Source organism: Actinoallomurus sp. NPDC052308, from assembly GCF_040679195.1.
In the GTDB taxonomy this organism is placed as follows: domain Bacteria; phylum Actinomycetota; class Actinomycetes; order Streptosporangiales; family Streptosporangiaceae; genus Actinoallomurus; species Actinoallomurus liliacearum.
In genome coordinates this window covers 1-226,360 of record NZ_JBFAUM010000004.1, presented here as the reverse complement: position 1 = coordinate 226,360, position 226,360 = coordinate 1, and the positions used below count along the sequence as shown (strand labels likewise).

Sequence of the window (226,360 nt, the reverse complement as noted above, 5' to 3'; positions counted from 1 at the left end):
AACGGCTGCGGCGGCTGCTCGCGCTCGTCCCGTACGTCATCAACCGCAGCTCGGTCAGCGTCGAAGAGGCCGCGGCGGCGTTCGGCGTGACCGAAAAGCAGATCATCGACGACCTGAACCTCCTGTGGTGCGTCGAGCTGCGCGCGCCCGACCCGTACTGCCCGATCGACCTGTCCTACGAGGGCGGCGAGATCGTGGTCTGCGAGGCGGAGTCGATCAGCCGGCCGCTGCGGCTCGACGTCGACGAGGCCGCCGCCCTCCTCGTGGCGTTGCGCACGATCGCCGAGCTTCCCGAGCATGGCGACGCCGTGAGCCGGGTGATCGCCAAGCTGGAGGTCGCGGCGGGCACCGCCGCCCGGCCGAGCAGCCAGGTCGCCGTCGAGCTCGACGTCCGCCCGGACGTCCTGGTCCAGGTGCGCTCGGGGCTCGACCAGGGCCGCCGCCTGCGGATGACCTACTACGTGCCGGGCCGGGACGAGAACACCGTGCGCGACGTCGACCCGATGCGGTTGCTCCTCGTCGACGGCTGGTCCTACCTGGAGGGCTGGTGCCGCCGCGCCGAGGCCGTCCGGCTCTTCCGCCTGGACCGCATCGTGGACCTGCGGGTCCTCGACGTCGTCGCCAGCATCCCGGACGAGGCCGAGCCGCTCGACCTGGACGCCGGGCTGTTCCGTCCCTCGCCGGAGGACGTACGGGTGACGCTGGAGCTGTCCCCGGCCGGACGCTGGGTCGCCGACCACTACCCCTGCGAGAGCGCCTCCGAGCTGGGGGAGGGGCGCGTCCGCATCGTGCTGCGCACCCGCGACGTGCGCTGGGTGCGCAGGCTGGCGCTGCGGCTGGCCGGCAGCGGCCGCATCGTCGAGCCCGCCGAGCTGGCCGCCCAGGTACGCGAGGACGCCGCCCGCGCCCTGAAGCTCTACGACGGCTGATCCCGGTCTGACGGCGCGTTGGGCGCCGCGAGCCGCGCTCGCGGAGCGAGCGCCGGCAAACCTCGCTATGGTCGGCGTGTGCCGTGGATGATGCTGTTCGTCGGGCTGGCCTTCGTCGGGCTGGTCGTGCTGAGCGTTTGCACGGTCAAGGTGGGCTTGGCGGTCCGTGGCCTGGGCCGTGAACTGCAGCGGACGAGAGCGCGTCTGGAGCCGAAACAGGAGGCCCTCGCCGGTGAGTTGCAGCGTTTGGAGCGATCAGGGGAGTGAGACATTCGGTCCGACGGCGTACGATCGGACTGAGTATCAGCCACTGCTGAATGAGGACGGACATGCCTGACCTTGGTACGGGGGAAATTCTGATCATCGCGGTGGTCATCCTGATCCTGTTCGGATCGGCGAAGCTGCCGCAGGCCGCTCGTTCGCTCGGCCGGTCGATGCGCATCTTCAAGTCCGAGACCAAGGGCCTGATCACCGACGAGGACGACCAGCCCAAGGCCCGGGCCGAGGCGGAGGACGCCCGCGCCCAGGCCGCCCGTCTGCGGGAGCAGGCGGCCCTCCTCGAGCGTCAGGCCGCGGGTCAGCAGCAGCTGGCCGGTCCGGTGGACGACGGCACGACCGTCAGCGGCGTACCGCTGTCGCAGGCGGAGCACGGCAAGAAGTCCTGACGAAACCGGAATCTCCAACGACATGTCGGCGATGAAGCTGCCCCTGCGGCGCGGGGCCTCGCGGAGCGATGACGGGCGCATGCCGCTCATGGAGCACATTCGTGAGCTGCGCATCCGGATCATCAAGGCCGCCCTCGGGCTGATCGCAGGGGCGATCGTCGGCTGGATCTTCTTCGGCCCCGTCTGGAGCGTGCTGAAGAAGCCCTATGAGAGCCTTCCGCCGGAGCACTGCCTGGACCACCAGTGCAAGCTGGTCGTCCACGGGATCTTCGACGGTTTCTTCATCCACCTGAAGGTGGCGCTGATCGTCGGAGCGGTGCTGTCGTCCCCGATCTGGCTGTACCAGATCTGGGCCTTCGTCGCGCCGGGCCTGTACGCCCGGGAGCGCCGCTGGACCTACATCTTCCTCGGCGCGGCGGCTCCGCTGTTCGCCGTGGGCGCGTGGCTGGCCTACGTCACGCTCGACCGCGGGCTGCGGATCTTCATCGGCCTGGCCCCGGGCAACACGACGGTGCTGGTCGGTATCACCGACTATCTCGGCTACGCCACCGCGATGCTGCTGATCTTCGGGCTCACGTTCGAGCTACCGCTGTTCGTCGTGATCCTGAACGTCGCCGGGGTGCTGACGCACGCCCGGATCAAGAAGTCGCGGCGGCTGCTGATCTTCGGCATCTTCGTGTTCGCCGCGGTCGCGACGCCGAGCCAGGACCCGTTCACCATGCTGGCGCTGGCGCTGCCCACCGTGGTGCTCTTCGAGATCGCCGAGGCCATCGCCTACGTCCACGACCGGCGTAAGGCCGCCCGGCCCGACCCGTACGCGGGCATCTCGGACGACGAGGCATCCCCGCTGGACCTGCCCGAGGACGAGCCGGCGGACGGCGAGCGCGTCTAAGGTCCCGGCCGACGGGGCCGGGAATCCGCGGCGCACCGCCGTTTCGGTCGGCGGCGGTCCGTAGTCTTGAGCCATGACCACCCCCGCGGAGCGCTACGCGGCGCACCGTCAGCGCATGGCGCTCTTCACGCCCGCGCTGACCGAGTTCCAAAGCCTGTACGACTTCGACCTGGACTTCTTCCAGGTCGACGCCTGCCGTGCGCTGGAGGAGGGCCACGGCGTGCTCGTCGCCGCGCCCACCGGGTCGGGCAAGACCGTCGTCGGCGAGTTCGCCGTGCACCTGGCGCTCGCGGGCGGCCGGAAATGCTTCTACACGACGCCGATCAAGGCACTGTCCAACCAGAAGTACGCCGACCTCGTGCGCCGCTACGGGGCGGGCAAGGTCGGCCTGCTGACCGGAGACAACACCATCAACGGCGAGGCGCCGATCGTCGTCATGACGACCGAGGTGCTGCGCAACATGCTGTACGCCGGGTCCCCGACGCTGACCGGGCTGGCGTACGTCGTGATGGACGAGGTGCACTACCTCGCCGACCGGTTCCGGGGCGCGGTCTGGGAAGAGGTGATCATTCATCTTCCCGAGTCGGTGCGGCTCGTGGCGCTGTCGGCGACGGTCAGCAACGCCGAGGAGTTCGGCGAGTGGCTGCAGGAGGTCCGCGGCGAGACCACGGTCATCGTCGACGAGGAGCGGCCGGTTCCGCTGTGGCAGCACATGCTCGCCGGCAACCGGCTGTACGACCTGTTCGTCGACGACGAGCACACGAAGGTCAACCCGGAGCTGCGCCGGTTCGCGCTGGACGACCTGCGGCGCACGAGGATCAACCAGAGCCGCCGCTCCGGGCGGCGGCGTGAGCGCCGCCCCGAGCGCTACCGGCCGCCGTCGCGCGCCGACGTGATCGACCGGCTGGACCGGGCCGGGCTGCTGCCCGCCATCACCTTCATCTTCAGCCGGGCCGGCTGCGACGCCGCGGTCGAGCAGTGCATGTACTCCGGGCTGCGGCTGACCTCGAAGGAGGAGACCGAGGAGATCCGCGCGCACGTCGAGGCACGCACCGCCGACATCCCGCGGGCCGATCTCGACGTCCTCGGGTACGGCACGTGGCTGGCCGGGCTGGAGCGCGGCCTGGCCGCGCACCACGCGGGCATGCTCCCCACCTTCAAAGAGGTCGTCGAGGAGCTGTTCACCGAAGGGCTGATCAAGGCCGTCTTCGCCACCGAGACGCTCGCGCTGGGCATCAACATGCCGGCCCGTACCGTCGTGATCGAGCGTCTCGTGAAGTGGAACGGCGAGATGCACGTCGACCTGACCCCCGGCGAGTACACCCAGCTCACCGGGCGGGCGGGGCGGCGTGGCATCGACGTGGAGGGCCACGCCGTCGTCCTGTGGGCGCCCGGCGTCGACCCTGCGGCGGTGGCCGGGCTGGCGGGCACCCGCACCTACCCGCTCAACTCCAGCTTCCGCCCGTCGTACAACATGGCCGTCAACCTCGTCGGCCAGGTCGGCCGCGAACGCGCCCGTACGCTCCTGGAGGAGTCCTTCGCGCAGTTCCAGGCGGACCGCGCGGTCGTCGGGCTCGCCAAGCAGTTGCGCCGCAACGAGGAGGCACTGGAGGGCTACCTGGAGGCGGCCACCTGCGACCAGGGTGACTTCATGGAGTACGCCGGCCTGCGGCAGCGCCTCACCGAACGCGAGCGGGAGCTGGCCCGGGAGCGGTCCGGCGCACGGCGCGCCGAGGCGGCGCGGTCGCTGGAGCGGCTGCGGTTCGGCGACGTCATCATGGTCCCGCACGGCCGCTTCGCCGGCGCGGCGGTGGTCCTGGAGCCGGGTAGCGCGAAGCGCTCCGACGATCCGTCCCCGCTCGTCCTCACCATCAACCGGCAGGTCAAGCAGCTGGCCCTGGCGGACTTCCGCGGCCCCGTCGAGCCGGTCGAGCGCATCAAGATCCCGCAGTGGTTCAACCGCAGGTCGGCGCAGCACCGCCGCGACCTCGCCTCCACGCTGCGCAACAAGACCGCGGACCTGGACAAGCCCCGTCCGCAGAAGCGCCCGGACCCCACGCGCGAGGACCCGCGGATCGCCGACCTGCGGCGGCGCCTGCGCGAGCACCCGTGCCACGGCTGCGCCGACCGGGAGGACCACGCACGCTGGGCGGAGCGGTACTTCCGGCTGGAGAAGGAGACGACGGCGCTCCGCCGCCGCGTGGAGGGCCGCTCCCAGGTGATCTCCCGGACGTTCGACCGGGTCTGCGCGGTCCTCGACCAGCTCGGCTACCTCGACGGCGAGCGGGTCACCGACGAAGGGCGCCGGCTCGGGCGGATCTACACCGAGCTCGACCTGCTCGCCGCCGAGGGCCTGCGCGACGGGATCTTCGAGGACCTGGGGCCCGCGGAGCTCGCCGCGACCGTGTCCGCGCTGGTGTACGAGTCGCGGGCGCCGGAGGACGGACGGGCGCCCCGGGTGCCGGCCGGGCCGGTGCGCGAGGCGCTCACCGAGATGATCCGGCTGTGGGGCGACCTGCAGGAGGTCGAGAAGGACCACCGGGTGGCGTTCCTGCGCGAGCCGGACCTGGGGTTCGTCTGGGCGGCGTACCGCTGGGCGAGCGGCACCCAGCTCGACGCGGTGCTGGTCGACACCGACCTGACCGCCGGTGACTTCGTGCGCTGGATGAAGCAACTGCTCGACATGCTCGGGCAGATCGCGGACGCCGCCCCGCCGGGCGGCGGCGTGCGGGACGTCGCCGGCCGGGCGATGGACGCGATCCGGCGTGGGGTGGTGGCCTACTCCTCCGTCAGCTGATCGGACACCCCTGCGGGCGGGGACCCGCGGGACGGCGCCGGTGTCCCCGCCAGGGACGGCGGCGCCGCTCCCGTGCCGACCCCGCCGGCGAGGCCGTCCGGCTCACCCGCACGGCCGGTCCGGGTCGGTGTAGGCCGGCCGTCCGGAGTAGGCCGCGCGGAGCAGCCGGGCGAAGGCGGCGTAGTCCACGTCCACCTCGCCGGGCTGGAACGCCGCCGCGCGGAAACAGCGGCGGAACACCTCGCTGAACTCCTGGTACGCCGGGGTCAGCGGGCGTGGGCGCGCCCTGGCGATCGCCTGGCGGATCTGCACGGCGAGCTGGGTCAGGTCGGCCTGGCCGATCGGCTGTTCACCCGGCGGCGAGTCCGTGCAGGGCCGGGGCGCCGCGTACGCCGACTTACGGGTCGGCGCGAACCCCCCACAGTCGAACAACTGGCTCTCCGCCTCCTGGTCCGTCAGGAACTCGACGAGGCGGCGGGCCTGCTTTTGTTTCCGGCTGTACGCGGAGATGGCGAGGTTCTGCCCGCCGAGGACGCTGGGTCCCGGCAGCGGCGACACCCCGAACCGCAGCCGGCCGGCGGCGCGCATCCGCGGGTCGGCGGCCAGGGTGCGGAAGGCGTACGGCCAGTTCCGCATGAACGCGACCCGGCGGGCCTCGAACGCCTGGATGCTGTACTCCTCGGTCGCGTCGCCCGAGGTGCGGTCGATCCCGGCGACCTGGGGCGGCAGGTTGGTGTGCACGGCCGCCAGGGCGGATCTCACCTGGGGGGCGTACGCGTCGATGACGACCCGGTCGCCGCGGACCACGTCACCGCCGAAGCCCCAGATGAGCTCCAGCGCGTTCACCGCGCCGCCCTCGTAGTCGGCGAGCTGCAGGGAGTATCCGGCGGGGAAACCGTGCGCGGTCACCGCCTCGGCGGCCTGACCCAGCAGGTCCGGCAGGCCGACGGGAGCCTGCCGCCGGGCGTCGTTCCAGTAGTACAGCAGGCCGACGTCGGCGTTGAACGGCAGCGCGTACACCGTGCCATGCCAGGTCACCGACTGCCTGAGCTCCCGCAGGAAGTCGCCGTCCCAGCCGTGCGGCAGCGGGAACGGAACGATCGCCTTCCGGGCGGCGAACTCCGCGGTCCAGGGCGCGTCGAGCGTGAGCACGTCATAGTCGCAGCCGTGCGCCTCGGAGGCCGCCGCGAGCTGGCTGCGCTGCAGGTCGGCGACGCTGGAGATCTCGACGATGCGGGCCTGCAGATCCGGGTCGTCCTGATGCTGGGAGTTCCACGTGTTGATCAGCGCCTGACGCTCGGCTCCGGCGCTGACGTCCGTACCGGCGGCCACGACGATGCCCGTGTGCCCCGGGCAGGGCGTACGGCCGGCGGAGTCGTTCCACGGCGCCAGCGGCACGAGGACGGCGGCGATGCCGAACACCAGACCGGCCAGCATGGCGGTGCGGTGCCTCCGGAAGTAGCCTGCACGCATCCGCTTCGCCTTCCTCAGGGCTGCGTCGTCGGGTCGAAGACCGAGGTCACCACGTCGCTCGGCTCCCGGCTGCCCGCGTCCACACAGCGCACCGCCGATCCCAGCGCCTTGATCGCCGTGGTGCCCGCGCACGTGTCGGTCCCCGTCAGGACGATGATCGGCCGGGTCTTGAGCGCCTTGCGCAGGGCCGCGGCGCGGGCGCGCGGATCGGCCGCCTCGGATCCGCCGTCGGTGAGGACGACCACGGTGGCGTCCGGGTACGCCGCGACACGGGCGGCGGCGTCGCCGATCGCGTCGTACAGCGGGATGTCGCTGCCCTGGAGCGTCAGGCCGTCCAGCGCGGAGCCGATCCTGCCCGGCCCCGCGGGTGGCCCCGTGGCGCGGAACGGAGACTGCTTCTGGACCCGGGAGAAGACGTCGAGTTCGACGGTGTCCCTGCCGTCGTGGATCGCGGTCTGCGCTGCGGCGCGGGCGACCTGGACGGCGTAGGTGAAGCGGGAGCCGGGCTGCGGCCGGCCACCGCTCATCGACCCGGACACGTCGAGGGCCATGGCGATGTGCAGCGGCGGCCGGGCCTGCGCGAATCGGGTGAGCGTGTCGTTGATCTGATCGCGCCGGTAGGGCCGCACGGGCATGCGCGGGACCGCGCCGAGGTAGAGACGTCCGTCGGTGGAGTCGGCGATGCCCGGGCGGCCGTCGGTGTCCCGGAACGCCTCGCCCTGCAGCCTGTCGTGCCCGAGCCACCGGCGGAAGTCGTCCACCTGGCGGCTCCGGCGTGTCGACGACTGGCCGTCCCAGGAGACGTGGATGAACGGATAGTCGAAGGTGTGCGCGTCCGAGACCTGGTGGACCGTGAGCTTCGGCCCGCCTCCGCCGGGCGCGGGACAGGCGGTGCCCAGCGCCCGGCCGTTGCCGTAGTCGGCCAGGACCTGTTCCGGGGCGATCACCGCGACCCGCTCGTCGGACGCGGGACGGTGCCGTAACGCGCAGAGCAGCGCGGCGGAATCGCTCAGCGGCAGAGCGGCGTCGCCGAGCGCGCGCTCGGTCGTCCGGGGATCACCGAGGGCGCCGCCGGCGTAGAGGTCGACGCTGGCGAGCGCGCCGATCTCCGAGACGTCCGGGCTGGCGCGGAAGATCCGCTGGACGCCGCTGCGGTGGGCCGCGTCGAGCAGCTCGGCGAGGCGAGGGCGGTCCTGGCCGGGCAGCACGTTGTCCAGGTCGCCGCTCGCGGACGAGGAGATCCCGACCGCGAGCGGGGAACTGCCGACCGACCCTTCGTTCTTCAGCCGTACGCCGGGGTGGGGCGCCGCGAGGAGCCGATCGGCCTCGCCGGACGAGGCCGGGATGAGGACGTCCGGCTGGAGCGCCCCGCGCCCGTTCTCCCCGGCGCCCGGCTCGGAGTACCAGCCGTTCTGGAGCCCGGACGCGACGTTGAGGACGCTGCCGGAGGGCGCGACGGCGATCCGCACCGGCCGGCAGCGGGCGGAGTGGGCGGCGGTGTACTCCGCGGCGGCCCGCTGCAGCGCGGTGAGGTTCTCGGGGGCGGTCAGCACCCGCAGGTCCAGGGGAGGGGAGCAGGATCCGCCCAGCACGCCGATCGCTTCGGTGACGGCCCAGCCGGCCCCGGCGACCGCGGCGGCCGTCAGCACGAAGGCGAGGAGCGCCCGGCCGAGCTTCACGAGCTGCTCCCGGGTGTGCTCGACCCAGGCGAGGAGCCACTCGAGGACCTGGTCCTTCTTACCGGCCAGGACCACGAGGCCGGACAGCGAACTGGCCACCGCGATCGCCCAGGCCAGCGCGATCGAGATCTGCCGCAGGTGCCGTAGGAGGAGTGCCGCGCAGATTCCGGCGGCGGGAGCCAGGAAGACGAGCAGCTGCCAGAAGTTGGTGATGACGTCGAGCGACTCGCGCAGGAACTTCGAACGCCCCGATTCGCCGCCTGACGGTCGATCGCTCGTCATGTGGCGGTGCCGCTCCCCTCGGCGCTGGGGTCATCGGGGTCATGAAGTGTAACGCGGTGCTTCCGCACCGGATGTGTCGAACGACACACACCGGATCCGGGGCGGGCTCACCCGCGATGGATCAGCCGTCCTCGTCGCGCTCGGCGATGTCGTGCAGTGCGTCGAGGCGCAGGATGACGATGCGCATCCGGCGGGTGACCACGATCCCCTCCCGTCGCCAGACCGTGAGCGCCCGCGCGACGGTCTCCCGGGCCCGGCCGATCATGGTGGCGAGTTCCTGCTGGGTGAGCGGAAGCGGCAGCGTCACGGTGCCGCCGCCCGGTACGCCGTAGCGCTCGGCCAGGTCGAGGAGGAGCAGGGCGAGCAGTTTCGGGCCGCTCGTGCCCACCTGGGAGGTCATCCGGCGGTCGGCGTCGTCCATCCGTCCGACCATCACCCGGGCGAGGACCTGCGCCGCGTGCGCGTGGCTGTTCAGGAAGGAGGCGAACTGCTCGGCGGGGATGGCGAGCGCACGGACCCGGCCCAGCGCCTTGACGTTGGCCGACCGTGGCCGGCCGTTCAGCCAGCCGCTCTCGCCGATCGTGTCCGAGGGACCCCGGATGGCGAGCATGACCTCCTGACCGTCCGCCCGGCCCGCCGTCACCTTCACCCAGCCGTCCAGAATGATCAGGACGTGGTCGGGGTCGGCGCCCTGGCTGCACAGCAGCGTGCCGGTCGCATACTCACGAGTCCGCCCGGCCGCGCGCAACGCGGCTCGTTCGGACTCCTGCAACGCCTGCCAAAACCCGTGTCTGTTCGCGAGGATCTCCTGCACCCGTTCTCCGTCTGCGCGATGACGGCAGAGATTCGCTATTGAACCTCATTACCTCCAGTGGACCTAATAGAGGGGAAATCTGTCTAGAGGCCGGCACCCGGGACCACTGGGGAGGGGGCGGAGTTCCAGGCCCCCGGACGCCGGCCGGTCGAAGGGTCTCCTCAGCGACCGGAGGCCAGCGCCACCGCGGCGGCGCTCCAGGCGAGGAACGCCGCGCCGGCGACGTAGGCCCAGGCCAGGGCGGTGCGGGTGAGGATCGCACGGTGACGGGCGGCCGCGGTGAGCAGCCGCAGCCGCCGGAACGCCGGGGCCGCGAACTCCGGCTCGTCCGGCGGGGTCATCGCGATGAACCGGTGGAAGTCCTCCTGCGCGCCGGCGGTGACGTTGTGGGCGCGGGTGAGGAGCACCACGACGTAGCCGAGCGCGGCGGCGACAGGGCCGAGGGCGGCCAGCAGTACCACGCCCCGAGCCGAGCCGGCGAGCGACTGGATCGTGCCCCACTGCAGCACCACGCCCATGGCGCTCATCGTGACCACCCAGCCGGCGAAGGCCGTGGCGTGATTCGAGCGCTGCGTCATGGCGAACATCTCCGTCACGGTCGCGAACGCGACCTCATCGTCCCCGGGCGAGACCGGCGTCCGGCGGCTGACAGTGAACGTCATGGGCAGCCTTCCTCGTACGCGGGCCGCAACTTTCACCGACCCTGTCACTGAAATGAGAACGCCGAATATGCCGCCGTAGTGCGCCAAATGACGCAAGAAATGCAAACAGTCACCCGGCGGTCACCTGCCGGGACCGTCACAGCGGGTCGCTCACCCCTCCGGCGGTGGGCAGTGACCCCGTCCGTGGTCAGTGGCCCCCGTCCGTGGTCATTCACCCCCTCCCGGGGTCATTCACCCCGGGAGGCGGTCACTCGCCCTTCGACCGCGGTCACTCGCCCGCGAGAGCGGCGAGGAGCCGGTTGACCGGCCCGTCGAGGCTCCAGCGGTCGGTCAACGCGACCAGACGCTCGGGATCGCGGGGCTTACGCGGTGCATCCGCCTCGAACGCCGGCAGCGGGATGCGCGTGGCGACCCGGACGACCGTCCGCGCGGCCGCGAGGTAGTCCCGGGCCTTCTCCAGCTTCAGGCGGCTGCCCGCGGGGAACCCCGCCGTCTCGCCCGCGTCGAGGGCCTCCTCGACGCCCTCCAGGGAGCCGAACCGGGTGATCAGCGCGGCCGCGGTCTTGTCTCCGACACCGGGCACACCGGGCAGCCCGTCGCTCGGGTCGCCGCGCAGCGTGGCGAAGTCGGCGTACGCCCGGCCGGGGACGCCGTACTTCGCCGTCACCTCCGCCTCGTCGACGACCTGCAGGGCCTTGATCCCGCGCGCGGTGTACAGCACTCGTACGGGCTTGTCGTCGCGGACGAGCTGGAACAGGTCCCGGTCGCCGGTCACGACGTCGACCTCGCCGTCCTGCGCGGTCGCGAGCGTGCCGATCACGTCGTCCGCCTCGTAGCCGGCGGCGCCGATCCGGGCGATCCCGAACGCGTCGAGGACCTCCTCGATCACCGGGACCTGGGTCGCGAGCGCGTCCGGCGTCTGGTCGCCGCCGTCCGCCGCGACCCGGTGCGCCTTGTAGGACGGCAGCGCCTCGACCCGGAACGCGGGCCGCCAGTCCGCGTCCATGCAGGCGACGAGGGCGTGCGGCGAGCGGTCCCGGACCAGGCGCGCGATCATGTCGAGGAGGCCGCGCACGGCGTTGACCGGCGTGCCATCGGACGCGGTCACCGTCTCGGGCACCCCGAAGAAGGCGCGGAAGTACAGCGACGGCGTATCGAGCAGCATGAGTCCACCCACGCCGTCATCCTCTCAGCTTCCGGCCCGCCGGTGGCCCGTACCGGAGACCCCGCCCGCCGGTCAGACGATCTGGATGGCCACGACGCAGGTGTCGTCGTTGGGGTTCGGCGCGCCGAACGCCGACAGGACGCGGTCCAGGACGGTCTCGGGGTCGTTGCTGCCCGCCGTCTCGGCCACCCGCAGCAGCAGGTCCTGGCCGACCTGCAGGTCGCGGTCCCGTCGTTCGATCAGCCCGTCGGTATAAAGCAGCAGCAGGTCCCCCGACTCCAGAGACGTCGTCGCGACGCCGAACTCCGCGTCGTCGACCGCGCCGAGCAGCATCCCGTCGGGCGGGTCGAGCGTCGTGGCCTTGCCGTCGCGGATCAGCACCGGCGGGAAGTGCCCGCCCTGCGCCCACGTCAGCGTGCGGGTCTCCGGGTCGAACCGGCCGGCCAGCGCCGTCGCGGTCAGCGACGTCGGCCAGTGCAGGGTCAGGCGGTTCAGCCAGGACAGCAGGCGGTCGGGCGGCGCGCCGGTGAACGCGAGCCCGCTCAGGCCGTTGCGGAGCCGGGCCATCGCCGCGGCGGCGGTGCGCCCGTGCCCGGAGACGTCGCCGATCGCCAGGAAGACCCCTTCCCCGTCGATCGCGCTCGTCTCGTACCAGTCGCCGCCGACCCGGGACAGGATCCCGGCCGGAAGGTAACGGATCGCCGCCCGCAGGCCGGGCTTGCCGATGACGCGCTCGGGCAGGGGCAGGATCGAGCGCTGCATGTCGATGGCCTGACGGCGTTCCTCGTCCACTCGTAGCTGCTCCAGTTGCCGGCGTGACGCCGTCAGCGCACGCTCACCGCGCCGCCAGCCCGTGACGTCCTGATAGACGCAGCGGACGGCCATGGGCCGGCCCGCCGCGTCGACCACGGGCTCGCCGATCAGCCGGAGCTCGCGGGTCTCCCCGTCGCGCCGGATGTGGATCTCACTGTCGACGGGCTCCCGGCCGTCGACCAGCGTGCTGACCAGGTGGGCGGTCAACGGGACGTCCTCGGGGACGACGACCGCCGCGAGCCGGTCGAGCGGCACCGGCCCTTCCTCGGGATCACGTCCGAAGATCACATAAACCTGCTCGGACCAGTGGCTCGCGCCGGTCGCCGGCTCCCACGTTCCGCAGCCGAGATTGCCGAGGCGCTGGGCGTGCTCGAACTGCTCGAGCAGGTCGTCGGGGGCGGGCCGGGGGCACACCCCGGGGTCGGCGGGCGATCGGCCCGCCGGAACGGCCGTCGACTGTCGCGGGCCCGCGGCCGACGGCGCGTCCTGACCGGCGTCGGCCGTGGGAGAGGCGTCCTGACCGGCGTCGTCGGCGGGAGAGCGGGGCGCCGGGGGCGACTCGCCGTCGCGCGTCTCCGTGGCGAACAGTAATGCGGCAGCGTCCGACGGCGAGATGCCGCTGTCCCGCGCCAACTGGAGGAGGTGCGTGTAGGCGGCGTCGACGCCGCAGCCCAGGCGCTCGGCCAGCGCGCCCTTGGCCTGCTCGATCGGGGCGGTGGTCCGGAGCCTGTCGCGCAGCTGCTCGAGCTCGGCGCGGAGCTGCTCGATCGTCGTCTCCGACGTGTCCGCCTGCTGCTCTGGGGGCCTGTCGCCCGTGGTGTGAGGGAATCCCATGGAGACCACTTTCGATTGTGATCGTCTTCGGGGGCGATGGTGAATCTGCTTCGCTGAGAAGGTCGTCGTCGATTGATATGTGTGTGACACACGAGGCCAGCGGGGTGTCGCGCTCGCCTTGTGCACGCCCTGAGCGTGTACACCATCGTAGCGATTTTCGCTGTCCGTGATGGGGTTATCGCACACAGCGAGCATCATCCTTCGGGCTTGTGCGCCTCTTGTGCATCGCCGGAGCCGTCCCCGTGGCCCGTCGCGCGCGGCCGGAACCCCCGCCGGGGCGCGCCTCGCCGCCCGGCGGCGACCGGCCTGGTCGCGCGGGGGGTAGATTGCGGCCGACACGTAGATTTCACGAGGAGAGGGAACGGTGTGACCAGCCCGACAGCCCTATTCGAGCCCGACCGCCTCGCCCGGGTGCGCGAGGCGACCGCCGACTCCGGACTCGGCGCGCTCCTGCTGACGCCAGGGCCCGACCTGCGCTACGTCACGGGCTACGACGCCATCCCGCTGGAGCGGCTCACGTGCCTTGTCGTGCCCGCGGCGGACGATCCCTTCCTGATCGTCCCCCGGCTGGAGCTGGCCGCCGCGCAGGCCTCCACGGCCGGTGAGCTCGGCGTGGAGCTGGTGCCCTGGGACGAGACCGAGGACCCGTACGCGCTGGCGGCCGGGCGGCTCCCGCGCGACGTCGGCCGCGTCGGCGTCGCGGACCGGATGTGGGCGGTCATGGCCCTGCGCTTCCGCGCGGCGATGCCGGGCGTGGAGCAGGTCGCGGCCGGCCAGGTCCTGGGGGAGCTGCGCAAGCGCAAGAGCGCGGCCGAGATCGAGGCGCTGCGCGAGGCGGGGGCGGCGATCGACCGGGTGCACGGCATCGTCCCGGCCCTGCTGAAGGCGGGCCGTACGGAGCGTGAAGTGGGCCGCGACATCGCCGAGGCGATCCTGGCCGAGGGGCACGCGACGGTGGACTTCGTCATCGTCGGCTCCGGGCCCAACGGCGCGAGCCCGCACCACGAGCTGTCCGACCGGGTGATCCAGGCCGGTGAGCCCGTCGTCGTCGACATCGGCGGCACGATGCCGAACGGATACTGCTCGGACGAGACCCGCGTGTACGCCGTGGGGGAGGCGCCGGCCGACTTCCACACCTACTACGCGGTGCTGAAGGAGGCGCAGGAGGCCGCCCGCGCCGCCGTCCGTCCCGGCGTCACGCCCGAGGCGGTGGACGCGGCGGCGCGCGAGGTCATCGCGGCCGCCGGGTACGGCGAGTACTTCATCCACCGCACCGGCCACGGCATCGGCCTGGAGACGCACGAGGAGCCCTACATCGTGGCGGGCAACACCGAGCCGCTCGAGCCGGGGATGGCCTTCTCCATCGAGCCGGGGATCTATCCGGGACCGCACGGGGCGCGCATCGAGGACATCGTCGTGTGCACCGCCGACGGCCACGAGAGCGTCAACCACGTCACCCGCGACCTGATCGTGGTCGACGCCTGACCGGTCCGCCGTAGAGGGTCCTCAGACCGTCCCAGGAGCGCGGTACGGGATGGTCTGGGGTCCTCGGGCGGGGGTGGGCGTGGGTGCCCGGCTCCGCCGGGCGAGGGCGCCCGAGGCGTCCCGTACGTCTCCTCCGGGTGATAGCGCCCAGATAGTTGGACGTCCTACTATTTCGGAAGGTGCCCCTCAGCGTGGAGGGGCTCGAGGCCGGAGGCGAGTGGACGATGGGCGCTGATCGTGAACTGCCGACCCCGGAGGCGTACGACCTGCTCGAGCTGACCCGCGACCTGGTCGCCGCGCAGCTCGCCCCGCGGGCCGCCGCCGATGAGGAGGCCGGCCGGTTCCCCCGCGAGGTCTTCCGCACGCTCGGCCGGGCGGGGCTGCTCGGGCTGCCGTATCCGGAGGAGTTCGGCGGCGGTGGTCAGCCGTACGAGGTCTACCTGCAGGTCGTGGAGGAGCTGGCCACGGGCTGGCTCGCGGTCGGCCTCGGAGTCAGTGTGCACACGCTGGCGTGCTTCCCGGTCGCGGGTTTCGGTACGACCGAACAGCGGGAGCGGCTGCTGCCGGACCTGATCGGCGGTGAGCCGCTGGGCGCGTACTGCCTGTCCGAACCCCACTCGGGGTCCGACGCGGCGGCGCTGACCACCAAGGCGTACCACGACGGCGGCGCGTACACCGTCAACGGCACCAAGGCGTGGATCACCCACGGCGGGCACGCCGACTTCTACACCCTCTTCGCCCGTACGGCGGCCGACAAGAGCCGCGGCATCTCGTGCTTCCACGTGCCCGGCGACACCGCGGGTGTCCGCGCCGCCCCGCCGGAGAAGAAGATGGGCCTGCGCTCGTCGCCGACCGCCCAGATCCACTTCGACGACGCCCGTATCCCCGACGACGCCCGGATCGGCGCGGAGGGCCAGGGCTTCCCGATCGCGATGGCGGCGCTGGACGGCGGACGGCTCGGCATCGCCGCCTGTGCCGTCGGCGTCGCCCAGGCGGCGCTGGACACGGCGGTCGCCTACGCGCGCGAACGCCGTCAGTTCGGGCAGCGCGTCGCCGACTTCCAGGGGATGCGGTTCATGCTCGCCGACATGGCCACCGGCGTGGCGGCGGCCCGGGCGCTCTATCTGACCGCGGCCCGCCGCCGCGACGCTGGCCGGCCGTACGGCACGCAGGCGGCGATGGCCAAGCTGTTCGCCACCGACACCGCGATGCGGGTGGCGACCGACGCGGTGCAGGTGCTCGGCGGCTACGGCTACGTCAGCGACTTCCCCGCCGAGCGGTTCATGCGCGAGGCGAAGGTCCTGCAGATCGTGGAGGGGACCAACCAGATCCAGCGCATGGTGATCGGGCGGCACCTCGCCGATCCACGGTGACGCCGGAAGGCGATGTCGTGAGGTGACGGTGCGATCGGCGAGGCGCCGGGCGGAGCGGCCTCCTCAGGTCGTTCCGCCGTGAAACCGTCCATCGCGATAGGTTCTGAGGCGTGGAGGACATCGACCAGCAGATCGTGGGCCTGCTCGCCGAGGACGGCCGTATGAGCTTCACGGACCTGGCGCGTGAGACGGGCCTGTCCGTGTCCGCGGTGCACCAACGGGTGCGGCGGCTGCAGAAGCGTGGCGTGATCAGGGGTTACGCGGCGGTGCTCGACCACGAGGCGGTCGGCCTGCCGCTCACCGCGTTCATCTCGATCAAGCCGATAGACCCGGCGGCTCCGGACGACGCGCCGGAGAAGCTCGCCCACCTGCAGGAGATCGAGGCATGCCACTCGGTCGCCGGTGAGGAGAGCTACATCTTGAAGGTGCGGGTGGCGTCGCCCTTCGCGCTGGAGGAGCTTCTCCAGCAGATCAGGGCCGCCGCCAACGTCTCGACCCGGACCACGGTCGTGCTGAGCACCCCCTACGAGGGCCGCCCGCCCCGCCTGTGAGCCGTGGCCGCCGGTGCCGACTTACTTTGTAAAGGGCGCCGCCGGCATTCCTGCCGGGCCCCGCTCCGCGAAGAATCCGCCGTGATGCCACGGACTCGCCACAACTCTGCCGCGTGGACGCCGTGGGCAGGGAGTTCGTCAACTCGTGGCCATGGGGTCGTCGCCTTCCCGTGGCGGGCTCGCGAGAGTACTCGCCATGTCTACGCGAATGCGCCGGGGCACGGCCTCGGGCACAGGGGATTGGCTGCTCGTGTTCCTCCAGGCGAGGGACGCGCCGCCGCGCCGCTGGCACGGCACGGCGACCGGGCCGGGGGAGTGGCTCCTGGTCTTCCTGGAGGCCGCTCGGGCGGGCCGGCTGCTCAGCGGCGGCCTGGAACCGGTACGCGCGAGGGGGGCCTAGTGGTCACGAGGATGCTCTTCGCCGCCCTGTTCGGCGCCGTCATCGGCGTCGCGGAGCTGGTGGGGCGCTACCAGGACAAGCCCGCGGCGGCGGTGTTCTGCCCGTCCGGCCTGCTGTACATCATCGTCAACGCGTCCGCCTCGACGCTGGCGCTCATCCTGGCCGAGTCGATGGGCTGGCGCTTCGCGCTGCCCGAAGGCGCCCCGCCCATCGGCGCCGACGTCGCCCAGGTGATGGCCGCCGCGATCGGCTCGGCCGCGGTCTTCCGCTCCTCCTTCATGATCGCCCAAGACAAGGGCATCAGCATCGGCCCGATCCTCCTGCTCTCCGGCCTGCTGAAGATCGTCGACGCGGCGATGGACCGCAAACGGGCGCTCAGCCGACTGGCCGGCAACGACCTGAACGGGTTGTCCTTCGCCCGCGACCACGCCGCCCTGGCCGAGCTGTGCAGCCACGCCCTGCGGCGGTACGACCTCGCCGAGGCGCAGCGCCTCGGCGAACTCGCCGCCGACCTGCGGGCGCGCGACGACCTCACCGACGCCGACAAGCTGGACTGCTTCGGCCTGGAGCTGAGCCGCCTCGTCGGCGAGAAGGCGCTGCGCAGGGCCGCCGACCGGCTGCGGGACCGGCCGACCCTCGAGGAGGTGGCGGTGACGGTCGAGGACGTCCAGGAGGTGGAGACCGACTTCACCTCACGCCTGGGGGGAGGGAGACGGCTGGCGCGTCGTTCGGAATACTGAGTCCGGTACGGATCGCGCACGGATGAAGGAGGGCGCATGGGCGGACCGGCGGCACGGGTGGGGGAGTTCGCACAGTCGGTGAAGCCGCGCCTGCGCGGCTGGCTGCACGCCGGCACCTTCCCGGCCGCGCTCATCGGCGGGATCGTCCTGGTCGCGCTGGGCCCGACCCTGTCGGCGCGGCTGGCCGCCGCGGTGTACGCCGTGACGTCGGCGCTGCTGTTCGGCGTCTCGGCGCTGTACCACCGGGGCCACTGGTCCGCGCGCGGCGAGGCGGTGCTGCGCCGGTTCGACCACGCCAACATCTACCTGATCATCGCCGGCACGTACACGCCGTTCGCGCTGCTGGCCCTGCACGGCACGGCGCGCACCGTGGTGCTGTCGGTGATCTGGTCGGGCGCCGGGGCGGGCGTGCTGTTCCGCATCGCGTGGGTGCGCGCGCCGCGCTGGCTGTACACCGCGCTCTACGTCGGCCTCGGCTGGGTGGCGGCGGGCTTCATGCCGCAGCTGCTGGACGGTGCCGGTCCGGCCGCGCTCATCCTGGTGTGCGTGGGCGGTCTGCTCTACAGCCTGGGCGGCCTGGTGTACGGGCTGCGGCGGCCGGACCCCTCACCCCGCTGGTTCGGCTTCCACGAGGTGTTCCACGCCTTCACGATCGCCGCGTACGTCGCCCAGTACATCGCGGTGTCGTTCGTCGTCTACCGCGCGGCCTGAGCGCTGGGCGCGGGTCAGTACACCGCCACGCCGTAGGCGCTGAGCGGCCTGGTGATCGGCTCGAAGTACGACACGCCGCCAGCGGCACAGTCGCCGCTGAAGCCCGACAGGATGCCCACCACCTTGTCGCCGTCGTACACCGGCGCTCCTGACAGGAGCGCCGACGCCGGTTGCCTGACAGTGTGAGCATCCGGTCATACCCCTACAAGCCGGAGGGATGACCGGGTGCGGTCAGACCGCACCGGGCCGCTCCGGACGGGGATGCCGGACGGCGAACGCCGACCCGGCGCGAGCAGGGCCCCGGCCGGGCCGGGACCGTGTCGGCCCGGCCCGCGCAGGGCAATATCGTTACTGCTCATGAGCACTCATTTCGACGTCGTCGTCGTCGGCGCGGGCCCGGGCGGGTACGTCGCCGCGATCCGGTCCGCCCAGCTTGGACTCAAGACGGCGGTCATCGAGGAGAAGTACTGGGGCGGCGTCTGCCTGAACGTCGGCTGCATCCCCTCCAAGGCCCTGCTGCGCAACGCCGAGCTGGCGCACATCTTCACCCGCGAGGCGAAGACGTTCGGCATCCAGGTCGACGGCGAGGTGCGCTTCGACTACGGCGAGGCGTTCCGCCGCAGCCGGACGGTCGCGGACGGCCGCGTCAAGGGCGTCCACTACCTGATGAAGAAGAACGGCATCACCGAGTTCAACGGCCGGGGCACGTTCACCGACCCGAACACCATCCAGGTCAATGGTGAGACGGTGACGTTCGACCACTGCATCCTCGCGACCGGCGCGAGCGCGCGCTTGCTGCCGGGCACGTCGCTGAGCGAGCGGGTCGTGACGTACGAGGAGCAGATCCTCAGCGAGGACCTGCCCGGGAGCATCGTGATCGCGGGCGCCGGAGCGATCGGCGTCGAGTTCGCCTACGTGCTGAGCAACTACGGCGTCAAGGTCACGATCGTGGAGTTCCTCGACCGGATGGTGCCGCTGGAGGACGAGGAGGTCTCCAAGGAGCTGGCCCGGCGCTACCGCAAGCTGGGCATCGACGTGCTGACCTCCACCCGTGTCGAGGGCATCGACGAGTCGGGCGACAAGGTCCGCGTCACCGTCTCCAAGGATGGGCAGCAGCAGGTCATCGAGGCCGACAAGGTGCTGCAGGCGATCGGCTTTCAGCCGAACGTCGAGGGCTACGGTCTGGAGAAGACCGGGGTCCGGCTGACCGAGCGCGGCGCGATCGACGTCGACGGCCGGTGCCGCACGAGCGTCCCGCACATCTTCGCCATCGGCGACGTGACCGCCAAGCTGATGCTCGCGCACGCCGCCGAGTCGATGGGCATCGTCGCCGCCGAGACCATCGCGGAAGCCGAGACGATGGAGCTCGACTACGTGATGATCCCGCGCGCCACCTACTGCCAGCCGCAGATCGCCAGCTTCGGGTGGACCGAGGCGCAGGCGAAGGAGAAGGGCTTCGACGTCCAGGTCGCCAAGTTCCCCTTCACCGCGAACGGCAAGTCGCACGGCCTGGGCGACCCGACCGGCTTCGTGAAGATCCTCAGCGACAAGAAGTACGGCGAGCTGCTCGGCGCGCACCTCATCGGCCCGGACGTCACCGAACTGCTGCCCGAGCTGACCCTCGCCCAGCAGTGGGACCTGACCGTCCACGAGGTCGCCCGGAACGTCCACGCCCATCCGACGCTGGGCGAGGCGGTCAAGGAGGCGATCCACGGCCTGGCCGGCCACATGATCAACTTCTGAGACGCCGCCTGGCGCCTCACGAAGGGCGCCGATGTGGCCGGTCGCGGGCGAGGGACGCTCCTGCGACCGGCCGCGGGCGAGGCGTCCCCTGCGGCCGGCCCTGACCTGCCGCCGGACCGGCCGGGCGGCCGCGTCAGGACCCGGAACGCCGCAGGAAGATCGGATTGGTCAGGGCCGCCATCGGGCCCCACATCAGATTCGGGCCCATCGTGTTGCCCTTGCCGGGGCTGCCGTCGGCCATTGGATGGCGCACCTCCGCGCGCACGTACGCGGCGAGCGACGTGGTGGTCCGCCAGACGACGCTGCCCGAGCCGGAGGAGGGCAGCGACTCCTGATGCATCTGGCCCTCGTCGGTGACGAACCGGACCGTGCCGCCCGGAACGCCCTGCACGTCCAACCGGACGTCGATCGGGGCGTCGGCGCGGGCGGTCAGCGTCCCGCCGATGTCGGCGCGCCGGCCGTTGCCGCCGGCGGTGAAGGCCAGCTGGACCGTTCGTGATTCGGCGATCCAGGACCGGCCCGCCCGCAGACCGCCCACGACGGCATCGGTGGTGAGGTCGTCGGCGTACACGACGTTGTGCGGAAGCCCGATGACCTGGGGATCGCTGTGGGCGTCGCTGTTGCCCATGGCCGGGATCCAGCGTCTGCCCTTGCGCACCGCCTCGCCGAGCATGCCGTCCCAGGTGTCGACGGCGGACTCGTCATCGTAGGTCCACGGACCGTTCCACACCTCGACGAGATCGGCGTCGTCGTAGCCGAACTTCCATTGGCAGGCCACGTAGGGGCAGTACGGATGGGCGGGCACCACCAGACCGCCCGCGCCCCGCACCTTCCGGGCGAAGCGGCCGAAGACATCGTCGCGGGAACGGTACCTCCAGTCGATCCACTCTCCGGCCGGCAGCCCGAGGGCCAGCCAGTGGCCGTTCCGGGTGGTGATCTCCTCACCGGTGATGATCAGCAGATCCTCACCGGCGTACTGTCCCCACACTCCGTGGGACGACGAGGTGTTGTGGTCGGTGGACACCATGAAGTCCAGCCCCGCCGCCCGGGCGCCGGCCGCCACCTCGGCCGGTGTCCTCCGGCCGTCGGAGTGCACCGTGTGCAGGTGCCCGTCACCGCGGTACCACGCGCGGCCACGCCCCTTGGCCCGTTTCGGCGGATGGTCCGGCGTGAAGGCGGGTCCGGACGGCCCGTACGTGAGCGTGATCTGCACCGTGTAGTTCATGCCCTGCGGCGCCACCTGGTACGGCCCCAGGACGACATGCCAGGTGCCGGGCTTGATCGGCCCGGGCAGGTAGCCGGGGGTGGCCTCGCCGTTGCTGATCTCGAACGAGGTGCGGAAGCCACCGGACCAGCCGCGAAAGCCCTTGCCGTCGAGCTTGATGCCCCGCTCGTCGAAGATCCCGACGTCGCAGGAGTTTCCCGGAGTGCCGGCGGGGACCGTCGGCCTGTCGTAGGAGTACTCGACCGCGATCCGCTGTACGCCCGCCGGGATCCGCACCGGGATGTAGACGAAGTCCGCCGCGCCGGTCTCGAGGCGTCCTGTGACGACCCGGGTCTCTTGGCCGTCGCCGGTCGTGGTGGCGCCCGTCACGGCGGCGTCGGCCCGGGCGCGGTTGAAGGAGACAGGGGCGAGCGTGAGGGCGACCCCGGTGGCGGCCGCCATCAGCAACCTGCGGCGGTCGACTCCCTCTGCGTTCGGCTCCGTGACACCCGTCTCGGGCGTCGAAGGAACAGAGCTGTGCTGACAGTGTTCATCACGGCACATGGCGTCCTCGTGGGTCGGGCGAAGGGCGGCTCGGGATACGGCGCCGGGCGGGATTTTTATGGATCGGTCCTAATATCGGGTGATCGTCGCGTGAACTACTTTGGATCATCCGCTTTGGATCATCCGCGTGTGACCGGCTTCGGCCAGGCCGGCCGCACGATCGGCTTCCGCGCCCGGCACGGGCCGCCGGTGGCGCCGCGCCCGGCCGGCGGCCTCTTTCGGTCGCGGGGCCCGCCCATTGCGGTGCCAGATCTTGATACTCTCGATCTCACAGGCCGAGAGGCGCTGCAACGGGCGCACGCCCGCCACGCTCGGCCGTCATCGATGTTCTGCAAGGGCGCCTCCCAACAACGGGAGGTGGTCCAGTGGACAGATCCGCTACCGACGACGGCCGGACCGGTCGGCGAGACGCGACGCAGGCCCTGCGTGACCTCCTCGACCGGCGTATCGCGGTGCTGGACGGCGCCTGGGGCACCATGCTGCAGGGCGCGCGCCTCACCCCGGCGGACTACCGGGGCGACCGGTTCGGCGGCCACCCCCGTGACGTCACCGGCGACCCCGACCTGCTGAACCTGACCCGCCCGGACCTCGTTCTCGACGTGCACCGGCGTTACCTCGCGGCGGGCGCCGACATCACGACCACCAACACGTTCACCGCCACGAGCATCGGCCAGGCCGACTACGGGCTGCAGGCCCACGTGCGGGAGATGAACCTGCGCGGCGCGCAACTGGCCCGCCAGGCCGCCGACGAGGCGGGCGGGCGGTTCGTCGCCGGTTCGATCGGCCCGCTCAACGTGACGCTCTCGCTGTCCCCGCGGGTGGAGGACCCCGCCTACCGGGCCGTGTCCTTCGACGAGGTCCGCGATGCGTACGCCGAGCAGATCCAGGCCCTCGCCGACGGCGGCGTCGACCTGCTGCTGATCGAGACGATCTTCGACACGCTCAACGCCAAGGCCGCGATCACGGCCGCCCGCGAGGTCGCCCCGCACCTGCCGCTGTGGATCTCCGTCACGATCGTCGACCTGAGTGGCCGTACGCTGTCGGGCCAGACCGTCGAGGCGTTCTGGAACTCCATCGAGCACGCCGACCCGCTCGTCGTCGGCGTGAACTGCTCGCTCGGCGCCGCGGAGATGCGCCCGCACGTCACCGATCTGGCGCGCCTGGCCGGCACGTACACCGCGTGCCACCCCAACGCGGGGCTGCCGAACGCGTTCGGCGGCTACGACCAGACGCCGGAGGAGACCGCGCGCCTGCTCGGCGAGTTCGCCGGCGCCGGCTCCGTCAACGTCGTCGGCGGCTGCTGCGGCACCACGCCCGAGCACATCGAGCGGATCGCCGCCGCCGTCTCCGGCCTGCCGCCGCGCGGGGTGCCCGCCCCGGAGAAGCGCACCCGCTTCAGCGGCCTGGAGCCGTTCGAGATCGGCCCGGACACCGGCTTCGTCATGATCGGCGAGCGCACCAACGTGACCGGCTCGGCGCGGTTCCGGCGGCTGATCGAGGCCGACGACCACCAGGCCGCCGTCGACGTGGCGCTGGAGCAGGTACGCGGCGGCGCGAACCTGCTCGACGTCAACATGGACGCCGACCTGCTCGACAGCGAGCGGGCCATGACGACGTTCCTGAACCTCGTCGCGACCGAGCCGGAGGCCGCCCGCATCCCGATCATGGTCGACAGCTCGCGGTGGAGCGTGCTGGAGGCCGGTCTCAAGTGCGTGCAGGGCAAGGCCGTCGTCAACTCCATCAGCCTCAAGGAGGGCGAGGAGCCCTTCCTGGAACAGGCCCGCCGCATCCGCGACTACGGCGCCGGCGTCGTCGTCATGGCCTTCGACGAGCAGGGCCAGGCCGACACGACCGAGCGCAAGGTCGAGATCTGCGGCCGCGCCTACGACCTGCTGACGCGGGAGGCGGGGTTCGCGCCCGAGGACATCGTCTTCGACCCGAACGTCCTGGCCGTCGCCACCGGCATCGCCGAGCACAACGGCTACGCCAAGGCGTTCATCGACGCGCTGCCGCTCATCAAGGAGCGCTGCCCCGGCGCCCGTACCAGCGGAGGCATCTCCAACCTGTCGTTCTCCTTCCGCGGCAACGACGTCGTACGGGAGGCGATGCACTCGGCGTTCCTGTTCCACGCCGTACGCGCCGGGCTGGACATGGGCATCGTCAACGCCGGCCAGCTCGCGGTCTACCAGGACATCCCCGCCGACCTGCTCGAACTCGTCGAGGACGTGCTGTTCGACCGGCGTCCCGACGCCACCGACCGGCTCGTCTCCTTCGCCGAGACGGTCAGCGGGAAGGGCACCCGCCGCACGGTGGACCTGTCCTGGCGGGAGGCCCCCGTCGAGGATCGCCTGGCGCACGCCCTCGTGCACGGCATCGTCGACTTCGTCGAGGAGGACACCGAGGAGGCCCGCCAGCGGGCCGCGCGGCCGCTCGACGTGATCGAGGGCTCGCTGATGGACGGCATGAAGATCGTCGGTGACCTGTTCGGCGCCGGCAAGATGTTCCTGCCGCAGGTCGTCAAGAGCGCCCGGGTGATGAAGCGCGCGGTCGCCTACCTCGAGCCGTTCATGGAGGCCGAGAAGGAACAGGCCCGGCTGGAGGGCCGCCTCGAGGCGGAGCGGGGCAACGGCAAGGTCGTGCTCGCGACCGTCAAGGGCGACGTGCACGACATCGGCAAGAACATCGTCGGCGTCGTCCTCGGCTGCAACAACTACGAGGTCATCGACCTCGGCGTCATGGTCCCCGCCGCCACCATCCTCGACACCGCCGTCGCCGAGAACGCCGACGCCGTCGGGCTGTCCGGCCTGATCACCCCCTCGCTCGACGAGATGGTCGCCGTCGCCGCCGAGATGGACCGCCGCGGGCTGAAGATCCCGCTGCTGATCGGCGGCGCCACCACCTCACGCCAGCACACCGCGGTCCGGATCGCCCCCGCGTACGACGCCACCACGGTCCACGTGCTCGACGCCTCCCGCGTCGTCGGTGTCGTCTCGGATCTGCTCGACCCCGACCGGGCGGAGGCCCTGGACGCGAGCAACCGCGCCGAGCAGGACCGGCTGCGCGCCCAGCACGAGACCCGGCAGCGCAGCCCCCTGCTCACCCTCGAGCGGGCCCGCGCCAACCCCGAGCGTGTCTCGTACGACGACCTGCCCGTCCCGGCCTTCACCGGCGTACGGTCCGTCGAACCGGACCTGACGGACCTCCGCGCGATGATCGACTGGCAGTTCCTCTTCCTCGCCTGGGAGCTCAAGGGCAAGTACCCGGCGATCCTGGAGCAGCCGGTGGCGCGCGAACTGTTCGACGACGCCAACACGCTGCTCGACCAGATCATCGCGGACGGGTCGCTGCGCGCCCAGGGACTGTACGGCTTCTGGCCCGCCCACTCCGAGGGCGACGACATCGTGCTCGACGACGGCGTACGGTTCCCGATGTTGCGCCAGCAGACGGTGAAGCCGGAGGGCCGTCCCAACCGCAGTCTGGCGGACTACCTCGCCCCGTCCGGCGACCACCTCGGCGGCTTCGCGGTCGCGATCCACGGCGCCGACGACCTCGCCGCGACGTACGAGGCGGCCGGTGACGACTACCGGGCCATCATGGTGAAGGCCCTCGCGGACCGTCTCGCCGAGGCGTTCGCCGAGTACCTGCACCTGAAGGCGCGGCGCGAGTGGTACGAGCCGGACGCCGACCCCGCCATCGAGGACCTGCACGCCGAACGCTTCCGCGGCATCCGCCCGGCGCTCGGCTACCCGGCCAGCCCGGACCACAGCGAGAAGCGCACGCTGTTCGACCTGCTCGGCTCGGAGCGGATCGGCATGGACCTGACCGAGTCGTTCGCCATGACGCCGGCGGCGAGCGTCAGCGGCCTGCTGTTCGCGCACCCGGCGTCCCGGTACTTCACCGTGGGCCGGATCGGCCGCGACCAGGCCGAGGACTACGCCCGCCGCCGCGGTATCCCTCTCGGCGACGTCGAACGCTGGCTCCGCCCGAATCTCGCCTACGACCCGGAGTGAGGTCCTGCCCGGAGATCAGCCCTTCAGGCGACGTACACCGGTAACGCGTGGTTTGTCGGGATAAGTGGCCTTGGCTACTCGTTCGTCACCTGGCCGGGGTTGAGTGCGACACGACGGTCCCTCGCACGTCGGAGTGAGCGGAAGGGCGGTCGCGCCGCCGAGTCGCCGTGATCGGCTACTATCGGAGTAGTAGCCGATCGGGTGCAGCCGTTCCGTCGGATCAGGCGATGAGGCTCGGGCGGAGGTGAGGCCGGCGTGGAGCACTCCGGGCGTACGGCAGAGGCCGCGAGCGTCGCCGACACGGCGGCCGGGTACCAGGAACGGGCCGCCCGTGCCGCGATCGTCCCTTCGTCGGTGGTGCGGCTGCTGCTGGGGGCCGGCGTCGCCGTGGCCGTCGTCGTCCTCGGTGTCACGCACCGCGCGGCCGTCGACGCCGGTGGGGACAGTCTGGCCGGCGCGGACGGGGAGTGGCTCGCGCTGGCCGTGCTCGCCACCGTGGCGATGTGGATCGCCGGCACGGTGTCGCTGTTCGGGGTGATGCCGGTGCGTCCTCCGGTGGGGCGGGTGTTCGCGGTGCAGTTCGCGGCGTCGTTCGTAAACCACCTGCTGCCCGCCGGGTCCGGGGCGATGGCGGTCAACGTGCGTTTCATGCAGCGCTACGGGGTGTCACGGGGCGCCGCCGTCGGTGCGGTCGGCCTGAACTCCCTGGCCACCGGTGTCACCCACCTCGCGCTGCTGGCGGGCGCCCTGGTGCTCGCCCCGTCCGTGCTCGACCGGGCGCGCCCGCCGGGGCGGCCGCCGAGTGGCCACGCGGTGACCGGGCCGCTGGCGTACGGCGGTCTCGGCATTCTCGTGCCGGCCGGGATTATCGGCGTGCTGGTCCTGTCGGCGCTGGCCTTCCGCCGTCCGCGGAGTTGGGTGGCCCGCCGTGCCCGCGAGGCCGCGTCGGCGGTCGCGCGGATGGTACGGGAGATGGGACAGCTGACCGCGGTGCTGCGGCATCCGGGCCGGGCGGCGGCGCTCTGGCTGGGCTCGGCGAGCCTGCCGCTGTTCCACGCGCTCGTGCTGTTCGCGATACTGCGCAGTCTCGGGGTCTCGCTCACGATCGGGACCGTCTTGGTGCTCTATGTCGGGGTGTCGGCGCTGACCGCCGTCCTTCCGTCGCCAGGGGCGATCGGCGGGCTCGACGTGGCGCTGATCGCGGGGCTGACCGCCACCGGTGCGTCGTCCGCGGTGGCGGTCGGAGCCGTCCTGGGGTATCGGCTGATCACGGTGTGGCTGCCCCTGTTGCCCGCCGCCTGCACGTTCGCGGTGGTGCTGCGCCGCCAGATCATCTGACCGCGCCGGCGCCCCGCGGCCCTGCCCGCCCTTCGTGAGGGCGGACAGGGCACCGACCGAAATACGTGCTGTGACGAGTTCGCCGCGCCGGCCTATGGGTGACGGCCGATTCGGGCCTCCCGCGTGCCCGCGGTCAGCGGGAGCGGGGACTAGTCGTCATCCCCCCCGAAGCCCCCAAGCCCGAGGCCGCCGAACCCGTCGAACCTGCCGTCGCGCCGGAACTCACGCTGCCGCTCGGACTGCGCCTGGTTGTTCCTGGCGATGGCGATGTTGTTGTTCCGGTTACGGATGCGGATCGGGATGTGGTTGAAGACCTCGTTGTTGTTGAAGTTGGTGTTCCGGTGGCGCGAGTGGAATCGGAAATGGTGCGAGAAGTGGCTGCAGCAGCCGCCGCCCCAGCCGCCGCCACCCCACGTGGGGACCTGCGCGGACGCGGGTGAGCTCGTCACCAGAGCGCCCGCAGCGGCGGCAAGCGCCAGAACGCCGGTAGCGCATGTCTTCTTCAGCACGTCAGTCTCCTTCTATGTCGGAACCGAACGATAGCCGTCACGCTGGCGCTTTCCTGATTTTCAGGTCCGCGCCGTGATTTGTAACATTCCCCGGCAGATTCCGGACAAGACAAGTGCTGGGTAACTTGGTAACAAAGACGCAGTTCGTGAAATCGGACGTATCGGTAAGTGTCCGAATATTCCCAGCGGTGGCCCTGCCCGCTTTTTCCGGTGCGGGCAGGTGCCGGCCGGTGATAAGCCGCTGAGATGAGGTCTTTGTCCGGCCTGGGTGACGACCGATCGGCCTCGCGACGGCTCAGGACCGGTGGAAGCGAGGGCTAGTCGTCATCGAACCCGAATCCCCCGTCGAGCAGGCCGTCGCCCCCGAAGAACCCGCCGTCGCGTCCCCGGCCGTTCGTGGCGATGGCGACGTTGTTGTTGCGGTTGCTGACGTTGACGCTGGTGTGGTTGAAGATCCGGTTGCTGTTCCAGTTGCTGTTCCCGCAGCAGCCGCCGCCCCAACCGCCACCCCAGCCGCCGCCCCACGTCGGGGTCTGCGCGGACGCGGGTGAGCTCGTGAGCAGAGCGCCCGCGGCCGCGGCGAGTGCCAGGAGGCCGGTGGCGCATGTCTTTTTCAGCACGTCGCTCTCCTTCTTGTTGGAACCGCACGAAACAGGTGCAGGCGGCACTTTCCCGATTCTCTGGTCTGTACCGCGACTTATACCATTCCCTGCGTCATTCCGGACAAGACAAGCCTCGAGTAAGGTGGCAATAAAGACGTAGAGCCTAGAATCGGACTTATCGGCTTGTATGCTGATATAACGAGTGATCGCCTCGACAGGCAGTTACTGTCACCCGGGCGCGGCGGCCTGTTCCCCGAAGCCGGCGCGGAGGCGGTCGTGGGCCTCGGGAGGGGCGCCGGTGGCGTCGAGGCCGAGAAGGGCCGCGCCCAGGAGCGGAGGAGCCTCGACGACCATGAGCTCGGCCCGCGGGGCGACCTCCGCGAGCCCGGCCTCGATCGCGGTCATCAGCTGCGGGTGCCGGGCGGCCAGGACGCCGCCGCCGAGCACGACCTCCACGGAAGTGTCGAGCAGGTCCAGGCGGCGCAGCGCGACGGCGGCGAGCGCGACGACCTCCTCGGCCTGACGGTCGACCAGGCCGCGGGCGACCGGGTCGCCGTCGGCCGCGACGGCGAACAGCACCGGGGACAGCTCGCCCAGCCGCCCCTCGTGAACCTCCCCGAAGTGGATCGCCAGCCCCACCTCGCTCGCGCTGTCGCGGCCGAAGTGGGCGGCGACGGCGGCCGCCAGGGCGGTACGCGGGCCGCGGCCGTCCTCGGCGCGGACGCCGTGCCACAACGCCTCCTCGCCGAGGTGGTGCCCGCCGCCCCAGTCGCCGGTCACCCTGCCGATCGAGGGAAATCGCGCCACCCGCCCGTCCGGGGCGACCCCGACGCAGTTGATGCCCGCCCCGCACACCACCGCGACGCCCCAGCGTTCGGTCGTGCCGGCCCGCAGCAGCGCGAACGTGTCGTTGCCGACCCGCACGCTACGGCCCCACCCGCGCTCGGCGAACAGCCGGTGGAACCGCTCTTCCTCCACCGGCAGGTCCACGTTGGCCAGGTAGGCCGAGACATGGTCCACGGGAGAGACCGCCCCGGCCGACGACAGCGCGCGCGTCACCGCGTCGACGACCGTGTCCACCGCCCGCCCCACACCGTCGGCGACCGGGCGGAAGCCGCCGCCCCGCGCGGTGGCCAGGACCTCGCCCCGGCCGGTCAGCACGGCGACGTCGGTCTTGCTGTTGCCGCCGTCGATCGCGAGGATCACGCGGTCACCGCCCAGGGCAGGTGGGCGGCGTTCGCGGCGACCAGGCGACGGGCGAGCTCGTCGGCGGTGCTCGCCTGGCCGATGAGGGGATGGGCGAGCAGCGCGTCCGCGACCCGGTCGACACCGCCCTTCAGCGCCGCCTCCAGGGCCAGCTCCTCGTACGCGGAGACGTGCGCGATCAGCCCGGCGTACAGCGGCTCGACCGGGTCCACCGGCAGCGGATCCGGCCCGGCGGAGCCGATCCGCGCCGGGACCTCGATCACCGCCTCCTCCGGCAGGAACGGCAGCCGGCCGCCGTTGCGGACGTTGACGACCTGGACGTCGCCGCGGTCCCCGGCCAGGGACGCGACCAGGTCGACGGCGGCCTCGGAGTAGTACGCGCCGCCGCGCTCCTCCAGCAGCGCCGGCTTCTCGTCCAGCGCCGGGTCGGCGTACATCTCCAGCAGTCCCTCCTCGATCGCCGTGACCTGCTCCGCCCGCGACGGGGCGTGCAACTGCTCGGCCACGATCGCGTCGTGCTCGTAGAAGTAACGCAGGTAGTACGACGGGACCACGCCGAGGCGGCGGATGAGAGTGGTGGGCAGCCCGAGGTCGGCGGCGATGTCCTCGGCGTGGTCGGCGAGCAGCCGCGGCAGCACGTCCTGTCCGTCGACGTGCACCGCGCGTTCCCACGTCAGGTGGTTCAGGCCGACGTGACCGAGCCGTACGCGGTCCGGCGGCACACCGAGCAGGGCGGCGAAGCGGCGCTGGAAGCCGATCGCGACGTTGCACAGGCCGACCGCGCGGTGCCCGGCGTCCAGGAGCGCGCGGGTGACGATGCCGACCGGGTTGGTGAAGTCGACGATCCAGGCGTCCGGCGCCAGCGCCGCCGCCCGCTCGGCGATCCTCAGTACGACCGGCACGGTCCGCAGGGCCTTGGCCAGCCCGCCCGCGCCGGTCGTCTCCTGACCGACGCAGCCGCAGTCCAGCGGCAGCGTCTCGTCGACGTGGCGGGCCGCCTGCCCGCCGACGCGCAGTTGCAGCAGCACGGCCGACGCGCCGTCGACGCCCTCGTCCAGGTCGGACGTCGTACGGATCACGCCGGGGTGGCCCTGCCGGGCGAAGATGCGTCGCGACAGGCCGCCCACCAGGTCCAGGCGGCGCTGGTCGGGGTCGACCAGCGCGAGCTCCGAGACCGGCAGGGTCGCGCGCAGCCGCGCGATGCCGTCCACGAGCTCCGGCGTGTACGTCGAGCCGCCGCCGACCACACAGATCTTCACCCCTTCACCCCCGTCAAGGTCACGCCCTGGATGAACACCCGCTGGGCCAGGAAGAACACGATGATGACCGGCAGCACGGTCAGGAGGGTCGCGGCCATCGTGAGGTTCCACTCGACGTGGTGGGCGGCGCGGAAGGTCGACAGGCCGACCGCGAGCGTCCACGTCTCCGGCTTGGTGTAGATGAGCGGGCCGAAGTAGTCGTTCCAAGCGTAGAAGAACTGGAACAGCGCCACCGCGGCGATCGCCGGCCGGGCCATCGGCAGCACCACTCGCAGCATCGCGGCGATCTCGCCGCAGCCGTCGACGCGGGCGGCGTCGGCGTACTCACGCGGGATCGTCATGAGGAACTGCCGCAGCAGGAAGATCGAGAACGCGTCGCCGAACAGCATGGGGATGATCAGCGGCCACAGCGTGCCGGTCAGGTGGAACCGCGCCCAGACGATGTACATCGGCACGATCGTGACCTGCGGCGGCAGCATCATCGTCGTGATGACCAGGACGAACGCCGTCTTCCGGCCGCGGAAGCGGAACCGCGCCAGCGCGTACGCGACGGGGATGCTGGAGAGCAGCATGAACACGGTGGCCAGGACCGCGTAGATCAGCGTGTTGACGAGCCAGCGCACCATCACGCCGTGGTCGGTGGTCAGCGCCCTGCCGAAGTTCTCCCAGTGCCACGAGCTCGGCCACAGGGCGCCGGTGAGCGTCTGGTTCGCGCTCATCACCGCGGTGAGGAACATGAACACCAGCGGCGCCAGGAACATGATCGCCAGTGCGATCGCGATCGCGTGGGTGGCGGTCCAGTACAGGAACCGCCGCCCGCGTCCGCCGGCGGCGGCCGGGCGCCGCGGCGCGCCGACGGCGGAGGGCCGGGCCGCGAGGGTCGTCGTGCCGGTCAAGGTCGCCTCCTCTCAGTCGTCGTCGGCGAAGGCATGGAAGCGGCGGAGCAGGATCAGGGTGAAGACCATCGCGACGGCGAACAGCACGAGGGCGAGCACGCAGGCGTAGCCCATGTTGAACTGCTGGAAGCCCTCGTTGTAGAGGTCCTGCGGGAACGTCAGCGACGCGCCGTCGGGGTAGCCGGGCGCCGTGGTGGTGCCCGCCTGGTCGGCGTTGCCCTGCGAGGCGTTGGCCGCGACCATCGCCTGGGTGAAGTACTGCAGCGTCTGGATCACCCCGGTGACGACCGAGAACATCAGGACGGGGGAGATGGTCGGCAGGGTGATCCGGCGGAACTGCTGCCAGGCGTTCGCCCCGTCGATCGCCGCCGCCTCGTACAGCGTCTTCGGCACGTCGAGCAGCGCCGCCAGCAGGATGATCATGACGTCGCCGATGCCCCACAGCGCCAGCAGGGTCAGGCCCGGTTTGGTCCAGGCCGGGTCGTTGAACCAGTCCGGCAGGTGGATGCCGACCTTGGCCGCGATGCCGTTGACCGGCCCGGTGCCGGGGTTGACGACGAAGACGAACGCCACGGTCGCGGCGACCGGGGGGATCAGGAACGGCAGGTAGAAGATCGAGCGCAGGAGGTTCCCGCCACGCCTGACCCTCGTCAGCAACTGGGCGAGGCCGAGGCCGAACAGCACCCGCAGCGGCACCATCACCACGACCAGCCACAGCGTGTTCTTGATCGCCTTCCACGCGTACGGGTCCTTGAACAGGAACCGGTAGTTCGTCAGCCCGACCGGCCGCAGCTGGAACAGGTTGTAGCGGTAGAAGGAGAAGTAGACCGTCGCGGCGAGCGGGTACGCGAAGAAGAACGCGAACCCGATCAGCCAGGGCGACATGAAGGCCAGCACCCGGAGCCGGTGACGGCCACGGGAGTGATTCAGCGCGGCCAGCGCCACCTCAGCCTCCGGCCAGCTTCAGCGCGTTGTCGACCTGTGTGTCCAGTTGCGCCAGGCCCTGCTGGAGGTCGGGGAGCTTGCCGGGCTCCCACTGGTCCCGCACGAAGCTCTGGAACTTCACGATGAAGTCCCCGCCGTTGACCGTCGAGGGGATCGTCGTGCTGTTGGGGTTTTTGAAGACGTCGAGGAAGGTGCGGAACTGCGGCGGCAGGCTCAGCTTGGGCGAGGCCAGGGCCGGGATCGTGCTGGGGACGTTGCCGAGGCCGTTGGCGAAGGTCACCAGCGCGTCCGTGTTCGTGGTCAGGTACTTCACGAAATCCCAGGACGCCTGCGGGTGCCGGGCGCCGCGCGGGATCCCGATGACGGTGCCGGTGATGAAGCCCCCGCCGAAGGTGTTCTGCCGGTCGTCGTTCACCGGTACGGGCGTCGTGTCGTACTGCACCTTGGGCGCCTCCTCCTGGAGGAACTTCACGCGCCACTCGCCGTCGACGGCCATGGCGACCTTGCCCTTCTCGAAGGGGTTGGACGCCTCGAACTCCTGGCCCATGCTGTGCACGAACTTCTTGACGTTGTCGTAGCCGTACCAGTCGATCAGGCTCTTCTCCCACTTCAGGTACTTGGCGAAGCCCGGGTCGGCGGCGAAGTTCGCCCGTCCCTGCGCGTTCAGCCAGGTGACTCCGAAGCTCGGAGCGATGTGCTCGGGCACGTGCTCGTAGTAGGTGATCGATGGCAGGAAGCCGGCGATCTTGATGGTGCCGTCCGGGTTGCGGACCGTCAGCTTCTTGGCCAGCGCGGTGAGCTGGCTGATCGTCTTCGGCGGCTGCTGGCCCTTCATCAGCGCCTTGTTCGTGTAGAGGGCGTAGTCGTCGGCCAGCAGCGGCAGCGTGCAGCGGACGCCCTTGTACTGGGTGTAGGACTGCACCGCCTTCGGGAACATGTCCAGGTCGACGTCGTCCTTCCGCAGGAAGGGCGTCAGGTCCTGCAGCGCGCCGCTGGAGCAGAACTGGCCGACGTTGTTGGTGGAGAACGAGGAGACCACGTCGGGCGGGTTGCCGCTGCGCACCGCGTTGAGGATCTTGGTGTCGTCCTGTCCCTTCACCAGCTTGACGGTGATGTTGGGGTGCAGGCGGCGGAAGCCGGCGATGGCGTCGTCGAACGCCTTGACCTCGTGCGGGGCGCTCCAGCCGTGCCAGACCTCGATGGTCTGGCGCGCCTCGGCCTTGGGCCCGGCGTCGGTGGGGGATTTGCCGCCGCCCGCGGTACAGGCGGTGGTGACGGTGAGGGCGGCGATGAGGGCGGTTACGAGCCGCCGGGGGCGTGGGGACACTCCTGTTCTCCTTCGGGCATCGGCCGGGGGAACGGTCGGGGAGGACTCAGCGGACGGTGTTGGAGAAGATGTGTTCGCGGGTCTCGCCGAGGGCGAGGTGCAGCGCGCCGGCCAGGACGGGGTCGCCGCCGACCGAGCTGAGCCGCAGCGGGGGACGGGGGATGGTCATCGTGTACAGCTCGCGTTCGATGAGACGGCGCAGCGGTTCCCCGCCGGCGATGGGGATGTCGCCGGCGAGGACGATCAGTTCGGGGTCCAGGACGCTGACGATCGCGGCCAGACCGGTCGCCAGCCGGGCCGCGAGCTCGCCGAGCCCGGCGGCGGCCCGCTCGTCGCCGGCCTCCAGCGCCGTACGGGCCCGGCCGACGATCTGCCCGGCGTCCCCGCCCCGGAGGCCGTGGGCGCGCAGCAGCTTGAGCACGGCCGGCGCGCCCGCGACGGCCTGCAGGCCGCCGGTGTTGGCGCGGCCCGGGCCCCGGATGATGGGCGCGGCGGCGACCGGCATGTAGCCGACCTCGCCGGCGCCGCCGGTCGCGCCGCGCACCAGGGAGCCACCGAGGACGATCGCCATGCCGATGCCCGCGCTGACCCACAGGAGCACGAAGTCGCGTGAGCCGGCGGCCTGCCCGTGGGCGAGCTCGGCCATCGCGACGAGGTTGACGTCGTTCTCGACGGCGACGGGCCGGCCGAGGCCGTCCCGCAGCCGGCTGAGCAGGTCGGGGACGTGCCAGCCGGGCAGGTGCGAGGCGTACCCGAGCCGCTCGGTGCGCGGGTCGAGGGCGCCGGGCAGGCCGATGACGACCCGGTGGATCCGGTCGGGGCTCAGGCCGGCGTCGGCGGCGGCGCCCTCGACGGCGGAGCGGGCCCGGTCCACCGCGTCGCCCGCGGCCTGTCCCGGCGTGGCCAGCTCGAAGGTTCCGGTGACCGTGCCGGTCAGGTCGGCGACGGCGGCGCGGACGCGGGCGCGCCGGACGTCGAGCGCCGCGACGTACCCGGCCTCCGGGTTGATGCGGTACACCTCCGCCGTGCGCCCGGGGCCGCCCTCGCGGATCCCGTCGAGGACGACCAGGCCGGCCTCACGCAGCCGGGTGAGGAGCTGTGAGGCGGTGGGCTTGGACAGGCCGGTGATCGCCCCGATCTCGGGCCGGGTCAGCGGGCCGCGGGCCAGCAGCGCCTCCAGCGCGGCGCGGTCGTTGATGGCCCGCAGCAGGCTCGGTGTTCCGGGCGTCGAGGTGGTCACGGCGTCTCCGATACACGTGGTTAGGAAACTTTCCTAACGCGTTCTGCGGAACCTACGACCGTGCGGGCGGCGCGTCAAGACGATGCGATCGAGTCGTTATGCGCCGTGCTCATCCGGCGTGGCGGCACGAGCGCCGGCGGTGTTCCTTCGCGGGGGAGCTCCGGCCGGAAGAGGCGTCCGCGTCCCCGGTCAGCCGACGGTGAGGATGAACCGCTGCCGACCGAAGGCGATCTCGTCGCCCGGGCGTACGCGCGTCGGGCCGGCGATGCGGTAGCCGTTGACCCGGGTGCCGTTCATCGAGCCCAGGTCCGACAGCAGCCAGGTGTTGCCGGTCCGGCGCAGCTCGGCGTGCATCCGGGAGACGGACAGGTCGGTGACGACGAACTCGCAGGTCGGCGCGCGCCCGATGACCAGGCGCGCCCGGTCGAGGCCGGGCAGGGTGAACCGGGGGAGCCGCGGCGCCCGCCAGGCCGCCTCGATGCGGGCGGTCATCGCCGACAGTGAGGCGACCGCGCCGGTCAGGCCGCGCAGGACGCGGTTGCCCGCCGGCAGGTCGTCGACGAGGAGGGACAGCTCCGCCTGGGTGCGAGCGCGCAGCGCGGAGTCGACGCGGCGCTCGAACGTCTCGTGCGACAGCCGTCCCTCGGCGGCGCGGTCACGGAGCACGCGAAGGACACGGTCGCGGTCCTGGTCCGACGCGCGTACCGGTAGCCCCTCCATGACTGGCAAGTATCAGGTCCGAAAAGTCCGTTGTCCAGCGAAGCACGTCGCGGCCCGCAGTATTTGATCTACATTGTAAAGGTGGTCGGTCGTCACAGACCTCTTCCGGCGACAGGCGTCCAGGCGACCTCCAACGCGGGCGGCTTCCGGAAGACCAGACCTCGGGGCGTCGCCGGGCCGGCGAGCCGCAGATCCGGCAGGCGAAGCAGGGCTCGCAGCATGGTGATGGTCTCGAGCCGGGCCAGGTGGGCGCCGAAACAGAAGTGCGGGCCGTGCGCGAACGACAGGTGACGGTCGGCGTTCGCCCGCCGGGGGTCGTAGCGGTCCGGGTCGGCGAAGACGGCCGGGTCGCGGTTGGCGGCCGCGATGGAGACCCGGACCAGATCGCCCTTGGCGATCTGGGCACCGCCGAGCGCGACGTCCTCGGTGGCGTACCGGTCCACCACCGACGCGGCGGGCTCCAGGCGGACCGACTCCTCCACGGCCGGCGCTAGCAGGTCCGGCTCGGCGCGTACCGCTGTGAGCCGGTCCGGCCGCTCCAGCAGGTGCAGGACGGCGTTGGTGATCATGCCCTCGGTGGTGTCGATGCCGCCGAACATCAGGACCGCCGCGTTCGCCACCACCTCGTCAGTGGTCAGGTGACGCGCGGCGGCAGCCAGCAGGGTGTCGTCCGCCGCGCGCTCGTCGAGGGCCGCTTCGACCTTGGCCCGCAGCCGGTCGTAGGCGTCCCCGGCGTTCGCCGGGCGGCCCGCCGTGATGGCCGAGACCGCCTCGACGAACGCGTCGTACCACGAGCGGATCGTGGCCGGCGTGACGTCCCGCAGGCCGAGCGCCTCGGTGACCACGGCGACGGCGAGGGGCCCCGCCAGGTCGGCGCGGACCTCGGCGCGCCCGCGCGGTGCGACGGCGCCGACCAGCCGGTCGACCTCGGCACGGACGAACTCGGTGAACCGGGCGCGGGTCTCGGCCGGGCGGAACCGGCGCGCGAACGCGTCGCGGTGCCGGGTGTGCTCGGCCCCGTCCAGGGAGAGCATGCTGGTCCCGACGACCTGGGCCGTCGAGAAACGCGGGTCGTCGACGGTGTACCGGGTGTCGCGCAGGACGCGCACCGCCAGATCGTGGCGGGTGACGAGCCATCCGCCGAGGGCGGGGATCCAGGACACCGGCTCGGCCGCGCGCAACCGGGCCAGGAGCGGATGCGGATCGGCGTCCAGTTCCTCGATGGTGGCGCTCTCGCCGACAGGAAACTTCACCTATGCGACATTAGGGCCTTTTCTTCCCATTGGATCCCCGTACCCCCGACGGACCCGGGTCAGTGCAGGAACTTCAGTCCCACGACGCCGGCGATGATCAGTGTCAGGCAGACGAGACGGGCCGTGGTGGCCGGCTCGCCGAGGACGGTCATGCCGTACAAGGCCGTGCAGGCGGCCCCGATGCCGACCCATATCGCGTACCCGGTGCCGACCGGAACGGCGCGCAGGGCATAGGCCAGGCCGACCATGCTCAGGAGCAGCGCGACCACGAACAGCACGCTGGGCCAGAGGCGGGAGAGGCCGTGCGAGGCCGACAGGGCGGCGGCCCAGACGGTTTCCATGAGGCCCGAGATGATGAGGACGATCCACGTCACGACGATGTCTCCGCAGGTAAGACGGTCATGTCTACGTCGTCTTGTCCTGCCGGGTACGACGTGCTCGTCCGGGACCGGCCCGAGGAACGGCATCATCGGGCAGCCGAATCCGACGTTAGCACGCGGACCGGAATCGGCGGTGACCGCGAGGCGTCTTCGGTTAGGCTCGCGCCTCATGTCGATCGTCTCCCGCCGCAGCCTCCTCATCGCCGGGATCGGCGGAGCCGCCGCCCTCGCCGGCGCGGGCACGGCGTACGGTCTCGTCGAGGCGGACGTGCTGCCCGGGCGCTACCGCCTGGCGCCGTACCTGGGGAAGTGCGGGGAGATGCCGCCGCTGCCCAAGGTCGCGCCCGGGGCGGTCGAGCAGGCGGAGTTCCGCTCGCCGGCCGGCACCGCGCGCGTCGTGCTCGGTTATCCGGCCGCCGTCACGAAGAGACTGCCGGTCGTCGTGATGCTGCACGGCTCGGACGGCGACGCCCGTACCCCCTTCGACACGTACGGCGTGCAGTACCACCTCGCCGACGCCGCGCGCCGGGGCATCGCCCCGTTCGCCGTCGCCGCGATCGACGACTGGGCGGACGCCGAGTGGCGGCCGTCGCCCGTCATCACCCGGAACCTGCTGCCCTTCCTGCGCGACCACGGACTGTCGACGACCCGGATCGGCCTTCTCGGCTGGTCGATCGGCGGCCGGGGCGCTCTGCTGCTGGCGTCCGCCCTGGGGCCCGGTCGTGTCGCCGCCGTCGCGGCGGCCTCGCCCGCGCTGTCGGGAGCGGACGTGACGACGCTGGCCCGTACGCTCGGCGGCGTTCCGGCGTCACTGACCTGCGGCCGCGACGACCCGTTCGCGTCGCCGACGAGGGATCTGCTGGCCCGGCTCCGCGCCGCCCGCCGGGCCGATGTCACGGGCGGGATCCACCCCGGCTGCCACGACGCCGCGTTCCGCCGCCGGATGCTGCCGGACCAGGTCGCGTTCCTCGGCCGTCATCTGTCCCGGGCGTGACGGGTCAGAGCCGGGTGCGGAGGGCGTGGATGGCGGCGAGGACCTCGTCGCGGTTGCCCGCCGCCTTGATCCACGCGGGGAGGTGCTCGACGAGGCTGCCCGAACCGGTGTACGGGTGGCGTTCGCGCAGCCGCGCGCTCACGTAGCCCTCCAGCAGGTCCAGGTGGGCGGCGTTGTAGGCCCACAGGACCCGTCCGCGGCACCGGTGACGCAGCCACAGCGGCAGCCCGAAGAACGGGTCCTCCGGCCCGGTCATGCGGGGCACGGCCAGCGGGGGGCCTCCGGCGAAGAACAGGTCGCCGTCCCCCTTGCGCGCCCGGCGTGGCGTCCACGCGTCGGTGTGCCCGCAGCCGGGGCAGCTCAGCCGATGCGGGGCCATGACCTTGTCATGCGGGCCGTGGTCGCAGTCCCGGTGGTCGGGGTGGACGACCACGACGGCCCGGCCGCCGCAGCGGGGGCACACGACCAGGATCTCCCGCGCCAGCATCCAGAGGCGTTCGCCGGTGTCGCGGAACCGTTCGCTCACACCTCATGATCCCAGTCGTGCGCCCGCCGGCGCGCGGCGTCATTCGGAGAGCAGGGCCTCGGAGGCGTTGCGGCTGGCGGCGGCCAGGTCGGCGGCCCTGCCGGGCACCTCGGCGGCGTGCTCGTGCCACCAGGCCTGTCCCTCCTCGGACAGCATGTGGATCGGGTCGTAGTACTCGTAGCGGCGGTTCAGCGCGTCCGGGTCGTCCCTCTCCAGGGCGGTCCGGTAGTTCTTCGTCCAGTAGGAGATGCCGCGCTCGGTGTCGTACTCGGCGACCTGGTGCACCCAGCGCTTGCCGACGTACGGGACGTCGCAGACGATCCGCGGCGTGGCGAACCCGGGCAGGTAGCCCATGATCCCGTGCTGGAGCCGCTGCGCCTCGCCCAGCGACAGCCGCCAGTGCTCGCTGAAGGGGATCATGTCGCACAGGTAGAAGTAGTAGGGCAGCACGCCGTTGTCCTGCAGCGCGAAGCACAGGTCGAGGAGCTGCTCGACGGTGGTGTTGACGCCGCGCAGCAGCACGCCCTGGTTGCGGACGTCCCGGACGCCGGCGTCCAGCATCGCCCGTGCCGCCTTGGCGACCAGCGGGGTCATCGACTGGGCGGCGTTGACGTGCGTGTGGATGGCCAGCTGCGCGCCGCGCGAGCGTGCCTTGGTCGCCAGGCGCTCCACGCCGGCGCGTACGTCGTCCTGCAGCCAGTGCTGCGGCAGGCCCATCAGCGCCTTGGTGGCCAGCCGGATGTCACGGATGTTGTCGATGTCCAGGAGCTGGTCGACGAACGACTCGAGCCGCGCCCACGGCATGTTCGCCACGTCACCGCCGGAGACGACCACGTCGCGCACCTGCGGGGTGCGGCGCATGTAGTCCAGCATGGTCTGGACCCGGTCCGGCTGCTTCAGCGTGAACTTGTGCTTGTCGATCTGCGGGGTGGAGTTGCCGACCAGGTCCATGCGGGTGCAGTGGCCGCAGTACTGCGGACAGGTGGGCAGCAGTTCGGCGAGGACCTTGGTGGGGTAGCGGTGCGTCAGGCCCTCCACCGCCCACATCTCCGCCTCGTGCAGCGAGTCGCGGCTGGCGACCGGATGGGACGGCCAGTCGGTGCGCCGGTCGCTGAACACGGGAAGCATGTAACGGCGCACCGGATCGGCGTAGAACGCCGCCGTCGAACTCACGTCCATCGTGTTCAGCATCTGCGGCGGGACCAACATCGACATGGTCGCCCGCTCGCGCTGGTCACGCTCGAGGTCGGCGTAGAAGTCCTCGCTCAGCAGGTCGCCCATCACCTGGCGGAGCTGGCGGAGGTTCTTCACACAGTGCGCGCGCTGCCACTGCGCCGACTCCCAATCCGCCGTCGTGACGTCACGCCAGCCGGGGAACCGCCGCCAGTCGGGCTCGACGAGCTCGCGGTGGCGGTAGGCGTACGGCTGCGGGTGCGCGGGCACCGGCACGGACTCCTCGGCGACAGCGGTCACGGCGTCCTCCAGGATGAACTCTTGCATTAGCCTGACGATACGAGAAATATTCTGCTAGAGCCAAGACTAACCGTAAGATTTTGCGCCAGCGAGGTGAGGGATGAGAAGTTCTCCGGTCGGTCTGCACCGCGTCGCCGAGCCGCCGGGAGTGCTGCCACAGGCGGCCGACCGCCTCGACACCGATCCGCGCGTCCGTGACGACGAGGTACGGATCCGGGTCGAGCGGCTCAACCTGGACGCCGCCTCGTACCGGCAGCTGCACACCAGGCACGGCGGCGATCCGGAGCGGATCCGCGCCGAGGTCGTCGAGATCATCGAGACGCGCGGGAAGATGCACAACCCGGTGACCGGCTCGGGCGGCATGCTCATCGGCGTCGTCGAGGAGGTCGGCCCCCGCTCCCCGCTCGGCCTGCGACCCGGGATGCGCGTGGCCACCCTGGTCTCCCTCACCCTGACCCCGCTGCGGATCACCGACGGCCTCGCCCGCTGGGACGGGCGGAGCGAGCAGGTGCCCGCCGACGGGCACGCGATCCTGTTCGCGCGCTCGATCGCGGCCGAGCTGCCCGCCGATCTGCCGCCGGAGCTGTCGCTGGCCGTGCTCGACGTGTGCGGCGCGCCCGCCCTCACCTCCCGCGTCGTCGCCTCGTACGCCTCCCCGGTCGTGGCGGTGCTGGGCGGCGCGGGCAAGAGCGGCTCGCTGTCGCTGGCCGCCGCCCGCCGCGCCGGCGCCAAGCGGACCGTCGGCGTGGTGCCGAACGAGGCCGAGGCCGCGCGGCTGCGCGCCTCCGGCCTCGCCGACGAGGTCGTGCTCGCCGACGCCCGCGACCCGATCGCGCTCGCCGAGGCCGTCGGCGGGACCGGCGCCGACGTCACGGTGGTGTGCGTGGACGTGCCCGGCTGCGAGCACGGCGCGATCCTGGCCACCGCCACGGGCGGCACCGTGATCTTCTTCTCGATGGCCACGTCGTTCTCGGCGGCGGCCCTCGGCGCCGAGGGACTGGCCGCCGACGTGACCATGCTGATCGGAAACGGGTACGTCCCCGGTCACGCGGAGCTGGCCCTGGACCTGCTTCGTACCGAGCCGAGCCTGCGCAAACTCTTCCAGGACCGGGTGGAGACGGAATGACGAAACTGGATTTGGACTCTTCGGTGGTCCGCAAGGCACGGCTGCTCGCCGAGCGCGCCGCCCAGCCGGTGATCGAGATGGCCCGCACCCACACGACCGTGTCGGTCGAGCGGGCGCAACTGCGGCTGGCCGGTCTGACCGGCGCCGACTCCGACGGTCTGCCATGGGTGAACCACCTCGTCGACGCCGTACGCGACCAGGTGGGCCTGGAGCACGGGGTCGCGCTGCCGGTCTTCGACGCGTTGGCGCGCGAGCCGTACGCCGACCTGGGCGACCTGGCGCGGGCGGCGTCCCTGGGCGCGGTGACGTTCCGCCTGCCGACCGGCGGCGACGCCGACGCGGCGGCCGAGCTGGCCCGCCACGCGGCCCGGCAGGGCATCGGCCGCGTCGACGCGCGCCGCGCCGAACGCGACGCGATGCTGCGCCTGACCGGCGACCCGCGCCAGCCCTGGATCTACCTGATCGTCGCCACCGGCGACATCTACGAGGACATCCCCCAGGCGCAGGCCGCCGCGCGCGAGGGCGCCGACGTCGTCGCGGTGATCCGCTCGACCGGGCAGTCGCTGCTGGACTACGTGCCCGAGGGCGCCACCCGCGAGGGCTACGCCGGGACGTACGCCACCCAGGAGAACTTCCGGCTGATGCGGGCCGCGCTCGACGACGTCTCGCGCGAGCTCGGCCGGTACGTGCGGCTCACCAACTACGCGTCGGGGCTGTGCATGCCCGAGATCGCCACGCTGGCCGGCCTGGAACGCCTCGACATGATGCTGAACGACTGCATGTACGGCATCATCTTCCGCGACATCAACCCGCGGCGGACCTTCATCGACCAGCGGTTCTCCCGGCAGATCCACGCCCGCGCCGGCATCGTGATCAACACCGGCGAGGACAACTACCTCACTACCGCCGACGCCGTCGACGCCGCCCACACCGTCATCGTCAGCCAGTTGCTGAACGAGCGGTTCGGCAAGGAGGCGGGCCTGGCGGACTGGCAGCTCGGCCTCGGCCACGCGTTCGAGATCAACCCGGCGATCCCCGAGTCGTTCCGGCTCGAGCTCGCCCACGCCCAGCTCGTACGGGAGCTGTTCCCGGACGCGCCGCTGAAGTACATGCCGCCGACCAAGCACATGACCGGCAACATCTTCGCCGGGTACCTCCTGGACGCCTTCTTCAACCTCGCCGGCGTGATGACCGGCCAGTCGATCATCCTGATCGGGATGATGACCGAGGGCATCCACACCCCGTGGCTGTCCGACCGCGACCTCGCCCTGGAGAACGTCCGGTACGTCCGCGACGCCTGCGGCGCCCTCGCCGAGGACTTCGTCCCGCGCCCGGACGGGTTCATCGTCCACCGGGCCCGGCAGGTGCTGTCGGAGTCCGTCGACCTGCTCGAGCGGATCTGTGACGACACGCTCCTGAAGGCGATCGCCGACGGGACGTTCGGCGTGACCCGGCGGCCCGCCGACGGCGGCAAGGGGCTGGACGGCGTGGTCGAGCGCGCCGACGGCTACTTCAACCCCGTCACCGAGATCCTCGAGTCGGAGGACCCGCACGCCACCGCCGTGCCCACGCCCGCAGGGAGCGCCGAATGAGACCGCAGGACTCCGCCACCACCGACCGGACCGCGCCCCAGGACCTGCCCTCGATCATCCGGCCGTACGGCGACACGACCGGCGACGCGATGGTGCAGCTGTCCTTCAGCCTGCCCGTGCCCGCCGGAAAACGCGCCGAGCTGGCCGCGCTGCAACTGGCCGGCAAGATGGGCCTGGAGCCGGCCAGCGTGGTGCATTCAAAGGCGATGGGGCCGAACTTCACGTTCTTCATCGTGTACGGCAAGGTGAACCACCTCATCGACTACGCCGGCATCGAGGTCCCGGAGGGCCGGGAGTACCCCCTGCTGTCGGGCAAGGAGATCGACCTGGCGATCCGCACCGTCCTGAGCCGCCGCATGGTCGTCGTCGGAGCCTGCATCGGCACCGACGCGCACACGGTCGGCATCGACGCGATCCTCAACGTCAAGGGCTTCGCGGGGGAGAAGGGCCTGGAGTACCACCGCGAGATCCAGGTGATCAATATGGGCGCCCAGGTCACCGTCGAGGAGCTGGTCGAGCGGGCCAAGGCCGAGAACGCCGACGCCGTCCTCGTCTCCCAGGTCGTCACCCAGAAGAACGCCCACATCCACAACACCAAGCAGATGGCCGCGGCCTTCCACGCCGCCTACCCGACCGCGGTCGGGCCGGGCATGGGACGGCCGCTGCTCATCGCGGGCGGCCCCCGCTTCGACACGGTCACCGAGCGGGAGCTCGGCGTCGACCGCATCTTCGGCAAGGGCACCACTCCGCGCGAGGTCGCCAGCTACCTCGTGCACGCCCTGCTGCCCAGCTGGACCCCCGAGGACCCCGCGGAGAGCGAACGATGACCACTCGACCCGAGAACGACGACCCGCGCGTCGGGCTGAGCGTCACGCACCGCCGCTACGTCCCGTACGCGCACGCACATTATGGCGGGAACCTCGTCGACGGCGCGTACGTCCTCGGGATGTTCGGCGACGTCGCCACCGAGGTGTGCATCCGCGACGGCGGCGACGAGGGCCTGTTCGCCTCCTACGACGACGTGCAGTTCCGCGCCCCCGTGCACGCGGGGGACGTCCTCGAGGCGACCGCGACGGTCGTCCGGGCCGGGCGCCGCAGCCGTACGCTGGCGTTCGAGGCGCGGGTGGTCTGCCGGGCGCGACCGGACAAGGGGCCGTCGGCCGCCGAGGTGCTGGATGAGCCCATCGTCGCCGTCACCGCGACCGGAACCGTCGTCCTACCGCACGCCGATACCTGACGGGCGGATCGACACGCGATGAACGACGACGATCACAAGGATTTCCGGGGGGTGTCATTGGCGCGCTGACCTGCGGCGATGCGGCAATCCGCAGGTCGTGGCCGCCTTGACATCGCTACGGATCTCGATAGGTTGCCTGAACGTCCACCGCAGGACTGACCGGTCGGCTGACCGGGGCGCCGCGAATCTTGCGTCGCGACGGGGGTTGCGAGCACGCGCCGGCTCAGGCGCCCATCCGTCCATGCCAGACGCACGATGAAGCGCCCGCCCGAGGCCGGAGCACCCCGGCCGGCGGGGGGTGGAACTCGGTAAGGGCCTGGGCACCCATCAGACAACGGACTACGCGCTCGCCGCCGACGAGACGGGTCCGGTACGAAGGGAGCGCCCGGGTCCTCTTCCGTTTCCGGGCCCTGCCCGGGTCCGGTCGCGTCGCCGCTCTCGCAGGGGCCGCTCAGGCTCCGGTCTCCCGCCCGGACGCCACCCGGTGTCTCGCCTCTCCCGGTCCGTGCGACTTGGCGCTGGAAGTGGGATCATCCGTACAAAGCGGCCTGCCCGTATTCGTCCGGTCCCCACCGGCGGGTAGCGTTCCGTCGACGGTCGGATCGGATGAGGAGTGCTGGTGGCGCAGGAGATGCTCGCCCAGAAGACGCCTGACGTCGCCAAGGGCGACCGGGCGTCGCGGGTTCCGGCCTGGCTGCCGCGTCCGGCGGGTGTGGTGGTGGCCGGCCTGCTGCTGGCCGCGGCGTTCCCGCCGATCGGCTGGTGGCCGTTGGCGCCGGTGGCGACCGCGCTGCTCACGCTGCTACTGCGCGGCCGGACCTGGGGCCGTGGCGCCGGCCTCGGCATGCTGTTCGGTCTGGCCTTCTGCTTCCCGACCTTCGAGGGCCTGCGGCCCGTCGGTATGGACGCGTGGATCGCGCTGAGCATCTTCGAGGCGCTCTACTTCGCGGTGCTGGGCATCGGCCTCGTCCTGGTGACCCGCCTGCCCGGCTGGCCCGTGTGGACGGCCGCGGCGTGGATCGCCGAGGAGCTCATTCGCGGCCGGGTGCCCTTCGGCGGCTTCCCCTGGGCCCGGCTGGCGTTCAGCCAGACCGCCTCGCCCTTCACCGGCTACGCCTCCATCGGCGGCGCGCCCCTGGTCGGCTTCGTGACCGCGCTCAGCGGCGGGCTGCTCGCCGCGGCGGTCCTGCTCCTGTGGCGTCGGCGGAACGCCGACGCGGTCCCGGATCCGGGCCCCGACTCGGACCCGACCGCTGAGGAGACCTCCGAGCCCGACGCCGCGGGTCGCGCGCCGGGCGCGGTGACGCGACGTCCGGCCCGCTGGGCAGCCTTGGCGCTGGCCGGCGTGCTCGTGCTCGGGGTGGTCGGGGTGCTCGTGCCCCGTCCGACCGGCGGTCGCTCGATCACCGTCGCGGTCATCCAGGGCAACGTGCCCCGCGCCGGCCTGGACTTCCTCGGCCAGCGGCAGGCCGTCCTGAACAACCACGCCCGGCAGACCCACCGGCTGGCCGCGCAGGTCCGCGCCGGCCAGGTGGCCAAGCCCGACCTGGTGATCTGGCCGGAGAACTCCAGCGACCTGGACCCCTACGCCGACGAGCAGGCCCGCGAGGTGATCGACGCGGCGGTCAAGGACATCGGCGTTCCGGTGCTGGTCGGCGCCGTGATCGACGCGGGCGACGGCGAGCACGTGGAGAACCGCGGGATCGTGTGGGACCCCGCCAAGGGCCCTGGCGCGTACTACGTCAAGCGCCATCCGCTGCCGTTCGGCGAGTACATCCCGATCTTCCGCGGCCTGCTGCTGAAGCTCATCACGCGTTTCGACCGGGTTGGCGAGTTCGTCAAGGGCCGTTCACGCGGATCCCTTCAGCTCGGTCCGGTGAAAATCGGAGACGTCATCTGTTTTGAAGTCGCCTACGACGGGATCGTGCGGGATGTGGCCGACGCCCCGCTGCTCGTCGTGCAGACCAACAACGCGACCTTCGGGCGCACGAGCCTTCCCCCGCAGCAGTTCGCGATGTCGCGGATGCGCGCGGTCGAGCACGGGCGCAGCGTCCTCGTCGCCTCCACGAGCGGGATCAGCGGCATCATCGCGCCGGACGGCCGGGTTCTCACGCAGTCAAAGGAATTCACCCCGGACATCCAGGTCCGCCGCGTGCCGCTGCGTACCTCGCGTACCCTTACTGATCACCTGGGTGCCGCTCCCGAGTGGGCGCTGGCGCTGCTGGGACTCGCGGCCGCGGTGGCCGCCGCCTGGAGGACACGGAAGACGAGCAGGGGGGCCTGACCGGTGCAGAACACGGACGACATCGGGCGGGTGCTCGTGATCATCCCGACGTACAACGAGCGGGAGAACATCGAGAGCATCGTCGCCCGGGTGCGCGCGGCCGTGCCCGAGGCCGACATCCTGGTCGCCGACGACAACAGCCCCGACGGCACCGGGAAGATCGCCGACGGGCTGGCCGCCGAGGACGAGCGGGTACACGTGCTGCACCGGGCCGGCAAGGAGGGGCTCGGCGCCGCGTACATCGCGGGCTTCCACTGGGGGATGGACCACGGCTTCGACGTCCTCGTCGAGATGGACGCCGACGGATCCCACCAGCCCGAGGAGCTGGGCCGGCTGCTCAGCGCGCTCGGCGAGGCGGACCTGGTCATCGGCTCGCGGTGGGTGCGCGGCGGCAAAGTGGAGAACTGGCCGATCAACCGCGAGATCCTGTCGCGGGGCGCCAACATCTACGCGCGACTCATGCTGGGCATCCCGGTGCGCGACTCGACCGGCGGGTACCGCGCCTACCGCGCGACGACCCTGCAGAAGATCGAGATCGACGACGTCGCGTCGCAGGGCTACTGCTTCCAGGTCGACCTGACGCTGCGGACCGTACGGGCCGGCCTGCGGGTCGCCGAGGTCCCGATCCGGTTCGTCGAGCGCACCCACGGCGCCAGCAAGATGAGCCGCGCGATCATGGTCGAGGCGTTCCGTCGGATCGCCGGTTGGGGCGTCACGTACTGGCTGGGCCGCCTCACCGGACGCGAGCGACACTGACCATGACCGCGGCGCACCGAATGCTCGGAGAAGCGCCCCCGCACCCGGCGGTATGCCGGGAACGCCGGTAGGAGGGAAGGCCTTACCCGGGCCTTGCGCTCCTCCATCCGCTCGATGAGCTCTCGCGACAGCTCTTCGTCCAGGGAGACCGTGAGCAACGTCGCGAGGTCTGAGACGGTGTCCTCCATGACTCTCAGCGTCGGTGTGATCGGTGCCGGAATCGTCGGCCTCTCGGTGGCTCGTCGGCTTGCCCGGTGGGACTACGAGGTCACGGTCTTCGAGAAGGAGGCCGAGGTCGCGCTGCATCAGACGGGACACAACTCCGGGGTCGTCCACGCCGGCGTCTACTACCCGCCCGGTTCGTTGAAGAGCCGCCTGTGCCGGGACGGCGCGCGCAGGATCAAGGAGTTCTGCGCCGAGCACGACCTGCCGTACGAGGAGATCGGAAAGGTGATCGTCGCGCGGTCGGCGGACGAGGCGGGGCGGCTCCGCGACATCGAGGACCGGGCGCGGGCGGCCGGCGTGCCGGGACTGCGCCGCCTTGACGCGGCCGAACTCGCGGAGTTGGAGCCGCACGTACGGGGGTTCGCCGCGCTGCACTCACCGACGACCGCCATCGTCGACTACCGGCTGATCGCCCGAGCGCTGGCCCACGACGCACGCACGGCCGGCACCCAGGTGCTCCTCGGCCATGAGGTGACCGCGCTGGAGCGTACGGGCGCGCGGGTCGTCGTGCACACCGCCGCGGGCGCCACCACCGTCGACCGGCTCGTGATCTGCGCGGGCCTGCAGTCCGACCGCGTCGCGGCGCTCGCCGGGGACGAGCCGGCGCCCGCGATCGTCCCGTTCCGCGGCGAGTACCACCGGCTCGCCCCGCACCGCAGGGAACTGGTCAAGGGCCTGGTGTATCCCGTGCCCGACCCGGCGTATCCGTTCCTGGGCGTGCACTTCACCCCACGGGTGGACGGCACCGTCGACATCGGACCGAACGCGGTGCTCGCCACGGCACGGGAGGGCTACCGGCGCCGTGACGTGGACCTCGCCGACCTGCGCGACATCCTCAGGTGGGGCGGATTCCGGCGCCTCGCGCGGGCCCACTGGCGCGCCGGCGTCCGGGAGGTGCTGACCTCGGTGTCCAGCCGGCGGTTCATCGCCGAGGCCCGCGCGTACGTGCCGGAGTTGACGGCCGGGGACGTGCTGCCGGCCCCCGCCGGGGTGCGCGCGCAGGCCATCGACCGTGACGGGAGCCTCGTGGACGACTTCGCCATTCACCACCTTGGCCCGGTCGTGAGTGTCCGCAACGCGCCCTCGCCCGCCGCGACGTCCGCGTTGGCCATCGCCGACCACATCGCCGACCAGGTACGGGCCCCGGCGAGCGACTGAGCCTCGGCGGCCCGACCAAGTGAACGTCCTCTGCTACATCGACGACCGCGACGTGCTGTCAGCGCCGGCGACGAGGCGAGTCCGCGCCGATCCGTCCGCGGGGGTGTGCGTGAGGACGAAGGCGTCTGCGGACGCGACCGGCCGTAGCAGCGAAAGCGTCATCGAGACGCCGCGTATCTTCAGGGTGGTCGGCGCGAAGTCCGACACCGACCGGCACTGCCACCAGTGCGCGAGGTCGGGGCGTTCGGCGGCCAGCAACCGGCGGATGTCGCCTACACGAGGATCATCCGGCAGCCGGTCGGTGCCCGAGCGGAACTGACCGTACATGCCACGAACGAGACGCGGCCAGTCCGCGATCGCGTCCCGGAGTTCACCGACGAGCAGGAGCAGAAGGTTACGCCGCTCCGATGCGACCGATGACGGATCGAGGACCACGTCGCGATACGCGGAGTTCCAGCCGGTGATGTCGAGACGTTGGTCAAGGAGCAAGGCCGGGGTGGTGGGCCAGGCGTCGATGAGCCGCCGTAGGTCGTCCAGGCCGGCCGATGGCGCCGTCTCGCCATGGAACCCGGCCAGTTCCAGGGCGTGACGGCGGGCCCTGGCGTCCATGCGCAGGACCCCGCACACCGAATCGAGCACCTGCCGTGACACCGTGACGCGCCCCTGTTCGAGCCACGTGTACCAGGCGATGCTCACGCCGGACAACGTCGCCACCTCCTCCCGGCGCAGGCCCGGCGTACGGCGCCGCGCGCCCGGGCTCAGTCCGACGTCCGCGGGTGCGGTGTGCTCACGGACCGCACGGAGGAACCCGCCGAGTTCACGGCGGATCGGATCAGGGGACATGCGGCCAGCCTATGACTCCTGCTAACAGGACATTCCGTGTACTGCCACCAGCGCGGAGCACGGGTCAGGCTGACCGTCATGACAGAACAACGGATCTGGCTCCGTGACCCCGACTCGTCCCACCGGAAGGAGCCCCGTGTCCTCATCCGGGTCTTCGTCGAGCCGGGCGAACTGGAGGAGGCCATCGGCTTCTACGAGGAACTGCAGGGCACGGACGCCGACATGCGGATGCCCTATCCCGAAATGAACCTCGCGCTCGCCGCCGTCGGCGCGTTTTTGATCATCGAGGGGAGTGAGGAGTCCCTGCGCCCGTTCCGCGCTACGACCGGGACGCTCCTCGTCGATCACGTCGAGCCCTACTACGAACGGCTGCGGGAGGCCGGAGCCGAGGTGGTCGCACCGCTCCACGAGGTGCCCGTCGGCGCGGGCTTCACCGTCCGGCACCCCGACGGGACGGTGGTGGAGTACGTCCACCACCGTCCGATCACCGGCTGACGACGCGGGCGCGGAGCACTAGCCGGCGTAGGCGCGGCAGGAGACGTTCTGGTCGGTGCCCAGACTGATGACGGTCACGTGGTGCGGCGACTTCACGCCCTTGATCAGCAGGGTGTGCTGCATGTCACCGCCCTTGAAGGCGTAGGTGACGCTGGAGGTGGCCGGGTCGCCGGTCACGGGGTTGTCGTCGGCGTCGTCGGCCTCGAAGTTCAGGGTGATGGGGGTCTTGCCGACCTTCGCGGTGACCTCGACGCCCGTACCGGTGGCCCGGTAGGTGACCGTCGTGCACGTGGGGGCGTCGGCGTCGCCCTTGGGGGACGCGCTGGGCAGCGGCTGGCCCGCCGCCGCACCGCTCGCGGGCGCGGACGAGGCGGATTTGTCCTGATTCGCGGATCCGCTGCCACCGCTGCCACCGCAGCCCGCCAGGCCGAGCCCGGCCACGGCGACGAGAACGAGCACACGCTTGCGCACGACGAGACTCCAAAGCATGAGGGATCAGTGACGACCGGCGATCCGCGGGCCCGGTCGGACGTCCGGCGGGGAACCGGATCGCGACCGGACGGGACGCCGGGGCAACTCTGCTGCCGTCACCATGATCCCGCAAATGGACACGCCGGAAGAACGGTGCGACCCCGGCGGTTCGTCGCGCATCGCCGAACTCGTCACCCCGGGTCCTCGCGGTGGACGTCCTCGGGCCGCTTGTCGGTGCGGAGCCCCCGCCAGCTGGGGTGCCGCAGGATCCCGTCCGGGGTCCACTCGCCGAACGCCACCTCGCCCACCAGCTCGGGCTGGACCCACCGTGCCCGGCGCGCGACGTCGCGGGGCACCGGCGGGGCGAAGGGGTCCTCGTCCCGCGCCAGCGGCGCCAGCTGCACGGCGAGGTCCCGCAGGTCCGCCTCGGTGAAACCCGTTCCCACGTTGCCGGCGTACCGCAGCGGCCCGTCGTCGTGGACGCCGAGCACCAGAGACCCGATCATGTCGGCGCGGCGGCCCGCCCCGGGCATCCAGCCGGCGACGACGACCTCCTGATGGCGGACGTTCTTCACCTTGATCCAGGGGCCGCGCCGCCCTGGGTGGTAGCGGGATCGCAGCGGCTTGCCGACGACGCCCTCCAGACCCTGGGCCTGGCCCACGGAGAAGACGGTCTCGCCGTCGCCACGCCACCAGGGTGGGACGCGCACCGGCGCCCGGTCGACGCCGAGCCCGTCGAGGCGGTCCCGCCGTTCGGTGTACGGGCGGGCCAGCAGCGACTCATCGCCCAGGTGCAGGAGATCGAACAGGTAGTACTGGACCGGCACGGCGGCGACCAGCCGCGTACCGGGGTGCTGAACGTGCATTCGGCCCTGCAGGGTCGCGAAGCTCGGGCGGCCGTCGCGCAGCGCGACGATCTCACCGTCGAGGATGGCGGGGCGGGGCAGCATCCGGGCCAGGGCGGCCAGTTCCGGGTAGGAGCGGGTGATGTCCTTGTCGTTGCGGGACATCAGCCGCAGGCTCCCACGCTCGACGTAGGCGATCGCCCGGACGCCGTCCCACTTCAGCTCCCACCCGTACGCGTCCTGATCCGGCGGCAGCGACCGTCTCAGCAGGGCCGCCATGGGCCGGATGAGCCGTGGCAGCTCGGCCAACCGGGGCTCCGGGTGCTCTTCCCCGGGGCGTACCAGGGGTCTCAGCTGACCGGCATCGCCTCACGGGCCCGGCGCTTCATCCGCTCGGCTCCCTCGTGCTCCATCTCCTCGCCGTACTCCTCCTCCATCCGCAACGCGACGCCGAGTGCGAAGAAGGTCGGCGCCCACTCACCGACGAAGATCCCCCAGCGGTCCGCCCGGTCTATTCCGGCGTGCTCCTCCGCACGCATCGAAATCGCCCAGCTGGCGAACGACGCCAGGACCGATCCAAAGCCCGCGATGTACATCATGTCGGACGTGATCCCGGCGCGGCGCATCAGCCTTATCATCGTTAACCCCCCGTTGACCTGCGCATTTTCCTCGATATGGACCGGTACCCGAGGGTCGGTGCGCCATGCCGTTCACGGTGTTCAAATCACCGCCAACTGCCACCACAGCCCCTTACATCAAAGAGACGGACGGTCCACGGCCGGCGACCGGACGGACGGGCCGAGCGGCGGGGAGCGGCGCCGTACGTGAACACTCCCGACGGCAGGCCACAATGGAGACATGCTCCCTGTGGCGCTCTTCCTCGCGTTCCTGCTGCTGCCCGTGCTGGAGATCTACGTCATCATCCAGGTCGGGGAGCTGATCGGCGGCTGGCCCACGGTGGCGCTGCTGCTGGCCGAGAGCATCCTGGGCGCCTGGATCATCCGGTACGAGGGTCGGCGAGCGTGGCGCGCGCTGAAGGAGGCGTTCGGCGGCGGTGGGATGCCCGACCGGGAACTGGCCGACGCCGGGCTGGTCCTGGTCGGCGGGGTGCTGCTACTGACGCCCGGTTTCGTGACGGATCTCTTCGGATTCCTGTTCGTGCTGCCGTTCACCCGGCCGCTGGTACGCCTCCTTCTGTCGCGGTACGTCGCGCGGCGGGTGTCCACGGCGCGACGCCGCGCGACCCTGCGGTTCGGCGATCTGGGCGGCGTGTACGGCCCCGGGCCGGGTGAGCCGGAGCCGGAACCGGAGCATCGCGTGGTGCGCGGAGAGGTCATCGAGGAGGACCGGGAGACGGACCGGCGCTGAAGAACAACGCACGGGCCGTGCCGTCGAGGGGCTGACGGCACGGCCCGTATGCGTTCGGTGTTCTGTTATGCGGTCCTTCTGCGCTGTGCGCGCAGCACGGCCAATCGCTCGGCCAGGACCTCCTCCAGATCTTCGATCGTGCGGCGCTCCATGAGCATGTCCCAGTGCGTGCGGGGCGGTTTACCCTTCTTGGACTGGGGCATCTCGCCATTGACCATCAGGGCGGTCGCGCCGCAGCTCCGGCACTCCCAGGTCATCGGCACCTCGGCCTCCGCGGCCAAGATGACGGTGAACCGGTGGCCCTTCGGGCAGTCGTACATGACCTCCTGCCGCGGGGCCAGGTCGGTGTTTCGATCGTTCTCGTAGCTCGTGGCTCCGAGTCGGGTGCCGCGAAGTGCGCGCTCGGCCATCGTGACGTGCCTCCCAGACGGCGTGCGTTCTCCTAGACGTGAACGCTGGATACCGTCACAAGATTCCCGCCTTGGCCTGGATCCAACCCTGGGAAGACCGATCGTTTCCCAAGGTCGCCCCGCTCCTACCACCTGAACAGCGCAGATAGTCTATCAGCGCAGGCCCGAGAAGGTACGGACCGGTACGGATCATCCAGGCGAGTCGGTCCAGTCCAGGCTGGTTCGGGGTCAAAAACGTAACGGTTACTTCATTAGCGTGACGCTCCGTGCAGAGCGAGGCTGAGGTCCATCTCGCCTCCTTGACCCACGGGAGAGGTCCAGGCTCTCAGCGTTTCCGATGGGCGCGTGCGGGTCGGTTGGATCAAGCAGAGTGTCGCCCCCGGGCCTGCAACCGCGCATCGCGGAGTCGTAGGCCGGCGGAACATCGCCGCCGTCCGGTGACCTGACCGCAAAGTGGTGGGGGATCTTGTTCGCGCTGCATACCGGGATTCGGTGTGAGTTCCTGCCCCAAGCACTACGGTTCGGCGCTGGGGTGACGTGCTGGCACCGCCTGCGGGGCTGGTCGAGGCGGGGGCGTAAGACTGGTGGCACTAGGAGTCGCCGGTCTAGCGGCGGCCGGCCGCCTGGATAGGTTCCCGGGCGGTGATCGACGGCTCGCACCTGCGGGTGCTCAAGGGCGGCCCAGAGGCGGGCCGTGCCCGATCGACCGCGCGCGAACGGACTTGAAACACCATGTCCTGATCAAGGGCACGGGATCCCGCTCGCGGTGTTGGGGACCGGCAGCACCTGTAACGATGCCACCCGGGCTGATCGGCAAGGTCCCGTCGGCGCGACCTGGCGCAGACCCGTCCGGATCTTTCTGTTGCGACCTCTTAGTTTCCGACGGTCTCGGCGGCCTTGATCGACTGGGACTCGATGATCGCCGCTGACGGTTGTGCGGTCCGGCTCTCGCGCGGCCAGATCCGATCGCAAGGATCCGCTGTGGTGGGGCCCGTCAACGTGGCGACGGTCGATAAGACTGACGCCTTGCTGACCCGCAACTGATTCTTCTCGGTAGCATACTTCTACTACTGGGTCTTCGCTCTGGCCACTTGAATGGGTGTGGAGCCATGGCGTCTAAGTATCCTCGGAGACCTCCTGAACCGGATCCGAGCCTATACCTCACCGAAGAACGTCTCGCGGAGCGATTTGGCTGCCATCGCGACTCTTTGTATGAACTTCGCCGCCAAGGTCGAATCCCGTTTATGCGCATCTCTAATCGCATCGTGTACAGGATTAAGGACATTGACCGCATTGAGGCGGCCTTCCTCAATGAGGTGGCAGAGTGAGTGCTGCAAGGCGCGTGACGGGCGGCCGTCGACCTCATCAGCGTGTTACCTGACGTGGAGCCGTCTAGGACTGGGTGGAAGATCATTGATTCGGTGCGGAGATGGCAAGTGATGCGCCAATGAGATCGAAGTCGAGTTCCAGGCCGGTGTCCAGGATCGTTGAGACGTCCGCGTGGTCGGCCGATCGTACGAGTCGTTCTCCAGAGAAGACACCGATGGGTGCGGGCTCGGGGGAGCCGGGGACAGGCGCAAGGGAAAGCGCATCGGCGCCAGTGGTCGTCTCGCTGTTCTCAAGGTTGATGTCGATGCGGGCGGTGGCGTTCTCGAGGAGAGTGCGTAGGAGGCTGCGGTGGCGTGTACGGGTGAGGTCGAGCAGATCGAGTATTTCTGAGGTTGAGGCGGTGAAGCGCTGTCGCCATTCGGAGATGGTCATCGTCGTCAGCCACTCGCGGGGTCGGTGCCGCCTGGCTGATCGTCTTCGGGGATCTGCCGGGCGATCTCGTGGGCGAGGCGTCGGGATCGCAGACCCTGCATCATCAGTGACAGGGCGCGGGCGTCACTGACGCCGTAGCGGATGTAGGGACCCAGCTCAGGGCAGAGCCGGTGGTCGCTTTCGGCATCGGCGAGGTAAAGGTTCACGAGTTCGACCAGTGCACCTACGGTCCAGGCCAGGAAGTGCTCGAAGCGGTGGGTAACGGCGTCCACCATTGCCTCGATACGTCGGGCGGCGTCGGTCATCTGCGCGAGGTGGGTTTCGGCGAGCTGCGCGTAGGAGCGGCCGTTTAGCCAGTCGGCGAGGACGGCGGATATGGAGACGTCGAAGCTTGCTCCCTTGGGCGTCGTCCGGAAGTCCCATGCGGCGGTGTTTTCGGGCAGCGCGAGCAGGGCACTGATCGCGCCGGTCCTGGCGAGGAGCTCGAGCGTGGGGCCGGCCCGGTTGAGAATGTCGGCTTCTGGGGGGTCTTGTTGACTGATCAGCTTGGCGAGCTGCCGGGCGCGAGCGTCGATGACCTGTGCTGACCCGATGCTGGTGCCGGTGCGAGGCCAGCGGCGTCGGGCGGTCGGATCGGTACGCATGTACTGGCGTTGCACGGTGTGGGCGACCGCCGAGAACGTTGGCACGTGCTCGGGTGCCTGTGCCGCGGCGAGCAGTTCATCGATGAATACGTCGAGGTCCACCTGATCAGGATCGATACCGCGGGCTTCCTCATCGGCGAGGTAGAACCATAGGAATGCGACGAAGTCGGCGGCCGCACCGCCGGCTCGGCGCAGGACAGCGTCATCGGCTTCCCTGGCGATGTGCTCCAGGTCAGCGATGGCCCGCAGGGCACTGGTGGCGGCGATGGAGGAGGAAAAAGTGAGTTCCTCGGCCGTCGGGGCCAGATCAGCGAAGTCGGCAGCGGACGGGGCGGCTGCCCGGACGAGCACGATCCATCCTTCGGTCTCTTTGCCGGCCCGGCCGGCGCGGCCGACGGCGTTGACCATGCGCGGGCCTTGCAGCCGGGCGTCCTCAGGCATGCCGTCGTAGGTCTCGTCGTAGATGACGACGGTGTGGACGGGCAGGTTGACGCCGTCGGTGAGGGTGGAGGTGCAGGTCAGGTGTGGCAGTGTTTCGGCGCGGAGTGCGTCTTCGAGTGCTTCGAGGACTTCGATCGGGAGTCCGGCGTGGTGGAATCCGACGCCGCAGGCGAGCGTGCGGGTGAGGGGGTGCTCGTCTCCAAGCTGGGTGCGGACGAAGTCGGCGAGGCTGTGCGCGGCAGGGTGGTCGGGGCAGCATATTCGCCAGGGCGAGGGCGATGCGTTGTGTTGTCGCTCGGGTCGGACAGACCGTCAGGGCGGTGCCCGCGTGTCCGATGAGGGCGATCATCTTCGCCGCGATGACGTAGTTGGGGTCGGACTTCGCGGTGTCCTTTTTTCTGCCTTCGGTTTGATCGGGGTCGTCGGCTTTGAGCACGAGGGTACCGACGGGTTCCCTGGTGATGAGTTTGACTTTGGTGCCCGGGGCGGTCAGCATCGCCAGGTAACGCGGTCCGTGCTCGGCGAGTTGATCGGCGGCGCGTTTGATAGTGGCCGAGATGTGGGTCGTGGCAGCGTGTTTCTTGATTTCCCATAGCTGGAAGACCAATGTGCCGTCGGTGACCTCATAGACCACCAGGCCGTCGGCGCCGGTCCCGGTCGGATCGGCCTTGACCTCCTCGGCGTGGACCAAGGTCCGGCCATCGGCGGTCACGGTGCGATCGCGGATGAGGCGGTTCCACAACAGTTCTGCGACGAATCCCTCCAGGTGGTTCCGGATCTTTTCCATCGCCGTCGTGTCGTAGGTAGGCAGCCCGAAGGCCGGCTGTACGAAGACCTCTACCGCGCGCTTGTCCAATCGCTGTAGTCGTGTTCGCCGTCGCGTCTGGCGCGCCACTTGCCCAGCACTGGGGATTCGCCGCAGCGGATTCGCATGGCGTCGAGCCATGCGCGGCGGTGCGTTCGCTCGTCACGCTCGCTCAGTTTCGCCGGCGGGGGATGGCGGGCCTGAATTGCTGTGAATCGTCATGTTTGTTCCGTGCTCCCAGAGTTCAGAATGCGGTGCGTTCGGCCTGACTTGTTGGCGGAATCCTCTGATAGGTCTCGACAATCGGCAAGCGGGTGGGCTGGCTCCGTAACCGGATGTTGATCGTGGGGAAGAGTCGTAGAGCCGTGCCCACGCCGGCGATCATGGTCAGCTACGAGCCTGTCTTGCGGTCCCGGGGCGGGGAATTGTCCGTAGGAGGTTCACAGGCCCTTGAGGGCAGACCGAACGGCCAGTGGAGGGGGCCGCGACTGGCCGTTCCCCGCAGCGGGAGGGTGATCTGGAGCAGGTCGGGACGGCGGAACGCTTCTTGGTTCCGATCTGCTCCAGACGAGGCCCTCCAGTTCGCGCGTGCGAAAGCGCGCCGTCGGGAGGTACGAGGAGATAGGCGAGTGCGTCGTCGCCTACGGTGTCGAAGGGTAACCATCTACTGGGGCTGGAGTGCGGCACTTCGTCCGGTGCGGAACGGCCCAGGAGTCTCCGCAGTTACCGGCCCGAGCAGCTGATACGTGGCGGGGTACTACTCGGACAGGGACTGCACAAGGCGGTCCAGCACGCCGTTGTGTCTCGGGGGATCGACTCCGTCCTCGTGCGCTCGGGGTGCTCGCCCATTGCACAACCGGAGTGAACATGGCCACCACGAACGACAGCCTCCATGCCGATCTCCTCGTCATCGGCTTCGGCAAGGGCGGCAAGACGGTCGCCGCGAAGATGGGGAGTCTCGGCAAGCGCGTCCTGCTCGTCGAGCGGTCGGACCGGATGTACGGCGGCACCTGCCCCAACGTGGGTTGTGTGCCGACCAAGGCCCTGGTCCACCATTCCCGCAAACGCCGGCCGGAGGACTCACCGCAGGAGTGGTACGAGCGGTCCATCGGGCAGGTCCAGGCACTCACGAAGCTCTTCCGCGGCGCCAACTACGAGGGCTTGAACGGTATGGACACCGTCACGGTCATCACCGGTAAGGCCGCCTTCATCGATCCGCACACCGTGGGCGTCGATACGGGCGACGGCCGCCTCACGATCACCGCCGAGACGATCCTCCTCAACACCGGCTCGGAGCCGGTCATCCCGGGCATCCCCGGGTTGCGAGAGAGCCAGTACACCGTCACCAGCGCCGATCTGATCCAGACGACCGTCCTGGCGGCTCGCGATCATCGGCGGCGGATACCTCGGCTTGGAGTTCGCCTCGATCTACCGGCAGTTCGGCTCGCAGGTCACCGTCTTCGAAGCCGCGCCGAAGATCCTGGGCCACTTGGACGATGACGTCGCCGCCGTCGCCCAGAGCATCCTCGCCGCCGAGGGCACCGACATCATCGCGGGCGCGCACGTCACGCAGGTCCGCGACGGTGACACCGGCGCCACCGTCGTCTTCGAGAAGGACGGCCGGCAGCACAGTGTCGAAGCCGACGCCATCCTCGCCGCCGCCGGCCGCGCTCCGGCGACCCGGGACCTCGGCCTCGACGCCGCCGGGGTGCGCACCTCCGAAAACGGAGCGGTGGAGGTCGACGAACACCTGCGTACGAGCCGGCGGCACATCTACGCACTCGGCGACGTCAACGGCGGACCACAGTTCACCTACACCTCTCTCGACGACAGCCGCATCGTCCTCGATCAGCTCATCGGCGAGGGCACGCGGACGACGGCGGATCGCGTCGCCATCCCCCACACCGTGTTCATCACGCCGCCGCTGGCCACCGTCGGAATCACCGAGGAGGCCCGTGCCGCCGGTCACCGGGTGAAGATCGCCGGCCAGCCGGTCGCCGAGATCGTGGCGATGCCCCGCGCGTACATCGTCGAGGACACGCGCGGAGTCATGAAGTTCGTGATCGACGCCGACACCGACGAGATCCTCGGCGCCGCCATCCTGAGCGTCGACGCCCAGGAGGTCATCAACACCGTCGCGCTCGCCATGCGGCACGGCGTCAAGGCTGCCGAACTCCGCGACGCGGTGTACAACCACCCGACCTCGACCGAGGCCTTCAACGACGTGCTCGCCACGATCGTGCGAACCGACGAGCCCGAAGCCGGGCAAGGGTAGCCGTCCGCCCCGCACCGTCCGCGACTCCGGTACGGCGACGGTCAGCAGCCGGTCGCGGGTTCGGCGATCTCCACGTACACCTTGATGGCCCCGGGTTCGCCGAGGGCGGTGAGGGCGTCGTCGTAGTGCTCCAGGCCCGGGATCGGGTGGGTGAGGAGACGCGACAGCCAGCCGGGGTGCCGCGCCTCGGCGACGGCGAGGTCGCGGACGCCCTCCTCGAAGTGCTCGCGGTTGGCGTTGACGGTGCCGAACATGACCTTGTTGCCGAGGACGAAGTCCAGGTTGATCGCATCGGAGGGGACCTCGGTGCGCCGCATACCGCCGGTGACGCTGGACAGGATCAGCACGCCGTTGCGGGCGAGCAGGCTGCACATGGCGTCAAAGACGATCGGGGAGTATCCGGTCGCCTCGAACACCAGGTCGTAGCCGCCGCCTTCGGCGGCCGCCTGCCGCAGCGAGGTCCGCCTGGTGCTGAGGTAGGTCGCGCCGATGGCGCCGACCAGGTCGGAATTGAGGTACGGCGGCTCATCGAGCCCGAAGGTGGTGACCTCCAGGCCGCGGTTGCGCAGGATCATGGTGGCGAGAAGCCCGATGGTGCCCGCGCCGAGGACCGCCGCGCGGCGCGGTCGCCAGACCTTGAGTCGGCGTTGGATGTCGTAGGCCTCCATGATGCCCTTCTCGGCCACGCTCGTCGGTTCCAGCAACACGGCGACGTCGTGGAGTCGTTCGGGGACGTGGATGAGGTAGCGGGGCTCTTCGACGTAGTACTCGGTCAGGAAGCCGTGGACGCGGCTGATGCCGTGCTCGTAGTAGGCGTCGTCGGTCGTCATGTCGGGCGTGTCGATGAGGTCGTACAGGCTCTCTCCGGCCCGGCGGACCCGGGCGACGACGTAGTCGCCGGGCTCGACCTCGGTCACGGCCGGCCCGACCTCCTCGACGACGCCGAGGCTCTCGTGTCCGGTGATGAGGATGTCCTGTCCGGCGGGCGCGGCGCCGTACTCGCCGGCGTTGATCTCCTTGTCCGTGCCGTCCAGGCCCAGGCGCAGCATCCGTACGAGGACGCCCCTGCCACCGGGCACATCCGTCACCTTGGGCTTCGGCACCTCGGCCAGATGGGTGGTGTGGGCCTTTCCGGGGTATACGGCGACTGCTTTCATGATCGCCCCCTTGTCGCGAATGGTTCATGACGGAACGGCCGCGCGTGGATGCGCATCGCGGGCGGCGAGTAGCGGCAATCGAGGAACCGGCACGCGTACGCGCTGTCGTGGATGAGCTTGCCGCAGGCCACGGTGCCGCGATACCGCCGGTACAGCAGTGCCGCGGCGAGGGCGCCGAGCGGCGGCCCGGTCAGATAGACCCACAGTCCGGTCCAGAGCACGCCGACGAGTGCGGGCCCGAAGCTACGGGCCGGGTTGAGGCTGGTCCCGGACACCGGCGCCTCGGTGAAGATCAGCACCGCCGTCAGAAGACCGGCCGCCGCCGGGGTGAAGGGCATGAGGCGCGGCCGGTCGACGAAATTCAGGATCAGCGTGACCAGCAGGAAGGTCATGACGGTCTCCACGCCCAGGGACGCCGCCGGACCCCCCATCGCCGGGACGGTGGCCCCGAGACGGACGTCGGCGGCGTAGCGGCCCCAGACGAACAGGGCCAGCAGCGCACCGGTGACCGCTCCGGCGAACTGCGCGCCGGCGTACGCGGCGGCCGAGCGCGCGGTGAGCTTGCCGAGCAGGAAGAAGGCCAGGGTGACGGCCGGGTTGATGTGGCCGCCGCTGGTCCGGCCGAACGGTGAGTAGACGATGAGCGTGGCGGCACCCGCGGTCAGGATCCCCGTCAGCATCCGCCGCAGGTCGTGGCTGGGAACGGCCGTGACGACGGGCGAGCCGGTCGCCAACCCCGCGACGGCCACGCTGATGACCAGCGCCAGCAGGATCGCCATGCCGGCGAACTCCGCGGTGATCTCTCGCCATCCGGCCATGTCACCTCACTCGATTCGGCCGGCTTCACGTCGTTCGGACTGGGCGATGGCCCAGGCGGCGTTGACCAGCCCGATGTGGCTGAACGCCTGGGGGAAGTTCCCGAGCAACTCGCCGCTGGACGGATCGACCTCCTCGGCAAGCAGGCCCAGGTCGTTGACGTAGGCGGCGGCGCGTTCGAAGACCGTACGGGCGCGTTCGGCCCGGCCGGCCAGGGCGAGCGCCTGGGCGAGCCAGAAGGTGCACAGCAGGAACGTGCCCTCCTCGCCGGCGAGACCGTCGACGCCGGCCTGCGCGCGGTAGCGGTACACCAGGCCGGCGTCGTCGGTGAGCCGTTGTTCGATGGCCTCGATGGTGGCCAGCATGCGCGGGTCGTCGGCGGGTAGGAACCCGACCATCGCCATCATCAGGGCGGAGGCGTCCAGGTCCTGCGACCCGAAGTACTGGGTGAACGCCCCGGCGCGCTCGTTCCAGCCCTCTGACAGCACGGTCGTCCGGATCTCCTCCCGGGTCCGTTTCCAGAACTCGACGTGGTCCTCGGCGCGCAGCCGCTCCGCCAGGCCGATGGCACGGTCCAGCGCCGCCCAGCACATGACCTTCGAGTACAGGAAGTGCCGCGGTTCGCCGCGTACCTCCCAGATGCCCTGGTCCTTCTCGGTCCAGCGTTCGGCGGCGATGTCGGCGCAGGCGATCAGGAAGCACCGGACGTCTTCGTCGACGTCGCCGATCTGGTCGGCGAGACGGTGGGCCGCGTCGAGCAGTTCGCCGTACACGTCGATCTGCCGCTGCTTCCATGCGCCGTTGCCCACGCGGACCGGGCGGCTGTCACGCCAGCCGTGCAGGTGCGGCATGGTGCGTTCGCTGAGGTCGTGCTCGCCGCCGACCCCGAACATGATCTGCAGGACGCGGTCCTTGCTCAGCGAGGGGGCGGCCGTGGTGAGGAAGGCGAAGAAGTCGTTCGCCTCATCGGGACAGGCGGCGACCCACAGGGCGGCCATGGTCAGGGACGCGTCCCTGACCCACGCGTAGCGGTAGTCCCAGTTCCGCTCGCCCCCGACGCCTTCGGGCAGCGAGGTGGTCGCGGCCGCCACGATCGCGCCGCTCGGCTGGAAAGACAGCGCCTGCAGCACCCGTCCGCTGCCGTGCACCAGTTCGCGCCAGGGCCCCTCGTACGCCTGGTGCAGCGCGGACCACGACCGCCAGGCGGCGATCGTCGCGTCCAGGCGGGAGGACAGCTCATCCTGGGGCCAGACCCGCGCCGGGGTCTCCTCGAGCGTCGAGCGGTGCAGTCCGAAATGCAGCGTCTCGCCCGCGCGTACGGTGCCGGTGCCCCGGCCGGCGGAGTCACTGACATCCATCGGGATCGGCGTGGTCAGCACTAGCCATTCGGCGCCACCTCGCGAGGTCACACCGCCGTCCGCGGCCGTCAGGATCGGGAAGATCAGCCCGTACTCCGGCCGCGGGCGGTACTCGATCTCCACGGGCACCTGCCCCTCGATGCCGGCGAGTCGGCGTGCCAGTACCCGGGGGACGCCGACGCCGAGCCGGTGACCTCCGTTGTCTGGACCGACCAGGAGGGCGTCGGTGAGCACGGCGACCCCCGTCTCGGTCCGGAAGGTCGTCTCCAGCACCATCGTCCGCGCCACGTATCGCCGGGAGACCCGGTAGGGGACGGACGGGTGAATCGACCAGTGGCCGGCCCCGTCGTCCAGGAGGCGGCCGAAGACGGACGGGCTGTCGAACCGGGGGAAGCACAGCCAGTCGACCGAGCCATCGCGGCTGATCAATGCCGCGGAGTGGCGATCGGAGACCAAGGCGTAATCGGCGATCGGCGTAGCGCTCACGGCAGCTCCCACACGCAAGTACCTCATATCAATGCAGTGCTGCCGGAGCGACCATCGTCAACCCTTTTACGGAATGACTTGGCAAAGTCGGGTCCGAATCCCTCCGGTGGCCGGGCGCCGCCTCAATTGATCATTCTGTTAGGAATTCTAAGGCCTCAATGTCCTGTTTCTCCGGCTCGCCGACCGGCCAGCCGACGCCGCTGCCGGAATGATGCTTGACCGCCACCTCGCACTCGAACCTAAGCACGTCGTCTTGTACGTCCGGCTCGGCCTGACCGTCGTCGACCTCGCGACCCAGCACAGCGACGTTCCGCGACTCGCTGACGTAATGGTGCGAGAGGCCGTCGAGTCCGGTGACGCCTACGCCGCCAAAGAGGTCCTAGCGCACGAGACCTGCCGTTCGTACACGCCAGTGGCGCTGACCGAGACGATGCAGGGCGCTTGGCTCGGCCGCCGCGGTTCCCGCTGCGCCCCTGGAAACCTTGACCGCCTCCACCGACGCGAGCGAAGCGACGATCGCCACGGTCCTCGCAGACCGGGCGGCACGCTCACGGGACGGGTCTACCGTAAGACCGTGACCGAACGGGACGGAGAATACGCGCGCTGACGAATCCCCGAGGGCCGCAGCCACGACAGGTCAGGGGCAGCGGCAGCGGCTCGTCGACGACCAAAGGTTCACCGTGGAAGGGCTCGGGTCTGCCCCAGCGACTCTCCGGTTCCAGCTGTTCACCGCGCCCGGCCACCGGCCGGTGGCGGTTGTGACGCAGATGATAGGCGAAGGCCCGCCTCTGACAAGCAGTGCGGAGACCTACGTCTCCGCCTTCTGACGTCGCCACCTTCCCGACGCGACGGAGCCGCCCATCTGGATCCAGCGGCAGATCCTCCCGGAAACCGAGTCCTACTTCGAACGAGTCACCTTCGAGCACGCCGACCCGGCGTCGTACACCGTCACCGGCCCGGGATGGGTCACACTCACCGACGAGGAGGTGACCCGGCTCGTTGGCGCCTTCGTCGACCCGACACGCGGTGACGGATACCAGCCCCGTCCACCAGAGCGGGAGCGCCAGCCCCGCCTCGTCATCAAGTGGGTGGCCCGGTTTCCCCGACCGTCCCCCCGGCCGGGCACCGGCCTGCATGCCGGCCAGAACCGGTTGGTGGCGTCGCTTCCGCCGCCAACTCGTTCCGCGCCGCGAAAGCCGGGACTGCTGCTGGTACCACCGGGGCGATTGGCGCCGCGTCTGCCGCCTCGAACCCCTCGTAGAGGGGCGCGAGGCGGAGGCGCAGGCGGATCGGATAGATCTTGCGTTCGTTTCAGCCCAGCCATGGGTAAATTGGACCCAACAGTCCATCCTGAGTCAGTCGATCGTACCGGGATCGACCTGCCTCGAAGCGGCTTGAACTCGGCCGTTCCGATCGGTCGAATGGCTCGCTGTGTAGCCCTGGAAGGGGTATGAGCAGGCTCACTGATCCGCGGACCTCGACCCTTCTGCATCCACTGCATCCAGTGCGGCCGCCCCGGTCTACCTGGGGTTGCCTAGGAAATTTTTGGACTGTATGGTCCTTCTGTACGGTGCTCCGGTTGCGAAGAGATCGGGAACTCGGCGCCGACTGAGTCACCCCTCGCGATACGGGTCACCAGGCGTCCCGCGCAGACGACGCCATCGGCCAGGTCGCAGCCAGGGCGGCTAAGGCCTGCGGCGGAGCTCTGAAGCACTAAGAGTCCGACGTGAGCTCACCGACGACCACTCACATCCCGACCGGAGGTCGATTCGCTGTGTCACGACTGAACGTTCCCCCTGATGTACCCGCCAGCGCGCAGCGGATACTGGACAACGTTGGCGCGCAGCTTGGTTTCGTCCCGAACATGCTCAAGACCATCGCGTCGAACTCGGCCGTTCTCGAGGCCGTCACGACTCTGCAAGGCACCTTGAGCCGGGTTCTGGATGCGAAGACCCGGCACAGCATCGCGCTGGCCGTGTCGCAAGCCAATGGCTGCAGTTACTGCCTGGCCATACACACCTACGTCGCGACCGAATTCGGCGGCATGTCAGCCGACGACCTCAGGCTCGGCCGCCTCGGGAGCTCGGTCGATCCCAAACGCGCCGCGGCCGCTCGCTTCGCGCAACAGGTGGTCGACAGCCGCGGGCGGGTCAGCGACGCGGAACTCGCGGGTGTGCGAGGTGCGGGGTACACCGACGCGCAGATCCTGGCGATCGTCGCGCTGGCAGTGCGATTCCTGCTCACCAACTTCATCAACAACGTCAACCAGACCGACCTCGACATTCCGGCCGTCGGCTCGGTCGATGCGGCTGTGGCCCAGTGAACCCGCACCCGGAGCCGACGGCCCGACGCGGCGAGCGAGAGCGCGATCGAGCACGTGTTCCGCGCCTGGCACGAAGCCGTGCCGGCCCGGGACGCGGACAAGGTCGTCGACCTCTATGCGGCAGACGGCGTCAAGGCGCTTCTCGCGGGCGATCTGCCTCGGCGGCGCGGCAAGAACTAGCTCCAACCCTACAAAGCACCGCTCCTCACCTACTGGTCGCAAGAAGAAGGAAGATTGACGTGGATCTCGACAAGCTTATGAACAAGCACCTCACCAGGGCTTTCGACCCTAGTAAAACCATCCCAGAAGGAACCCTTCAGAAATTGTTGAGGTTTCTGCGGTCTACGCCGACATCGACGAACATTCAGCCCAACCACTACTACGTACTCGCCACGGCCGAAGGCAAAGAGCGCCTCGTGGCCCACCTGGGGGAACGATTCCAAGACAACAGCGAGAAGATCCTGAACGCGTCGCACACCATCATCCTCACCACCCGGGCAGATCTACCCGACAGCCACCTCAAAGAGGTGTTCGACAAGGAGACCGCCGACGGTCGCTTCCCCGACCCGGCGAAGCGCGCGCTGTGGCAGTCAATGACCCGCGACTTCCTCAACCTGCGCAACTACGGCTACAAGGACCTGAACCACTGGATGGAAAAACAGACCTACATGGCGCTGGGCATGACCATGATGGCGGCCGCTGAACTCGGCGTCGAAGCCATGCCGCTCGAAGGGTTCGACCCGACCAGCGTCGACAAGGGGTTCAAGATTCGCGAGACCGGACACACCACGACAGTGCTGCTGGCGCTCGGTTACCCCGATCCGGCGAGGGTGTACGGCGACCCGATTTCACGCTTCGAAGCCGACCGGCTGTTCACCTTCGTCTGAATATCCCGGCATCGGAACGTGGTACCTGTGATCAAGCAGGTCGGCCGGGGCGGAATCGCTCCGGCCGGCTTTCTCATCTGCGGTGGCCCCTGGCGGCCGCGTTCGTCGCGGTGGGCTCGACGATCCCGCTTTTCAACATCTACCGGGCCGAGGAGAGGTTCACCAACGCCGATATCTCGATGACCGTCGTCGCCTACTCCGCTGCCACGCTCACCACACTGTTGGTGATGGGACGGCTATCCAATCACCTGGGCCGCCGGCCCACCTCGATCGCGAGCCTCGGACTGCTCGTGCTGGGCTGTCTGCTGCTGCTGAACGTGCACAACTCCGGCACCCTGATCGCCGGTCGGCTCCTGATGGGCTTCGGGGCCGGGCTTGCCGGCACCAGCCTCACCTCCTACATCGTCGATGCCGCACCGGCCAGGCCGGCCTGGTTGGCCTCCGTCGCCTCCAGCCAGACAGTCATGCTGGGTCTTGCCGTCGGCGCCATCGCGTCCGGAGCCTTGATCCAGTTCGGCCCATGGCCACGCGAGCTTATCTACTTGATTGCCATCGGCCTCCTCCTCCTGTCTTCCGTGCTTATCGCCATCAGCTTGGAGACTGAAACTCCGTCGCCGGGCGCTTGGCGATCACTGCGACCCGACGTCCGCGTACCGGCCCGGGGCAGGCGTCTTCTCCCTGTCGCGGCCGCGGTGTTCCTGGCCACCTGGGCGACCGGGGCCTTCTACCAAGCCTTCGTGCCCGCACTGGTCGAAGATCAACTTCACACCCGCAGCCCGCTCGTCCTCGGACTGGTGTTCGCCGCCTACATGGCACCCAGCGCTCTCGCTGCTCCCATCGAGGGCCGGTTCACACCCGCGGCAGCCCGACGCATCGGCGTGATCATCTTCCTGATCGGATGGATCGGCATCATCACCGCGACCGCCACCGGCACACTGGCGTTGTTCATCGCCGCAACCATCGTCACCGGCGCCAGCCAAGGCATCGCTATCAGCGCAGCCACGCGCGGCCTGCTGCATGGCAGCACCCTGGCCGACCGGGCATCGATCTTCGGCGTCATCTACCTCATCTGTTACAGCGCCGCCACATTCCCCAGCCTCATCTCCGGCCAGCTCTCCAACAGCTTCTCGCTACCGCAGATCGCCCTCGGATACGGCGCACTCGCCCTCCTCGCGACGCTGTTCGCTGTTTCGCTGCACGTAACCCATGCACCGACACGAGCGGGAGCAGCCAGCTCGGTGAGTGGTCATGACGAACCTCACCGTCATCCGGATCTCACTCGACCAGGAGCAGGTCGCCGCCGGCACTCGTCGACGCTCGTGCTGACTCGGCAGCAGCAGGATTGGAGTGTCGGGCGTCGATCAGATCGGCATCGGTGGCGTTCGCGAGAGGTCGTCGGCCACGAAGGAGCAGATTGCGGTGATCGTGCCCTCGCGGGCGCGGATCTCGTCGAGCACTCGCCGCACCGTCGCGCCTGCCACGCCTTGGCGTTGATGACTCGACTCCACCTCGGCGTGCAGTAGGGCGTACCGGTTGGGCTTCAGGTAAGGGTAGTAAAGCCAGCCGATTGCGGTCTTAGTCTGCCGGAGATACCCAGGTGGCGTTCGAGATCTACGGGACCGGGGAACCGCCAAGGCGGTCGGCAGGCGACAGCCTGTGCGTGACCTCGCCGAGATGCGGGAACTGGTCCGAGACTGGGATCTGCAGTCGTCGCGGAGCCCTGTGCCACAGGGTCTGTGGGCAGTGGAGGCGGCCGACGACGGCCAGTTTCTCGGCGGCGCGACCCTGCTTCCCCTGAGTCCGCGCACACGCCGTCACGCCGTGAGGAACGACTTCACGTGGTCAAGTGCCATATCGAGGGCGATCTCCATGGGCTTGATGTCACGCGCTGTCTCAGCGAGGAGGTACCCGCCTTGCAAGGCGGCCATCAAACCCGTGGCAAGTTTCTCCGGGTCGGCATCCGGCTTGAACGCGCCGCTGTCCCGCATCCGCCGCAGGCCGGCGGCGAGCAGCCCTTCCCATTCCGCGAACGACTCGGCGAGCGTGGCGCGGGCCTGGTCGTCCTGGTCGGCGAGCTCGCCGGCCAGCGAGCCGAGCGCACAGCCGTAGGCGCCGTTCCGCAACGCGTTTCGCTGCACGAGCGCATCGCGCCAGCGGACCAGACCGCGGAACGACTTCAAGCGCTGAAGGTAGCCGCGTTCACGTTCGAGGACCTGCTCGGTACGCGCTGCTACGACGGCGCGGACCAGTTCTTCCTTGTCGGGGAAGTGGTTGTAGAGCTGGGATTTGCTGGTATTGCTCGCAGCCCGGACGTCGTCCAGCGTGGTCGCGTTCACGCCTTTCACGTACATCAGCTCGGCAGCGGCCGCCACGATGCGGGCGCGGGTGGCGGCCCCACGCGGCGTCAGCCTCCGCCCCGGCTGTGCATTCTCCGGCCTGCTCACAGGCCTCAGGCTACCCTTTTTGCGCACAGCTGCCGCCGCACGGCTACATCGTCCCCGTGGCCACGGGTCTGCCATCCAGCCCCTTCGTCGTCATCTTAAGTGGACGATAGACGCATTCGTATTAAGGAACGTGGTCGGTGGATGCGCGTTCGAATCGACATGACGATGGACACTTCGCTGGGCGGCTTACTCTCGTCGCCGACCACGGTGAAACTGCCCGGTATCTGGTGGCCCACCCGCCGCGGGAACGACCCAGCCCCTGGACCCGCCTGGCGGGCGTCGGGTTTCGCGGAAAGCGAGCGGTACTGACCAGGCGGGAGATCGGTGTCGTCACGTCCGCGGCCGCCGGAACCACGCGTGATCACCGCCATGCGGCCCTCTTCATGTGGCAGGACGGCCGCAACCCCACCGCCACCCACTTCCACTCGGCCTGTCCCTCCCGACGTGGTACCCGCCCACGGCGACGTCGACGCCGGCGAGGGTTCTGGTGATGGTTCCTCTGCGATGAGGGCGTAGTCGCACACAGGAGAAACTGGACTATTTTGTCCAAAATGCCGTAGCATTCATCGGCGAGCCTCCACTGCCTGGTGGCCTGGTGTCGCGAGTTTAAGCCGGTGCTGCCGTATGTCCCCGTCTGGGCAGCTGCCTGTATGCTGGAGCATCAATGGACAATATAGTCCATAGGCCATTGCGCAGAGCGTTGGCTGCGAGGACTGGATGCAGGGAGTGCCGGATGAAGGCGATCGTGGTGACGGACCAGGCTGCGGGAACGGCCGGGATGACGCTGGTGGAGCGGCCCGAGCCGCCGGCAGCGATCAACGACGTCGTCGTGCAGGTTCGTGCGTCGGGGTTCGTCCCGACTGAGATGGCGTGGCCCTCGACCTGGGTCGATCGCACCGGCCGTGACCGGACGCCGTCGATCCCCGGGCACGAGGTGGCCGGAGTGGTCGCCGCTGTCGGCTATGGCACGACGGGGGTGTCGGTGGGACAGCGGGTGTTCGGCCTCACGGACTGGCATCGCGACGGCACCCTGGCGGAGTATGTGGCCGTCGAGGCGCGCAACCTCGCGCCGCTGCCGGGCGACGTCGACTTCACGGTGGGCGCGAGCCTGCCGATCTCGGGCTTGACCGCATGGCAAGGGCTGTTCGAGCATGGCCGTCTTCAGGCGGGGCAGAGCGTCCTCGTGCACGGCGCGGCCGGCTCAGTCGGGTCGGTGGTGACGCAACTCGCACGTGAGTTCGGCGCCTACGTCATCGGCACCGGACGCGCGGCCGACCGTCAGAAGACGCTCGACTTCGGCGCACAAGAGTTCGTCGACCTTGAGAACGACGCGCTGGAAGACGTCGGCGGCGTCGACCTGGTGTTCGACGTCATCGGCGGCGACATACAGACGCGGTCCGCAGGCCTGATTCGAGCCGGAGGCACGCTCGTGTCCGTCGTCGGGCCGACCGAGGCGCGCCCCACCGACGGCCTGGCGGTCGACTTCGTCGTCGAGTCCGATCGTGGCCAACTGGGCGAGATCGCGCAGCGGATACGGGACGGACGACTGCGCACGAACATCGGCGACATCGCGACCCTCGACAACGCCGTCGCGGCCCTCAACCCGACCGAGCGCCGCAAGGGAAAGACGATCATCAACGTTCGCCCATAAGGAGAGCGTCTTCGAGAAGGTCGGGCCATCAGTGGACGTGGTCAGGGGGCCGGATTCCGCGACGCTCGGCACGGCTCTTCTCGGTCGTGTCGGTGTGCGGGTTGCGTGCAGCGAGGTTGGTGAACAGGGCGGCGTCGATGGCGAGTCCGCCATAGCCGAGGGCGATCTGTGGTAGCGAGAAGGCGTTGGCCGGTGATCTTCTCGCACGGCTGAGCATCGAGCAGTTGCCGTAGAACCGTGTCGGCCGCGGGTCGACGGCGTCCCACCGACTCGCGTTCCCTGCGCGTAGCCGCACCCGGCGGCGTCCGTGGGTCATTCTTCGATCCGCACGCCCGCCTTGGCTAAGCGACGGGCGTCGCCAGTGGGATCCGCCCGGCCGGCTGTTGGCAAAACGCCGCCGCCACCAAGCCGCGCACCGGAACGGGCGGCCGACCGTCGGTCGCACCATGACGGCCGCGCCGACCACTGGGATCGATGGGCTTCTTCCTTAGCCGCCCGCTCAGGCGTTCGTGTTCAACACTCTGACCCTGTGTCAGGCCCAGAGGCGCCCAGTGGGCTCATCGGCGTCGGCGGGCACGGTCGTCGCACGCCGGACGACCGGCGATCCACCCGGGGACGGTAACGGATCCAAGGTGGTCCATAATCACCGCATCGCCCATTGGAGCAGGTCTTGTACGCCGGTCGGCGGCGTGGAGGGGGATTACGGCTTCTCCGGCAGAACAGCTTCCTTCGCTTCCGGATGTTCCCAGGGGCCGATGAACTCGCGACTGCGCAGCTGAGCCTGACCCTTAGGATCCCGATGGTCTCGGGCGGGTCACCGCCCGGTCAGGATCACGGAATCAGTGCCTGAGCCGGCACCGGGATTCCATTGATACATGTGCCGCCTATGACCTGTGTGTCGCCTACGATCTCTGGGCTGGACCGCGGCTCGCGCATCCTGCACGGATGGGTGATGCGGAGGTCGTGGCCTCTTAGCAGTATCTAGTCATCGCCGCTTGTAGCTCGCGGTGACGGTGACCGATCGAGCTGGGGCCGCAATGGGGGCGGCGCTCAGATCGTCGGCCAGGCCGACCGATGGTCGTGGTGATGTCGCCGCTCGGAGCTCGCGGTGACGGCGTACCGGCCGGGCCCAGGTTCAGGGGGCTGGGCCCGGCCGGTGCACCGGAAGACCATGCTTGACGGCAACGTGGATACGTCACCGCGGGGTGCCGTATGCGCTGCGGCACTCACCGGTCCGCAGGTCAACGAGGTGGTGAGGGTCTCAACCGGGTAGGCTCTTGGCGTGTCTGACGGAAATCCGCCGGGCGTGTGGCCGTCGGTTCCAGACACCTCGGCCCGAGTCGATTTCGGGCGATGTTCGCGGCGTGGCTGGCGTGGCCGGGACTGCGAGTGGCAGGTCATTTCGGGTCTGCTGCGGGCGGCCGGGAGCGGCCGCGGTGGGGTGTTGCTGGTCGAGGGTGAGTCGGGCGTGGGCAAGAGCCGCCTGCTCGCCGAGGCGGTCGAGGCCGCGGCGGGATTGGGGTTCGTGCTCGCCCGGGGTACGGCGGATGAGTCAACCCAGTTGGCGCCGCTGAAGCCGCTGATGTCAGCGTTCGGGGAGTCCACTCAGACCTTGCTTGCCTCCGGGGGGGTTACGCCTGCGGACATGCGGTTGCGGCTGGTGGATGAGTTGCAGGCCCGGCTGGAGAACCGGGTCGCGGATGGCCCGCATCTGGTCACGCTGGATGATCTGCAGTGGGCCGATCCGATGACGTTGCTGGCGTTGCGCTCGTTGATACCCGAGTTGGCGTCGTACCCGCTGGTGTGGATTTTGTCTCGTACGATCGGCAGTGGCGGTTCGGGGCTGGACCGGTTGTATGAGGTTCTCGAACGCGATGGTGCGACGCGGCTGGTGCTGGAGGCGCTGGGCGACCAGGCCGTGGCCGAGGTCATTACCGACATGCTCGATGTGGAACCGGATTCGGAGTTGCTCGCGCAGGCGGCTGGGGCGGGAGGCAATCCGTTCTTGCTCATGGAATGGCTTGACGGACTTCGCGACGAGGGCGCGGTCGAGATCAGCGACGGTCAGGCGCGTCTGGTCTCCCGGCGGCTGCCGCGCCGGGTGCAGGAGATCGTGCGTAGGCACTGTGCGGGTTTGTCCTCACCTACTCGCCATCTGCTGCAGGTTGCGGCCATCTTGGGCCGCTGCTTCGACGCGAACGACCTCGCGGACATGCTCGGCGAGCCGCCCAGCCGGCTGCTGCCGGCGCTGGAGGAGGCCGAAGCGGCTAGATTCGTGGTGCCGGCAGGGGGTCAGCTGGCCTTTAGGCATGATCTACTGTGGCGGGCCGTGGCCGAGACCGTTACTGTGTCGATGCGCCAAGCCTTGCATCGTCAGGCAGCGCAGATGCTATTGGAGCGTGGGGGGTCGGCCATTCCCGCCGCAGCGCACCTGATGCGTAGCATGCGTCCGGGGGACAGAGCTGCTCTGGAGGGCCTTGACCGGGCGGTAGGTGAGGTGTTGCCGTCTTCCCCACAGACTGCGGCCGATCTGGCCGTCCGGGCGCTCGACCTCACCGCGCCGTCGGCTCCCGGCCGCTTCGACCGTGCGGTAACCGCCGTCTACGCTCTTGCGGCGGCCGGGCGGCTGGCCCAGGCGGCGGAGCTCGCTCGCACCGCGCTGAGCCAGACCACGCTGCCTGAGCAGACCTCCCAGTTGCGCTACGTACTGGCCTACGTCCTGATGCTGGCCGGCCGACCCGAGGATGCGGTGGCCCAGGCGCGGTCGGCGCTCAGCCAACCGGACCTTTCCGGTGAGCTACGGGGCCTCACCGAACAAGTGCTGTTCCAAGGGCTGTTCGCCAGCCGCGACCGTCGACGAGGGCGAGAGCGGGCGCAGACCATCGTGGCCGCCGCCGAACGCCACGACCCTCCCGCCCGGGTCGGGGCTCACATACTGCTCGCCGGGATCGGCTGGGCGGAGGGACGGGCCGCCGATGCGATCGGTCATCTCCGCGAGGCGGTACGCATCGCGAGCGGCGGGCCGATCCAAGCCCAGCACGCGCACCCGCGCCTGCTCCTGGCCAACGCACTTACGTCCATGCGGCAGTTGGGGGAGGCCGATACCGTGATCCAGGCCGTCGACCAGGAGATCACAGCGCTCGGCCACACCGCATATGCCGCCAGTCCCGCGATCTGCCGAGCCCGGCTGCGGCTCGCCTCCGGCCGGCTTGACGACGCCGCGGCCGAGGCCGAAGCCGGGCTGGCCATGGCCGACCAGCTGGGCATGCATGCATTCGATTTTTTGGGGCTCGCAGTGCTCGCCATCGTCGCAGCGTGCCGCGGCGACATCGAGACCGCCGTCAGGCACGCCGAGCTTTACAGGTCTCGACGTCAGGCAGGTCAAGGCGAGCTGTACGGACGCGTTTGGTGCGAGTGGGGTATGGCGCTGGTGACCGAGGCCCGAGCCGGCCCGGATAAGGCGATCGACGCGCTCAGCGACACAATCGCCATTGCCACGGAACGACAGTGGCTGCTCATGACCGAACCCAGCGCCGCAGGCTGGCTGACCCGGACCCTGCTCGCCGCCGGCGACCGCTCCGCCGCCGAGACCATCGCGGTCACCGCCGAACGTCTCGCCGAAGACAACCCCGACTTCCCCACGCTTGCCGCCTCGGCCGCCCACGCTCGCGGCATCCTCGACCGCGACCTCGCCGCCCTGGCCCGGGCCGCCGCCACCCACGTGGGTCCGTGGACCCGTGCCTCGGCCGCCGAAGATCTGGGCGTCCTGCACGCTCATGCGCCTGGCGGCTCCGGCCACGACGCGGCGATCCACCGCCTGGACCAGGCGCTTCAGGACTACCAGCGAACCGGCGCACTGCGCGATGCAGCCCGCGTCCGCGCCAGGCTACGCAAGCTCGGCATAAGACGCCGCCACTGGCGTCAACCCGAACGCCCGGTCTCCGGATGGGACAGCCTCACCGACACCGAACGCAACGTCGCAACACTGGCCGCCCAAGGACTCACCAACCCCCAGATCGCCACCCAGATGTTCATCTCCCCACACACGGTCAAGTTCCACCTCCGCCAAGTCTTCCGCAAACTCGACGTCGGCTCCCGCGTCGAACTCGCCAGGCTCGCCGCCGACCAGACCTCGGACCTGTGATTGAGGCGATCGGACTCGGCCTCACCACGGCGCATCACCATCCCCTCTGCGGACCTCGTTCTGGAGAGCCTGTCGAACCGGATGAGACGTCAGGCCACCTGCGCGGTTCATGGAGCAGGGTGGCGATCCGGCGGCCCTGGATCACCGCGGCGGTGCCGTAGTGGCCTTGTCCTGCTCGGGAGACGGCGCCGACTCGCTCCGTCGCTTTCGGCGCTGGAATCCGTACCTCCACCGGTGGCGGGAACGACCGCGTGGGCTCGCCACATCCTCTGCCCGATTGGGTGATACGGAGGTCACGGCCTTCTGCGCAGTATTCAGGTGTCGCCGCTGGGAGCTCGTGGTGACGGCGACCCGACCAGCTGGGCCCGTATGGGGCGGTGCTCAGATCGTCGGGCAGGCCGGCCGATGTTCGCGCGGATGTCGCCGCTTCGAGCTCGCGGTGCGGGGGCGGCCGGGCCCCAGCCCAGGTTCGGGGGGTGGGCTGGGGCCCGGTCGGCTCGTCGGCGACAACAAGGCAAAGAGGGGCCTCTGCCGTGTCGCACGGACATTCATGACGACCGTCGGGATATGCGGGCCCGGATACCAAGCCGGAGGAGTCCGCTATGTCCGAACACGATCCCGCGCCCGTCTTGGAACCGGAGGCCGCCGCCTTCGCCAAGGCCATGTCCAAGCCGCCGTTCCTTTTCGACCTCGGCCCCGTCAAGGCCCGCAAGGCCGTCGATCTGCTGCAGGCGGGTGCCGTCAGCAAGCCCAAGGTCGCCGAGGAGTGGGTGAGCGTCCCTGGCGGGCCCACCGGAGCCGTCCGTACGCGGGTGATCAAGCCGGCAGGAGCCGACGGGCCGCTGCCGGTGGTGCTGTACATCCACGGTGGCGGAGTCTTCGGTAACGCCCACACACACGACCGGCTGGTACGGGAGCTGGCCGTTGGTGCCGGAGCGGCCCTGGTCTTCCCCGAATACACCCTGTCGCCGGAGGCGCGCTACCCGGTCGCGATCGAGCAAAATTATGCGGTCTCCCGCTGGATCGTCACCAACGGCGCCGACGAGGGGCTCGACGCTACGCGGCTGGCGGTTGCCGGTGATTCCGTCGGCGGCAACATGGCCGCCGCGCTGACCCTGATGGCCAAGGAACGTCGCAACGTTCCCTTGGTGCAGCAGGTGCTGTTCTATCCGGCCACCGACGCGAACTGCGACACCGGCTCCTTCCACCGGTTCGCCGAGGGCTACTTCGTGCGCCGCGAAGAACCGCAGTGGTTCTGGGACCAGTACACCACCAGCGAGGACCAGCGCGCCGAGATCACCGCTTCACCGCTGCGCGCCACCATCGGACAACTCGCCGGCCTGCCCCCGGCTCTGATCATTACCGCTGAGGCCGACGTATTGCGTGACCAGGGCGAGGCCTACGGCAACAAACTCCGCGCCGCCAACGTCCCCGTCACCGCTGTCCGCTACCAGGGCACCGTCCACCACTTCATGATGCTGAACGCGCTGCGAGGGACCTACGCCGCCGAAGCCGCAACCACCCAGGCCATCACCGTGTTGGGGAGGGCCCTCGAGATCGCATGAGCGCGGCAGCGCGGTGAGGCCCGGTTGGTCGCCGCGACACCACACCCGCCCGGGGCGCACGCCGCCGGCATCGCTCCGGTGACCGGCGCCGCTACCGGGGACCTCGGAGCTGCACCCGCCGTCCCTGCGACGGCCGAGCCCGGCGACCCGACGGCGACGCGTCATGAACCGCCCATCCCGCCTGGCAACGCGCGCGGCTGGTGTCGCCTTGGCCGTCGGGTGCGCCAGCGTCGCCCACCTGCGCAGGCTGGGCGTGGTCGACACCCGCTACCGTGACGCGGTCCACCTGTCCTTTCACGCGCGGACGCCGGCCCTCGCGGTCCAGCGGGCCACCGAGGACGCGCTGATCGCGATGCGGCGGGCCGATCCCGAAATGATCGTCGGACGCAGGCGGCGTTGGTACGGTCTGTCCGCCGACCCGCCCGCCACCAGGCCCTCCGCCGGCCCTACGGCCGTGGGGGAGCGCGGGCCGCGCGGAGGCGCGCCCCGCACCGCCGCGCTCGCCGGCGCCGCGACCGTGACCTGGCGGCACGTCAGCGTACGGTCGGCGTGGTTCCTCAGCAGCGTGCGCGGCGCGGTCGCGCTGGCCGCGGCGATCGCCGTGGCCGACGCGACGGGCGTACAGCACGGCTTCTGGGTGGTGCCGGGCACGCTGTCGGTGCTGCGGACGAGCGCCGCATCGACCGGCGCGACGGCGCTGCGTGCCCTGGCCGGCACGGTCGCCGGATTCGTCGTCGGCGCGCTGCTCCTGCTGACGATCGGTACAGGCCCGACCGCACTGTGGGTGGCGCTTCCGGTCGCGATCGTCGTGGCCTCGTACGCGCCGGGAACGGCGCCCTTCGCGGTCGGCCAGGCGGCCTTCACGATCACGGTCTCGTTGCTGTACAACCTGGTGGCGCCGGCCGGGTGGCGGGTCGGCATGCTGCGCCTGGAGGACGTGGCCATCGGCTGTGCGGTCAGTCTCGTGGTCGGCGTGCTGCTGTGGCCGCGCGGGGCGAGCGCGGTGGTCGGAGACGCGCTCGCGGACGCGTTCCGGCGTGGCGGCGACTACCTGTGCCAGTCGGTCGCCTGGGCGCTCGGGGTCCGGTCGTCGCCGCCCGACGCGGCGCCGGCCGTCACGGCGGGACTCCGGCTCGACGACGCGCTTCGCGGCTTCCTGGCCGAGCGGGGCACGAAACACGTGCCCAAGGAGGACCTGTGGCGGCTCGTCGGGGGAACGGTGCGACTGCGTCTGACGGGCCTCTCGTTGGCGGGGCTGCCCAGCCCGGACGCCGAGCCCGATCCGGCGAGCCGCGCGCTCAGCGCGCAGGCAACTCGGCTGACCGGCTGGTTCGACGAGGTCGCCGGGCATCTCGGCCCGCCCAGCGGCCGGCCGTTCATTCCGCTGCGGCCGCCCTCTCCAGAGTCACTGCGACTGGCCCGGTCCGCGCTCGACGCGTCGGATCGGAACATCGCCTGCACGCTGTGGGTGGCCCAGCACCTCGAGCACATCGTGCCGTACCTGGACGACCTGACCAACCCGGCCGACCAGATCGCACGGCTCCGGCGGGCACCCTGGTGGCGCTGACCGGCTCATAGAAGCGGGCTCTCGTCAGGGTGGCGGTTCCCGGAGGAACCTTCCTCCGCATCGACGACGTCTTACCTGGCATGTTCGCGACATTGACCGGGCTTGGTCTGTCCGCATCGGCCGGTCTGAACGCCTATATCCCGATCCTGGTGGTCGGCCTGCTCGCCCGCTTCACCGACGTGATCGTGCTGCCGCACCAGTTCGCGTGGATGTGCAACGGATGGGCGCTCACGGCCGTGGCGGTCCTGCTCGCCGCGGAAGTCGTTCTCGACAAGGTCGCCGTCGTCGACCATGTCAACGACGCGATACAGACATTCGTACGGCCTGCGGCCGGCGGTGCCGCCTTCGCGGCCTCGGACGCGGCCGCGCGGATCGACCACTCCGGGTGGATGGCCGATCACCCCTGGGTGGGCTGGGCGCTGGGCATCGTCGTCGCGCTGTGCGTGCACCTCACCAAGGCCGGCGTGCGTCCCGTCATCAACGTCGGCACGGTCGGCGTCGGAACGCCCTTCGTGAGCGCGGCGGAAGACGCGATGTCACTGGTGGTGAGCCTTGTGGCGCTCCTGGTCCCAGCGGTCGTCATCGTGTTCCTGATCGTGTTCGTCCTGATCGGATGGCGGTTGACGCGAATGGTTCGGAAGCGGCGTAAGCGAAAGAAGTCGATGAGCGGAACGCCCAGCGGAGCCGTCGACAGCTGATCCATGAGCGCTGGGATCGCCGCCCAGCCTGGATGGGCGCTCCGCCTGAGTCACCCGCGCGCGCCGATCTCGGGCGCGGCCCCGCTGTTTAACCTGGCGTGAACACCGCAGGCGCGATCATTGCGTCGCAGGCGGGCGGCGATCGTGCCGACCGCCGCCACGATGGCGGGGGCCCGCCTCGGCGGGCCCTTGTGCGGCGGGTCCCACCGGCCCCTTCTCCGTGGCCAGAGTGTGGCTCCCGCGCCATCCGCGCGCGCCGTTCGACCAGACAGACAGAGGGAGAGCGAATGCCTTCCAGCCGCCGTGCCGTGCTCGCGGCCATGGCAGCAGGCGCGCTCGCCGGATGCGCGGGCCCGGCGAGGACCAGGGACGGCGCGTCCGCCTCCGGTCGGCCTGGCGCCGGGACCGGAAGCGGTACACCGAGCCGTACCCCGCGCATCACCGGCTCGGCGGCGGCGCCCGCGGTGACACGTGCCGACATCGTGGCTCGCTACGACCGTCGCAAGCCGCGTACCTGGGGTTTCGACGCGCCCGGCGTGGTGCACGCGCTGCCCACCACCCAGCGCGTCATCGCGCTGACCTTCGATGCCTGCGGCGGGCCAGGCGGCAGTGGCTACGATCGCAAGCTGATCGACTTCCTCCGCAGGCGAGGGATACCGGCGACCCTCTTCCTCAACTCCCGCTGGATCGACGCCAACCCCGCGATCTTCCGCCGGCTGGCCGCCGAACCGCTGTTCGAAATCGCCAATCACGGCACCCGGCACCGCCCGCTGTCGGTCACCGGGCGGTCCGCCTACGGCATCGCCGGCACGCGCAACGCCGGAGAGGTGTACGACGAAGTCGCCGGGAACCACGTGAAGCTCAGCCGCCTCTTGGGCGCCCCGCCGCGGTTCTTCCGGTCCGGCACCGCGTACTGCGACGACATCGCGGCACGTATCGTCACCGACCTGGGGGAGCGCTTCGCCGGCTTCACCGTCAACGGCGACGCGGGCGCCACCTTCACCCCCGAAGAAGTCCGTCGAACCGTTACCGCCGCCCGCGGCGGCTCCATCGTGATCTGCCACATGAATCAGCCGACGGGTGGGACGGCCCGGGGCATCGCGGCGGCCGTTCCGCACCTGCTGGCCTCCGGGTACCGCTTCGTCCGTCTCTCCGACGAACTGCACTGACCGGCCACCGACTCCCCGCCACGCGGCACGAGCCATCATCGATACCCGAACGCCGCTGACGTCTTCCCGCGCGGAGCGTCATGCGGCCGAGGCGAGGAATCGGTCGATCTCGTCGCGGTCGGGCGCCGTCGCCGGGCCCTGCCGCGTCACGGCGATCGCGGACGCGGCGTTGGCCCGTCGCGCGGCCTGTACCGGCGGCAGGCCGTCCGCCAGCGCGGCGACGAACACGCCGACGTGCGCGTCGCCGGCGCCGTTGCTGTCGATGGCTGCTACTTCGAAGGCGGGGATGTGCCGGATGCCGGAGCCGGGGGTGTTGAGAAGGCAACCGTCCGGGCCCATGCGGACCACCACACCGGCTCGGCCGGTGCGCCCGGCCAAGGCGATGGCCGCCGGCTCCGGGTCGGCCTCGCCGGTCATGGCCATGGCCTCATGGAGATTGCAGCTCCACCAGTCGGTGCGTGCGAGCACCGGCTCGAGGACGGCGGCGGGGATGTCGGCGACGAGCGGGCCGGGATCGACGACCACGGTCGCGTCGTCGGGCAGTGTGCCGAGCCAGCGCGCCAGGGCGGTGCGGTTGGCCGGGAAGACCAGCCCGTAACCGGAGACGTAGATCGCGTCGGTCGCGTCGACGCGTATCCCGGCGAGTTGTTCGTAGGTCAAGGTGGCCTCCGCCCCGACACTGGTGGCGAACGTTCGTTCCCCGCCGCCGTCGACGAGCGCGACGTCGAAACCGGTGTCGACGCCGGCGGTCGGCTCCTGGAGGATCGAGACGCCGGCCTCGGCGAGGCGTGCGCGGGTGAGTTCACCGAACGGTCCGCTGCCGTGCGCGCCGCCGTACGCGACGGGCAGGCGCTGGCGGGCGGCCGCGACCATGACGTTGTACCCGCCTCCAGGCGTGACCTGACTGGAGGTGGCGAGGACGTCTCCGCCGGCCTGCGGCAGCGCGGGGATGTTCATGACCAGGTCGATCAGCACGTTACCGACGTGAACCAGCCGCTCGATCGGGGAGTTCACGAGGCGGCCCCGCTCACGGACCGGGCCGGTTCGGTCACCCGTGCGGCGCGGGCGGATCCCCTCGCGACGTGAAGGAGGAGGTAGATGGCGGCGGCGACGGCGAAGGAGATCAGCCAGCCCAGGCCGTTGCGGGCGGGCCAGGTCTTCGACAGCGGTCCGGCGAACCACACGTCGGTGTCGGACGTCTCGGCGACGGTGAACAGCAGGCCGGTGGCGATGCCCGCGACCCACGCGACGAAGGCGGACCATGCCACACCGCCACGGTTCCAGTAGACGCCGGCGCGGGTGGTGTCCATCAGTCCGGCGGGGTCGTAGTCGCGCCGGTTGATCATGTCCACGAGGAAGACGGCGACCCAGGAGGTGATGGCGACGGCGAGCAGTGAGATGAAGGTGATGAACGGACCGTAGAAGTTCTTGGCGATGAGCATCAGGTAGACGCCCCCGGCCAGGGTCAGCACGACGTCGATGCCGACGGCGACGGTGCGACGGAGCCGGACGCCCAAGGTGATCATCGTGAGGCCGGCCGAGTACACGGACAGGTGGTTGGACAGCAGCAGGCCGCCGAAGGCCGCGAGCAGGTACGGGATGGCCATCCAGGACGGCAGCATCGCCTGGATCGCCGCGACGGGGTCGGAGGCGGCGGCGAGCGTGTGGTCGCCGGTCGACAGCAGCCCGCCCAGCGTGATGAGAAGGACCAGCGGGATGCCGGCGCCGGCCGAGGCGGCCGCCACGATCCGGCCGCCGGAGACTCGGCGGGGCTGATAGCGCGCCATGTCGGCGCCGGCGTTCGCCCAGCCGATGCCCGTGCCGCCGGCGATGATCCCGATTCCGGCGATCATGGCGCTGGCCGGTGCGGCGTGGGCGTGCAGGACCGCGTGCCAGTGCACCTTGGTGACGAGGAACCCGGCGACGACCAGGTTGAGGGCGCCGAAGACGTACGTCGCCTTTTGCTGGATCCACACCAGGGTGGCGTGGCCGAGGCCGGACACCAGAAGGGTGAGGGCCACGAAGGCGAGCAGGCAGACGATGGTGAGCGCCCAGTTCGCCCCGACTCCGAAGGCGATGTGCAGGATGGCGAGCAGCGCGTACGCGGCGGTGGTCGTGTTCACCACCTCCCAGCCGACCCGCGACAGCCAGGACACCAGCGTCGGGCCCCGGTTGCCCCGGGGGCCGAAGACGGCACGCGACAGGGTCATGCTCGGCGCCCCGCCCCATTTGCCGGCGACGCTGATCAGACCCACCAGGGCGAACGAGCCGAAGGAGCCGATGGCGCCGACGAGCAGCGCCTGCCAGATGTTCAGGCCACGCAGGGCGACCAGGGTCGCGCCGAGCGGCAGCGCGAGGATGGAGATGTTCGCGGCGAACCACACCCAGAAGAGTTGAAGCGGGTTACCGCGGCGTTCGTCGTTCGGTACCGGTTCGATGCCGCGGGTTTCGACGGCACCGACCTTGTTGTCGCTGGCGCTTGGCATGGGAGGACCCTTTTCTTGGCGCTGTGTGGGGGAGGGGCCGGTCACGGACGCAGCGCGAGCAGCCGACCCGCGAGGTCGTCGAGTGGGAGCGCGTTCACCGCGCGGATCGTGTCGATGGCGTCGCTGGGAAGGCACTCGACGCCGTGGCACGCGCCGGCGATGGCGCCGGCGATCGCCGCGATGGTGTCGCAATCACCGCCGAGGGACGCCGCCCACAGGCACGCCTGCCATGGGTCGTCCGGGTACACGGCCAGGACCGCGAACGCGGCCGGCACCGACTCCTGGGTGGCCAGGCTCGTGCCGACGAGGCGATAGATGTCGTCGGCGGCGGCCTCCGCGGGCCGGCCGGCGACGAGCTCGGTGGCCCACCGTATGCGGGAGGCGATGTCGGCGGCGGCCACCCAATGACCGCGGCGGACGCCGACCGTGGCGGCCTCCGCCGCGTAACGGGTGGCCTCCTTCACGTCGGCTCCGTCGATTCCCGCGCTGACCGCCGCCGCGACGGCCGCCGCACCGGCCAGCGCGACGCTCGTGTTGTGGGTCACCGAACTCGCCTCGACGACACTGTCGACGAGCGCGGTCAGGTCGCTCCCGGCCGTGATCCCGACCGGTGCGATCCGCATGGCGGCACCGTTGGTGTCGCCATAGCGGCCGGCCTCCTCGACCGGCGCGCCCGCCGCGACGGCGGCCACCGCGCGCTTCGTCGATGGGCCGAGCAGGTCCAGCGATCCGCGGCGGCGCATCTCCTCCTCCCATTCCAGGAGGGATCGGGCCAGCACGACGGGGTCCACATGGCCGGCGCCGTCGATCAGCAGTCGTGCGAGGAGAAGGGCCTGCTCGGTGTCGTCGGTGACGGATCCCGCGGGCATGCCGGCCGCGAGGGGGTGATCGGGTGCCGCGGGAAGGAACCCGGTGAGCACGCCGTAGGCGTCCTTCACCTGTTGCCGGGAGAGCGACTGCGTCGGCATGCCGAGTGCGTCGCCGATCGCCAGGCCGTACAGGGTCCCGCTCGCACGTTCCTCGGCCCGCGTCACGATTCGCTCCCGAACCGCACGTGCAGTTGGAACCGCAGCGGGTCGAGCAGGCTTTCGACGTGTTCCACGAGTTCCCCTGTCGCGGTCCAGGAGACGCGGCGGGCCGTCAGGAACCACTCACCGGCCGGGCGTCCCAGTTCGGCGGCGTCCGTCTCGTCCAGGGGCCCGGCCGACACCCATTCCTCGCCGCGATCGGCGAGGAGGCCGACGGAGGCCAGGGTGGCGGTCAGCGATCCGCCGATCAGGCCGTGGGCGGGCAGGTCGAGCAGACCGTCGACGCCGGGGATCCTGCTGCGCTCCAGCGACACCGCCGGCCCATGTGTCAGCGTGCGTACGCGGTCGATGGCGAAGAACGACGGCGAGTCCACGCCCAGCCGCTCGGCGAGCTCCGGATCGTCCACCCGCTCCAGGCGCAACAGCTTCGTCTCGGTGGACACGCCCTGGTCGGCCAGTGCTCTGGCCCAGCCCAGGCGGTCGTCGAGCGGCCGCCCGTCGAAGGTGACGAACGAGCCCCTCCCGGAGTGGGTGGCGATGAGGCCTTCCCTGCTCAGCTCGGTCAACGCGGAGCGGATCGTGTTGCGACTGACCGAGAACCGGGCCGCCAGCGCGTGCTCGCCGGGCAGTCGGCTGCCGCGCTTCAGCCGGCCCGTACGGATCTCACGCGCCAGAGTCTCCGCGATGCTCTGGTGCTTGAGTACATGCACGTCGTCGGCCATGTTCACCCCTGTTCTAAAACCTGTCCAAACATGTTCAGCGCAGGCTACGCTCAAGAAGCCGGTTCGACAAGGGGCCGGCGCCGGGGCCAGTCCCTGATCCGGGACCGGCTCGCCGCCATCGCCGAACCCGGCCGCTTCGAAATGTGCCGTCACCTGCTCGGCGAGCCGATCACGACATCCGAGCTGGCCGTCCGGATGGGCATCTCCGAGCCTCAGGTCTCCGGCATCTGAAGCGCCTGCGCCAGGTCGGTCTGGTCACCTCACGCCGTGAGGGCCGCATGATCTACCACCGCCTGCACGCCCAGCTGCTTCTGGGACTGGGCTCCGACGTACTGACGACGATCATGCGTTGACGTCGCGCGGACGCGGCGAGGCGGCGCCGCCGAAGCCCCGGGGGACGCTACATCAGCCCCGCATCGTGCCGGCCGTCCCATGAGACATGGAGCACGGTGACGTCGCCATGAGGCCATGGGTGACCATGGTCGGCGGGCACCACTTGCAGGTCGTTACGAAGGTGATCGTGCAGGCGGCCGGAGTTCAGGATGTCGGGCGAGAGCCGGGCTCCGTCGCTGCTGACGACGATCTCCTCGACCGGGCCGAATTCCCCCGAGGCCGGATTCAGTTCGGCGAACGCCCCCACGGACGGGTTGTTCCACGCGTCGGGCGAGCCGAGAAGCGCCTCCTGCGCGGACCAGCGCTCACGGTCACCCGCACCTGGATGTTCGCGTAGCCAGCCGTCCCAGTCGCGTCGTGCCGCCGGTGTCAGCGCGTCGCCCGTCACGGAGCGCCAGGAGCGCTCACGGAGCCATACCTCGCTGTCCGCGCTGATGACCCATCGTCCGGATGGAGAGGTCATCGACAGATCGACGACCGCGCACGTCGCCATGGGCTGCCGGAACGGACCGTGTGAGGGAACGTGCAACCGGCGATGAGCCGCTTCGATGCCGTCCAGGGCGCTCGGGCGGCGCCGGAGTTCGGCCGCGAGGGTGTCAACGGCGTGGTGTCCCATTTCGGCGGCGTCCGCGCCGTTGTTCGCGTTCACCGCCGCGTCCATCACCGCGACGCGGAGCATCGTGTTCGGTAGAGGAGAGACAACATAGTGGTCCAAGCTGGATGCGCCCGGGTGGATCGGCTCAGCCCACACGGATATCCGCCAGGGACCGTAACGCAGTTCTCCACGCACGGGTGACCACCCCGGCACCTTACGCATGTCGTGGACCGCCACCAGCGCACGCTGTGCCGTCATGGCCATGTGATCCTCACCTTCCCTCGGCATGAACACCAGGTGACTACTGTCCGGCCGGGAGGTATATGGGCACACGACCGTCCGGGAAGCCTCGGCGCGCGGCTGGAAAAGCGTCTACCGCCATAGGCGCATGGCCAGGATTCGACCCTTCGTCGAGGCGCGTCTGGCGCGGCTCGGCGCCGCCGCGGTCAGGCGAGGAGGCGGTCCACGGCGGCGTGCAGGTCGGCCGGCGTGATGACGCCCACGGCTCGGACGATGTTGCGCTCATCGACGAGCACGTTCGTCGGGACTCCGCGGATACCGACCCGGGCCGCGTACGTGCCGGTCTCGTCCAGCAGCACGGTTCCTTCGATGCCCCACACGCTCGCGAAGTGGTGTGCTTCACGGCGGGCGTCCCGGCTCTCCCACACGTTGATGCAAATGATCTCCAGCCCCGACCGGGCCGTACGGCGGCGCAGTTCCTCCAGAACCGGTGCCTCCGCGTTGCAGGGGCCTCACCAACTCGCGAAAAAGTTGATCACGTATTTCTTCTCCGCCCACTCCCGGGTGGTGCGGATCCGCCCGGTGCGCAGGTCGGGCAGCGCGAAGTGGGGGAGTGCGCACCCGATGGCCGCGTGCCTCGTCGGTGGCGCCGGTCCGGGCAGCCACGGCCGGTCCACGATGGTGAGCGTGCCGCTCCCCGCGTTGGACACCAGCAGGCGGCCCGTGCCGGCTTCCACGACGCAGTCGCCGGGCCCGTATTCGACCTGGATCCGGTGGGTCTCGGTGCCGGTTTCGGTGTCGAGCACGCTGATCGTGCCGGCCCCCCGGTTGCACGCGTACACCCGGCGGCCGTCGCGGGAGGCGGCCAGGCCCACGGGAGCCCGCTCGACCGGGAACCGCCCGCCGATCCGCCCGTCGGTGAGTGAGAGCAGCGTGACCGTGTTGTCCAGCGAGTTCGCCACGTACAGCCGGTCGAACGCCGTGTCGACGATGACCTTGCAGGGTCCACGTCCCACGGGGATCCGACCGAGCGGGCGCAGGGTGGTCGCGTCGAAGACGGTGAGCGACGCGGCCATGAAGTTCGCGCAGTATCCACGGCCGCGCCGCAGGTCGATCGCGATGCTGCCGGCACCGAGTTCGGCGGGGATGGAACCGACCGGCTCGAGGCGATCGGCGTCGATCACGCTGACCGTGGATCCGGCGGTGTCGCCACAGAAGATCCGCCGCAGACCGGGATGGTGTCCCAGACCCGCCGGATAGGACCCGACACCGATCTCCGTGAGCCGGTCCCCGGTCCGCGCGTCCAGCACGGTGACGGTGTCGGACCGGGCGTCGGCGGTGAACAGCCGGCCGGTCGGAGCGTCGAACACGATCGGGATGGGTTCCCGCCCGACGCCTGCGTGCCATATCGGCGTCACCCGGTCGAGGTCGATGGCGGTCACGGCGTTGCTTCGTGAACACGCCACGAACGCACGCCCTTGCCCGTCGACCGCGATGGCCTCCGGTCCCATGCCGACTCGCAGGTGCGCCAGGACGCGGTGAGTGCGATCGAGCCCGCACGACGCGCCTGCCACCGGCTCCCCGGCGTCCATAGGGCTACGCGTAGCCCGCCGAGCGGCACCGAAACAGGGCCGCACGCAAAAAGAAGGACGATCGTCGGCGACGCGCCGTGTCCGGCCCGGCGCCAAGGAAGCGGATCCGGTCGCGCGTTCGGCGTCCTTCACGGTGTTCCGGGAAGAACGATGACGGCCGGCCGCCGGTGGGGGCTGATGCCACTCGGGGCCGGCCGTCACGGTTGAACCGGCGGGCCGGTCAGGCGGTGGCCTCCACCAGGGCGTTGACCTCCGGGAGGACGGCGTCCGAGACCTGGATCCGTCGTTCGATCAGCCCGTTGGCGTAGAACAGGTCGGCGGCCCGCTGCTGTTCGGCGATGAAACCGTCGTCGACGGGGCGCAGCCCCCATGGCCGGGTGCGGAGCGCGTGCTCCCAGGCATCCAGATCCCCGCCGTCGTCGGCGGCGAACAGTTCGGCCGCGGCACGCGGGTTCTCGCTGGTCCAGGCGTCGGCCTCCTGGAGCGCGGCGACGATCGCGGCGAGTTCGTCCCCCCGCTCGGTGGCGAAGGACCGGCTCGTGAACCAGAGCGATCGGTGGCTGAACAGCCCGTCCGTCTCGATCACCGTACGGACCGGTGCCCGCTCCTCGACCTCGGTGAGGTACGGGTAGGAGCCGACCCAGGCGTCGACCTTCCCGTTCAGGAAGAGCTCCGCGGCGTTGCCGTAGGCGTCGACCGGCTCGATGTCACTCCACGTCAGCCCGGCCTGTTCCAGGGCGAACAACAGCAGTGTGGTCTGCCAGGAACCGTGGCCGAGCGCGACCCGGCGGCCCTTGAGGTCGCGCGGTGTGGTGATCGGTGAGTCCGCCGGCACGACGAGCCGGCCGTTCTCGACGCGCGGTCCGGAGACGGCGACATAGACGACGTCGTGGCCCTTGGCCTGGGCGGTGACGGGCGGTGTCGATCCGGTACCGATGAAGTCGTACCCGCCGTCGAACAGGTGGTCGCCGTGGGCCGAGGGCAGGCCCTCGGTGGGCGCCGGTCGCTCGCCGGCGGGCAGGGACCGCAGGTCGACCCACTGGACGTCGGGGATGGCACGTTCCAGGATGCCGCGGTGCCGTAGCACCCACAGCGAGTTGTTCTGCGGGAAGAAGCCGACGCGCAGGCTCATGACAGTCGTCCTTTCAGCAGGGGCAGTACGTGACGGCCCACCCGGCGGGCCTCTTCCAGATGGGGCACTCCGGCGAGGATGAAGGCGTCCACGCCGAGGCCGATCAGTTCGTCCAGACGCTCGGCGACCTGGTGATAATCGCCGACGAGCCCGAACAGCGGACCGGGCCGGAGCCGGTTGAAACCGCCCCAGACGTTGGGCTGGACCTCCAGGTCGCGGAAGGAGTCACCGGCTCCGGCGGTGAAGGCCTGGCCGCGCCGCCAGCCGACCGACTCGCTCGCCTGCGGTGTCCGCTCGGCCTCGCCGATCCGCTCCCACCCATGGCGGATCTCCTCCCATGCCTCCTCCTCGGTCTCCCGGGCCAGGACGTCGACCCGTACCGCGAATTTCGGCGGCGTGTCGGCGTGCCTGCGGACGAGGTCGAACTTCTCGGCCAGGGCGTCGAACGGTTCCAGCCAGGACAGGTAGTGGTCGGCGTGGCGCCCGGCCGCGGCGATGGCGGCCGGCGAGGAACCGGAGAAGTAGATCTCCGGGAACGGCTGGCCGCGCAGTTCCTCGGGCAGCACCGCGCCCTCGACCCGGTAGAAGCGGCCGTCGTGGTCGTACGGGCCGTTCCACACGCCCTTGAGGACGTCCAGGAACTCCGAGGTCCGGGCGTAGCGATCGTCGTGCTCGACCTTGTCGCCCCACCAGAGCTGCTGGGGCCCGCCACCGCCGGAGATGATGTTGTAGACCACCCGGCCACCGGTGGCGGCCTGCAGGCTCGCCGACATCCGGGCCGCCTGCACGGGGTGCAGGAACCCGGGCTGGAAAGCGATCATGAAGCGGTACGCGCGGGTCTCCCGGGCGAGCGCGGCCGCCGCGGCCCACGGATCGTCCGTCTGCGGGAAGGACGGCATGAGGCCACCGACGAACCCGGACTGTTCGGTCGCCCACGCGACCTCGGACATGTAGTCCAGTGGCCCGTACCCGTCCGGCCCGCCCTCCCGCCTGCCGGGACCGAGGCTGCCCGGCAGGTACGGCCCGAAGCCGCCGCGGGTGATGTCGCCCAGCCGCAGGGCCGGGGCGTCGCCCTCCATGGCGATCCGCCAGTAGATGTCAACCGGCATGCTCGATCTCCTTCTCCAGCAGCGGCAGCACGCGCTGCCCCAACCGGTAGGTGTCCTCTGCGGGAGCGGCCAGGTCGAGGAGGAACTCGGTGATGCCGCGTTCGCGATGGCGCCGGATCTCGTCGGCGAGTTCGCGTTCGGCCCGGTCGGTGGCGGCGAGCGGGGCGGGAACCGTGAGGCGTACGGCGGGTGCGACGCCCTCGGGGACCAGGGCCGGATCGTCCCCGGGGTCGAAGATGTGAACGTCGGCGTGGCGGGCCGACAGTTCCAGGGCCGGCGCGGACCTGCCGGACAGGTACACGCGTGGGAACGGCCGCGGCGTCCGCGAAGGGGGCAGCCCGCCGTCGAGCACCTGGAAGTACTCGCCCTCGTAGGTGTATCCCTGCCGGTCCCAGACGCCCTTGGCGGTGGTGAGGAACTCGTCGGCGCGCGCGTAGCGTGCCGGTCCTTCGAGGAAGTCGCCGTGGGCGCGGGCCACCGCGGGGTCCAGGTCGACGAGGAGCCGCCACCCGAGCCGTGCGCCGGTGTACCGCTGCAGCGAGGCCGACAGCTTCGCCGCGTAGACCGGGGTCGCGATCGCGGGATGGAACTCGGCGATCACCTCGATGTGCCGTGAGTCGCGCAGCAGTTCGGCCGCCACGATCAGCGAGTCGCGACCGCCGGGGTCGAACGGCACCAGCGCCCCGTCCCATCCGGCCAGTTCCGCGCCGCGGCCGACCAGGTGGTGTTCGCCCTGATGGCCGGGCGGACGCAGGTCGGTCACGACCTCGGGCAGCACCACCGGGGTGCGGCGACGGGTCGGCACGACCACGTGGAAGCGGGTCATCTCACTGCTCCTTCCGAGGCCGTCGGCATCGGCCGGTGATCCGATTCGCCGTGTCGTTCGGGTGGCACTCCGCCGCCCTCCGGCGCCGCCGCCTCGCGAACGCCGAGATCGGCGAGCAGCCGGCGGCGCAGCGCCGTGAAGGACGGGTCGGTGACGTCCCGGGGCCGGTCCCCGGTGACCGTCTCGTCCGTGACGAGGCTTCCGTCCTTGAGCACGGCGACCCGGTCGGCGAGCCGGACCGCCTCCTCCACGTCGTGGGTCACCAGCAGCACGGCCGGCCGGTGGGTGCGGACGAGCTCGCCGACGAGGTCCTGCATCCGCAGCCGGGTCAGCGCGTCCAGGGCGGCGAACGGCTCGTCGAGCAGCAGCAGTTCGGGCTCCCTGACCAGGGCACGCGCCAGCGCCACGCGCTGGGCCTCCCCGCCGGACAGAGTGTGCGGCCAGGCCCGCGCGTGCTCGGCCAGGCCGACCTCGGCCAGGGCCCGCAGCCCCCGGTCCCTGACCTCCGCCGTACGCTTCAGGCCGACGAGCACGTTCCCGAGAACGCGCTTGGACGGGATCAGCCGGGGTTCCTGGAAGACGATGGTGCGGACCTTCGGCACCAGCACGGTCCCGGAATCCGGGCGTTCCAGCGCGCCGAGGATCCTGAGCAGCGTCGTCTTTCCCGTTCCGCTGGCGCCCAGCAGCGCCACGAACTCTCCCCGCCGGATGTCGAGGTCCAGGCCGTCCAGCACCGAGCGCGAGCCGAAGGTCCGGCGCAGCCCCTCGACGTGCACCGCGACGCTCATCGTGCCTCCCCTCGCGGGCGCCAGGGCATCAGCACCCGTTCGGCGCCGCGTGCGACCAGGTCGGCGACCAGCCCGAGCAGCCCGTAGATCAGGACGCAGACCGACAGGATGTCCGTGCGCGAGAAGCTCTGCGCCTGGGTCATCAGGTAACCGAGTCCGGAGGTCGAGTTGATCTCCTCGGCGGCGATGAGGGCGATCACGCTGAGCGTCATGGACAGCCGGAATCCGGCCAGCAGTGACGGCAGCGCCCCGGGCAGCACGACCTCCCGTACGGTCGCCCAGCGGCCGAGCCCGAAGGAGTCCATCGCCTCCACCAGCCGCCGGTCGACGGACCGTACGCCGCTCGCCGCGGACACGTACATCGGGAACGTGGTGGCGACCGCGATGAGGATCACGCGGGCCGTCTCGCCGATGCCGAACCAGACCATGAACAGCGGCACCAGCGACAGGAACGGCAGCGCCCGCAGCAGTTGCAGCGGCGAGTCGAGCAGTTCCTCTCCCAGCCGGGAGAAGCCGGTGATCACCCCCAGGACGAGTCCGGCGGTGAGTCCGCAGGCCAGGCCCAGCACGGCTCTGGTGAGGGAGACCCGGAGCGCGGCGGTGAGCTGACCGTCGGCCCACAGTTCCCGGGCCGCCTTGGCGACGGTCGCCGGCGAGGCCAGTACGTCCGCGCTCAGCACCCCGGTGGCCGAGGCGATCCACCACGCGGCGACCAGCGCCACCGGCCCGGTGACGCGCAGGCCGAGCGTCAGGCCGCGCCGGCGTGGCCGCGAAAGGCGGGGCCGCGGCGCGACCAGTCCGGGGTAGGCGACGCTCACGACCCGCTCCCGGCGAGGGACAGGACGTGGGGCTGTACGTCCACCGTCGTCGGGATGATCTTCTGCTCGGCGAAGAAGCGAGCGACCTCTCCGAAGTCGGTCACGTTCGACGAGCCGATCCGGTCCGGCGCGGCGGTCTGCGCGAGATCCTGGAGGGTCAGTTGGCGCGCGGTGCCGCTGACCGCCTGCGGCCCCGCGTCGGTGAAGACGTTGACGTAGGAGGCCGGGTTCTGGGCCTGCCGCCCCCCGGCGTCGTGCAGGTACTGGTAGAACGCCTGGACGACGGCGGGATGCGCGTCGGCGAAGCCGTTGCGCACGGCCCAGACCGAGTAATTCTGGGAGCCGATCTGCCCGCCGCTGACCAGGAAACGCGCGCCGGTCGAGGCGATCTCGGGGATGGAGTAGGTGGACCATACGGCCCACGCGTCGACCTGACCGGAGTTGAAGACCGGTGCCGTCTGCGCCGGGTTCAGGTAGACACGGGTCACCCGGTCGGCCGGAACCCCCGCCGAGGCCAGCGCCTTCAGCAGCAGGTACTCGGCGGTGCCGCCCTTGTTGACCGCCACCTTCTTACCGGCGAGGTCGCGCACCGAGGCGATCGGCGAGCCCTTGCGGACCAGGATCCCCTCTCCGGTCTTGTTCGGGGCGATCTGCGCGAACAGCTTGAAACCCGGATGCTGAGCGAGCGCGGCGATCGCCGAGGTGATCGAACCCTGCGCGACGTCGAGCTTGCCGGCGTCGAGTTCCTGCGCGGCGGGTGCGAACGGACCGGAGCTGCCGGTCCAGGCGACCTTGGTGTGCGCGGCGGCGAGCGCCTTGGCCAGGCTGCCGTCCTTCTTGCCCAGCGCCAGCACCCCCGCGTTGCCGGGGTCGGGGATCCTGATGGTGACGGTCGAGTCGCTCGCCGAGTCGTGCTTCGACGAGCCGCCGCACCCGACGGCGGTCAGCAGGAGGGCGAGGGCTCCGGCCAGCGGGGCGGCGAAGAGGCGTGTCATGGCTGTTCCTCGGTGATGAAGGGGAGGCGGGCGGTGAGCGCGCGCGCCTCGGTCAGGGGTGCGGGGTCGGCCCAGGCGGTGACGTCCACCGGGGCGTCGTGGAATCCGTGGCGGCGCAGGAAGTCCTCTTGCTCGGCCAGCAGGGCGAGGCGGTCGTCGTCGAGGGTCGCGTGCAGGTGGCGGTGGTAGTCGCCGCGGTAGGCGGCGGCCACTCCGACCGGTCCCGAGCCGGTCTCCGCCTGCAGGATCCGCCCGACCTCGGCCGCGTGGTCCTTGGCCCAGTCGGCGGCCCCCAGCAGTACGGCGAGGAACCGGACGACCAGCTCCGGATGGTCGTCCAGCAACCGCTGGTCGACCGTGATCGGGCGAGGGGTGCCGTTGTTGATCCGCGACCGGGGATCCGGGAGCGCGTCCAGATCGATGGCCACCTCGGCGCCGTATCGCGCGGCGGTCTCCACGGCCACCGCGCCCTTGGTGTAGACGGCGTCCACTCGCCCGTCGCGCAGCGCGGCCAGCTCGGTCTCCCATTGACCGGGCCGGTCGCCTGCGAGTTCGACCAGCTCACAGTCGTCCAGGCTCAGCCCGGCCTGCCCGAGGGCGCCGTCGAAGCCGCGCAGCGCCATCGCCCGCCAGAAGTCGATCTCTATCGCGCGGCGCGGGACGGCCAGCCGGCGCCCCTTGAGGTCCGCCGGGCCCTCGATCCCCGAATCGGGCCGCCCCACGATGACCTGCCGTTCCTCGATCCACGTCAGGCCGATGAGCCGGGTCGGCGCGCCGTTCGAGCGGGCCCAGAGCGCGGGGACGTTGCCGCCCTCCCGGATCAGGGTGGCGAGGCGATGCCGGAAATGCTCGCCGCGTACGCCCTCGGCGTCGGCCTCCTGCAGGGAGCGGACGGTGACGCCGTCCCGGGCGAACTCGGCGGTGAGCCAGCCGCGGTCGGCGGCGATTCCGGTGGCCGTGGGCACGGGACAGCGGGTGAACCAGAGCGTGGTGGGAGGAGCGGTGACCATGACCGCGAGGATTCACCACTTTTCCTACCTATTCAACATAGATCCCATGATGTGGGAAGATCTCTCCTAAGTCTCGTGAGTACGCGCACCGTGTCGCCGGGACATGAGGAGATGGTTGCTGTGATGTGGGCAGGTCGCCGATGCCCGTGACCAAAGGATCCACGGGCGCTCAGGCGGTGCACCGGGCCCTCAACGTGCTCGAGTGCTTCCGCGACAACGCGCAGGCGATCAGCGCCTCCGACATCGCCCGCCGGCTCGGTCTCAGTTCCTCCACCGCGCACCGTCTCGCGCAGGCCCTCGCCGGAGCCGGCTTCCTCGAACGGGACCTGCTCACCGCGCGGTACCGGCTGGGGCCGGCCGTCCTCGAACTCGGCCTGCTCTCCTACCACCAGCGCGGGCTGCATCAGGTCCTGCCGGAGCTGGACCATCTGTCGGAGCTCACCGGTGCCACCGTCGACCTGGCCATCCGCAGCGGGCGACACGCCGTCCTGGTCGCCGGCGGCACCGTGCGGCGGAGTTCCGCCGGCGTCGGACTGCGCCGCCCGCTGTACTCCACCGCGCTGGGCAAGGTGCTCCTGGCCTGGGCGCGTCCCGGCGACGACGACATGTCCGACGTCGGCCCGCTCCGCCCGCTGACCGACCGCACCATCGTCGACCCGGCCCGGCTGCGCGCCGAGATCGACCGAGTACGGGCGCGCGGTTATGCCCTCAACGACGGGGAGTCCGCCGAAGGCGTTCGCACGGTCGCCGTTCCGCTGCTCGACCGCACCGGGTACGTCCGCTTCGCCCTCGCCGTACGCTCGACCCCCGAGGTGATCAGCGACGCCCGCATCCCATGGCTCCTCACCAGGGCCAGAGCCTGCGTCCGGGCCCTGGAGGTGCTCCTGCTCACCCCCGCCGAACGCGGCCACGCCGACCCGGAGCCGACGCCCTGAGCGGGGAGACCGCGGATCCCGGATCGCCCGGCCATGATCAGGTACGGATCGTCAACGGACCTGGCAAAAGCCCCTGAGGCGCGGCCGTACGGCGGGGTGGACGTGATGACGTCGATCTCTGAGTCGAACTCACAAGGAGCTCAGATGATCAAATCGCTCGGCCGATGCGCCGCCGCCGTCGCGACGGCGGTGCTCGCGGCCGGTGGCCTCGGCGCCGCATGGCAGACGACCGCGCGGGCCGCCGCGTTCTCCGCGGCGTTCACCTGCAACATCGGCGACCTCGGGCAGACCGCGGCCGTCCTCAACGGCTGGCTGACCCCGCCCGGGAACACCTACGACGGGCCGGCGCGCTTCTGGCTGCACATCTCGAATCTGAACCTGCAGGCGCCGTTCCCGATCGACTCGTGGAGCGGCGCCGCCTGGGTCAACGTCACCGGCACCGAGAACACGACCTTCCAGGTGGCCGGCTCCGGGGGCGCGGTCCCGGAGCAGGGCGCGCTGGCCGGCGACCTGGCCGGTGACTGGGCGCCGGCCGTGGCCGGAACCCACCTGCTGAGCGTCGGCGGCCTCGAGATCACCGCCAACAGCTCGCAGGCCGGCAGCGTCGCCGTCCAGTGCGTGCCGAACGGCACACCGATGGCCGAGGTCCTCCAGGTCGCCGCTCCGTACCGCGGGCAGTGGGTCCGCCCGCCGGCTCCGCTCTTCCACGTCGGACCGTGGTATCGCCCGGGCATGATCCTCCAGCGCCCCGTGTGGGTCCGGCCGGGCGGGAATCGTCCCGACTGGAACGGCCCCGGCTGGTACCACCCGCCGGTGTACAACCGGCCGGTCGGCCCGGGAGGCGGCTGGTACCACCCCGGCCCGATCCACCACGGCGGCTGGTCGCGCCACCGCTAGTCCGAGGTCTCCGGGTCTCCTCGGCGACAAGATCTTTTATGCTCGGCTCGCGGTGCCGTAGCAGTCGCCGAGGATCGGACAGGAGCGGACATTGGCCAAGACCTATCGCGTAGGAGCCGGCACGAGGTTGGTGAACCTCGTCTTCCGGGCGATGACCCGCCTCGGGTTGGGCAAGGGCTATCGGCACGTGCTGACCGTGCGGGGCAGGAAGACCGGCCAACCGTATTCCATTCCGGTCGACGTCATGCGGAACGGCGACCAACGATGGCTGGTGGCCGCATACGGCATCGCCAACTGGGTGCACAATGCCCGTGCGGCAGGGGAGGTGCAGATCGCCAGAGGCCGTTATCGAGAGACCCTGCGGGTCGCCGAGCTGGCTCCCGAGGACAGCGTTCCGGTTCTCCGGCAGTACCTGCGCGAGGTGCCCGTCACCCGGGCGTACTTCGACGTCACGCTCGACTCGACCGACGAGCAGTTCGCCGCCGAGGCGGCTCACCATCCGGTGTTCCGGCTACTACGACCTGGCGACGGATCCGTACCGGCTGACCAATAAGCTCGACCGGGCACCGTGCGTACGCGGGCGGGCCGCGATCACTCAGCCGAGCGGAAAGAGCCATGTCCCATTCATGCTGCGCCCCCGGCCGCGAGCCGGAGCAGACCCATGTGATCGCGGTTGAGCGGTCGCCGGTGCCACGCCACCGGCGAATGATCGGACTTCCCGGCGGCTCCTTCCTCATGGGCACCGACGACCGGGAGGGCTTCCCGGCCGATGGTGAGGGCCCGGTCCGCCGAATCGAGCTGAGCTCCTTCCACATCGACGCCACAGCGGTGACGAACGCGCAGTTCGCCGGGTTCGTCAAGGCGACCGGATACGTCACCGACGCCGAGCGCTTCGGATCCTCCTTCGTCTTCGAAGGCTTCCTGAACGCGGACCTGAAACGCGTTTCACCGTTGGTCGACGCCGCTCCCTGGTGGCGCGCCGTCACCGGCGCGTTCTGGAAGCATCCTGAGGGGCCCGGCTCGTCCATCACCGCCAGACAGCACCACCCCGTGGTGCACGTCTCCTGGAACGACGCGCAGGCCTACTGCGCCTGGTCGGACACCCGGCTGCCCACCGAAGCGGAATGGGAGTACGCGGCGCGGGGCGGCCTGGAGCAGCGCCGCTATCCGTGGGGGGACGAGCTGTCACCCGGAGGACGGCACCTGTGCAACATCTGGCAGGGCGACTTCCCGATCCTCAACACCGGCGAGGACGGCTACCTCGGCACCGCGCCGGCGAAGTCCTTTCCGCCCAACGGTCATGGCCTGTACAACGTCGTCGGCAACGTCTGGGAATGGTGCGCCGACTGGTTCAGCGTCGGCTTTCACCGCACCGGCCCGCGCAGGGACCCCGCCGGACCACCCGACGGCTCCGACAAGGTGATGCGCGGCGGCTCGCACATGTGCCACGCGTCGTACTGCAACCGGTACCGCGTGGCGGCCCGTTCCGCCAACACTCCGGACAGTTCCGCGGGGAACATCGGCTTCCGCGTCGCACGTGGCCGACCGCAGGTCCTCGCCTCCGCCGGCGCCGAACCCTCATGGCCGACCGGGCGGTGAGAGCCGCCATCGCCTCATGAACCCGGCCGGTGGCGCAGGAGGCCACCGGCCGGAGCGGCGGTTCAGTCGCGGTAGGTGTGGAGGTAGTCGAACCGGGCGACGGCACCAGGCGTGTTCATCGAGACCAGGCCGATCCTGAGCCTGCCCTTGATCGGCAGTGTCCATACGCCGTTCTGGACCCAGTGTTCGCCGTCCCTGCTGGTCGCGGCGCGTACCTCGTTCTCGTCGTGCGTCACGTCGGCGTGGTACGAGAGCCGCAGCCACATGGTGTCGGCGGTGGGACCGCCGAACATGGGAGCGTTGGCCACGGCGGTCGGCGGGGTGGTCGTGGGCTGCTCGCCCTCTTTGCCGAACTCGCTCACCTGGAGAACCGCGCCGTTTCCGTTCTGCAGCGGGAGCGCCGAATGCACCATCTTGAACCAGCGATCGTCGTTCTCGTACAGCACGATGCCCGCCTGCTGGGCCGGCCGGTCCGGCGCGAACCGGATCTTCGTCTCGACGGTGTAGTCGCCGGCCGGCGCGTCGCGCAGCAGGACCGACGCGCGGTTGTCGCCGAGGTACAGGTCCCCGTCCTGACTCGGCCACGACAGCGTGCCATCCGTCATGGTGATCCCGGCGGCGGGGCCGCGCACCCACTGCCACGGCGAGCCGCCGGTCGTGCCGGGGACGGTCGTCCCGTCGAACTCGTCGCTGTAGGCCGGGAGCAGCGCCCCGGGTGCCGGTTCGGGTACCCGCCGCGTCACCGGCGTGTACAGCGCCGTCGCGCCCACATTGTCGGCGGCCGCGCCGTCGCCGCGCGCGGCCGCGCCCACCGCGCCGGGCCGCACCGCGGCTTTGGGCAGGTCGCGACTCTGCCGGGCCGACGCGTCGCGCAGCCGGTCGCCGCTCACCTGCACGGTCATCCGGGTGCCGCGCACCTCGACCGTCACGTTGTGCCACGTGTCGAACCGGAAGCCGGCCGGCAGGGGCGTCACCGACTCACCACGGCTCCTGCCGCCGATCACCACATCGGTCACCAACGCGCCGCGGCTCGCGTCGAGCCACGCGACGACGTGGTTCTCGCGGTTGACGTAGCCGATCGTCAGCCCGGCCGCGCCGGTTCCCGAGGTCACCCGCAGGTCCGCCTCCGCGCGCAGCCGGGCGGGTGCCCGGCCGGCCGACACCAGGTACGCGTCGCCGTCGTGGGCCGCGCGCCCGTGCCCGTCCGGGGCCGCGTCGTGGGTCGCGTACCCGTGCCCGTCCGGGGCGTCGGCGAGCCGCCAGCCGGCCGTTCCGGCCCCCTCGGCGTGCCAGCCCGCGAGGGAGCCGTCGTTGAACGCGCCGCCGGCGCTCCAGGTCGTCACCGGTCCGGGCTGGTCGCCTTCGGACGGTCCGGCTCCGGCCCGGACCACCGGCCAGCCGTCGATCCAGTCCAGCCGGTCGATCAGCATCGGCCGTCTGGTCAGCTTGAGGGTGCCCTGCGCGGCCGGTTTCAGGTCGGGATCGTCGGACGGTATCCCGTGGTAGACCAGCCAGTCCTGGCCGGACAGGTCGGTCTGGATCCCGTTGTGGCCCGGTCCGATCCATCGGTTGCCGTTCGCCCCCACCACGATGCCGCCCTTGGTGGTCAGGGACATGAGGTCGACGCCTTCGGGGTCGGTGAACGGTCCCGTCGGGCTGGTGGCGCGGCCGACCTTGACCTGGTAGCCGCTGTAGGCGCCGGAGCAGCACCCGGCGTCGGAGTAGAACAGGTAGTAATAGCCGTCTCGCTCGACGACGTATCCGCCCTCGACCCGGCGCCCCCGGGCGACCTGTGTGACCGGGCCTTCGACGCGGGTCAGCGCGGCGTTCATCTTCGCCACGCAGATCGTGTCGTAGCTGCCCCAGTACATGTACGGGGTGCCGTCGGTGTCGGTGAACTGGGCCTCGTCGATGTTGCCGGTGGGGCAGCCGCTCGGCGAGGGAAGCACGGCTCCCTCGTCGCTCCACGGTCCGGTGGGGGTGGGCGCCGTCACCAGACCCACGGTGTTCCGGCCGGGCACCGCGAAGTAGAGGTAGTACCGGCCGTCGACGTAGCGGATGTCCGGAGCCCACAGCCGCGAGTGATCCTGCCAGGCGGGCTGGGTGGCCGGGGTGAAGACCTCACCGGCGTACTGCCAGTGCGTCATGTCACTGGAGCGCAGGATCGGCAGCATGCGCTCACCGTCCTCGCCCTTGCTCTGGAAGACGGGGTTCTGCGTGCCGTACGCGTACCAGAGCCCGTCCTTGCCGTGGATCATCGTCGGGTCGGGGAAGGTGTCGACCACGCCTGCCGTCACCGGGTTGGCGTAGGTGCCGGCCGGGGCTCGCGTCGCCTGCGTGGCCGGGGCCACCGCACCGGCCGGAGGCGCCGGTGTGGTGGTGAGCAAGCCGACGAGAACGGTGGCCAGGCCCAGCCCGGCGGTGAATCTGCCCGTCATGTGGTCGTTCCCTCCGTTTCGAAGGCGCTCAACGTGGGGTCGTAGTCCGAGGCGCCGATGTCGTACATCGGCGTCATCCAGTGGTAGAAGTTGTCGCCGCGCTCGCGGAGGAGGTCGTACAGCCTGCGCATCAGGAGCCGCCGGACCGGGTGCAGCTCCGGATGCGCGTACCGGTTGACGAGCTCGTGCGGATCGGCCACCAGGTCGTACAGCTCGTTGACCGACTCGGGATTGACGACGAGCTTGTAGCGCTCGTCGCGGATCATCCGCTGCGGGTGGGGGAAGTGGTGGCCGTGGAACTCGGCGGTCAGCTCGGTCCGCCAGGCGGGGTGCCCGCCGCGCACCAGCGGCAGCAGGCTGCGGCTGTCCACGGCGGGGGAGGGGTCACAGCCCGCGAGCTCCAGGATCGTCGCCGTGCAGTCGGTGAGTGTGACGAACTCGTTCCTGACCTGCGGTGTCTCGCCCGGGACGCGCACGATGCCGGGGATGCGGTAGATGTCCTCGTACATGGCGGGCCCCTTGTCGTGCAGCCGGTGCGCGCCGGTGAACTCCCCATGGTCGGCGGTGAAGAAGACCGATGTCCGGTCGGTGAGGCCGAGTTCGTCCAGCCGGGTGAGTATCCGGCCGATCTGCTCGTCGATCAACGTGACATAGCCCCAGTAGACCGCGATCAGCTTGCGCGTCACCTCGATCGGCATCGTGTCGAACGTCCAGTGCGCGCTGTAGTTGCGCTGTACCGGCGGCTTGCCCTCGAAGGTCTCGGCGATCGACGGGGGAAGCTCCACGAGGCCCGGGTCATAGCGGTCGAAATAGTCATCGGGCAGCAGGTACGGCAGGTGCGGCCCGAAGAAGTGGGTGGCGAGGAAGAAGGGTCTACCGTCCTCGGCGTACCGCTCCAGGTGCTCGATCGCCCGGGTCGCCAGGTAGTGCTCGAACGTCGCCTCCACCGGCTGGTGCAGCCGTGCGGCCAGCAGGTTGCCCGGATTGCCGTTGGGCGTCGTTCCCCGGATCGGATCGGAGATGCGGTACGGCGGAAGGTCGCGTTCTCGCAGGTAGTCGAGGTATTCAGGGTGGTCGACCGGGTTGTGCCAGCCGGGCAGGTCGGGCCCGTCGAAACCGTACGACGCGGCGTTGCGGCGGGTGCCCGCGTGCCACTTGCCGATCAGGCCGAGCTGGTAGCCCCTCGCCCGCAGCGCGGCCGGGAAGGTGAACGCGTCCGCGCGGAGGTCCTCCAGGTAGCCGACGTTGCGTTCCTGGTTGGCGAGCACCCGGTGCCGGAACGGCGACTGCCCGGTGAGCAGGCTGGCCCGCGCCGGCGTGCAGATGGCCGTCGGTGTGTAGCACCGGTCGAACCGGGTGCCGGTCGCGGCCAGCCGGTCCAGGTTCGGCGTGGCCACATGCGGGTTGCCGTACGCGCCCAGCGTGTCCACGCGGTGCTGGTCGGTCATCAGGAACAGGAGGTTCACCGCCCGGCCGCCTTGGTGTAGAGGTCGCCGGTGTAGTAGGTGGCCGGGTCGGGAGCGGACTTGAGCTGGCCGGTGCCGACGAAGAAGTTCGCCAGTCCGTTCAGCCACTTGGTGACGGTGCCGTCCTTGGTCTTGGCGACGAGGTCGGCGGTCGTCATGGTCTGCACGTTGGCGGCGTCGGCTTTGACCTTGGCCTGGTCGACTTTCAGCAGGCCGGCGGCCTCGGAGATAGCCTGGTCCGGATGCGCCGCGCGCCAGTCGTTGGCCTGCTGCAGCACCGTGAGCACCTTGTCGGTCAGCGCGGTCTTGGTCTTGGTGCCGGACACGAACGCGGTCGGGAAGGAGGTGTCCGGGAAGTCCTTCTCCCCCGCGAGCTCCACCAGGCCCGGCACCTTCGTCTTGATCGTGCCGAGCAACGGGTACCAGATCCCCGCGCCGTCGATCTGACCCGAGGCGAACGCGGTGACGATGGTGGCCGGATCCATCGGTACCTCGCGGATGTCCTTGGCCGTCATGTTCGCCTTGCGCAGCGCGAGGTTGAGCACCATGTCGCCCGAGGTGCCCTTGGGCACCCCGACCTTCTTGCCCCGCAGTCCCTCGATGGAGGTGATGCCCGGGCGGGCGATGACCCGGTCGGCCGTGGTGAGCGTGTTGATCGCGACGACCTTGGCCTTGCCGGAGGCGGGCAGCCACATCGCGCCCGGGCCGATGTAACCGAAGTCGAGGTCGCCCGCGCCGAGCGCCGTGATCTGCAGCGGTCCGTTGGTGAAGACCTTCACCTCTGGAGTGAGCCCCTGCTTCTTCCACAGCCCCTGCTTGGCGGCGATCGCCAGGAGGCTCGCGCCGTTGTAGTCGGCGATGTAGCCGAACCGGACCTTCGTCCCGTTGTCGGAGCACGCGGTCACGGACGGTGCCAGCATGGTCACCGCGACGACCGGCATGAGGGCGCGACGTACTACACGCATGATGAAGAGGTCCTTTCCCGGAAGGTCAGGCGGCGGGCGCCTGGTGATAGACGGAGTGCCAGACCGCGTTGCGGATCCGGCCGAACTCGGGGGAGAACCGCATCTCCTCGGTCCGCGGATAGGGGAGGTCCACATCGACGACCGTGTGGACGCGGCCCGGCCGGGACGCCATGACGACCACGCGCCCGGCGAGGTAGACGGCCTCATCGACGTCGTGCGTGATGAACATGACCGTGCGCCGCATGCGGCTCCAGGTGTGCAGCAACTGGTCCTGCAGTTGTACGCGGGTCAGCGCGTCGAGGGCGCCGAACGGCTCGTCCATGAGCAGCACCTGCGGGTCCACCGCGTACGCGCGGGCGATCGCGCAGCGCTGCCGCATCCCACCGGACAGGGTCTTGGGCAGCGCGTCGGCGAAGTCGGACAGCCCGACGAGCTCGATCGCCTGTTCGGCGCGCCGCCTGCGCTCCTCGGCCGGCAGGCCGGTCAGCTTGAGTCCGAACTCGACGTTCCCGCGCACCGTCAGCCACGGGAACAACGCGTACTGCTGGAAGATGACCCCCCGGTCCGGCCCCGGTCCGGTGACCGGCACGCCGTCCACCAGGACCTCGCCCGCGGTGGGCTCGGCGAGGCCGGCGGCCATGTTCAGCAGCGTGCTCTTCCCACAGCCCGACGGCCCGACGACGGTGACGAACTCCTGGTCGGCCACGTCGAGGGAGACCCGGTCGAGCGCGGTGAAGGTGGTGTCCTTCATCGGGTAGGTCTTGACGACCTCCCGGAAGGAGATCTTGGCGGTCAACGGCGCTCCTGCCAGCCGGTGAGGCGTCGCTCGGCGAGCAGCAGGAGCCGGTCCATCGCCAGCCCGAGGACGCCGATCGTGATCAGCCCCACGAAGATCGTCGGAAGGTCGTAGTAGAGCTGGGCCTGCTGCATGCGGTAGCCCAGGCCCTGCGTGGCCGCGATCAGCTCCGCGGCGACGAGCGTGCCCCAGGCCGAGCCGAGCCCGACCCGCATCCCGACCAGGATGAACGGCGTCGAGGCCGGGATGACGACCTTGAGGAAGATGGTGCGGTCGGACGCCCCGAGCACCCGCGCGGCGTTGATCAGCGTGCGGTCCACGTCGACGACGCCCTGCAGGGTCGCCACCACGCTGGACAGGAACGCCGCCAGGAAGATGACGAAGATCTTGGGGACCTCGCCGATACCCAGCAGCACGACCGCCAGCGGGATGAGCGCCAGGGGCGGGATGGTGCGGAAGAACTGGATGTATGGCTCCAGCAGGGCGCGCGCCGTAGGGTACCAGCCCATGAGGAACCCGACCGGGACGGCCAGCAGGGTGCCGAGGGCGAAGCCGAGCAGGACCCGGCGCAGGCTGGCCAGCGCGTCCTGGAGCAGTGTGCCGTCGGCGATCAACCGGCCCGCTTTCGCGGCCACCTGGAGCGGGTTCGGCAGCGACTGGACGCCGGCCAGAGCAAGAAGCGTCCACACCAGCAGCCCGAACAGGACCGCCGCCAGGCCGAGCAGGAGCGTACGGGGGGAACGGCGGGTGCGCCGGGTGGCCTGCCGTTCGGCGGGGGGCGCGACCACGGTCATGGTCGCCTCGAATGGTTCATCGGTCTCTCCTCCGGATCCGGCTCCGCCGGGTACCGGGATAGCAGTGGGGACTCATGGAGCACGAGGGCGATGCCGCCGAGGGCGCCGCCCGCGTCGCCGAGCGTCGCCCGGCGCAGGCCGACCCGGTGCCGGGAGATGCGCATGACGTGTGCGGCCAGTGCCTCCTCGATCGGCTCGATGAGCGGCGCGCCCAGCCGGGTGAGCTCGCCGCCGACCACGATCACCTCGGGGCCGATCGCGTTGCTGAGTCCGGCCAGAACCGTGCCGATCAGGGCGCCGACCTCCCGGAGCACACCGAGTGCGAGCGTGTCACCGGCCTGGACCGCGGCCGCCAGGTCCGGCAGGTCTTCGGCCTGACCGCCCGCCGCCCGGTAGGTGGCGAGCACGGCATTGACCGAGGCCACGGTCTCCAGGCATCCGACGCCGCCGCATTCGCAGCGAGCCCCGTCGGCCGGGTGGACCGGGATGTGCCCGAACTCGCCCGACAGCCCGTACGCGCCGCGGTGCAGCGACCCGCCGGTGACGAGGCCACCGCCGACGCCGTGGGAGAGCCGCAGGTACAGCACGTCCTGGTGGTCGGCGGCCGCGCCCCAGATCGACTCGGCGAGCGCGGCCAGCCGGGTGTTGTTGTCCACCAGCACCGGCATGCCGAAGCGCTCGCGCAGCAGGTTCTCCAGGGGTGGGGAACCGGCGGTCTCGTCCGGCGGCCCGACCACCGGACCCACGATGCCCACGCCCATCGCGGTCAGTGTGCTCAGCCGCAGCGGGCCGCCGGTGAGCGTGCCGATGAGACGCGCCGCGATGGTCACGCGCTCGGGCCATGGCAGGTCCGCCGGGTGGGGTTCGCCGGCCGAGCCGACGATCTCATGCGCCACGTTGACGGCGGCGACGTGCACGGCGCGCCGGGCGAAGTCGATGCCGATGGCCTGGCCGGCGGCGGGGTTGAGGGCCAGCGTCTCGGCCGGCCGCCCGCGTCGGCGCGGCGTCGCGTCCGCCCCGATGCCGGGTCCGGCCTCCCGCGTGACCACGACGCCGTCCGCGAGCAACCCGGCGAGGATGTCGTACAGCGTCGTGCGGGACAGCCCGCAACGCTTGCCGAGCTCGCCCCGGCTGAGCGGGCCGTGCGCGCGCAGCAGGCCGAGCACCAGCTCCTGGTGCCCGCGCCGGAGCCGGACGAGCGGGCTCCCTTGTCGCGTTGCGGCGTTCACGCGGCAAAGTCTGCATACCTGGTAGGTTTTATGTCAATACTCCGGAAAAAACCCGCGCCGCCCCCGGTCGGCCGTGAAATGCCCGGTGAAGGGCCTGGTGAGAAGGGGCGATGTGGCCGGCCGCAGCCTCCTCTCGCTCGGCCCCATCGGCGTCGCGGCCGGCGCCGTCGTCCTCGACCCTGAGCGGCCGGAGCCCGGCTGCGCCTGGCCCGACGGCTCACACGACCTTCGCCTGGGTCGGTGGCCCCCTGACGGAATCCCTATTCATCCGGTAGACATTGACAGGGATGAGTACGTCCCCGCCCGCCACGACCGTCATGGAGGCCCGCACAGTGAGCATCCCCACCGCCGATCGTCCGGGCGACGCCGGGGCCGTGCCGCCACCGACCGGAGTCGAGTCCCCGCATCCGCTCGACAATCCCGTGCTCGCCTCGTTGACCGGTCCGCACACGCGTTTCGGCGAGCGCCGCGGCGACGTCGTGCGCTATCCGACCGACGTCTCCCCCTTCCTCGCGCTTCCGGTGCGGCCTACCGACCAGGATTGGCGCGATGCCGCCGCCCTCGCCGGACCTGGCGCGCTGGTCTCCCTCGCCGGAGTGGAGGCGCCGCCGCGCGGCTGGGACGTGGAGGCCCGCATCGCCGGCGTTCAGCTGGTCGACGACGGCCTCGATGAGGCGCCCGATGACGGGGCCGTCCGGCTCACAGCGGCCGACGTGCCCGAGATGCTGGCTCTGACCGAACGCACCAAGCCCGGACCGTTCCTGCCACGGACCATCGAGCTCGGCGCCTACCTCGGCATCCGGCGGGACGGGAGACTGGTCGCGATGGCCGGTGAGCGGTTGCGTCCTCCGGGGTGGACCGAGATCAGCGCGGTGTGCACCGACGCCGCCCACCAGAGGCAGGGCCTGGCCACCAGGCTGGTGCGGGCGGTCGCCGACGGCATTCGCCGGCGCGGCGAGACGCCGTTCATGCACGCGGCCGCGAGCAATACCAACGCCATTCGCCTCTACGAGGCGCTCGGCTTCCGGCTGCGCCGCACCACGCCCTTCCTCGCCGTCCGGGTGCCGGACGACCTCACGTCCGAGTGAGCGGGAGCGCGGGCGGCCACCGCGGGATGCCCTCGGCTGTGTCCGTCCCCCTGCGACGGTCAGCCTCCGGGGCGGGGCTCGACAAGGCGGTACCGGCCCGGCCGGACGCGACGGGCGCGGAGGCGCACCGTCGACGGCGTCGTGCGCCGTGCGGGCGTGCGGCGTCACCTTCACAGCCCGAAGGTCTTGCCGATGATGTCGCGCTGGATCTCGCTGGTCCCGCCGTACACGGTCGACACGACGGTGGACCGCAGCAGACGTTCCATGCCGTACTCGGTCGCGTAGCCGTAGCCGCCCATCATCTGCATGCCGTCCAGCGCCATGGCCTTGGCGAACTCGGTGGCCTTGAGCTTGGCCATGGACGCCTCCCGGGGGAACATCCGGCCCGGTTCCGCGTCGATCCTGCGGGCGACGTCGTGGACCAGCAGCCGCGTGCACTCCAGCTCGGTCGCGTGGTCGGCGAGCCGGTGCCGCAGCGCCTGGAAGCTGCCCACCGGCCGGCCGAACTGCCGGCGTTCGCGTACGTAGGACACCGTGTCGTCGAAGGCCCGGCGCGCGGTGCCGAGCATCATCGCCGCCAGGATCATCCGTTCGAGGTTCAGCCCCGCCATCAGCTGCCGCCAGCCCTGGCCGACCTCTCCGACGACGGCGTCCTCCGGGAGGAGGCAGTCGGTGAAGTACAGGTCGTTGACCTCGCGCCCGCCCATCGTCTCGATGCCGTGGACGGCCAGCCCCTCGACGCCGGCGGGGACGGAGAACATGGTCAGGCCATCGTGCTTGTCGCCTGAGTTCGACGTGCGCGCGACGAGCAGGACGTGCTCGGCGATGTGGGCGTTGGAGCACCAGGTCTTCTGACCGTTGATCACCCATCCGCCGGCACGCTGTTCGGCCTTGCAGGTCAGTGCGCCCACGTCCGAGCCGGCGCCCGGCTCGGACATCGACACCGCCAGCACCTCGCCGCGCAGGAAGTCGCCGAGCACCCGGCGTTTCTGCTCCTCGGTGCCGAACCGCTCGTACGACGCCGCGGTGATCGCGGAGGTGGCGAATCCGCCGATCGGCGCCTGCCAGTAGCCGGTGGTCTCCAGGAACAGGACCAGGTCGGTCATGCCCTGACCCGCGCCGCCGTACTCCTCCGGCACGGCGATCCCGAGCCAGCCCAGGTCGGCCATCTTCTCGTACAGTTTCGCGCTGTGCGGCGCGCGGCCGCCGTCGGTGTGCTCGAGCCACTTCTCCCGGGTACCGACCTCGCGCCGGCAGAGGTCCTCGACGGCGGCGACGAAGTCGCGCTGCTCATCGGTCAAGATCATGAGGTTCGCCCTTCCGCGTAGAGCTCGTCGATCTCGGAGGCGTATCGCTCTTCGATCACGCGTCGCTTGAGCTTGAGCGTCGGCGTGAGTTCCCCGCTGTCCGGACCCCATGGGTGGCCGAGCACGCGGAACGCCTTGATCTGTTCGGGCCGGGACAGCACGCCGTTGGCCCGCTGGACCGCGGCGGTGAGTTCCCGGCGGATCAGCGGGTCGGCGGCGAGCGTCGCGAGGTCCATCGTCGCCAGACCTCGCGCCTCGGCCCAGGCCGGCGCGGCCTCCTCGTCCAGCACCAGCAGCGCCGTCACGTACGGGCGGCGATCGCCGATCACCACGGCGTGGCCGATCAGCGGGTGTCCGCACAGCAGGGACTCCGCGACGCTCGGGGCGATGTTCTTGCCGCTGGAGGTGATGATCAGCTCCTTCTTGCGGCCGGTGATCCGCAGCATGCCGTCGGCGTCGAACGCGCCGAGGTCGCCGGTGGCCAGCCAGCCGTCGGAGTCCACGGGGGATTCGATCCGCCCGTCCGGCCGCAGGTAGCCGAGGAACACCAGTGGTCCGCGGACCTCGATCTCACCGTCGGCGGCCAGGCGTACCTCCATCCCCGGCAGGGGCAGGCCGACGGTGCCCGGCCGGTAACGGTCGGGGTAGGTGGTGGTCGCCGCTCCCGTGGTCTCGGACAGGCCCCACACCTCGGTGATCGTCAGGCCGAGACCGCCGAAGAACTCCAGCGCCTCGGCCGAGATCGGAGCGGATCCGCTGCCCGTGCGGATCGCCTCGGCGAGCCCGAGCCGTTCCCGCAGCGGGCGGAGCACCGTCCGGTCGGCCTCCGCGTGCGCTCGGGCGAGTTCTCCGGGCAGGTCTCCGCCGTCGGCCCGGATCCGGTACACCTCGCCGGCGAGCTCGCGGGCCCGCTCGATCACGGCTCGCGTCCCCTTGTCCAGGCCGGACAACTGGTGCTGGACGCCTGCGGCGAACTTCTCCCACACGCGTGGCACACCGAAGAACCCGTGCGGCCGCACCGTTCTCAGCATCTCGGGAAGCCGGCCGGCGTCCTGGCAGATCGTCACGTGCCCCGCGGTGTAGACCGGCAGGTACATGCCGAGCACCCGCTCGGCCACATGCGCCAGCGGGAGGTAGGCGACCTGCCGCGGATGGCGGGGACCGGGCTGCATCAGCTGCTGCGCGGCGCACTGGTAGAGCACGTTGCGGTGGGAGAGCACCACGCCCTTCGGGTCGCCGGTCGTGCCGGAGGTGTAGATCATCGCCACGGGGTCATCCGGCTCGACCCGTTCGGAGACGTCCGCCGCACGAGGCGTCGCCGCCAGTTCGGCGTAGGGGATGAGGCGATCACGGGCGCCCTCGAGCACGACGACCGCCTTCAGCCAGGGCATCGCGGCCAGCGCCGACTTCCACCGGTCCAGCTCGGCGGCGCCCTCCAGGACCACGACCGTCGCGGCGCTGTGCCGTGCGATGTGACGAATCTGCTCAGGACTCAGCGTGGCGTACGTGGTGCACGGGATGGCGCCGAGCTCGGCCGCGGCGAAGTCGACGACCCAGTGCTCCGGGCGGCTGGACATGTCGATGAGCATCCGGTCGCCGCGCCGCAGCCCGAGCGCGCGCAGCCCGCTCGCCACGGCCAGGACCTGGTCGCCCAGCCGCTGCCAGGTCCAGGTGCGCCCGTCCGCTCCGGTGATGGCGGGGAGGTCGCCGTACTCGGTGGCGTTGCGCCGCAGCAGCCGGGGGACCGTCTGCGCCCCCATCGCCGCGTCCACGTCGGCAGCCGTGATCATCCGTCGCTCCCTTCACCGGGTGCTCCGCGCGAACCCATCACAGACCCGAACGAGGTTCAGTGTCAATAGATGACCCGAACGACCACTTACTTAATTCGTCGTCTCCCCAGGTAGAAGCATTTGAGCGCCGCGCGAGGCGACGATTTCGTTCTTGCGTCGGTCGTTACACTCGCCTCATGCCGAGTCAGCGCCGAAGGCCGAAGGACCGCAAGGCGGCGATCGCCCTCATCGCCGCGGAGCGCTTCTGCGCCCGCGGTTACCACAACGTCGCGCTGGAGGACATCGCCAAGGAGGTCGGCATCACCGGCCCGGCCATATACCGGCACTTCCCGACCAAGCAGACGCTGCTCGCCGCAGCGGTCGAGGAGCTCGGCGCGCACTTCGCGGAATGCGTCGAGGCCGGTGCCGAGGGAGACGCCCCGGCCGACCGCCTGGACGCCGCGTTGAGGGCGCTGGTGCGCTTCAGCTTCGACCGGCGCACGATGGCCCGCCTCTACCAGTGGGAGAGCCGCTACCTCGATTCCGGCCGGCAGGCCGCGCTCGCCGGGCCGTTCGCGAACGCCGTGCGCGCGCTGCGCGAGATGCTGTGCGGCGCCCGGCCCGGGCTGCCGAGACGCGACGCCGCGACGCTGGTCACCGCGGCGCTCAGCGTGATCGCGAGTCCCTCCACCCACCGGGCGAGCCTGGCCCGGGGCAGAGCCGAACGCGCCGTCCTCGAGTGCGCCACCGCCGTGATCACGACGAACCTTCCCCCCGCGCCGTCGCGGCGGACACCGCCGCCACATTCCCGCGCGGACCGGTTCGCGCTGCTGCCCCGCCGGGAGCGGCTGCTCGTCGAGGCCGTACGCCTGTTCCACGAGCGCGGTTACCACCGGGTCAGCATGTCCGAGATCGGGGAGGCCGCCGGAATCAACGCCTCGAGCGTGTACTCCCATTTCGCGAGCAAGACCGATCTGCTGGCCGCCGCCTACTACCGGGCCACCGGCCGCCTGGAGCAGGCCGTCGCCGAGGCGCTGGGCGACGCCGCCACGCCGGCCCAGGCGCTGCGCCGGCTGATCGACATCTATGTCAGGAGCACGTTCGAACAGGCGGACCTCGCCGGGGTCTACCTCTCCGAGCGGGAGAATCTGGCCCCGGCCGACCGCCGGCGGCTGCAGGCCGCCCAGCGACGGCACGTGGACACCTGGATCGGTCTGGTGGCCGAACTGCGCCCGGAGGAGGAACCCGCCGCGATCCGCTACCGCGTGCACGCGGCGTTGAACGTGGTGACCGACCTCGCCCGGTCGGCGAGCCCGTCGGCGACCGAGGCGAGGACCATCGCGTTGCTCCGCCCGATCCTGGAACCGTCGGGCGGCGGGGTCAGCCGGACGTTCGAGGCTCCCGGTCGGCGAGCGCGGTGAAGATGTGCGCGCACTCGGCGACGAGCTCGTCCTCGCTCATCGCGAGCGTGCCGGACAGCCAGGCGGTCAGCGTCTGCGCCAGGCCGCCGACGACGAACTGGGCGGCGAGGTCGAGTCGTGGACCGTCGGGGATCCCGTAGGACCGGCGGGCCTGTCCGCTGAGCAGCCGTGCGAAGAACCTGGAGGACTCCAGGCGTCGCCTCGCGAGCACGGGATCCGTCAGAGTCACGGACCCCACAGCACCGTCCGGTCGGCGTCCAGGCCGAGTTCCGCCGCGCGCAGGCGCAGCCCCGCCAGGGCGCCGGTGAGGTCGTCGAGCTGGGCGGGATGGACGGCTTCGCCGCTGAGCCGGTAGTCGGGACACGCGACGGCGAAACCGGCCCGGACGAGGCGGGCGAAGGGGCCGGGACTCCAGGCGCGGAACCGGGGCCCGAGATCCTCGCGCAGGCCGGTACGCCAGGCACCGCCGTGCACGAAGACGACGACCGGAACCGGTCCGGACGCCTCCCGCGGCAGCCAGAGGTCCAGCTCCAGCGGCCGGCTGCCCTCGCGCGCGGCGGCGGGCAGGCCGAGCTCCTCCGCCGGGGTGCCCAGGGCCTCGAAGAACCGCTCGAACGTGCCGCCCGGGCCCGCGGCGACGCCGACGATCACGGAGTGGTGTCGTTCGATGCGGTAGGCGTGCGGGCAGTTCTTCGGCACGAAGCCGAAGTCGCCGGAGGTCAGCAGCCTCTCGTGCTGCTCGCCCGCGAGGTCCTCCACGAACACCCGCACGGCCCCGCCGGTGACGTAGAAGACCTCGTAGGTGTCGGGGTGGGAGTGGGACGGGATGAGCGAGCGGGACCGGTACTTGGTGGCATGGTCATGCGGAACGTCCGGCCGCGTCGGATCCTGATCCGCACCACTGACGAGGGGCGGCGTGTCCACGAGCGCGCGCAGGCCACCATCGCGGTCATCGAATCGGTCCTCGCCGAGCGCATCGGGCAGGCGGGCATCGACTCATTGCGGCAGGCCCTGACCGTCGGCTGGGGCGAGCCGCCGCTCGTCGCCGCCCCTTGGGGGGACGGGCCGGGCGGGGGAGGCCGGGTTCACGCCTGGTCGAGGGTGACCAGTCGTTCGATGCCGCGGGCGGCCAGGTAGGCGGTGTCGGCGCTGCGGCTACGGAGGACCACCGCGGGGCGCGTGCCCGCGGCGACGAGCTTCATGAAGGGCTCGAAGAATCCGCCGTAGTCGGCCGCCGGAATCATGTCGTCGGGCAGCACGAGCGCGGTCGTCCGGACTCGCGGCGCCGGCGGGTGGGCGTCGAACTCGGCGATGACCTTGCGAATGGTCCTGCCGATCGGCTTGATCCTGCGGTCGTTGGTGAACAGGCCGAGGTCGTATTCCAGGTCGACGTACCCGCTGAGCTTCGGGTTCAGGTCGTGGGAGTCCCACCAGGTGATGCCGAACAGGTGATCGCAGTCGGCCATCGAGCGGATCGAGCGCTCGGTCCAGGACGGGATGTCGGCCGCGTTCATCCACACGGTCGACACTCCGGTCTCCTCGATCCAGACTTTGCGGTCGAGGTCGGTGTGGAACGCCTTGATCAGTTCGATGAAGAACTCGGAGTAGTGCGTGGACGCGGTGGACAGCGACCCGTATCGCTGGATCACCTGAGTCCAGCCGGCCCAGGTGTGGTTGGCGGTCATCGTGCCGGCGGTCGCGAGTCCGTGGCGGGTCCAGTAGGCGTTGTTCTGCCAGGGCCAGTGGTCGATGCCCGAGACGTGGATCCTGCCCGGCGCGACCTTCTCGCAGGTGTCGAACAGGGCGGTGTGCCAGGCGTCGCCCTGTGCCTGGGTCGCCGTCATGCCCAGCGGGATGGCGAACCAGTGAATTTCGTTGGACAGGTCGAAGCCCATGAATCGGCGGTGCCGCCCGATTCGTTCGGCGATCCGGCCGAGCACCCACTGCTCTCGCTCGATCGCGACCGGATCGGTCAGGACGTTACGGATCTTTCCGTTGCCGTTGTCGATGAGGTACGGCGGGACGAAGAGGACTCCGCTCACCGCGCCGTTGAGAACGGTCACCTGGACGTCCAGGTGCCGATCGTCGGCGAGGTCGAGCAGCTCCTCCAGCCGGTCGAGCTGCTCACCGCGCACGTAGGTGGCGTTGGGCTGGAGCTCCGACCAGAGAAGCATGATCCGGATGTGGTCCATCCCCAGGGAGGCGATGTCGTCGAGGTCGGCCGCGATCGACGCCCGCTTCCAGTCCGACCAGGAGAACCACCAGTTCTCGCTCGGTACGTAGTTCACGCCGAACCGGACCGGACGGTGTAGGCCGCGGTCGGCGGGCGCCGGGACGCCGGTGCGCGTCGCGGCCGCGGCGCTCGCCGTGGCCGGGTTCAGCAGCGTGGAGATCGCGGCGGCGCCCGCCGTCGCGCCGAGGAATCTCCTGCGGGCCATCGACGGCCGGTCATCAGCGGATGCGGAGGGGAGTTCGGGCACGGGGGACTCCTTCGGACATCAGCGACTAAACCGGTTTAGCACAACAGGGAAGTCCCATATCAGTCAAGCGCCGGTCAGCTCGAAGGAATGCGCGTCGGCGCCCGGACCCACCCGCTCTTTCTCGCGACAAATCCGAATCCGCGCGGTACGCGGTCGCATCGCGGCGGAAGCGGCGAGCGGCGACCGGTCCCGCTCGCCGGTCTCGTCGAACCGGTGACCGCGCCCGTCGGCGGGCCCTCGCGGCGGGGACGCGCCGGTCCCGGGGTCGGCCGGTCCTGGGATCGGCGGTGGGAGGAGGCGGCACCGACCGGCAGGCGGAATCGGATGTCCGAAATCTTCTCGTAACACCCGTTGACATCGCCGAAACGGCGAGTACGGTGTGATCTCAACGATCACGTGAACGTTAATGTTCGCCTCCCACGCCACCGATTCGGCGCGCCCGGCAGTCGACGCGGCCGCCGGACCCCCGGCCGATCCCCTCCGTTCCGACCACACCCCGCCCTACGCGAACGTCCGCCCGAAGGGAACGTCCTGTTGACGACCACGCCCTATGCCGATCCACGGCTGCTCGACCCGAGACTGGCCAAGTTCAACCCGCTGCGCCGGATCCTCGTGCACGACGACTTCAACAGCGGCACCCACGGATGGGTCGAGCTGATCGGCAACCACGATGAGCACGGCGACCTCGACACCGTCGACGAGCACATGTCCGACTTCCGGCCGCCGCAGCTCAGTTCCTGCAGCTTCTTCGACGTCGGCACCCACGGAGCCATGTCGGGCACGTACGCGCTGAAGGTCGCGACCCGGCCCGTCACCGGGCACACCGGAGTCGCGATCCGCAGGCTCACCATGTCGGGTCGCGGCAAGGTGCAGTTCGAGACGTACCTGGCGTACAAGGCCGAGGCGGCCTCGGCCGAGAACGGCGCCGCGACCGCGCCCGGGGGCGGGCGGTGGGACGCGAACAACCATCCCTCGGAACAGCAGTTCGGCGCGTTCACCGTCGCGACCGACATCTGTGACGGTGTGCGCTACCACAACGTGGTGCGGTACCTGAACACCGATCTGGACCACCGGGTGCGGCACCAGTGGGTGTATCCCACCGTCCCCGAGCCGACCCCGCGCGAGCACTTCGAAGGCAAGCTCAAGCTCGAGCGGACCGCGGACTTCACCGCTCCGAACCCCGACGACTGGAAGCCGTTCGGCGAGCAGGACATGTGCTTCAACGAGGTCCCGACCAAGGTCAACTGGCACTACCTGCGCTGGGTGATCGACACGAGCACCCGCAAGAACGTCGAGCTCCAGGTCAACGACGTCGTCCACGACATGTCCGATGTGCCGGTTCCGCCGTACGACGAGGAGTACGGGTCGCTGCAGAACCTGCTGAACTTCTACGTCTCCGTCCGTACGCACACCGATGTCCGGAACTTCCTCTATCTGGACTCGGTGCTGATCTCGGTGGACTGGTAAGGAACGAACGACAATGCGACAGTCACTCACCGCGGTCATCGAGCGCAACACGACGCTGACCGGCGAGTTCACCACCGAGCCCTACGAGGCGGCCTGGGCCGGCGAGGCCCGCTGGTTCGTGCGCGTGCTCGACTCCACCGGGCATTCCCCTCGTCTTCTCATGCGTACGCAGATCTCCCCCGACGGCCTGCACTGGTGCGACCTGGACGGGGTCGACCAGATCGTCACGCCCGGGGACGGACCGCTGCACAGCTGGCCGGCGGCCGGCTTCGGCGGTTGGCTCAGGCTGCGCGGCACCGTCGTCGGCGAGCAGGCCCCGGAGGACGGCTCGCGGGACGAGGCCGCGGGCGTCAAGGTCCTGATCTACCTGGCGCTCAAGGCATGACCGGGGCGGCGACATGAGGAGAGCGGACAGGCCGGAGACCGGCGCGCGCATCGGGCGCCGGGACTTCCTCGCCATGGCGGGGCTCGGATCCACGGCGGTGCTCCTCTCGGGCTGCGGCATCGGAAGCGGCGGCGGTGGCGCCCCGAAGGGGGCGCTGCGCGCCGCGTTCGGCCAGCCGGTCACCGATCTGGATCCCTACAACGCCGCGACGGCGGTCGATGAGGCGTCACTGATCGTCAAACGTCTGGTGTTCGACACGCTCGTCCGGCGTCAGGGCGACCGGCTGGTCCCCGGGCTGGCGAGCGGCTGGAAGCGTGCGGACGACACCACGTGGGTGTTCACGCTGCGCGGCGGCGCCCGGTTCCACGACGGGACGCCCGTCACCGCGGCCGACGTCGTGGCCTGCCTGAAGCGCACGAAGTCGGTCGCGTCCGCGCAGACCCCGCTGTGGGCGTCGGTCACCGGTGCCGAGGCCCGGGACGACCGCACGGTGGTCTTCCACACCGACGGCCCGCTCGGCTCGCTCCCGGTCAACCTCACCCTGCTCTTCGTCGTCCCGGCCGCCCGGGTCGCCGACCCGGAGCAGAAGCGCCGTCCGATCGGCTCCGGACCGTTCCGCGTCACCGGGTTCACCCCGTCGACGTCCGTCGAACTGGCGCGGTTCGACGGTTACTGGGGCGGCCGGGCCGATCTGCCCGGGATCTCGATGCCGTACATCGCCGAGACCTCATCGGCGATCACCGCCCTGCGCAACGGCGACGTCGACCTGCTCTGGCCGATCCCGCCGGACCAGTTGCCCGAGGTCACCGGGGTGGGCGGCGTGACTGTCGAGTCCGTTCCCTCATGGACGTACTTCCTCAACTGGTTCAACTGCTCGCGCCCACCGTTCAACGACCCCAACGTCCGCCGGGCGATGTGCCAGGCCGTCGACCTGCCGCAGATCGTGCGGTCGCTCTTCGGCCGTGGGGGACAGCAGATGCGCGCGCCGATCCCGTCGACGGTCGCCGGGTACGCCGCGCAGGAGCCCTGGAAGCACGATCCGGCCGCCGCGAGGCGCCTGCTCGCCGACGCCGGGCTCGGCAGGGGCTTCACCACCTCCATGATGTGGTTCGACGCCACGGGTCCGCTCGCCCGTGAGCTCGCCGAGTCGATGATCTCCTCGTGGGCGGAGATCGGGGTCACGGTCCGCCCGCAGAGCATCGAGAAGGCCCAGTGGCTGGAGCGCCTGAACAGCCTCGACTGGGACATGAACCTGCAGACGAACACGGTGACCACGGGCGACGCCGCGTTCACCGTCGGGCGGCTGTACACGTCGAAGGCCCACCGGATGGGCTACAAGAACCCGGCCCTCGACCAGATCCTCGCCCGCGCCGCGGCGGCCCCCTACGGCCCCGACCGCGACGCTCTCTACGGCGAGGCGTGCAAGGTCATCTGGTCCGACGCCGTCGGGCTGTTCCCCGTGACCCTCGTCACCGGGTACGGGCGCTCGGGCCGGCTCACCGGCTTCACCCCGGCCCCGAACAACCAGCCCGACCTCGCGGCGGTGGGGCGCCGATGACACCGTGCCGGAGGATCCGATGAGCCCACGACGCCGTACGACGCTGCGCGACATCGCCACGGCGCTCGACCTGTCCGTCAACACCGTCTCCCGGGCGCTCGCCGACAAGGACGCGGTCAGCGTGGAGACACGGCGACGCGTCAAGGCCGAGGCCGAGCGACTCGGCTATGTGCCCAACACGATGGCCCGATCTCTGGTCCTGCAGAACGCGATGACCCTCGGGCTGGTCATCACGAACCCGTCCAACCCGTTCTACGCCCGCCTGATCTCCGCGATCGAGGAACGCGGCCGCACCCGCGGCTACTCGCTCATGCTGATGGTCACCGAGGACTCGATCGACAACGAGCGCCGCGCCGCCGAGGAGCTGATGCGCTGGGGCGTCGACGGGGTGCTGGCCATCCCGGTCCAGCACGGTGCCGAGCACTGGGAGGGGCTCCGCAAGTCCGGTATCCCCCTCGTCCTGCTCAACCGTCATCTGCCAGGCCTCGACGTCGACCTCGTCGGCGTGGACTACTACGCGGGTGCCCGCGCGGCGACCGAGCACGTGCTGAGCACCGGCGCCACCGAGCTGTACCTCGCCGAGGAGAACCTCGACATCTCACCGGTCTCGGAACGCATCCGGGGATTCCACGACACGCTCGCGGCCCACGGTCTCAGCGCTCCCGACGACGCGGTCGTACGCGTCGACTCACCCGGAGGGGGCGGCGTCTCGGTCCCGTTCGATCCCGGCCCCGCGTACGAGATCGGCGCCGCCCTCGCCCGGAGGGCCGGTCCCGGCGCCGTCGTGCTGGCGGGCAACGACTATCACGCCCTGGGTCTGTACCGCGCGTTCACCGAGCACGGTCTGCGGGTCGGCGTCGACGTGGGCGTCGTCGGCCACGGCGACCATCCCTTCTCGGCGTACCTCGACCCGCCGCTGACCTCGGTCCGGCTGCCCGCCGCCGAGGTGGGGCGGGCCGGCGTCGACCGGCTGCTCGAACGAGTCGAGATCGCCGGGCAGGCAGAGGGCGGCGAGGCCGCCCCGGCGCACACGCTGCTGCCTCCCGAGCTCGTCGTGCGCGCGTCCGTGCCCCGGTCCGACGGAGGTGAGCACTGATGGGAGTGTTCGTGGCCAAGCGTCTCGCCCAGGCCGTGGTGGTCGCCTGGGGCGCGCTGACGCTGGTCTTCATCATCGTCCGGGTCGTGCCCGGCGACCCCGCGAAGCTCATCCTCGGGCCCGACGCCTCGGCCGACCAGGTCAAGAACGTGCGGGCGGACTTCGGCCTCGACCATTCGCTGGGGCAGCAGTACCTGGAGCACCTCGGCGGAGTCCTGCACGGCGACCTCGGCGACTCCTGGCGGCTCGGCGGGTCCGCGCTCGGCGACACCCTGGCACGCTTCCCCGCGACCCTCACCCTGTCCCTGGTCGCGCTCGTGCTGACCGTGCTGATCGGCTTCCCGCTCGGCATGCTGTGCGCGCGCCGGCCCGGAAAGGTGCTCGACCTTCTGGTGTCCACCGGGTCGCTGGTCGGGCAGGCCGTCCCGTCGTTCTGGCTCGGCATCGTCCTGATCCTGCTGTTCGCCCGCGAACTCGGATGGCTGCCCGCGACCGCGGACGGGTCGTTCGCCGGGGTCCTGCTCCCGGCGTTCACCCTCGCGCTGCCGTTCATCGGCTGGCTCGCCCGCCTGGTCCGCAACGGCGCGCTGGAAGAGGGCGCCAAGGACTACGTGCGTACGGCCCGCGCCAAGGGCGTATCGGAGGGATTGGTCCAGTACGTGCACGTGGGCCGGAACATCGCGGTCCCGGTCGTCACCGTGCTCGGCCTCCTGATGGGCAACTTCATCGCCAACGCGGTCATCATCGAGGTCGTCTTCTCCTGGCCGGGCATCGGGTCGCTGATGGTCGACGCGATCACGAATCGCGACTACGCCGTCGTCGAGGCCGCGGTCCTCACGATGACGCTGTCCTACATCGTCCTGAACCTGCTGGTGGACGTCGTCTACTTCGCCCTCGACCCGCGCCTCACCCCGGAGACCACATGAGCGAGCGCAGCGAGCGAATCGATAGCACAGTGCCTCTGGTCACTCTTCCGACGAAGGAGGACGCATGACCAGTATGAGTATCCCGGCCGGTGGAGTGGCCGCGGAATCGCGCACCGCCCGGCGCCGCGTCCCGGCGCGGGTCTGGGTCGGCATCGCGGTGCTGGCGGTGTTCGTCCTCGCCGCGCTCGTGGGCCCGCTCCTGCGGCCGTACGACCCGGTCGCGACGGATCTGCCGAACCGGCTCCTCGCCCCCGGCTCGCATACCCACGAGGGCGGGATCGCCTGGCTGGGCACCGACCAGGTGGGTCGCGACCTGCTCGCCAACCTGCTCGCCGGGGCCCGCATCACGCTCCTCGTCGCCGGTGCCACGGTCATCGTGGGGGGAGCCGTCGGTCTCGTCGTCGGGCTGATCTCGGGGTACTTCGGCGGGCCGTTGGACACGATCCTGTCGCGCATCGGTGACGTGCAGCTCGCCTTCCCCTCGATCCTCCTGGCGATCCTGCTCGCCGGCGTCCTCGGCCCGAGCATCACGAACATCGTCATCACGCTCGCGATCACCCGCTGGGTCATCTTCGCCCGCGTCGTTCGCGCGTCGGCCATGTCGACGCGGCGGCTCGAGTTCGTCGACTCCGCGCGGGTACTGGGCTGCGGGCATCTCCGCATCCTCGTCCGGCACGTGCTGCCGTCCTGCTGGCAGCCGCTGCTCGTCGCGGCGACGGTCCAGGTCGGCCTGGTGATGGTCGCCGAGGCGTCGCTGAGCTTCCTCGGCCTCGGGGTGCCGGTCGACACGGCCTCCTGGGGCGCGACGGTCTCGCTCGGGCGCGACTACCTGGGGTCGGCGTGGTGGATCTCCACGGTGCCGGCCGCCGCCCTCGCACTCGTCGTCACCGCGGTCGGCGTGGTCGGCGACGGCTTCCGTGATCTGTCCGACCCCCGGTCCCAGATCTGAACGAGAGGAGCGACCCGATGCCTTCCACCATCGACGAGGTCGCCGGGGCCACCGACGCGCCCCCGGTCGCGCGGCTGCGCGACGTCCACATCGGCTTCGGCGCCCACGGGAGGGAACGCCCGGTCATCCGGGGCGTCGAACTCGACCTCGTGCCGGGACGGGTCACCGCTCTGGTCGGGGAGTCCGGCAGCGGCAAGTCCATGACGACCCTCGCCCTCATGGGCCTGCTGCCCAAGGGCGCGCGCGTCAGCGCCGGGTCGGTCGAGATCGACGGCCAGGACACGGCCGGGTTCACCGACGCGCAGTGGAGGCGGCTCCGGGGCCCGAAGATCGCGATGGTCTTCCAGGACCCGATGGCCGCCCTGAACCCGTCCTTCACGGTCGGGTGGCAGGTGGCCGAGACGTTCCGGCGCCACCGGGGCGCCTCCCGCCGGACCGCCCGGGACCATGCGGTCGCGCTCATGCGGACCGTCGGCATCCCCGACGCCGAGCACAAGTACGACGCCTACCCGCACGAGTTCTCCGGCGGGATGCGCCAGCGCGCGGTGATCGCCATGGCGCTGGCCCTGGAGCCCGAGATCCTGCTGGCGGACGAGCCCACGACGGCCCTCGACGTCACGGTGCAGGCGCAGATCCTGCGGCTGCTCACGACCCGGCAGGCGGAGGCGCGGATGGCGATGCTGCTCGTCTCGCACGACCTGGGGGTGGTCGCCAGCGTCGCGCAGCACGTGGCGGTGATGTACGCCGGCCGGATCGTCGAGGCCGGGCCCCTCGACGAGGTCTACACCCATCCGGCGCACCCGTACACGCGCGGGCTGCTCGACGCCATGCCGGACCCCGGCCGGCCCGGCCGGCTCATGCCCATCGGCGGGCAGCCTCCCGTCCCCGGCACCGTACGGGCCGGCTGCGCCTTCGCGCCACGCTGTCGCTTCGCCACCGAGGTGTGCCGGACCGACGACCCCGAGCCGGTGCCCGTCGCCGGGACCGGCCCGGCGACCTCCACCGGCCACACCGCCGAATGTCACCACACCGCCCGAGTCCTGGGGGCGCAATCATGAACACCGTGCAGGCGAGCCTGCCCGAGGCCGAGACCGCCCTCCTGCGAATCCGCGGGCTGCGCGCCGGATATGCCACGAGAGGCCGCTCCGGGTTCGGCCGGCGTCGCGTCGACGCGGTCGCCGGCGTCGACCTGACGGTCCGGGCGGGTCAGACCGTCTGCGTCGTGGGGGAGTCCGGATGCGGCAAGTCGACGCTGGCCCGATCGATCGTGGGGCTGCTGGACCCGTTCGGCGGGACGATCTCCTTCGAGGACGTCGACCTGTCCGCGGCCGGGCGACGTAAGCGGCACCGGATCGCCCGTGACCTGCAGATGGTCTTCCAGGACCCGTACACCTCCCTGAACCCGCGGATGCGCGTCGCCGACGTCATCGCCGAGGGCTGGCGCGTGCACCGGGGTGTGCTGGCCGCCCGCGAGCACGCCGCCGAGATCGACCGCCTGCTCGCACTCGTCGAACTGGACTCCTCCTATGCCGGACGCCGGTTGCACGAGTTGTCGGGAGGGCAGTGTCAGCGGGTGAGCATCGCGCGGGCACTGGCCCTGCGGCCGAAGCTGATCGTGTGCGACGAGGCCGTCTCCGCCCTCGACGTGTCGGTGCGCGCGCAGATCCTCAACCTGCTCATGGAGCTCCAGGAGGAGCTGGGGATCGCCTACCTGTTCATCTCCCACGACCTCGACGTCGTCCGCCACATCGCGGACGAGGTGGCGGTGATGTACCTCGGCACCATCGTCGAGCACGGTACGGCCGCGCAGGTCTTCGAGAACCCGCGGCACCCCTACACCCGGGCGTTGCTGTCGGCGGCGCCGTCGATCCACGACCGCCCGGGTGACACGGGCGAGCCCGCCCTGATCGGCGAGGTCCCGTCGCCGACGGCGCCGCCGTCGGGGTGCCGGTTCCGGACCCGGTGCCCGATCGCGGCCGACGTCTGCGCCACCGACGTGCCCGAGTTGCGGGTCCACGACGACGGCGACCACGCGGCGGCGTGCCATTTCGCCGGCGAGGGCTCCGGAGCCGCCTCGTGAAGCCGTAGGCCCTCTCAGTCCACGGCCGCCGGGCCGGGTTCTCCGGCGTTGGCAGGGTCTTCGGGCGCGGTGGCCAGCCGGAAGGTCTTGATGGCCAGGTGCAGCAGGAGACGGTCCGCTCCGGAGTCCAGGTCGAGGCCGGTCAGCGTCTTGATCCTGGACAGCCGGTAGTACAGGGTCTGCCGGTGTACGGAGAGGGCCTCGGCGGTGCGCTGGGCATGACCGGCGTGGTCCAGGTAGGTCTCGGCGGTGCGCAGCAGGTCGGCGCGCGCGGGCTCCAGGAGGGGGAGCAGGGCCGGGTCGGCGGGCGGCGCCGTCGGTGTCGCCATCGGGGGCGCGGCGATCAGCCGGTAGGCACCCAAACCGTCCCAGCAGGCCACGGGGCCCAACCGGGGTTCGGCGCGCGTCGCCCGTACCGCCAGCCGGGCCTCCCGCCATGAGTGCCGGGCGTCGGGCAGGTCCGTCCTGGCGCCGCCCACGCCCGCGAGCGTCCGGTCGGAGCCGGCGATCGAATCGAGGAGTCCGGCGGCGATCGTCCGGGCGGGGGCGGTCTCGGCGGGGTCCGGCAGCGGCACGAGAAGCGCCAGGCCACCCGGGCTCCGCCGGGTCAGCACGCCGCCCGGGAGCCGGATCGGGGTGGCTTGCGGGGCGGGGCTCACCCAGACCACGGTGACGGACGCGGAGGCCGACACCGGATGCCGCAGCGCGCCGAGGGTCCGGGCGGCCTCGGCGCGGTCCGCGGCCGAGCCCGACAGCAGCCGCGCGAAGGCCCGCGGCGCGGCCTCCGCCTGCCAGATGTCGGCGGCCAGCAGCCGTCCGGCCCGGGTCGCCAGGGTCATCACCCGGGTCATGCGGGGATCGGCGGGGTCGACGGCGCCGTCGTCCAGGAGCCACAGGTAGCCGTAGACGGCGCCCTCGTGCCGGGCGGGCAGGCACAGCCGCGCGCGGATCCCGGCCGCGGGGTCGGCGGGAGTACGGGTCGGGCCGGTCGCGCGGGCGATCCCGAAGCCCTCGAACCAGGCACGGACCGCCGGGGAGGAGCGGCGGCGCAGGATCGAGCGGGTGCGCACCGGGTCGAGGTCGTCGTCGTGGGAGCTGAAGGCGATGAGGGTGAACTCGCGGTCCTCCAGCGTCACCGGTGCCTGAAGGAGCGCCGACACCTCGTCGACCAGGCTCTGGTAGTCGCTCATTTCATACAAATGTACAAGGCGTGGTGGCCAGGGTCGTGACCGCTGTCGATGGCGGCCGCACCGCCCGGCTCGTACCTTCGAGAGCATCGATGATCCCCGCTTTGACCTGGGAGGTTGCCAGTGCTGGGCCCTGTATTGCTCGCCGCCTCGCGCAGTGACCGGATCCATCGGATCGTCAGTCGAGCCCCCGTGACCCGGCCCGTCGTCGACCGTTTCATCGCCGGGAACGGGCTGCCCGAGGCGCTGGAGGTCGTCGACGCGCTGACCGCCGACGGCATCGAGGTCACCCTCGACCACCTGGGCGAGGACATCACCGACGCCGCCCAGGCCCGTCGCAACCGCGACGCCTACCTCGCGCTGCTGGACGCGCTCGGCGGCAAGGGGCTGGGCGGGCGCGCCGAGGTCTCGGTGAAGCTGTCGGCGTTCGGCCAGGGCCTGCCCGGCGGCCACGACCTGGCCCTGGCGGGCGCGCGCCGGGTCTGCGAGGCGGCCGCGGCGATCGGCACCACCGTCACGCTCGACATGGAGGACCACACCACCGTCGACTCCACCTTGGCGATCCTCGCCGAGCTGCGCCGCGACTTCCCGCGGACGGGCGCCGTCCTGCAGGCGTACCTGTCGCGCACCGAGGACGACGCACGGGCACTGGCCGTCGAAGGGTCGCGGGTGCGCCTGGTCAAGGGCGCCTACAAGGAGCCCGCCTCCGTGGCCTACCAGAGCAAGCGGGACGTGGACCTGGCCTACGCGCGCTGCCTGCGGATCCTGATGGCCGGAGACGGCTACCCCATGATCGGCTCGCACGACCCCCGGATGATCGAGCTGGCCCTCCGGCTCGCCGAGAGGTACGGCCGCTCGCCCGACACGTACGAGTTCCAGATGCTCTACGGCATCCGCGACGCCGAGCAGCGCCGGCTGGCCGCCGAGGGGCGGCGGATCCGCGCCTACGTGCCCTACGGCGCCGACTGGTACGGCTACTTCATGCGCCGCCTGGCCGAGCGGCCGGCGAACCTCGCCTTCTTCCTGCGCTCGTTCACCACCCGCCACTGACCCCCAGGAGGTTCCCATGGACGCCATCACCCGCGTGCCCGCGCCGGTCAACGAGCCGGTGCACGACTACCGGCCCGGCAGCCCCGAGCGCGCCCGGCTGGAGTCCGAGCTGGCCGCGCTGTCAGGCGGCGATGCCGAGCTGACCTGCACGATCGACGGCAAGGAGCGGATGGGCGGCGGCGAGCGGATCCCGGTCGTCCAGCCGCACAGCCACCGTGAGGTGCTGGGCACCACCGCCAACGCCGACCACGCCGACGCGCGGGCCGCCCTGGACGCCGCCCGCCGGGCCGCCCCCGGCTGGCGGGCCCTCGACTTCGACGACCGGGCGGCGATCCTGCTGCGCGCCGCCGACCTGCTGTCGGGGCCCTGGCGGGAGAGGATCGCCGCCGCCACGATGCTGGGCCAGTCCAAGACCGCCCAGCAGGCCGAGATCGACGCGCCCTGCGAGCTGGCCGACTTCTGGCGGTTCAACGTGCACTTCGCCCGCGAGATCCTGGCCGAACAGCCCGTCTCGTCGCCCGGCGTCTGGAACCGCGCCGACCACCGGCCCCTGGAGGGCTTCGTCTACGCGGTCACCCCGTTCAACTTCACCGCGATCGCCGCGAACCTGCCGACCGCGCCCGCCCTCATGGGCAACACGGTGATCTGGAAGCCCTCACCCACCCAGCAGTTCGCCGCGCACTTCACCCTGCGGCTGCTGGAGGAGGCCGGACTGCCGCCCGGCGTGATCAACATGGTCACCGGGGACGGCCGCGCCGTCTCCGACGTCGTGCTGACCGACCCCGACCTGGCGGGCGTCCACTTCACCGGCTCGACCGCGACCTTCCAGCACCTGTGGCGCACCGTCGGGGAACACCTCACCGGCTATCGCTCCTACCCGCGCCTGGTCGGCGAGACCGGCGGCAAGGACTTCGTCGTCGCGCATTCCTCCGCGGACCCGGCGACGCTGGTCACGGCGCTGATCCGCGGCGCGTTCGAATACCAGGGGCAGAAGTGCTCGGCCGCCTCCCGCGCCTACGTGCCGCGCTCCCTGTGGGGGCAGATCAGGGACGAACTGGTCGCCGAGACCGAGGCGCTGACCATGGGGGATGTACGCGACCTTCGCAACTTCGGCGGCGCGGTGATCGACGCTCGGTCCTACGGCCGGCTCGAGGACGTCCTGGAGCGCGCCGCCAAGGACCCGTCCATCGACGTCCTGGCGGGCGGGACCTGTGACGACGAGGTGGGCTACTTCGTCCGCCCGACCGTCCTGGTCTGCGACGACCCGGGCCACGAGGTGTTCCGCACCGAGTTCTTCGGCCCCATCCTCGCCGTCCACGTCTACGACGACGCCGACTACGAGCCGATGCTCGCCCAGCTGGAGTCGGTCAGCCCCTACGCGCTGACCGGGGCGGTCTTCGCCCGGGACCGGGTCGCCATCGCCCGCGCCACCGAGGTGCTGCGGTTCGCCGCCGGCAACTTCTACATCAACGACAAGCCCACCGGCGCGGTCGTCGGCCAGCAGCCCTTCGGCGGCGGACGCGCCTCGGGCACGAACGACAAGGCCGGCTCCGCCCAGAACCTGCTGCGCTGGACGTCCACCCGGACCATCAAGGAGACCTTCGTCCCGCCGGCCGGCCACCGCTACCCGCACATGGGCTGACCCGCCCCATGAGCCACCGGCCCCGCACAACGGCGTGCGGGGCCGGTGCCGGCCGCCCTGGACCGTACGGCGATGCCACGACGACCTCGCTTTCGGGTCTACAGTCACGTAGCGAAGCGGGCGAGGAGTGAAGGGTGTGGCATGGGGGGACTGCAGTCCGGAGGCGGAACGAGTGCCGTCGCCGCGTCGGCGCACGCCGGGTGCGAGCGGTTCCGGCTGACCGATCCGTTCATCACCCGCAGGACCCGCAAGGCGCTGGCCACGCGCATCGGCCACCCCGACACCGGCGCCGGGATCCCCGAGGCACGCTGGACGCGGGCGATGACCTTCGAAAGCCTCGTGCACTCCGAACTCTTCGTCTCCGCACTGCTCACCCAGGCGGTCGGACGGCTCGGCCTCGCCCGCCCCGAGGCCGTCCGCCGGCGCGACTGCCACGGCGACCTCGCCGACACGGCCGACGAACTCGCCCGGTCCCACCGCGAGGCGGAGTCCTCCGGTGCGGCGACCATGCTGACCGCGCTCGCCGTCCCGTACCTCGACCTCGAGTCCGTCCCCGACGCGACCCCCGTCCAACCGGACTTCGCGATCGTCTGCCCCCGGGAGGAGGACGGCCGTACGGTCGGCTCCTGGCTGATCATGGGCGACGCCAAGGACTACGAACGGGTCCGCTCGCGCATCGACGACGGCCGGATGCTCAAGGGCTTCCTGCAGGTCGCGCTGGGTGCCGAGTCCGCCGCCGCCTGGAGCGGGCTGCCGACCGGCATGCGCGTGCACCGCCACGGTGCGCTGGCCGTACCGCGCAACGCCTTCTTGCAGCCCGAGGTCGTCGTGGAGCTGCTGGACGACCACCGGATCGAGGTCCGCACGAGGGCCGATGAGCGGCTGAAGGCCAAGGCCGAGCTCGGCACCGGGTTCCCGGCGGAAGCGGAACTCGTCCCGTACGTCGCCGGGCTGACCGCGGACTTCGATCCGCGCGGCTGCGTGACCTGCAACCTCTTCTCGTACTGCCGGTCGGAGCTGCGCGAGTCCGACGACCCGCGCGCCGTCCTCGCCGAGATCGGGGTCGACCGTCTCCGGCGTCCCGCCGTGGCGGGGCTCGTGACCGGTGAGAGCACCGACGGGCCCGCGCCGCGAAGCATCGTCGACCAGGTGCGCGCCACCGTCACGGGCCTGCCGTCCTGGACCGGGCGGCTGCGCGTCGACCCGTGCGGCCTGCCGGGCACCGTCGACCTCGTCCTCGTGAAGTCGGACGCGTCGGCTCTGGGAGTGCACGGTGTGGCCGTGCGGAAGGTAGGGGCCGACGGACCGGCCGCCTGGGCGCGGCGGGTGTTCCCCGACCCGCAGTCCCCGTTCACCCGCCGGGCCGTGATGCGGATCCTCGGCGCGGCCGTCCGCGAGCTCCGGGAGGCGGGGGTCGGACCGGTTCACCTGGTCGTCCCGGACCGGTCCACCGCCGACCTGCTGGCCACCGCCGCGGACTCCCTGGCCGGGGTCGAACTCAGCCGCCTCCGTTGGCAGCACGACCTGGACAGCGGCCGCCCGGCCCTCACCTTCGACGGGGAGCCGGCCACACTGCCGGAGCCGCTGCACGACGACGAGCGGCTCGCGGTCAGCTTCCTCCTGGAGGAGGACCGGGCCCGCGCCATGAGCCTGCGCACGCCCATCGTCGACGTACGGGCCGTGCTCGCCACCCACGTGACGCCCGGTGGCCCGGCCGTCGACGCCGGCCGCCTGGACTACCTCCTCACCTGGGCGGAGGCCACCGACCCGCTGGACCACCGCGAGGTCTCCGACGTCATCGCGCAGCAACCGGAGACCCCCGGCGCCCGGCTGTCCAACGTCGCGTCCGACGCGATCGACAAGGCGCGGCGCGAGGAGGACCCGGAGGCGTACAAGGCGCTCGTCGGCGCGGCTCTGGACTACCGCGTCCAGGTGCTCGAGAGGGCGCAGCGCGTGCTCGGGGGAGTGGGGGTCTCCCGGCTGCGTGAGGTGCACCGCGTCCTGGAGGCCGACGCGCAGGAGGTCTGGGGCCGCCGTGTCGCACTGCAGGCCTCCGACCTCGTCCGCTTCTCCCGGATGTACTCGCACTGGCGCAACGCCCATGTCGACCTGCTGGACGCCGATCGCAAGTGCTTCGACCAGCTCACCTGTCTGGTCGACACCTCGGTCGCACGCGACAGGGCGGCCGACGCCGGGATCCGCGAACTGGCCCTGGCGACCGTGATCGGCCTCGACCCCATCCGGCTCAACGTGCAGTCCCGGCGTCTGGGCGACGGGTCGGAGGTCGTCGCCCTGCACGTGGGCGACCGTGCCGTCGTCGAGCAGCCGGCCACGACCTTCAAGATTCAGCGAGGGTCTTTCAAGCTCGGCGGGTTGCCGATCGGGGCGCTCAGGCGTCTCGACGGCGTCGAGGGACTCCTCTGGGACCCCGAGGTCGTCCCCGACCTGATGGTCGGCGACACCCTGGTCCTGGCGGACGCCACCTGGTTCACGCGGTTCAAGTCAGGCCATGAGCTCGCGGTGAAGCGGCCGTCCCCGGACGACCGGTCCGCTCCGAAGGTCACCTGCACCCCGGAGGCCTACGCCGAGGACCCGGAAGAGCACCAATGGTGCTGCCGGCCGCACACGGTCGCCGAGGCGGAATGGGCGGACACGCTCGCGGAGCGCCGATCCCTCGGTGAGCTCAACCCGGAGGTCTGGCCGCCGCTGGTCGACGAAGAACGGTTCGACGTCAGACCGCCTGAGGAAGTACCGCTCCTCGTGGTGCCCATGCCCGTCCCCGACGAGCTGACCATCGACGACCTGGACTGAACGGGAATGACGATCACCTTCTCGGCCCCCGCCGTACCGCCTGAGGACGCGCTCCACCACGAGTCCGCGGCCGAGGGCAACATCGAGGCCGCGCAGCGAGCCATCTCCGCGCTGCTGTCGGCCCTCGAGGGCACCGCCGACTACGACAGGATCCTGCTGCGCGCCGCCGCCGGCGCCGGGAAGTCCTACGCGCTCGTCCGTATGGTCCGCGAAGCCCTCGCCCATGAGAACTGCGCCAGGGTGGGCGTCACCGCGTTCGCGAACAAGCAGGTGTTCCCGCTCGCCGGCGAACTGGGCAGAGAGCTGGGCGCCTCCCGGGTCTGCCTGTTCGTGGCCAAGGACAGGCTGCCCGAGGTGCCGCAGGACGTGCTGGACCGGGTCTCCGTCGCGACCTCCGCCGGCGGTGTCCCCGACACGTGCGACGTGGTCCTCGGAACCTCCCACAAGATGGGAGCGTGGGGGGAGCCCCAGCGGTTGCTCGACCGCCTCGGTCCCGGCGTCAACGCCACGCTGCCGTTCGACGTGCTGTTCGTCGACGAGGCCTGGCAGCTCCCCCTCCACCGCTACGCGACCGTGCAAGGACTCGCTCCGCTGTCCGTCGGGGTCGGCGACGTCGGCCAGCTGCCGCCGATCGACCCCGGCCAGAACCCCTGGCGCGGCGACCCCGGTTACAACCCCTACCGGGCCTGGCCGACCGCGTACGAGAACGACGAGAAGACCTTCGCCGTGGACCTCCCCGCGGTATGGCGCCCGACGGCCGCGCAGCTTCCCCTCTGGCGCGCCTTCTACGGTGACTGGGACCGGCTGGACTGCGTGGCGGCCCCGGGCGACCGGACCGTCGAACCGCCGGCCATGACCGGACCCGCCGCCGCGGTCTGGGAGTCCGTCGCCACCGGGACGCCGACCCTGCTCGAGGTCGAGGGCCTGCCGGATCCCGAGGCGCCGGACATCGACCCGGACCTGCTCGGGGTGGTCGAGCAGGTGCTCATGCCCTTCCTGGAGGGCGGGTTCGCGATCACGCGTCGACGGTACGACGGCGTCGGCAGGCCCCTGAACGAGGAGCGGATCACCTCCGGCGCGCCGTCCGGGGACCCTCTGATCGTCGTCCTCGCCACGCGCAACCAGGCCGTGGACGACGCGACCGCGATGGTCGAACGCCTCACCGACAAGTACGGTCTGCCGGAGGGCGTGCTGCTCGCGTCGACGGTGGACTCCTGGCAGGGGCAGACCAACGCCATCACCGTCGCCGTCCACCCGCTGTCCGGCGCCGACCGGCTGGACGAGTTCAACTCGGCGTTCGGCCGGCTCGCCGTCACCTGCACCCGGGCCACCCACGGACTCCTGATGGTGTCCCGGGCCGGCCTGGACGACCTGCTGGGCGAGGCTCCGGCCCGGCCGGGTACGCCTCTGGGCGAGCCCGGAAACCGGTCTCTTCCCCGCCAGACCCACCAGCGGATCCTCACGACCTTCAGCCGCGCGACGCTGCGCCTCGGCCCCGCGTCATCGTGAACGCCGGTCGAACGTCGCATCTCCGTCGGCGGGAGTGTGAGAGGCAGGCGATCTGCGGGTCGATCACCTGGTGACGTGCGCCGGGGTGAACGTGACGGGTAGGGCGGTCAGGCCGCGCATCTGCATGGACGGCCGCCAGCGAAGTTCGTCGGGGGAGACGGTGAGCCTGACGTCGGGGAGCCGGTCCAGGAGCACTTCGACGGCCGTTTGGGCGATGATCTCGGCGATCTCCGGTGCCGGGTGCGGGCATCCGTGTTCACCATGGGCGAAGGCCATGTGGGCGTGGTTTCCGAGCGCACCGGCGGAGGACTCCGGCCGCACCTGCGGGTCGGCGTTCGCGCCTGCCAGGCCGAGGACGATGCCGTCACCGGCCTTGATGAGCCGGCCGCCCAGGTGCGTGTCCTGGGTCGCCCATCTGCCCAGGCTGTTCTGCCCAGGGGTGTCCTCCCAGAGCACCTCGTTCAGTGCCTGACCGGCGCTGCGGCGCCCACCGGACAGGGTCACTGCGAACCGGTCGTCGGTGAGCATGAGCCGCAGGGTGTTGCCGATCCAGTTGGCCATGGCGTCCTGGCCGGCGGTCATGGTGATGATGAGGTCGTGGGTGAGTTCTTCGTCGGTGAGCCCCGCGGGGTGGTCCAGCAGGCGTGAGGGGATGTCCGGACCGGGCCGCTCTCGCTTGGCCGCCAGCAGCCGCAACATCGCCGCGGCGAACCGCTGGTAGGCCTCGATGGCTCCGTCACCGCCGTTCATCGCCGCCATCACGTCGCGCGCGAGGTCGGGTGCCTCGGTCTTCGGCAGGCCGAACAGCTCGGCCGAGACGAGGACCGGCATCGGGTGGGCGTACCTCGCCATCAGGTCCGCCTCGCCGCGGGCGGCGAAGGAGTCGATCAGTTCGTCGGCGATCCGCTCGCACTGCGACCTGAGCTCGAACTGGTCGACCGCGGCGAGGGCGGCACTGATCGCCGCGGAATGCCGCTGGTGCTCGGGCCCATCGGTGAACAGCACCGATGGCTGGTAGGCGATGAACGCCATCAAGGGCCAGTCGGGCGGGATGCGGTCCCAGGCGTTCCAGCGGCGGGAGTCACGCACGAACAGCTTCGGGTTGGACAGCACGTGGTAGAGCTCCCGATACCCGATCACCAGCCATGCGGGCACGTCGCCTTCGAGCAGGACCGGCACGACCGGACCATGCGTCCTCCGCATCTCCCGGTACAGCTCGGTCGGGTTCTCCTGATACTGCGGGCCGTACAACCGAACGGCGTCCGCGTGCGCGAGGTGTTCCGCCGGCGGGGTGCCGGCGGGGCGCGCTTCATCGGCCGGCGACTGAGCGTCGGTCATCATGTCCCTCCACGAAGGTCCGTTCGGTGCCGCTGACCGGCTGGCGCTGCGTCTTCGACGGGTTTCAGTCGAAGACAAGCCGTCCCACCTTGTTGGCGGTCAGCTCGGCGAACCAGATCGAGCCGGGCTGCTCGTTGTTGATGTCGCAGGGACTGGACAACGAGGAGGGAGTCGCATAGGACTCGGCCTGGTGCGTCACGGGATCGAAGCTGCCCATCTTGTTGCCCAGGCCGACGCTGCCGGCGAAGTTCAGTGAGAAGTACAGCCTCCCGTCGCTGCCGGTCACGATCGGCCCGGGGATGGGGAGGGGGTTGCCGATACCGCCGCCGTCGAACAGGCTGCCGAGCAGGCCGCCGAGCCCGAACAACGGGAACTCCTGGATCCGCCCGGTCTCCGGGTCGATACGAGCCAGCTTCATGGCCAGTTCCTCGGTCACCCAGATCGCGCCGTCGGGACCGGTCGTGACACCGAGCGGGAACGATCCCGGTGTGGGCATTCTGTACTCGGTGACCGCCTTGGTATCCACGTTGATCGAGAAGACCTTGTTCTCCAGCGGCAGGTCGGTCACCACGGTGCGCCCCGGCCCTGGCTTGATGATCCCGAACAACGCCTGTTGTGCTCCGGTGGCCGTGGGCAAGGGGTACTTGGTCATCTGGTGGGTCGCCATGTCGATGCGGCCGACCGAGTTCAGCCCGCCGAGCGTGAACCACATCGCGCCATCGGCACCCTTGGTGATGTCGTTCGCCAAGCCGAGCCCGGTGTGCAGGGGAAGTTCCAGCCCGGACGTGTTCAAGGCGCCGGCCCAGGGAAGCGGTATTTCCTGCATGGCGCCGGTGTCGGGGTCGATCCGTAGCAGGCTGTTGCCCGTCACCTCGGTGGACCAGATGGCGTCGTCCTGCCCGATCTCCTCGCCGCCCGGGACGGACAACGGCATGGGCGTGCGGAACTCCGCGAAGTGCCCGGTGGCCGGATCGAAGCGGGTGAACTGCCCGGCCAGGTACTGCTCGACCCAGAGCCGGCCGTTGCCGTCGAATTCGACCTCACACGCCCCCGACAGCGGCCCGGTCGGCAACGGACCGTACTCGACGACATGAGGCACCGCCGCCCGTGCGGCGGTGGCGGGGACGACCGCCGCGGCAGTAGTGATGACGGCGGCGCACAGCCGGCCGATCAGCCGACAGGTGGCGCGCGGCGCACGCTCGCGCGGACCACGAGGTGAACGTGTGGTAGCCGGTGGCATCACTACATCCTTCCGATCGAACGGTCGGTCCGCCCGGGAAGAAGTACCGCAACGGCCGGGCGAGCGGACCAGAGCCTAAAGGAGAGATGCATCCACATACGAGCTCAGCACCACATTGAGTCGTATTTGCCAGCAATATGCGTATTGTCGTTCTTGTGATTTTTGTGCCCGTGATCGAAGTTTCCGATTATGGCCGACGGTCGACTCGCCCAGCTTGGCTGACAGCCCGGCGCCTCGACCCGCGGGCAGGACGATCTGGGACATCGCGGAAGCGTTACTATCGGCCGTCACCTCGTTGATCAGCGTCTGTGGAGGAAGGGCCCCCTCGGGGAACCTCAGGTCGTCCCGGCGAACGCCGGCCAGAGGGAAGGGCACGTCGCCGTGTGCTTTCTCGCGGACGTGGGATGGCCGATATAGGCGACCCACCGGCAAAGCCGAAGCCCTCGCCGGCGCGCGGCCGGCGAGGGCTTGCGGTCGCCGCCCGTGTGTTCGGGTAACCAGCCCGAGAGCGGCGAATGTGTCCTAACCAGGCAAGGTTGAAGGACGTCTTTCAGCCTAGACGGTACTGCGGGGCTTGAGCCGGCTCACGCGATGCCGGAGGAACCGGGCCGTGCGGGTGACGGCAAGAGCGGCCTCCCTGCTCGGCCGAGGGGAGGCCGGTCATCTTGGACGGTCGCCCGGTCGGTGACGTCGACCGGCAGGGCCAGCGCGGTCCCGCCGGCCGCGGTGATGTCGGCCGCCGGCGCAGTGATCTTGTCCTTACGGCGCGCCAGGAGGGCGACGCCGGCCCCCAGCTGGGCGAGTCGCCGGGCTGTGGCCGCGCCCGTCCCGCTTGAGGCGCCGGTGACCACGGCGATGGGCTGTTGTGCTCGCCCCACAGGGTGGCGGCGGACGAACTTTTCGTCGTAGACGCAGAAGCCGCCCATGTCGTCGCGGTCGTCGCGGATCTCCTCCGGCAGCGTCACCACCCGGGTGGCCTGGTCGGTGTCGGGGTCGACCTCCACCATCACCGGCATGACGTAGCGCACCCATCGGTGCCTTTGCGGGCTGTCCCGGTCCTCGATGACGACGAGCTGGTCGACGGCGTCGTCCAAGGCCGGGGAGCTGCTGCTGTGGTTCGTTCATGCGCGGCAGAGTGGGCCCACCACTCGGGTCCGTGTGCCAGACGCACAGCCGCGCCAGTTCGGGCTGGGGACACGTTCGGGAAAAGGACGCCTACTCCTGTGGCTGACCGTCTGGGCGAGGCTGCCACCAGCCCTCTGACTTCTGTGACCAGTGCCACTTTGACCTGTCGTCTGTGGAGCCTGCCATGTGCCGGGTCGCGCCGACAGTCTTCGTCCGTGGCGTTCAAAAGAGCGCCGCGGAAGACCACACAACCGAGAGGAACAACAATGTCCGATATTTCGGGCACGGGCGGAGCTGACTCCGCACGAGGGGGACCGCCAGGCAGCGATCCTGAAGCGGCTCAGCCGGATCTGAACCCGTTCCGCTCGCTGCGGAACCGCAACTACCGGCTGCTCACGACAGGTCAGGGCGTCTCCAGTATCGGCAGTTGGATGCAGTTAACCGCCCAGGACTGGCTGGTGCTGGACCTGACGCACGGCAGCAGCGCCGCGCTCGGCATCACGGCCGGCCTGCAGCTATTGCCGACGGCCCTGTTCAGCCTGTACGGCAGCGTCCTGGCCGACCGGTACCGCAAACGGCGCGTCCTCATGATCACCCAGGCGGTGATGGGCGCGCTCGCGCTGGTGCTCGGCCTGCTCACCGTCACCGGCTCCGCCAGCGTGTGGGATGTGTACGCTCTGGCGTTCGGCCTCGGCCTGGCCATAACGGTGGACAGCCCGGCCCAGATGGCGTTCGCGGTCGAGGTGGCGGGACCCCGTGACGTGTCCAGCGCCATCGGCCTGACCAGCGCGTTATTCAACACGACGAAAATTCTCGGCCCAGCCGTCGCCGGCGTACTGATCGCCGCCGTCGGCACTGGTCCGGTCTTCCTCATCAATGCCGCGTCGTTCGGCGCCATGGAACTCGGGCTCTACCTCATGCGTGAGGATGAGCTGTACGTCAAGGATCCGGTGCCACGGGCAAAGGGCCAGCTGCGCGAGGGCTTGCGCTACGTCCAGGAGCGCCGCGACCTGGTGATGCTGATGATCATCGTGCTGTTCGTCTCCGCGTTCGGCATGAACTTCACGGTGACGGATGCGCTGATGAGCCGGGAGGTCTTCCATGCCGGAGCCTCGTCGTTCGGCCTTGTCTCGGCGATGATGGCCATCGGTGGGCTGGTCGGCTCGCTGCTCTCCGCGCGCCGGAGTCAGCCGAGTATGCGGGTCATGCTGGCCGCAGCGGCAGTCTTCGGGCCACTCGAGACCGTGGCCGGACTCGTGCCGGACTATTGGGCGTTCGTGGCCATGCAGTTGCCTTTGGGCATGGCGTTGATCATGTTCAGCACAACGGCCTACTCGCTCGCGCAGCTGAGTGTTCCGGAGGAGATGCGCGGCAGAGTGATGGGCCTGTACCTGCTGGTGATCGCCGTGAGCGCCCCGATCGGCTATCCCCTGATCGGCTGGCTGGCCGAGATATTCGGGCCACGCTCGACCCTGATCATCGGCGGACTCGCGTCCCTGGCCTCAGTGGTGGGCACCGTCGCCTTCATGGCGCCGGTGGCCGCAACGCTGATCGCTCGCGGAACGGCGACGCGGGCCTGAACAACACGGTCGGCACACAGTGCCGGCTCAGCTCACACTCAACGAGTGCTCCAACGCAGGGCCCGGCGTCAGCCGGGCCCTGCCCATGGGATGACTGGAGAGAAATCGCAGGATTCGGAGTTCCGCGTCCCGACCTGGTGGCCGACGACGACAAACGCGCCGTGATCCTGTTTGCTCGTCGTTTGCTCGTATGTCGCGACACGGTTCGGCAGCACCCGGTACGGACTCGGGCTGGTCCGCCTGAGTTGGGGCGGCGAAGGTGGACTTAAACGGCACGTAGCGGCAGCGGGCGGGGGCCAGGCCCCTGGCAGGCGTGGATGTCGGTGGCTTGGCGTTTAATCGGGGGGTGGACGTAGGGGAGCGCATCGCTGAGCTGGTCGCTGAGGTCAAGCGGCTGAACGACCTGTATTACGGCACGGGTGATAGCCCACTGCCAGATGCCGATTACGACGCGTTGAAGGATGAGCTTTCGGCGCTCGTCGCTGAGCATCCGGAGCTGGAGCCGGCCGATAGCCCGCTCGGTGAGGTCAACGCGCCGTCGGAGTTGACCGGTCCGACGGTGCGGCACGCGCGTCCGATGCTCTCGCTGGCGAAGGCGACGAGCGAGGAGCAGATCCGCGTGTTCTGCGAGCGCTTCGGCGGCCAGGTCTTCCGTGTGTCGGAGAAGCTCGACGGGCTTTCGCTCAGCGTGGTCTACGTCGACGGGAGCCTGGACCATGTCGCTACACGCGGCACGGGCACGGTCGGTGAGCTGGTGACCGAGAAGGTGCGCCATGTGATTCCCGGTCTGCCGGTCAGGATCGAGGCGCCTGGGCGGGTGGAGGTCCGTGGCGAGGCGGTGATGTTGCGGTCGGTGTGGGCTGCCTACAACGAGGCGCACCCGGACCGGACGCTGACCAATCCGCGGTCGGGCGCGGCGGGGACGCTGGTGCTGAAGGATCCTGTGGCGGCGGCGAACGCCAAGCGGCTGCTGCGGTTCTTCGCGTTCGGTGCCGATCGTGATGGCGCCGCGCTGGAGATCCCGGCGGATTTCGAACCGGTAGCCCAGTACGTGTGCGCGAGCGTCGCGGACGTGATGGAGGCGATCGATGAGATCGGTCGTCGCCGAGACGGCCTGGATTACGACATCGACGGTGCGGTCGTACGGTTGCATGAGCCGGCGGCGTTCGACGCGGCGGGATTCAACAGCGCCGAGCCGCGTGGGGCGATCGCGTTCAAGTATCCGCCGGAGGAGAAGCTGACGAGACTGCTGTCGGTCGAGTGGCCGGTGGGCAAGATCGGCCGGGTTGCGCCGCGCGCGAGGGTCGCACCGGTGTTCGTCGGCGGAGTGACGGTGGAGAACATCACGCTCCACAACCCGAGGTTGATCCGCGAGCGCGACCTGCGGATCGGAGACACCGTGGCGGTCGTGCGGCGCGGCGACGTGATCCCGTTCGCAGGCCGCTCGCTGCCGGAGGAACGCGACGGGACCGAGGTCGAGATCGTCCCGCCGACGCACTGCCCGTCGTGCGGCTCGGAGTTGCAGGTCCGTGGCACCGGTGAGGAGCGCTGGTGCGTGAACCTGCAGTGCCCGGCGCAGGCGACGCGTCGGCTGATGCACTGGGCCTCACGGCAGGCGGCAGACATGGAGGGCGTCGGCGACGTCTGGATTGAGAGGCTCGCCGAAGACGGTGTGCTCAAGCGCCGCAGCGACTTTTATGACCTGACGGCCGAGCAGTTGCTCGGCTATGAGCGGATGGGCGAGGTCAGCGCTAAGAACATGGTCGACTCGATCACGTCCTCCAAGGGTATGGGGCTGCGGCGCGCATTGATCGGGCTGGCGATCCCGATGGCTTCCGAGGGCACCGCCAAGCGCCTGTGCCTGGCCGGCTACGAGCGCATCGAGGACATCATGGCGGCGACGGTCGAGGACCTGGTGGCGATCCGTGACATCGGCCCGAAGGTCGCCGAAAGCGTCGTCGCCTTCTTCGCTCGCCCGCAGGTCCAGGAGGAGATCGCCATGCTGCGTGAGCGCGGCGTGGACCTCGACGTCCTGGATGAGGACCGGCCGGTCGACGCCGCGGCCGCGGGCGACTCGCCGCTGAAGGGCAGGTCGGTCGTGATCACCGGCGCGTTCACCGACCCACGCTCGGGCGCGAAGATCAGCCGCCCGGACGTCACCCGCCTGGTCGAGCAGGCGGCGGCCACGACCGCCTCGTCGGTCTCGGCCACCACCGACTACCTGCTCGCCGGCGAGAACGTCGGCGCGTCCAAGACCGGCAAGGCCGACAAGCTCGGCGTCACGATCGTCCGGCAGGACGAGCTGTGGCAGTGGCTGGCCGAGGCCGGCGTGCTTTAACGCGTGAGTCGGCTCCTCTCGGTACGGGGAGGTCTACGGGTGCGACGCGCCCGCGTGGGCCGCAGCCGGGCGGTGCGCGGGACCCGTCAGGTCAGCCGGGCCCGCCGCACCTCGTTCCGCAACTCGCCCAGTCGGCTGACCCGGGTGACGATCACATCGCCGTCTTTCAGGAAGATCTGCGGCTCGTGCGCGCTGCCGATCCCGCTCGGCGTACCGGTGAGGACCACGTCCCCGGCGCGCAGGGTCATGCCCCTGCTCAGCTCGGCGATGACCTGGGCGAACGAGAAGGCCATCTGAGCGCTGGAGGCGTTCTGCAGCAGAACGCCGTTGACCTCACACTGCACCCGCAGGCCTTCGAGATCGTCGATCTCGTCGGCGGTCGTGAGCCATGGGCCGAGCGGCATCGTGCCGTCGATGCTCTTGCCCTTGAGCCATTGGCCGCCGTGCGCCCGCTGCAGATCGCGCTGGGAGACGTCGTTGGCCACGAGGTAGCCGAAGACGTGCTCGAGCGCCTTCTCCTCCGGGATCGACCGGCCGTCGCGGCCGATGACGAGGGCGATCTCGGCCTCGTAGTCCCACTTGGCGGACAGTTCGGGGTCGGAGGCGATCTCGTCGGCGGGCCCGATGACGGTGCCGGGGCCCTTGGTGAAGAACGCGGGGTGCTCCGGGCGCTGGGGTGGGTCCTGACCCTCTCGCATGCCCTGGGACTCCTCGAAGTGGTCCCAGTAGTTCCACCCGGTGCACAGGATGTCGCGGTTGAAGGGGTGCAGCGGCGACTCCAGGCGTACCTCGCGGAGCGGCACGGGGCGGGCGTCGGCGAGCGCGGCCCGTACCGCGTCGAGCGCCGCCGGGCCGCCGCGCACGATGTCGTCGACCGTGCCGATGGCGGAGGGCAGCAGTGCCACCATGCCTTCGGCCTCGTTCACGGCTCCGGCTCGCCGTGTGCCGTCGACGGTGACAGAGGCGAGTCTCATTTCCGCGGCCCCTCGGGACCCGGTTCGGGCAGCGGCGCCGGTGGTACGAGCCGGTGTTCCGGGATCACGGCCACGCCCAGGATCTCGATCATGGCCTCCGGCTGCCACAGGGCGGTGCAGCCGATCCCGGCCATGGCCGGGTAGACGGGACCGGCGAGCTCGCGCCAGACCCGGCCGATCTCCTTGCCGTGAGCCTGGTAGTCGGGGATGTCGGTGAGGTAGAGCGTGATGCTCACCAGGTCCTCGGGTTCGCCTCCCACCGCGCGGAGCGTGGTCAGCACATTGCCGAACGCCTGGCGGAACTGCTCGACGATGCCGCCAGGAACGATCTCCATGTCGGCGTTCAGGGCGGTCTGTCCGCCCAGGTAGAGCGTGTTTCCGGTGAGGGTTCCATGCGAGTATCCGCTTGGCGCTGGCAGGGCACTCGGGTTCACGGCGACGGGCGTCATACGGCCTCCCGTTGGGATGGGTCGAGCTCCGGTTCGTCCGCGGAGCGGTATTGACAATAAATGACGGTCGTGAAAAATACGACATGTCACGAGCACGCTCCGACACAGCGATCCGCCGACAGCCGTCCCTGGCACCGGTCTCGCACCTCGACCGGCCGGCGCCTCCCCCCACGCGATTGAAACGGAGCCATTCCGATGGAGCCCGACTTCAGCAAGTACCGCCTCGAGGGTGACAACTCGATGTATCGGCTCCCCAGCGGTCTCGTCCAACCCGTGGTGACGCGCGGCGGCCTGGAGGACGCCGGTACGGCCGACTCCGGGGGAGCGGTGCGGATCTCGGGGGTCAGCATCCAGCACACCCCGGCCACGAGGCTGTGGTTCGGCAAGGTCAGCAACGAGCCGGGCTACCGGTCGGTCTCTCACCACCACGGCGAGGCCGAGACCGGCGGCTACGTCCTGTCGGGGCGGGCGCGCATCTACTTCGGCGACAAGTTCGAGGACTACGTCGACATGGAGGAGGGCGACTGGGTCTTCGTGCCGCCGTTCATGCCGCACGTCGAGTGCAATCTCTCGCGCACCAGGCCCCTGGTATGGATGACCACCCGTACGCCGGAGAACATCGTCGTCAACCTGCCCGACGTCGCCGACACCGACCTGCGGGACTGGCTGAACCGATGACGACTCAGGCCCTGGAGACCTCGGCGGCCTTCACCGCCGCCGTCACGCTGACGCCCGCGGAGACCGAGTACTTCGACGTCGCCTTCACCGCCATCACCCAGCCCTGCCCCTGGCCGAAGGCCTACGGCGGTGATCTGGTCGCCCAGGCCGCGGCCGCGGCCATGCGGTCGGTGACCGACGGCAAGACGCTGCACTCGATGCACGGCTATTTCCTGCGCCCGGCCGACATCGGGGCGCAGGTGCGCTATGAGGTGGAGCTGCTCCGGGACGGACGTGGCTACAGCACCCGGCAGGTACGCGGTTACCAGCACGGCAAGCCGATCTACGTCTGCCTGGCCAACTTCGCCGCCGGTGAGCCCGGCGGGACGTTCCACGCCGAGCCGCCCGAGGCCGTCCCCGATCCGGAGGAACTGCCCAGTTCCGCGACGTACCTCGCGCACCGGACCGGCGGCACGATGACCGATGAGTCGAAGGCCTACTGGTCCGGCGGCCGCAGCTTCGACATGCGGCACGTGCCCGGGCCGGTCTACCTGACCATCGAGGGACGGCGGGCGCCGCACCAGGCGGTGTGGATCAAGCCGTTCGACCCGCTCCGGCCGGTCGAGGGACTGAGCGACCCGCAGCGGGACATGGCCGCGCTCGCCTATGTCTGCGACTACACCATCCTCGAGCCCGTGCTGCGTGTGCTCGACCTGCCCTGGGCCAGGCCCGGGCTGATCACCGCCAGTCTCGATCACGCCATGTGGTTCCACCGGCCCGGACCGGTCGACGACTGGCTCCTCTACGTCCAGGAAGCGGTCGCCGCCGACACGGGCCGCGGCCTCGGCACCGGCCGCTTCTTCACCCGCGATCGCCGGCACCTCGCCACCGTTGCCCAGGAGGGCATGATCCGCGCCGTTTGACCCGTCGTCCCCTCGCCGGCGGCTCCCGGAAGGCATCCCCCATTGTCTCTTTCGCCATCAGCCCACCTGGACACCTTCACCCGAGACCACCTGCCGCCGGCGCATCTGTGGCCGACACTCGAGTTCACCTTGCCGGAGCTGCGGTATCCGGACCGGCTCAACGCCGCCACAGAGATCATCGACAAGGCGGTCGCGACGTTCGGAGCCGACCGGTCGGCGCTTCGTACGCCGGACGGGGAGATCTGGTCCTACGGCCTGTTGCGGACACGGGCGAACCAGGTCGCCCAGGTGCTCACCGAGGACCTGGGCCTGGTTCCCGGACAGCGCGTGCTGCTGCGCGCCCCGAACAATCCATGGACCGTCGCGGCCTGGCTCGGCGTGCTCAAGGCCGGAGGCGTCGTCGTGACCACCATGGCCGCGCTGCGCGCCCGCGAGGTCGCCCCGATCGTCGAACGGACCCGGCCGTCCATCGCGCTGGTGGACCACCGGTTCGCCGAGGACGTCCACGTCGTCAAGGACACGACGATGCCGTCCATGACGGTCGTGGAGTACGGAGGCGCCGGCGCGGACGATCTCATCGAACGTGCCCTGGTCAAGTCCGGGCGGTTCAGTGACGTGGCGACCGCCGCGGACGACGTCGCGCTCCTGGGGCCGACGTCCGGCAGCACCGGTGCCCCGAAGATCACCATGCATTTCCACCGTGATCTGCTGTCCATCGACCGCACCTTCGGCCGCCCCGTGCTCGGGCTGACCCCGGACGACACGGTCGCCTGCTCCGCGCCCCTCGCGTTCACGTTCGGCCTCGGCATGCTCGTGGTCTTCCCGCTGCTGGCCGGCGCCTGCGCGCTGCTGACCGAGTCCGTCACCCCGCCACAGCTCGCCGACATCGTCCAGCGACACGGCGTCACGGTACTCGCGACCGCTCCGACGGCCTTCAAGGCGATCCTGCGTGAAGGCCGGGAGGAGAAGCTGGCCGGGTTGCGGACCGGGGTGTCGGCCGGCGAACACCTTCCGCGGACCACGTGGGAGGGGCTACGCGACAGGCTCGGGCTGCGGGTCATCGATGGCATCGGCGCCACCGAGATGCTGCACATCTTCATCGCGGCCGCCGGTGACGACATTCGGCCCGGCGCCACCGGGAGGCCGGTGCCCGGCTACCGCGCCACGATCCTCGGCCCGGACGGCGAAGAGCTCGGGCCCGGTGAGTCCGGACGGCTCGCCGTCATCGGCCCGGTCGGTTGCCGCTATCTGAACGCCGCCCGCCAGACGGACTACGTCGTCGACGGCTGGAACGTCACCGGCGACGTCTTCTACCGGGATGAGGACGGCTACTTCTTCTACCAGGCCCGCAGTGACAACATGATCGTCTCGTCCGGGTACAACATCGGCGGGCCCGAGGTCGAGGCCGCCATCGACACCCATCCCGACGTGCTGGAGTCCGGTGTCGTCGGCCGTCCCGACGCCCAGCGCGGCTCCGTCGTGTGCGCCTTCGTCGTGCTTCGGGACGGCGTGGTCGGCGACGCGGCCAAGGCGAAGGAGATCCAGGATCACGTCAAGCGGGTCCTGGCCCCCTACAAGTACCCGCGCGACGTGCGGTTCTGCGACTCGCTGCCGCGCAACAGCAGCGGCAAACTCCAGCGTTTCGCTCTTCGCAGGGTCATCGACGACGAGCAGGCCGCCATGCCTGTCGCCGAGCAGTGAGAGGAACTTCGGTGAAGATCGCGATTGTCGGCGGTGGCCCCGGCGGCCTGTACCTCGCCGCCTTGATGAAGCAGCTCGACCCCGGCCATGACATCACCGTCTGGGAGCGGAACGCCGCGGACGACACGTTCGGCTTCGGTGTGGTGTTCTCGGATGAGACGCTCGGCGGCATCGAGAGCGCCGACACCGAGTTCGCCGACGCCATGGCGAGGCGGTTCGCCCGGTGGACCGACATCGACATCCACTTCCGGGGCGAAAGCCATACCGTCGGCGGGCAGGGCTTCGCCGCCATGAGCCGCAAGGAACTGTTGCGCCTGCTGCAGGAGCGCTGCCGCGGCCTCGGCGTCGTCACGCACTTCTCCACGCTCGCCCCCGCCGTCGGCGACCTCATCGCGTCCTACGATCTGGTGGTCGGGGCCGACGGACTCAATTCGCAGGTCAGGCAGGCATACGCGGACGTTTTCCGCCCCACGCTGGACCGGCGGCCCAACAAGTACATGTGGCTCGGCACGGATCGTGTCTTCGAAGCCTTCCAGTTCTTCATCAAGCAGACCGAGTGGGGGACCATGCAGGTCCACGGCTACCCCTACTCCGACGGCGGCTCCACCTTCATCGTCGAGATGCACGAGGACGTCTGGCGCCGTGCCGGTTTCGACGTCACCGAGGGAGTCGAGTTCCCGCCGGGCGTCTCCGACGACCAGGCCATCGAGCGGCTCCGAGAGTTGTTCGCCGATGAGCTCGGCGGTCACCAGGTCTTCGCCAACAACTCCAAGTGGCTGAACTTCACCACCGTGCGCAACGAGCGGTGGCATCACGGCAACCTCGTCCTCATCGGCGACGCGGCGCACACCGCGCACTTCTCGATCGGGTCGGGCACCAAGCTCGCCATGGAGGACGCGCTCGCCCTCGCGGCCTGCCTGCACGAGAACCCGGATGCCGAGGCCGCGCTGACGGCCTACGAGAGTGAGCGACGACCCGTCGTCGAATCCACCCAGCGGGCGGCCCAGGCGTCCCTGGAGTGGTTCGAGAACATCGGCATGTACGTTCACCAGGAGCCGACCCAGTTCTGCTTCAACCTGCTGACCCGGTCGCGCCGCATCACCTACGACAACCTGCGCACCCGCGACCGGGATTTCGCCGACCGCGTCGACGCCGCCTTCGCCGCCTCGCAGGGCCTGGACGGAGTCGCGCCGGCGATGTTCCAGCCCTTCCGGCTGGGGCGGCTCGAGCTGAAGAACCGGGTCGTCGTCTCTCCGATGGACATGTACTCCGCCGTCGACGGCGTGCCCGGCGACTTCCATCTCGTCCACCTCGGCTCGAAGGCCATGGGCGGGGCGGGACTGGTGATGACCGAGATGGTCTGCGTCTCGCCGGACGGCCGGATCACCCCCGGCTGCGCGGGGCTGTGGACCGACGAGCAGCGTGACTCCTGGGCCCGGATCGTGTCCTTCGTGCACGACCGGACCACCGCCCGCATCGGTCTTCAGCTCGGCCATTCCGGCAGGAAGGGGTCGACCAAGCTGATGTGGGAGGGCATGGACGACCCGCTGGAGCAGGGGAACTGGGAGGTCGTCGGCCCGTCACCGCTGCCGTACGGTCCGGGCTCGCCCGTTCCGCGCGAGGTCACCCGCGCCGACATGGGCGAGATCGTCGCGGACTTCGTCGCGGCCGCCCGCCGAGGTGCCGAAGCCGGATTCGACCTGCTCGAGCTGCACTGCGCTCACGGCTACCTGCTGTCCTCCTTCCTGTCGCCCATCTCCAATCGCCGCACCGATGAGTACGGCGGCTCGCTTGAGAACCGCCTCCGCTTCCCCTTGGAGGTGTTCGAGGCGGTACGCGCCGCCTGGCCCGCCGAGCGGCCGATGAGCGTGCGGATCTCCGCGACGGACTGGGCTCCGGACGGCAACACCGAGAAGGACGCCGTCGAGATCGCCCGGGCCTTCATCGCCCACGGGGCCGACGCCATCGACGTCTCGTCAGGACAGGTCACCAAGGACGAGCGTCCCGCGTTCGGCCGTTCGTACCAGACGCCGTTCGCCGACCGGGTCCGGCAGGAGATCGCGGCCGCCACCGGCACGGCCGTCATCGCCGTCGGCGCCATCGCCTCCTACGACGACGTGAACTCGATCCTGCTGGCCGGGCGCGCCGACCTGTGCGCCGTCGGTCGTACGCATCTCTACGACCCGCACTGGACGCTGCACGCGGCGGCCGAGCAGGAGTATCGAGGTGCGGCCGCGGAATGGCCCGTTCAGTTCGCGGCAGGTCGCCGCAAGCCGCCGACGGCGCGCACCGACGCGGTGCGCCCCCGCCTGTCTCTCCTGCGCGCCGACACCACCGACCAGAACGTCCACCTGCGCTGGACCCCGCACCGGGACCCGGCACCCGTCTCCTGATCGGTGGGCGGCCCGGACCTCGTCGCGAGGATCAGCGTGATCGTTGGTATCGTGGCCTGGTGACGGCCGTGTCAGACCCGAGTGAGACCGACGCCGACGCGCCGACGCGCAGTGCGCAGCCGAGGCATCTGATCGTCACCGTCTACGGCCTGTACTCCCGGTCGGACGGCGGCTGGCTGTCGGTCGCCTCGCTGATCGCGCTGCTCGCCGACCTCGGAGTCGACGAGCCCGCCGTCCGCTCGTCGATCTCACGGCTCAAGCGGCGCGGGATCCTGCGAGCGCACCGGCACGACGGCGCGGCCGGCTACGAGCTGTCCGATGAGGCGCTGGCCATCCTGCGCGAAGGGGACGACCGTATCTTCCAGCGCCAGCGTGCGACGCTCACCGATGGGTGGATGCTCGCCGTCTTCTCGGTGCCCGAGTCCGAACGCCACAAGCGGCATGTCCTGCGTTCCGAGCTGACCAGGCTCGGCTTCGGCACCGCCGCGCCGGGCGTGTGGATCGCACCGGCGCACCTGCATGACGCGACCGCCGAGATGCTGCGGCGACTCGACCTGGACTCATACGCGGATCTGTTCCGCGGAGAGCATCTGGCGTTCGGGGATCTGGCCGCGAAGGTCCGCCGATGGTGGGATCTCGACGAGCTCGAGCGGCTCTATGGGGCGTTCCTCCAGGCGCACGCGCCGGTGCTGCGACGGCGCCGCACGCCCCAGGCGGGGGAGGCGTTCGCCGACTATGTTCGGGTGCTCACCGATTGGCGGCGACTGCCGTACCTCGACCCGGGCCTGCCCGAGGAACTCCTGCCCGACGGCTGGATCGGGATCCGGGCCGCCGACCTCTTCTTCGCGCTGAAGGCGCGGCTGGAGGAGCCCGCTCGCGCCCACGTCATGGCCACGATCACCGGGTGACGAGCAGCGGCTTCCCTCGCCGAGACTCATGATCAGGTTCGAGGGCGCGTCGTGGCCTCGTCGCCGGCGCAACGGCGGATGTGGTCGAGCGCGTCGCGCAGGTGTGACTCGTGGGTCCGGTGGCTCGTGGCGTTCAGCCGCAGGTAGAAGCGCTCGTCAACGCGGGTGCTGGACAGGAAGAAGCGTCCTGTGCGGTTGATCCGGTCGAGTAGCCGGCGGTTGGCGTCGTCGTCCGCTCGCAAGCGGAAGACCACAACGGTCAGGTCGGGTTCCCATGGCACCTCGAGCAGCGGATCCGCAGTGAGTTCCCGGTATGCCAGCGCGGCCAGGTCGAGTTTCTCGTCCAGCGCGTCGCGGAAGGCAGCGGCACCGTGAAGGTGCAGCGGTAGCCAGAGCCGCAGTCCGCGGAACTCGCGGGTCAGCTCGGGGCCGAGATGGCCGTAGTCGGGCAGCCCGGCGACGCCGGTCAGGTCCTGCAGGTAATCGCCGCGACCAGAGTGGGCGGCACGCAGTGGCCCGGTGTCACGCACCAAGAGCACGCCGGTCCCGTACGGCAGGAAGAGGCTCTTGTGCGGGTCGAACACCACGGAGTCGGCACGTTCGATTCCGCGAAGCCGATCACGGCCGCGCGCGGTGAGCCGGAACCCGCCGCCATAGGCGGCGTCGACGTGAAACCAGATGTTCTCCCGGCGGGCGAGCTCTCCGAGCTCGGCCAGCGGGTCGATCGTCCCGGTGCTCGTGGTGCCGGCCGTGCCTACCAAGAGAAAGGGCCGCAGTCCGTTGGCGCGATCAGCGGCGATGAGCCGGGCGGCAGCGTCCGGATCCATGCGAAGGCCCCGGGTCGGCACCGTCCGGACGGACGAGGCCGGCAATCCCGCGATCCGTGCCGCCTTCGCGACGCAGTGGTGCGTGTGCTCGGTGACGTACAGCGTGCCACCCGCGATGTCCTCACCGAGACGGTCGTGCCGTGCGGCGACGAGCCCCGCCAGTGGCAGATTAGGCAGAACCCGGCGATGGCGCTTGTACGATCCTGCCACCCTGTTGGTAGCCGCCGGGCGGCACGCCGACGAGCCGGCGAAAGTGCCGGGACAGGTGCGCCTGGTCGTAGAAGCCGACCATCGGCGCGACCTCGGCCGGAGGTATGCCCCTCTCGAGCAGTCGACACGCGGCGCGGACGCGCAGCTGGGTCAGGTACGCGTGCGGCGGCAGCCCATACGCGTCGCGGAACGCCCGCACGAGCGTGGACCACCCGACGCCCACCTCCGCGGCGAGCTCCTCCAGGCCCGGCGGCTCCGTCATGCGTTCGTGCAGCACCTCGCGCGCCCGTTCGGAGAAAGCGCCGCCGGATGACCGGACCGGAACGGCCGAGGGCACCCCGCCGTACGACCGCAACAGCCCGGCCAGCGCCCGGCGCATCAGGGTCTCCGCAGTCAGCCGGTCCTCGGTCTCCGTAGCAGCGTGCGCTCTCAGCACCAGGCGCGCAGCCCGGTCATCGTCGACGACCCGTTCGATGAAACGCGGCGTGCCCCGCGTCCCGGCCAGCTCCGACATGAGATCCGCCGACGGATACAGCACCCGGTAGGCCCAGCCGTCGTCGGTCAGCGCGACACCGGTATGCACCACCTCGGGGCCGATGAGCACAAGCCCACCCGGACCGATCCGCTCGACACCGTCCGCGAACCGAATCTCTTCCGCTCCGGACTGGATCACACCGACCGCGAAGGTCTCGTGACCGTGCCGGGCGAACGCGTGCGACACGTAGCGAGCGCGCATCAACCCGAGGCCGTCCAGTCCGCGAAGCCGCCAGAACCGTGAGAGCTGCACCGCAGCCGAGTCGTTCGTCAGCCCCGCACCTCCGATGCCCTCCGGTCCGCGTCGGCGACCCTAGTACGCCGCCCGGCGCCATGGAAGAAGCCTGACCGGCCGCTTGGCGCGCGCGCCCTCACCGCCGTGTCGTAGCCGGTTTCATCGCACCGCTCTCCCGGCCCAGAAGGATGTATCCGAGGGCGTACAGCAGCGCACCGGCGACCTCGAAGATCTGGATGAGCGGGAACCGCGGCCCTGAGGTGAAAATGAACAACCCGCCGAGCGTGTAGACGAATGACCCGACGCTGAGCAGGACGGCCACTCGCCCCATTCCGCGCCGCCTCAGCATGAGCGCGAGCAGCAGATACCCGAACGGAAAGATCAGCAACGCCGGGAACACGATGATCGCCGCACCCGCATCCACATCACCGCTCGTGTGAACGAGGCTCGGCTCGTAATGCGCACGAACGGGGTTATGGGAACCGTCGTAGACGATGAGCGCGAACCACAGGAGCGTGCCGACCAGCGCGGCGTACCACCCACTCAAGTCCCGGCGGGTCTGGACACGCATACCCAGCGCGAGCATGCTGGCGAGACTGACCACCTGCAACAGCAGACCGGCCGCCTGAATGTCGTGCGTCACCCCGTACAGCTGCCCGACCCTCGCCATTCCCCACCCGTCGCGCGCCGGGTGCAGGATCGTGCCCAGCAAGAACAGCGGCCCTCCGATGAATGCCGTGATCCTCGCGACCGTTCGCAGGCGCCGGCGAATGCCGCCCGTATCCATGCCGAGCGGCACGACCATTTCCTGGTCACTGTTCAACGTGGTTCGATCACTCATTTTCTTGCCATCTCCTCATGGGCGATTGGATGCAGCGGAAAACCGACTGCTTCGAGGTGGATGTATCGATGGCGGCCCGATCCCTCGCGTCAAAGTCCCGCTGCGGGGTCGGAGCCGGCGACGGTCTTACCGCCGAGCATCGTCGTGATGACTTCGGTGTCTGAAAGGTCGTCGAGCGGGCAGGTGAGCGGATCACGATCGAGGATGACGAGGTCGGCGTGGTTGCCGGAGCGCAGGGAGCCGATGTCGTCCCAGCGCAGGACGTGAGCGGCTTGGTCGGTCCACATGGACAGTGCCTGGCGGCGGCTGATGCCGGGGGTCGCCGCGGTCCTGCCGCTGGCGCCATAGCGGGGTTCGACGGCCAGTGCGATGTGTTCGAAGACGTTCTTGGGTCCCCAGTCGCTGCCGGCGGCGACGTGCAGACCGGCGTCCAGGAGCCTGGCGAGCGGAATGAAGTCGGGAAGCAGGCGCTCGCCGAACCGTTCGCGAACGACTTCTCCCTTACCCCAGGAGAATGACATGGTGGTGGTGATGTCGAGGCCAAGGGCGGCGGCGCGTCGCACCAGGTCGGGTTCGGCGAAGTAGAAGTGCTGCAGCAGCCAGGCCCGGCCGTCCGCGGTCAGGGGCGTCTGGCCGAGTTCCTCGAGTTGGTCGAGGTGGCTGTCGATTTCGGCCAGACCCGAGGTCACGATGTTGAGGCGCACCCCGTTCTCATGGCAGTACCGGATCGCCTCCTGGACCTTTTCCGGGCTCAGGGCCGGTCGGCCTCGGGTCGGCCTCCCGTACGGGTCGGAGTACGCCTCACGCATGAGGGTGAATCCCGGCCAGCACGGCCCGTACGGCGAGACGGTGACACCGTCGACGCGGAACATCTGATCCGAGCGGTCGGCGAGGTCGCGAGCCCGCTCCAACCGCTGCCGGTACTCGGCGGGCTGCAACGGGTCGCTCCACACCACTCCTGTGGGCTCGGCCTCGGGCGAGCACAGCACCCGAAGGGTGAGCTGTTCCTGGTCACGCAGCCATCGATAGAACTCGACGAGTGAGAAGGTCATCAGGTGCGCCTCGTACACCGTGGTGACGCCGAGGGCGTTGAACGTCCGCATCGCCCGCCGGGTACCGGGGAGGATCGCGTCAGCCTGTAGCAGCGGAAGCCGGCGGAGCAGGTCGTTCATGAACGGGTCGTCGCAGTAGTAATTGGTGACCGAGCCGTGCAGGCGCCCGGTCGGCCGGCCGTCCGGATCCTTTTCGATCCAGACGTCGCCGACGCGGTCCGGCGTGGAGGGGCTGATGCCCAGCTGGTCGAGGGCGAGACTGTTCATGGCGCAGACGTTCGGTACGACCGGTGCCCAGGCCTGGATGAACACCGGATTCCGAGGCGCGGCCCGATCCAGGACATCACGGTCCGGCAGCCGGCCTTCGGCCAGGTCGCGATAGGACCGGCGGATGAAGTAGTGCGGTTCGCCTACCGGAGTGGTCATGATCCACTCGCCGGGCGGGCTCACGGATGCTCGGGCCGCGATCCGAGCCACGATGTCTTCGTGGCAGGTCGCGTCGGTGATGTCGACCAGCGGCTCGGCGAGTGCGCCGAAGTGCATCAGGTGCGGGTGGGTGTCGATCAGTCCGGGGATGACCGTGCTACCGCCCAGGTCGGCCACCTGGGCCTGGGCCCCGGCCCGTGCGCGGACCGTGTCGCTGTCGCCGACGGCCAGCACGCGGCCGTCGCGGATCGCGATGGCCTCGGCGATGGTGCCGTGTTCGTCACAAGTGATGACTCGACCGCCGTCCAGTACGGTCGTGTGCATTGTTCCTCCGCGGCTTTGCTGCTGGTCTCGGATGGGAGTACGGCCTCCGCTTGGCGGTGGCTCGCTGACGAGCCGGGGCGGGTCGCCCGGGACTTCGCGTCAAACCGAACAGTGGTGTTCGACTTATATCGAGGCATCGTAACCTGTACATCGCTGTCGTAGATAGGTGGGGCATGCACTCGACAACGGCGAACGCCCCCGTCGGCGCGCCACAGGCCCGTGGCCGGTGAGTATCCGCTGATGCCGACCACGATGATCGCCGCTTATACGGCCGAACTACGCGCCTTCCGCCGCGTGGTCACGGTGGCGGCCGGCACCGCGCTCAGCCTGGTCGATGCCGGAGTGCTGTTCGGGGGTGGCTCGGTCTCGTGACCGTGAGCCTCGTCGCGCAGACGGGGCCGGCCACGGCCATCGGCGAAACGCCGTACGAAACCGGCGCGCCTACGCCAAAGCCCGGGAACTGTCGGCGGCCGCGGACCTCGCCGCGTACCGCATCGTGCAGGAGGCGATGGCGTCCTGGGCATGCGGGAACGGACGCTCGCGGTCGGCGGCATCTTCACGGCGGGCCCTACGCCGGAAGGCGGCATGCTCGAAGCGGTCACGAATGGCGTGATGTTCCTTCAGGCCGTGGGCGTCGCCTCCGCCTGACGCGGTGACGGCTCGCGGTGCTGGTCTCCTGCCGCCCTCAACGCTCGGCCTTCAGTGCCGCCAGCAGTGTCCTTTCCAGGATGTCCCCGACGGCGTCCTTGTCCAGCCGCCCGGCGGCGGCCTCGTCGGCGGCGGCGTGCAACAGCGTGTAGACCGTGGTGACCAGCCAGTCGGCGGGCAGGTCGGTGCGGAAGGCGCCGTCTGTCCGGCCCCGTGCGATGAGCCGTTCCATGTACCCCATCGGCTTGTCGTGGAAGCGGCGCACCTCCTCCGCGGGCAGTGCGTGTTGCGCGGCCGCGTGCAGGCTGCCGAGTCGGCTGAGGAAGGGCCAGCATGACCGGATGACGCGGGCGAACGCTTCGGCGGGTGGTCCCTCGGCGGGCGTAGCCGCCTCGATGACGCCGTCCGCGTCGGCGATCGTCCGGGCGAGGACGGCCCTCAGCAGGTCCTCGCGAGAGGCGAAGTGGGCGTACAGAGTCACGCGGCCCAGGCCGGCGGCCTTGGCGATCTCGCCCATGCTCGCGTCGCGGTCCCGGGCGAAATATTCGGTGGCCGCGGAGATGATCGCCTCGATGTTGCGTTCGGCGTCGGCGCGTTTGTGGCCGGCGGAGCGCCGAACGTCGCGCTTCGGGGCCTCCGGCTCCGCAGCCTGCCGTTGCGGGGTCTGCGGATCTGTGGTCTGCGCCATGGACGCAGATTACCTGGACAGGGTTGTTTGATTTGTTGCCGGACGAAGGTAGCTCGCATCTCGAACATGCCCGTACGAGTTTGCAGGCGAAGGTCTGGCCATCACTGGATCCGCCAGAGAGAAAGGTCGCACGATGGATGATGCAGCCACGGAGCGGGCCGGCGTCGTCCCGAACGGTGCGGGGCTGGAGATTACCGACCTCGAACACCTGTTCACCGATGGGGCTACCTTGACCCACAGCGCCAACTTCACCAACGACTGGAGTGGTTTCGCGCTGCCCGATGAGATGGTGTATCCCCCTCGGCCTCCGGATCGGGGACTTGAAGACTTTGCTGCTGCGGCCCAGAGGTCGGTGCGGCAGAGGCTGCTCGCAGCTTCTACCTTCACGCCTCGGGCGCCGTGCGCCAAGATTCGAGATTTCGCCGGCCGCGGCTCCAACCGGTCCCGCCCGGCCCGGTCACACCGCGGAGCCGAGCACTTTCCGGTTGGGAGCGCCCACGCTGGATCCTGTGCTCGGCCTTGCGGAGCCGCGCGCCTGAAGGACAGCGCCTGGACGGAGCCCTCCCATCGCTGGAGCGACTCGGCAGAATGGCGGGTGGGGTGGCGAAAAGCACTTCGCCACCCCACCTGATCCGATGAGCCGATGGCCCAGAGACCTAAAGAATCCATCTCATCTAATTAAAACGGAAACCAGCCAGCGGGACCCATGTCATTCACCTCCTTTGCATATAGGCGATGAAGCATCTCTCCCGGATATCCCCTCGGGCGCGGCTCGCCCGACAGAGAAGTGGGATGTTCGAAAAGGTCAGAGGCCACCGCAGGGGCGTGTGGCGTCCTCGGTGCGGTCGGAGACCGGGGTCCATGACGCTTACCGAGCGTGTGACGCGGGGTGCGGAGCACGAGCGATCAGGTCGAGGAGTTCGTCGACGGACCACTGGTCGTACGCGTGCTCCCCGTACTCGCAGCGGTACGCGTCAGCCGGTGCCGATCAGGAAGTCGGTGGCCGCCCCGAACCGGCCGCCGTGCGGTTTCATCGGCGGGACGCGCTGCCGTTGGAGCAGGGTCGCCCAGGCGCTGCGCAGGGACGAAGATCGGCGGGCCCGACGGCGAGGAAGAGGGCTCTCGCCTCCTGGTGAGGCTTCCAAGCTGGGGTCTGTTCGGATCTCCGCGCGTGGCCATCCCGGCACCTTCCCTGTAGGCGTACGACATACGCTAACACATAAGCCGTACAGCCCTGCACGACTTATGGCGAAAGTGCGCTGTGGGGGATGCCCGCCCCACGCTCACTCACGGACGCACGGCTCGCCGCCGCGTGCGCACCGTCGTCGACCGTGTCGGTTTCGCCGTCCGAGCGATGTGCGCCATCGTGAAGGAACTCGGCATGGGGACGATGCGAGCAGCCACGGAGCGACCACGGTCGCCAAGCCGGCTAAGACAGCCGCTGGGCGTTCCCCGTTCCTCTGCGCGCGGGCGATCGCACGTTCGACGACACCCGCCTGACCCCCAGCGCGACGCCCAACCTCACCGGCGACCTGGCGATGGGGTGGGTCTGGCCTCGCGGGTGCGAATTCAACTCGGGGCGGTACCGGCCGCAGCGGTATGCCGGAGGCGGCCACGGCCGGTACCCGCCGGGCGGCTAGGACGTCGGGGTGCTGCCGTAGACGCTGACTTCGGTGAGGTGGAAGGTGGCGTTGGCGGTGTTGCCGAGGCCGGTCACCCGGACGTACCGGGCCTTGGCCTCGGTGTTCATCGTGTCGCCCGCGTCGGTGGCGGGGCCGGGCCCGTTCCGGCCGCCGACGGTGAACCAGTGGGTGCCGTCGACGCTGCCCTCCAGCCGGTAGGTGTAGTAACGGGTGCCGTCGACGTAGTTGCGGACGTTGACGCGGGACACGTCATCGACCGCGCCGAGGTCGACCTGCCACCAGGTCTGGCCGTACGTCATCGGCCCGCCCCAGTACGGGGAGTTGGCGCGGCTGCCGTCGTTGGCGGCCTCGGCCGGGTGGCCGGACTCCGACGACAGTGCCGTCACCGGCTTGTGGAGGCTTTGCAGGACGTCGCCGGACCCGTCGCGGGAGCCATCGGGCGCGTCGGCGATGCCGCCGGCGAAGAGCGCGATCGCCTCCTGCGCGGTGTGGGCGTTGACCGCGCTGACGAACATGCCGACGTCCTGCGTGCCCGACGCGCCGGCGACCGTGCCGGATCCGATCACGGTCCAGTTCTTGTCGTCGGAGCTGCAGGAGCCGGTCACGCGGCCGCCGTCCGTGCGCAGTCGCACGTAGACCTCGCCGGCGGTGAACCCGCCGACCTCGGTCATGTGATCGAGGCTGCCGTCGCCGTCGGCGTCATAGGAGAAGGCGCAGCCGTGCTCGGGTGTGACGGCGATGTCGGCGTACCCGGCGGACCCGGTTCTGGACAGGTCGTTGCTGACGACCAGGCCGGCGCGGGTCGACGGGGACGCCCCGTCCAGCTTGGTCACCTTCGTGGACACCGCGTGGCCTGAGGTGAGCCCACCACCTTCGTAGACGGTCGCGAGTTCGTTGGTGGCACCCCACATGTCCTTGCCACCGGCGGCGATGCCCGTCGTATCGCCCGTTCGCGCGAACTCGGCCGGTGCGGAGGCAGCCGTCTTGTACGGCGCCGAGACCGTACTCCCGCCGACCATGAGGAGGGAGTGTGCGGTCGCCCGTCCGGACGCGCCCGCGGCGGTACGCCAGGAGGCCGTGGCGTTCAGGTCGGGCAGGGAACCGGCCGCGGCGTCGGCCGGGGCGGTCACCGTCCAGGTCGCGGTCGCGGGCTTGCCGGGATCGACGTCGTTTCCGGGGCCGGCGGCGCCGGTCGCGGGGCGGACGGCGTAGCCGTGTGGCGCGGTCAACTCGAAGCCCACCTTGTACGCGGTGCTCAGCGCCGAGTCGCTCGTGAAGGTCGCGGTGACGTGGACGGTACCGCCCGGGGTGACACCCTTCCGGTCGGAGACGAGGGTCAGCACACCGGACGCCTCGTCGGCCGCCTTCGTGGCCAGTCGGTAGGCGTCGCCGTGCGGCACGGCCGCGTAGCGGGTGCCCGCGTGCGCCCAGCTTTCGGCGACCGCGCGCCAGTCGATCAGCTGCGGCTCGTCACCGGTCTTCAGCGAGTTCTTCAGCACGCCGAAGAACATCTTCCAGCGTTCGGCGTAGTAGCCGCCGACCAGGCCGTTGAAGTCCCGGCGCGCGTAGTCCTGGATCCCGGGGCTCTCGGTCTGCCACAGTGTCACCAGCGACTTCAGGTCGTAATCAAGGGTCGCGGCCTCCTTCGGGTCCGCGGCCTGGCGGGCCGCCTCCTGCTGCCACGTGCCGAGCAGGAAGTGCGGATCGGCGCCGAGCACCTCGTCCAACAGCTTCATCTCGGCCATCCACCGGTCGGTGAGTCGCCCGAAGGCGGCGCTGTCGCGGTCGCGATAGGCGGCGAGAATCTGCGGCAGGAGTGCTCTGCTGCGGTTGGCGAGCACCTGACGAGTGACATCGACGAGGTCGTAGCGGTACGCGTCGGAGTGGCGCAGCCGCGGATCCACCTGAAGCAGCTCGTGCAGTGCCTTCTCGAACTCGGCGGGGTCGTACTGCAGCGCCGCCTGCCCGGTGTCGGTGAGGCTCGGTTGGTCGTCGAACAGGGCGGTCACGTGCCGGGTGTCCTTGCCTGCGGGCCAGGAGTACGCCGTGCGCTCGATGATCTGCCAGGCCGCCACGGCGTGCGGGTCGGCGGCACCGTAGCGGGCGGTGGCGTACTCGGCGAACCAGGCGTCCATGTCGACCGGGCCGTTCTCCCACGGCATGTCGGCGAAGAACTCCACCGCGGCGGGGTTGTTGTCGATGGCCTCGGGCATCAGCGCGATGCCGTTCATGGCGTTGCCCGGTTTGGCGCGCCAGGCGTTGAACTTCTCGTTCCACACGGTGAGGCCGGCACCGAAGTTCTGGTGGCCGCCGAAGTTCCAGATCGTGCCGAAGGCGTACTGAGTGTCGAGGAAGTCCTTGTCGCGGTCGGTGATCCCGGGCTGTTCGCTGAGGCCGTCCACGACGAACATCTTCGATCGGTCGACCGCCTGGAGCGTCGCCGGAAGGGGATTGCTCTGCCAGCCGAGGATCACCCAGATCGCACCCGGGTGGGCGGCCTCGAGCGCGTCCTGGACGGCCTTCGACGCCGGGCCCACCGGTACCGACCCGGCGGTGCCGCCCTCATGCAGTAGGTCCATCTTGTACATCGTGGAGGTGCCGAAAAGCTTGGTCTGTGCCTGGTAGAACGCCGCCGCGACCTTGCCGAACTGCGGTCCGGTCGGATCGAGCCAGTCGGGACGCTGCAGGCCGTTCCAGGCGCCCTGCGGGACGGTGTTCGCCCCCGGGTTCCGGGTGGCGAAGTCGGTCGGGACCGTGCCGTAGTAGCCGGGGAGCACCGGCGTCATGCCCAGTTCGCGCAGCCGGTCGATGATGCGCCGCGCGAGCGCGGCGCGACGGTCGATCAGTTGCTGGGAGATCGGTGAGCCGGTGCAGCACATGTTCTGCAGCAGCCACCACGACTGGTGGGCCGGCTCGGGGATCCACTTCCGCATATCCGCCGCGCTGTAGCCGAACTGCTGGAAGGCCTGCTCGTAGACGGCCTCCTGCCCCTCGTAGACCAGCACCTGGTTGATGCCGAGCAGGGCGAGCACGTCAAGGCGGTGTTCCCACTCCTGCCAGCTCAGGTACGCGCCGCCGTATCCCTCATTGGTGTCGTTGAGCGCGAACCGGTTGGCGACCGACGCGTCCTGCGCGATCGGCGCGGACGGCAGCGGCAACCGCGCGGGAAGGTCGAGCTGCGAACCGCCGATCGAGACGTTGGCGTGCGCGACCTTGCGCAGGTACCAGCCGAACCCGGTGAGCTGCACGGCCGGGGAGGTGCCCGCGACCAACAGGTGCCCGCCCTCGGAGGAGACCTGGAAACGGTCGGCGCCCGTGCCCTTGTCGATCGTCCGGAGCGTGACCTGGTCGGCCCGGCTCTTACCGAGGATCCGCTCCAGCGCCTGGGCGGCCGGTCCGTTGTCACGCGCGGCGGCCGTCGCGCGTGTGGGTTCCGCCGTCGCCGGTGGCGCTACGGCCAGCGGCACGGTCAGCGCCGCCGCCATGGCGGCGATGAGTGTACGAGATCGGCGCCTGATGCCCGATCGTCTTCCTGGTCGTCGGCCCAACACGATGGCGGTACCTCCAAAAGGAAGTTTGTTAAGGTCTTTACAAAACCTCGCATTCATAATGTGCATGCGGGACTCTGGGGTCAAGGGGGCCAGTGGATCTTTCGGAGGAAACAATGGGAGACGAGCGTGCGGTCGGCACTCCCGTTCTGCGCCGCCTCAACACCGCTTCCGTGCTGCGTGCGGTGCGCGACTGCGCACCCGACCCCGTACGGCTGGCCGAGCTGGTCAAGCTGACCGGCCTCACCCGTCCCACCGTGGGTCAGGCGGTGGAGGACCTGGTCGAGGCGGGCTGGGTCCAGCACCACCACCCGGCCGCCGCCTCCCGGAAGGGCGGCCGTCCGGCCGTCCGCGTCTCCCTCCGGGGCCGCGCCGCACCCGTGCTGGGCCTCGACGTCGGCCCGCACACGGTCAGCGCGGGGATCGACGACCTGGCCGGCCGCCGCCTGGCCGCGGTGCGCCGATCGGTCGACCACAACAGGGCCAGCCGCCTCCTGACCGTGGTCGACGCGGTCATCGCGCGCGTCCTCGAGGAGGCCGGCTTCGATGCGGACGAGATCGCCGCGGTGGTCGTCGCCACCCCCGGGATCGTCGACTCCGGCTCTGGCCGGATCCTCCTGGCGCCCAGCGTGTCGGGATGGACCTCGGTGAACCTCTCCGATCATCTCCGCGACCGGTTCCGCTGCCCGGTGCGGGTGGAGAACGACGCCAACCTCGCCGCCCTGGCCGTTGCGAGGGAACGGGCCGGGCCCGGCACTCTGCTGGCCGTCCAATGGGGAGAGCGGCTCGGCGCCGGCGTCGTGATCGACGGGCGCCTCCACCGGGGCACCGGGGCGGCGGGCGAGATCGGCTTCATCCGGCCACCCGGTCGCGTCCCCGACACCGACGACGGCAGGGGGCCCCTCGAACGCGCCATCGGCGCCGAGGCCATCACCGAACAGGCCCGTCGGGCAGCCCGTACGCACCCCGAATCGGTCCTGCGCGACGGCCCGATCGACGCCGCCGCCGTCTTCGCCGCGGCCGCCACCGGGGACGCGGTGGCCGAGCGCGTCGTGGACGACGTCGCCAGGACCTTCGCCCACGCCATCGCGCCGGCCGTCCTGGTCCTGGCCCCCGACGCGGTGGTGATCGGCGGCGGGGTAGCCCGCGCCGGACCCGTCCTGCTCGCGGCCATCACCCGGCACCTGGCCGATCTGACCCTCACCCCACCCGACGTGGGAATCTCCGGTCTGGCCGAGGACACGATCTTGACCGGCGCCCTGCGCATGGCCCTGGACGAGGTCTGGCACCAGCTCCCCGCCTGACGGCCGCTGAACTGAGCCCGGGGCACGACTCGGGCGAACTGCGGGCAGGCAGGCCGGCCCGAGACCGCCGGACGGCTCGAGTGAACCGCTTCGGGTTTCGCGGAGGCCGGTCAACTCTCTCCGGCGGGGTGGGCCGGGGTGTTGTCACGGTAGTGGATTTGTTCGTTTTCGGCTGGTGGCCGGTTCCCGATGGCGGTGTGCAGGCGCCGGTGGTTGAACCAGTCCACGTACTCCAGCATGGCCAACTCGACATCGTCAGCGGTGCGCCCTCGGTGAGACGGCTGTCCCGTCTCGCTGAACGTAACGCAGTCTCATTTGACGTGGCGCATCCGCCCGTCTGGGGTTCCGGTAGTCCTGGCGGAGGAACCAACGGATTTCGCTGACCAGCCAAGCCCGCCGCGGTCGATCTGGTCCCGCCGCTGCGCCATGAGAACCTCGCGCGCCTCGCTGTCGTGGCCGGCCGTCCGGTGGACGGCGGCCAACTGCTAGCCCCGGCGAAGGACATCATCTCCGGACCCAGGCTTGGGGGGCGCACCCGCCCGTCCCGCCATGTCCCGTCCCGGGCCCGATCCCCGCTGGTCACAAGCGGGACGTACCCCTACGTCCCGATCCCGCGTCAGGCCCTACCACCCGCCTGCCGGTCCCCCTCACGATCTAGGTCAACGGTCCACCGCACGGGCCACGGACACGATCGGAGGATCGGAAATGACCGCCACAACCCTCGCCAAGGCCGGCTTGCTGAGCCTGGCCACCGCCGGGGCCGCATTGACCATGACCACCACCGCGATCGCGGCCCACGCCACCGCCCGACCGGCCGCGACCACGCACCAGGCCACCGCGGTGGCTGCCAAGAGCGCACACTGGTACACCCTCAAGCACGGATCGTTCATGCTCAAAGGGTCGACGACGCGGAACTGGAACCGCAAGTACGGCCGCGTGATGCAGGTCGAGGCCCGCTGCTGGGGCAACGACGCGACCCTCCACGTCCAGTTCCAGTACCGGTCGAAGTGGACGGGCTGGCACAACATCAAGTCCGGAAGCAGTGGAGCCGAATCGGGCGCTAAGGAGTTACCGCCGGCCGCGCGGGCGCGCGGGTCATGCTTCACGAGTTCTGCGGATCCCCTTGGCGGCGGGCGTCCTCGTACGGTGTGCCCGCGTCGGCGTACGGGCTGATCGACCGGCGGGCGACGAGGGCGGCGTTGATGTGCGGCAGGTCCGCCGCGCGGGCCGGGGACAGGCCGATGAGCTGGGTGATGCGGCGGATGCGGTAGTCGACCGTGTTGGGGTGGACGTGCAGTGCGGTGGCGGTGCGCCGCCGGTCGAGGTTCTGCTGGAGGTAGGTCTCGAGTGTCTGGAGGAGCTCCGGCTTGGGCTCCAACGGCCGTAGGAGACAGGCGAGGGCGGTCAGTGCCTCGCCCGGTCGGCTGAGCTGGTAATCGAGCAGCACGTCGGCGAGCCGGTACAGGCCGGGCGCCCGGCCCGTCCGCGTCACCAGTTCCACGATCTCGGTGTTCTGCGCGACCGCGGCCGGCACGCCGGCCGGGTCGACCACGGACGCCGCGGCCGTTACGGGCACGTCGGCCGTACGCGCGGCACGGGCGACGAGTGCGCACAGGTCATCCCACACAGGCGGGGCGCCGACGGGCAGCAGGGCGGTACCCCCCGAGCCGTCCAGCGCGGTCAGGGCGGGTTCGCCGGCGAAGCGGTCGAACGTTGACTGCACCCGGCGGATCTTCCGCCGGGCGGCCACCCGGGTGCGCGGTCCCGGGCGGCTTTCGTCCGGGTGCCGGCCCAGCGTGAGTGTCATCACCACGTAGAGCGGCGATGGCCGTGACCCGGCCGGATACGAGGGTGGCGGGTCGCCCGACAGCAGAGCCGCCATTAGTGAATGCCGGTCGCGATGCTGCTGGACGTCCAGCACCTGGCGTGTTTCCAGATATGCCGCGGTGACCTCCGACACGAGCCGCCGCTGGAAAGTCAGTAAATGCGACAGCGTCTCCTGTAGATCGGCCAGATCAGGCGGTTCCGCCCCAGCCGAAATCTCATTCCAGCCCATTTCCGCGCCGAGAAGGTAGGCACTGAGGATGGCGTCCAGTGGGATGCCCTCCTCAGCCCGCTGCGCCGCCGAATCGCGCTGTATGGCGAACCGGTCGTCGTCGGCCTCGGTGCGGTGCTCGATGACATCGGCGAACAGCCGCAGATTGTGCTGGACGATATTTGCGATATCGCCGGTGACCTCCTCGGCGGGCAGTTCGGCGTAGACGGGAAGCTCGGCGCGAAGCCGGTCGACCACCCGACGTGTCAGCGATGGAACACGGGCCCGCAGGTAGCCGGCCACGGGTCGGCCGGCGATGCGCAGCGGCGCGATTCCCACCTTGTGATCCGTCACAACAGCTCCCGCGGAAGTCTGCCTTACTCACCAGTTAAAGGATCCGTCGTGAGTCTGCATGATGATCGCAAAACATTCCATGACAGCCGGGAGCCGCCATGTCCTCGCCCTCCGCCCACGGCGTTCGTCGCAGGCTCACCGGTGCTCTGGGCGCCGCCGCCGCGGTCGCGGTGACCGTTGGACTCGCCGCGCCGCCCGCCTCCGCGGCCGGCCCGAAGTACGTGGCGCTGGGCGATTCGATGGCCTCGGGACCGCTCATTCCCAACATCACGGGAAATGTGGGCTGCGGGCGTTCCACGCACAACTACGCGCACGAACTGGCGGTACAGCTCGGCGCCGAACTGCACGACGTGACCTGTAGCGGGGCCGAGACGAAGCACATGACCGCGTCCCAGTCCCTCAGCGTGGCCGGCGTGTCCACCGGCACCGCCCCGCCGCAGTTCGACGCGTTGACCGCGGACACCACCCTGGTGACCCTGACGATCGGCGGGAACGACGCCGGGCTCGTTGGAATCGCCCAGGACTGCGCCAACCTCGACCCGACCGCGACCCCCTGCAAGGACCGGTACACCGAGGGCGGCGTGGACCAGGTCGCCCAGCGCGTCGACGCGGTCGGGCCACGGCTCGCCGCCGTGCTGGACGGCATCCATCAGCGGTCCCCGAAGGCGCGCGTGCTGGTGACCGGCTACGGTCTCTACGTCAAGCCGGGCGGCTGCTGGCCGCTCCAGCCCGTGTTGCCGGTGGACGCCGACTACCTCCAGGGCAACGTGCACCGGCTGAACGGCGTCATCGCGGCGCAGGCCAGGGCGCACAACGCCGAGTACGTGGATGTGGAGACCCCGAGCGCCGGCCACGACGCCTGCCAGTCGGCCACGGTGAAGTGGGTGGAGGGGTACGTGCCGGTCAACCCGGCCGCGCCGCTGCACCCGAACCAGCGAGGCGAGGCGAACTACGCCCGGATCATCGCCGACCACCTCGGCTGACCGGCCGTCACGAGCCGTCCGGCCGGCTAACGCCGCACCTCATTCCACGGCCTGCTCCGCGAGCACGCCCGCGTTACGGTCGAGACGCATGAAGGTGGCGATGATCCGATCGCCACCTTCATCCGCTTGGCCTACACCGGCTTGGCGCAACGCGGTGACCTTTGCGGGCGGCCATGGCGGACCAGTGCGCAGCGGCGGAGTCCCGGCCGTGCGGGCGATCGCGGATGGCCAGGCGGTAGGCGGCGTCTCCGCGCCGGCAGTAGCGAGCGGCGATGTTGAGATACAGGTCGGTCCGCAGCCGGCTGGATTCGTATCGCCGGTCTTCACGGTGCATCTCGCTGACCGCCGAGCCCTGCCACATCTGGATCAACGCGATCCCGCGGATCGAAAAGTGAAGCCGCACAAGCCGGACTATCCGGCCTTGCGCTTGTCGAACTCGGCCGCGACCGCGTGGATGGAGCCCCGGCCCTCGAGCTCGACGCTCTTTCCGTCGGCCATGCTGATCGTGACCCGCTGCCAGCTCCTGCCGCCCTCGACCTTGATGGACGCGATGCGCTCCAGGGGGATCTGGCCAAGGTGCTCACCGACCCGGTTGAGCATCGGGTCGGCGGTCCACACGTGCAGGGCGCTGTCGCTGACACCGAAGACGACGGCGGCGTCGAGCGGAATGTCGGTCTCTTCGGTCATCTTCTTCGCCGCCGCGCGAGCGGCCGGCCTGGCGATCAGGTAGTTACCGAGCGGCGAAAGCACTCGCGCCGGGCCGAGTGCGGTGTCAACCCTCGCGTACGCAGCCGCGGGCTGACGCACGGCAGCGCGCCGAGGCATCCCGGGCGCGGATTCAGGGTGCGGTCTGGTCTCGGCTCCAGATTTGAACGGCCCGCGGTAGGTCCTGGATGCCGCCGCCTTCGGGGATCATGCCCCAGAGGAAGGGGATCAGATACTGAGGTGATTCGCCCAGGAGCGCGGCGAGGTCGTGCTCAGTGACGGTGAGGGTGAATCCTGAGCCCCCCTGCCGCGAGTCCCATCCTTGTTCGATGGCCCGTCGGATGCAGCCACTGACGAGAATGGGGCGGACTGCGATCGTTCGCTCTCCCTCCCAGTTGTCCGGCCGGGCGCAGGGGAGTGTCACCAAGAGAACGCTTGCCGGCTCCTCGGCGCGCTCAACGGCGAAGGTGAGCGGGGCCCGGCTGTTGCCCTGGCTGTAGGTCGGCTTGTGCCCGACTCGCCAGCGGTAGGTGGTGCCGTCGACGGTGATGAGCCGTGAGCCCTTCTTCGGCATTGCCACGGCCGCCTCCGTGCTTTTGTTCCGGCGCTGTTCCGTGGGAGCACCAGGATCAGCGAGGAGTGATGCGAGACGACCGAAAGCATAACCGCTTCATATTCACAGGAAGCCCCGGCGTCGACCGGCGCCAGGCAGATCGGACTTCACGCGAGCCGGGGCAGCTCGGCTAGCGGATGTGCCGGTCGCCTGCCGAGACATGGCGCTGGGCTCCGATCGTGGCGTACCAGGCGAGGACGTCGGCGTTGTCGACGCTGGTGGGATCGATGAGTGTTTCGAATCTTTCGCCGCGCAGGATGCGTTTGATCGGGACTTCGAGTTTCTTGCCGGTGCGGGTGTGGGGGATGGCGGGAGCGACGATGATGTCGTCGGGCACGTGGCGCGGTGAAGCGTGTCGCCGGATGGTGTCGCGGATCTGCTCGCGCAGACGCTGGTCGAGTTGCCGGCCGTCGGTGAGCGTGACGAACAGGGGCATCCAGTAGCCCCCGTCGGGTTCTTCGAGGCCGACGACGAGTGCTTCGCCGACGTGGGGAAGGCGTTCGACCGGGGCTGTGATGTCGGCGCTGCCCATGCGGATGCCGTGCCGGTTGAGGGTGGCGTCGGAGCGGCCGTGGATGATGATCGAGCCGTGGTCGGTGGTGGTGATCCAGTCGCCATGACGCCACACCCCGGGGAAACGGTCGAAGTAGGCGGCGCGGTATCGGCTGCCTTCTGGGTCGTTCCAGAACCGGAGGGGCATCGAGGGGAGGGGCTTGCGCAGGACGAGTTCGCCGACCTGGCCCCGGATCGGTCGGCCGCGGTCGTCGTAGCAGTCGAGTGCCACCCCCAGGCACGGTGCCGACAGTTCCCCCGCCCATACCGGGTGGGTGGGGACGGGGCCGGCGAAGGCGGTGCACGCGTCGGTGCCGCCGCTGATCGAGCCGATCTGCACTGCGGGGTCCAGTCGGGCGGCGACCCAGCGGTGGAGTGCGGCGGGGAAGGCGGAGCCGGTTACGGCGAGCCGGGTGAGCGCGCTCAGGTCGTGCGCGGCGGGATCGGTGTGGTGCTTGCGGCAGGCGGCGAGGTAGCCGGGACTGGTGCCCAGCAGGGTCGCTCCGGTGAGCGACGCCAGCCGCCACAGGGTGTCGGTGCTGGGATGGGTGGGGCTGCCTTCGTAGCAGACGATGCTCGTCCCGAGCAGCAGCGTGCTGACCATGGAGTTCCACATCATCCAACTGGGGGTGGTGTGCCAGAGGACCCGGTCGCCGGCGTGCAGGTCCAGGTGCAGCGCGGAGGTCTTGAGCTGCTCGAGGACGATGCCGCCGTGGCCGTGCACGATGCCTTTGGGCAGGCCGGTGGTGCCGGAGGAGAACAGCACCCACAGCGGGTGGTCGAAGGGTACGTCGAGGGGCTGCAGCGGTGGCGTCCCCTCCCGATCGGAGACGGCAGCCCAGGAAAGGGTGTCGGAGGCTTCGCCTCCGACCAGAATGGTCGCTTTCAGGGAGGGCAGCGCCGCCCGCAGCGCCGCGACCTCCGCCCGGCGGTCGATGCGCCGACCGGCGTTGGTGTACTCCTCGGTGGTGATGAGCACGGTCGGCTCCAGCTGACCGAACCGGGCTTCGGCCGCGGTGGCGGCGTAGTCCAGGCCGCAGATCGCCCACACGGCGCCGATGGCGGCGGTGGCCAGGAACGCGACGACGGCCTCGGCGCCGTTGGGCAGGTAGCCCACGACCCGGTCTCCTGGCCGGACTCCGAGCTCGCGCAGGGCGGCCGCCACCGAGGCGGTCTGGCCGCGCAGGGCGGCCCAGGAGATCTCGCGAGGAACGAATCGCTCGTCGACGATGGTCAGGGCGGTCTCGGTGTCGCTGCGACCGCGGAAGACCTCTTGGGTGTAGTTCAGGCGGCTGCCGGGGAACCAGGTCGTCCCCGGCATGCTCGGGTCGGCCGGCGGCACCGCGCCGGGGGGACGTTCCGGGAGGCCGAAGTAGTCCCAGACCAGGGCCCAGAATTCGCCCGGCTCGCTGACCGACCACTCCCACAACCGCAGGTAGTCCCCCGTGAGGTCAAGGCCCGTGCGGTCGGCGGCGGCGCGGGCGAAGTCACTGATGCGGGCGGCCGCGATCCGCTCGGGAGAGGGCGTCCAGTCGGGTGTCGCGCGCTCGTTGATCGGGGATTGGGTCATTGCCCATCACCGCTGCCGGGGGACGCGGCGGTAACACCGCTGATCAGGATCTCCGTGGTGTGGGCGATGTGGTCGCGAAGCAGCGTGGCGGCACGGTCGGCGTCACGGGCCAGGGCGGCGTCGGCCAGCGCCTTGTGTTCGCCGGCGAGGTCACGGTCCGGCTCGGTCCCCAATGGGCCGGCCCATCGGCGGTAGAGCTCCGCCTCATCGCGCAGTGTCTGAGCGGTCTCTCGTAGTCGTCGGCTGGGACAGCCGCCCAGCAGGGACTGGTGGAAGGCCTCGTGCGCCCGGCTCCACTCCTGCATCGCGTCGCTGCCCACGTCGGTCGGCAGCGGTGTGCGGGAGAGCAGGTGGTGGGCGGCCAGCACCTGCGCCTCCCAGGACGCGTCGCCGTGCAGCACCGATTCGCGGAACACCAGCGACTCGATGTGGACGCGGGCGGTGGTGAGGTCGGCCAGCTCGTCGCCGGAGAGTTCGACGACCGTGTAGCCCTGGTGGGCCTTCGACACGACCAGCCGTTCGGCGGCCAGCCGGGTCAGCACCTCGCGCGCGACGCCGACGCTGATGTCGTAGGTCGCGCACAGGTCCGGGAATTTCAATCGCCGGCCCGGTGCCAGCGTCGCGTTGAAGATGTCGGCGCGCAGCCGCTGGTACACCTCCTCGGCCCGCCGCTGCTTGCTCCCGCCTCCGCCACTCGCTCGGTCTGCCATGCCCAAGACCCTAGCTGACAAGCGCATCTCAGATCTAGATGCGCATCTGATTGACAGATGCGCATGTTTGAGCGCAGGCTGTGCGACACGGACATGGAGTGGTGCCACCTAGCAGGGCGAAAGGTGACGGATGAGGATCGGGAACATCGCGGGCCGGGCGAAGGTGATCGTCGACGAGGCCCACGCCGTGGACATCGAGACCGCCAGCGGAGGCCGGTTCGGGTCGGATCCGGGCGAGCTGTACGACCGGTGGGAGCAGCTCCGCGGCTGGACGCCACCGGCGGACGCCCCGGTCGAGAGGTTCACCCGCGGCGACATCGGCAACCCGGCACCGGCGCCGCGGCAGATCTTCGCGATCGGCCTGAACTACCGCGACCACGCCGCCGAGTCCGACATGGCCGTTCCCACGGAGCCGGCGGTCTTCACCAAGTTCGCCAGCTCCCTCGCAGGGCCGTTCACTCAGGTCGCCCTGCCGGCCGGCAACGTCGACTGGGAGGTGGAGCTGGTGGTCGTGATCGGCCGCGGTGGCAGGCACATCCCGGCCCCGGCTGCCTGGCGGCACGTCGCAGGAGTGACAGTGGGCCAGGACCTGTCCGAGCGGCGACTGCAGGCCGTCGGGCCGGTTCCGCAGTTCAGCCTGGCCAAATCCCACCGCGGTTTCGGTCCGATCGGCCCCTTCCTGGTCACGACCGACGAATTGCCGGACCCGGACGACCTGGTGCTCGGTTGCAGCCTCAACGGAGAGCAGGTCCAGAAGTCCCGAACCTCGCACATGATCTTCCCGGTACCCGAGCTGATCGCGAGGCTCTCGGCGGTGACCGAACTGTGGCCCGGTGATGTGATCTTCACCGGCACGCCCTCCGGCGTCGGCGCGGGTCGCACCCCACAACGGTTCCTCGCACCGGGTGACGAGCTGGTCTCCTCCATCGACGGCGTCGGCGAGATCCGGCAGACGTTCGTCGCGGTCGCCTGAAAGGACATGACAATGGCGCTGCACAGGCTCAACTCGGTCACGATCGGCGTTCCGCAGGTGGCCGAGACCGCCCGCTACTACACCGACTTCGGTCTCACCCCGGACTCCGACGGCTGGTTCACCACCGTCGACGGCGGGCGCCAGCTGCGCGTCGTGCCGTCCCCGGCGCGGCGACTGGTCGAGATCAACATCGGCGCGGGTGACCGTGACGACATCGCCCGGATCGACCGCCGACTGGCGAGGCTCGGCGTAACGGCGGAGGTGGACGGGGATCGACTGACCGCGGTCGAACCGCTCTCCGAGGCCCGCGTCGTCGTCGAGGTCACCGGGCCGCTGCACCAGCCGGCACTGCCGGCACCCCCGTACAACGCCCCTGGCACGGCCGCCCGCGGCACCGGCCGCGCCCCCGGCATCCTGCGCGAGCACCCCGTGACACCTCGCAAACTCGGGCACGTCGTGATCGGCTCGATCGACCAGGAGGCCACTCAGCGGTTCTTCACCGACGGGATCGGCCTGAAGATCAGTGACGTCGTCCCCGGCATGGCGGCATTCCTGCGTTGTTCGACCGACCACCACAACGTGCTGGTCACACAGGCGCCGGTGAACTTCCTGCACCACACGTCGTGGCAGGTGGACGACGTCGACGAGATCGGCAGGGGCGCCACGCGGATGCTCGACGGGCACCCGGAACGGCACGTCTGGGGACTGGGACGCCACCACATCGGCTCGAACTTCTTCTGGTACCTCAAGGACCCGGCCGGGAACTTCTCCGAGTACTACTCCGACCTGGACTGCATCGTCGACGACGCGCTGTGGACCCCGGAGGTGTGGGACGGCGCCAAGAGCCTCTACAGCTGGGGGCCGCCGCCACCACCGTCATTCATCGAGCCCGAGGATCTCGCCGCGCTGATGACCGGCGCCCACCACCCCGCCTGAACCGCCGCCTCCGGGAAAGAGCCGTCATGACCGCCACGACCTTTGACCAGTACGACGTGATCGTCGTCGGCGCCGGCCCCACCGGGTTGACGCTGGCCCGCCTGCTCGCGATGAAGAGCGTTCGCGTCGCCGTCGTCGATCCGAGCCGCATCGCGTGCCCCCATCCCCGCGCCACCCACATCGACGATGAGATCATGCGCACCCTGCAGACCGTCGGTGCGGCCGACCTCGAACCGGGGTTCCTGCGCATGGACGGCTGGATACTGCGCGATTCCGGCGGCGACCCGTTCCTGTCCCTGCGATCGCCGAACGCCGAGACGGACCAGGCGTGGTACGCCGACTACCAGTTCCACCAGCCCGACTACGAATCACGTCTGCGGGGCCTGCTCGCCTCCAGCGAGCACGCCGAACTGTGGCTGGGATGGCAGGTCACCGCGGTGGGCCAGACCGCGGACCACGCCACCGCCCGAATCAGCGACCGCGCCACCGGCGGCACCCGTACCCTCCAGGCCGCCTACATCGTCGGGGCCGACGGCGCAGGATCGTTCCTGCGCCCGTACGTCACGCACGACGTGGAGGACCTGCACGGCACCCAGCGCTCGCTGATCGTCGACGTTCATCCGTTCGCGCACCCGGCCGAGCTGCCGGCCACCAACGGCTTCATTCTCTGCGAGGCCGACAAGCCGGTCACGTACTGCCCCATCTTCCCGCCCAAGCTACGGTTCGAATTCATGCTCGGCGACGGCGACGACGCCGAGGAGTACGAGCGTCCCACGACCGTCTACCGGCTGCTGGCCCGCTGGCTGGCGCCGGGCGATTACCGGATCCAACGCACCGACGTCTACGAATGGCACGCCCGCCTGGCCGGTCGCTGGCGCAACGGCAGGCTCTTCATCGCCGGCGACGCCGCCCACGAGATGCCGCCCATGCTCGGCCAGGGCATGTGCTCGGGCCTGCGTGACGCCGCCAACCTCGCCTGGAAGCTGGCACGGGTGGTGACCGGACGGAGCAGGCCGGATCTGCTCGACACCTACGAGGCGGAACGCGCCGCCCATGTGCGCCCCTTCATCGAGGAGTCCGCGCGCCAAGCCAACATGATCGAAGCGTTCGGCTACGCCGAGCACCGTCCCCACGTGACCGAACCCCAGACCCTCGACCGGCTCCGGCCGCCACTGGGCCGGGGTCTCGCCGACACCGCCGGCGAGGCGATCAACCGCCTCGCTCCCCAGCCCCGTACTGCGGACGGAACCCGCTTCGATGACCTTGTCGGGTACAACTTCGCCGTCCTGACCACCCCGGAGGTCGCCGCCGAGGTCACCGATCGGACCCGCGGCGCCTGGGCGGACCTTGACGTCGCCGTCATCACGCTGCCCAGCCCGCAACTGGCCGCCTGGCTGCGAGACCATGAGGCCGACGCCGCGATCATCCGTCCCGACCGCTACACCCACGCACTCACCCGCGGCAGCGCGGCACTCGACGCCGCCACCCTGGCTCTGCATCAGCGGCTGGCCGTCGCGGAGGTTTCGGCGTGAACACCCGCGATCTTCAGATCTACGCGACGGGACCGACCTGGGGTGAAGGCCCACGGCGGCATGCCGGGGCGCTGTGGGTGTCCGACACTCAGGCCTCCCGGCTGTGGACCGACGCCGGCGGGACCTGGGCGGCGACCGAGCTGGACTCACCCGCCAACGGCCTGTGGTTCCTCCCTGACGGCATGCTCGTCGCCGCGATGATGACCGAACCGCGGCTCGGCGTCTGGAACGGCGCCGGCTTCGATACCTACGCCGACCTCACCGCGCTCGCCTCCGGAGCGCTGGGGGACCTGGTCGGCGACCGCGCCGGCAACCTCTACGTCGACGATGTCGGCTACGCCCCGCACAAGGGCGAGGCGCCCCGGCCGGGGCGTGTGCTGCGGGTTGGAACAGATCGCACCGTCAGGGTCGCCGCAGAGGGCGTGCGGTTCCCGAACGGCCTCGCGCTCATCGACGACGAGACGACCCTTGTCGTGGCCGAGACCGCCGCGCAACGCCTCACCGCGTTCGACGTCGGCCCCACCGGTGCGCTGTCGGGCCGCCGTACCTATGCCGACCTCGCCGCCCTGGTCGGGCCGGCCGCCCGGCCGGACGGGATATGGCCGGTCCCCGACGGCATCTGGGTGGCCACCACCTCCGGCCACGCCGTCGTCAAGGTGCGCGACGGCGAGCTGCTCGACTCCATCGACACCGGCGACGGCTATCCCATCGCATGCTGCGCCGACGGGCGGCTGCTGTACGTCACCGTCGCGGACGCGCACGGCCAGGACCTCATGCGGGCGCTCGCGGCCAAGACCGTGGAGACCGCGGTCGCCACCGTCCCCCTTGACGCCGCGCCCCTACGACACGCTCCGTGACGACAGTGGTGTCGGAAGAACCTCGTGCGATGGGCGCACTCGTGCGCCGGGTCCGGTGACAGCCGGTCGTCGTGGGTCATTCGGGCCAGGACGATCTCCTTCATGCCGCTGTGCGGGCGATGGTGCCGTGCCGGCGAGTTCCTGCGGGCGCTCGCGGTGGAGTGGCGGACGCGCGCCTCGCTCACCGCAGCTCCTCCACCACGGGCCGCTCGTCGTCCGATCCGGGCGGTGCTTCAGGCGTGTCGATGGCCGATCGGGTCCGGTTCCGTCGTGGCCTGAGCGCGGCGGTCACGAACGAGGCGACCAGCGGCCGGCGGTCGTGCTCGTTCCAGGCGAGGACGAGTCGGCTGGGTGGTGTGTCGGTCACCGGGACGCCGACCAGGCCGGCCGGGAGTGGTTCGACCAGCGAGCGGGGAAGCACGCCGATCATCCGGCTCACCGTGATCATGTGGAGCAGCTGGGGCACGTCGGCGACCTCGGGGCCGGTGCCGTCGCCCCCGGGGACCCCTTTCCAGCGCGGCAGCGTCTCACCTTCCAGGTCGGACATGCGTACCGAGGCGCGGCCGGCGAGGCGGTGTGTGGTCGGGACGATGACCACGCGGTCCTCGGTGTGCAGCGTCTCGTGGGCCAGGCCGTCGAGGTCGTCGAATGGGGCGTAGAGCAGGCCGACGTCGGCCCGGCCGTCGAGCAGGATGTCGGTGCGGTCGGCGGGGCCGCTGAACAGGATGTCCACCCGGCGGGCGTCGGGCTGGTGGGCGTACTCGGCCAGGATCCCCGACAGCAGGCCGGCGTCGCCGCCGGGCTTGAGCACGAGGCGCAGGTGCGCGTGGGGGTCGGCGGCGCGCCGGGCGTTCCGGACGGCGGCGCTGACGGCGTTGAGCGCGTGCCGCCCGTGTTCCTGCAGTGCCTGTCCGGCGGGGGTGAGTGCGACGTGCCGGCTGGAGCGGACGAACAGGGGGACGCCGAGCCGGGTCTCGATCCGCCGGATCGCCTTGGACAGCGCCGGCTGGGCGATCGAGAGCCGGACGGCGGCCCGGCCGAAGTGCAACTCGTCGGCGACCGCGAGGAAGTACTCGAGCTCACGGGTCTCCAGTTCAACCATGCCTCCAGGTTATCACCGAATATCGAACCGGTCTTGGACGCCGGCGGCGTGCACCCTCAAGAATCGAAGGGTGATCAACCATTTGATGGTCGTCTCCTCCGACCGTCCCCTGTCCGTCACCCAGCCGGAATGGTTCCTCACGGTTATCGAACGGATGGGGTTTGAGCCCGAATGAGCGACGTCGTTCGTGACCGGGACCGCGCTGTCGGTCGACGGCGGGCGGCGGGCATGGGAGTCATCACGGCCGAGCGCGTGTTCGGCATCCGACGGCCAGGCCGAACCCTCTCGTCAGCTGTGGACACTCGTCGTCCGCTAGTTCTCACCCTCTCTCTAGGAGCAACGAATCATTATGCGTATCGCAGCAATCGATGATCAGAGACCTGGCGCCACAGGCGCACGGCGGCTCGTCGCCAAGGTCCCCGAAATCACCGCCCTGTTCTGGATCATCAAGATTCTCACTACTGGAATGGGGGAGACCTTCTCGGATTTTCTCGTCAGCCACGTCAATCCGGGACTCGCCTTGGGCGGCGCCGCAATCGCGTTGGCGGTCGCGCTGATCGCCCAATTCCGCAGCGATCGCTACCGCCTCTGGATCTACTGGTCAGCCGTGGTCATGGTGGCCATCTTCGGCACCATGATCGCCGACCTTCTCGACTTCGTGGTCGGCCTTCCGTACCTGGTAACGACGGTGGGGCTCTCGATCGTGCTGGCCGTGATTCTCGTCTGGTGGTACGCCCGGGAGAGAACCCTGTCGGTGCACAGCATCACCACCCCGCGCCGGGAACGCTTCTACTGGACGATGGTGATGACCACCTTCGCGCTCGGCACCGTCGCCGGCGACCTGACGGCCAACCGGCTGCACCTTGGGTATCTGGGTTCGATCGTCCTGTTCGCCATCGCGATCGCCGTCCCGGCCGCCGCGTACCGCTGGACGGCCCTGGGCACCGTTACCGCGTTCTGGTCCGCCTACATCATCACCCGTCCGCTCGGCGCGTCGATCACCGACTGGCTGTCCTCGTCTCGCCAGGACGGCCTCGGCCTGGGTACCGGATGGATCAGCCTCGGCGCGACGATCGCCATCGTCGCGCTGCTCGGACTGCTTGGGATGCGCGGAGCCGACCCGACCGCCGACTTTCGCTCCGACGCCGTCCGCGGCATTTGAGAGCCGCCGATATGCGCGGCGCCAACAGAAGGGCATGTGCCTTGGGTCTCATCGCGATGGAAGAAGCCTTCGCCATCCCCGAACTGCAGGCCAAATACCCCGTGCCCAGGACGGTCACCGCCGGCCACTGGGCCGAGGACTGGGCGAAACGGCTGTGCGACTACACGACCTACCGACTGCACGACATGGACGAGCACGGCGTCGACATCCAAGTGCTCTCGCTGACCGCCCCGGGTGTCCAGTGCGTGACCGACGTCCGGCAGGCGGTCACGGACGCCCGCGTGGCCAACGACCACCTGGCCGACGTGATCGCCGCTCATCCGACCCGGTTCCGCGGCTTGGCCGCATTGCCACTCCAGGATCCCGAGGCCGCCGTGGCCGAACTCCACCGCGCCGTCGGCTCACTCGGACTCAGCGGGGCGCTCGTCAACGACCACACCGGAGGCGGCTATCTCGATGATCCGCGGTACGAACCGGTGTGGGCCGCCCTTGAAAACCTGGACGTTCCCCTGTACCTCCACCCGGGTGCCCCGCCGACTGAGCCCTGGCGAGTGCTCGCGGGCCGTCCCGAGTTGCAAGGCCCGCTGTGGAGCTGGGGGGCCGAGACGGGTGGACATGCCCTCCGGATCATCTTCGGCGGGGTATTCGACCGGCATCCACGTGCCACGATGATCCTCGGTCACATGGGCGAATTCCTGCCCTTCCAGCTCGCGCGGCTCGACTCGCGCTATGCCCGCCAGGCGCAGCGGACACTCACCCGGAAGCCGTCGGAGTACCTCGGCAGCAACATCCTGATCACCACCAGCGGTGTCTGTTCACCGGCGGCCCTCGCCGGCGCGGTCCTGGCGATCGGTGCCGACGCCATCATGTTCGCCATCGACTACCCGTTCGAGGACACCGCTGAGGCCGTTCGCTTCCTCGACCAGGCGCCGCTCAGCGACACCGACCGCGCGAAGATCGGTCACGGAAACGCCGTACGGGTCCTTCACCTGCACACCTGAACGGGTTCGTCCCGACTGTAGGCACGTCACGACGAAGCCGTGACCTGAGAGGATGAGGAATTCGTACGTGAGCACAACACGACCTGGCGTATCACCGGCGCCGCCGTCTTCTCTGCTGCGGAAGGCTGTGGGAATCGGGCTGGCCGTCATGACCCTGGAGGGCTATGACCTCGTCGCCTTCGGCGCGACGGCGCCGCTGTTGCACCGATATCGGCCATGGGGCCTTTCTCTGCCGGCGCTGGGCTTGCTGGGCAGTCTCACGCCCGTGGGAATGCTGTTCGGGGCCCTACTGGTCGGGCAGCTCACCGATCGGTACGGGCGACGACGAACGGCGTTGGTCAGCCTCGTGGCCGTCTCATTGGGGATGTTCACGTGTGCGTTCGCCCTCGATCCACAGGTGTTCGGCGCCGGCCGATTCGTGGTCGGGCTGGGGGTCGGTGCGATCTACCCCGCCATAACACCGCTGATTTTCGAGCTCACACCGGTGACGCGAAAGAACCTGTACTCAGCGATCGTTCAATGCGGCGTCACAATAGGGGGATCATTGGCTGCCATGGTGGCCAACGTCCTCCTGCACAGATCTGATTTCCGGCTGGAGTACCTTGTCGGCGGTGGCGTCGGACTGCTGCTGTTGGTGATGACTCAAAGATGGCTGCCCGAATCACCGGCGTTCCGGCGGACGTCCGCTGAGGCGCAGAGCGCGCCTGGAGACGGCGGATTCCGCCTTGTGCTGCGGCCACCGTACGTGGGAACGACAACGCTGTTCTGCGGCATGGTGATCTGTTCTTTCCTGCTCATCTTCGGAATGAACACATGGTTGCCGCAGTTGATGCAGGCGGCGCGGTACCCCCTGGGCTCCTCATTGACGTTCCTCACGCTCCTCAATCTCGGTGCGACGGTCGGGGGACTCGCAATAGCGATACTCGCCGACCGTGCTGGGTCGAAAGGACCCATCATCGCGTGTTTCGTCGTGGCCGCAGGTGCCATCACCGGCTTGAGCATCAAGTCGCCGTCGGCGATCCTCTACACGGTAGTGATGATCGGCGGCGCGGGCGCGCTCGGTGTTCAAGGGCTTATCAACGTGTACATCTCACGCACTTATCCGGTGCACGCCCGGGGCAGCGCGGTGGGTGTCACGCTGGGAATAGGCCGGATCGGCGCCATCGCCGGCCCGACTCTGGGAGGCTGGATACTCGCCGCCGGTTTCGCGCCGCAGTGGAACTTCGTTCTCTTCGCGATACCGGCGATCCTCGGCGCAATCCTCGCTCTCGCCATCGGATCGGGGACTCCCCGGCGACTCAAGGGGGAGGCCTCTGCCATCCGGCCGGTTGAAGAGCCGGCCGAACCGGCACTGTGAGATGGATACCCCGCCGCCGACCTGGTCGACCGGAGACTCGCCCGCCGGCCGTCAGCGCCGCCGCGGGCGCATCAATCGCAGCGCTTCAAGCCCCAGAATTGTGACCGGCTGGGGTGATCGGCTCCGCGACAACGGCACGAGCGGCCTTAAGGATCTGGACCAGGGTTTCGGGCTGGGCTGTCGACGATCGTCGCAACGCGGCCCGGACTACCCGGGAGTGGTGACGCAGTAGGCCGGGCACCGACGACCACGGCTGCGTCAACGTCGGTAGCCGTCCGGTCCTGCAGACGTGCAGTCCACGCCAGGCGATCAGTATCGCCGCGATCCGGTCCCGTTCCGTCGTGGTCCGCCAGTCGATCGCGGACAGCGCGTCAAGGTGGTGGCGGAAAGCTGTCCTGTAGTCGGTTCGCGGCACTGGGGGCATCAGCGTTCGGGCCGGTGGGCCTGCGATCAGGCGGCTTCGGTCTCGCGAAGCACGTCGCCGCCGAGCGCGGTCTGTTGACGACAGTGGGTGATCTTGATAGAAGTCCGATTGATACCTGTTTGCCGTTAATCCATATTTCGGGCAGGCGAAGCTGGCGGGATAGCCCCCTCCTACTCGCCAGACCGGAGGTTGGTACCGGATCATGACCGAACTCGACCTCGTCATCACCGGTGGAAGGCTGCTCGATGGCACCGGTGCCGCGGCCGTGCCGGCCGACGTCGGCGTACGAGGTGACCGGATCGCCGCCATCGCGTCCCCCGGGGCGTTGTCGGGCGCTGAGACCCTCGACGCGACCGGCCATGTGGTGACGCCTGGCTTCATCGACCTCCACTCCCACGCCGACTTCTCCATCCAGGGGCGCCCTGGCGCGGACACCTGCCTCTACCAGGGCGTCACGACACTCGTCGGCGGTAACTGCGGCTTCTCGCCGTTCCCGGCCAAGGACCCGGAGAGCCTGCGCCGGGCGGCCGGCTTCATGGGCCGGGATGAGCTGCGCTGGGACTGGACCGGCTTCCGCGACTACGCCGACTCCGTCGACCGCGCCGATCCGGCCGTCAACCTGGTGGCCCAGGTCGGGCTGAACGCGTTGCGCATCGCCGCCCTCGGCAACGACGAGCGGGCGGCCACGCCGGATGAGCTCGCGGCAATGCGCCACCTGCTCGAACGCGCCGCCGAGGAGGGCGTGGCGGGCTTCTCCACCGGCCTCATCTATGCCCCCGGGTGCTACGCGCCGCCGCACGAGGTGACCGAACTGGCGCGCACCGCGGCGCGGCTCGGCCTGCTGTACTCCACGCACATGCGCAACGAGGCCGACAGGCTGATCGACGCCGTCACCGAGGCACTGGCCACGGCGCGTGAATCCGGCGTGCGCCTGGAGATCTCACACCTCAAGGCGATGGGGCGGGACAACCACGGAAAGGTGCATGAGGCGCTGCGGCTGATCGACGAGGCCCGTGCGGAGGGCGTGGACGTCACCGCGGACGTCTACCCCTACACCGCCTCGTCCACGACGCTGACGTCTCGGCTTCCGGGCTGGGCGCTGGACGGCGGCGCCGACCGGTTGCTGGACCGGCTCGCGGACACGGAGGTCAGGCGCCGGATCGCCGCGGAAACGAGGATCGACCCCGACGCCATCGTCCTCGCGCAACTGCCGCCAGGTCCGTACTCGGCATGGATCGGCCGGAGTCTCGCCGAGCTCGGCGGCGAACTCGGCCTCGGCGGGGCGGAGACGGCCCTGGAGGTCCTCGCCGCGCACAACGGCTCGGCCGGCATCGTGAACCACGCGATGGCCGAGGACGACATGCGCGCGGTGCTGTCGCATCCGCAGGTCAGCGTCGCCAGCGACGGATGGACGCTCCGCCCTTCCGGTACGGGGCGACCGCACCCGCGCAGCTTTGGTACGTTCGCGCGGGTGCTCGGGCGGTACGCGGGCGATGGGCGCCTGCTCACGCTCGCCGACGCGGTGCGGAAGATGACCTCGCTGCCCGCGTCGCGGGCGGGGCTGACCGACCGCGGCCGGATCCGCGAGGGACTGGCCGCCGACCTGGTCGTGCTGGACCCGGGCACCGTCCGGGACACCTCGACCTTCGACGATCCCTGGAACCTGGCGACGGGCATACGTCACGTCGTCGTGAACGGCACGGCGGCGCTGCGTGACACGGCCCTGACCGGCAACCGTCCCGGACGCGTGCTCCGGCGACCCAGGCCCTGAGGAGCCCCATGAGTACGACCACGCCCGTAGAGGAGGCGCCCCGGGAGGAACGTTCCCGGCGGCTGCCGATGATCGCCACCGGGGCCTTCGCGGTCGCGCTGCTCATCGGCATCGTGATCGCCGTGGGCGGCGCCAAGGCGGGCCTCTGGGGGCTGATACCGATCTTCCTCTACGCGGTGCTCGCGCTCCTCGGCGTCGATGTGGTGCTGGCGACCGCCGGCGCGCTCATCGTCGCGGCGGTCATGACACGGACCGGCCCGATCCCCCTCGGGGCTCAGATGGCGACGTCGCTCGGGTCGCTGGTCGCGGTCATCGGCGTGATCATCCTGCTCGGATCGGCACTCGGGCAGGTGACGCAGGAGACCGGCGCCGCGCAGGCGCTCATCAGGTTCGTGATGGGCCGGATCGGGCTCAACACGCGCACCCGGGTACAGCTCGGGATCATGGTCTCGTCCCTCATCATCGTGGGCGCACTGGGCACGTTGGCCGGCGGTAACGCGATCCTGGCGCCGATCATCATCCCGATCGCGGCGCGAACCGGCTGGCGTCCGCCCGCGGTGGCGGCGATGCTGCACGCGGCCGGGGCCGCGGGCCTGATGACCGGCCCGTTCACCCCGCCCGTGGTGACGATCATGGCTGCGACCCGGCTCGGCTACGGCGCCTACCTGCTGCACGCGGGCCTGCCGGTCGCGGCCATGACGATCGTGACGGGCTTCTTCATGGCGCGCTGGATCCAGCGCCACACCGACCAGGAGTACACCGCGGCGGACGCGGCCGACACCACCGCCGGGACCGACACCCGACAGGCCCGCCGGGCGGCACTGGTCCTGGCGGTCGTGCTGCTGGCGCTGGCCGTCTACGGCATCGCGGAGAAGGCCACATATTCGTACGCCGTCGTCGTCATGATCGTCACCGCCGTCGCGACCGGGCTGGCCGGTGGGCTGGCGCCGAAGCGGATCCTGGACGCGATGTACGTCGGCGCGGCGCGGCTGATCTGGCTGTTCCTGTTGTTCTGGATGCTCGACCCGATGCTCACGCTGATCGGTGAGACCGGCGCCTTCAATGCGGTCTTCACCGATCTGAAGCCGGTGCTGTCACACGCCGGCCCGTGGGTGTTCCTGATGCTCATCGTCTTCCTGGGTTATCTCCACGCGGTACCGGGCGCGGCCGTCGCCCAGGTGGTGCTGGTCAACAAGCTGTTCGGTCCGGTCGCCGCCGCGCTCGGCGTCGCCCCCGGTGTATGGGCGGTGGCGCTGCTCGGCACCTCCCAGATCGACCAGCTCGGCCCGCTTCCCGGTGCCGACATGATCGGGCAGATGGGCTTGGCACGCTCGTCCAGCCTTCGTCTGATGTTGTTCAACGGCTGGGCCATCATCATCACCAACACCGCGCTCTTCGCCGTGCTGTTCCTGGCCCTGACATGAGCCTGCGCGAATCGCTGACCGAGCTGGCGGCCGGGCGGGCGGCGGTCGTCGTCCGCCCACTCGGCGCCGGCGAGGCCATCGAGATCGCGGCGGAACACCGTTTCACCGCCGCGTCCTTGATCAAGCTCCCGATCCTGGCCGCCGCCCTCGACTCGGGCCTGCCATTCGACGAGCGGCTGCCGGTGCGAACTGCGGTCCCCGGCTCCGGCGTGCTGGCTCATCTGTCCGACGTCGCGGACATGAGCGCCCGCGACCTGCTCACCCTGATGATCACTGTCAGCGACAACACGGCGACGAACGTGCTCATCGACCGGATCGGCATGGGACGGGTCAACGCCTGGTGCGCGCGTCACGGCCTGACCGCCACCGTGCTGGCCCGGCGGATGATGGACGCCGAGGCACGGGACCGTGGCGTGGAGAATCTCATCAGCGCCGCCGACGCGGCCTCGGTGCTGTGCCGGCTGGCGGCTTCGCCGTTCGCGGTCCGGGTACTGGAAGCGCAGCAGTTCAACGACCGGCTGCCGCGTCACCTGCCGCCCGGGTTCCGCCTGGCGCACAAGACCGGTGAGCTGCGCCACGTCTGCCACGACGCGGGGATCGTCTATCCGCCCGCCGGCCCGCCGGTGGTCCTCGCGGTGCTGACCGAAGGGCCCACCGACGGCGCCGGCCTCATCGCCGAGTGCGGCCGCCTGGTCTTCGCCGCCCTGGGCCGCCCGTAACGCCGGATCCGGATGGCCAGTTCGGCGATGCGGTCGGCGGCCTGCTCGGCGCGGCCGGTGCCGGCCGACCCGTCGGCGTGTACGGGCACACCAGTTGATCTTGAATCCGGGGCCGACGTTTCGCCGGCACTGTGTCCGAGCAGCAGTTCGAAGCCGTGGCCAGCCGCTTCGCGTCGGACCGGGATTGTCGTACCCACCAGGCATTATGTCGCCATGAGCGAAGCCGTCGCCTGCACCGAACTCGCCGACGAGGCCGCGTACGCGGCCGCGGTCCAGACGGCTGTGGCCGCCTCGGCGGCCTACTACGGTCAGGGCGAGTCCCCCCTCGACGATGACACCTTCGACCGTCTCGTGCGGGGGATCGCCGCCTACGAGCGAACGTCGGCCGTACCGGTGTCATCGCCCCACGGGCGGTGCTGGAGCCGGTCAAGGTGGACGGTTCCCTCATCACCTACGCCACGTTGCACAACGCCGCCGACATCGCCCGCCGAGGCCTGATGGTCGGCGACCATGTCACCGTCAAGAAGGCGGGCGACGTCATCCCACGCGTCGAGGCGCCGGTGGTGGGCCTGCGCACCGGCGAGGAGACACCGATCCCGGTTCCGCAGGTCTGCCCGGGGTGCGGCGGCCCGATCGACACCGACCAGCAGCGGTGGCGGTGCGTACGCGGCCGGGCCTGCCAGGCCGCGGCGTCGGTCCGCTACGCCGTCGGCCGCGATCAGCTCGACATCGAGGGCCTGGGCGAGAAGCTCATCGATCAGCTCGTGGCCGCCGGCCTCATCACCGACGTCGCCGACCTGTTCACCCTCACCCGCGACCAGCTTCTCGGGCTGGACCGGATGGGAGACATCAGTACCGACAAGCTCCTGGCCGCCATCGACGAAGCCCGCGCCAAGCCGTTGAACAAGGTGTTCTGCGCGCTGGGCGTGCGCGGCACCGGCCGGTCCATGTCCCGGCGCATCGCCCGCCACTTCGCGACGATGGACGCCATCCGCGCCGCTGACGCCGACGCGTTCCAAGAGGTCGACGGCGACCGTCCAGTCGCGGCGGACCGCGGCGCGTACATCATCGGAGAGGAGGTCGCGGGCGAGCCGGGCGTGGTCCAAGCCGGGCACTCCGGTCACCGCGTCGAGCACGCTCGCCACGTCGTCGGCGGGCGCGCCCAGCAGGAAGGTGGTCTCGCGCAACCGGCGCAGGACGAGGTCGGCGGTCTCGGCGCCCTGCGCTTCGGCCGCCTTGGCCGCGAGCGAGGACGGCCAGCTGCTCCGCGCCACCCGCCGCAGCCGCGAGGCGTACGGGGCTCCGGTGTGCGCCGCGATGCCGGTGATGTACCGGTGGTACCAGGCGGCCTCCGCGTCGGGGTCCGGCGGCGGATCGTCGTCGTCGAACAGGATCCCGTAGACGCGACGCCAGGCGGCCGCGCCGTCCAGCGCCGCGCGGAGCCAGCGGAACTTCGGTTTCGACCCCCAGGCCCACGGGCATGCGGGGTCGGTGAACTCCACGACGGTCAGCGGGCCGTCCACGGTCATGACCGGTCGACCGGCGACCACAGACTGGGCAGGTTCACCACGACGCCCTCCTGGCTGCTGCGCGAGATGACGACGACCGCCTCGGTGTCGCCGGGGTTCTCCTCGCGGTGCGGAGCGTACGGCGGGACGAAGATGAAGTCGCCGGGCTCGGTCTCCAGGCGTACCTCGGTGTCACCGTCGGCGAAGACGAACACCGGGTTACCGGACACGACGTAGATCGAGGTCTCCGTGTCGCCGTGATGATGGTCACCGGAGCTGGTGGCGGGCGCCACCAGGGTCTTGCCCGTCCAGAGCTTCGACGAGCCGACCGTCTTGCCGGAGATCGCCTCCAGCCGGGTCATGCCCGTGGTCTGACCGGTGTCCCCGGTCAGCTGCGCGCCACGGATGTGCCGCAGCTCGCCGTGCCACTCGTCCGCCATCAGGAAACTCCCATCGGTTCGTCGCGCCGTCACGCGCTGAGGGCCGCGTCGCGCAGCAACGACACGGCCGGCTCGGGTGGGTCGTCCGCCAGCAGGTCGGCCAGGCTCACGCCGGCCAGGATGTCCTCGAACCGTTTCCGCACTCCGGCCCACAGTTCCGACAGCCGGGCGGCCGGCCCCGGGTAACTCTGGTCGCCGAGGCTCTCCCCGTGCACGGTCATCAGCTGACCGTCGACCGCGGCGACGATGGCCGCCAGCGAGATCGATGCCGCGTCGCGACTCAGCCAGTAGCCGCCCTCGCAGCCGCGCTGGCTACGCACCAGTTCGGCCTGCCGCAGGTCACGGAAGACCGCCTTGAGGAACCGGTGCGGGATGCCCTGGGACTGGGCGATCGCCTCGCAGGTGAGCGGCCGGCCGGTGTCGGCGGCCAGCTCCAAGAGCGCCCGGATCGCATAGTCCGCTCGCGCCGAGATTCGCATGACGTCTTACGCTACCAAATTAGACCCCTTTTGGTATCCATTGCGGTGAGCCGTCGGCTCGGTTCCCGGAACCTCGCCGCCGGTCCGGTCGGCATGCGAGGGCTCGGGTGGTCTATCCGAGAACGGCGCGAAAGGTGCGCCGCCCGATCCCGGCCATCAGCGGATTGTCGGCCGAGTGCGTCAAGAACACCAGTGACAAGGCGAGCGCCCACCCGCGCGCCCGCGCCCACGTGTGGTCATCCGCCCGGCCGTACGCCTGCCGGAAGACCGCGCGCTGCTCGGCGGGAAACAGCATCCACGCCACGGCCAGGTCGGTGGCCGGGTCTCCGGAGGTGATGTCGCCGAAGTCGATCACGGCGCCGATCCGGCCCCGGTCGACCAGGATGTTGGCGGGATGCAGGTCCGCGTGCAGCCACAACGGCGGACCATCCCATTGAGGTGCGTTCGCGGCGGTCTCCCACACTCGCAGTGCGGCGTCGCGGTCGCCGTCGGCGTCGCCGTCCAACCGGCTCAGCTGCTGCACGACCCGTTCGGCACGCCTTTCGAGTGCGACGCCGCGAGAGGTGTGGGCGGGGGCGTCCGGTGGAGCCGGGGCGTGCAACGCCGCCAGGAATTCGCCGAGGACGCGCGCCGCCGACTGGAGGTCCTCCGGCGGTGTTCGAGCGGCGATCTCGCCGGGGAGAAAGGGCACCACGCTCCATGACCACGGGTAACCGCAGGCGGGCCGCCCCACCCGCACCGGCGCCGGAACCGGCAGCGGAAGGTCGGCGGCAAGGACCGGCAGCCACTGCTGTTCATGCGCGACGAGTTCCGCGGCCAGGGCCCGTCTGGGCAGCCGGGCGAGGTACGCGTCGCCGAGCCTGCAGACCATGTTGTCCCACCCGTTGGCCAGCACCTCGATGCCGAGACCGGCGATATCCGGGTGCTGATCGACCAGCAACCGGTGGACCAGGTCGACAGAGACGGGGAATTCCGCGGCAGGCATCTGGTGAAGTGGCACGGCGAGGACTGTACTTTGCCTATTGGGTAAGTAGGAAATAGACTCTCACCTCGTGAAACCGAAGGTGACCGGGGTGTACGGCTGATGGGTCCGGCGGGGGAGAGGCGATCCGGGCCGACGCTCGCGGACTCGGTGCGGATCACCGAGGCGGGCGTCGAGATCCTCGACAGGCGGGTCTTTCCGTTCGAGCGGCGATGGGTCCGGTGCGTTTCGGTGGAGGACGTCGCCGTGGCGATCGAGGACATGGTCACGCAAAGCTCCGGCCCGCTCTTCGCGACGACCGCCGGCATGGTCCTGGCCGCACGCGAGGTGGAACGTCTGGCGCCTGAGGCCGCCGATCGGCGGCTGCGGGAGGCGGGCCGGCGGCTGATCGCCACCCGTCCGACCAACAACGCCATCCGTGACGCGGTCCGCGCGATTCTCGGCGCCACCGTCGACGGACCGTCGGCCGGTGCCCCCGGGGATGAACTCGCCGTCGCGGTCATCGAGAGCGCGGCGGCCGTCGACGACGACTACCGGGCCCGCAGCGCCGCGCTCGGCGCGCACGCGGCGACCCTGCTGCCCGACGGCGCGAGGGTGCTCACCCACTGCTGGGCCGATTTCTACCTGATGGCGACGGTCGAGGCGGCGCAGCGCGCGGGCAAGCGCCTGGAGTTCGTGTGCACCGAGACCCGGCCGTACCTTCAGGGCGCGCGGCTGACCGCGACCACGCTGGTGGAGTACGGCTACGAGCCGACGGTGATCACCGACGGCATGGTGCCGGCCGCGCTCGCCGACGGTCTGGCGGACGTCGCCCTGACCGCGGCGGACCGGGTCACCCTCGACGGACACGTGGTCAACAAGGTGGGCACGCTCGCCGTCGCGCTGGCCGCGCGGGAGTACGGCGTGCCCTTCTACGCGCTGGTGCAGGCCCCCGATCCGCAGGCGCCGCGCGTCGAGGACGTCGCCATCGAGCACCGCGACGGCGCCGACGTGCTGCACGTCCTCGGTACCCGGACCGCGGCCACCGGCACGCGCGGCTACTACCCGGCGTTCGACGCCACACCGCCACGGCTGGTCACCCGTGTCGTCACCGAGAACGGCGTCTTCGAGCCCGCCTCGATCGCCGACCATTTCGCGGCGGTTCGGGACCGCCGGTCGCGGGAGGAGAGGACGGTTCGATGACGACCGCCTGGATCGTGCTGGACATCGAGGGCACGACGAGCGCCACCGAGGCCGTCCACAAGGGCCTGTACGACTACGCACGCCCGCGCCTGGGCACCTGGATCGAGGACCACGCGGCCGATCCGAAGGTGCGGGCGGCGTTGGACGACATCCGGGCGGAGACCGGCGCCGCCACGACGCCGGAGGTCGTCGCCGTGCTGCATCGCTGGATGGACGAGGACGTCAAGGCGACGCCGCTGAAGACCCTGCAGGGGCAGATCTGGGCGGCCGGTTTCGCGGCCGGCGAGCTCACCTCCCACTTCTTCGCCGATGTACCGCCGGCCCTGAAGCGATGGCGGGCCGAGGGGACCGGCGTCGCGGTGTTCTCCTCCGGTTCGGTGGCGAGTCAGCGCCCGTGGTTCCGGCACGGCGACGCCGGTGACCTGTCCGCGTACGTCGAGGCGTACTTCGACACCGTGAACGCGGGGCCGAAGCGCGAGGAGTCCTCCTACCGGCGCATCGCCGAGGCGCTCGGCTCCGAGCCGGCGCGGGTGCTCTTCCTGTCCGACGTGCCCGCCGAGCTGGACGCGGCCGAGGCCGCGGGCTGGCGGACCATCGGCGTCGCCCGCCCCGGCGAACCGAACGCCAGAGCCGACTTCGGCCCCCATCCCGTGATCGACTCCTTCGACCGTCTCAAGGACCACTCATGACTTTCACCGAAACACTCGCGCTCGCAGACGTCCTGGTGGCCGGGGACCGGCTGGCGGCGGAGTCGGCACGCTTCGCCGGGCTCGGCTGGATGCGCGGAACGTCCGGCAATCTGTCCGAGGTCGTGAGCCGCGACCCGCTGCGGCTCGCCGTCACCGCGAGCGGCCTCGACAAGGGCGAACTGCGCGCCTCCGACATCGCGGTGGTCGACGGCGCCGGCGCATCGGTCGCCGTCGAGGGCCTGGCGTCGCTACGGCCGTCCGCGGAGTCGGGGCTGCACGCGCGCGTGGCGGCGGTCACCGGCGCGGACGCCGTCGTCCACGTGCACTCCCTGAACGCGGTCGTCGCCGGGCACCACTGGCCGGAGGGCGTCCGGCTGCGCAACCTAGAGATGCTCAAGGGGATCGGGCGCCGGGCCCATGACGACGAGGTCGTCGTCCCGGTGATCCCCAACAGCCAGGACATGGCCGAGCTCGGCGATCGGTTCGAGGACGCGTACGAGCCGGGCACTCCGGCGGTCATCGTCGCCTCACACGGCCTGTACGCGTGGGGCCCGGACCTGACCCGCGCCCGCCACGTCACCGAGTGCCTCGACTGGCTCCTCGGCTACGCCGTCGCCACCGCGCGCTGACCGGGGCGGGCCGCCGGCGGAACGGCCGCCGGCGGCCGGTCCGATGATCAGGCCGTCGTGGCCAGGACGTCGCCGACTTCGTCGAACAGGCGCCGTACGTCCGTGAGACGCGGGCCGTCCACGAGGAGAAGCCGTGCGGACCTGAGAACGCCGCGCACGGCCACCGACCGTTCGGCCTCCGGCAGAGTCTCGATGTCGGCCACCTTCGAGAACCCGATGACGCGCCGCGCCGCCTTCGCTCCGCCGAATCCGGCGGCGTCCGCGCGGACCGTGCCGAGGAAGCGGTCGAGCACCGCGTCCCCGAAGACCCGCGGATCGACGCGGCCCGGCCACAGCGTCCGGAACTCCGCCTCGAAGGCGTCCCAGGCCACGGTCGCCTGCCGCAGCACCCACGCCGCGTGGTCCGCCGCCCCGAGGATCGTCGCGCGGGCGGCGGCGAGCACGAAGTTGCCCCACAGCGCCCCCAGGTCGAAGCCGACCGGCCCGTAGAACGCGAACTCCGCGTCGAACGCCCTGGTCGATCGCGGAGTGGTGCCGGTCGCGGCGCGGACCAGGACGGATCCGGTGTGGAGGTCGCCGTGGATCAGTGCCTCGGCGTGCGTCATGAAGGCCAGCTTGGCGACGCCGATCGCCGCGCGGACCTCCGGGTCGCCGGCGTACGCGGCGACGTCGGCCTCGTTGGCGGGCAGCACGCTGTTGTGCTCGTGCCGGATGTACGGCTCGGTGAAGACCAGGTCCTCGGTGATCCGGCACAGCTCCGGGTTGACGGCGCGGGCGAGCGCGGCCTTCTGGTCGTCCGGGTCCAGGCCGAATACCGATGTCCCGAACGCGACCCGCGCGACGTACCGGCCCAGGTCGGCCGCCGCGCCTTCGTGGCGCAGGCCGTCGATGAGCGCGCCGCGCCAGACCCGGTGGTCGGACAGGTCCTCCACCGCGATGACGTGCCGGTCCTCGTCCGCGTCGTACAGGGCGGGGACGTACTCGGGCGCCATCGAGCCGTGCGCGGCCAGGGCGTTCGCCTCGAATCCGTTGCGGTCGGGGGTGACCGGCCAGGTCGGGGCGATCCGGACGTACGGCAGGGACTGTTTGAGGACGAGGCCCTCCTGGCCGTCCGCCTCGACGACGAACACGAGGTTCATGTTGCCGTCGCCGACCTCGCGGACGGCGGTGATGCGGTCGGGGTCGATCCGTTTCGCGATGGCCGGCCGACCGGCGATGTAGGCCGGCACGGCATGGGCGTCGAGGATCTCGTAGTCGTTCATCGGCGACGTCCTGGGGTGAGGGTGAAGCTGGTGACGAGGGAGACGACGAGTAGCGCGCCTTGGACGAAGGTCTGCGTGTAGTAGGGGGCGTTCAGCATGGTCAGCCCGTTGATGACCACGCCGATGAACAGCGCGCCGACGGCGGTGCCGACGACGTTGGGCCGGTTGGCGCCGAGCACGGCGAACCCGATGAGCGCGGCGGCGACGGCCTGCATCAGGTACGGGTCGCCGGCTCCGACGTCGCCGCGGCCCAGCCGCGCGGACAGGAGGATGCCGCCGACGGCGGCGCACAGCCCGGACACGGCGTAGGCGAGTGCGCGGTACCGGCCGACGCGGATCCCGGCGAGCCGGGCGGCCTGGGCGTTGCCGCCGATGGCGTACAGCGCCCTGCCCCAGCGGGTGTTGTTCAGGAAGACGTACGCGGCGATCGCCAGGATCACCATGGCGACGACGGGCACGGGGACGGACGCCACCGTCCCGGAGCCGAACCAGGTGAAGCCCGCGGTGTACCGTCCGGGCGCGGCTCCGCCGCCGATCGTCATCCCGGCGGACACCGACTGGCCGGAGGTGATGATCAGGGCCAGGCCCTGGAACAGGAACATGGTGCCGAGCGTGGCGATCAGGTCGGGCACTCCGGCCACCACCACGAGGAGCGCGTTGACGCCCGCGACCAGAAGCCCGGCGAGCAGGCCGATCACGATGGCGGTCGCGCCGGTCAGGTCGAACCGCACCATCGCGAGGGCGGTGACCATGACGACGAAGCTCACGTTCGCGCCCACGGACAGGTCGAAGCCTCCCGCGGTCATCGAGACGGTCACCCCGAGGGCGACGATGGCCACGATCGCCACCGACTGCAGGACGATGAGCAGGTTGTCGTACGTGGCGAACGACGATCGGGCCGTGCCGAAGAACACCGTGACCGCGACCAGCACCACGAGCAGGCCGTACCGGTAGCCGGCCGTGGCGAGGCGCGTGGCCGCCGGGGCGGGTGCGGGCGTGGCCTGGCGAGTGTCGGTGGTAAGGGTCACGTGTCTCCTCCTTCATCGGCGCCGCCCGCCATGAGCGTGGCCAGGCGCTCGGCCGACGCGTCCGCTGCGCTCACCTCCCCGGTTCGTACGCCGTCGTGCAGCACGATGACCCGGTCGGCCACCTGCAGGACCTCCTGCGGATCGGACGAGGCGATCACCACGCCGAGCGCGCCGGCCCGTTCCCGTATCCGCCGGGCGATGTCGGCGCGGGCACCGACGTCCACGCCGCGGAAGGGCTCGTCCAGCAGGACCAGCCGGCACCGGCCCTCCAGCCAGCGGCCGACGACGACCTTCTGCTGGTTGCCGCCGGAGAGTGCGCCGATCTCGGCCTCCGGCCCGGGCCCGCGCACCCCGAACGCCTCGATGACCCGCCGGGCCGCCGCCGACTCCGACCGGCGGGACAGCAGGCCGATCCGGCTGTGGTCGCGGAGCCGGGGGAGTGTGACGTGTGCGCGCACGGACCAGCCGGGCAGCACCGCCTGAGCTTCCCGCTCCTCGGCGACGAACGCGACACCGGCGGCCGCCGCGGCACCCGGATCGCGGGGCCGGTACGGGCGCCCGTCGAGGTCGAGTGTTCCGGAGACCAGTGGCCGGGCGCCGTACAACTGCTCGAGGAGTTCGGTCTTGCCGGAGCCGACGAGTCCGGTGACGCCGACGACCTCGCCGGCGCGGACCGTCAGATCGAGGGGCTCGACGCCCGGACGAGTGCGCAGGCCGGTCGCCCGCAGCACCGGTTCGCCGCCTTCGCGCACCTCGTGCGTCAGGGCGCCGACCTCCCCGCCCAGCATCGCCTCGACCAGCCGATGTCCCTCGACCGGCCGCGCGAAGACGCGGCGTATCGCGCCGTCGCGCAGCACGGCGACGCGGTCGCACAACTCCTTGATCTCGCTCAGCCGGTGAGAGACGTAAAGGACGGCCACGCCCTCGGCCGCCAGTCGGCGCACCATCGAGACCAGCACACGGATCTCGGCGGCCGACAGTGCGGACGTCGGCTCGTCGAGGATGAGCACCCGGGGCCGGCGGGACAGCACTCGCGCGATGACGATGTGCTGGCGGGCCCCGGCGGGCAGCGACTCGACGGGCGCGTCCAGTGGCACGTCGAGGCGTGCGGCCTCCGCGATGGCGCGGGCGGCCACGCGGGTACGGCCTCGGGTGACGAACACGCCGGACCGGCCCGGCACCAGGGCGTCGAGCGTCAGGTTCTCGGCGACATCGGCGCCGGACACGACTCCGGCGTCGATGTCCTGGTGGACGGTCTGCAGACCGGCCTCCTGGGCGCGGAGCGGGTCGGGCAGGTCGACGAGCGTCCCGTCGATGCGGATCTCGCCGCCCGTCGGGCGGGTCACGCCGGAGAGGATCTTGATGAGGGTGGACTTCCCCGCGCCGTTGGTGCCGATGAGACCGAGCACCTCGCCGGGCGCGATCTCCAGGTCGACGTCGCGCAGCGCCCAGGTGGCGCCGTACCGCTTCGCCAGCCCGCAGACCGAGACGACCGGTCTCACGCCCATGGCACGGGCGCCACGTCCGGGGTCTCCAGCGCGGGGAAGGCACCGGCGAGCCGCTGGACGTTGGTGATGCCATGGTCGCGCAGCGCCTGCTGGGTGATCAGCGTCGGCGGCACCTTCAACGCCCCAGGGACCTGCCGTCCCGCGACGCGCAGCGCCGCGGCCCGTACGGCGACACGGCCGACGTTGGCGGGGTCGGTCGCGGACGTGGCCACCCACGGGCTCTTCACCGCGGTGATGACGCCGATGTCGGCGGTGGAGACGTCGGCGCCGTACACCTTGACCTTGTCCTGCAGCCCGAGCTCGTTCACGGCGAGCGTGGCGCCCTTGGCGAACTCGTCGTACGGAGCGAAGATCGCGGTGACGTCGGGATGCGCCTGGAGCGCGGCCTTCGCCTGGTCGGCGACGGCCGAGGCGGTGGAGCTGTTGACGACACCGATCTTGGCGACCTGCGAGATACCGGGGTTGTCCTTCTTGAACTGCGTCCAGGTCTCGTTGCGGCGGTCCAGCGGTGCGAACCCGGCGACGTACACGTAGATGACCTTGGCCTTGCCGCCGGTGTCCTGCTTCAGCACGCTCAGCGACTGCGACGCGATCTGATGGTCGTCCTGGTCGAGCGTCACGGCCTTGGGAGTGCCCGGGTCGACGTCGAAGGCGACGACCGGGACGCCGGCGTCCACCGCCTTCTTGATCGCGGGCTGGATGGTCTGCGCGAAGCCGTGGTCGACGATGATGGCGTCGGCCTTGTTGCCGACCGCCTGCTGCAGGTTCAGGGCCTGCTTGTCGTTGTTGTTGTCGCCGCTGGACAGGTCCAAGGTCACGTTCAGGGCCTTCGCCTCGGCCTGCGCTCCGGCCAGCCACTGCTCGAAGTAGTCGCCGGAGGACAACTGGCGGACCAGGGCGATGTGCACCCCGCCCTTGGCGAACTTCTCAGGGACCTTCTCGGTCGGCCGGTGCGTGCCGGTTTCGGTCGGCGCCCCGGCGGCCCGCGTATCGGGGGAGTTCTGCGAGCAGCCGGAGAGCGCGGTCACCGCGAGAAGGCCGGCGGCGACGGCGACGATGGTCGTGCGCATGTTGATCTCATCATTCGTACGGTGGGGCCGCGAGACCGCGGCGCGCGGGCGGAGCGGGAGGTCGCTCGGAGCGGGAGATGTGCCAGAGCAGGGGAGCGCGGCACCGTCAGGGAAGAGGGCCGGGATTCCAGGCCGGGAGCGGCCCGGTCAACAGGAGGCGCCGGCCACTCTCATCAGATCGATGTGGCGACGCCCCACGAGAAGCCGTCGCGGGATCACGGCGGCAGCGTAACCCCAGGTTGGCGAGCTTGTCCACTTTCCAGACTGAGTTAGTCTGGTTATCTGCCTTGGACTGGAGGAGGATCGGCTCATGACGTATCTGAGCGTGTACACCGACGGGGAGCACCCCGAGACGGTGCTCGAGACGGAGGACACCGGGGAGATCGCCGCGGTCCTGAAGGAACTCGACGTCGTCCTGCGGCAGTGGAACGTGATCGAGGAGCACGGCGGCTCGCAGGAGGAGATCCTCGACGCCTACCGCGAGCAGGTCGACCGCGTCGTCGCGGAGGAGGGCTATACCTTCGTCGACGTCGCACGGCTGCACCCGGACGGCAGCCCCGAATGGCCGGAGAAGGCGCGCGCGGCGCGGGAGAGGTTCCTGTCCGAGCACACGCACGACGACGACGAGGTCCGTTACTTCGTCAGCGGGTCCGGCATCTTCTACCTGCACGTCGACGGCCGGGTCTACGCCGTCCTGTGCGAGGCGGGCGACCTGCTGACCGTCCCGCGGGACACGACTCACTGGTTCGACATGGGCACGGAACCCGCGTTCACGGCGATCCGGTTCTTCCACGACGACGACGGCTGGGTCGGCAGGTTCACCGGCAACCCGGTCGCCGAGCGGATCCCCGACTTCGACTCCATCGTGGCGCGGAGGGCCTCACGCAGCTGACCGGCCGGGTCGTGGACGGGATCGGCTCCGTCCACGACCGGGTCGGCGCGTCCGCGGCCGGCGACCTCCACGGGTGTTCCGTCAGCCGACGAACTCCCAGGCCCCGTAGGTCACCTTCGCCTCCGCCCAGTCGGCGCCGACCTCCGCGACGAGCTGCTTGATCAGCGGGAGGTCGGAGACGGCGCCCAGCTCGATCAGCCGGCCGCCGAGCGTCACCGAGCCGCCGCCCAGCTTCTCGCCCAGCTCCGGGTCGGACTGGATCACGTCGTGCAGTTTCTGGAGCGACACACCGCGTACCTGGACCTGGACGGCGTTGACCCTCTTCGACCCGCGGGGCAGATACTGGAAGGTCAGCACGGACTGCTGGTGATACGTCTGGGCCAGCACGTGCGCGATGTTGTGGATCTTGGTGGAGGTCACGCCATCGACGTGGAACTCCCGAGAGCGTTCGTAGTCGGCCTTCTGCATGCTGGAGTACCAGAACGTCCCGTTGAGAAGCGTCGAGCCGTGGGTGCGGCCGCCGTTCCTCCGGATGATTCTTTCGGCCTGGCGGGCGAACGCGGTCAGGTGGGTCTTCAGTGCCGGGTCGTTCGGGTCGAAGCTCCCGGACGTCTCGTTGGTGGCGAAGAACTCGGCCCGCGAACCGGTGGCCGCGTCGGCCGGAGCCACCGCCGCCGTGCCGGCCGCCACGGTCAGCCCCAGCACCATCGCGATCGATCGCGTTTTCATCGTCGTACTCCTGGCTCGGCAGAGATCGGTCCCGCCGGACCGTAGACGACATGCGAGCACATTGTCCAGTTTTCCTACTGTTTTGGTATGGTCTGTCGCACACCTCTCGAGCAAGGACCGACAGAACCATGCGCAAAGCCCTCGTCGCGGCCGCCACACTTCCCCTCCTGCTGACCGCCTGCGGCGGCTCGAGCACGTCCGGTTCCTCCAGCGAGGGCTCCGGCAAGTCGGTCGTCCTGATCACGCCCACGCCGGTGGGCACCGACAGCTTTCTGCAGCTCAGCGTCGCCGGCGGCAAGAAGGCCGCGCAGGAACTCGGAGCGAGCTTCAAGCTCTACGAGAGCCACGACCCGACGAGCATCGCGCAGAACGTGGACGCCGCGGTCCGGGCCAAGCCCACCGTCATCATCGGGGTGACGTACTCCTTCGACGACGTTCTCGGCACCGTCCCGGCCCAGCACCCCTCCCAGCAGTTCCTCGAGGTCGACTCCTGCCCGAAGAAGCAGGCCGCCAATCTGACGTGCGTGGCATTCAAGGAGTACGAGGCGGCCTACCTCGCCGGGGTCGAGGCCGGTCAGCTGAGCAAGAACCACAAGCTCGGCGTGGTCGCCGCGCTCGACTCTCCCTTCATCCACCGCTGGATCGACCCGTTCTTCTCCGGCGCCAGGTCCGTGGCCCCCCAGACCACCGGGACGCCGCTGTACGTCGGCGGCAGCAACCCGTACAGCGACCCGGCCCGGGCCAAGGCACAGGCTCAGACACTGTCGGCCACCAAGGGCGCCGACATCATCGAGGCCGCCGCCTCCGGGGGTAACCCGGGTGTCTTCCAGGCCGCCGCGGCCGGCGGCTTCAAGTCCTTCGGCGTGGACGTCGACCAGTGCAAGCTCAGCCCGGGCAACGTCATCGACAACGTGCTCAAGCACGTCGACGTCGCCGAGTACAACGCGATCAAGGATGTCGCCGCGGGCAAGGCCGGCGGTTACAAGATCTACGGCCTGGCCGAGAACGGGGTCGGGGTGACCGCGCTCGACCCCGACCTGGCCTCCTCTGGCTGCACCGTGGCCTCGGAACCGGCCGTGGTGGCCAAGGTCAAGCAGGTCCGCGCCGACATCGTGGCCGGCAAGGTCAAGGTCGCCGACCCGGTCTCCGGCTCCTGATGACGCCCGCCGCCGAGCTGTCCGGCATCACCAAACGGTTCGGCCAGGTCCTGGCCAACGACGGCGTGGACCTGACCGTGGCACGCGGAGAGATTCACGCCGTGGTCGGCGAGAACGGCGCCGGAAAGTCCACGTTGGTGTCGATCCTGTACGGGCTGCACCGGCCGGACGCCGGCACCGTGCTGCGGGACGGCCGGCCGGTCCGGTTCCGCTCGCCCGCCGACGCCATCGCCGCCGGGCTCGGCATGGTGCACCAGCGGGTCCGGCTGTTCCCCGAGCTGACCGTGGCGGAGAACGTGGTCCTCGGCGCCGAACCGGTCACCCGCCGCGGCCTGCTCGACCGGGTTTCGGCGGCACGACGGGTCACCGAACTCGCCGAGCGGTACGGGCTGCCCGTCGACGCCTCGGCGGCGGCCGGAAGCCTCCCGGTCGGACTGCGCCAGCGCGTGGAACTGCTCAAGGCCCTGCACCGCCGAGCGGAGATCCTCATCCTCGACGAGCCCACCTCGGTGCTCACGCCGTCGCAGGCCACCCGGCTGTTCGAGGTGCTGCGCACGCTGGCCGAGTCGGGCACCTCGATCCTGCTCATCACCCACAAGCTGGGCGAGGTCCTGGAGAGCAGCGATCGGGTGACGGTGCTGCGCGACGGCCGGGTGACCGGCCGTTTCGCCACGGCCGAGACGTCCGCGACCGAACTCGTCCACGCGATGATCGGCCGGAATCTCGCTCCCGCACCACCGCGCCCCCGCGAGCGGCTGACGTCGCCGTACGCCCTGGAGGCCCGTGGGGTGCGGACAGGGAACGCCGAGGACGGCGCCGTCACGTTCGGCGTCCGGCCCGGCGAGATCGTCGGCATCGCCGGGGTCGCGGGCAGCGGCCAGCGTCCCCTGGTGGACGCGCTCACCGGCATGGGCCCGGCGACCGGCACGGTCGAACTGCTCGGCACCGACATCACGGCCGCTGATGTGGCCGCCCGCCGCCGCCTCGGCCTGGCGTACGTCCCGGACGACCGCGATGGCCGAGCGACCGCGCCCGCCCTGTCACTGGCCCGTAACCTCGTCATGGGCGACCACCGCACCCCGGAGCTGCGGGGCCGTCTCGGCCGCCGGCGCACCCGCGCGGTGGCCGCCCGCGTGGCCGACCTGGTGACCCGCTTCGGCATCCGGGCACCCTCGGCCGGCGCCCCGCTCGCCACGCTGTCCGGCGGCAACGCGCAGAAGGCCGTGCTGGCCCGTGAACTGGCCCGCCGGACCCCTGTCGTCATCGTCGAGGAGCCGACCCAAGGCGTGGACGTCGGCGCCCAGGAGCAGATCCACGCCCTGATCGCCGGAGCGCGGGAGAGCGGCCAGGCCGTCCTGCTGATCTCCAGCGAACTGTCGGAGGTCCGTGCCCTGGCCGATCGCATCCTGATCCTCTTCGAGGGCCGCCTGGCCGCCGAGTTCACCGCCGCCGAGGCCACCGAAACCGCCCTTGGCGCCGCCATGACCGGAGTAGCCGTATGAGCGACCCCCACGCCCCGGCCGCCACCGGCCGGTCGTCCGGCGCACCCCCCGAACGTGCCGCCGGCCCGGACACCGGCGGGCGTCCTCCCGTCTCGCGACGTGTGGTGCTGGCGCCGCCGGTACTGGCGGTGACCGCGGCGATCCTGCTCGGGGCGCTGGTCATGGCGGTGGCCGGGGTGTCGCCGGGGAAGGCCTATCCCGCGCTGGTCAACGGGGCGATCGGCGACGGGAACCTGCCGTACACGATCGCCTCTTTCGTGCCGACGCTGGGGATGGCGCTGGCGTTCGCGATTCCGTTCCGGGCCGGAGAGTTCAACCTGGGGGGCGATGGGCAGCTGGCGCTCGGCGGAATCGCGGCCGCCGTGGTGGCGCTGAAGGTGCCGTTGCCGGGCGTGCTCGCCGTCGCCGGGGCGCTCATCGCGGCGCTCCTCTCGGGGGCGCTCACCGCCGGGATCTCCGGGCCGCTCGCCACCCGGCTGGGGCTGCCGGCGATCGTCACCACGCTGTTGATCAGCACGCCCGCGACGGCGCTCGCCTCCTACCTCGTGCGGTTCCCGCTGGCCGAGAAGGGCACCGGGATCGCCGAGACGCCGCTGCTGCCGGGGCGGGCGCAGCTGACCGCGCTGGGTGGATCGGAGTACGTCACGGCCGGGCTGCCGATCATCCTGCTGGTCACGCTGGGCTGGCTGTGGGTGGACGGCGGGACGGTGCTCGGGTACGAGTTGCGGGTGCTCGGGGCCGGCCGGGAGTTCGCGCGCTACGGCGGGCTGCCGGTCGCGCGGCTGGCGACGTCATCGCTGGCGGCCGGCGGGGCGCTGGCCGGGCTGAGCGGGGCACTGATCGTGCTCGCGCAGCCGTACCGCTACGTCGATGGGGCGCTCACCTCGCCCGGCTACACCTTCACGGGGGTGGCCGCCGTGCTGCTGGCCGCCGGGCGGCCGCGCGCGGTGCCGGTCACCGCGGCGCTGCTGACCGTGCTGCAGGTGGGCGGCGAGGGCATGGAACGTGACGCAGGCGTGCCGAGCCAGCTCACCCAGGTGCTAGAAGGGCTGATCATCGTGATCGTCGCCGTCCTGGCCACCGCCAGGAGGCTGAGGCGGTCATGACCATGGTCTTCGCCGCCTCGGTCATCACCGCGACCGCGCCGGTGCTGTTCGCCGCGCTCGGCGGGCTGCTGTGCGCGGCGGCCGGGGTGTTCAACATCGCGCTGGAGGGCCAGCTGTTGTGCGGCGCCTTCACCGCCGTGGTGGTCAGCCATGAGACCGGCAACGCCTGGTTCGGGGTGCTGGCCGCCGTCCTGACGACCGTGCTGTTCGCCGCGCTGTTGTCGGTGCCCGCGGTGTCGCTGAGCGCCGATCCGATCGTGGTCGCCGTCGGCACCAACCTGCTGGCGCTCGGGCTGACCTCTTTCCTCATGCGCCGGATCCTCGGCCTCGGCGGCACCTACTCCTCGCCCGATCTGAGAGGGCTGCCGGACCTACCGCACACGTCGCAGTCGGTGCTGGTGCCGGTGGCCTTCCTCCTCGTCGCAGCGGTCGCGTTCTGGCTCGGCCGGACCCGCTCGGGGCTGCGGCTGCGGGCGCTCGGCGGGCAGCCCGAGGCGGCGCGCTCACTCGGCCTGAAGGTCGCCGGGTACCGCCACGCCGCCGTCCTGATCGCCGGGGCCCTGTGCGGGCTCGGCGGCGCGCAGCTCTCGCTCGGCAACGTGACGCTGTTCAGCGAGGGCATGAGCGCCGGCCGCGGCTGGGTGGCGGTGGTCGCCGTCATGCTCGCCGGGACCCGCCCGTATCGGCTGCTCGGCGCCTGCCTGCTGTTCGGCGTCGCCGAGGCGCTGGGATTCCGGCTGCAAGGCGCCGGACTGCCGCAGCAGGCCGCTGACGCCGCCCCCTACCTCATCACGCTCGCGGTGCTGGTCCTGGCCCGCGTCATCTCCCGAAGGCACAGAAAGGAACGTGCCGTATGACCTCCGAAGCGTTGAATCTTTCCGAGCGGGCACGGGTGAGCCCGGTACGCCGGGTGGTCGTCGACACCGATACCGGCATCGACGATGCCCACACGCTGCTGTATCTCGCGGCCCGCCCGGACGCGGAGATCGTGGCGATCACGTCGGTGTTCGGGAACTGCGTCGTCGACGACTCGGTGCGCAACATCGGCTACGTGACCCGGCTGCTCGACCTGGACGTGCCGATCGCGCTGGGCGCGGCCGGGCCCCTGGAGGGCAGTCCGCACATCGCCTCCTACGTGCACGGCAAGGACGGGCTCGGCGACCGCGGCTACCTGCGGCCCACCCCGGACCTGGCCGCCGAGTCGTCGGCCGAGCTGCTGGTCGAGCTGGCCGATGAGGCCCCCGGCGAACTGGACCTGCTCGCGCTCGGTCCGCTGACCAACCTCGGGCTCGCGTTGCGGATCGACCCGGACCTGCTGCTGAAGTACCGCTCGGTCGTGCTCATGGGCGGCTCGGGGCCGTACGCCGAACCCGGTGTGCTGCGCATGATCGACGCCAACATCAACAACGACCCGGCCGCGGCCCGGCTGGTGTTCGCCGCGCCACGCAACCTCCTGGTCAGCGTCGGGGTGAACGTCACCGCGAGCACGATCCTGGACGAGCAGGCCATCGGGGCACTGCGCGCGGTCGATACCCCCGGTCGCCCGGTTCGCCGTGGAGATCCTTGATTCCTACCTGGACTTCTACCAGAACGAGTGGGGGCGGCGGATCATCCCGCTGCACGACCCGCTTGCCGCCGGAGTGTTGCTGGACCCGGGTCTCGTGACCGGATGGATCGACGGTCCGGTCAACGTGGTCGGCGACGGGTTCCTGTCCCGGGCTCGGCTGATGCGCACCAGCGACGGGCTGCCGCCCGCGTTCCAGTACGAGAAGGCGCCCGACACCCGAGTGCTGACCTCGGTGGACACGGCCCGGTTCGTGCGGAACTTCGTGGGGGCGCTGTCGTGAGCCGGGTTGCCCGGTGCGGCTGATCGTTCGTCTCGGGCGTCGGCGCGGTGCGGGCTCGGGCCCCGTCATCGAGGGCTACTGGATCCCGGCACGGACCGACGTGATGCGCTGCGTGTTGAAGCCGAGCCAGTGCATCCGGCCCACGTAGCGTGCGTGCTCGATCTTGAGACAGCGGTCCATGATCACGGTCACGCCGCCGTCCTCCGCGATCCGCGCGCCCTCCTCGTTGACCACACCGAACTGGCACCAGAGGGTGCCGGCGCCGATCGCCACGGCCTCCCGCGCGATCCCCGGCAGTGCGTCCGGCGCGCGGAAGACGTTCACGACGTCCACCGGCACGGGAACGTCGGACAGGCGCGCATGGCACGTCTCTCCGAGGATCCGCGTCTCGCGGGGATTCACGGGGATCACGCGGTAGCCGTGCCGCTTGAGGTAGTAGCCGACGAAGTAGCTGGCCCGCAGCTCGTTGCTCGAGAGCCCCACGATGGCGATCGTCCTGGCCGTGTGGAGGACGCGCTGGATCGCCGAGGCGTCCTGGTACCGCGCGAGCTCGGTCATGAGCCCTCCTTCGTCGACCCCATGACCAAGGTGCTGTGCTTGTCGCTTCCCTCGCTTCGCTCGGTCATGCCGTCGCCCCCTTCTTTCCCGTCGCCGCGGCGACATGCGTGAAACCCTGCTCCAGGTCCCAGACCAGATCGTCGACGGATTCGGTGCCGACCGACAGGCGCACCGTGCCCGGCCCGACGCCGGCGGCGCGTAGCTCGTCGTCGCCGAGCTGCCGGTGCGTCGTGCTGGCGGGGTGGATGACCAGGCTCTTGGCATCGCCGACGTTCGCCAGGTGAGACCAGAGCGTCAGGCCGCGGATGAGGGCCGTCCCGCCGGTCCGGCCGCCCGCGCAGTCGAACGAGAAGACCGCGCCGGCGCCGTTCGGCAGGTACTTGTCCACGAGCGGCCGGTATCGGCTCGCCGGCAGGCCGGGATACGTCACGTTCGACGCCAGCTCGTGTGACTCCAGGAACCCCGCGACCGCCCGGGCGTTCTCGACATGGCGTTCCATCCGCAGCGACAGCGTCTCGAGTCCCTGCAGGAACAGGAAGGCGTTGAACGGCGCGAGCGCCGCACCGAGATCGCGCAGCGTCTCGGCTCGGAGCTTCATCAGATAGCCGTATGTCCCGAACGTCTCGTGGAACCGCAGGCCGTGGTAGGCCGGTGACGGGTCCGCGATCACGGGGAACCGGCCGTTGGACCAGTCGAACGTGCCGGCCTCGACGACGACGCCGCCGATGCTCGTGCCGTGACCGCCGATGAACTTTGTCGCCGAGTGGATCACGATGTCGGCACCCCATTCGATCGGGCGGCAGAGGTACGGCGTCGCGAACGTGTTGTCCACGATCAGCGGCAGGTCGTGCTCGTGCGCGACGGCCGCCACGGTCTCGATGTCGAGCACGTTCCCGGCGGGGTTGCCGATGGTCTCGCCGAAGAACGCCTTCGTGTTCGGGCGGACCGCGTGCCGCCAGGCGTCCGGATCGTCGGGATCGACCCACGTGAGCTCCACGCTCATCTTGCGCAGCAGGTGCTTGAGCTGGTTCACCGTGCCGCCGTAGAGCGCCGACGACGAGACGACGTGGTCGCCCGGCTGGAGCAGAGTGAAGAGCGCGGCCGCCTGCGCGGCGATGCCACTGGCGAACGCCACCGCGCCACAGCCGCCCTCGAGGTTGGCCACGCGTTCCTCGAACGCCGCGACGGTCGGGTTCATGATGCGGGAGTAGGTGTTCCCGTACTCCTGCAGGTTGAAGTACGCCGCCGCGGACTCGGGATCTTCGAACACGTAGCTGGTCGTCTGGAAGATCGGCACCGCACGCGCGCCCGTGTTCGGGTCGGGTCGTTGCCCGGCGTGCAGCTGCCGTGTCTCGAACCCGAACGCGCGGGCCTCTTCGGTACGGGAGGGGTTGTCGGTCACGAAGGTCTCTTCCTGGACGTCATCCGGCCCCACCTTCGGCCGGACGGTGATCACTCAAGAATCGGCGGATGATGGGCGTCTGCCGCGCTTCTTCCAGAAGGAAGCAGTCGTGGCCGTACGGTGCGTCGATCACATGGAACTCGACCGGCTTGCCGAGAGCGCGAAGCGCCTCCTCGATCTCCCTCGACGCGGACGGCGGGTACAGCCAGTCGGAGCTGAACGCGATCAGCAGGGTCCGTGCCGAGACGCCGTCGAGCGCCCGCACGAGCGATCCGCCGCCGTACTGGCGCGCGAGGTCGAAATAGGTCAGCGCCCGTGAGGTGTAGAGGTAGGTGTTGGCGTCGAAGCGCTTGACGAACGATCCGGCCTGGTGACGCAGGTAGCTTTCGACCGAGAACTCCGCGTCGGTGATCGTGTAGCGGATGTCGTCGGCGACCTGCAGCCGCCGGCCGAACTTGGCACCCAGCGCCGAGGCGGACAGGTACGTGACGTGGCCGACCATCCGCGCCACGCCCATGCCGGCATCGGGTGCGCGGTCCGTTCCGTAGTACCGGCCGCCCTGCCAGGCCGGGTCGCGCATGATCGCCTCACGCGCGATCGCGTTCCAGGCGACGCCCTGTGGTTGGAGGGCGTGCGTGCTGGCGATCGCCACGACGGCGTCGACCTGGTCGGGGAACAGGATCGCCCACTCCAACGCCTGCATGCCGCCGAGCGAGCCGCCGGCCACCGCCGCGAGCCGCTCGATGTCGAGCGCGTCGAGGAACGCGCGCTGGGTGCGCACCATGTCCGCGACGGTGATCACGGGGAAGTCCGGCCCGTACGGCCGGCCCGTCGCCGGATCCACGGACGACGGACCCGTCGTCCCGCTGCATCCGCCGAGCAGGTTCGTGGAGACGACGAAGAAACGGTCGGTGTCGAACGCCTTGCCGGGACCGATCATCCCGTCCCACCAGCCGAGCCCCCTTCGGGCCGAGCCGTCGCGATCCTCGGCCCCGAACCCGTCGCGCGTGCTCTCCTCGGGCGGCGCCTTCGCGAGACCCGCCGCGTGGGCGTCGCCGCTGAGCGCGTGGCACACCAGGATGACGTTGTCGCGCCGGGGGGACAGGGCGCCGTAGGTCTCGTACGCCACGCGAACCGGGTACAGCTCCCGCCCGCAGTCGAGTCGCACCGGCTCCGGCAGGTCGAGGTACCGCGTCTCGACCGTGCCGGCCGATCCGGCCGCGAGCGTGGAAACCGATTTCGTCACAGGGGCTATGGTGCCCGTTACTGTCGGTGTATTGTCAAGCGAACCCATCGGGAATGTGAGTAATCCGACGAGAGGGCATCATCGAACATGACCACGGTCGTCAACGGAGTCAACGTGCAGGCGCTGCTCGAGGCGCGCGACGCGCTGAAGGGCGCTCCCGAGGCCGCCCAGTTCACCTGGCGGGCCTCCTCCAAGTGGCAGGACGGCGTCCACAGCACCACGACGGTCCGCGACTTCTTCGGCCTCGGACAGGAGCAGAGCCACAAGACCGAGTCGGTGTTCGAAGCCGACCACCCCGCGGTCTTCGCGGCCGAGGACAACGGCATCACGCCGATCGAGTACCTCCTCGTCGGCCTGGCGGCCTGCCTGACGGCGGGCGTGGCGTCCGTCGCGCAGAACCGCGGCATCCAGCTCCGCTCGGTCGAGTCGACGGTCGAGGGCAAGCACGACATTCGCGGGATCCTCGGCGCCGACAGCGACGTCCGTAACGGCTTCACCGACGTCAAGGTGACGTTCACCATCGACGCGGACGCCTCCAGGCAGGAGATCGAAGCGCTGGTGGCCCAGTCCCAGAAGCGCTCCGCAGTGTTCGATGCTCTGACGAACCCCACGGACGTCACCGTCGACGTCGCCTGAGGGGTCCCACCATCGAACGCGTCACAACCGTCGTCATCGGCGCGGGGCACGCGGGCCTCGCCGCGAGCCACTTCCTCGGCGAAAGGTCGATCGACCACGTCGTCCTGGAGCGCGGCGAGGTCGCGAACTCCTGGCGCCACGAACGCTGGGACTCTCTTCGGCTCCTCACGCCCAACTGGCAGAGCCGCCTGCCGGGCCATCACTACGAAGGCCCGGACCCCGACGGCTACATGACGATGGAGGAGGTCACCGACTTCATCGAACGGTTCGCCAAGGTCACCGGCGCTCCCGTCCGGACCGGCGCGAACGTCACGTCGCTGCGGCGCACCGACGACGGCTACCACGTGACGACCGGCCGCGGCGAGATCCGCTGCCGGACGGTGGTCATCGCGAGCGGAGCCTGCAATCGGCCGACGGTGCCGCAGTTCGCGGACGCCGTGCCGGCGTCCGTCCGGCAGCTGACGCCGTTCGACTACCGCGGCCACAGCGGGCTGCCCGACGGCGGCGTGCTCGTCGTGGGGGCGTCGGCGACCGGTGTGCAGCTGGCGGCGGAGTTGCGCCGGTCGGGTCGGCCGGTGACCATCTCGGTGGGGGAGCAGGTGCGGATGCCGCGCACGTACCGCGGACGCGACGTGCTCTGGTGGATGAACGCCTCCGGCCTGTGGGATCAGCGGTACGACGAGGTCGACGACCTCGAGCGGGCCCGGCGGCTCCCCTCTCCTCAGCTCGTCGGAACTCCCCAGCGGACGACGCTGGACATCAACGCCCTCACCGCGATGGGAGTCGAACCGGTAGGTCGCTGGGCGGCCGTCCGCGACGGCCGCGCACTGTTCTCCGGCGGTCTGCGCAACGTGTTCTCGCTCGCGGACCTCAAACTGGAACGCCTGCTGGACACGTTCGACGAGTGGGCGCGGAGGGACGGGCGCGACGCTGACGTCGCTCCTCCCGAGCGTCTCCCGCCCACACGGGTGCCCGCCTCGACACGGTTGCAGCTCGACCTGCGGAGCGGTGAGATCGCCGCGATCGTGTGGGCGACGGGGTTCCGGCCCGACTACGGGTGGCTCGACGTACCCGTGCTCGAGGAGAAGGGGTGGCTGCGGCACGAGGGTGGCGTGGTCGACAGCCCGGGACTGTACGCCCTGGGACTACCTGTGCTGCGACGGCGCAAGTCCACGTTCATCTACGGCATCGAGGATGACGCTCGCGAGGTCATCGACCACCTCGCGGGGTATCTGGCTGGCGCTCTATGACACCTGATCAAGCGTCAGGCGGTGTGACGAGGACATGGCCGGGGATGTCGGTGCGCTCGGACCTGTACCAGTCCACGATCGCCGCGGCCCAATGGGCGACCGGGATCCGGCCATCGCCTGATTCGTCCAGCTCCTCGAACACGGTCGCGCTGTTGGCCTCCGCGAACCCGCTCGCCGTCATGCAGGTGAGGAAGTCGTCCCGTTCGACGTATCCGTCGTCGTCCCGGTCGACCAGCGCGGCCATTGATGTCGCGTAGTCGGTCACGGCCTGTTCCGCGTCGCCGGGGTCGCCTAGCCTGGCGAGGTACTCGGCCAGGCTGATCCGGCCGTCGCCATCGGCGTCGAGGGACGCGCGCAGGCCCGCCCAGAAGCGGTGATGCCCGTCGAGAACCGCCTGGCCCTTCGCCGACTCGCGCGGCTCGCCCAGCGCACTGAGCACGTTGGTGGCGAGGCGGTCGAAGTCGCTCTCGTCCAGGTAGCCGTTACCGTCGGAGTCGAGTATGCGGAACCGCAGTAGCAGTCGCTCGCGGGCGCCGGAATCGACCTGTGCGGACTCGTGGTTCATAGGAACCTCTCGATCGCCAATTGTGATCGATAGCCTACATTAAGTGAGCATTTTCGAGAAGCCGCAGTTAGCGCGGCGATCTCGTGAGACATCGGATTCGCGGCCATTGGACGGCGCGGATTGCCCGAGATGTGAACCTCTGGTCACCAGCGGACAGGGAGACCGTTCGGCCCGCGGTAACGCCAGCCGTAGTAGCGCACCGGCGGCTTGTCGGTATCCAGCCGGATCGTTGGAAAACGCTCCAGCAGCACTTCGATGCTGATGCGGATGATCTCTGGGACTTGTTCCCAGGCCAGGCAGCGGTGACTGCCGTAGCCAAGCGAGGCGTGCGGTTGCATCGGCCGGTGGATGTCGAAGACGTCGGGGTTCTCGTAGACCCTCTCGTCGCGGTTGGCCGAGGCGGCGATGGCCGCCACACCGCTGCCCGCCGGGATGGTGACGCCGCCCAGCTCGAAATCGCGGGCGGCGGACCGCATGAGCGCACCCACGGGGGGTCGCCAGCGCAGGCCCTCATGGGCCGCATGCTCCAGCAGGGACGGATCGGCCTTCACGGCTTCGAGCTGGTCGGGGTTGTCGAGAAGACCAAGCATCGTCGAACTGGCGCCGTTGCCGGGTTCCTCGGTCGCGGTCAAGATCAACCGGACCGTGGGCAGGATCTCCTGGATGGGACGAGGCCGGCCTGCAGGACGTCCGGAGTGCAGAAGATTGGACAGCGTCGAGTGGATCGGGTTCTTCCTGAGTTCCTCGAGGTAAGGAATGAGGACCCGGTCGATATCGGCCCGGGTCTCTTCGCCCAGCCGGGTCCTGGCCGGATCCTTCTCGAAGTTGGTGATGGCACTGTTCATGCCGCCGGCCCACCTGATGAAGACTTCCGGATCGATATGATCGAGACCCAGGATGTGCGCCTCTGACAACACGGCGACCGGCGCGAAGTACTGCTCCTTCAGATCAGCCGGTGACCCGGAGCGCTTCAACTCATCGGCGTACTTGTCAGCCAACGTCCGCACATGATCCCGAAGGCCCGCCGGCAGAGTCTCCCGTGCGTAGTCGTCGTCGGTACACCCACGGAGGTCGCTGTGCGGGTCCCCATCGGTCGCGAGCATGTTCCCCTCGCCGCAGACCTTGAGAATCAAAGACTTCGAGAAATAGGAGATGAACGTCTCCGACAGACTGATCACCGTCCGGACGTCCTGATGCCGCGTGACCATCCACTGATCGAGCGCCCGAACATAGGCGACGGGCTCCTCCTCCCGCAACCGCGCATAGATCAGGTACGGATCGTCATTCAACTGATCGATCGTAATGCTCTCCGCGAACTCGCCCATCTCAAACACCTTCCCCTGGAGGAGGCAGCGACATTCGGCCTGGCGGTTCCTTTCAGTGGTAGACGGGGCCACGCCGTCGCGGCGTCGGTATGGCGGGCTTGTCGGCCTTCGCCGTGGCTGTGGGAAACAGCTCGGCCAGCTCGGCGCGCAGCGCGTTCAGCAGTATGTCCGCGGTGTCGCGGCTGAAGCCGTTGCGGATCACCAGGCGCATCACGGCCACGTCGTCGAGGGCGTCGGGCAGGTGGTAGGCGGGTATCTGCCACCCGTGCTTGCGCATCCGGTCGTGTATGTCGAATACGGTCGTGGTCGTGTCGGGCCGCATCCGCAACGCCACGACCGGCAGATGGGTTCCATCGGAGATGACCTCCAGCGCGGGCATCTTCGCGAGCTGGTTGGCCAGATAGGACGCCACATCACGGCAGGCTTGTTGCACCGCGCGGTAGCCCTCGAACCCGAGGCGCAGGAAGGTGTAGTACTGCGCCACCACCGGGGCGCCTGATCGGGAGAAGTTGAGCGTGAAGGTGGGCACGCTGCCGCCGAGCAGCTCGCATTCGAAGATCAGCTCTTTCGGCAGCGCCTTCTTGTCGCGCCAGATGATCCACCCGATGCCCGGGTAGACCAGTCCGAATTTATGGCCCGAGGTGTTGATGGACAGCACCCGAGGCACCCGGAAGTCCCACACCAGGTCGGGTTCTAGGAACGGCGCGATGAAGCCGCCCACCGCGGCGTCGACGTGCAGCGGCACGTCCACTCCCCGTTCGGCCTGGAGCCGATCCAACGCGGACGCCATCTCGGCCACCGGGTCGTAGATTCCCAGCGCGCTGGACCCGAGAATGGCCACCGCGCCGATGGTGTTCTCGTCGCAGAGGCTCGCCACCTCGGACGGGTCGACGGTGAAGCCGGGTTCGCGGATCGGCACGTAGCGCGGCTCGACATCCCAGTAGCGGCAGAATTTCGGCCAACAGGTGTGCACCACGCTGGGCATCACCAGGTTGGGCCGGTCCGCCGGCAGGCCCTGCGCTCGTCGCCGCGCACGCCAGTTGAACTTCATCGCCAGCCCGGCCAGCATCGTGGCCTCGCTGGAGCCGCTGGTCGAGCACCCGGCACCGTTGGTGCCCGGGTCGTTCCAGAGGTTGGCCAGGATGTTCACGCACCGTGTCTCCAGCTCCGCCGTCTGGGCGTACTGGTCGTGGTCAATCAGGTTGCGGTCCAGAGAATCGGCGATCAGTTCCTTGGCCTGAGGCTCCATCCAGGTGGTGCAGTAGGTGGCGAGGTTGAGGCGGGCGTTGGAGTCCAGCATGATCTCGTCCCGGACCAGCGCGGCGGCCGAGTCCGGCGCCATCGGACCGGATGCCAGCTGATAGCGGGGAATTCCGCCGTCCGGCACCAGCCCGCTGTACAGCGGCTTCACGGCCAGCTCCACGTTCCGACGCTCGCCATGCACCTGCTTGACCATGACGTCCCCCTGGTGTGTCCGTGACATGTCCATGGCGCCTGCCTGTCGGCACCAGCATGGGATACTCAAAGTAGTTGCGTGACTACCGAATGCGCTACATCTTGGTATTGGGTTGGGGTCACCGACGGGACAGCGCCTCGACGGCTTCCGCGTCGGCCCCGGCTGCGGGGGCGGGACACCACCGACCTCACCCTGACGTGTGGTCGAGGTGACCCAGTCCGCTCGCGGCCCGCCGGCCTGACCGATTCGAATGGGAAACCTGCTGGATTCGTCGGAGGCGGTACATTCGTCCGGTGCGTTGGCGAGACGGTGACGGAACCCGGATGCGGTTGCGGCAGCAGCGTCTGGCCTGGAGGCGGTGGGTCAAGCCTGAGGCGGCCATGAACCTGATGCCCGGCGGGCTCGGCGAGGACCCGATCTCGCTGATCATCGGCCTTCCGGGCCTTCTGGCCAGCGCGGTGCTGCTGCCCTTCTGGCTGATCGAACTCGCCCTGCGTCTGCTCCTCGCTCCGGTAGCGGCCGCGCTGCGCCTGACCAGCGTGATCCCGTACCGGCTGGAGCTCTACCGTAAGGGGCAGCTCACGGGCACCTTTACGCCGAAGGGCCGCCCTGAGCTGGTGCGACTACGCAATCGGCTGGCGGGCCGCGACGCCGTCGCGGCCTGACGCCCGGGTCGCGACCCCGCTGTCGGCTCGTCGCGGATGGCCGCAGCTCCCAGCGGTCCGGGAACTCGCCGCCCGGCGAAGGCGGCTCGGCGATCCATGAACGCGCCTCGGCGCCGTGCGCGCCGTAAGACGCGGCGAACACGTCCGGAACGTCGATGCGGATCGACCTGGTCACGGAACCTCGAGCACCTGCGACCCGGCGCCGGAATCCGGCGGGCGCTGAAAGATCGTTGGGGCGGTAGCGCCGTAGACTCCGCCGGAAACAGATGACTGAAAGGTGGCGAATGAAGCCGTTGCGGGCGGGGGATCCGCGCCAGGAGCGCGAGTCTGCGATCGACCACGCCATCCGGATCGCCCGTTCCATTGACGATCACAAAGAGCGTGAGAACGCGCTCTTCGGGGTTGCCATGGCGCTTGCCGAGGCCGATCTCGACCATGCCGAGCGGCACCTTCAGCGCATCCCCTCGATAGAGGTTCGGGCACTGGCTTCGCTGGCGCTCGCCGGGAGACCGTCCGATCCCGAGCGCATCGAGGAGCTGCTCGGTCACGCCGATCCGTTCATCGATCAGCTCCTGGAAGAGCGTTCGGACTCCGTGGATCACGAGACGTTCGAGTCCCTGGTCGGCCGGCTCATCGAGGTGGACTCCCGGCGAGCGCTTGCGGTGCTCGGCCGCGTTGAGCGGCTTGTCGTGGGATTTCACGATCCAGGCGCCGACGATCTGGGCCTGCGACGGGTGCTGCGCGCCCGGGCGCTGGCCGCCGAGGCCGACAGGCTGGCCGCCACCGCCCCTGACCGGGCCGCTGAGCTGATGGGCCAGGCGGTGGAAGCGGCTCACATGATCCGCCCCGACCCCGACGATGAGCTCCAACTCCGCGATTCCCTGCTGCGCGGCACGATGATGAAGATCGCCAAGGTCGGCTACGCCATCGACCGGCGACATGCCGAGCGTTTGATCTATCTTGCCGGAGCGTCCGCGCTCGGCGTCACAGACGAACACTTGCGGGACGGGGAACTCCGGTCGACCGCCGTGGGAATGGCGGAGGTCGACCCCGCCAGGGCGGAACGGCTCATCAACAAGATCACGGCGGCGTCCATCCGCGCATCCGCCTGGGAAGACGTCCTCAAGGCAGCGGCCTCTACCGGACGGGATCACAAATCTTTGCTCGATGCGGCCGAAGAGAGCGTCATCCCCCCTGGGCAGGCCGGCTCCTCGTGGGACCGCCGGCGAGCCGAACCCGAGATCGGCGACGACCAGCAGAACGGCGGTTTCTACTACCCCTATTACCTGGGCTCTATCGCTAAAGGCGCGGCACGGTGCGACCCGGCGCGGGCCGAGACCATCGCCTCGCGGATCACCGACGCCGGCGCTCGGAACGAGGCATTCGCCGACATGGCCGGCGAGATCGCCGAGATCGATCCATCGCAGGCACGGCGGTGGCTCGATACCGCGTACCGGACCGCTCTCGAAGTCGAGCCGAGACGGGCTCTCCCCGTGATGGGAAAGATCGCAGCGGTCGGGGCCACCGTCTGCCCCGGCACCGCACGGCAGGCCGCCTCCTACATCGCCGACAACGCCGACGATGCGGACCTCGGATTCGAGGAGGCGCAGCGGCTGGCGAAGATCGCCGAAGATGTCGTCGCCGTCGACCCGAGCCTGACCATGCGCCTCATCGAACTCGCCGGAACCCGAGCGCAACAGCGCGTCAAGCAGCGACTGGACAACGGTGATCTGAAGCGCATGGCCAGGACCCTGATGGCCGTGGCGGCGGCATGGGCCGACTCCAGTCCTGAACGAGCCACCCGCATCACGCACCAGGTGCTGGAGGTGGCCCTGGCCGCACAGCCGACCGACCCTCTGCTGATCTCCCTGCTCGACCAGGTGGTGACCGCGTATCTGTCGATCAGCGAGATCGCCGCGCAGAAACGACAGTCCCTCAAGCGGCTCATCCGGCAGTACCACGGTCCAAGCCGGGATCATCTGCTGTACGTCGCGGTTCCGGTATTCGCGGTGAGCGACGTCCGCCGTGCCGAGCAGATCGCCCAGGAGATCGGCGACGACTCCCTGCGGTGCGTGGCACTCAGGGTCCTCGCTGAGTCGATCATCAAGCAGACCATGGGCTCAGCCGATCAGGCCGCCGGGCGGTCCTCACCGTGACCGTCGTCCGCCGTGCTGCGGGCGAGGACGTCGCGGAGCGCGGCGGCGGTGCGTTCGGGTGCCAGGTCGGTGACGTACGCGCCTGCGGCCAGTTCGCTGCCGGCCAGGTACTTGCGCCTGGTGGCGGTCCGATACGGCGGCGACAGCTCCAGGTGCAGGTGGGTGACGTCGGCGTGGCCGGGGACGGCGGGCTCCTGGTGTACCGCCATGACATAGGGCATCGAGAAGCCGAACAGGCCGTCATAGGCGACCAGCACCTGCTTGAGCACGCGAGCCAGGTCGTCCCGCTCAGGTGCGGTGAGCGACGGCAGCGCAGGCGCGTGGCGGCGGGCGCTGATGTACACCTGGTAGGGAAAGCGCGCCCAGAACGGCACGTACGCGGCGAAGGCGTCGCCGGTGACGACAAGCCGCTCGGAGCCCTCCTCCCGGATGACGACGTCGCACCACACGCAGGATCCGTGCAGCTCCCGGTACCGCCGCGCGGCGCCGATCTCCTGCGCCGGGATCGGCGGGATGTCGGGGTAGCCGTAGATCTGGCCGTGCGGGTGGTGGAGGGTGACGCCGATCTCCTCGCCCTTGTTCTCGAACGGGAAGACGTAACCGATCTCCGGGCGACGGCCGAGCACGGTCGTACGGTCCGCCCACACGTCCACGAGGGCGCGCAGCCGGGTGACCGGCAGTTCGGCCAGCGTGGCGTCGTGATCGCCGGTGAACACCACGACCTCCGCGTGGCCCACCGCCGCCTCGACCGGGGTCAGCGCGTCGCCGGCGACCGAAGGCGCCGGGGGATGGGCGGTGAAGGACGGGAACCGGTTGTCGAAGGTGACCAGTTCGTACGACGCGCGCGGGATCTCGGTCGGCGGCCCGCCGGGCGCGGTGGGGCACAGCGGGCACTGGTCGGCGGGCGGGAGGAACGTACGGTTCTGCCGGTGGGTGGCGAAGGTGACCCACTCGCCGCGAGTCGGGTCGTATCTCCGCTCGGTCATGGCGTGTCCTTCGTCGCGTAGTAGGTGATGGCCCGGCCGTCGGCGAGTCGGTCGTGCTCGGCCCGTAGCCCGGGAACGGGCGCGACGAGGTGACGGAGCAGGTCCGCGAGCACCGCCGCGGCCATCGGGTCGCCCCGTCGTGCGGCCGCGAGCAGCGGGAACTGACAGACGAGCAACCGGCCCGCTCCCACCCGGGTCTCCCCGATGATCGTGCCGGCGATCTCATCCGGGAACGGCTTCCACATCCCGGCGACCACGTTCCCGGGGAACGCCTTCTCCTGGGCCGCATCGAGGCGATCGACTCACCCCCGCGCGAGGTGACCGTGAGACACGAGCTCCGCGTCCGCGAGAGCTCGGGCGTGACCCCCGCAGGCCCCGCCCCGCCTGATCTTCTTCGGCGTCACGCCGGAGCGGACGGATCACCGTCTCCGGGGGGATCCGCGGAGGCGTCGTCGGACGGGGTGGGACGAGGCGGAACCAGACCCGCTTCGCGCATCACCCGCCTAACCGTCGTCTCCAGTGCGCTGTCCTCGGCGATCACCGTCTCGCACCGGTCGGGCAGCAGGTCCAGCGGCCGGTACCACTGCCGCATCTGCGCGGCCCCGAACTCGTCCCGTTGCGGCCGGCCCGCGTGCCGGCGGAGCGTCTCTTCCCAGGAGGCGTCCAGATAGAACCAGGCGCTGCGCGGGTGGTCACGTCGCAGGTAACCGCGCCGTCCCGTCATGGGTGAGGTAGGTCACATCGGTTCGGCACATCCGTGATGCATTCGTAACATGGAATTGCATAGATGCCTAATGCAACTATGCGGACCGTGAGCCGAGGGCTACGTCCGGTGCGAGTCCTCGGCGTTGGCGCTGGAGGTAGCCCATGTGCGGAATCACCGGTTGGGTGGCGTTCGGCCGCGACCTGCGGGCGGAGCAGCCGACCGTGGACGCGATGACGGAGACGATGTCCTGCCGTGGCCCGGATGACCGCGGCACCTGGGTCGGTCGGCACGCGGCGCTCGGCCACAGACGGCTGGCCATCATCGACCTGCCCGGCGGACGCCAGCCGATGAGCGTCGACACGCCCGGCGGGCCCGTGGTGATGGTCTACTCCGGAGAGGCGTACAACTTCTCCGAACTGCGCCGCGAGCTGATCGGGCGCGGGCGCCGGTTCCGGACCGACTCCGACACCGAGGTCGTCCTGCAGGCCTACGTGGAGTGGGGCGACGCCTTCGTCGAGCGGCTCAACGGCATGTACGCCTTCGCCATCTGGGACTCTCGCGAGAACCGCCTCATCATGGTCCGCGACCGCATGGGCATCAAGCCCTTCTACTACTACGAGACCTCCGACGGCGTGCTGTTCGGCTCCGAGCCGAAGGCGATCCTGGCCAACCCCCTCGCGGAGCGCACCGTGACCCTCGACGGTCTCCGCGAGCTGTTCGCGTTCGTCAAGACGCCCGGCCACGCGATCTGGGAGGGCATGCGCGAGGTCGAGCCCGGCACGATCGTGACGGTCGGTACGAACGGCGTGCGCACCACCCGCTACTGGACGCTCGAGACCCGTGAGCACACCGATGACCAGGAGACGTCGGTCGCTCACGTGCGCGAACTGCTGGAGGACATCGTCCGCCGCCAGCTCGTCTCCGACGTGCCGCGCTGCACCCTGCTGTCCGGCGGGCTCGACTCGTCGGCGATGACGGCGATCGCCGCCGAGCAGCTCGCCGAGGTCGGCGAGACGGTGCGCAGCTTCGCCGTGGACTTCGTCGGGCAGACCGAGAACTTCGTCCCCGACGAGCTGCGCGGCACGCCCGACACGCCGTACGTGCACGACGTCGCGGCGAAGTCCCGCACCGAGCACCAGGACATCGTGCTCGACTCCGACGAGCTCGCCGACCCGGACGTGCGCTCGAAGGTCATCCGGGCCCGGGACATCCCGGCGGGGTTCGGTGACATGGACGCCTCGCTCTACCTGCTGTTCAAGTCGATCCGCGAGCACTCGACGGTGGCGCTGTCGGGGGAGTCGGCCGATGAGGTCTTCGGCGGCTACCAGCAGTTCTTCGATCCGGTGGCCCAGCAGGCCACGACGTTCCCCTGGCTGGTGCGGTTCGCCCGGCACTTCGGTGAGGACGACAGCATCCTCGCTCCCGAGCTCGCCGCGACCATCGATCTGCCGCGGTACGTCCAGGACGCCTACGACACCTCGGTGGCCCGGATCCAGCGGCTCGACGGAGAGAGCGACTTCGAATGGCGCATGCGCAAGGTGTGCTATCTGCACCTGACGCATTTCGTGCGCATCCTCCTGGACCGTAAGGACCGCGCCTCGATGGCGGTCGGTCTGGAGGTGCGCGTGCCCTTCTGCGACCACCGCCTGGTGGAGTACGTCTACAACACGCCCTGGTCGCTCAAGACCTACGACGGGAGGGAGAAGTCGCTGCTGCGCGGCGCCACGCGCGACGTGCTGCCGCAGTCGGTGGTGGAGCGGGTGAAGTCGCCGTACCCGTCCACACAGGACCCCGCGTACGCGGTGAAGCTGCAGGAGAACGCCCGCGAGTACCTGTCCACCCCCGACCACGCCGTGTTCGACATCGTCAGCCGCGACTGGCTCGCCCGCGCGGTCGAGGTCGACACACCACAGATCACACAGGCGTCCCGCCATGGCCTCGAACGCACGCTCGACCTGGCTCTTTGGCTGGACATGTACAAACCAACCCTGAAACCATCCTGACCATGACCGAAGAGGCGGTGCACACCGACGAGGCGCTCGACGTCGTCATCGCGATGCACCGCCTCATGCGCCGTCTCCGCGCGTCGGGCCAGAGCGGCACGGTGCACCCGACGCAACTGATCGTGCTGGCCCTGCTGACCCAGCACGGCCCGCTGCGCATCGGCGAGATCGCCCGGCGCGTCCCCTGCTCGCAGCCGACCGCCACCACCGCGGTGGCGGGGCTGCTGGCGGGCGGGTACGTCGACCGCAAGGCGGACCCCGCCGACGGCCGCGCAACCCAGGTGGTCGGCACCGAGGCGGGCAGGGAGATCCTCCGCTCGTTCGCACGCGGCCAGGCGGAGGTCCTCGCCGGGCTGATGTCGGCCATCCCGTCGGAGCAGGCGAACCTGCTCCTGGCAACCGCACCCGTCCTCAGCCACCTGGCCGACCTGCCGGCCCCACCGGACCCGCGACCGCCGGGCGACACGCCCGACCGCGACGGGACGCCGGCCGGGCCCCCGGCCACGGCGAGCGGGCGGCGCTACGCGATGGATCCGTCGAGTGACGTTCGGCGGGAACCGGGTGCTTGACGCTCACCGGCCGTCGATCGAGATGCCGTATGTGCTGATCTTCCGGTAGATGGTCGCCCGCGAGATGCCCAGCAGATGGGCCGCGAGGGCCTTGTCACCGTCGGTGTCCCGCAGCGTGCGGACGATCGCGTCGCGCTCCATGGACTCCCATGGGGTGAGTACGCGCCGGCTGGTCACGTGGCAGGACTCGGGCAGGTCCTGCGGTTGGATCTCGCCGATCCGTCTGCGGGTCAGTGCGGATCGCAGTGCCTGAAGGAGTTCGGTGACATTGCCCGGCCAGCCATAGCGCAGCAACACCCGCATGGCCGCAGGTGAGCACGATACGGGCCCGCCGCGGGAGAGCCTGCGCAGCAGGGCAGGCACGAGGTCGCGCACGTCCTCGATCCGGTGGCGCAGCGCCGGCATGGTCAGCGTCACCGCCAGCGCGGACGACAGGTCCTCCGGCGGCCTGGCCTCGAGGTGGGTGGTGGCGACCACCCAGGGCCGACCCGGATGGTGAGCAGTGGTGCGCATCCACGCCAGGAGCGCCGGGATGGTCTCTTGGGGGTACCGCTCCGGGTGGCGCAGTACCACGGTGGCTCCGGGTGTGCCGATGGCTTCGGTGATCCGGCGTTGGCAGGCCGGCCGATCCTCGGCGAGATCCTGTGGCCGGATCACCACGAAGGGGCTCGCCGGGCTGTGGCTGCGGTGCACGGCCTCAGCGAGCGCCAGTTTGCCCACTCCAGGCTCGCCTTCCAGGAGCACCCAGGTGCGGTTCCTGCAGTGCGTCTCCAGATCGGTGCACGCCTTGGTGAACGCGTAGGAACTGCCGGCCAGCCTGAGCTGGGGAGGCCGGATCAGGTGCCGAGGTGGCCGGGCGTCCGGTGCGATCTCGATCTCGACGATGGCACCGGCCGGTTCGGCCCGCGCCCCCACCGGGCGGAGCCGAATGGTGGCCATGTCGCCTCCTGCCAGCATGACCTGCTCGACCAGTTCCCGGCCCGCCCGCGACAGCTCCGTCACCTTGTCCCTGAGGATCGTGTGGTCGGTGGAGTCGAGCAGATGAGCGGCGTGCTCGTTGGCGATGACCAGGTCCTCGCTGACGGTGACGACGGCGCCGCCGCGTCTGCTGATGCCGAGGAACGCGGTGAGCAGAGCCCTCTCGTGCTCCGATCCGAGTTCCAGCAGCCGCTGTTCGATGTCCTCGGCGGCCTCGCTCGCCAGGGCGGCCATCAACGGGTTGGCGTCCTTGATCCAGCATGTGATGTCGATCAGGCCGGCCAGTCGTCCCGTCAGCGGGTTGTGAACGGGTGCTCCCGCGCACGCCATCGCGTGCAGTCGTTCGGTGAAGTGCTCGGTGCCGAAGACGGCGGCGACCTGGCGCGCCTCGATCGCGGTCCCGATGCCGTTGGTCCCGACGTACTCCTCGCCGTAGCCGAAGCCCGGGGCGAGCTGGAGCCGGTCGAGGCATGCGGCCAGGGAGGCGTGTTCGACCCGCCGATCGAGGATCCGGCCGTGGGCGTCGGTCAGCAGAAGGCTGGCCGAGGCGTCGGACAGCACCTCCTGCAGCCGGTCCAGCACGGGTGTCGCGGCGTGGATCAGGCGGCCATCGGTGTCGAGATCGTCGAAATACGGCGGATCAAGGTGATCACTGGCGACACCGGACAACCGCGAACGCCGCCACGACTCTACGATCCCGGTCCGGATCGGCAGGCGGGGAAGGTTCCCCGATTCCAGGAAAAGCTCTCTGGCCTTGGCCACAGCGCGGCATGGATCGCCGCTGGTCTCGATCACTACCGGCCCCCTGGCGCTGGTAGCGTCCGCTCCCTCTCACCTTCAGACTATGCCCACAGCACCCGGTGGGTGCCAGGTCATCGCAGCCGTAGAGCGTAGAAGCGATTCCTCCCGGGAAGACGGCGGCCCGGACGCGGACCCGGGCCGCCGTGGATGGAGTGCCGACCTCGATCCGTGTTGAGGGACGGAGGCTCAGCGGCGTCCCCGACCACCTGTCGGGCTGCCGTCGCTCATGGGCGCCATCATCGGGTTCGGGGAGGCGCCGACTGCGACGACATGGCCGGTGCCGGCCGTCGGGGCACTGGCGGCTGCGTACGCAGGCGGGGCGAAGACGGCGGCGGCTGTCGCCAGACCCAGCGCTGCGATCGTCTTCTTCAGCATCGTGATCTCCTAGATGGGTGCGGGTGGCCGGTCGGTCACCACTCCCAGACAAACCCGCTACGCCAACGCGGGACGTCTAATGTTGAGACGACGCGTCATCTCCGGGCGCCTACGCGGCCACGGCCCGAGGAGACCTCGGCGCGGCTCCATCGCGGCCGACTATGCGGGACGTGCCCCTGAATACCCAGGGTCTCCGGTAAGCGACCCCAGTGCCGTCCAGGAGACCGCTGCGTCAGGCGGACCGCAGCAGTTCGTGGAGCCGGGTCGTGTCGATGACGTGCGCCCGGGACGGGAACACCTTGTTCACCAGCACCTCATGGGCTTCGGCGTCGGGGTCGGCGACGCCGTCCGACAGGATGTAGACGCGATAGTCGCGGTCGGCGGCGTCGATGAGGGTGGAGAGGACGACGCCGCTGGTGCTGATGCCGGAGAGCACCAGGGTGTCGATGCCGCGATCGCGCAGTTGCCGGTCGAGGTCGGTGGTGGAGATCCCCCCGAAGCGGATCTTGCGTACCACGATGTCGCCCTCCTGGGGAGCGATCCGCTCGTTGAGCTGGGTGGTGGAGTCCTGGTGGTGCATCATCTTGGCCGCGGCGACCGCGGTGAAGGTCTTGTTGGTCTCCGGGACGGCCGCCCAGTCGTCCTCGGTGAAGGCGACGCGGACGTACCCGATGGTGCCGCCGGCGGCGCGGACCTCGGCGATGGCGCTGTCGACCCGCTCGAGCAGCGCGTCGCGGTCGGGGATATGGGCGACGATCCCGTTCTGGAAGTCCATCGCCAGCAGGGCGGTCCGCTCGGGATCGATCGCCGGGACTGCAGTGGTGCTCACGTGCTGTTCTCCTTGGGTGGTGTTACTGGTTGCGTTGTCGTCGGTGCCGGAGCGCTGGTCGGTGTCGCGGCGGCCCATCAGTCGGCGGTCCAGGACCGTCAGCAGCAGGACCACGACACCCGCCGCGACCAGCACGACGCCGAGGGTGTGCAGGCCGTGGTCGCCGACCCCGTCGCGGAAGACGATGCCGGTGGCCACGGCCGAGACGATGGTTCCGAGGTACCCGAAGGTCCGGAACAGGCCGGACGCGGTGCCGATCTGCTCCGGCGACGCCGAGAGGTAGAGGGCGGTCTGATTGCCGACCGTGGTGACGGCCGAGGTGACGCCGAAGATCAGTGAAACCGAGACGATCGCGACCATCGGGCTGTGCGAGGTGAGCAGCACGATGCCGATGGACCCGGCCAGCATGGTCGCCGCCGAGGCGATCAGCGGACCGCGGACCAGGTTGCGGCTGGCGAGCGGGCGTGACAGCAGCGCGGAGACCGCGCCCATCGGCAGCAGCAGCAGTCCGGCGTCCTCGGCGGAGATCCCGCGTGCCGCCTCCATCCACTGCGTCATCCCGTACATCACGGTGTAGATGCCGAGCAGGGTGAACGCCTGCCGCAGGTAGGTCCGGCCGAGGGCGCCGTTGGCGGCGAGCCCGCGAAGGTCGAAGAACGGCCCGGTCGTACGCAGTTCCCACCACACCGTCGGCACGGCGACCACCATGAAGGCGGCGAGCGCGTACCAGTCGGCGTGCGGCAGGCTCATCAAGAAGATGATCAGCGAGGTCATCGCCGTGGCGAAGCCGAGGATCCCGGGCAGGTCGATCCGGTCGGCGACCTCGCGGAAACCGCGCGGTCCGCCCTCGCGTACCGGGTCCCTGGGCACCCAACGCACGGCCATCGCCATCGCGAGCGCGGTGACCGGGATGTTGATCAGGAAGGCCCAGCGCCAGCCTGCGGCGCCGACCAGCAGGCCACCGATCGGCGGGCCGATGGCCACGGTGGCCATGCCGGTGACCGCGATACCACCGAGCACGCCGCCCGGCGGCGACTTCAGCCCGGCGTCCGCCGCGCGGCGCCGGATCAGCACCATCGCCGACGGGAAGCCGGCCGAGGTTCCGACGCCGACGAGCACGCGGGCAACGGTCAGCATCGCCAGGTTCCGGCCGAAGCCGCCGACCAGGCCGCCGAGCAGCACCAGGAGGATGCCGCCGAGGAAGACCCGGCGCGGGCCGAGCACCTCCGCCAGCTTGCCCGCCGTGGGCTGCGCGATGGCGCTGGTCAGATACAGCGAGGTGACCAGCACGGAAGTGCTGCCCACCGAGACGTGCAGGCCGGTGGCGATGGGCACCAGCGCCGTCGCGATGATGGAGCTGTTGATCGGGTTGAGGCTGGAGCCCACGTAGAGCGGCGCGGTGAAGGTCCAGGCGAAGGGATCGCGTTCGCCGTCGCGCGACGGCGAGTCCGCCGCAGCGGCGTCGGTGTTCATGCGCCGCCGCTCAGATCCGCCGCGGCGAGACGTTCCAGCAGCTCGATGGCCTTCTCCAGGCTCTCGCGCTCCCCGGGGGCGACGACTTGGTCGATGGCTCGCGCCAGGAAGGACTCGCGGCCGGCCAGCAGCGAGGTGATGAGCTCGGCAGCGGATGGATCAGCGCTGATCAGGGTCTTCCGGCGGTCCTCCGGGTCCGGCTCGCCGCGGACCAGCCTGGCGGCCTTGAGCACCGCGAGGCTCTGCGCGATGGACTGCGGGCTGACGTGCTCCAGCGCGGCGAGACGGGCCGCGGTGATCGGGCCCTCGTCCACCACGCTGCGCAGCACCGAGAGCTGGGTGATGGTCAGCCCGAGAGAGTACATCCCCGACTCGGTACGCAGGCGTCCCCGCAGGCGCTTGATCGCGTGATCGAGACGCTGCGCCGTCGCCGCTGACGGCTTTGACCCGAGATTTCCCTCCATGGCCTGCACGTTAGCAGTTAGACAAGCAACTTTGCCAAGTTGCTTGTCTAACTGCGTGCGATGCGGCCACATGCCCCGGCCAAGTTGTCAGACGTGTAATCATGTCCACATGTCTCGATCGGGTCTCTTGACGGTCACGGTGGTCGACGCGCTGGTCGAGGCGCTGCGGGAGCAGATCCTCGACGGGCAGTGGCCGCCGGCGGCGCCGGTCGCCGAGGTGGAGGTGGCACGGCGTTTCCAGGTGTCGCGGCCGACGGCGAAAGCGGCGGTGCGCACGCTGGTGTTCGAGGGCCTGCTCCGACAGGACTCGCACCATGCGGCCGTTGTTCCATCCCTCTCCGCTCAGGACATCGAGGATCTGTACTTCGTCCGCATCCCGCTGGAGCTGGCGATGGTCGAGCGTCTCAGTCAGGCGAACGATGTCCGGCTGGACGACGCCGAGAACGCGATCGTCGCCTTGGAGAGGCTGGCCGATGACGCGGTGACCAGCTCGTTCGTGGCCGCGGACCTGGGCTTCCACCGTGCCCTGGCGGCGGCGGCCGGCAGCCGGCGCCTCGAACGCTCCTACAACGCGCTGGCGGGGGAGGTCCACCTGTGCATGATGCAGACGCGGCAGGCCCTCGGCCGTACGCGGATCGCCGGCGAGCATCGGCGGATCCTCCAGGCGATCCGAAGCGGGGACGGGCCCGGCGCGGTGGAGGCCGCCCGGCGGCACCTGGCCGGAGCACGGGACGCGCTGCTGAAGAGCGGACCGGACGGCCTGAAGGAGTAGCCGGCTCCGGGCGTGCGGCGGACGCCGGTGCGCCTTTCCGGTCGTCGCCGCATGCCCGGAGCCGGGTTCGGAACGTCAGGCCTGCCGAGTCCGCTGGCGCTGCCGGCCGAGACCGTCGATCTCCAGTTCGACGACGTCGCCCGCCTTCAGGTAGTCGGCCGTGGCCGATCCCATCGCGACGCCGGCCGGCGTTCCGGTGTTGATGATGTCGCCCGGCCGCAGGACCATGAACTGGCTGAGGTACCAGACGAGATGGTCGACTCCGAAGATCATGTCGGCGGTGGTGCCGTTCTGGCGCAGCTCGCCGTTCACCCACAGCCTGAGACGGAGATCCTGCGGATCGGTGACCTCGTCGGCGCTGAGTATCCACGGGCCCAGCGGGTTGAAGGTCTCGCAGTTCTTGCCCTTGTCCCACTGGCCGCCGCGCTCGAGCTGGAACTCCCGCTCCGACACGTCGTTGCTGATCGCGTACCCGGCGATACAGGCGCGGGCCTGCTCGACAGAGTCGAGGTAGCGCGCGGTGGTGCCGATGACGACTGCGAGCTCCACCTCCCAGTCGGTCTTCTTCGAACCACGAGGAATCAGCACGTCATCGTGAGGACCGACGACGGTGTCCGCCGTCTTGAGGAAGAGGATCGGCTCCTCGGGCGGGGTGGCACCGGTCTCGCGCGCGTGGTCGGCGTAGTTGAGCCCGATGCAGATGATCTTCCCGACCCGGTCGAGTGGAGGGCCGAAGCGCCCCGGCTCGACGACCGGCAGTCTGCCGAGGTCGAGCCGTTCCGGAGAGTTCACGAGCTCCATGTCGATGGTGTCGGTGAGCGGAGTCAGATCGCGCCAGAGGCCGTCGGGCCCGGACACGATGGGCCGCTCGGCTCCCGGCTCACCCGTACGCGCGAATCTCATGGTCAGTGTGGTCCTTTCGTTGAGAGGGCGAGGAACTCGGTCAGGTGCACCGCGCGGACACGTGATCGGTGTCGGCGCAGTGCCTGGCGAAGCTGGCGCAGGCACCCGGGGTTGACCGCGACCACCATGTCGACGCCGGCGGCCTCGATTTCGGCCACCTTGGCCTTCGCCAGCGCCCGCGATTCGCGTGGGCGGACCAGCGAGTACGTGCCGGCGGCGCCGCAGCACGTGGCCGCCGAGGGAAGTTCGACATAGTCCGCGACACTCTGCAGCAGTCGCCGCGGTTCGCGCCACACGCCGAGGCCGTTGCGAAGGTGACAGGAGTCCTGCAAGGTCACCCGGGCGGGCCGGCCGTCGATCAGGACCGGCTGGAACCGCTGGTCCTGGACGTATTCGGAGAACTCCCGTACCCGCTCCCGCCCGATCACCGAGGCGAGATGGGCGGCGCATCCGCCTGAGGTGGTGACGATGGTGCCGGGCAGGTCGTCGCCGAGGCGGCGGGCCAGCGCCGCGCCCCGTTCGGGCTCTCCGTTGTGCGCGTGCAGCGCGCCGCAGCAGCCCTGGTCCGGATCCGCCGCGAGGCCCGGTGCCAACGCGAGCGCGGCACGGCTGACACGCGGGAACAGCGTCCGCTCCACGCAGCCGAGCATCAGCTGGTCGGCCTCGTCGGCCCTCCGGCGGGCGGCCCGCCGGAGGATCCCGGCGAGCCGGTGGGCCGGGCGCAGCCTCACCAGCAGGACAAGGGCGCGCACGATCAGCGGACGGCGGCGTCCCTGCCACTGCGCGCCGCGCCACTGCTCGAGCAGTTGGCCGTACTCGACGCCGGCGGGACAGACCGGCTCGCAGGCGCGGCAGCCGAGGCAGAGGGAAGCCTGCTCGGCCAGGGTGGGATCGTCGACGTCGAGCCGCCCGGCCTCGAGCGCTCGCATGAGGGTGATCCGGCCGCGGGGCGAGGACGCCTCGTCACCGGTCATGGCATAGGTGGGACACGCCGGGAGACAGAACCCGCAGGAGATGCAGCGGCTCAGCCGGTCGGCGTCGAAGAGGGCGGCCACTTATGATCCCAACTTTCCGGGGTTGAGGATGCCCGCCGGATCGAAGGCGGACTTGATCCGGCGCAGCAGGGCCGTCTGCTCCGGCCCGAGGCGTTCGGCCAGATAGGGCAGCTTCGCCGCGCCGACGCCGTGCTCGCCGGTGATCGTCCCGCCGAGCGCGATCGCGGTTCGGAAGATCTCGCCGAAGGCGCGTTCGGCCCGGGCGACGGCCTCGGTGTCCTCGGCGGAGGGCAGCACGCACGTCGGGTGGAGGTTGCCGTCACCGGCATGCCCGAATGTCGCGATCACGACGTCGTGCCGGCGCGCGATGTCGTCGATGCGGGCGACCATCTCGGCGAGACGGGGCCGGGGCACGCTCGCGTCCTCGAGGATCGTCAGGGAGCCGAGCCGGGACAGCGCCGGGAGGGTGCAGCGGCGGGCGGCCAGCAGCGACTCGGCCTCGGCGACGCCACCGATCTCGACGGACAGGGCGCCGCTGTCGAGACACGCCTGTCGCATCCGCGCGAGACTCGCGGCCACCTGATCGTCGCCGCCGTCGTCGCCGAAGAGCAGCATCGCGCCGGCCGTCGCGTGCAGCCCGAGGTGGGCGTAGGCGTCGACGGCGTCCATGCACCGGCGGTCGAGGAACTCCAGCGTCGCGGGCACGACGCCGCGCGCGATGATCTCGGTCACGGCATGGCCCGCCGCCGCGAGGTCGGCGAAGTAGGCCAGTCCGGTTCCCGTCGTCGCGGGCGCGGGCAGCAGGGCGACGGTGGCCTCGGTGATGATGCCGAGGGTTCCTTCCGAGCCCGTGAGCAGCCGGGTCAGGTCGTATCCCGCGACGTCCTTCCACAACCGGCCACCGGTGGCGACGATCTCACCGGTTCCGAGCACGGCGGTGAGGCCGAGGACGTAGTCGCGGGTGACGCCGTACTTCAGCCCGCGCAGTCCGCCGGCGCAGGTGGCGATGTTGCCGCCGATCGTGGAGACGGTGTGGCTGCCCGGGTCGGGCGGATAGAACAGGCCGTGCTCGCCTGCCGCCTTCGCCAGCGCCGCGGTCGTCACGCCGGGCTGGACCCGGGCCAGCAGCTCTGCCGGGGCGATCTCCTCGATGCGCCGCATCTGGGCCGTGGTCAAGACGATGCCGCCCTGCTGGGCCGAGGTGGCGGCGCACAGGTTCGACCCGGAGCCTCGCGGAATGACCGGGAGGCGATGCTCGACGGCGATGCGGACGATCTCGGCGATCTGCGGCGCGTCGTCGGGCTCGACGACCGCCTGTGGGTAGGCGTGGAACAGCGGCGTCGCATCCCGCGCGTACGCCTCGAGCACCCCGGGGTCGGTGCGCACATTCTCGTCGCCGACGACCGAGCGGAGCTGCCGCAGGACATTGGTGGAGAGAGATCGATCACTGAACATTGTCAGACATGTAAGCATGGCAGCAGGCCGTCGTCCAGAGTCGGGATCGATCGACGCGGATGCGCGCCCCGCGATTAGGGTGAGCGGCAGTGGAGGTGCCCATGACCGATCTGGAGCTCACCTGGCTGCGCTCCTGGCTGGAGGTCGTCGACTCCGGCGGCTTCGCCCGAGCGGCTGCGCGCGTCCACCTGTCGCAGCCCCGCATCTCGGCGCACGTCGCGAGCCTGGAGAAGGCGCTGGGATGCCCGCTGATCGAGCGGCGTACCCGCCCGCTGACCTTGACGGATGAGGGCAAGCGGCTGCTTCCCCGGGCACGGTCGATCATCGCCGCCGTCGACGACACGGTGTCGGACATGCGGTCGACGACGTCGGTCGCGGGCCGGCTGACGATCGCCAGTTTCGCGAGCGCGAGCTCGGAGTTCCTGCCGCCGTTGCTGAAGCGGTTGCGTGAGAAGAACCCGCTGATCGAGGTGGGGGTTCTCGACGGCGACGTGCAGGTGATCGAGTCGACGCTGTCGGTACGGCGGGCCGCGGTCGCGATCCGGCCGTACCGGCCGGAACCCGCGGATCATGCTCTGCTCCGGCGGCCGCTGTGGCGGGAGCCGTTCGTGGTCCTGGCCCCCCTCGGTCATCCCATCCTGGCCCAGGAGTCCATCGGCCTCGAAGAGATCGCCCAGTACCCGGTCATCACGATCGGCGATCCGCTGGACACGCCCATCCTGGGGTACGAGGCGTCGCTGGCCATGCACTCCAGTCGGCTGGAGCCCGAGGTCGGGATCGTCTCGCACCAGCCGACCACGCTGACCGCGATGGTGCGGGCGGGGCTCGGCCTCGGATTGGTCAACCTGCTCGCGGCGACCATGGCTCGCCGCGACGGGCTCGAGACACGCCTGGTCGACGACCCCCACCTGTACCGCGACGTGGGCCTGTGGTGGCACTCCGAACGGCCGTTGAGCCGGGTCGCGCAGGCGTTCATCGATCTCGCCGTGGCGAGCGAGCGGCCTCCCGGCACGCTTCCCATCCCCGACTGAGCCGTCCCGGGCCGAGTTCTGCCCTTGCCTGAGGCGGCGTCGGCCCGTCGCCCGGCGTTATTCGTGTTTCGAATCCCTTGTATCCACAACTCGTCGTTGTTACGGACGTGTTGCCGGTGGCTGAATGTGTGCCGAACTCGAACTCTCAGATCGGCGTTCGCCGCAGTTCAGGAAGGATACGGGATGGGACTAGACGACTCTGACGACGCGTTCGGGGTGCTCTCGCCGCCGTTGGTGGACCTGCCGCGCGGTGACGCCGGCGCGGTCATCACATCCGTGGAGACCTACGCGCTGGCCGTCCCCCTCAAGCAGCCGATCGCCGATTCCACGGCGGGGCTGCGGTCCTGGATCGTCCCCGTGGTCGAGATCCGCACGGCCGACGGACGTGTCGGAACGGGCATCTCCGGAGTGCACTGCGCTCCAGAGCTGCTGTGCGATGTGATCAGCCGCTACTACGCGCCCTCGCTGCTGGGAGCCGCGTCCGAGGACATCCTCGGGACCTGGAAGCGGTTGTACTGGCTGCCGACCCACTGGCTCGGCCGGGCCGGCGTGGTGCACATGGCACTGGCGATGGTCGATATCGCGTTGTGGGATCTCGCGGCGCAACGGGCCGAGGTGCCGCTGTGGCGGCTGCTGGGCGGCAGCGCCGAGGCGATCGAGACCTACAACACCGATGGAGGCTGGCTGAACTACCCGGTCGACACGCTGGTGCGGGATCTGACCTCGCTGATCGACCGCGGCTGGCGCCGAGTGAAGATCAAGGTCGGCAAGCCCGACTGGCGGGAGGACGCCCATCGGGTACGCGCGGTCCGCCGAGCGATCGGCGACGGCATCACCCTGATGTGCGACGCCAACCAGCGCTGGGATCTGTCGACGGCCGGCCGGCTCCTGCCGGTCCTGGAAGAGGTCGGCATGGACTGGATCGAAGAGCCCCTGCATGCCGACGCGCTGGACGGGCACGCCCGGCTGCAGCGGGCCACGCGTGTCGACATCGCCGCCGGGGAGAGCCTGTACTCCTATCACCACTTCGCCGGTTTCATCGCGGCCGACGCGATTCGCGTGGTGCAGGTGGACGTGACCCGTGTCGGCGGGGTCACCGAATGGCTTCAGGTCGCCCATCACGCGGCCGCGCACGGGTTGCGGATCGCCCCCCATGCCGGCGACATGATGCAGGTACACCAGCACCTCGTCGGTACGACGCTGAGCGACGTGCCGCCGCTGGTCGAGTTCATCCCGTGGACCCAGGACGCGTTCGAGCAGCGCAGCGTGGTCAACGAGGGCTACCTGGAACGTCCGCAACTTCCCGGCGCGTCGACGGCCGTCCATCGTGACGCCCGCCGTAACTGGCAGATCCGCGGTGTCGGCCACGTCGCCGAGCAGGGCGGGACCGCCGCCGAGCCGCATCGGTCACGGACCGCCGAATCTCGTAGCGAAGGAGAAGGACAGTGAAGCGCGGAACCGGTATCGCTCTGCTGGCCTCGACGCTGGCCGCCTCGCTGCTCGCCGGCGCGTGCGGCAGCGGGAGTTCCACGGGTGGCGGGGGATCCGGCGGTGGCAAGAAGCTCGTGATCGGCGACATCCTCTTCGACACCGACGCTTACCAGATCGCCCAGCAGAAGCAGATGCAGAAGTACGCCGACAGCCTGGGCATCAAGATCATCTTCGAGAACCAGCAGGGGCAGGGCACCAAGGCGCCGGACCTGATGCAGAACCTGCTCACCCGCGGCGTCGACGGCATCATCATGCAGCCGGCCGACGCGAACGTCGCTGTTCCGCTCGTCAGGCAGGCGCAGGCCGCGAAGGTCCCGGTGCTCGGGTGGGCGATCCCGTTCGGGGCCGGAGCGACCGCCCCGTACGTCGGACTGGAGGAGAAGACGGAGACCGAGGCCGCCGGTAAGGCCGCTGCCCAGTACGTCCAGCGGAACTTCCCGGGACAGCCCGTCAAGGTGCTGATCGTCACGATCACCGGCGTCTCCAGCTGCGCGAACGACCGCATGGGGCCCTTCGAGAAGGGGGTCAAGTCCGTCGCGCCGGACGCCCAGATCACGACCGTCAACGGCGCGGCCAACCGGAACACGGCGGTGACCGTCGCCGAGGACGCCCTGCAGCGCGACAAGGGCTACAACATCGCCACCGGCTGCAACTCCGACATGGCGATGGGGGCACTGCAGGCCTTCAAGTCCGCGGGACTGGGCGGCGCGACCGGCAAGAAGCCCGACCACACCTACTTCTACAGCATCAACGGAACCGACGAGGAGTTGCGCGCACTCACCGATCCGGCGTCACCGCTGATGGCCGACCTCGGGCTGACTCCCAAAGAGGTGGCCCAGACCTTGATCGACACCATGCGGCAGATGATCAGCGGCAAGATCCCGTCGCGCAGCGCCTACACCGCGAACGTACCCGACAAGCCGCTCGGGCCCGACTGCACCGCCGCGAACGACTTCAACAAGTCCGAGTACTTCGCGACGGCGAACCTGCCCTGTGTCGGCAAATGAACCCGCACCGAGCGCCCCGGGCGACGACGCGTCCACGGACGCATGAGCAACGGCGAGGAGACACGATGCACACGGCGAGCGGCACCGACCTGCTCGTGATCGATGAGCTGACCAAGAGCTACGACGGCGTGCGGGCACTGCGGGGTGCGAACCTCGTGGTCGACCGCGGCGAGATCCACGCGCTCCTAGGGGAGAACGGAGCCGGTAAGTCGACGCTGATCAAGACCCTCGCGGGCGCCGTCAGGCCGGACTCGGGAACGATCACGTTCGACGGAGCGGCCGTCGAGTTGGGCTCGCGAGCCGACTCGATGAGCCGCGGCATCAGCGTCATCTTCCAGCACGCCAACCTGGTTCCGCAGCTCACTGTCGCGGAGAACGTCGTGCTCGGCAACGAGCAACGGCTGTTCGGTTACCTGCGCGACGGCCGGCAGCGGGAGGCGACCCACGAGGTCCTGGCCCGCCTGGGCATGCGCATCGACCTGAACCGGACCGCCGCGAGCCTGCGCGCCGGCGAACGGCAGCTCGTCGAGATCGCCCGAGCGCTGCTGCGGCGGACGAAGCTGCTGATCCTCGACGAGCCCACCGCCTCGCTGGGCACCGAAGAGGTGGAGCACCTGCATCAAGTGCTGCTCGAGCTGCGCGACAGCGGCATCGGCATCATCTACGTCTCGCATCGGCTGGAAGAGGTGCTCTCCGTCAGCGACCGGCTGACCGTCCTGCGCGACGGCCGGACCGTCGGCACCAGAACCGCCGCCGAGACCAGCACCGCCGACGTCATCCAGCTGATGATCGGCCGCGACGCCTCTCACGTCTTCCGCAAGACCTCCGACGCACGTGAGGAGGTCGTGCTCCGAGTACGGGACCTGACCACCCCGACCGGGCTCCAGGGGATCGGCTTCGACCTGCACGCCGGCGAGATCCTCGGCGTCTACGGACTGCTCGGCTCCGGCCGTACCGAACTCGCCCGCGCCGTCTTCGGGGCCGACCCGATCGGCAGTGGCCTGATCGAGACACCCACCGCGCCCACCGGCCGCAGGCGGAATCCCTACCGAGCCGCCCGCGCCGGCATCGGCCTCGTGCCGGAGGAACGCACCACCCAGGCGATGTTCCCGCTGCTGTCGATCACGGACAACATGAGCTCGGGACGGCCATGGCTCTACACCAGGTGGGGCGTCATCCGTAACCGGCGGCGTCGGCACCTCGTCGAGGAGATGGCCCGGCGGGTCCGGCTCAAGGCGGCGTCGACGGGCCAGAGCATCGCGGCGCTCTCCGGCGGAAACCAGCAGAAGGTCGTTCTCGGCCGATGGATGCTCGGCGGCTCCAGGCTGCTGATCCTCGACGACCCCACCGTCGGTGTCGACATCGGCGCCAAGGAGGAGATCTACCGTCTCATCTCGGAGCTCACCGCCGACGGTACGGCGGTCCTGCTGCTGTCCTCCGAACTGCCCGAGGTTCTCGGCCTGTCCGATCGCGTCATCGTCCTCTTCCACGGTGCGGTCGCGGCCACGTACACGAGCGACGACGTGTCCGAACAAGCGCTGCTGCGCGCCGCGCACGGGGAGGCGGCATGACCGGTATGGAAGGCATCACCTCCGACGCCGTCCCGGCGCGAAGGTCCTCGATCGGCTCCGGGCTGAAAGTCTGGTTCGCCCGGCCGACGAGCAAGACGCTCGTCATGAACCTCGGCATCCTCATCGCCCTGAGCGTGTGGCTGTCGTTCGCGACCAGCCAGTTCACGACGTCCCAGAACATCACCAACGTCCTCGGCCAGGTCTCCTTCATCGGCATATCCGCGTGCCTGGTCACTCCCGTCATGGTCGCCGGCGGCCTGGACCTGTCCGTCGGCTCGATCATCGCCGTCGCCGGCGTCACCGCCGCCAAGTTCGTCGCCGACGCCCACTGGCCCATCGGATGGGCGTTCCTCATGGGCGCTCTGGCGGGCGGCGTCATCGGGGCCCTCAACGCCTTCCTCATCGTCGGGATGAGGATCAACCCGGTGATCACCACTCTCGGCACCATGTACATCGGCCGCGGCCTGGCGAACGTCGTCGCCGGCGGGTCCCCGGTCACCGGAGTGCCGTTCTCCTTCAACGACCTGGCGACCTCTGACGTGGGACCGGTCCCGGTCCCCGTCGCGATCTTCGCTGTGACCGCCCTCGTCATGATCTTCGTCGAGCGCAAGACCATCCTCGGCCGGTGGACCGTCGCCAGCGGCGGCAATCAGGAGGCCGCACGCCTCTCGGGCATCCCGATCAACCGCACCCGAGTCACCCTCTACATCCTCTCCGGCCTCGCCGCGGGCGTCGCGGGCATCCTCTTGAACTCCCGCATCGCCACCGGCGACCCCAACTCCGGCACCGGCTTCGAGTTCGACGTCATCGTCGCCGTGGTTCTCGGCGGTACCGCCATCACCGGAGGACAAGGGAAGATCATCGGTTCGATCGTCGGTGTCCTGATCGTGGGCGTCCTGAACAACGGCCTCAACCTGCTGGGCGTGTCAACGTTCTACCAGTACATCGTCCAAGGCGGCGTGC

The 226,360-nt window shown here is 70.3% G+C and carries 203 protein-coding genes, 5 pseudogenes and 2 riboswitches (1 of these 210 cut by a window edge); of the genes and pseudogenes, 103 read left to right on the top strand and 105 right to left on the bottom strand.

Features of this window, described 5'->3' with window-relative positions:
* The 5 genes from AB0L00_RS15645 to AB0L00_RS15625 all read left to right on the top strand — a co-directional run.
* Nucleotides 1–929 carry the 3' portion of a WYL domain-containing protein gene (locus AB0L00_RS15645; protein ID WP_364433795.1) on the top strand. It extends 13 nt beyond the left edge of the window, so only the last 929 of its 942 coding nucleotides appear in the window; its start codon lies off the left edge, out of view; its stop codon occupies nucleotides 927–929.
* An 87-nt stretch (nucleotides 930–1,016) separates the two neighbouring features.
* Complete coding sequence (locus AB0L00_RS15640; protein ID WP_364434443.1) at nucleotides 1,017–1,196, top strand: hypothetical protein; 180 nt, start codon at nucleotides 1,017–1,019, stop codon at nucleotides 1,194–1,196.
* Nucleotides 1,197–1,258: 62 nt separating this feature from the next.
* Nucleotides 1,259–1,594, top strand: coding sequence for a Sec-independent protein translocase subunit TatA (gene tatA / locus AB0L00_RS15635; protein WP_364409568.1), 336 nt, complete (start codon nucleotides 1,259–1,261; stop codon nucleotides 1,592–1,594).
* A 22-nt stretch (nucleotides 1,595–1,616) separates the two neighbouring features.
* The gene (gene tatC, locus AB0L00_RS15630; protein ID WP_364433792.1) at nucleotides 1,617–2,486 is read left to right on the top strand and encodes a twin-arginine translocase subunit TatC; all 870 of its coding nucleotides are present in this window, start codon (nucleotides 1,617–1,619) and stop codon (nucleotides 2,484–2,486) included.
* A 73-nt stretch (nucleotides 2,487–2,559) separates the two neighbouring features.
* Nucleotides 2,560–5,283 carry a DEAD/DEAH box helicase gene (locus tag AB0L00_RS15625; RefSeq protein WP_364433789.1) on the top strand — a complete coding sequence of 908 codons (2,724 nt, stop codon included), beginning with the start codon at nucleotides 2,560–2,562 and terminating at the stop codon, nucleotides 5,281–5,283.
* 102 nt (nucleotides 5,284–5,385) lie between these two features.
* Here AB0L00_RS15625 and AB0L00_RS15620 read toward each other — a convergent pair whose 3' ends face one another.
* From AB0L00_RS15620 to AB0L00_RS15595, 6 genes are all read right to left on the bottom strand, one after another.
* Nucleotides 5,386–6,756, bottom strand: a complete 1,371-nt coding sequence (locus tag AB0L00_RS15620; RefSeq protein ID WP_364433787.1) for an extracellular solute-binding protein — start codon at nucleotides 6,754–6,756, stop codon at nucleotides 5,386–5,388.
* Nucleotides 6,757–6,770: 14 nt separating this feature from the next.
* Complete coding sequence (locus AB0L00_RS15615) at nucleotides 6,771–8,717, bottom strand: hypothetical protein (RefSeq protein ID WP_364433784.1); 1,947 nt, start codon at nucleotides 8,715–8,717, stop codon at nucleotides 6,771–6,773.
* Between the two features lie 121 nt (nucleotides 8,718–8,838).
* Entirely contained in the window at nucleotides 8,839–9,531 is a 693-nt protein-coding gene (locus AB0L00_RS15610) for a Crp/Fnr family transcriptional regulator (protein WP_364433781.1), read from the bottom strand.
* Nucleotides 9,532–9,692: 161 nt separating this feature from the next.
* Nucleotides 9,693–10,193 carry a hypothetical protein gene (locus tag AB0L00_RS15605; RefSeq protein ID WP_364433778.1) on the bottom strand — a complete coding sequence of 167 codons (501 nt, stop codon included), beginning with the start codon at nucleotides 10,191–10,193 and terminating at the stop codon, nucleotides 9,693–9,695.
* A gap of 268 nt (nucleotides 10,194–10,461) precedes the next feature.
* Nucleotides 10,462–11,370 (bottom strand): 5'-3' exonuclease, encoded by a 909-nt coding sequence (locus AB0L00_RS15600; RefSeq protein WP_364433775.1) that lies wholly within the window; start codon nucleotides 11,368–11,370, stop codon nucleotides 10,462–10,464.
* A gap of 60 nt (nucleotides 11,371–11,430) precedes the next feature.
* Complete coding sequence (locus AB0L00_RS15595) at nucleotides 11,431–13,005, bottom strand: SpoIIE family protein phosphatase (protein WP_364433772.1); 1,575 nt, start codon at nucleotides 13,003–13,005, stop codon at nucleotides 11,431–11,433.
* A 366-nt stretch (nucleotides 13,006–13,371) separates the two neighbouring features.
* Here AB0L00_RS15595 and AB0L00_RS15590 point away from each other — a divergent pair, with 366 nt between their 5' ends.
* From AB0L00_RS15590 to AB0L00_RS15565, 6 genes are all read left to right on the top strand, one after another.
* Nucleotides 13,372–14,490 (top strand): Xaa-Pro peptidase family protein, encoded by a 1,119-nt coding sequence (locus tag AB0L00_RS15590; RefSeq protein ID WP_364433769.1) that lies wholly within the window; start codon nucleotides 13,372–13,374, stop codon nucleotides 14,488–14,490.
* A gap of 224 nt (nucleotides 14,491–14,714) precedes the next feature.
* Complete coding sequence (locus tag AB0L00_RS15585; RefSeq protein ID WP_364434440.1) at nucleotides 14,715–15,863, top strand: acyl-CoA dehydrogenase family protein; 1,149 nt, start codon at nucleotides 14,715–14,717, stop codon at nucleotides 15,861–15,863.
* 110 nt (nucleotides 15,864–15,973) lie between these two features.
* A complete protein-coding gene (locus AB0L00_RS15580) occupies nucleotides 15,974–16,414 on the top strand; it encodes an Lrp/AsnC family transcriptional regulator (protein ID WP_364433766.1) in 441 nt (146 codons plus the stop codon).
* Nucleotides 16,415–16,610: 196 nt separating this feature from the next.
* The gene (locus AB0L00_RS15575) at nucleotides 16,611–16,814 is read left to right on the top strand and encodes a hypothetical protein (RefSeq protein ID WP_364433763.1); all 204 of its coding nucleotides are present in this window, start codon (nucleotides 16,611–16,613) and stop codon (nucleotides 16,812–16,814) included.
* A complete protein-coding gene (locus AB0L00_RS15570; protein ID WP_364433760.1) occupies nucleotides 16,814–17,554 on the top strand; it encodes a hypothetical protein in 741 nt (246 codons plus the stop codon). The genes AB0L00_RS15575 and AB0L00_RS15570 overlap by 1 nt, the downstream gene beginning before the upstream one ends.
* A 36-nt stretch (nucleotides 17,555–17,590) precedes the next feature.
* Nucleotides 17,591–18,265 (top strand): hemolysin III family protein, encoded by a 675-nt coding sequence (locus AB0L00_RS15565; protein WP_364433758.1) that lies wholly within the window; start codon nucleotides 17,591–17,593, stop codon nucleotides 18,263–18,265.
* A 14-nt stretch (nucleotides 18,266–18,279) separates the two neighbouring features.
* On the opposite strand, the gene AB0L00_RS15560 is transcribed toward AB0L00_RS15565, so the two are convergent.
* On the bottom strand, nucleotides 18,280–18,405 hold the full coding sequence (locus tag AB0L00_RS15560) for a hypothetical protein (protein ID WP_364433755.1): 126 nt from the start codon (nucleotides 18,403–18,405) through the stop codon (nucleotides 18,280–18,282).
* Nucleotides 18,406–18,622: 217 nt separating this feature from the next.
* Between AB0L00_RS15560 and lpdA the strand changes: the two genes are divergently transcribed.
* Nucleotides 18,623–20,008: a dihydrolipoyl dehydrogenase gene (gene lpdA, locus AB0L00_RS15555; protein WP_364433753.1), complete on the top strand. Its 1,386-nt coding sequence runs from the start codon at nucleotides 18,623–18,625 to the stop codon at nucleotides 20,006–20,008.
* 133 nt (nucleotides 20,009–20,141) lie between these two features.
* Here lpdA and AB0L00_RS15550 read toward each other — a convergent pair whose 3' ends face one another.
* Complete coding sequence (locus AB0L00_RS15550; RefSeq protein ID WP_364433750.1) at nucleotides 20,142–21,674, bottom strand: CehA/McbA family metallohydrolase; 1,533 nt, start codon at nucleotides 21,672–21,674, stop codon at nucleotides 20,142–20,144.
* A gap of 373 nt (nucleotides 21,675–22,047) precedes the next feature.
* Nucleotides 22,048–22,126, top strand: a riboswitch (S-adenosyl-L-homocysteine riboswitch).
* A gap of 15 nt (nucleotides 22,127–22,141) precedes the next feature.
* Here AB0L00_RS15550 and metH point away from each other — a divergent pair.
* A complete protein-coding gene (gene metH, locus AB0L00_RS15545; protein ID WP_364433747.1) occupies nucleotides 22,142–25,786 on the top strand; it encodes a methionine synthase in 3,645 nt (1,214 codons plus the stop codon).
* A gap of 255 nt (nucleotides 25,787–26,041) precedes the next feature.
* Nucleotides 26,042–27,124: a lysylphosphatidylglycerol synthase transmembrane domain-containing protein gene (locus AB0L00_RS15540; RefSeq protein WP_364433745.1), complete on the top strand. Its 1,083-nt coding sequence runs from the start codon at nucleotides 26,042–26,044 to the stop codon at nucleotides 27,122–27,124.
* Nucleotides 27,125–27,273: 149 nt separating this feature from the next.
* On the opposite strand, the gene AB0L00_RS15535 is transcribed toward AB0L00_RS15540, so the two are convergent.
* The 11 genes from AB0L00_RS15535 to AB0L00_RS15485 form a co-directional block, all read right to left on the bottom strand.
* Entirely contained in the window at nucleotides 27,274–27,633 is a 360-nt protein-coding gene (locus AB0L00_RS15535) for a hypothetical protein (RefSeq protein ID WP_364433742.1), read from the bottom strand.
* Between the two features lie 317 nt (nucleotides 27,634–27,950).
* A complete protein-coding gene (locus AB0L00_RS15530; protein ID WP_364433739.1) occupies nucleotides 27,951–28,253 on the bottom strand; it encodes a hypothetical protein in 303 nt (100 codons plus the stop codon).
* A gap of 210 nt (nucleotides 28,254–28,463) precedes the next feature.
* A complete protein-coding gene (locus AB0L00_RS15525) occupies nucleotides 28,464–29,441 on the bottom strand; it encodes a BadF/BadG/BcrA/BcrD ATPase family protein (RefSeq protein WP_364433736.1) in 978 nt (325 codons plus the stop codon).
* Complete coding sequence (locus AB0L00_RS15520) at nucleotides 29,438–30,700, bottom strand: 6-phospho-beta-glucosidase (protein WP_364433733.1); 1,263 nt, start codon at nucleotides 30,698–30,700, stop codon at nucleotides 29,438–29,440. Before AB0L00_RS15520 ends, AB0L00_RS15525 begins: the two co-directional genes overlap by 4 nt.
* Entirely contained in the window at nucleotides 30,697–31,596 is a 900-nt protein-coding gene (locus AB0L00_RS15515) for a carbohydrate ABC transporter permease (RefSeq protein WP_364433730.1), read from the bottom strand. Before AB0L00_RS15515 ends, AB0L00_RS15520 begins: the two co-directional genes overlap by 4 nt.
* A gap of 12 nt (nucleotides 31,597–31,608) precedes the next feature.
* Nucleotides 31,609–32,541: a sugar ABC transporter permease gene (locus AB0L00_RS15510; protein ID WP_364433727.1), complete on the bottom strand. Its 933-nt coding sequence runs from the start codon at nucleotides 32,539–32,541 to the stop codon at nucleotides 31,609–31,611.
* Between the two features lies 1 nt (nucleotide 32,542).
* Nucleotides 32,543–33,868, bottom strand: coding sequence for an ABC transporter substrate-binding protein (locus tag AB0L00_RS15505; protein ID WP_364433724.1), 1,326 nt, complete (start codon nucleotides 33,866–33,868; stop codon nucleotides 32,543–32,545).
* A gap of 46 nt (nucleotides 33,869–33,914) precedes the next feature.
* Nucleotides 33,915–35,108 carry an ROK family transcriptional regulator gene (locus AB0L00_RS15500; protein WP_364433721.1) on the bottom strand — a complete coding sequence of 398 codons (1,194 nt, stop codon included), beginning with the start codon at nucleotides 35,106–35,108 and terminating at the stop codon, nucleotides 33,915–33,917.
* A gap of 189 nt (nucleotides 35,109–35,297) precedes the next feature.
* Complete coding sequence (locus tag AB0L00_RS15495) at nucleotides 35,298–35,828, bottom strand: DUF1707 and FHA domain-containing protein (protein ID WP_364433717.1); 531 nt, start codon at nucleotides 35,826–35,828, stop codon at nucleotides 35,298–35,300.
* Between the two features lie 92 nt (nucleotides 35,829–35,920).
* Nucleotides 35,921–37,081, bottom strand: coding sequence for a cytochrome P450 (locus AB0L00_RS15490; protein ID WP_364433715.1), 1,161 nt, complete (start codon nucleotides 37,079–37,081; stop codon nucleotides 35,921–35,923).
* A gap of 59 nt (nucleotides 37,082–37,140) precedes the next feature.
* Nucleotides 37,141–37,455: an SMR family transporter gene (locus tag AB0L00_RS15485; protein WP_364433712.1), complete on the bottom strand. Its 315-nt coding sequence runs from the start codon at nucleotides 37,453–37,455 to the stop codon at nucleotides 37,141–37,143.
* Nucleotides 37,456–37,485: 30 nt separating this feature from the next.
* Nucleotides 37,486–37,550: riboswitch (guanidine-III (ykkC-III) riboswitch) on the bottom strand.
* Between the two features lie 80 nt (nucleotides 37,551–37,630).
* On the opposite strand from AB0L00_RS15485, the gene AB0L00_RS15480 reads away from it, so the two are divergent.
* The gene (locus tag AB0L00_RS15480) at nucleotides 37,631–38,455 is read left to right on the top strand and encodes a hypothetical protein (RefSeq protein WP_364433709.1); all 825 of its coding nucleotides are present in this window, start codon (nucleotides 37,631–37,633) and stop codon (nucleotides 38,453–38,455) included.
* Nucleotides 38,456–38,459: 4 nt separating this feature from the next.
* Here the strand turns inward: AB0L00_RS15480 and AB0L00_RS15475 are convergent, their stop codons facing one another.
* Nucleotides 38,460–38,981 (bottom strand): hypothetical protein, encoded by a 522-nt coding sequence (locus AB0L00_RS15475; RefSeq protein ID WP_364433706.1) that lies wholly within the window; start codon nucleotides 38,979–38,981, stop codon nucleotides 38,460–38,462.
* A 39-nt stretch (nucleotides 38,982–39,020) separates the two neighbouring features.
* Nucleotides 39,021–40,481: a lysine 2,3-aminomutase gene (locus AB0L00_RS15470; RefSeq protein WP_364433703.1), complete on the bottom strand. Its 1,461-nt coding sequence runs from the start codon at nucleotides 40,479–40,481 to the stop codon at nucleotides 39,021–39,023.
* A gap of 73 nt (nucleotides 40,482–40,554) precedes the next feature.
* Between AB0L00_RS15470 and AB0L00_RS15465 the strand changes: the two genes are divergently transcribed.
* The 7 genes from AB0L00_RS15465 to lhgO all read left to right on the top strand — a co-directional run bounded on the left by AB0L00_RS15465 (nucleotide 40,555) and on the right by lhgO (nucleotide 48,832).
* Entirely contained in the window at nucleotides 40,555–41,580 is a 1,026-nt protein-coding gene (locus AB0L00_RS15465) for an L-erythro-3,5-diaminohexanoate dehydrogenase (RefSeq protein ID WP_364433700.1), read from the top strand.
* Nucleotides 41,577–43,172: a lysine 5,6-aminomutase subunit alpha gene (locus AB0L00_RS15460; protein WP_364433697.1), complete on the top strand. Its 1,596-nt coding sequence runs from the start codon at nucleotides 41,577–41,579 to the stop codon at nucleotides 43,170–43,172. The genes AB0L00_RS15465 and AB0L00_RS15460 overlap by 4 nt, the downstream gene beginning before the upstream one ends.
* Nucleotides 43,169–43,999: an OAM dimerization domain-containing protein gene (locus AB0L00_RS15455; protein WP_364433695.1), complete on the top strand. Its 831-nt coding sequence runs from the start codon at nucleotides 43,169–43,171 to the stop codon at nucleotides 43,997–43,999. The genes AB0L00_RS15460 and AB0L00_RS15455 overlap by 4 nt, the downstream gene beginning before the upstream one ends.
* Nucleotides 43,996–44,409, top strand: coding sequence for a hotdog fold domain-containing protein (locus AB0L00_RS15450; RefSeq protein WP_364433692.1), 414 nt, complete (start codon nucleotides 43,996–43,998; stop codon nucleotides 44,407–44,409). The genes AB0L00_RS15455 and AB0L00_RS15450 overlap by 4 nt, the downstream gene beginning before the upstream one ends.
* 619 nt (nucleotides 44,410–45,028) lie before the next feature.
* Nucleotides 45,029–46,693, top strand: a complete 1,665-nt coding sequence (gene lnt / locus AB0L00_RS15445; RefSeq protein ID WP_364433689.1) for an apolipoprotein N-acyltransferase — start codon at nucleotides 45,029–45,031, stop codon at nucleotides 46,691–46,693.
* Between the two features lie 3 nt (nucleotides 46,694–46,696).
* The gene (locus AB0L00_RS15440) at nucleotides 46,697–47,449 is read left to right on the top strand and encodes a polyprenol monophosphomannose synthase (protein ID WP_364433686.1); all 753 of its coding nucleotides are present in this window, start codon (nucleotides 46,697–46,699) and stop codon (nucleotides 47,447–47,449) included.
* 186 nt (nucleotides 47,450–47,635) lie between these two features.
* Nucleotides 47,636–48,832: an L-2-hydroxyglutarate oxidase gene (gene lhgO / locus AB0L00_RS15435; protein ID WP_364433683.1), complete on the top strand. Its 1,197-nt coding sequence runs from the start codon at nucleotides 47,636–47,638 to the stop codon at nucleotides 48,830–48,832.
* Nucleotides 48,833–48,865: 33 nt separating this feature from the next.
* On the opposite strand, the gene AB0L00_RS15430 is transcribed toward lhgO, so the two are convergent.
* On the bottom strand, nucleotides 48,866–49,675 hold the full coding sequence (locus AB0L00_RS15430; protein WP_364433680.1) for a helix-turn-helix transcriptional regulator: 810 nt from the start codon (nucleotides 49,673–49,675) through the stop codon (nucleotides 48,866–48,868).
* Between the two features lie 78 nt (nucleotides 49,676–49,753).
* On the opposite strand from AB0L00_RS15430, the gene AB0L00_RS15425 reads away from it, so the two are divergent.
* Nucleotides 49,754–50,170, top strand: coding sequence for a VOC family protein (locus tag AB0L00_RS15425; RefSeq protein WP_364433677.1), 417 nt, complete (start codon nucleotides 49,754–49,756; stop codon nucleotides 50,168–50,170).
* Nucleotides 50,171–50,188: 18 nt separating this feature from the next.
* Here AB0L00_RS15425 and AB0L00_RS15420 read toward each other — a convergent pair whose 3' ends face one another.
* The 3 genes from AB0L00_RS15420 to AB0L00_RS15410 form a co-directional block, all read right to left on the bottom strand.
* Nucleotides 50,189–50,641 (bottom strand): hypothetical protein, encoded by a 453-nt coding sequence (locus tag AB0L00_RS15420; RefSeq protein WP_364433674.1) that lies wholly within the window; start codon nucleotides 50,639–50,641, stop codon nucleotides 50,189–50,191.
* A gap of 191 nt (nucleotides 50,642–50,832) precedes the next feature.
* Entirely contained in the window at nucleotides 50,833–51,795 is a 963-nt protein-coding gene (ligD, locus tag AB0L00_RS15415) for a non-homologous end-joining DNA ligase (RefSeq protein WP_364433671.1), read from the bottom strand.
* Between the two features lie 41 nt (nucleotides 51,796–51,836).
* On the bottom strand, nucleotides 51,837–52,112 hold the full coding sequence (locus tag AB0L00_RS15410; RefSeq protein WP_345346516.1) for a hypothetical protein: 276 nt from the start codon (nucleotides 52,110–52,112) through the stop codon (nucleotides 51,837–51,839).
* A 232-nt stretch (nucleotides 52,113–52,344) separates the two neighbouring features.
* Between AB0L00_RS15410 and AB0L00_RS15405 the strand changes: the two genes are divergently transcribed.
* On the top strand, nucleotides 52,345–52,854 hold the full coding sequence (locus AB0L00_RS15405; RefSeq protein ID WP_364433669.1) for an FxsA family protein: 510 nt from the start codon (nucleotides 52,345–52,347) through the stop codon (nucleotides 52,852–52,854).
* A 65-nt stretch (nucleotides 52,855–52,919) separates the two neighbouring features.
* Here AB0L00_RS15405 and AB0L00_RS15400 read toward each other — a convergent pair whose 3' ends face one another.
* Nucleotides 52,920–53,264, bottom strand: a complete 345-nt coding sequence (locus AB0L00_RS15400) for an RNA polymerase-binding protein RbpA (RefSeq protein ID WP_252783493.1) — start codon at nucleotides 53,262–53,264, stop codon at nucleotides 52,920–52,922.
* Between the two features lie 460 nt (nucleotides 53,265–53,724).
* Between AB0L00_RS15400 and AB0L00_RS15395 the strand changes: the two are divergent.
* Nucleotides 53,725–53,826 (top strand): annotated as a pseudogene (locus tag AB0L00_RS15395) (IS5/IS1182 family transposase); the annotation flags it as partial.
* A gap of 547 nt (nucleotides 53,827–54,373) precedes the next feature.
* On the top strand, nucleotides 54,374–54,592 hold the full coding sequence (locus AB0L00_RS15390) for a helix-turn-helix domain-containing protein (protein WP_364433667.1): 219 nt from the start codon (nucleotides 54,374–54,376) through the stop codon (nucleotides 54,590–54,592).
* A gap of 82 nt (nucleotides 54,593–54,674) precedes the next feature.
* On the opposite strand, the gene AB0L00_RS15385 is transcribed toward AB0L00_RS15390, so the two are convergent.
* Genes AB0L00_RS15385 through AB0L00_RS15375 form a run of 3 tightly spaced genes read right to left on the bottom strand, consistent with a single transcriptional unit; the run spans nucleotide 54,675 to nucleotide 56,966 of the window.
* Nucleotides 54,675–55,025, bottom strand: coding sequence for a hypothetical protein (locus AB0L00_RS15385; protein ID WP_364433665.1), 351 nt, complete (start codon nucleotides 55,023–55,025; stop codon nucleotides 54,675–54,677).
* Nucleotides 55,026–55,030: 5 nt separating this feature from the next.
* The gene (locus AB0L00_RS15380; RefSeq protein ID WP_364433663.1) at nucleotides 55,031–56,110 is read right to left on the bottom strand and encodes a hypothetical protein; all 1,080 of its coding nucleotides are present in this window, start codon (nucleotides 56,108–56,110) and stop codon (nucleotides 55,031–55,033) included.
* A complete protein-coding gene (locus tag AB0L00_RS15375) occupies nucleotides 56,103–56,966 on the bottom strand; it encodes a hypothetical protein (protein ID WP_364433661.1) in 864 nt (287 codons plus the stop codon). The genes AB0L00_RS15380 and AB0L00_RS15375 overlap by 8 nt, the downstream gene beginning before the upstream one ends.
* 816 nt (nucleotides 56,967–57,782) lie before the next feature.
* On the opposite strand from AB0L00_RS15375, the gene AB0L00_RS15370 reads away from it, so the two are divergent.
* The gene (locus tag AB0L00_RS15370; protein ID WP_364433658.1) at nucleotides 57,783–58,415 is read left to right on the top strand and encodes an FAD-dependent oxidoreductase; all 633 of its coding nucleotides are present in this window, start codon (nucleotides 57,783–57,785) and stop codon (nucleotides 58,413–58,415) included.
* A complete protein-coding gene (locus AB0L00_RS15365; RefSeq protein ID WP_364433655.1) occupies nucleotides 58,327–59,190 on the top strand; it encodes an FAD-dependent oxidoreductase in 864 nt (287 codons plus the stop codon). The genes AB0L00_RS15370 and AB0L00_RS15365 overlap by 89 nt, the downstream gene beginning before the upstream one ends.
* Nucleotides 59,191–59,231: 41 nt before the next feature.
* Here the strand turns inward: AB0L00_RS15365 and AB0L00_RS15360 are convergent, their stop codons facing one another.
* Genes AB0L00_RS15360 through AB0L00_RS15350 form a run of 3 tightly spaced genes read right to left on the bottom strand, consistent with a single transcriptional unit; the run spans nucleotide 59,232 to nucleotide 63,007 of the window.
* On the bottom strand, nucleotides 59,232–60,347 hold the full coding sequence (locus tag AB0L00_RS15360; protein ID WP_364433653.1) for a glucose 1-dehydrogenase: 1,116 nt from the start codon (nucleotides 60,345–60,347) through the stop codon (nucleotides 59,232–59,234).
* Nucleotides 60,344–61,165, bottom strand: coding sequence for an aquaporin (locus tag AB0L00_RS15355; RefSeq protein ID WP_364433650.1), 822 nt, complete (start codon nucleotides 61,163–61,165; stop codon nucleotides 60,344–60,346). Before AB0L00_RS15355 ends, AB0L00_RS15360 begins: the two co-directional genes overlap by 4 nt.
* Nucleotides 61,166–61,171: 6 nt before the next feature.
* Nucleotides 61,172–63,007, bottom strand: coding sequence for a glycoside hydrolase family 15 protein (locus AB0L00_RS15350; protein WP_364433647.1), 1,836 nt, complete (start codon nucleotides 63,005–63,007; stop codon nucleotides 61,172–61,174).
* Nucleotides 63,008–63,215: 208 nt separating this feature from the next.
* Here AB0L00_RS15350 and AB0L00_RS15345 point away from each other — a divergent pair, with 208 nt between their 5' ends.
* From AB0L00_RS15345 to AB0L00_RS15325, 5 genes and pseudogenes are all read left to right on the top strand, one after another.
* Nucleotides 63,216–63,614 carry a hypothetical protein gene (locus AB0L00_RS15345; protein WP_364433645.1) on the top strand — a complete coding sequence of 133 codons (399 nt, stop codon included), beginning with the start codon at nucleotides 63,216–63,218 and terminating at the stop codon, nucleotides 63,612–63,614.
* 1,257 nt (nucleotides 63,615–64,871) lie between these two features.
* Nucleotides 64,872–65,330, top strand: coding sequence for a carboxymuconolactone decarboxylase family protein (locus AB0L00_RS15340; protein WP_364433642.1), 459 nt, complete (start codon nucleotides 64,872–64,874; stop codon nucleotides 65,328–65,330).
* Between the two features lie 54 nt (nucleotides 65,331–65,384).
* The gene (locus AB0L00_RS15335) at nucleotides 65,385–65,510 is read left to right on the top strand and encodes a hypothetical protein (RefSeq protein WP_364433641.1); all 126 of its coding nucleotides are present in this window, start codon (nucleotides 65,385–65,387) and stop codon (nucleotides 65,508–65,510) included.
* 59 nt (nucleotides 65,511–65,569) lie between these two features.
* Nucleotides 65,570–66,217: a nitroreductase family protein gene (locus tag AB0L00_RS15330; protein ID WP_364433639.1), complete on the top strand. Its 648-nt coding sequence runs from the start codon at nucleotides 65,570–65,572 to the stop codon at nucleotides 66,215–66,217.
* Nucleotides 66,218–66,327: 110 nt separating this feature from the next.
* Nucleotides 66,328–66,954 (top strand): annotated as a pseudogene (locus AB0L00_RS15325) (MFS transporter); the annotation flags it as partial.
* Nucleotides 66,955–67,578: 624 nt separating this feature from the next.
* Here AB0L00_RS15325 and AB0L00_RS15320 read toward each other — a convergent pair.
* Together AB0L00_RS15320 and AB0L00_RS15315 are read right to left on the bottom strand one after the other, a co-directional pair.
* Nucleotides 67,579–68,025, bottom strand: coding sequence for an N-acetyltransferase (locus AB0L00_RS15320; protein ID WP_364433637.1), 447 nt, complete (start codon nucleotides 68,023–68,025; stop codon nucleotides 67,579–67,581).
* A 6-nt stretch (nucleotides 68,026–68,031) separates the two neighbouring features.
* On the bottom strand, nucleotides 68,032–68,661 hold the full coding sequence (locus tag AB0L00_RS15315) for a TetR family transcriptional regulator (RefSeq protein WP_364433634.1): 630 nt from the start codon (nucleotides 68,659–68,661) through the stop codon (nucleotides 68,032–68,034).
* A 733-nt stretch (nucleotides 68,662–69,394) separates the two neighbouring features.
* On the opposite strand from AB0L00_RS15315, the gene AB0L00_RS15310 reads away from it, so the two are divergent.
* On the top strand, nucleotides 69,395–70,312 hold the full coding sequence (locus AB0L00_RS15310) for an NADP-dependent oxidoreductase (RefSeq protein ID WP_364433631.1): 918 nt from the start codon (nucleotides 69,395–69,397) through the stop codon (nucleotides 70,310–70,312).
* A gap of 28 nt (nucleotides 70,313–70,340) precedes the next feature.
* Here AB0L00_RS15310 and AB0L00_RS15305 read toward each other — a convergent pair whose 3' ends face one another.
* Entirely contained in the window at nucleotides 70,341–70,628 is a 288-nt protein-coding gene (locus tag AB0L00_RS15305) for a hypothetical protein (protein WP_364433628.1), read from the bottom strand.
* Nucleotides 70,629–71,594: 966 nt separating this feature from the next.
* Between AB0L00_RS15305 and AB0L00_RS15300 the strand changes: the two genes are divergently transcribed.
* The 5 genes from AB0L00_RS15300 to AB0L00_RS15280 all read left to right on the top strand — a co-directional run bounded on the left by AB0L00_RS15300 (nucleotide 71,595) and on the right by AB0L00_RS15280 (nucleotide 79,455).
* Nucleotides 71,595–74,456, top strand: coding sequence for an AAA family ATPase (locus AB0L00_RS15300; RefSeq protein ID WP_364433626.1), 2,862 nt, complete (start codon nucleotides 71,595–71,597; stop codon nucleotides 74,454–74,456).
* A 629-nt stretch (nucleotides 74,457–75,085) separates the two neighbouring features.
* Nucleotides 75,086–76,021 carry an alpha/beta hydrolase gene (locus AB0L00_RS15295; protein WP_364433623.1) on the top strand — a complete coding sequence of 312 codons (936 nt, stop codon included), beginning with the start codon at nucleotides 75,086–75,088 and terminating at the stop codon, nucleotides 76,019–76,021.
* A gap of 208 nt (nucleotides 76,022–76,229) precedes the next feature.
* Nucleotides 76,230–77,588 (top strand): FUSC family protein, encoded by a 1,359-nt coding sequence (locus tag AB0L00_RS15290; protein WP_364433620.1) that lies wholly within the window; start codon nucleotides 76,230–76,232, stop codon nucleotides 77,586–77,588.
* A 92-nt stretch (nucleotides 77,589–77,680) separates the two neighbouring features.
* Complete coding sequence (locus tag AB0L00_RS15285; RefSeq protein WP_364433617.1) at nucleotides 77,681–78,286, top strand: DUF4126 domain-containing protein; 606 nt, start codon at nucleotides 77,681–77,683, stop codon at nucleotides 78,284–78,286.
* Between the two features lie 287 nt (nucleotides 78,287–78,573).
* Entirely contained in the window at nucleotides 78,574–79,455 is an 882-nt protein-coding gene (locus AB0L00_RS15280; protein WP_364433614.1) for a polysaccharide deacetylase family protein, read from the top strand.
* A gap of 78 nt (nucleotides 79,456–79,533) precedes the next feature.
* On the opposite strand, the gene AB0L00_RS15275 is transcribed toward AB0L00_RS15280, so the two are convergent.
* The 4 genes from AB0L00_RS15275 to AB0L00_RS15260 are packed head-to-tail and all read right to left on the bottom strand — an operon-like array spanning nucleotide 79,534 to nucleotide 83,691.
* Nucleotides 79,534–80,469: a PfkB family carbohydrate kinase gene (locus AB0L00_RS15275; protein ID WP_364433611.1), complete on the bottom strand. Its 936-nt coding sequence runs from the start codon at nucleotides 80,467–80,469 to the stop codon at nucleotides 79,534–79,536.
* Nucleotides 80,466–81,941, bottom strand: a complete 1,476-nt coding sequence (locus AB0L00_RS15270) for a cytosine permease (protein ID WP_364433608.1) — start codon at nucleotides 81,939–81,941, stop codon at nucleotides 80,466–80,468. Before AB0L00_RS15270 ends, AB0L00_RS15275 begins: the two co-directional genes overlap by 4 nt.
* A 41-nt stretch (nucleotides 81,942–81,982) precedes the next feature.
* Nucleotides 81,983–82,975: an ADP-ribosylglycohydrolase family protein gene (locus AB0L00_RS15265; protein ID WP_364433605.1), complete on the bottom strand. Its 993-nt coding sequence runs from the start codon at nucleotides 82,973–82,975 to the stop codon at nucleotides 81,983–81,985.
* Nucleotides 82,972–83,691 (bottom strand): GntR family transcriptional regulator, encoded by a 720-nt coding sequence (locus AB0L00_RS15260; protein WP_364433603.1) that lies wholly within the window; start codon nucleotides 83,689–83,691, stop codon nucleotides 82,972–82,974. The genes AB0L00_RS15265 and AB0L00_RS15260 overlap by 4 nt, the downstream gene beginning before the upstream one ends.
* A gap of 30 nt (nucleotides 83,692–83,721) precedes the next feature.
* Here AB0L00_RS15260 and AB0L00_RS15255 point away from each other — a divergent pair, with 30 nt between their 5' ends.
* On the top strand, nucleotides 83,722–83,922 hold the full coding sequence (locus AB0L00_RS15255; protein ID WP_364433600.1) for a hypothetical protein: 201 nt from the start codon (nucleotides 83,722–83,724) through the stop codon (nucleotides 83,920–83,922).
* Nucleotides 83,923–84,091: 169 nt separating this feature from the next.
* Here AB0L00_RS15255 and AB0L00_RS15250 read toward each other — a convergent pair whose 3' ends face one another.
* From AB0L00_RS15250 to AB0L00_RS15205, 10 genes are all read right to left on the bottom strand, one after another.
* Nucleotides 84,092–84,763, bottom strand: a complete 672-nt coding sequence (locus tag AB0L00_RS15250) for a hypothetical protein (RefSeq protein ID WP_364433597.1) — start codon at nucleotides 84,761–84,763, stop codon at nucleotides 84,092–84,094.
* A gap of 362 nt (nucleotides 84,764–85,125) precedes the next feature.
* Nucleotides 85,126–85,347 (bottom strand): hypothetical protein, encoded by a 222-nt coding sequence (locus AB0L00_RS15245; RefSeq protein ID WP_364433594.1) that lies wholly within the window; start codon nucleotides 85,345–85,347, stop codon nucleotides 85,126–85,128.
* An 84-nt stretch (nucleotides 85,348–85,431) separates the two neighbouring features.
* Nucleotides 85,432–86,361 carry a YncE family protein gene (locus AB0L00_RS15240; protein WP_364433591.1) on the bottom strand — a complete coding sequence of 310 codons (930 nt, stop codon included), beginning with the start codon at nucleotides 86,359–86,361 and terminating at the stop codon, nucleotides 85,432–85,434.
* Nucleotides 86,362–86,731: 370 nt separating this feature from the next.
* Complete coding sequence (locus tag AB0L00_RS15235; protein ID WP_364433588.1) at nucleotides 86,732–87,643, bottom strand: ABC transporter substrate-binding protein; 912 nt, start codon at nucleotides 87,641–87,643, stop codon at nucleotides 86,732–86,734.
* A complete protein-coding gene (locus AB0L00_RS15230) occupies nucleotides 87,640–88,752 on the bottom strand; it encodes an LLM class flavin-dependent oxidoreductase (protein WP_364433585.1) in 1,113 nt (370 codons plus the stop codon). Before AB0L00_RS15230 ends, AB0L00_RS15235 begins: the two co-directional genes overlap by 4 nt.
* Entirely contained in the window at nucleotides 88,742–89,578 is an 837-nt protein-coding gene (locus tag AB0L00_RS15225) for an LLM class flavin-dependent oxidoreductase (protein ID WP_364433582.1), read from the bottom strand. The genes AB0L00_RS15230 and AB0L00_RS15225 overlap by 11 nt, the downstream gene beginning before the upstream one ends.
* On the bottom strand, nucleotides 89,575–90,366 hold the full coding sequence (locus tag AB0L00_RS15220; protein ID WP_364433579.1) for an ABC transporter ATP-binding protein: 792 nt from the start codon (nucleotides 90,364–90,366) through the stop codon (nucleotides 89,575–89,577). Before AB0L00_RS15220 ends, AB0L00_RS15225 begins: the two co-directional genes overlap by 4 nt.
* Entirely contained in the window at nucleotides 90,363–91,184 is an 822-nt protein-coding gene (locus AB0L00_RS15215) for an ABC transporter permease (RefSeq protein ID WP_364433576.1), read from the bottom strand. Before AB0L00_RS15215 ends, AB0L00_RS15220 begins: the two co-directional genes overlap by 4 nt.
* Nucleotides 91,181–92,179 (bottom strand): NrtA/SsuA/CpmA family ABC transporter substrate-binding protein, encoded by a 999-nt coding sequence (locus AB0L00_RS15210; protein ID WP_364433573.1) that lies wholly within the window; start codon nucleotides 92,177–92,179, stop codon nucleotides 91,181–91,183. The genes AB0L00_RS15215 and AB0L00_RS15210 overlap by 4 nt, the downstream gene beginning before the upstream one ends.
* Entirely contained in the window at nucleotides 92,176–93,189 is a 1,014-nt protein-coding gene (locus AB0L00_RS15205; protein ID WP_364433570.1) for an ABC transporter substrate-binding protein, read from the bottom strand. The genes AB0L00_RS15210 and AB0L00_RS15205 overlap by 4 nt, the downstream gene beginning before the upstream one ends.
* A gap of 146 nt (nucleotides 93,190–93,335) precedes the next feature.
* Between AB0L00_RS15205 and AB0L00_RS15200 the strand changes: the two genes are divergently transcribed.
* From AB0L00_RS15200 to AB0L00_RS15185, 4 genes are all read left to right on the top strand, one after another.
* On the top strand, nucleotides 93,336–94,124 hold the full coding sequence (locus AB0L00_RS15200) for an IclR family transcriptional regulator (RefSeq protein WP_364433567.1): 789 nt from the start codon (nucleotides 93,336–93,338) through the stop codon (nucleotides 94,122–94,124).
* 144 nt (nucleotides 94,125–94,268) lie between these two features.
* Nucleotides 94,269–95,021 carry a hypothetical protein gene (locus tag AB0L00_RS15195; RefSeq protein WP_364433564.1) on the top strand — a complete coding sequence of 251 codons (753 nt, stop codon included), beginning with the start codon at nucleotides 94,269–94,271 and terminating at the stop codon, nucleotides 95,019–95,021.
* A gap of 91 nt (nucleotides 95,022–95,112) precedes the next feature.
* A complete protein-coding gene (locus AB0L00_RS15190; RefSeq protein ID WP_364433561.1) occupies nucleotides 95,113–95,574 on the top strand; it encodes a nitroreductase family deazaflavin-dependent oxidoreductase in 462 nt (153 codons plus the stop codon).
* Nucleotides 95,575–95,726: 152 nt separating this feature from the next.
* The gene (locus tag AB0L00_RS15185; protein ID WP_364433558.1) at nucleotides 95,727–96,620 is read left to right on the top strand and encodes a formylglycine-generating enzyme family protein; all 894 of its coding nucleotides are present in this window, start codon (nucleotides 95,727–95,729) and stop codon (nucleotides 96,618–96,620) included.
* A 62-nt stretch (nucleotides 96,621–96,682) separates the two neighbouring features.
* Here AB0L00_RS15185 and AB0L00_RS15180 read toward each other — a convergent pair whose 3' ends face one another.
* Genes AB0L00_RS15180 through AB0L00_RS15155 form a run of 6 tightly spaced genes read right to left on the bottom strand, consistent with a single transcriptional unit; the run spans nucleotide 96,683 to nucleotide 104,308 of the window.
* On the bottom strand, nucleotides 96,683–99,058 hold the full coding sequence (locus AB0L00_RS15180) for a family 43 glycosylhydrolase (RefSeq protein ID WP_364433555.1): 2,376 nt from the start codon (nucleotides 99,056–99,058) through the stop codon (nucleotides 96,683–96,685).
* Entirely contained in the window at nucleotides 99,055–100,524 is a 1,470-nt protein-coding gene (locus tag AB0L00_RS15175) for a sulfatase-like hydrolase/transferase (RefSeq protein WP_364433552.1), read from the bottom strand. The genes AB0L00_RS15180 and AB0L00_RS15175 overlap by 4 nt, the downstream gene beginning before the upstream one ends.
* The gene (locus AB0L00_RS15170) at nucleotides 100,521–101,489 is read right to left on the bottom strand and encodes an aliphatic sulfonate ABC transporter substrate-binding protein (protein ID WP_364433550.1); all 969 of its coding nucleotides are present in this window, start codon (nucleotides 101,487–101,489) and stop codon (nucleotides 100,521–100,523) included. Before AB0L00_RS15170 ends, AB0L00_RS15175 begins: the two co-directional genes overlap by 4 nt.
* Before the next feature lie 25 nt (nucleotides 101,490–101,514).
* Nucleotides 101,515–102,285 carry an ABC transporter ATP-binding protein gene (locus AB0L00_RS15165; protein WP_364433547.1) on the bottom strand — a complete coding sequence of 257 codons (771 nt, stop codon included), beginning with the start codon at nucleotides 102,283–102,285 and terminating at the stop codon, nucleotides 101,515–101,517.
* Nucleotides 102,282–103,079, bottom strand: a complete 798-nt coding sequence (locus tag AB0L00_RS15160) for an ABC transporter permease (protein ID WP_364433544.1) — start codon at nucleotides 103,077–103,079, stop codon at nucleotides 102,282–102,284. Before AB0L00_RS15160 ends, AB0L00_RS15165 begins: the two co-directional genes overlap by 4 nt.
* Complete coding sequence (locus AB0L00_RS15155; RefSeq protein WP_364433542.1) at nucleotides 103,076–104,308, bottom strand: ROK family transcriptional regulator; 1,233 nt, start codon at nucleotides 104,306–104,308, stop codon at nucleotides 103,076–103,078. The genes AB0L00_RS15160 and AB0L00_RS15155 overlap by 4 nt, the downstream gene beginning before the upstream one ends.
* A gap of 287 nt (nucleotides 104,309–104,595) precedes the next feature.
* Between AB0L00_RS15155 and AB0L00_RS15150 the strand changes: the two genes are divergently transcribed.
* Complete coding sequence (locus AB0L00_RS15150; RefSeq protein ID WP_364433539.1) at nucleotides 104,596–105,396, top strand: GNAT family N-acetyltransferase; 801 nt, start codon at nucleotides 104,596–104,598, stop codon at nucleotides 105,394–105,396.
* A gap of 170 nt (nucleotides 105,397–105,566) precedes the next feature.
* Here AB0L00_RS15150 and AB0L00_RS15145 read toward each other — a convergent pair whose 3' ends face one another.
* Nucleotides 105,567–106,703, bottom strand: coding sequence for an acyl-CoA dehydrogenase family protein (locus AB0L00_RS15145; RefSeq protein ID WP_364433536.1), 1,137 nt, complete (start codon nucleotides 106,701–106,703; stop codon nucleotides 105,567–105,569).
* Complete coding sequence (locus AB0L00_RS15140; protein WP_364433533.1) at nucleotides 106,700–108,493, bottom strand: AMP-dependent synthetase/ligase; 1,794 nt, start codon at nucleotides 108,491–108,493, stop codon at nucleotides 106,700–106,702. The genes AB0L00_RS15145 and AB0L00_RS15140 overlap by 4 nt, the downstream gene beginning before the upstream one ends.
* Nucleotides 108,494–108,669: 176 nt before the next feature.
* Between AB0L00_RS15140 and AB0L00_RS15135 the strand changes: the two genes are divergently transcribed.
* Complete coding sequence (locus tag AB0L00_RS15135; protein WP_364433530.1) at nucleotides 108,670–109,893, top strand: TetR/AcrR family transcriptional regulator; 1,224 nt, start codon at nucleotides 108,670–108,672, stop codon at nucleotides 109,891–109,893.
* On the opposite strand, the gene AB0L00_RS15130 is transcribed toward AB0L00_RS15135, so the two are convergent.
* The 3 genes from AB0L00_RS15130 to AB0L00_RS15120 all read right to left on the bottom strand — a co-directional run bounded on the left by AB0L00_RS15130 (nucleotide 109,853) and on the right by AB0L00_RS15120 (nucleotide 112,373).
* Nucleotides 109,853–110,122 carry a hypothetical protein gene (locus tag AB0L00_RS15130; protein WP_364433527.1) on the bottom strand — a complete coding sequence of 90 codons (270 nt, stop codon included), beginning with the start codon at nucleotides 110,120–110,122 and terminating at the stop codon, nucleotides 109,853–109,855. The genes AB0L00_RS15135 and AB0L00_RS15130 overlap by 41 nt on opposite strands.
* Nucleotides 110,119–110,817 carry a cupin domain-containing protein gene (locus tag AB0L00_RS15125; RefSeq protein ID WP_364433525.1) on the bottom strand — a complete coding sequence of 233 codons (699 nt, stop codon included), beginning with the start codon at nucleotides 110,815–110,817 and terminating at the stop codon, nucleotides 110,119–110,121. Before AB0L00_RS15125 ends, AB0L00_RS15130 begins: the two co-directional genes overlap by 4 nt.
* 161 nt (nucleotides 110,818–110,978) lie before the next feature.
* Nucleotides 110,979–112,373 (bottom strand): hypothetical protein, encoded by a 1,395-nt coding sequence (locus AB0L00_RS15120; RefSeq protein WP_364433522.1) that lies wholly within the window; start codon nucleotides 112,371–112,373, stop codon nucleotides 110,979–110,981.
* Between the two features lie 534 nt (nucleotides 112,374–112,907).
* Here AB0L00_RS15120 and AB0L00_RS15115 point away from each other — a divergent pair.
* The 8 genes from AB0L00_RS15115 (at nucleotide 112,908) to AB0L00_RS15080 (ending at nucleotide 120,834) form a co-directional block, all read left to right on the top strand.
* Complete coding sequence (locus AB0L00_RS15115; protein ID WP_364433519.1) at nucleotides 112,908–113,840, top strand: DUF6772 family protein; 933 nt, start codon at nucleotides 112,908–112,910, stop codon at nucleotides 113,838–113,840.
* Nucleotides 113,841–113,853: 13 nt separating this feature from the next.
* Complete coding sequence (locus AB0L00_RS15110) at nucleotides 113,854–114,225, top strand: hypothetical protein (protein ID WP_364433517.1); 372 nt, start codon at nucleotides 113,854–113,856, stop codon at nucleotides 114,223–114,225.
* A 13-nt stretch (nucleotides 114,226–114,238) separates the two neighbouring features.
* Nucleotides 114,239–115,783, top strand: a complete 1,545-nt coding sequence (locus AB0L00_RS15105) for an ABC transporter substrate-binding protein (RefSeq protein WP_364433513.1) — start codon at nucleotides 114,239–114,241, stop codon at nucleotides 115,781–115,783.
* Nucleotides 115,784–115,802: 19 nt separating this feature from the next.
* Nucleotides 115,803–116,879, top strand: a complete 1,077-nt coding sequence (locus AB0L00_RS15100) for a LacI family DNA-binding transcriptional regulator (protein ID WP_364433510.1) — start codon at nucleotides 115,803–115,805, stop codon at nucleotides 116,877–116,879.
* On the top strand, nucleotides 116,879–117,805 hold the full coding sequence (locus AB0L00_RS15095) for an ABC transporter permease (protein ID WP_364433507.1): 927 nt from the start codon (nucleotides 116,879–116,881) through the stop codon (nucleotides 117,803–117,805). The genes AB0L00_RS15100 and AB0L00_RS15095 overlap by 1 nt, the downstream gene beginning before the upstream one ends.
* Nucleotides 117,806–117,869: 64 nt before the next feature.
* A complete protein-coding gene (locus AB0L00_RS15090; protein ID WP_364433504.1) occupies nucleotides 117,870–118,754 on the top strand; it encodes an ABC transporter permease in 885 nt (294 codons plus the stop codon).
* Nucleotides 118,755–118,771: 17 nt separating this feature from the next.
* Nucleotides 118,772–119,812: an ABC transporter ATP-binding protein gene (locus tag AB0L00_RS15085; RefSeq protein WP_364433501.1), complete on the top strand. Its 1,041-nt coding sequence runs from the start codon at nucleotides 118,772–118,774 to the stop codon at nucleotides 119,810–119,812.
* Nucleotides 119,809–120,834: an ABC transporter ATP-binding protein gene (locus tag AB0L00_RS15080; RefSeq protein WP_364433499.1), complete on the top strand. Its 1,026-nt coding sequence runs from the start codon at nucleotides 119,809–119,811 to the stop codon at nucleotides 120,832–120,834. The genes AB0L00_RS15085 and AB0L00_RS15080 overlap by 4 nt, the downstream gene beginning before the upstream one ends.
* Before the next feature lie 14 nt (nucleotides 120,835–120,848).
* Here AB0L00_RS15080 and AB0L00_RS15075 read toward each other — a convergent pair whose 3' ends face one another.
* Complete coding sequence (locus AB0L00_RS15075; protein WP_364433497.1) at nucleotides 120,849–122,024, bottom strand: helix-turn-helix domain-containing protein; 1,176 nt, start codon at nucleotides 122,022–122,024, stop codon at nucleotides 120,849–120,851.
* Between the two features lie 120 nt (nucleotides 122,025–122,144).
* Here AB0L00_RS15075 and AB0L00_RS15070 point away from each other — a divergent pair, with 120 nt between their 5' ends.
* The 4 genes from AB0L00_RS15070 (at nucleotide 122,145) to AB0L00_RS15055 (ending at nucleotide 129,033) form a co-directional block, all read left to right on the top strand.
* A complete protein-coding gene (locus AB0L00_RS15070) occupies nucleotides 122,145–123,071 on the top strand; it encodes a proline dehydrogenase family protein (RefSeq protein ID WP_364433494.1) in 927 nt (308 codons plus the stop codon).
* Between the two features lie 16 nt (nucleotides 123,072–123,087).
* Nucleotides 123,088–124,713, top strand: coding sequence for an L-glutamate gamma-semialdehyde dehydrogenase (gene pruA, locus AB0L00_RS15065; RefSeq protein WP_364433491.1), 1,626 nt, complete (start codon nucleotides 123,088–123,090; stop codon nucleotides 124,711–124,713).
* Between the two features lie 141 nt (nucleotides 124,714–124,854).
* A complete protein-coding gene (locus AB0L00_RS15060) occupies nucleotides 124,855–127,524 on the top strand; it encodes a hypothetical protein (RefSeq protein ID WP_364433488.1) in 2,670 nt (889 codons plus the stop codon).
* A gap of 6 nt (nucleotides 127,525–127,530) precedes the next feature.
* Entirely contained in the window at nucleotides 127,531–129,033 is a 1,503-nt protein-coding gene (locus AB0L00_RS15055; RefSeq protein WP_364433485.1) for a hypothetical protein, read from the top strand.
* Nucleotides 129,034–129,096: 63 nt separating this feature from the next.
* On the opposite strand, the gene AB0L00_RS15050 is transcribed toward AB0L00_RS15055, so the two are convergent.
* From AB0L00_RS15050 to AB0L00_RS15040, 3 genes are all read right to left on the bottom strand, one after another.
* Nucleotides 129,097–130,371 (bottom strand): cytochrome P450, encoded by a 1,275-nt coding sequence (locus AB0L00_RS15050; RefSeq protein WP_364433482.1) that lies wholly within the window; start codon nucleotides 130,369–130,371, stop codon nucleotides 129,097–129,099.
* Nucleotides 130,372–130,435: 64 nt separating this feature from the next.
* Entirely contained in the window at nucleotides 130,436–131,611 is a 1,176-nt protein-coding gene (locus tag AB0L00_RS15045) for a hypothetical protein (protein ID WP_364433480.1), read from the bottom strand.
* Nucleotides 131,612–132,195: 584 nt separating this feature from the next.
* The gene (locus tag AB0L00_RS15040) at nucleotides 132,196–132,705 is read right to left on the bottom strand and encodes an SDR family NAD(P)-dependent oxidoreductase (RefSeq protein WP_364433477.1); all 510 of its coding nucleotides are present in this window, start codon (nucleotides 132,703–132,705) and stop codon (nucleotides 132,196–132,198) included.
* A gap of 297 nt (nucleotides 132,706–133,002) precedes the next feature.
* Between AB0L00_RS15040 and AB0L00_RS15035 the strand changes: the two genes are divergently transcribed.
* Both AB0L00_RS15035 and ligA read left to right on the top strand, forming a co-directional pair.
* Nucleotides 133,003–134,316, top strand: coding sequence for an MFS transporter (locus AB0L00_RS15035; RefSeq protein ID WP_364433475.1), 1,314 nt, complete (start codon nucleotides 133,003–133,005; stop codon nucleotides 134,314–134,316).
* A gap of 346 nt (nucleotides 134,317–134,662) precedes the next feature.
* Nucleotides 134,663–136,654, top strand: coding sequence for an NAD-dependent DNA ligase LigA (ligA, locus tag AB0L00_RS15030; RefSeq protein ID WP_364433473.1), 1,992 nt, complete (start codon nucleotides 134,663–134,665; stop codon nucleotides 136,652–136,654).
* Nucleotides 136,655–136,740: 86 nt separating this feature from the next.
* Here ligA and AB0L00_RS15025 read toward each other — a convergent pair whose 3' ends face one another.
* Entirely contained in the window at nucleotides 136,741–137,628 is an 888-nt protein-coding gene (locus AB0L00_RS15025) for a fumarylacetoacetate hydrolase family protein (RefSeq protein ID WP_364433470.1), read from the bottom strand.
* On the bottom strand, nucleotides 137,625–138,077 hold the full coding sequence (locus AB0L00_RS15020; RefSeq protein ID WP_364433467.1) for a RidA family protein: 453 nt from the start codon (nucleotides 138,075–138,077) through the stop codon (nucleotides 137,625–137,627). Before AB0L00_RS15020 ends, AB0L00_RS15025 begins: the two co-directional genes overlap by 4 nt.
* A gap of 195 nt (nucleotides 138,078–138,272) precedes the next feature.
* Here AB0L00_RS15020 and AB0L00_RS15015 point away from each other — a divergent pair, with 195 nt between their 5' ends.
* The 5 genes from AB0L00_RS15015 to AB0L00_RS14995 are packed head-to-tail and all read left to right on the top strand — an operon-like array spanning nucleotide 138,273 to nucleotide 144,659.
* Nucleotides 138,273–138,755, top strand: coding sequence for a cupin domain-containing protein (locus tag AB0L00_RS15015; protein WP_345346210.1), 483 nt, complete (start codon nucleotides 138,273–138,275; stop codon nucleotides 138,753–138,755).
* Nucleotides 138,752–139,657, top strand: a complete 906-nt coding sequence (locus AB0L00_RS15010) for an acyl-CoA thioesterase domain-containing protein (protein WP_364433464.1) — start codon at nucleotides 138,752–138,754, stop codon at nucleotides 139,655–139,657. The genes AB0L00_RS15015 and AB0L00_RS15010 overlap by 4 nt, the downstream gene beginning before the upstream one ends.
* A gap of 42 nt (nucleotides 139,658–139,699) precedes the next feature.
* On the top strand, nucleotides 139,700–141,358 hold the full coding sequence (locus tag AB0L00_RS15005; RefSeq protein ID WP_364433462.1) for an AMP-binding protein: 1,659 nt from the start codon (nucleotides 139,700–139,702) through the stop codon (nucleotides 141,356–141,358).
* Nucleotides 141,359–141,369: 11 nt separating this feature from the next.
* Complete coding sequence (locus AB0L00_RS15000) at nucleotides 141,370–143,751, top strand: bifunctional salicylyl-CoA 5-hydroxylase/oxidoreductase (protein ID WP_364433459.1); 2,382 nt, start codon at nucleotides 141,370–141,372, stop codon at nucleotides 143,749–143,751.
* Nucleotides 143,752–143,810: 59 nt separating this feature from the next.
* Nucleotides 143,811–144,659 carry a PaaX family transcriptional regulator C-terminal domain-containing protein gene (locus AB0L00_RS14995; RefSeq protein WP_364433456.1) on the top strand — a complete coding sequence of 283 codons (849 nt, stop codon included), beginning with the start codon at nucleotides 143,811–143,813 and terminating at the stop codon, nucleotides 144,657–144,659.
* Between the two features lie 32 nt (nucleotides 144,660–144,691).
* Here the strand turns inward: AB0L00_RS14995 and AB0L00_RS14990 are convergent, their stop codons facing one another.
* The 4 genes from AB0L00_RS14990 to AB0L00_RS14975 all read right to left on the bottom strand — a co-directional run bounded on the left by AB0L00_RS14990 (nucleotide 144,692) and on the right by AB0L00_RS14975 (nucleotide 149,108).
* Nucleotides 144,692–145,696, bottom strand: a complete 1,005-nt coding sequence (locus tag AB0L00_RS14990; RefSeq protein ID WP_364433453.1) for an aminotransferase class V-fold PLP-dependent enzyme — start codon at nucleotides 145,694–145,696, stop codon at nucleotides 144,692–144,694.
* Complete coding sequence (locus AB0L00_RS14985; protein WP_364433451.1) at nucleotides 145,656–146,483, bottom strand: AraC family transcriptional regulator; 828 nt, start codon at nucleotides 146,481–146,483, stop codon at nucleotides 145,656–145,658. Before AB0L00_RS14985 ends, AB0L00_RS14990 begins: the two co-directional genes overlap by 41 nt.
* A gap of 118 nt (nucleotides 146,484–146,601) precedes the next feature.
* Nucleotides 146,602–147,306 (bottom strand): hypothetical protein, encoded by a 705-nt coding sequence (locus AB0L00_RS14980; RefSeq protein ID WP_364433448.1) that lies wholly within the window; start codon nucleotides 147,304–147,306, stop codon nucleotides 146,602–146,604.
* 89 nt (nucleotides 147,307–147,395) lie between these two features.
* Complete coding sequence (locus tag AB0L00_RS14975) at nucleotides 147,396–149,108, bottom strand: amidohydrolase family protein (protein ID WP_364433446.1); 1,713 nt, start codon at nucleotides 149,106–149,108, stop codon at nucleotides 147,396–147,398.
* 240 nt (nucleotides 149,109–149,348) lie between these two features.
* Here AB0L00_RS14975 and AB0L00_RS14970 point away from each other — a divergent pair, with 240 nt between their 5' ends.
* Together AB0L00_RS14970 and AB0L00_RS14965 are read left to right on the top strand one after the other, a co-directional pair.
* Nucleotides 149,349–149,480: a hypothetical protein gene (locus tag AB0L00_RS14970; protein WP_364433443.1), complete on the top strand. Its 132-nt coding sequence runs from the start codon at nucleotides 149,349–149,351 to the stop codon at nucleotides 149,478–149,480.
* A gap of 150 nt (nucleotides 149,481–149,630) precedes the next feature.
* Nucleotides 149,631–149,756: a hypothetical protein gene (locus tag AB0L00_RS14965; protein WP_364433441.1), complete on the top strand. Its 126-nt coding sequence runs from the start codon at nucleotides 149,631–149,633 to the stop codon at nucleotides 149,754–149,756.
* A gap of 37 nt (nucleotides 149,757–149,793) precedes the next feature.
* Here the strand turns inward: AB0L00_RS14965 and AB0L00_RS14960 are convergent, their stop codons facing one another.
* Together AB0L00_RS14960 and AB0L00_RS14955 are read right to left on the bottom strand one after the other, a co-directional pair.
* Nucleotides 149,794–150,444 (bottom strand): TetR/AcrR family transcriptional regulator, encoded by a 651-nt coding sequence (locus AB0L00_RS14960; RefSeq protein ID WP_364433438.1) that lies wholly within the window; start codon nucleotides 150,442–150,444, stop codon nucleotides 149,794–149,796.
* Between the two features lie 1,636 nt (nucleotides 150,445–152,080).
* Entirely contained in the window at nucleotides 152,081–155,572 is a 3,492-nt protein-coding gene (locus AB0L00_RS14955; RefSeq protein WP_364433436.1) for an alpha-N-acetylglucosaminidase TIM-barrel domain-containing protein, read from the bottom strand.
* A gap of 179 nt (nucleotides 155,573–155,751) precedes the next feature.
* Between AB0L00_RS14955 and AB0L00_RS14950 the strand changes: the two genes are divergently transcribed.
* Nucleotides 155,752–156,939: an ROK family transcriptional regulator gene (locus AB0L00_RS14950; RefSeq protein ID WP_345346174.1), complete on the top strand. Its 1,188-nt coding sequence runs from the start codon at nucleotides 155,752–155,754 to the stop codon at nucleotides 156,937–156,939.
* 110 nt (nucleotides 156,940–157,049) lie between these two features.
* On the opposite strand, the pseudogene AB0L00_RS14945 reads toward AB0L00_RS14950, so the two are convergent.
* Nucleotides 157,050–157,196, bottom strand: a pseudogene (locus AB0L00_RS14945) (IS3 family transposase); the annotation flags it as partial.
* A gap of 448 nt (nucleotides 157,197–157,644) precedes the next feature.
* Between AB0L00_RS14945 and AB0L00_RS14940 the strand changes: the two are divergent.
* Entirely contained in the window at nucleotides 157,645–158,112 is a 468-nt protein-coding gene (locus AB0L00_RS14940; RefSeq protein WP_364433434.1) for a hypothetical protein, read from the top strand.
* Here AB0L00_RS14940 and AB0L00_RS14935 read toward each other — a convergent pair.
* A complete protein-coding gene (locus AB0L00_RS14935; protein WP_364433431.1) occupies nucleotides 158,042–159,328 on the bottom strand; it encodes a helix-turn-helix domain-containing protein in 1,287 nt (428 codons plus the stop codon). The genes AB0L00_RS14940 and AB0L00_RS14935 overlap by 71 nt on opposite strands.
* 98 nt (nucleotides 159,329–159,426) lie before the next feature.
* Here AB0L00_RS14935 and AB0L00_RS14930 point away from each other — a divergent pair, with 98 nt between their 5' ends.
* A complete protein-coding gene (locus AB0L00_RS14930; RefSeq protein ID WP_364433428.1) occupies nucleotides 159,427–160,311 on the top strand; it encodes an SGNH/GDSL hydrolase family protein in 885 nt (294 codons plus the stop codon).
* A gap of 411 nt (nucleotides 160,312–160,722) precedes the next feature.
* Here the strand turns inward: AB0L00_RS14930 and AB0L00_RS14925 are convergent, their stop codons facing one another.
* The 4 genes from AB0L00_RS14925 to AB0L00_RS14910 form a co-directional block, all read right to left on the bottom strand.
* On the bottom strand, nucleotides 160,723–160,998 hold the full coding sequence (locus tag AB0L00_RS14925; RefSeq protein WP_364433426.1) for a hypothetical protein: 276 nt from the start codon (nucleotides 160,996–160,998) through the stop codon (nucleotides 160,723–160,725).
* 151 nt (nucleotides 160,999–161,149) lie between these two features.
* On the bottom strand, nucleotides 161,150–161,596 hold the full coding sequence (locus tag AB0L00_RS14920; RefSeq protein ID WP_364433423.1) for a hypothetical protein: 447 nt from the start codon (nucleotides 161,594–161,596) through the stop codon (nucleotides 161,150–161,152).
* Between the two features lie 163 nt (nucleotides 161,597–161,759).
* Nucleotides 161,760–163,751, bottom strand: a complete 1,992-nt coding sequence (locus AB0L00_RS14915) for an acetoacetate--CoA ligase (protein ID WP_364433420.1) — start codon at nucleotides 163,749–163,751, stop codon at nucleotides 161,760–161,762.
* On the bottom strand, nucleotides 163,748–164,461 hold the full coding sequence (locus tag AB0L00_RS14910) for an FCD domain-containing protein (RefSeq protein WP_364433418.1): 714 nt from the start codon (nucleotides 164,459–164,461) through the stop codon (nucleotides 163,748–163,750). Before AB0L00_RS14910 ends, AB0L00_RS14915 begins: the two co-directional genes overlap by 4 nt.
* 130 nt (nucleotides 164,462–164,591) lie before the next feature.
* On the opposite strand from AB0L00_RS14910, the gene AB0L00_RS14905 reads away from it, so the two are divergent.
* From AB0L00_RS14905 to AB0L00_RS14890, 4 genes are read left to right on the top strand one after another with little or no spacing between them, the layout of a single operon-like run.
* A complete protein-coding gene (locus AB0L00_RS14905; protein WP_364433415.1) occupies nucleotides 164,592–165,434 on the top strand; it encodes a fumarylacetoacetate hydrolase family protein in 843 nt (280 codons plus the stop codon).
* 12 nt (nucleotides 165,435–165,446) lie between these two features.
* On the top strand, nucleotides 165,447–166,370 hold the full coding sequence (locus tag AB0L00_RS14900) for a VOC family protein (RefSeq protein ID WP_364433412.1): 924 nt from the start codon (nucleotides 165,447–165,449) through the stop codon (nucleotides 166,368–166,370).
* Between the two features lie 26 nt (nucleotides 166,371–166,396).
* Nucleotides 166,397–167,902 (top strand): bifunctional 3-(3-hydroxy-phenyl)propionate/3-hydroxycinnamic acid hydroxylase, encoded by a 1,506-nt coding sequence (locus AB0L00_RS14895; RefSeq protein ID WP_364433409.1) that lies wholly within the window; start codon nucleotides 166,397–166,399, stop codon nucleotides 167,900–167,902.
* Nucleotides 167,899–168,759, top strand: coding sequence for an SMP-30/gluconolactonase/LRE family protein (locus tag AB0L00_RS14890; RefSeq protein ID WP_364433406.1), 861 nt, complete (start codon nucleotides 167,899–167,901; stop codon nucleotides 168,757–168,759). The genes AB0L00_RS14895 and AB0L00_RS14890 overlap by 4 nt, the downstream gene beginning before the upstream one ends.
* A 181-nt stretch (nucleotides 168,760–168,940) precedes the next feature.
* Here AB0L00_RS14890 and AB0L00_RS14885 read toward each other — a convergent pair whose 3' ends face one another.
* Nucleotides 168,941–169,861 (bottom strand): LysR family transcriptional regulator, encoded by a 921-nt coding sequence (locus AB0L00_RS14885; protein WP_364433404.1) that lies wholly within the window; start codon nucleotides 169,859–169,861, stop codon nucleotides 168,941–168,943.
* A 349-nt stretch (nucleotides 169,862–170,210) separates the two neighbouring features.
* Between AB0L00_RS14885 and AB0L00_RS14880 the strand changes: the two genes are divergently transcribed.
* From AB0L00_RS14880 to AB0L00_RS14850, 7 genes and pseudogenes are all read left to right on the top strand, one after another.
* Nucleotides 170,211–171,023 (top strand): hypothetical protein, encoded by an 813-nt coding sequence (locus AB0L00_RS14880; protein ID WP_364433401.1) that lies wholly within the window; start codon nucleotides 170,211–170,213, stop codon nucleotides 171,021–171,023.
* 41 nt (nucleotides 171,024–171,064) lie between these two features.
* On the top strand, nucleotides 171,065–172,024 hold the full coding sequence (locus AB0L00_RS14875; RefSeq protein WP_364433398.1) for an amidohydrolase family protein: 960 nt from the start codon (nucleotides 171,065–171,067) through the stop codon (nucleotides 172,022–172,024).
* Nucleotides 172,025–172,151: 127 nt separating this feature from the next.
* Nucleotides 172,152–173,381, top strand: a complete 1,230-nt coding sequence (locus AB0L00_RS14870; RefSeq protein WP_364433396.1) for an MFS transporter — start codon at nucleotides 172,152–172,154, stop codon at nucleotides 173,379–173,381.
* A gap of 626 nt (nucleotides 173,382–174,007) precedes the next feature.
* Complete coding sequence (locus AB0L00_RS14865) at nucleotides 174,008–175,576, top strand: D-aminoacylase (RefSeq protein ID WP_364433394.1); 1,569 nt, start codon at nucleotides 174,008–174,010, stop codon at nucleotides 175,574–175,576.
* A gap of 8 nt (nucleotides 175,577–175,584) precedes the next feature.
* Nucleotides 175,585–177,000 carry a TRAP transporter large permease subunit gene (locus AB0L00_RS14860; RefSeq protein WP_364433391.1) on the top strand — a complete coding sequence of 472 codons (1,416 nt, stop codon included), beginning with the start codon at nucleotides 175,585–175,587 and terminating at the stop codon, nucleotides 176,998–177,000.
* Entirely contained in the window at nucleotides 176,997–177,719 is a 723-nt protein-coding gene (locus tag AB0L00_RS14855) for a serine hydrolase (protein ID WP_364433388.1), read from the top strand. Before AB0L00_RS14860 ends, AB0L00_RS14855 begins: the two co-directional genes overlap by 4 nt.
* A gap of 413 nt (nucleotides 177,720–178,132) precedes the next feature.
* Nucleotides 178,133–178,693, top strand: a pseudogene (locus AB0L00_RS14850) (NAD-dependent DNA ligase LigA); the annotation flags it as partial.
* A 108-nt stretch (nucleotides 178,694–178,801) separates the two neighbouring features.
* Here AB0L00_RS14850 and AB0L00_RS14845 read toward each other — a convergent pair.
* The 4 genes and pseudogenes from AB0L00_RS14845 to AB0L00_RS14830 all read right to left on the bottom strand — a co-directional run.
* Nucleotides 178,802–179,248, bottom strand: a pseudogene (locus tag AB0L00_RS14845) (DsbA family protein); the annotation flags it as partial.
* On the bottom strand, nucleotides 179,245–179,667 hold the full coding sequence (locus AB0L00_RS14840) for a cupin domain-containing protein (RefSeq protein ID WP_364433385.1): 423 nt from the start codon (nucleotides 179,665–179,667) through the stop codon (nucleotides 179,245–179,247). The gene AB0L00_RS14840 and the pseudogene AB0L00_RS14845, both read right to left, overlap by 4 nt.
* Before the next feature lie 29 nt (nucleotides 179,668–179,696).
* On the bottom strand, nucleotides 179,697–180,146 hold the full coding sequence (locus AB0L00_RS14835) for an Rrf2 family transcriptional regulator (protein ID WP_364433382.1): 450 nt from the start codon (nucleotides 180,144–180,146) through the stop codon (nucleotides 179,697–179,699).
* A gap of 112 nt (nucleotides 180,147–180,258) precedes the next feature.
* On the bottom strand, nucleotides 180,259–181,146 hold the full coding sequence (locus tag AB0L00_RS14830; RefSeq protein ID WP_364433379.1) for an aminoglycoside phosphotransferase family protein: 888 nt from the start codon (nucleotides 181,144–181,146) through the stop codon (nucleotides 180,259–180,261).
* 84 nt (nucleotides 181,147–181,230) lie between these two features.
* On the opposite strand from AB0L00_RS14830, the gene AB0L00_RS14825 reads away from it, so the two are divergent.
* The 3 genes from AB0L00_RS14825 to mtnB are packed head-to-tail and all read left to right on the top strand — an operon-like array spanning nucleotide 181,231 to nucleotide 183,628.
* Nucleotides 181,231–182,310 (top strand): hypothetical protein, encoded by a 1,080-nt coding sequence (locus AB0L00_RS14825; RefSeq protein ID WP_364433377.1) that lies wholly within the window; start codon nucleotides 181,231–181,233, stop codon nucleotides 182,308–182,310.
* Complete coding sequence (mtnC, locus tag AB0L00_RS14820) at nucleotides 182,307–182,999, top strand: acireductone synthase (protein ID WP_364433374.1); 693 nt, start codon at nucleotides 182,307–182,309, stop codon at nucleotides 182,997–182,999. The genes AB0L00_RS14825 and mtnC overlap by 4 nt, the downstream gene beginning before the upstream one ends.
* Nucleotides 182,996–183,628 carry a methylthioribulose 1-phosphate dehydratase gene (mtnB, locus tag AB0L00_RS14815; protein WP_364433371.1) on the top strand — a complete coding sequence of 211 codons (633 nt, stop codon included), beginning with the start codon at nucleotides 182,996–182,998 and terminating at the stop codon, nucleotides 183,626–183,628. The genes mtnC and mtnB overlap by 4 nt, the downstream gene beginning before the upstream one ends.
* Before the next feature lie 47 nt (nucleotides 183,629–183,675).
* Here the strand turns inward: mtnB and mtnK are convergent, their stop codons facing one another.
* From mtnK to AB0L00_RS14790, 5 genes are all read right to left on the bottom strand, one after another.
* Nucleotides 183,676–184,890 (bottom strand): S-methyl-5-thioribose kinase, encoded by a 1,215-nt coding sequence (gene mtnK / locus AB0L00_RS14810; protein WP_364433368.1) that lies wholly within the window; start codon nucleotides 184,888–184,890, stop codon nucleotides 183,676–183,678.
* Nucleotides 184,887–185,918 (bottom strand): ABC transporter permease, encoded by a 1,032-nt coding sequence (locus tag AB0L00_RS14805; protein WP_364433365.1) that lies wholly within the window; start codon nucleotides 185,916–185,918, stop codon nucleotides 184,887–184,889. The genes mtnK and AB0L00_RS14805 overlap by 4 nt, the downstream gene beginning before the upstream one ends.
* Entirely contained in the window at nucleotides 185,915–187,426 is a 1,512-nt protein-coding gene (locus AB0L00_RS14800; RefSeq protein WP_364433362.1) for a sugar ABC transporter ATP-binding protein, read from the bottom strand. Before AB0L00_RS14800 ends, AB0L00_RS14805 begins: the two co-directional genes overlap by 4 nt.
* Nucleotides 187,417–188,496 carry a substrate-binding domain-containing protein gene (locus AB0L00_RS14795; protein WP_364433359.1) on the bottom strand — a complete coding sequence of 360 codons (1,080 nt, stop codon included), beginning with the start codon at nucleotides 188,494–188,496 and terminating at the stop codon, nucleotides 187,417–187,419. The genes AB0L00_RS14800 and AB0L00_RS14795 overlap by 10 nt, the downstream gene beginning before the upstream one ends.
* 147 nt (nucleotides 188,497–188,643) lie before the next feature.
* The gene (locus AB0L00_RS14790) at nucleotides 188,644–188,808 is read right to left on the bottom strand and encodes a putative leader peptide (RefSeq protein WP_364433356.1); all 165 of its coding nucleotides are present in this window, start codon (nucleotides 188,806–188,808) and stop codon (nucleotides 188,644–188,646) included.
* Between AB0L00_RS14790 and AB0L00_RS14785 the strand changes: the two genes are divergently transcribed.
* Nucleotides 188,807–189,388 carry a cupin domain-containing protein gene (locus tag AB0L00_RS14785; protein ID WP_364433353.1) on the top strand — a complete coding sequence of 194 codons (582 nt, stop codon included), beginning with the start codon at nucleotides 188,807–188,809 and terminating at the stop codon, nucleotides 189,386–189,388. The two genes, AB0L00_RS14790 and AB0L00_RS14785, sit on opposite strands and share 2 nt — an antisense overlap.
* 81 nt (nucleotides 189,389–189,469) lie before the next feature.
* Here the strand turns inward: AB0L00_RS14785 and AB0L00_RS14780 are convergent, their stop codons facing one another.
* On the bottom strand, nucleotides 189,470–190,117 hold the full coding sequence (locus AB0L00_RS14780; protein ID WP_364433351.1) for a hypothetical protein: 648 nt from the start codon (nucleotides 190,115–190,117) through the stop codon (nucleotides 189,470–189,472).
* 128 nt (nucleotides 190,118–190,245) lie between these two features.
* Between AB0L00_RS14780 and AB0L00_RS14775 the strand changes: the two genes are divergently transcribed.
* Genes AB0L00_RS14775 through AB0L00_RS14750 form a run of 6 tightly spaced genes read left to right on the top strand, consistent with a single transcriptional unit; the run spans nucleotide 190,246 to nucleotide 195,729 of the window.
* Nucleotides 190,246–191,274 (top strand): BMP family ABC transporter substrate-binding protein, encoded by a 1,029-nt coding sequence (locus AB0L00_RS14775; RefSeq protein WP_364433349.1) that lies wholly within the window; start codon nucleotides 190,246–190,248, stop codon nucleotides 191,272–191,274.
* Complete coding sequence (locus tag AB0L00_RS14770; protein ID WP_364433346.1) at nucleotides 191,274–192,776, top strand: ABC transporter ATP-binding protein; 1,503 nt, start codon at nucleotides 191,274–191,276, stop codon at nucleotides 192,774–192,776. The genes AB0L00_RS14775 and AB0L00_RS14770 overlap by 1 nt, the downstream gene beginning before the upstream one ends.
* Complete coding sequence (locus AB0L00_RS14765) at nucleotides 192,773–193,882, top strand: hypothetical protein (RefSeq protein ID WP_364433344.1); 1,110 nt, start codon at nucleotides 192,773–192,775, stop codon at nucleotides 193,880–193,882. The genes AB0L00_RS14770 and AB0L00_RS14765 overlap by 4 nt, the downstream gene beginning before the upstream one ends.
* Complete coding sequence (locus tag AB0L00_RS14760) at nucleotides 193,879–194,739, top strand: ABC transporter permease (protein WP_364433342.1); 861 nt, start codon at nucleotides 193,879–193,881, stop codon at nucleotides 194,737–194,739. Before AB0L00_RS14765 ends, AB0L00_RS14760 begins: the two co-directional genes overlap by 4 nt.
* On the top strand, nucleotides 194,736–195,449 hold the full coding sequence (locus tag AB0L00_RS14755) for a nucleoside hydrolase (protein WP_364433340.1): 714 nt from the start codon (nucleotides 194,736–194,738) through the stop codon (nucleotides 195,447–195,449). The genes AB0L00_RS14760 and AB0L00_RS14755 overlap by 4 nt, the downstream gene beginning before the upstream one ends.
* Nucleotides 195,436–195,729 (top strand): nucleoside hydrolase, encoded by a 294-nt coding sequence (locus tag AB0L00_RS14750; protein WP_364433338.1) that lies wholly within the window; start codon nucleotides 195,436–195,438, stop codon nucleotides 195,727–195,729. The genes AB0L00_RS14755 and AB0L00_RS14750 overlap by 14 nt, the downstream gene beginning before the upstream one ends.
* A 75-nt stretch (nucleotides 195,730–195,804) precedes the next feature.
* Here the strand turns inward: AB0L00_RS14750 and AB0L00_RS14745 are convergent, their stop codons facing one another.
* The 3 genes from AB0L00_RS14745 to AB0L00_RS14735 form a co-directional block, all read right to left on the bottom strand.
* Entirely contained in the window at nucleotides 195,805–196,287 is a 483-nt protein-coding gene (locus tag AB0L00_RS14745) for a CoA-binding protein (RefSeq protein WP_364433336.1), read from the bottom strand.
* 64 nt (nucleotides 196,288–196,351) lie between these two features.
* Entirely contained in the window at nucleotides 196,352–197,689 is a 1,338-nt protein-coding gene (locus tag AB0L00_RS14740; protein WP_364433333.1) for an O-acetylhomoserine aminocarboxypropyltransferase/cysteine synthase family protein, read from the bottom strand.
* A 19-nt stretch (nucleotides 197,690–197,708) separates the two neighbouring features.
* Nucleotides 197,709–198,935, bottom strand: coding sequence for a homoserine O-acetyltransferase (locus AB0L00_RS14735; protein WP_364433330.1), 1,227 nt, complete (start codon nucleotides 198,933–198,935; stop codon nucleotides 197,709–197,711).
* An 87-nt stretch (nucleotides 198,936–199,022) separates the two neighbouring features.
* Between AB0L00_RS14735 and AB0L00_RS14730 the strand changes: the two genes are divergently transcribed.
* Nucleotides 199,023–199,571, top strand: a complete 549-nt coding sequence (locus tag AB0L00_RS14730; protein WP_364405922.1) for an OsmC family protein — start codon at nucleotides 199,023–199,025, stop codon at nucleotides 199,569–199,571.
* A complete protein-coding gene (locus AB0L00_RS14725; RefSeq protein ID WP_364434437.1) occupies nucleotides 199,568–200,821 on the top strand; it encodes an NAD(P)-binding domain-containing protein in 1,254 nt (417 codons plus the stop codon). The genes AB0L00_RS14730 and AB0L00_RS14725 overlap by 4 nt, the downstream gene beginning before the upstream one ends.
* A 7-nt stretch (nucleotides 200,822–200,828) precedes the next feature.
* On the opposite strand, the gene AB0L00_RS14720 is transcribed toward AB0L00_RS14725, so the two are convergent.
* From AB0L00_RS14720 to AB0L00_RS14710, 3 genes are all read right to left on the bottom strand, one after another.
* Complete coding sequence (locus AB0L00_RS14720) at nucleotides 200,829–201,386, bottom strand: EF-hand domain-containing protein (RefSeq protein WP_364433327.1); 558 nt, start codon at nucleotides 201,384–201,386, stop codon at nucleotides 200,829–200,831.
* A 143-nt stretch (nucleotides 201,387–201,529) separates the two neighbouring features.
* Nucleotides 201,530–202,711, bottom strand: a complete 1,182-nt coding sequence (locus AB0L00_RS14715) for a cytochrome P450 (RefSeq protein ID WP_364433324.1) — start codon at nucleotides 202,709–202,711, stop codon at nucleotides 201,530–201,532.
* A 52-nt stretch (nucleotides 202,712–202,763) separates the two neighbouring features.
* Complete coding sequence (locus AB0L00_RS14710; RefSeq protein ID WP_364433322.1) at nucleotides 202,764–204,167, bottom strand: glutamate decarboxylase; 1,404 nt, start codon at nucleotides 204,165–204,167, stop codon at nucleotides 202,764–202,766.
* 323 nt (nucleotides 204,168–204,490) lie between these two features.
* On the opposite strand from AB0L00_RS14710, the gene AB0L00_RS14705 reads away from it, so the two are divergent.
* Both AB0L00_RS14705 and AB0L00_RS14700 read left to right on the top strand, forming a co-directional pair.
* Nucleotides 204,491–204,832, top strand: a complete 342-nt coding sequence (locus tag AB0L00_RS14705; RefSeq protein ID WP_364433319.1) for a hypothetical protein — start codon at nucleotides 204,491–204,493, stop codon at nucleotides 204,830–204,832.
* 284 nt (nucleotides 204,833–205,116) lie between these two features.
* Entirely contained in the window at nucleotides 205,117–206,988 is a 1,872-nt protein-coding gene (locus AB0L00_RS14700; protein ID WP_364433316.1) for a hypothetical protein, read from the top strand.
* On the opposite strand, the gene galT is transcribed toward AB0L00_RS14700, so the two are convergent.
* The 3 genes from galT to AB0L00_RS14685 all read right to left on the bottom strand — a co-directional run bounded on the left by galT (nucleotide 206,961) and on the right by AB0L00_RS14685 (nucleotide 208,698).
* Complete coding sequence (gene galT, locus AB0L00_RS14695) at nucleotides 206,961–207,974, bottom strand: galactose-1-phosphate uridylyltransferase (protein WP_364433313.1); 1,014 nt, start codon at nucleotides 207,972–207,974, stop codon at nucleotides 206,961–206,963. The genes AB0L00_RS14700 and galT overlap by 28 nt on opposite strands.
* Nucleotides 207,971–208,219: a hypothetical protein gene (locus tag AB0L00_RS14690; protein WP_364433310.1), complete on the bottom strand. Its 249-nt coding sequence runs from the start codon at nucleotides 208,217–208,219 to the stop codon at nucleotides 207,971–207,973. Before AB0L00_RS14690 ends, galT begins: the two co-directional genes overlap by 4 nt.
* Before the next feature lie 155 nt (nucleotides 208,220–208,374).
* Entirely contained in the window at nucleotides 208,375–208,698 is a 324-nt protein-coding gene (locus tag AB0L00_RS14685) for a hypothetical protein (protein WP_364433308.1), read from the bottom strand.
* A gap of 143 nt (nucleotides 208,699–208,841) precedes the next feature.
* Between AB0L00_RS14685 and asnB the strand changes: the two genes are divergently transcribed.
* Both asnB and AB0L00_RS14675 read left to right on the top strand, forming a co-directional pair.
* Entirely contained in the window at nucleotides 208,842–210,683 is a 1,842-nt protein-coding gene (gene asnB, locus AB0L00_RS14680) for an asparagine synthase (glutamine-hydrolyzing) (protein ID WP_364433305.1), read from the top strand.
* Between the two features lie 2 nt (nucleotides 210,684–210,685).
* Nucleotides 210,686–211,252 (top strand): MarR family transcriptional regulator, encoded by a 567-nt coding sequence (locus tag AB0L00_RS14675; protein ID WP_345360952.1) that lies wholly within the window; start codon nucleotides 210,686–210,688, stop codon nucleotides 211,250–211,252.
* Nucleotides 211,253–211,255: 3 nt separating this feature from the next.
* Here the strand turns inward: AB0L00_RS14675 and AB0L00_RS14670 are convergent, their stop codons facing one another.
* From AB0L00_RS14670 to AB0L00_RS14655, 4 genes are all read right to left on the bottom strand, one after another.
* Nucleotides 211,256–212,899, bottom strand: a complete 1,644-nt coding sequence (locus AB0L00_RS14670; protein WP_364433301.1) for a helix-turn-helix domain-containing protein — start codon at nucleotides 212,897–212,899, stop codon at nucleotides 211,256–211,258.
* Between the two features lie 318 nt (nucleotides 212,900–213,217).
* Entirely contained in the window at nucleotides 213,218–213,406 is a 189-nt protein-coding gene (locus AB0L00_RS14665) for a hypothetical protein (protein ID WP_345360946.1), read from the bottom strand.
* A 232-nt stretch (nucleotides 213,407–213,638) separates the two neighbouring features.
* A complete protein-coding gene (locus AB0L00_RS14660; protein ID WP_364433298.1) occupies nucleotides 213,639–215,708 on the bottom strand; it encodes an MFS transporter in 2,070 nt (689 codons plus the stop codon).
* On the bottom strand, nucleotides 215,705–216,172 hold the full coding sequence (locus AB0L00_RS14655; RefSeq protein WP_364433295.1) for a MarR family transcriptional regulator: 468 nt from the start codon (nucleotides 216,170–216,172) through the stop codon (nucleotides 215,705–215,707). Before AB0L00_RS14655 ends, AB0L00_RS14660 begins: the two co-directional genes overlap by 4 nt.
* Before the next feature lie 109 nt (nucleotides 216,173–216,281).
* Between AB0L00_RS14655 and AB0L00_RS14650 the strand changes: the two genes are divergently transcribed.
* Nucleotides 216,282–216,944, top strand: a complete 663-nt coding sequence (locus AB0L00_RS14650) for a GntR family transcriptional regulator (RefSeq protein WP_364433292.1) — start codon at nucleotides 216,282–216,284, stop codon at nucleotides 216,942–216,944.
* Nucleotides 216,945–217,019: 75 nt separating this feature from the next.
* Here the strand turns inward: AB0L00_RS14650 and AB0L00_RS14645 are convergent, their stop codons facing one another.
* From AB0L00_RS14645 to AB0L00_RS14635, 3 genes are read right to left on the bottom strand one after another with little or no spacing between them, the layout of a single operon-like run.
* Complete coding sequence (locus AB0L00_RS14645) at nucleotides 217,020–217,847, bottom strand: fumarylacetoacetate hydrolase family protein (RefSeq protein WP_364433289.1); 828 nt, start codon at nucleotides 217,845–217,847, stop codon at nucleotides 217,020–217,022.
* Nucleotides 217,848–217,849: 2 nt separating this feature from the next.
* On the bottom strand, nucleotides 217,850–218,902 hold the full coding sequence (locus AB0L00_RS14640; protein WP_345360931.1) for a (Fe-S)-binding protein: 1,053 nt from the start codon (nucleotides 218,900–218,902) through the stop codon (nucleotides 217,850–217,852).
* Nucleotides 218,903–220,297, bottom strand: coding sequence for an FAD-linked oxidase C-terminal domain-containing protein (locus tag AB0L00_RS14635; protein WP_364433286.1), 1,395 nt, complete (start codon nucleotides 220,295–220,297; stop codon nucleotides 218,903–218,905). It abuts the gene before it with no gap.
* Nucleotides 220,298–220,398: 101 nt separating this feature from the next.
* Between AB0L00_RS14635 and AB0L00_RS14630 the strand changes: the two genes are divergently transcribed.
* The 5 genes from AB0L00_RS14630 to AB0L00_RS14610 form a co-directional block, all read left to right on the top strand.
* Nucleotides 220,399–221,328: a LysR family transcriptional regulator gene (locus AB0L00_RS14630; protein WP_364433283.1), complete on the top strand. Its 930-nt coding sequence runs from the start codon at nucleotides 220,399–220,401 to the stop codon at nucleotides 221,326–221,328.
* 183 nt (nucleotides 221,329–221,511) lie between these two features.
* Complete coding sequence (locus AB0L00_RS14625; RefSeq protein WP_364433280.1) at nucleotides 221,512–222,777, top strand: mandelate racemase/muconate lactonizing enzyme family protein; 1,266 nt, start codon at nucleotides 221,512–221,514, stop codon at nucleotides 222,775–222,777.
* Nucleotides 222,774–223,826, top strand: coding sequence for a sugar ABC transporter substrate-binding protein (locus AB0L00_RS14620; protein ID WP_364433277.1), 1,053 nt, complete (start codon nucleotides 222,774–222,776; stop codon nucleotides 223,824–223,826). Before AB0L00_RS14625 ends, AB0L00_RS14620 begins: the two co-directional genes overlap by 4 nt.
* Before the next feature lie 65 nt (nucleotides 223,827–223,891).
* Nucleotides 223,892–225,397: a sugar ABC transporter ATP-binding protein gene (locus AB0L00_RS14615; RefSeq protein ID WP_364433274.1), complete on the top strand. Its 1,506-nt coding sequence runs from the start codon at nucleotides 223,892–223,894 to the stop codon at nucleotides 225,395–225,397.
* A partial coding sequence (locus AB0L00_RS14610) for an ABC transporter permease (RefSeq protein ID WP_364433271.1) occupies nucleotides 225,394–226,360 on the top strand: 967 nt, incomplete at its 3' end. The genes AB0L00_RS14615 and AB0L00_RS14610, both read left to right, overlap by 4 nt.

What these genes read in the sequence shown, in the direction of transcription:
- AB0L00_RS14900 (WP_364433412.1), top strand. Translation starts at nt 165,447, where the DNA reads ATGGCGCTGCACAGGCTCAACTCGGTCACGATCGGCGTTCCGCAGGTG.
- AB0L00_RS15410 (WP_345346516.1), bottom strand. Translation starts at nt 52,112, where the DNA reads ATGCGCCGCGCCGGGATCACGTCCGACATGATGTACATCGCGGGCTTT.
- AB0L00_RS15160 (WP_364433544.1), bottom strand. Translation starts at nt 103,079, where the DNA reads ATGACCGTGGTCGCGCCCCCCGCCGAACGGCAGGCCACCCGGCGCACC.
- AB0L00_RS15470 (WP_364433703.1), bottom strand. Translation starts at nt 40,481, where the DNA reads ATGCAAGAGTTCATCCTGGAGGACGCCGTGACCGCTGTCGCCGAGGAG.
- AB0L00_RS15080 (WP_364433499.1), top strand. Translation starts at nt 119,809, where the DNA reads ATGAACACCGTGCAGGCGAGCCTGCCCGAGGCCGAGACCGCCCTCCTG.
- AB0L00_RS15035 (WP_364433475.1), top strand. Translation starts at nt 133,003, where the DNA reads ATGTCCGATATTTCGGGCACGGGCGGAGCTGACTCCGCACGAGGGGGA.
- AB0L00_RS14835 (WP_364433382.1), bottom strand. Translation starts at nt 180,146, where the DNA reads ATGCGAATCTCGGCGCGAGCGGACTATGCGATCCGGGCGCTCTTGGAG.
- AB0L00_RS15220 (WP_364433579.1), bottom strand. Translation starts at nt 90,366, where the DNA reads ATGAGCGTCGCGGTGCACGTCGAGGGGCTGCGCCGGACCTTCGGCTCG.
- AB0L00_RS15355 (WP_364433650.1), bottom strand. Translation starts at nt 61,165, where the DNA reads ATGGCCGGATGGCGAGAGATCACCGCGGAGTTCGCCGGCATGGCGATC.
- AB0L00_RS15110 (WP_364433517.1), top strand. Translation starts at nt 113,854, where the DNA reads ATGCGACAGTCACTCACCGCGGTCATCGAGCGCAACACGACGCTGACC.
- AB0L00_RS15550 (WP_364433750.1), bottom strand. Translation starts at nt 21,674, where the DNA reads ATGGCGGCCGCCACCGGGGTCGCCCTCACGCTCGCCCCTGTCTCCTTC.
- AB0L00_RS15015 (WP_345346210.1), top strand. Translation starts at nt 138,273, where the DNA reads ATGGAGCCCGACTTCAGCAAGTACCGCCTCGAGGGTGACAACTCGATG.
- AB0L00_RS14730 (WP_364405922.1), top strand. Translation starts at nt 199,023, where the DNA reads ATGACCACGGTCGTCAACGGAGTCAACGTGCAGGCGCTGCTCGAGGCG.
- AB0L00_RS14800 (WP_364433362.1), bottom strand. Translation starts at nt 187,426, where the DNA reads ATGGGCGTGAGACCGGTCGTCTCGGTCTGCGGGCTGGCGAAGCGGTAC.
- AB0L00_RS14915 (WP_364433420.1), bottom strand. Translation starts at nt 163,751, where the DNA reads ATGACCCAATCCCCGATCAACGAGCGCGCGACACCCGACTGGACGCCC.
- AB0L00_RS15345 (WP_364433645.1), top strand. Translation starts at nt 63,216, where the DNA reads ATGATGCTTGACCGCCACCTCGCACTCGAACCTAAGCACGTCGTCTTG.
- AB0L00_RS15460 (WP_364433697.1), top strand. Translation starts at nt 41,577, where the DNA reads ATGACGAAACTGGATTTGGACTCTTCGGTGGTCCGCAAGGCACGGCTG.
- tatC (WP_364433792.1), top strand. Translation starts at nt 1,617, where the DNA reads ATGTCGGCGATGAAGCTGCCCCTGCGGCGCGGGGCCTCGCGGAGCGAT.
- AB0L00_RS14755 (WP_364433340.1), top strand. Translation starts at nt 194,736, where the DNA reads ATGACCTCCGAAGCGTTGAATCTTTCCGAGCGGGCACGGGTGAGCCCG.
- AB0L00_RS14675 (WP_345360952.1), top strand. Translation starts at nt 210,686, where the DNA reads ATGACCGAAGAGGCGGTGCACACCGACGAGGCGCTCGACGTCGTCATC.
- mtnC (WP_364433374.1), top strand. Translation starts at nt 182,307, where the DNA reads ATGACGACCGCCTGGATCGTGCTGGACATCGAGGGCACGACGAGCGCC.
- asnB (WP_364433305.1), top strand. Translation starts at nt 208,842, where the DNA reads ATGTGCGGAATCACCGGTTGGGTGGCGTTCGGCCGCGACCTGCGGGCG.
- AB0L00_RS14840 (WP_364433385.1), bottom strand. Translation starts at nt 179,667, where the DNA reads ATGGCGGACGAGTGGCACGGCGAGCTGCGGCACATCCGTGGCGCGCAG.
- AB0L00_RS14965 (WP_364433441.1), top strand. Translation starts at nt 149,631, where the DNA reads ATGCGGGAACGGACGCTCGCGGTCGGCGGCATCTTCACGGCGGGCCCT.
- tatA (WP_364409568.1), top strand. Translation starts at nt 1,259, where the DNA reads ATGCCTGACCTTGGTACGGGGGAAATTCTGATCATCGCGGTGGTCATC.
- AB0L00_RS15250 (WP_364433597.1), bottom strand. Translation starts at nt 84,763, where the DNA reads ATGCTCCGCGTCGCGGTGATGGACGCGGCGGTGAACGCGAACAACGGC.
- AB0L00_RS14775 (WP_364433349.1), top strand. Translation starts at nt 190,246, where the DNA reads ATGCGCAAAGCCCTCGTCGCGGCCGCCACACTTCCCCTCCTGCTGACC.
- AB0L00_RS15640 (WP_364434443.1), top strand. Translation starts at nt 1,017, where the DNA reads ATGATGCTGTTCGTCGGGCTGGCCTTCGTCGGGCTGGTCGTGCTGAGC.
- AB0L00_RS15095 (WP_364433507.1), top strand. Translation starts at nt 116,879, where the DNA reads ATGGGAGTGTTCGTGGCCAAGCGTCTCGCCCAGGCCGTGGTGGTCGCC.
- AB0L00_RS15605 (WP_364433778.1), bottom strand. Translation starts at nt 10,193, where the DNA reads ATGACGTTCACTGTCAGCCGCCGGACGCCGGTCTCGCCCGGGGACGAT.
- AB0L00_RS15575 (WP_364433763.1), top strand. Translation starts at nt 16,611, where the DNA reads ATGTCTACGCGAATGCGCCGGGGCACGGCCTCGGGCACAGGGGATTGG.
- AB0L00_RS14630 (WP_364433283.1), top strand. Translation starts at nt 220,399, where the DNA reads ATGACCGATCTGGAGCTCACCTGGCTGCGCTCCTGGCTGGAGGTCGTC.
- AB0L00_RS15075 (WP_364433497.1), bottom strand. Translation starts at nt 122,024, where the DNA reads ATGAGCGACTACCAGAGCCTGGTCGACGAGGTGTCGGCGCTCCTTCAG.
- AB0L00_RS14715 (WP_364433324.1), bottom strand. Translation starts at nt 202,711, where the DNA reads ATGGGCGAGTTCGCGGAGAGCATTACGATCGATCAGTTGAATGACGAT.
- AB0L00_RS15150 (WP_364433539.1), top strand. Translation starts at nt 104,596, where the DNA reads ATGAGTACGTCCCCGCCCGCCACGACCGTCATGGAGGCCCGCACAGTG.
- AB0L00_RS14940 (WP_364433434.1), top strand. Translation starts at nt 157,645, where the DNA reads ATGACCGCCACAACCCTCGCCAAGGCCGGCTTGCTGAGCCTGGCCACC.
- AB0L00_RS15480 (WP_364433709.1), top strand. Translation starts at nt 37,631, where the DNA reads ATGTCGATCGTCTCCCGCCGCAGCCTCCTCATCGCCGGGATCGGCGGA.
- mtnB (WP_364433371.1), top strand. Translation starts at nt 182,996, where the DNA reads ATGACTTTCACCGAAACACTCGCGCTCGCAGACGTCCTGGTGGCCGGG.
- AB0L00_RS14795 (WP_364433359.1), bottom strand. Translation starts at nt 188,496, where the DNA reads ATGCGCACGACCATCGTCGCCGTCGCCGCCGGCCTTCTCGCGGTGACC.
- AB0L00_RS14895 (WP_364433409.1), top strand. Translation starts at nt 166,397, where the DNA reads ATGACCGCCACGACCTTTGACCAGTACGACGTGATCGTCGTCGGCGCC.
- AB0L00_RS15185 (WP_364433558.1), top strand. Translation starts at nt 95,727, where the DNA reads ATGATCGGACTTCCCGGCGGCTCCTTCCTCATGGGCACCGACGACCGG.
- AB0L00_RS14925 (WP_364433426.1), bottom strand. Translation starts at nt 160,998, where the DNA reads ATGACCGAAGAGACCGACATTCCGCTCGACGCCGCCGTCGTCTTCGGT.
- AB0L00_RS15390 (WP_364433667.1), top strand. Translation starts at nt 54,374, where the DNA reads ATGGCGTCTAAGTATCCTCGGAGACCTCCTGAACCGGATCCGAGCCTA.
- AB0L00_RS14905 (WP_364433415.1), top strand. Translation starts at nt 164,592, where the DNA reads ATGAGGATCGGGAACATCGCGGGCCGGGCGAAGGTGATCGTCGACGAG.
- AB0L00_RS15270 (WP_364433608.1), bottom strand. Translation starts at nt 81,941, where the DNA reads ATGCCAAGCGCCAGCGACAACAAGGTCGGTGCCGTCGAAACCCGCGGC.
- AB0L00_RS15450 (WP_364433692.1), top strand. Translation starts at nt 43,996, where the DNA reads ATGACCACTCGACCCGAGAACGACGACCCGCGCGTCGGGCTGAGCGTC.
- AB0L00_RS14930 (WP_364433428.1), top strand. Translation starts at nt 159,427, where the DNA reads ATGTCCTCGCCCTCCGCCCACGGCGTTCGTCGCAGGCTCACCGGTGCT.
- mtnK (WP_364433368.1), bottom strand. Translation starts at nt 184,890, where the DNA reads ATGAACGACTACGAGATCCTCGACGCCCATGCCGTGCCGGCCTACATC.
- AB0L00_RS15455 (WP_364433695.1), top strand. Translation starts at nt 43,169, where the DNA reads ATGAGACCGCAGGACTCCGCCACCACCGACCGGACCGCGCCCCAGGAC.
- AB0L00_RS14745 (WP_364433336.1), bottom strand. Translation starts at nt 196,287, where the DNA reads ATGACCGAGCTCGCGCGGTACCAGGACGCCTCGGCGATCCAGCGCGTC.
- AB0L00_RS14865 (WP_364433394.1), top strand. Translation starts at nt 174,008, where the DNA reads ATGACCGAACTCGACCTCGTCATCACCGGTGGAAGGCTGCTCGATGGC.
- AB0L00_RS15565 (WP_364433758.1), top strand. Translation starts at nt 17,591, where the DNA reads ATGGGCGGACCGGCGGCACGGGTGGGGGAGTTCGCACAGTCGGTGAAG.
- AB0L00_RS15495 (WP_364433717.1), bottom strand. Translation starts at nt 35,828, where the DNA reads ATGGAGGGGCTACCGGTACGCGCGTCGGACCAGGACCGCGACCGTGTC.
- AB0L00_RS15055 (WP_364433485.1), top strand. Translation starts at nt 127,531, where the DNA reads ATGACGATCACCTTCTCGGCCCCCGCCGTACCGCCTGAGGACGCGCTC.
- AB0L00_RS14645 (WP_364433289.1), bottom strand. Translation starts at nt 217,847, where the DNA reads ATGAGATTCGCGCGTACGGGTGAGCCGGGAGCCGAGCGGCCCATCGTG.
- AB0L00_RS15465 (WP_364433700.1), top strand. Translation starts at nt 40,555, where the DNA reads ATGAGAAGTTCTCCGGTCGGTCTGCACCGCGTCGCCGAGCCGCCGGGA.
- AB0L00_RS15230 (WP_364433585.1), bottom strand. Translation starts at nt 88,752, where the DNA reads ATGCCGGTTGACATCTACTGGCGGATCGCCATGGAGGGCGACGCCCCG.
- AB0L00_RS15180 (WP_364433555.1), bottom strand. Translation starts at nt 99,058, where the DNA reads ATGACGGGCAGATTCACCGCCGGGCTGGGCCTGGCCACCGTTCTCGTC.
- AB0L00_RS15305 (WP_364433628.1), bottom strand. Translation starts at nt 70,628, where the DNA reads ATGACCCACGGACGCCGCCGGGTGCGGCTACGCGCAGGGAACGCGAGT.
- AB0L00_RS15090 (WP_364433504.1), top strand. Translation starts at nt 117,870, where the DNA reads ATGACCAGTATGAGTATCCCGGCCGGTGGAGTGGCCGCGGAATCGCGC.
- AB0L00_RS14700 (WP_364433316.1), top strand. Translation starts at nt 205,117, where the DNA reads ATGAAGCCGTTGCGGGCGGGGGATCCGCGCCAGGAGCGCGAGTCTGCG.
- AB0L00_RS15385 (WP_364433665.1), bottom strand. Translation starts at nt 55,025, where the DNA reads ATGACCATCTCCGAATGGCGACAGCGCTTCACCGCCTCAACCTCAGAA.
- AB0L00_RS14705 (WP_364433319.1), top strand. Translation starts at nt 204,491, where the DNA reads ATGCGGTTGCGGCAGCAGCGTCTGGCCTGGAGGCGGTGGGTCAAGCCT.
- AB0L00_RS15595 (WP_364433772.1), bottom strand. Translation starts at nt 13,005, where the DNA reads ATGGGATTCCCTCACACCACGGGCGACAGGCCCCCAGAGCAGCAGGCG.
- AB0L00_RS15225 (WP_364433582.1), bottom strand. Translation starts at nt 89,578, where the DNA reads ATGACCCGCTTCCACGTGGTCGTGCCGACCCGTCGCCGCACCCCGGTG.
- AB0L00_RS14980 (WP_364433448.1), bottom strand. Translation starts at nt 147,306, where the DNA reads ATGAGTGATCGAACCACGTTGAACAGTGACCAGGAAATGGTCGTGCCG.
- AB0L00_RS15210 (WP_364433573.1), bottom strand. Translation starts at nt 92,179, where the DNA reads ATGACACGCCTCTTCGCCGCCCCGCTGGCCGGAGCCCTCGCCCTCCTG.
- AB0L00_RS15370 (WP_364433658.1), top strand. Translation starts at nt 57,783, where the DNA reads ATGGCCACCACGAACGACAGCCTCCATGCCGATCTCCTCGTCATCGGC.
- AB0L00_RS15100 (WP_364433510.1), top strand. Translation starts at nt 115,803, where the DNA reads ATGAGCCCACGACGCCGTACGACGCTGCGCGACATCGCCACGGCGCTC.
- AB0L00_RS14765 (WP_364433344.1), top strand. Translation starts at nt 192,773, where the DNA reads ATGAGCGACCCCCACGCCCCGGCCGCCACCGGCCGGTCGTCCGGCGCA.
- AB0L00_RS14655 (WP_364433295.1), bottom strand. Translation starts at nt 216,172, where the DNA reads ATGGAGGGAAATCTCGGGTCAAAGCCGTCAGCGGCGACGGCGCAGCGT.
- AB0L00_RS15145 (WP_364433536.1), bottom strand. Translation starts at nt 106,703, where the DNA reads ATGATCTTGACCGATGAGCAGCGCGACTTCGTCGCCGCCGTCGAGGAC.
- AB0L00_RS15360 (WP_364433653.1), bottom strand. Translation starts at nt 60,347, where the DNA reads ATGAAAGCAGTCGCCGTATACCCCGGAAAGGCCCACACCACCCATCTG.
- AB0L00_RS14760 (WP_364433342.1), top strand. Translation starts at nt 193,879, where the DNA reads ATGACCATGGTCTTCGCCGCCTCGGTCATCACCGCGACCGCGCCGGTG.
- AB0L00_RS15620 (WP_364433787.1), bottom strand. Translation starts at nt 6,756, where the DNA reads ATGCGTGCAGGCTACTTCCGGAGGCACCGCACCGCCATGCTGGCCGGT.
- AB0L00_RS14885 (WP_364433404.1), bottom strand. Translation starts at nt 169,861, where the DNA reads ATGGTTGAACTGGAGACCCGTGAGCTCGAGTACTTCCTCGCGGTCGCC.
- AB0L00_RS14960 (WP_364433438.1), bottom strand. Translation starts at nt 150,444, where the DNA reads ATGGCGCAGACCACAGATCCGCAGACCCCGCAACGGCAGGCTGCGGAG.
- AB0L00_RS14975 (WP_364433446.1), bottom strand. Translation starts at nt 149,108, where the DNA reads ATGCACACGACCGTACTGGACGGCGGTCGAGTCATCACTTGTGACGAA.
- AB0L00_RS15060 (WP_364433488.1), top strand. Translation starts at nt 124,855, where the DNA reads ATGGGGGGACTGCAGTCCGGAGGCGGAACGAGTGCCGTCGCCGCGTCG.
- AB0L00_RS15195 (WP_364433564.1), top strand. Translation starts at nt 94,269, where the DNA reads ATGATCAAATCGCTCGGCCGATGCGCCGCCGCCGTCGCGACGGCGGTG.
- AB0L00_RS14690 (WP_364433310.1), bottom strand. Translation starts at nt 208,219, where the DNA reads ATGTGGAAGCCGTTCCCGGATGAGATCGCCGGCACGATCATCGGGGAG.
- AB0L00_RS15430 (WP_364433680.1), bottom strand. Translation starts at nt 49,675, where the DNA reads ATGTCCCCTGATCCGATCCGCCGTGAACTCGGCGGGTTCCTCCGTGCG.
- AB0L00_RS15170 (WP_364433550.1), bottom strand. Translation starts at nt 101,489, where the DNA reads ATGCGTGTAGTACGTCGCGCCCTCATGCCGGTCGTCGCGGTGACCATG.
- AB0L00_RS14665 (WP_345360946.1), bottom strand. Translation starts at nt 213,406, where the DNA reads ATGCTGAAGAAGACGATCGCAGCGCTGGGTCTGGCGACAGCCGCCGCC.
- AB0L00_RS14615 (WP_364433274.1), top strand. Translation starts at nt 223,892, where the DNA reads ATGCACACGGCGAGCGGCACCGACCTGCTCGTGATCGATGAGCTGACC.
- AB0L00_RS14950 (WP_345346174.1), top strand. Translation starts at nt 155,752, where the DNA reads ATGGGAGACGAGCGTGCGGTCGGCACTCCCGTTCTGCGCCGCCTCAAC.
- AB0L00_RS15050 (WP_364433482.1), bottom strand. Translation starts at nt 130,371, where the DNA reads ATGACCGACGCTCAGTCGCCGGCCGATGAAGCGCGCCCCGCCGGCACC.
- AB0L00_RS15400 (WP_252783493.1), bottom strand. Translation starts at nt 53,264, where the DNA reads ATGGCCGAGCGCGCACTTCGCGGCACCCGACTCGGAGCCACGAGCTAC.
- AB0L00_RS15025 (WP_364433470.1), bottom strand. Translation starts at nt 137,628, where the DNA reads ATGAGACTCGCCTCTGTCACCGTCGACGGCACACGGCGAGCCGGAGCC.
- AB0L00_RS15310 (WP_364433631.1), top strand. Translation starts at nt 69,395, where the DNA reads ATGAAGGCGATCGTGGTGACGGACCAGGCTGCGGGAACGGCCGGGATG.
- AB0L00_RS14855 (WP_364433388.1), top strand. Translation starts at nt 176,997, where the DNA reads ATGAGCCTGCGCGAATCGCTGACCGAGCTGGCGGCCGGGCGGGCGGCG.
- AB0L00_RS14970 (WP_364433443.1), top strand. Translation starts at nt 149,349, where the DNA reads ATGCCGACCACGATGATCGCCGCTTATACGGCCGAACTACGCGCCTTC.
- AB0L00_RS15045 (WP_364433480.1), bottom strand. Translation starts at nt 131,611, where the DNA reads ATGCCACCGGCTACCACACGTTCACCTCGTGGTCCGCGCGAGCGTGCG.
- AB0L00_RS14650 (WP_364433292.1), top strand. Translation starts at nt 216,282, where the DNA reads ATGTCTCGATCGGGTCTCTTGACGGTCACGGTGGTCGACGCGCTGGTC.
- AB0L00_RS15205 (WP_364433570.1), bottom strand. Translation starts at nt 93,189, where the DNA reads ATGGTCACCGCTCCTCCCACCACGCTCTGGTTCACCCGCTGTCCCGTG.
- lpdA (WP_364433753.1), top strand. Translation starts at nt 18,623, where the DNA reads ATGAGCACTCATTTCGACGTCGTCGTCGTCGGCGCGGGCCCGGGCGGG.
- AB0L00_RS15625 (WP_364433789.1), top strand. Translation starts at nt 2,560, where the DNA reads ATGACCACCCCCGCGGAGCGCTACGCGGCGCACCGTCAGCGCATGGCG.
- AB0L00_RS15235 (WP_364433588.1), bottom strand. Translation starts at nt 87,643, where the DNA reads ATGAGCCTGCGCGTCGGCTTCTTCCCGCAGAACAACTCGCTGTGGGTG.
- AB0L00_RS14660 (WP_364433298.1), bottom strand. Translation starts at nt 215,708, where the DNA reads ATGAACACCGACGCCGCTGCGGCGGACTCGCCGTCGCGCGACGGCGAA.
- AB0L00_RS15260 (WP_364433603.1), bottom strand. Translation starts at nt 83,691, where the DNA reads ATGGCCGACGACGTGCATGTACTCAAGCACCAGAGCATCGCGGAGACT.
- AB0L00_RS14710 (WP_364433322.1), bottom strand. Translation starts at nt 204,167, where the DNA reads ATGGTCAAGCAGGTGCATGGCGAGCGTCGGAACGTGGAGCTGGCCGTG.
- AB0L00_RS14955 (WP_364433436.1), bottom strand. Translation starts at nt 155,572, where the DNA reads ATGGCGGCGGCGCTGACCGTGCCGCTGGCCGTAGCGCCACCGGCGACG.
- AB0L00_RS14910 (WP_364433418.1), bottom strand. Translation starts at nt 164,461, where the DNA reads ATGGCAGACCGAGCGAGTGGCGGAGGCGGGAGCAAGCAGCGGCGGGCC.
- galT (WP_364433313.1), bottom strand. Translation starts at nt 207,974, where the DNA reads ATGACCGAGCGGAGATACGACCCGACTCGCGGCGAGTGGGTCACCTTC.
- AB0L00_RS14790 (WP_364433356.1), bottom strand. Translation starts at nt 188,808, where the DNA reads ATGAGCCGATCCTCCTCCAGTCCAAGGCAGATAACCAGACTAACTCAG.
- AB0L00_RS14780 (WP_364433351.1), bottom strand. Translation starts at nt 190,117, where the DNA reads ATGAAAACGCGATCGATCGCGATGGTGCTGGGGCTGACCGTGGCGGCC.
- AB0L00_RS14880 (WP_364433401.1), top strand. Translation starts at nt 170,211, where the DNA reads ATGCGTATCGCAGCAATCGATGATCAGAGACCTGGCGCCACAGGCGCA.
- AB0L00_RS15280 (WP_364433614.1), top strand. Translation starts at nt 78,574, where the DNA reads ATGCCTTCCAGCCGCCGTGCCGTGCTCGCGGCCATGGCAGCAGGCGCG.
- AB0L00_RS14770 (WP_364433346.1), top strand. Translation starts at nt 191,274, where the DNA reads ATGACGCCCGCCGCCGAGCTGTCCGGCATCACCAAACGGTTCGGCCAG.
- AB0L00_RS15425 (WP_364433677.1), top strand. Translation starts at nt 49,754, where the DNA reads ATGACAGAACAACGGATCTGGCTCCGTGACCCCGACTCGTCCCACCGG.
- AB0L00_RS14825 (WP_364433377.1), top strand. Translation starts at nt 181,231, where the DNA reads ATGGGTCCGGCGGGGGAGAGGCGATCCGGGCCGACGCTCGCGGACTCG.
- AB0L00_RS15615 (WP_364433784.1), bottom strand. Translation starts at nt 8,717, where the DNA reads ATGACGAGCGATCGACCGTCAGGCGGCGAATCGGGGCGTTCGAAGTTC.
- AB0L00_RS15085 (WP_364433501.1), top strand. Translation starts at nt 118,772, where the DNA reads ATGCCTTCCACCATCGACGAGGTCGCCGGGGCCACCGACGCGCCCCCG.
- AB0L00_RS14860 (WP_364433391.1), top strand. Translation starts at nt 175,585, where the DNA reads ATGAGTACGACCACGCCCGTAGAGGAGGCGCCCCGGGAGGAACGTTCC.
- AB0L00_RS15585 (WP_364434440.1), top strand. Translation starts at nt 14,715, where the DNA reads ATGGGCGCTGATCGTGAACTGCCGACCCCGGAGGCGTACGACCTGCTC.
- AB0L00_RS15140 (WP_364433533.1), bottom strand. Translation starts at nt 108,493, where the DNA reads ATGATCACGGCTGCCGACGTGGACGCGGCGATGGGGGCGCAGACGGTC.
- AB0L00_RS14685 (WP_364433308.1), bottom strand. Translation starts at nt 208,698, where the DNA reads ATGACGGGACGGCGCGGTTACCTGCGACGTGACCACCCGCGCAGCGCC.
- AB0L00_RS15135 (WP_364433530.1), top strand. Translation starts at nt 108,670, where the DNA reads ATGCCGAGTCAGCGCCGAAGGCCGAAGGACCGCAAGGCGGCGATCGCC.
- AB0L00_RS14635 (WP_364433286.1), bottom strand. Translation starts at nt 220,297, where the DNA reads ATGTTCAGTGATCGATCTCTCTCCACCAATGTCCTGCGGCAGCTCCGC.
- AB0L00_RS15405 (WP_364433669.1), top strand. Translation starts at nt 52,345, where the DNA reads ATGCTCCCTGTGGCGCTCTTCCTCGCGTTCCTGCTGCTGCCCGTGCTG.
- AB0L00_RS15020 (WP_364433467.1), bottom strand. Translation starts at nt 138,077, where the DNA reads ATGACGCCCGTCGCCGTGAACCCGAGTGCCCTGCCAGCGCCAAGCGGA.
- lhgO (WP_364433683.1), top strand. Translation starts at nt 47,636, where the DNA reads ATGACTCTCAGCGTCGGTGTGATCGGTGCCGGAATCGTCGGCCTCTCG.
- AB0L00_RS15255 (WP_364433600.1), top strand. Translation starts at nt 83,722, where the DNA reads ATGTTCAGCGCAGGCTACGCTCAAGAAGCCGGTTCGACAAGGGGCCGG.
- AB0L00_RS15340 (WP_364433642.1), top strand. Translation starts at nt 64,872, where the DNA reads ATGCTCAAGACCATCGCGTCGAACTCGGCCGTTCTCGAGGCCGTCACG.
- pruA (WP_364433491.1), top strand. Translation starts at nt 123,088, where the DNA reads ATGGACGCCATCACCCGCGTGCCCGCGCCGGTCAACGAGCCGGTGCAC.
- AB0L00_RS14720 (WP_364433327.1), bottom strand. Translation starts at nt 201,386, where the DNA reads ATGAACCACGAGTCCGCACAGGTCGATTCCGGCGCCCGCGAGCGACTG.
- AB0L00_RS14625 (WP_364433280.1), top strand. Translation starts at nt 221,512, where the DNA reads ATGGGACTAGACGACTCTGACGACGCGTTCGGGGTGCTCTCGCCGCCG.
- AB0L00_RS15010 (WP_364433464.1), top strand. Translation starts at nt 138,752, where the DNA reads ATGACGACTCAGGCCCTGGAGACCTCGGCGGCCTTCACCGCCGCCGTC.
- AB0L00_RS14785 (WP_364433353.1), top strand. Translation starts at nt 188,807, where the DNA reads ATGACGTATCTGAGCGTGTACACCGACGGGGAGCACCCCGAGACGGTG.
- AB0L00_RS15380 (WP_364433663.1), bottom strand. Translation starts at nt 56,110, where the DNA reads ATGCCTGAGGACGCCCGGCTGCAAGGCCCGCGCATGGTCAACGCCGTC.
- AB0L00_RS15105 (WP_364433513.1), top strand. Translation starts at nt 114,239, where the DNA reads ATGAGGAGAGCGGACAGGCCGGAGACCGGCGCGCGCATCGGGCGCCGG.